We start from the raw sequence: 230686 nt of genomic DNA, 5'->3' as shown, positions 1-230686 counted from the left end.
ATCTGTCGAAACACAATTTTTCCGCCCACCATTCTGCCAACATTGGCGCTGATGACCGAATACCCATGCAGGCACAATATGTTCCCACTCTATACGTTCGGCACGGCTTTGCTGTTTGCGTACCTGATAGCCACAAGAGATTAAATCAACTTGCCCACCACTTTTGCCTGCCCACTCCCACTGGCAGCCACAGTAAATCGTTCCTTCCCCTTGTTGACTTTGATCAGAATAGACTTGAGTTTTGCTGAGCACTTTCGCTTGGGTGAATGAGCTAGGTGCCGCAAAAGAAAATGGTAAAAATAGAAAGAAAGACAGAATAAAACAAAAGAAAGACAACAAACTGGACTGTTTCAAAATAACACCACTAATCAGAATATAAGCGAAAAATTAATATAAATACGTTAGTGTTATTGCTAACACTCTAATGCAGATAGAAAATATCGTATATTCTAATCAAATCAAAACATTTATGGTATCAGCGATTGCCTATTTTTATTGAATAATTACACCTTCGGATTTTCTGCAAATTTAATAGTTAGTGTTAGTTTTTATCGTTAATAACGCTAAGCAGTACCCTGCTTCAAGAGCAAAAATATCCTTTAACTTTATTAAATATCACACACTTGGGCGTTTACGGTATAGCCACAGCCCAGGCAATGAAATACCGATGGATAATGCCCCCACAATAAAAGAAGCTTTTAAGAAGTTTGTCACTAAAACCTCAATTAACTCAGGGCTATAACCAAATTGGGAAAGCTTCACTACAGAGATCATCGCCACATAAGCACTAATACCAGGAAACATAGGGATCACCGCAGCAACCGTAAATACTTTTGGATGGGCTAACCACCAGCGGGACCATTGGATACCGATGATGCCAATTAAAATTGCGGCGAGAAAACTGGCCCATTCAATTTGTAGCCCTAACGCCATCAATATCATTCTAAACCCATAGCCAATCGCACCGAGCAAAGCACAGTATTTAAGTGCCCGTACAGGGACATTAAACACCATGGCAAAGCCAACTGCAGGAATAGCTGCCAACACCATTTTTTCGATTAACGCTAATAGAAATTCTATGCCCATTCTTTTAAATTCCAGATAGTCATGGCTAGCACCACACCAATACAGGTTGCGAGTGTGAGTAAACTTGCCATTGTCCAACGTGCTAAACCTGTATTCACATGCCCTTTAAACATGTCTGCAACCGCGTTAATCAACGGGAAGCCTGGCACAAGTAACAAGACACTCGCTGCCATCGAAATGGTTTCAGTCACCGCCAGATAAGGAATTTTGAGTAATAACCCTGACACTGAGGTAGCAACAAAGGCAGTAATGCAAAAATTGATCAACGGGTTCATTTGGTGAGAGGTTAAAACCTGCCTAATATACATTGCACAACCACTGGCTAAGAATGTAATTAAGGCACTTTCCCAACCACCGCCATTGAGTTTACTAAAGCATGCACAGGACAACGCAACCATTAGCACCATCAACCAACGTGGGTAACGTAATGGTTTTATAGAAGACAGTTTCTTTTGTAATTGTTTTCTGTCTAATAAATGGTGTTCAACTAATATTACGGCATGCTGTACTTCTGTCACCACATGCATATTAATACCACGGTCAATAATTCGTCGTGTTGAGGTTAAACAGCGGCCATCAATAATTGTCGTTAAAACTAAAGAGTTAGACGAAATCGCACTGTCCACTTGACTAGCACCAAGTGCAATGCCTAATCGAGTTGTCAATTGTTCCACTAACATGCTCTCAGCACCATGTTGTAACAATAACAAGCCGCATTCGATGCATAGCCGGGTGATTTCCCGTTGCATTTCAACAGAATCGCCCTCTATTAAACTGTGCCCATTTAACGTACATCCCGCCATTGCGCCCCCAAGATTGTGACAAGCATTCAGAAATTCACTTAAACATGTTAGTCTTTACAAATATCATAAGGCCAACTATCAGCTTAAATCATGATCTCTTTCAGGTAAATCTGTGATTCAGAGCCTATGATTTAAACTTTTTTGGTAAAATTACCACTTTATTTCATTATTCAAACAAAATGATAGGATCAATCATTCATGAATGACGCCCTTGCAGCCAAAACACCAAAAGGCAGACGCCGCCATCAAGCCATTATTACAGCGGCAGCTGAGGTATTCCTGCAATATGGTTTTGAGGGAGCCACTTTGGACATGGTGATTGAACGTGCTGGCGGCTCTCGCTCTACACTCTATAAAAACTTTGGGGACAAAGAAGGGTTATTTGCTGCAGTTATTGCTGATATGATTGATGAAATTTTCTCAGAACCAAACGAAAAAGTACCACATTTTACGACCATTGAATCTGTACTGGCTTTTTATGGCTCACAGTTCTTGATCAGTGTACTTAAACCACAATCGATTAGCTTATACCGATTGATCCTTGGAGAATACAACCGTTTTCCTGAAATCAGCCAAGCATTTTTCGAACAAGGCCCTGTAAAAAGCTACCGTTTACTGACCCAAAAACTCCTTGAATTACCTGAAGTGACTGTCGATGAAAAAACATTATTACCTATTTCATCACGGTTTTTGGAAATGATCAAAGCGGATGTCTTCACCACGACATTTTGTGTTGAAAACTTCAAACCCAGCGATGAATTTATCAACCAACAAATTGTACTTTCTGTTGATATCATCGCTAGCTATATTCGAAAAATAAGCGCTTAGCCTTTTCATTAAGCTAAAAGAGCTTGAGCTTGTATTTTCGCTGTATAAATATCCTTCGCCAATAACACCTCTGGGCCATACAATGCAGATAGCATCGGCGCTAGGCGTTCTTTTTCTTCTTTATCACTCCCATCCGGCTGCAATGTCACTACCATCGCACGACAATGTTGTTCCATGGGTTCTTTAGCATGCTTTAGCCAACGACGTACATATTTCATGCCTTCGATATCCTCTGCAGATGGTTTATCTTTTGGAGCTGTCGGCGGATATACTAAGGTAAACTGTGCCCTTCGGGCTAATAATAAGTCCATTTCCTCTAGCCATAAACGTGTTTCATCCATTGTGGATGGAAAAGCGTTCATAATACAAACAGGCCAACTGTTTGTATCCACCATAATTTTATTTTGCATAATAATCTCACTGTTCGCCATCAAAGTGTACCAGAGTGTACACTTTTCATTTAAGACTAGTCAATAATGATTATCATTTGTATTTTGCAAAATATGCTATTCTATAACTTGTTGTGCAGGAATAATCTCAATATGTCTAAAATTATTATGACTTAAAACATTAATAAAGGTTGAGTGATGCGTTTTTTAAAATGGAATGTTATCCTGATATTATTGTGACTTTTGAAAGTGAAAATACGATGAAAAAAACTCTTCCGATTGCATGTGGGTTATTCATGGCTGTTGTTGCCTTTAATGCCAATGCAGGTGCAACATGTGATACCTACTTTAAAGAAATGAACGAACTTGTTAAACAAGCTGAAGAACAATATAAAGATGAAGCCAATGCGGGAGAGCAAATTGCGCTGATGAAATCTCAGTTAGAAGAGGCGAAAAAAGCCCTCGCTAGTTATCCTGATGATGCTCAAGAGCAAGCTTGTAGCCAAGCACTAAAAGCAATTGAGCAAGCCAAAGAAGCGGTTAAAACAAAATAATCCATCTTCCATATATTCTAAAAAAACAGCCTGAAATCAGGCTGTTTTTTATTTTAGCGAACGACAAGCACCGATATTTTCGCATAAGAAACAATACCAGATGCATTCGAACCTAATAAATGTGTTGAAATGCTTGGGTTTCTAGAGCCAATAACAATTAAATCAGCATCAATAGTTTCAGCTTCCGCTAAAACTTTGTCCCTTGGAGAACCAAACTCCACCTTATAAGTAATTTTATCTGATGGATAATCGATTTTTTCAATAATTTCTTTGAGCTGTTCTTCCGAACGTTCCACCGCTTTTTTTGCAAATGAAGACAATAAATCATAGTGATAACTATAGCTCATCGAGAATCTTGAAACATCAGGAACAGAGTGAAATAAGTGAATTGTTGCATTCGAAATTTTCGCCAAATAGACCGCATGTTTCAATGCATTATCTGTTAAAACATCTTCAGATATGTCCACAGGAACCAAAATTGTTTTATACATACGATGCCCCTTATTAATTGTGTTTATCCATTTTCAAACCGTATTGTTGTTCATTTTCACGATTTGATTATGCGGTATTGCGGGTGAATAATTATCATTAAGCCTTTAAAAGTATAGTATCACTATACTTAAAAAGCTGTGAAGCTCCCTGCTTTTACTATAAAAAGTTTATTCCTCTAAATGCCATTTATGCAAAAGACGATGAATAAACGGAGTTACAATCAACCCAATACTAATAATAAAAACGCTTTGTAAAAATAAACCATAAATCGCAATAAAAAAACGACCGCCTTGGGTTATTGGGGCTGGCTCAATAGCCTGGCCACTCAGCATTGATAGTGCATTTAGCATCGATTCAACAATGGAGTGCCCTTCAATAAAATAAAAACCAATAATACCTGGCAACAATCCAAGAAAAAAAACCAAAAGAGCCAATAAATAAAAGCGTATTACCCTAAAAACAAAATGCTCAATACGCAGTAATTCTTTCGAAAATTTTTCCATATAAACTTAGTGAAACCTTATTATTAGCTAAACTGATTAAATATAAAATTAAGCACAATTAAGTCCATAACTTAATCAATATAAATAAAAAAGAGCCTACAACATAGTGTAGGCTCTTTTCTTATTCATTAACGAACAACAAGTACGGATGTTTCTGCGTAGCGGACAATACCCGCTGCTGTTGAACCTAACAGATGAGTCGTAATATTCGGACGGCGAGAACCAACCACAATGATATCAGCTTCAATATCTTTGGCCGTATTAATAACCTCATCACGTGGGGAACCAAAGGTAATAGTGTAACTAACATCTTCATGAGGTAAATCAATCGAATCCATCAACATTTTCATGTCTTCTTCCGCTTTTACCGTCGCACGATCTTTTATTTCCATATAACCTAACGCGTATGCGTTAATAATTGCAGAGGAAATAGGCAAGACATGAATTAGGTGAATTTTCGCACCAGACTGTTTTGCTAGATTAACCGCATGGCGAACCGCTTTACTGGTTAATTCGTCTTCAGTTAAATCAATAGGGACCAGAATCGTTTTATACATAACCCCTCCTAAATAAATGTTAAAATTAAGCTCTACAACAAAATTATAAACAATTACTTATAAATGTCTCTTATTCATAAAGATAAATGAGATCTCTGGCGACAAATTCAAACACTATTCCCGTAACCATGGTGTGACCGTTAAACCTACTAACATACCTTCTGGGCTTAATAAACGGGTGACAGTTTGTCCCCATGGCTCCATTTGGTTATTAACCAACAATTGATACCCCTGTTCTTGGCAAGTCTGAGTCACTTTTTCAATATCTGAAACTTCAAACTCCATCCAACTTTGTGGAATAGGAATATCTGCAGGCCATTGGTCTTTATTAAAACACGATTGCGCTACTTGATTTAAAGGCCAAAGTGCAAAATGTTTAACACCATCAAGATGTTCAGGCTCACAGATCAAATATTCGCTACCATTTTCTATCGGTTTTAATGGCAGCCTTAAAACCTCTAAATAAAAATGCTGACTTTTTTCGAAATCCGCTACAACTGGGCCAAACCCAGCAATAAACAATACATCCGAGCTATCGTGTAAATCTAACATGGTGTGACCTCAATAATGTATCATCCGAGCTTATTAAACATAGCAAACAAAACACCCGCCTTTAGCGCTCGCCACTTTATTTGATTCAGTCATTTTGTAGCTGTAACAGCATAGATTCAACCATTCTTTGCGCAATAATTCCCTGCTCAGCACTGATTATGGGTTGCGTCTGGTTTGCGACTGAATCGATAAAATGCCGAGCAACGCCATCAAAACCACGTTGCACCAAAATAGAATCCCAGTTGTCGGGTTGTTTCTCACAGATCCCTGACGCGGTTTCACAACGCCAATGGTTCATATTGGTAATTTGATGAAGCACTTCTTCAGCGACAGCCGTAACCTGTTCTTGTTGGCTACCTGCTTTACGGTGCATCGAAGTCGTTAGCCAGCAATGACCCACCTGTAAGTGATGTTCTGCATAGAATAATTCACCATTACGAGTTTGTTGAATATTGCCACTTTTTAAAACAGCCTCAAAACCGCCTAACCAAAGCACTGTGTCAACCACATGTAAATAATCATCGTACAACGTATAAGCCGTACTTTTAGGCCCAATGCTATTGATGCGGTGCTTATCCATACGAATAGAAGAAAACTGTTGCGTATTTTGTTTTAACGCGACATAAAAAGGAGAAAATCGGCGATTAAACCCCACCATTAAGGTTTTTTGTTGTTGGTGTGCTAATTCAATCAATTGTTCAGATTGTGCAATCTGTTCAGTCAATGGTTTATCTACATACACATGCACATTCGCCCGCAACAAGCGTTGTATCACCTCAAAATGGCTCGCAGTTGCGCTGTGAACAAAAACAGCATCACATTGAGCTGCCAAAGCATCGATGGAGCTAAATAAGGGGAGCCGATAGCTATCACAGACTAATTTAGCTTTTGCCTGATTTGGCGAGAATGCGCCAACTAAATGCCAATTATCTTCTTTAGTTAAAATAGGCAAATAGGCTTTTTGCGCAATTCCCCCTAGGCCGACGACTCCAATCTTTAATCTACCCATCTTAATTTCGCTCTTAAGTGATTTATCGAGTCGGAAATCATCTCATTATTATGATTTTTTTTAAAAATTTTTTTGTCGAAAAACTCAAGAACATAGCAGATAAAAACACAATACTTTGTTTTATTTGAAATAAAAGGCAATTCCGTCATGAAAAAAACTGAGTAGCAATACAAAAAAAGGGGTTGATTTATTAAATGAGAATGGTTATCTTTTACCTCGTGAATACTTGAGTAAATCACTCAGGTTTGTCACAAACGACATTGCTCACATTGCTTCCAGTTTAGCAGGCCAACTTGATTGTTGGCCTTTTTTTTATTCTTCAGTATGTTGTTATTGCTTTCGTATCGCGCTACTAAAGCTCCATGACTTTAAGTGCCCAACATATAGTAAGCGCTGAGTTGGCATAAATGTTGGTACATCGTCTGTACGCATATGCAATATATCCGCAGGGGTGATCCATGATGAATTTCCTTCAAACAACGGAATGCCTGCATATTTATAAGCATCTAGGACAAACTGCGAACAAAAGAAACCGTTCGCTTGGTCAATATCATCCCCTAGTTGGACTTTTGCTAATGTGCGCAAGCAAAAATTACGCACAGTTTCACCAATTAAAGGTAATTCACATACCCGCTTAGTGATCATCCATGGGGCTATCATCACAATACCTTTATAGTTATACTTATTTCCGTTGTTGTGTACTGAAAATTCACGTAGCTTATCCGCATGAAGCGAGGTTAACCCAGCCTGCCTTAATACCACCATATTGTTTGAATCTTTAACGGCTTGTTGCAACGTAATGATTCTAACACCACTACCAACCGACTCAGCAACTTCCCCAAGCCCTAAATAAATAGAGGCATGGCTTACACCACTGATACTAAACAACCGAATCCCCCAAGAATTCAACCCTGTAGCGGATGACAATAGAATATCGCCAGGTAACATATCTGATACAGACAAAAGCTCTACTGTATCTTTGATAGGTACTGTATTCGCATGTTGAATACTGAATTTGAAACGATTAGTTTCTTCATCGGATTTGAACTGAGTTGAGCACCCTGAGAGAAAAAAATAAAATACACACAAAAACAAAAATTGAAACTTCATTCTAAAGTACCCAACATTTTATTCTACATTTTTTAATGGAATACTCATGTTATCGTCAAAAATTATTTATGACTATCACTTATTATAAAAGGGACTTAAATTGAAAATCGTGATCACAAAATTTGAATAGAATGTAATGATGGGAGGTAAAAATAAATATTGGAGGAAAATTTATAGCATTTAGCCATCTATAACCCTCTAGTCAATACTAGAGGGCGACATACTCTCAGTTAACTTACCACATACTCAGGGTAAAATACCGTTACTGAATGGTATGTTTTCTTTTCCGTTGCTTTATTGTTTTGAATAGCAACAGTTTTATTCTCTTTTGAACCTATTGATACGCGAATATTTTTTTTAGAACGACTTTGTTTATAAGGCATTCCTAATAAGCGACGTGCACTGTTATTACTAACCATTATCGACTCCTTATACTAGTCAATTTAAATTCATTAATTTAATGAATATAAAAAATATAGTCATCGTTGACCACAAGGGTATTTTTTGTTTTACATCAAATATAAAACAAAATGTAACCTAACTAGTATAGCAGCAATCCAATGTTATTTAATGTAATTAAACTTATTAATTTCACTTCGAAACAAAAATCAAACAAGAACAGTATAAATATATCCGTGGTAAAAAATTTACCTCGGTAGATATTATTCTCTGTTTATCTATGCAGCGTCTGTTATTGACACCAATTGAGCCCTATCGTTTTAAATGCATCGCTCCCAATATTGTAGAAAAATAAAATTAAGCAAGCATGCTAACCAACATTTTGGCACGCTTTTAATTACGTTAAAGGAGATGCAGGACTAGAACACTTTTCGTTCCAAATCCGATTGACTTGTTCTGGTAATAAAATTTCATGACCACCTTCAACAAAGGGAATAGAGATATCCATTCGTGAATCGTCATCATGAGTGTATGCTTTTACAATGAACCGCTTATATCCGTCTGGTTTATCATTTTTGTAGCGAAACACTTCCCCACAAACATAGCCCACCTTACCGTTATCCTCAGTGTAGCGCGAAAAATGGTATTCAATATTTTTGAATTTTGCAGCTTGTGGATAAGCAAGAACATCATTTACATTTTTTTTTACTTGTTCAACTAAACTTAGCTGTGTGGGCTTCATGTACAATGTACCGAGTAAAAATGCAGCGCCAAAAATAAGTATTGCAATGACCGCTTTAAAAAAATTCATTTTATTGTCGCCATTAAGTGTAGACATAACGTATATTCATTCATGATAATAACCTTATATCAGCTAAAATCCATCATTAAAACGTAAATAATATTTTTACCATCCCTTAAATAAATATGCTTACTTTTACATACATTAATAACCACATATTTGTTAATGCTAAAACTATAGCCAAATACAACTTAAGCTAAACTTTGAAGTAAAACCAACTAATAAATTACATCTTTATAACCCCAATATTTCTTCACTCATTGATGTTCTTGTATTGTGCATGTATAAAAATTATCAGTATAGTGAGTGCTTTAGCTAAATCATTTATTCGGAGTCTTCAAATGAAAACAATCGGCTTAATTGGTGGAATGAGTTGGGAGTCCACATTACTTTATTACCAACAAATAAATGAATCAATCAAGCAAAATTTGGGCGGTTTACATTCTGCTAAAATTGTACTATATAGCGTTGATTTTGCTGAAATTGAGCACTATCAAACCCATGGTCAATGGGATCTTGCTGCTCAGTGCTTAGTGGATGCAGGAAAACGCTTAAAACTTGCTGGTGCAGACTTCCTTGTATTATGTACCAATACAATGCATAAGGTAGCTAATGAGATTGAATCTCATGCACACCTTCCATTATTACATATCGCCGATGCCACTGGTGAACGTATTGTTCAAGAGGGATTAAAGAAAATTGGTTTATTAGGTACAGCGTTTACCATGGAGCAATCTTTTTACAAGGATAGATTAGCCAAACAATATGGATTGGATGTACTAACACCTAATAGTGAGGATAGAAAGATTGTCCATGACATTATTTATAATGAGTTGTGTCTAGGAAAAGTTCTCCCATCATCTAAAAAAGAATATCAACGAATTATGTCATCTCTTGTCCAACAAGGCGCAGAAGGTATCATTTTAGGATGTACTGAAATTACATTACTGGTAGGCTCCAATGATACAACAGTAAAAGTTTTTGATACCACGGCTATTCATGCAGAGAAAACTGTCGAAATTGCATTATCCATTTAATATAAAAACGAGTGAAGATACTATCTTTAAATAAAAAAAATCAAGATAGTATCTTGCTATTCCTCTTTTTTCTCATAGACTCAAAAAAATATCCATATTAAAATTCAGAATAAAAATCTATATTTACATATTTTAGCTTCATTAAATTATTTAAATTAAAATCCTTTAATGACTAATTCGTATTTTTATTATTTTCTAAGATTTTCAACATTGGTTATCCAACTTTATTGTCTATTTAATTTACAGATTTTTTCCCATTGAATATTCGTTTGTATCTATGATAATCGACATAAATTTAACTTTAGGGAAATTATTATGACAAACAAAAAATCAGGAAATATAGCTTTAGGACATTTCATTAAGAAAAAACGCTTAGAATGCCAAATAACATCTCAAGAAATGGCGAAAAATATTTCCATTCCTGAAGCCACCTATCTTAGGTATGAGGATGGCTCATTATCAATATTCATTGACGATCTTGTCATATTGTCAAAAATCTTTAACCTTGATTTAAACATATTATTCAATATTTATCTTAATCCTGAAACGCATCACTAAATTATGCGAATTAAAAATTGATGGTCGCATCAAACATGCTCTTTTTTTGATATAACGAATATTATTCTCGACAATATGTGTAGCTCTATTAATATAGTATTAACTATTCATGATTATTGCGAGGCAATATATGTTGTTTTCAAAAGCAGAAAGATCCCCCTTCTAATAACGTTATTTATTAATTATTAGAAGGGGAAAACAATGAGTTATACTCGATTCAACGTTGAAGCATGGCAACGAAAAGAACACTACCATGTTTATAATGAACAAGTGAACTGTGGGTTCAGCCTAACAGTAAAAATTGATATAACATCGCTATATCGTTTTATATCATTACGTGACTATCGCTTTTATCCTACGATGATTTACTTACTCTCATCCATAGTGAATAAACACGATGAATTTAAGCTATCTAAAAAAAACAATGAGCTTATTTTATGGGATAAAGTACACCCCAGTTTCACTATTTTTCATAATCAAACAGAAACATTCTCCTCATTGTGGTGCGAGTATTCTGATAACATTCATATTTTTATGGATAATTATCATCATCAGCTAGCATTATATAAAGATGATAACAAACTAGCCCCTCAACCAGCGCAAGCAGAAAATATTTTTTATATTTCTTCATTGCCTTGGGTTTCGTTTGACAGTTTTAATTTGAATATTGCCAATATTGCCAGCAATTTCACGCCTATTTTTACAATGGGGAAATTCTATCGTGAAGGTGATAAAATACTATTGCCTCTTTCAATTCAAGTACATCATGCTGTCTGCGATGGGTTTCATGTAGGCCGATTCGTGAATGAATTACAGATGTTATGCAATCAATTAGCGGATTAATTGAACGATCTTAGTGTTGTTACTCAATCATACTGAGAAGCAAGGGAAGCACCCTGCTGACAAACCGATTAAATTTGACAGCCGCATGCTTCCCTTTTTAGATGGTACTTTCAGACAAATTATTATCTCTACAACTCGCTAATAAGAAGCCAGCTAATGTAGAACACATCTCCGACAGCCCCACTTTGGAATACATAATCGATTGGGGTAACAACCATTTTTATGGTATTTGCAAGTGTTAACGCAATAAGATCTACAGGGTTCGTTGCTGGCATATTTCCTCCATTTTACCTTAGCCTAATAGGCAACTTTCCATTATTCAATCAGATAAACACGATAATGACGCCTTTTATAGAATAAGTGTCACATGTTAAAAATGTCTTTTTACTAACAAGTATCACTCCCCCCCTCGATTCTGTTATTATGTGCTTCTTTTCACAGATTTTTGCTAATAGCGATTTATAAAAAACAATAAAAATACTAATTAAATTTTATAAAACTACTATCTATCAGCAACATAAATAACAATCCGCAACAGAATCTTATAGAATGACAACCAATAAAGAACAGTACAACTTAAACAAATTACAAAAACGGATTCGCCGTGATGTTGGGCAAGCTATTGCTGACTTCAATATGATTGAAGATGGCGATCGTATCATGGTCTGTTTATCTGGCGGGAAAGATAGCTATACGTTACTTTCCATTTTGCAAAGTTTACAAAAAAGCGCGCCTATTCAGTTTTCGTTAGTCGCAGTTAATCTTGACCAAAAGCAACCCGGTTTTCCTGAGCATATTCTGCCCGCTTATCTCGATAATTTAGGTGTTGAATATAAAATTGTTGAAGAAAATACATACGGTATTGTGAAAGAAAAAATACCTGAAGGGAAAACAACCTGTTCTTTGTGCTCACGTTTGCGTCGTGGCATTCTGTACCGTACAGCAACGGAATTAGGTGCAACCAAGATTGCATTAGGGCATCACCGTGATGACATTTTACAAACTATGTTCTTAAACATGTTTTATGGTGGCAAATTAAAGGGCATGCCACCAAAACTAATGAGTGATGATGGAAAACATATTGTGATTCGCCCTCTCGCTTATTGCCGTGAAAAAGATATTGAACGTTTTGCTCAAGCGAAAGAATTCCCGATTATTCCTTGCAACTTGTGTGGTTCACAACCAAATTTACAGCGCCAAGTAATTAAAGAAATGCTGCGTGATTGGGATAAACGTTATCCAGGCCGGATTGAAACCATGTTCCGTGCAACACAAAATATTGTTCCTTCTCACTTATGTGACACTGAACTATTTGATTTTAAAAATATTTCGCATGGTGATGACGTTATCGCTGGCGGTGATTTAGCCTTTGATCGAGAAGAAATGCCAACACAGCCTTTCATTGATGAAGATGATACACCCGATTTTACTACGCAGCGCTTAGATATTGTCGAGGTGAAATAAACCGTTAAATAGCCTCCTAGCTGGAGGTTATTTTTTGCTATCAGATTTTAAGCAAAAAAAAGCCGATGTAAATTACATCGGCATTACAGTGGTCAATTATTCTGTATAAGAACTCAATATGAGAAAAACTACAATTATGGAGCACAACGTTCATCGCTCAACGTTGCATTCACCTGCGGAAGTAATAATGCCCTAAAACTCCATTAGTTTTATTGATTTATCTCAAACTAGGTCTGGTTATACAAAATAAGTCATCGAATTTAGAGCCAGCGGCTTTTTCGTAGCCACCACAGCACCGTTCCAATTAAAACGGCAAGTAATACGCAAAATACACTAAAAGCAAAACGAAATTCATTTCCAGGTATCCCGCCTAAATTAACGCCAAATAGCCCTGTCAAAAATGTTGTCGGTAAAAAAATCATCGCCATCAGTGACATCGTATAAATACGGCGATTCATCATCTCCGTCATCATATTAGTAATTTCATCAGAGATGATCGCGGTACGTGCAATAAAGCCATCCAAATCCTCGATACATCGGCCTAATCTATCTGAAATTTCTTGAAGTCTACGACGATCAGTATCATCCAACCAAAGTAACTTTTCTGCCGTTAGGCGAGATAACATATCTCTTTGTGGTGCCATGTAACGACGAACAACAATAATTTGCTTACGTAATAATGCTAATTCACCACGCTCAGGAATTTCGCCATTTAATATGACATCTTCAAGTTCAATCAAGCGTTCATGCAAAGAATCTGTGAAATCACTAATTTCATCTGTGATAGAATCTGCCACTTCAACAAGCCAATCACCTGTACTTTGTGCTCCCACCCCTTCTTTCAGATCATCAATAACAGAGTCCAACGAATTCACTTTACGGTGTCGGCTTGAAATAATAATGCGGTTATTGATAAATACACGGAATGCGACAAGTTGCTCTGGACGCTGCCCTGCATTGGTATTTAAGGTTTGTAATGTCAATAATATGCCATCACCAACTCGAATTAACCGCCAGCGCCCTGATTGTCCTGACAACGCCGATTTTACTTGGTCATTAAATAACTCAGATTGTTGGATCCAATTAAAACTTTTTGGATCTTTATAATCAAAATGAAGCCAAAATGGACATTGCTGCGTTGCACTCGCATTAACATCAATCGGAAGCAGGCCCCCATTTCCATTTAATTGAAATGCATGTACAGGATTTGAGTTTTCAAATAACGAACCATAAACCAACGCCATGCAATATCTCCCTTTTATAAATAATAAGTTATTTTTAATAGAATAGAGGAAATATTGCAATAATTTCAACGAAATGTTTGATAATGCTATTCACGTAGCTATTCATAGGTAATTAACGAAATCAACAAGATACAAAATATAACCAAATGAGCTTTAATAAAAAAAAAGCGCCATTTTTGTTAAATAAGCATCACTGATTTGACACAAACGAGCAATAAACTCGTCTATAAATTTTTTATGATAAAAGCGTAGTGTTTATTCCTTTTTGGTCCTCCTTCCCATTCTCCAGTGGGAGGAGTTTTTTTTAGAAAATACAATAAAACGGCCCATACACAATACAGGCCGCTAGTCACATCTAAGATTAATGCTTAATAATATAGAAACTGTGGCTATATGCTACATCTTCTGGATTTTCAATAGGATACCCTTTAAGCCACGGTTTAATTAACCGTGCGTTAGTATATTGATAAATCGGCGCAATAGGCGCTTCTTTCGCTAAAATAGCTTCTGCACTATTGTAATAACGGTTTCGCAATTGTGCATTGGTTTCTATACTTACAGAGTTCATCACTTGGTCATATTGCTGGCTATTAAACTTTGGAATATTACCGCTATGTTGTGATGTTAAAAGTGATAAAAATGTTGAAGGCTCATTAAAATCACCAATCCAAGATGCTCGGATAACATCAAAATCCCCTGTATTACGACTGTCGATGTACGTTTTCCATTCTTGATTCACTAATTTGACATTCACCCCTAATTTTTTCTTCCACATTGAAGCAATAGCGATGGCAATTTTTTGGTGATTTTCTGAACTGTTATACAATAAAGTCAGTTCTAAGGGATGGTTAAGCCCGAAACCCGCTTCTTGTAATAATGTTTTCGCCTGTTGATCTAATTCTTTTTGCGAATGGCTATTATAAAGTCCTTTTTCAGGTTTAAAACCATCCGTCACATCAGGTGTAAAATAGTAAGCAGGTTTTTCACCTGTTCCTAATACTTTACTCGCAATTAATTGTCTATCAATTGCCATTGATAACGCCTTTCTTACTCTCACATCATTTGTTGGCGCACGTTGTGTATTAAAAGCATAGTAATAAGTTCCTAATTGGTCAGGTGTAAACACTTCATTAGGAATATCTTGCAATAATTTTTGATAACGTTGTTTCGGGAATGACTCTGTAATATCTAAATCACCCGCTAAATAACGGTTTGTCGCATGGGACTCTTGGTTAATAGGAACAAATGTGACTTGGGTGATAACTGTATTTTTATGATCCCAATAATAAGGATTTGGGGTTAAAACAATTTTTTCATTTACGACGCGGTCAGCTAGCGTAAAAGCGCCATTACCGACTAAATTACCTACTTTAATCCAATCCGCCCCTAATTTTTCAATAGTCCCACGGTGAACTGGATATAAACTAAAATTTGCAGCTAAAGAGGGAAAATAAGGGACTGGCTTATTAAGCACAATTTTTAGTGTGTGTTTATCAACCGCTTCCACACCTAACTGCTCCACAGATAGTTTGCCATCAATAATATCTTGCGCATTATTAATCCCTGCCAATGCGGCAAACCACGCAAAAGGAGATGTATTTGCAGGTGCAACCAAACGCTGCCAACTGTAGACAAAATCATCGGCAGTTACAGGTTCACCATTTGACCAACGAGCATCTTGTCTGAGTGTAAATGTCCAAATACGGTTATCTGCAGTCTCCCATTTGAGTGCAACACCAGGAACAGGTTTGCCATGGCTATCTTGGTTCACTAAGCCTTCGAATAAATCACGCATGACTTGCGCTTCGGTCAACCCGACTGATTTAATAGGATCTAATGACGCGGGCTCATCTTTCAAATGGCGAGTTACGGTTTGGTTATCAGCTAAAATTGTCCCAGCTGGAATAATTGCGCTAATAGCCGGTGTAGTAAGAAAAAGTGAAGCTAACAATACAGCTAAAGGAGAGAATGAAGGTTTATGCATGTTATTTTCTATCTTTGTTAATATAAACGAAATCAGCTAAATGTTTAGCGACACAGTATTGAAAAGAGACTAACGCATTAACAGCACTACCGAATTTATCGTGGATACATCCATACAAAGTGGAATGTTTTCCTTTTTGCATCATATGCTTTCGTGTTTTAAAAATCCATACATCCAGTTTAATTTATGAATACAGTTACTGAATAACAAATTAATCTTTGGTACGATTTTTCAATAGATGGCTTACTTTAATTGTTATAGCCCTCTGATACATTCGCCCATCCCCTTATAATTGGGCTGATAAACTGATGATCACTAAAGAAACCGATACTTATAACCTTACTTTTGTTACACTCAATAACGTATTTTAAAAGACAATATAATAAAAAACGTAAACTCAGCTAGTGATTGTCAGTTATATAATCGCTGACTGTGAGAAACTAACTAGCCATACAAGTAACGTCCTTGCGCCGCATATACGTTAAGGTATACAGTTAGTTTTTCGGTATACAGTTTATTTTGGTCATTAATAGAATGTAAAACTCAAAGGTCTAATTTAGCCTGAATGAAAACCTTTTATCGCAAAGATTTTCCTTAAGAAACAGGTTAAGTTGGCACTGATATAACTTATAAACGGGAGAAAAATTCATGTCGCAAACAGTTAAATTAAAAGGTAATGATATCGCAGTTAATGGTGTTTTCTTGCAATCTGGCACAAAAGCAAAACCTTTTACTTTAGTCGCAAAAGATCTTAGTGAAGCCACATTAGAAACGTATGTTGGTAAACGCAAAGTATTAAATATTTTCCCAAGCGTGGATACCGGGGTTTGTGCGGCCTCTGTTCGTAAATTCAACCAACTTGCTAACGACCTTGATAACACAGTTGTTCTGTGCATTTCTGCTGACTTGCCTTTTGCTCAAGCACGTTTTTGTGGTGCTGAAGGCCTCGATAATGTCGTCACATTATCCACTTTCCGTAGCCCTTCTTTTGCTGATGATTATGGCGTTGCAATTGCAAGTGGCCCATTAAAAGGTTTAACTGCACGCTCTGTCGTTGTATTAGATGAAAATGACAAAGTCATTTATAGCCAATTAGTACCTGAAATTACTGAAGAACCTGACTACGATAACGCATTAAACAGCCTGAAATAAGCTTATTTGATTATCGAGCCTCTAACATAAAAAAGCGGGATAATTTCCCGCTTTTTTGTATCTCAATTTTATCTTTCAATAGTTATCACATTAATCAACATAAGCCCAATACAGTGGGTGGTGATTTTTAGCATTAACAACATTAACGAATAGCGGGTTACCTTTCATGTAACTAATCAATGTGTGGGATAACGTACTTAAGATTTTTAGCGCCTGATCCTGTGTAATAGGGCAACAAGATGTCAGAATATCAATAATCAAATCTCGGGGCTTATGGCCATTTTTAACCAAAACTTCCCATGTAAAACGATTTTTCTTCGCTAAGTATTTAACCGCAGCTTTATTCATTAAATAAAGCTCTGCTGCTGACGCCGCAGACTCAAACATATCATTTTTGTAATGGCATTGGGCCATATACTCGCGTAGCTTAAGATTAACAACAAAATTAATCGTGAATTGATCCATGGCAACTCCTTGTAGGCTAAACCCTATTAAATAAGATGAGAACCCAATACAGCAGCTGTCTATGTTATATAGCAGGAAAAATAGTCAACAAGCAAGGAGATTGCTCAAAGTTTACTCACGCAGGAAAGTTTAAAAGAGATAAACTGCAAAAATAAGCCGAAAAGATAGGTACCTTGCCCTTCTCCACTGACTCACCATTGTGTTATTGAAGATAAAATTAATCCATATGTTGAGTTATTGCTATCGTTGTACCTTGATTCTCTTGCGTAAATTGTAAGTGTGTCTCACCACCCTCGAACTCCTGAACAATATTTAATTTTTTATCGCCATCCCAACGGTAATTAATAGCAATGCATCCTTCTACTGGGCAAGGCATTGCCATATTTTTTTTGATGACTAACTTTTCAGCTAAGAATAACTGACCATCTTCAATTAACCCACTACGATAATGTTTATACGCTTCAGATAAAGAGCTTCCCGCAAAATAACACTTAGTCAAGGCTCCATTTTCATAGATTTCATCCATGGTTTGTTCTTCATCTTGGCAATATTTATTCAATCCATCATTTGGGATAGTTGTATTAGCCTGACTAGAAGCACTCGCACCCAAAAAAACTGTGGCAAATATAAACATTAAATATTTATTCATTTTATTTAATCTTGCTCTTTTTTTGCATTAAGGCCGTATTCTCGGAGTTTATTGGCAATTGCCGTATGAGAAATATCCAAACGTTTTGCTAATTTACGCGTGCTCGGGTAGTCACGATATAAACGTGATAACACCGACGCTTCATAGCGTTTAGTTATTTCATCCAGAGAACCATTCAATGAATCTAAAGCAAGCGTAGGTGTATTTACTACATCAGGCAATTGAATATTATCAGCCTCTAAAGTGTTACCTTCAAGCTCTGTTAGGCCTTGATACAACGCATTTCTTAATTGGCGGACATTACCAGGCCAATAATAACTACTTAAATATTCAATTAATGAAGGTGCTAATTTGGGTTCTGCGACATGTAATTCTTTTGAAAAATTAGCAACAAACGTTTTTGTTAATGGAAGTAGGTCTTCTTTTCGCTCACGAAGAGGCGGGATCGTCAGTGTTAATACATTTAAACGATAATAAAGATCTTCTCGGAATTTCTTTTCCGCGACAAGTGCAGGAAGGTTTTTCTGTGTCGCACAAATCACACGCACATTCACTTTCACTTCACGCTCTTCACCGACACGCCTAAAGGTTCCATCATTTAAAAAACGCAGTAACTTAATCTGCATTTGTGGTGACATTTCGGCAATTTCGTCCAGTAATACCGTACCGCCATTAGCTTGTTCAAAAAAACCTTTCTTCCCTTCGATCGCATTTGGGTATGCCCCTGCGGCGTAGCCAAATAACTCGCTTTCAACCACATCATCAGGCATTGAGGCGCAATTTAAGCCTAAAAATGGTTCTTTGCCCCTGGCACTGTATAAGTGACAAGCTTTAGCTAAAATATCCTTCCCTGTTCCTGTTTCTCCCACCAGCAACAATGGTTCATCCAACATCGCAATGCGTTTTGCACGTTCGACGACATTTGACATTACGGGGCTCACAGCAATGATTTGCTCAAATCCGCTATTATCCACGTCTACCACTTGCTGACGTTGCTTATCCAAAATAGCGGCCGACTTAAGCAGCAAAACAGCCCCTGTACAATGGGATTTACCCGCTTCATCCGCTAAAATAATTGGAGTGACCTGCATCAAATAGTCTTGGCCTTTGATCGTCACTTTTTCACTGTATGGCTCTGGAGATTCACGTTCAAACCAACGCACTAAACCATTATTTCCAACCAGCTGAGAAAACGTTTTTTCCCGTATTTTTGTTTCATCATAACCAAATAACTGCAATGTCATTGGATTAACCAATTCTATATTTAGCTTATTATCGATAGATAAAACCGCTTCAGGGAATGAATTCAGTAATGCCCAAACCGCTTTGTGTTCACGTTCTGATGGCATAAAAAAGATACGGCGAACATCAATCACGCCATTAATTCGACGTATTTCAGCCATCAACGAGCTAAATACTTGAAAATCGACAGGAGTAAAATTAAGGTAGATGCGACGCTGTGGGGATATTTCAATTCCTTTAAGATCAATATTTTGTAGAACTAAAAGATCCAGTAATTCACGCGTTAAACCAATTCGGTCTTGGCAAGTCACTTCGAGGCGCATGGGGGAGAACCTTATTAAAAAAGTCGATTTGATGGGCGTATTTTAACGTTAATCGCAATGAGAAGACAGTGTTTGTGTCACAAATTGTTGACACACTGTAACTCAATCAAATTTAACCGAATAAAATGGCACACACTGCCTATTTTTCATTCATTTTAGGAGGGGTTAACTATAATATTAATAAATAATGCTGCAGAGTGAGTAAAAACTGTCAACTCACCCTGCCATCGAAAAATCTTAGCTTTTTGCCTTTTTATTTGGAATAACGCTCTTTAACTGGCCAATTAACTGATGGCGAAAATCTGCAAGCCGTGGCTTATTTTCAATCCAAGGTAACGGGCGGCACAGTTCCATAGCCTTAATCCCTAAGCGCGCCGTTAATAACCCAGCGCCAATTCCTTGCGCCGCACGGGTAGATAGCCTCGCAGTAATATCTTGGGACAGCCAATCCATTCCAACTTCACGAATAAGTTCTGAAGCCCCCGCAAATGCAATATTTATCAACACCATACGAAACAATCGAATACGGCTATAATACCCTAACTCAATACCATAAATTGCCGCAATACGGTTAATTAATCGAATATTACGCCAAGCAATAAAAGCCATATCAACAATCGCTAATGGGCTCACCGCAATCATAATGGCGGATTCAGCACTACAGCGGCTAATTTCTTTTCGTGCTTGTTCGTCAAGGATTGGCTGAACCATCCGACTATATAATTCAACCACTTCGCGGTCATTATGCGAGTCATGTAGCATACTTTGCCAACGTTGAACTGCGGGATGTTGCGCAGACAATGCCGACTGTTTAGCCAATTTTACACAGAAATCTTTCCCCTTTCCCATGCCATGGCTATGCAGTAATTCACGAGCAAAATCCCGTTCCTCCGCACGTTCACGCAATTTATATAAACGACGCCATTCCCCGACAATAGAACCCACTCCTGCAATAACAATCAAGCCACCTGCCGATGCTGTGCCTAATGCTGTCCAATCTTGCATCACCCATGATTGATGGATCCAAATACCCAACTGAGCAACCACGCTAACAGCGAAGATCCCCGCAGCTGTCCCGATAAGCTTACGCCAAAAAGAACGCTTAGGTTTTAACGCTTCATTAATCAGGCTTTCAACTTCCCCATCTTGGGCTTCTTGCTCCGCGTCTAATTCGATAGGCGTAAAATTGTCAAATTCCTGATCATCAAAAACATGTGCTTGTTTCAGTTTTTCTGCATTTTCTTTGGTCATGCCATCAGCAAAATCAAGGCGTTGTTTTATTGGTTCATTCATTTTAGTTTATCTCCCAACAAAAATTCTAACGCGCTATCCATGCGTATATGGGGTAAGGGTTGATCAATCGGTGTTGGTTGTGGCCTAAAGTTTTCAAATTGAAAACCTTGCTGCTGCCAAAATTGTTCCGTCGGTAAACGTTTAGGCACTTCTCCAGGGTAAAACGTTAATGGTTGCCCATCGCTTAAACGGTCACCTTTCAATGCAGGCAACTTTTCTCCTTTATAATCCACAATGCCACTTTTTGTTGCTTGAATGGAAGCAAGCCCCATACAATCCATACTAATACCTTCAAATGCAGCATGTTGCCACGCTTCTTGTACCAATTGTTGCAGTAAAGACACTAAATTCGCATGTTGATCAGGTGTGACGTGGTCAGACTTGCTCGCAGCAAATAACAGCTTATCAATACATGGGGAAAATAAACGACGCAGTAACGTACGTTTCCCATAATGAAAACTACGCATTAATTGCGTCAGAGCCATCCGCATATCATTAAACGCTTCTGGCCCGCTATTTAATGGTTGCAAGCAATCAACAAGGACAATTTGACGATCAAACCGTTGAAAATAATCACGGTAAAACCCTTTTACCACATGTTCACAGTAATATTGATAACGCTGTTGTAATGCACCAAAGTTAGTATTCTTTCCTGCTTGAGCTAAGGTTTTTACCCCATATTTTGCCACATTTGGCCAAGGGAAAAATTGTAAGGCTGGAGCACCATCCAATTCTGCAGGTAAAACAAAGCGCCCTGGCTGAATAAAATGTTGCCCCTGTGCTTTGCATTCAACTAAATACTGCGTATAGGCTTTAGAAATTTCAGCCAGTAAATTTTCATCAACGGGCGCTAATGGGTCACATCGTTCGCATAGGGCTAACCAATCTTGGGCTAAATGCGCCCTTTTCCCCTTGATCAGTATATTCATTTGCTCTGACCAATCGATAAAACTGAGATCTAACATCGGCAGATCTAGCAACCATTCACCTGGGTAATCAACAATTTCTAAATATAGGGATGAATTATCAACAAAATGGCGCAAAAAAGAGTCATCAGAGCGATAATGTAATTTCAAACGAATTTCGCTGACACCACGGGTTGGTGTTGGCCACTCAGGGGGCTGCCCATATAAAGATGCAATGCCTTCATCATAAGCAAAACGTGGTACAGATAAATCACGGTGAGGTATGCGTTTTACACCCAACAACCGCTTGTCTCTTGCCGCTGAAAAAAGTGGCAAGCGAGCCCCTGTATTCACATTTAATAACTGATTAACCAGCGAAGTAATAAACGCAGTTTTACCACTACGACTTAGCCCCGTTACTGCCAGTCTGACATGACGATCAACGCTTCGGTTCATCAAGTCCGTCAATTCATTTTGCAGGCGTTTCATGCTCCTCCCGAGACTTACCGTTAGAAATTACGCTTAAACTTACTTATTATTTTGCGCAATAATTTGGCATAAAACAAACTGTATTAGCTTAAACGTTTGATGAGCCGGTTAATTATCCATTTGCTACTCAACAATTTGATGACTCTCCCTACCAAGCCTGCAGGGCCATATGTGAGTAAGAACACAAAAAGAAGCTTAAACGCTTTCGCTAAAATACGTTGCTTTGCATATTTTTTAATTTGCTGATGCGGTATGTTCGGCATCTTGCGTCCCCCTATTTCCTATACACAAAAATAAAAGGGATTTGGTCAAAACCTAACCCCTTTTTGTGATGGCTATGCAATGATTATAAATCGCGGAATTTACTGTTTACAGTATAGGTGTCTGAAGTGACATAACGCTCAATTTGGCGTAGTTTCATTTCACCTGATTTCAGTTGCATATCGATTTGATTAATCAAGCTGCTAACTTCAGGCCCAATGTCTTGTTCAGACCGATACCCACTTGGTGCGGTCTCCACCACAAAACACATAACAATATAAAGAATTAATGTGATACCAAAGCTCACAAATAAAGCCAATACGGCCAGAGCCCTGACCAACGCAACAGGTAATTCTAAATACTCCGCAATACCAGAACAGACACCACCAAACACGCGTCTGTCTGACAAACGGTAAAGTTTACGGTTGCGAAGTTGAGTCATTATTTTTGCCTCCAATTCGGGTGTTCTGCATCCAAAATATCTTCAAGTGTCTTAATACGTTGTTGCATACGTGAAGCTTGCTCAGCAAGTTGCATTAAACGCTGCACTTCATTTTCGGTTAGCTGGCTCCCCTGTCCGTTATTTTTTTTGCTGTAGTGCAACCACAACCAAACAGGCAGAACAAAAATAACAAAAATGATTAATACGAGAGACAGTAAAACGTAGCCCATCACATTTCCTTATCAATATGGTTAGTCTATTTGCCACTCTGGCACAAAACGCCAAAGTGGCAAAATACAATTACTGGTCTTTATTAATTTTAGCTTTAAGTGCCGCTAATTGTGCACTAATTTCATCATCAGCTTTAAGCTCAGCAAATTGCTGATCCAGTGATTTTTGTTTACCAATACCATAACTTTGCGCTTCACCTTCCATATGGTCAATACGGCGCTCAAACTGCTCAAAACGAGCCATTGCTTCATCCATTTTACCACTGTCTAATTGACGGCGGACATTACGGCTAGATTGTGCAGCTTCCATTCGAACTACCATAGATTGCTGCTTCGCACGCGTCTCTTGCAATTTATTTTCTAACTCTGAAATTTCGCCTTTTAAGCGAGTCAATGTTTCATCAACAATAATCAGTTCATGTTTTAATGTATCAACCATTGCACTGACTTTTTGTTTTTCAATTAACGCCGCACGCGCTAAATCTTCTTTGTCCTTCACCAGAGCTAATTCAGCTTTTTCTTGCCAATCAGCAACTTGTTTTTCACCCATTTCGATACGGCGTTCTAAGCCTTTTTTCTCTGCTAACGTTCGTGCAGACGTTGAACGAATTTCAACTAACATGTCTTCCATTTCCTGAATCATCAGGCGGATCATTTTTTGCGGATCTTCAGCTTTATCTAGCAGTGAAGCGATATTTGCATTAATGATGTCGGCAAAACGTGAAAAAATACCCATTATTTATTTCCTCTTGATGGATTTATCATTTCTGTAGCGCCTGACCTGATGTGGCTTCCAGCCAATCTGACGCTCCGTAAGTGAAACAATTTATTTTATGATACTCAATCTTTGGTGCATCTTTCTTGCTACTTCTTACCTATAACATAGCAACCTACGTGCCAACTTTTTAAAGTTCAAATAATTAGTTGATTTTATTATGTTTAATAAAAGGTCTTTACATCAAGCAGGTTTCGTTTATAGTTAAAATATCGGTCAAATAAACCAATTATTGGTAAATATAACCATGAAACAGACTAATGATACGATCCTCGGTGTTTCCAGTAATTTTTTAGATGTTCTCGAGCAAACATCTGAACTTGCCCAATTAAACAAACCTGTGCTCGTCATTGGTGAACGTGGTACAGGTAAAGAATTGATAGCAGACCGCTTACATTACCTTTCTCCCCGTTGGCAAGAAGCCTTTATCTCTCTCAATTGCAGTGGACTCAATGAGAATTTACTGGATTCTGAACTATTCGGCCACGAAGCAGGTTCATTTACGGGTGCACAAAAGCGCCATCAAGGGCGTTTTGAACGCGCAGACAAAGGCTCATTATTCCTTGATGAGCTCGCTACTGCGCCAATGTCAGTGCAAGAAAAGCTATTAAGAGTGATCGAATACGGTGAATTAGAACGTGTTGGGGGGAGCCAATCTCTGCGAGTTGATGTGCGTTTGATTTGTGCGACCAATGCCAATTTACCTGAGCTCGCCAAACAAGGCAGATTTCGTGCCGATTTGCTCGATAGGCTTGCATTTGATGTTATCCGTATTCCTCCCCTACGCGAACGTCAGCCAGATATCTTATTATTAGCAGAACACTTTGCCATTTTAATGTGTGGGGAGTTAAAACGTTCGCATTTTACGGGATTTACGCCTGATGCAGAGCAAGCGTTATTGCAATACCCTTGGCCAGGAAATGTGCGAGAATTGAAAAATGTCATTGAGCGTTCCGTATACCGCCATGGAGATCAAGCAGCTCCCGTCAACTCCATTATTTTTAATCCCTTTGGCGAAAAGCTAGCTGAGTTACATGAGGCTCCCACTAGCAAAGTTGATGTCGTGCCCGCACATTGCACTCTGCCAACACTCCCTTGTGATTTGCGACAATGGCAGCAACAGACTGAAAAACAGCTACTTGAGCGTGCTCTCATTGCGAGCCACTACAATCAACGCAAAGCTGCCCAATCCCTATCCTTAAGCTATGATCAGTTGCGAGGATTGGTAAAAAAACATCAAATTGAAAATGAATAGATATACCTAAAACAATATTCAACGATATTGTTTTAGGTATTTACTTGCCTTATTTTTTAATTAACATTCAGCGAATGTTTTTTCTTACTAAATATTTCAGTTCTTTCAGTGTTTCTATTAATGTAATTACGTATTTTCTCATAATAACAAATTATTATCCGACATTTATTGAATGTACGATTATTCACTTTTTATTTTACATCTTAATGGGAATATAATATTTATATAGTTCTATAACTAAAATTTATTGACCAATTAAAAATTAACAATGAAAATCAACATTAAGAAAACATTAGAACTTCATTTATCTAAATTTGTTTTACCAAAATAATTTATAATTTTATTTTTAATAATTTATTCAAAGAAAAAAATCATGTGGATATAAAATACTTTCTTAAATCTTTTTATTTATTTTTACACATTGACATAATTATCCACAACAAAAAATATATTTATATGGTATTTATATTAATACTATTGCATAGCACAAGGAGCTTATTATGAAAAAACTAAACATATTTGCTATCCCTTGGTTGCTCCTAGGGGCGTCGGCTATGACCCATGCCGAATCATTGATGCGTACATTTAGCTATTGCGATGCTTCTTTTTTTAAAAAAATAAATGAATACCCTGTACTTGAAGATATTTCAAAAACACTAAAACATACAAATATTAACGATAGCCCTTCACTTTCAGTTGACCTTCATTTTTCGCCAACAGGCATTGTCACCTTTAACCGTTTTTTTGTTAGCCACAGTGACTTTGATAAGTATGATAATTTTACTTATATGGGTATGCGTGGGCAGTATTATTTTTGGGGATTTGAAACAACACAAAGTCTTGATGAAGTTATCCGCTATACTTCCTCAAAAATTAGCATTCTAAAAATAGGCAATAGCTATATTTATGCACCAATGATTAGGCACAGTTTAGACGAAAAATGGGTATTTAATGAATATGCAGCTCAAAACTATCGGTTAAAACCTTATGCCGCGGAAAAAATGATGATTATCGAGAAAGATGAAAAACGTGGTGTTGTCCGCTTTTTATGTACACTACAAGGTAATGTTACAGAAGATGATTTAAAATTTGTTGGTTTAGACAAACCTACTCAGCCATAATAGTCATAAAATGACAAACCGTCGCCTTTCCTTATAAAAAGTGCAAAAAAAAGCCAGCACCCAAGCTGGCTATCAAATAAAACACTGGAAGCAATGTGAGCAATGTCATGCCTTGTCACTGTAAGTATACACCTAAGTGACAAAGCGAATGATAATAGTTATCAGTGCCATTTGTAAAGCTTTTTAATGCGATTTTTTCTCATTCAGACATACTTCAATGATAAACATCATAATTTTATTATTATCCGCTTTATCTTGATTGCTTTTCGTTCAGCGTTAACGTCAAATTTTTGCTTATACCCTGTTTGCTCTTTTTTACGCTACAATAGGTCAACTCAGGTTAACGATATCAGTGTTATGCGCCGACTAACTCTTTGCTTTTTATTTCTCATTCTTACATCTGCCAATGCGCTCAGTAACCAAGAGCGTTTTACAGATATTGTCGCTAATGAAGTCCCTGCAGATATTCGCCAGAAAGGTTTCATTTACTGTGTGAATGGGATTGTGACAACTTTTAACCCTCAACTCGTCAGTAGTGGGTTAATCGTTGATCCACTAGGCGCACAAATTTATGACCGCTTACTGGATGTCGACCCATTTACATACCGCCTTATTCCAGAACTCGCTGAGCGCTGGGAAGTGTTTGATAATGGCGCGACCTATCGTCTTTACCTAAGAAAAGATGTTAAGTTCCAAGAAACACCTTGGTTTACTCCTTCACGCAATATGAACGCTGATGATGTAGTTTTTAGCTTTGCTCGGATGTTTGAAGTTAACCATCCTTATCATTATATTAATGGTGGTCGTTATCCTTACTTTGATAGCCTGCAATTTGCCAGCAGTGTGCAAAGCATTCGCAAAATTAATAATTACACCGTGGAATTTCGCCTAAATTCCCCTGATGCATCATTCTTATGGCATTTAGCAACTCACTACGCCCCCATTCTCTCTGCCCAATATGCTGACTCGCTATCAAGTGTTAATCGCCAAGAATTGATTGATTGGCGCCCCATTGGTACAGGACCATTTAAGCTAGATGACTACCAAGCAGGCCAATTTGTTCGCTTGCTAAGAAATGATCATTACTGGAAAGGCCAACCACGTATGGAAGAAGTCGTGGTCGATATGGGTGCTGGAGGCACAGGGCGTATTTCGAAGCTGCTCACAGGGGAGTGTGATGTGTTAGCTTACCCTGCAGCGAGTCAACTAAAAGTCCTACGAGATGACCCTCGCCTGCGAATCTCTATGCGTTCAGGGATGAATATTGCCTATTTGGCGTTTAATACAAGCAAGCCGCCGCTGGATCAACTCAAAGTTCGTCAAGCGATTGCTTACGCCATTAATAATGAGCGACTAATGCAATCGATTTATTATGGCACCGCAGAAACAGCAGCATCTATCTTACCTCGTGCATCTTGGGCTTATGATAACCAAGCGAAAATTACAGATTACAACCCTGAACTTTCCAAGCAAATGCTACAAGATATGGGGTTAGAAAATCTGAAATTAGATTTGTGGGTGCCTATTGCCTCACAATCATATAATCCAAGCCCCTTAAAAATGGCAGAGCTTATTCAAGCAGACTTAGCCCAAGTTGGCATCACCATGAATATCCGCTCAGTAGAAGGCCGCTTCCAAGAGAATCAGCTAATGGATAGAACTCACGACATGACATTAGCCGGTTGGACAACAGACAGTAACGACCCAGATAGTTTTTTCCGCCCGCTACTCAGTTGTGCAGCAATTGGTTCACAAACTAACTTAAGTCATTGGTGTAACCCCATATTTGATGAAGTTCTGCATAAAGCACTACTGACTCAACAATTAGCCTCACGGATTGATTACTACCACCAAGCCCAGCAAATTTTAGGTGAGGACTTACCTATTTTACCGTTAGCCTATTCATTGCGATTACAAGCCTATCGTTATGATATGAAAGGGCTCGTGATCAGTGCCTTTGGTAATACTTCATTTGCAGGGGTATATCGTGAAATGGAACAAAAACCGAAAGTGGCACCGAAAAAACAAGGGGGGCAACCATGATTATTTACTCATTGCGCCGCTTTTTGTTATTACTGGTTACCGTCTTCTTTTTGTCATTGGTCAGTTTTAGCTTGAGCTACTTCACCCCTAATGCCCCGCTCAGCGGTGCCTCACTCTTAGATGCCTATATTTTCTACTTTGACGGTTTATTGCACTTTGATTTTGGTGTGTCCAGTATCAATGGTGAACCTATTACCGAACAACTTAAAGACACATTTCCTGCCACCATGGAATTGTGTATTTTGGCATTTATTTTTGCTTTAACAACAGGCATCCCCCTTGGCATTATTGCGGCATTTTGGCGTAACAAACCCGCAGATATTGCCATTAGTGTGTTTGCCTTACTGGGTTTTTCCGTTCCTGTATTTGTTTTAGCCCTTGTACTGACTTTATTTTTCTCATTACATCTTGGTTGGCTTCCTGTTTCAGGTCGTATCGACCTATTGTATAACCTAAAGCCAGTCACTGGTTTTGCACTAATTGATGCATGGCTCTCTGAATCACCTTATCGTAAAGACATGATAATCAATGTGTTAGAACATATGATTTTGCCTGTGCTCACTCTGGCATTAGCGCCAACGACTGAAGTCATTCGCTTAGTGAGAAACAGCACTGAGGAAATTGCGAGTGAAAACTATATCAAAGCTGCGGCTATCCGCGGGCTGTCGCGCCTTAAAATAATTCGCCGTCATATTTTTCATAATGCTATTCCCCCTATAATACCAAAGCTTGGCCTGCAATTTTCCACTATGCTTACACTCACCATGGTCACTGAATTAGTATTTAACTGGCCAGGGCTTGGACGCTGGCTTGTCACGGCTATCCGACAAGAAGACTACTCTGCTATTTCTGCAGGTGTTATGTTAATTGGTGCACTCGTCATTACTGTCAACGTGTTATCCGATATTTTAGGCGCGATGATGGACCCGTTAAAACATAAGGATTGGTATGTCCTCAGATAATTTTTATCGTGAACAGAAAATGCCATCCCCTGCACGGGTGGTATGGAATTTATTTTCATCAGACATTGTTTCGATGGTCGGCTTTTTTGGTGTGCTATTTTTGCTTATTCTGTGTTTTATCGGTCCTTATCTCGCACCTTACGCCTTAGATCAACAATTTTTAGGGTATCAATTAACGCCGCCCTCGTGGTCACATTACGGTGAAGTTGCCTTCTTCTTCGGCACAGATGATCTTGGGCGTGATATTTTAAGTCGCTTATTAATTGGGACTAAATCAACTTTTGGCTCTGCAATCCTTGTCACTTTTATTGCCACTGTTATCGGTTTAGTTCTAGGCTGCCTTGCAGGAATGACGAAAGGGTTAAAATCGGCCGTATTTAATCATATCCTCGACACTCTCTTATCTATCCCATCGTTACTGTTAGCGATTATTGTTGTCGCATTTATGGGAGCAAGTCTTGAAAATGCCATGTTGGCCATCTGCCTTGCATTAATACCGCGAATGGTAAGAACAATTTACGTTGCGGTGCATGATGAGTTAGACAAAGAATATATCGTTGCTGCCCGCCTTGATGGTGCATCTAACATTTTCATTTTGTGGTATACCGTATTACCGAATATTACCCCTATCTTAGTCACGGAATTAACCCGAGCGCTATCTATCGCTATTCTTGATATTGCCGCTTTAGGTTTTTTAGATTTAGGCGCACAGTTACCCTCTTCGGAATGGGGAGCCATGCTAGGTGATACCTTAGAATTGATTTATGTTGCCCCTTGGACAGTAATTTTACCCGGGGTCGCTATCATGGTAAGTGTTTTATTTGTAAACTTACTGGGTGACGGATTACACCGAGCCATCAATGCGGGGGTTGAATAATGCCGCTCTTAGACATCCGCAATTTAACAATTGAGTTTATGACTGCCAACGGCCCTGTTAAAGCCGTTGACCGTGTCTCTATGACACTTTCTGAAGGTGAAATTCGCGGTTTAGTCGGTGAGTCTGGCTCAGGGAAAAGCTTGATTGCCAAAGCCATTTGTGGCGTAACAAAAGATAACATCCGCGTTACTGCCGACCGCTTTCGCTTCCAAGATATTGACTTATTAAAGCTTAGCCCTCGCAAGCGTCGTAAGTTAATTGGCCACAATATTTCGATGATATTCCAAGAACCACAATCGTGCTTAGACCCTGCAGCGGACATAGGTAAACAGCTCATTCAATCCATTCCTGGTTGGACTTATAAAGGCCGCTGGTGGCAACGTTTTAACTGGCGAAAACGTCGTGCAATTGAGCTTTTACATCGGGTTGGTATTAAAGATCATAAAGATATCATGCACAGCTATCCTTATGAGCTAACAGATGGTGAGTGCCAAAAAGTCATGATAGCGATTGCTATCGCTAACCAACCTCGTTTGTTAATTGCAGATGAACCCACAAATGCCATGGAATCCACTACACAGGCACAAATTTTCCGGCTGCTAGATAAGTTGAATCAAAATAATAACATGGGGATTTTGCTAATCAGTCATGATATGGAAATGATGTCAAAATTAGTAGACCGCATTAATGTTTTATATTGTGGGCAAACCGTGGAAAGTGCAACACCTGAAGATATCTTACAGCGACCACGCCACCCTTATACCCAAGCTTTAATCCGTTCTATCCCTGATTTTGAAAGCCCAATTCCCCATAAAGGCCGTTTAAATACCTTGCCTGGCGCAATTCCATCATTAGAACATTTACCTATTGGCTGCCGGCTAGGGCCACGTTGTCCTTATGCACAGCGTACCTGTATTGAAGCTCCACAGCTACGTAATATCAAAAACCATTTAGTGGCTTGCCATTACCCACTCAATACTGAGGAGCAACCCTAATGGAAACGTTATTAGAAGTCCGTAATCTAACGAAAACCTTTCGGTTTCGTGAGGGTTTGTTTCACCGCCACGAACTGCAAGCCGTTAAGCCGATTAGCTTTAATTTACAAGCAGGCCAGACCCTTGCAATTATTGGGGCTAATGGTTCAGGAAAATCAACGTTAGCCCGGATGCTCTCTGGGGTTGTAGAACCCACCAGCGGAGATATTATGATCCGCGGGCAGCGTCTAAATTTTGGTGATTATAGTTACCGTAGTCAACGTATCCGTATGATCTTCCAAGACCCTAGTACCTCCCTGAACCCTCGACAACGTATCGGCCAAACTTTGGAGTTACCGTTAAAGCTAAATACAGATTTAACAGGTATAGAGCGTGAAAGACGAATTATCCAAACGTTGCGCCAAGTCGGATTGTTAGCAGATCACGCAGAATATTACCCACATATGCTAGCGTCAGGGCAAAAACAACGTATCGCCCTTGCTCGCGCGCTTATTTTACAACCCGAAATTATCGTGGCGGATGAAGCACTGGCCTCACTTGATATGTCCATGCGCTCACAAATTATTAACTTAATGTTAGACTTACAAGCCAAACATGACATCGCTTATATCTATGTAACTCAACACCTTGGGATGATGAAACATATTAGCGATAAAATGCTTGTGATGGATAAAGGTGAAGTTGTGGAGCGAGGCAATACAGCTGAAGTACTTGCCGCTCCACTTCACGACGTGACCCGTCGTTTAATTGAAAGCCACTTTGGCGAACCTCTGTCAATTGATGCGTGGCGGCAAGACCTGTAATTATTTATTTTGGAAATATTAACGAGCCACGGTGACGTTCGCCTTAATATGTTTAAGGTGAACGACAATCGTAAAGGTGACAATCACCAATAAAGACCACGCTCCCCATTTACCCGCATGCACCATTGACCATGCCCCAATTTGGTTGGGGTACTGCCAAACACCGAAAAAAGTCCCAAAATTTTCGGCTAGCCAAATAAAAAAACCGATTAACATAAAGGCAAGTAATAAAGGCATTTTGCGCTCTTTATCAAGTGGAGTATAAAAAACCACACTCCGTGCATACAAGCCAAAAATAAAGGCGGTTAAATACCAACGATAATCGTCAATATAATGATGACTAAAAAAATTAATATAAATCGCCAGTGCAACACACGTTGCCATCCAATAGGGTGGGTAATGTTCAATTCTAACTTTAAAAAAACGCCATGATTGAATAATGTAGCTCCCCACAGCAGCATACATAAACCCCGTAAATAAAGGAACGCCCCAAAGTTTAGTCAATGCTGCATCAGGATATTGCCATGACGCTATGGTTGCGGAGGTTTTAAATAACTCCATCATAAATCCGACCAAATGAAACACACAAATCGCTTTTAGTTCATCCCATGTTTCTAATTTTGACCACACTAATATGGCCTGAAATACGACAGCAAAAATCAGCAAGGCATCATAACGGGGTAATCCTAGAATACCTTTTGCGGGTACTAAAAATAGTGCTAAAAAGAAAAAACCGGCAAATAAACAAGAACGTGCATTGATAAGACCGAAAAACCAAAATTCTAAAATAAAACGTTTAATGCCATGACTATTACTTGGCGTATGCGCCATGAGTTTTTGGTCTAATTTACCTAAAAAATTGAGCTTATGACTCATACTCCCCATTTATTCACTCACTTATTATTTAAATTTATTATTAATTTTCATACGCCAATAAGTGAAGGATTTTATCAAATTAGTTTTTAATTCGATAAGGTAACTATCTTAAATCTCTTTGATTTTTTCATTTTCAGTATAAATATTCGAATCTACGCGACAAGGCATTATGCACGAACATTTTTATTTAAATTCACTTTTTATGGCATAACTCGCACCCGATGGCAATTTGCTAACAGGAAGTAGTGATATACTTAACAAGAGAGATGTTTGTTTGCTAGTTACTGCCCATTTCAAAACTTAGGAGTCCTATGATGAAATTGTATTACGCTCCCGGTGCTTGTTCTCTTTCTCCACATATTATTTTGCGTGAAACTGGATTAGATTTCTCGATTGAACGTGTAAACATTAAAGAGAAAAAAACAGAGAAAGGCGAAGATTTCTTAGCAATAAATCCGAAAGGCCAAGTTCCTACTCTAGTATTAGATAATGGGGATCAACTTACTGAAGGTGCTGTTATTGTTCAGTATCTTGCAGACCAAAAACCAGATAGAAATCTGATTGCTCTTGCTGGCTCAATGAAGCGCTACCATCAAATGGAAGCGTTAAATTTCATCTCAACAGAACTTCATAAAAACTTCTCGCCTTTATTTACCCCTGGAACACCTGAGGATTATAAAGAAACGGCTCGCAAAGTATTATTGAATAAATTCAAATATGCTGACTCCGTATTAGCAAAGCAAGCGTTCTTTGCTGGCGACAATTTTAGCGTAGCAGATGCCTATTTATTTACAGTTAGTGGGTGGGCAAAACACGTTGGCTTGGATTTATCAAGCTTAACGCATTTACAAGATTACATTGCTAAAGTTGCAAAACGCCCGAATGTCCAAGAGGCATTAAAAGCAGAGGGTTTAATCTAAGACTTCAATCATAGCGCCCTAAAACTAGGGCGCTATTTTATTTCTAGTCAAAAACAAATAAGTCAGTCTACCTGAGTGGCACAAAACTTGTGTTCTGGGTTAACCATTTTATCTTGAGCCGCCACCAGTTGCAGTTCGTACTCACCCATCTCTTTTGTTTTAATCATTACTTCATAAACTGCTGCTGCAACATGTTCTAGTCCTTTATTAAGAGGCTCACCTTTTAATAAGTTCACTAGCATCAAGCCACTCGTCAAATCGCCTACCCCTACAGGTTGCTTCTCACCGAAATCAACTAATGGGCGACTAACATGCCAGCTATGCTCCGCAGTAACCAAAATCATTTCAAAACGATCAGCCCTATAGGCTGCACGGCTCAAATGTTTCACAAGAACAATTTTGGGTCCCTTATGACAAAGTTCTCTCGCTGCACCAATGGCCTCTTCTACTGTCTTGATTGTTCTACCTGCGAGTGTTTCTAATTCAAGTAAGTTTGGTGCAATAACATCACTTGCTGCCAATGCTCTTTCACATAAGAATTCAGCAACGCCAGGTGCGACAATACAACCTTTCTCAGGGTGCCCCATTACTGGATCACAAAAATACAGGGCTTGTGGATTGGAAGCTTTCACTTTTTTCACAATCGCAAGTATATCGTCACCTTGTTCCGCGGAACCGATATAACCACTTAATACGGCATCACAAATTTCAAGTTTATGAATTTTAGCGAGCCCTTCAACAATGTCTGTTAAATGTTGAGCAGGAAATACGGTTCCCGTCCATTGAGGATATTGCGTGTGATTAGAAAATTGTACGGTATTGAGTGGCCACACATCTACGCCCATACGGCACATAGGGAATGCAGCAGCACTGTTTCCTGCATGGCCGAAAACAACATGGGATTGAATTGATAATACGCTTTTCATTAAGAACCCAGAGAATTGTTATATCGAATGAAGAGAAATCAGTGATTAGCCATTGCTAATATGAATATACTCCAAATAATTCAAGTTGCATGTCGTCGAAAAGAGAAGATAACTTGATGAACATATGTAAGCATATCATCAAGCTAGCTAAGTTCAGTTAACACCCATGCAATTTGAAGTATGACGAGTATAGCCTGGAAAACTCCCCAGGCTGATATTACAAAGGTTAGTCAGAGCTATTTCCAATTAATTAAGCAGTCGTTTTTCTTACCACGACGGATCAAGGTATAACGACCAAACAAACGGTCTGCGTCTGTAAAGACATACATTGGCTCAGTTTGTTTTTGACCATTGATGGAAACCGCATTAGAGCTAATTGCTGTTCTTGCTTGCCCACGTGATGGCGTTAATTCTGAGTCAACTAATGCTTGTTGCAGGTCAGCACCTTCTTCTAAAGTGATGCATGGCATACCATCTTGTGCTAATTGTTCAAGATCGGCTTCTGTTAAATCAGAAACCGCACCAGAGAACAAGCTTTCAGTAATGCGTTTAGCCGCTGCTAAACCCGCTTCGCCGTGAACTAATTTAGTCACCTGCTCCGCTAAAACGTATTGCGCACGTGGTGCTTTACCACTGTTTTTATCTTCTTCTTCCAGCGCGTTAATTTCGTCGAGTTCCATGAAGGTGAAGAACTTGAGGAAACGATAAACGTCTGCATCCGCAGTATTAATCCAGAATTGGTAGAATTTGTATTGGCTGGTTTTTTTCGGATCTAACCAAACTGCACCGCCCTCAGTTTTACCAAATTTAGTCCCATCAGCTTTAGTGATCAGTGGAACGGTCATGCCAAATACTTGGTTTTGATGAAGACGGCGGGTTAAATCGATACCTGAGGTAATGTTACCCCATTGGTCGGAACCACCAATTTGCAGCTCTACACCCATTTCATGATTCATATTTGCAAAGTCATAACCTTGTAATAGGTTATACGCAAATTCAGTGAAAGAGATACCAACATCATCACGGTTAAGACGTTGCTTAACAGATTCACGATTAATCATTTGATTAACAGAAAAATGCTTACCAATATCACGTAAGAAAGTCAGTACATCCATTTTGCCAAACCAATCATAGTTGTTAGCAAGACGCGCACTGTTATCACCACAGTCAAAGCTTAAAAATGGTGAAACTTGGTTACGGATTTTTTCTACCCACTCTTGAACGGTTTCTGCGGTATTTAATTTACGTTCAGTAGCTTTAAAGCTCGGATCACCAATAAGGCCCGTTGCGCCACCTACCAACGCCACAGGCTTGTGCCCGGCTAGTTGGAATCGCTTTAAACACAGCAAAGGAACCAGATGTCCCAAATGCAAGCTGTCAGCGGTAGGATCGAAACCACAATAGAGAGAGATAGGGCCCTGCGCCAGTCTCTCTGCTAACGCATCCTCATCCGTTACCTGGGCAACGAGGCCCCGCTCTTGCAATTGTTTAATCAGGTTATTGCTAGACATCAATGACTCCATCTGTTGTATTTTGTCTATCTACTTTAGTTTGAATGACCAACGCATTTTTGATGAATATCACAAACGCGCCAGTATAATTTGTCAATCTTCTTAAACGAGTCTATAGCATAAAGCGCATATCAATTAAGTGCCAGCTAAAAAACATGATCCTAAGGGGCTAATCTATCAATTTTCCAGCCTTCCCCTTCCCTTTGGTATAAAAAACGGTCATGTAGGCGGTGAGCGCCACCTTGCCAAAATTCGACACTATCAAATACCACACGAAAGCCCCCCCAAAAACTCGGCAAAGGCACTTCTCCATTTTTAAATTTTTGTTTTAATTCTAAAAATTTACCTTCTAAAATTCCTCTCGCTGAAATTTTAGAGGATTGTTCAGATGCCCAAGCTGCAATTTGGCTATCTTTAGGTCGACTGTGGAAATATTTAACTACCTCAATCGGATTTAATCGTTCAGCAACGCCTGTAAAATTCACTTGGCGTTCAAGTGGATACCATGGGAAGTGCAAGCTTATTTTATTATTTTTTTCAAGGTGTTGTGCCTTACGACTCCCCATATTGGTGTAAAATACTAAGCCCTTATCATCAAAATGCTTTAGCAGTACTATCCGTTGATAAGGTTGCCCAGTTTCATCCACTGTCGCCACTGACATCGCTGTAGGATCACTTAGTCGCGCCTCACACGCCTGCTTCATCCATAATTCAAAAAGGGTTAATGGGTTGGCTGTTAAGTCACTGCGCCGTAGGCCGCCTTTTGTGTACTCACGACGAATAGAGGCGAGATCGACTTCACTTATCTCATTCATTTGATATCCTTTAATTCGATTATTTCTAGTCACTATTTTTAGGATACACTGCACCTAAAACGGTTTCTCTTGTCGCGCCTGTCACTGAAGCAAGATTACCTGATAACCCAGCGACAGTACGTGCTGCTAACCAAGCAAACGCCAAAGCTTCCATATCATCACCACTAAGGCCAAACTTATCACTTGTTGCTACTTCAATGCCAGGTAACAGAGCTGATAAACGCTGCATCAAAAAGGTGTTTTTAGCACCTCCACCACACACAATTAGCCGCTCACTTCCACCACATAATAAAACTTGTTCAGCAATAGAAGCTGCTGTGAGCTCACACAGTGTGGCTTGTACGTCCTGGGCAGATATTGAAGGGAACGCGACTAAATGTTGTTCTAGCCATTGCATATTAAAATATTCACGCCCTGTACTTTTTGGCGATGACCGTTTGAAGTAAGGATCATTCATCATGTTTTTAAGTAACAAATTATCAATATGACCCTGACTAGCCCATTCACCATCATTATCAAACGCTTTTTGCTTAATACGCCAAGTCCAAGTATCCATCAACATATTACCTGGCCCTGTGTCATAGCCTTTTACATAAGCGCCGGGCAATAACGCTGTGATATTCGCTATCCCACCAATATTTAAAACAATACGTTTTTCAGTTGGATGGCCTAAAACGGCTAAGTGGAAAGCAGGCACTAAGGGTGCACCTTGACCACCATAAGCCATATCCCGACGCCTAAAATCACCAACAGTTGTGATCCCTGTTAACGCAGCAACTCGATTGTTATCACCAAGTTGCATAGTAAATGGCTGTTCTCCGTCAGGTTCATGCCAAACTGTTTGCCCATGGCACCCAATTGCAATGATATCTGCCGAAGTTAACCCTGTTTTTACCAATAATTGATTAATCGCGTCTGCATAAAGTGAACCTAATTCGCGGTCTATCTTACCAATTTCAGATAATGTTGTTTCTTGACCTTGGCAGATATTTAAAATTCTTTTTTTCAAGTCAATTGGAAATGTGACACTCAAACTGGACTGTTCTGCAACAAATTTATCGCTAATTGCGGCGAGAACAACATCAACCCCATCTAGACTGGTTCCTGACATAACCCCTATGTAACGACCTGACTTAATCATCATTCTTGTTCCTTCAGAGTGTACATTCGCTTTCAATTTCAGTTACTAAAGATTGTGCTTTGAAGGAGAATTTTGTCAACAATTCGATGTAATTTCTCGTGCTGCTTCGCAGGAATAATAAATATTTATTTTTAGAGCAGAAATTGCTTTACAACCTAAATAAAAATGGCGTTTTTTAATATATGGATTTAAAATTCTAAATATAATGTTTTGCAATAAAATAATCTGCTAAACATGAAAGTGTTTCAATTTTAAACAGGCACTAGTCGGATACGTTTTAGCTATCAATGCGAAAGACATTCATAAAATGACTGTTAGTGAGCTATGTTTAACAAAGCGTGCCTTACTCAATGAAATATTGTTGAATTTGAGATATTTTACCTAGTGTTTACACTCTATTTAAATCAGAATCAGTATTCTAACCATCGCTTTAAATACCATTATTTTGATAGTTGTTGTGTTGATGGTGAAAACAAATATACGATGCTATGTTAGTGCCACAAACAGCAAGTCTCATAGGAGTTATTATGCTTAAGAAAGTTTTTGTAGGTGTTGTTGCAGTTGCAGCGTTATCAGGCTGTGTCAATACCAGTACACTTTCTGGTGATACTATTTCGGCCAATGACGCAAAACAGGTTCAAACTGTGACCTATGGTACTGTTTTGAACGCTCGCCCTGTGACTATTCAAGCTGGTGAAGATGGTAATGTCATCGGTGCAATTGGTGGTGCAGTTCTAGGCGGCTTATTAGGTAATACCATTGGTGGTGGTACAGGAAATACTCTTGCAACTGCAGCAGGTGCTATTGCTGGTGGTCTAGCTGGGCAACAAGCACAAGGCGCCTTAAATAGAAGCCAAGGTGTTCAACTAGAGATCCGTTTAGACAGCGGTAAAAATATTGTTGTTGTACAAAAACAAGATCCTACTGCATTTCGTAATGGCCAACGTGTCATGATTGCGAATAGCGGAAATACAGTTACAGTATCCCCTCGCTAATTTTGTCATATTAATGATTAAAGCATGTTCACCGACGACAATGTCGGTGAACATCACTTATCATCTGCCATTCAATAACATTCAACTATCTATCACATATAGTATATATCTTCATTGATTAACTAATGATGCGCACGTTAATCTTTAGATTGTTTGTTTATAAACTAAAAAGACTGACTTATTTTCCTACGCAGCATTGATGCATATTGATATTACCATAAATGTATTTTTCTATTCTAAGTGCTGAATTCCATATTAAGCTAGTTAATGACACATTTTTTAATCAATTTGATTAAACCCCTTTCCTATTCACAATAGTTATAGCACATTAAAATTAACCCACTAAAACAATATTACTCATGATTTTAATGATTGAAAAAGTAAAATATATAGATTTTATATATATTCCGTTAAAACTATTTAAAGCTAAGCTTGGCTAATAAAATAACAAACCAAATAATTGCAAATCCATTTATTACTAATGATATAATATAAATATCATGAGTCACTCTGTAAGCGAATAATATTCTTTTCAAGCTTTAATAAAAGTTGGGACAGCAGGTCAAGCTCCTCTTGGTTAATGTTACTTAATATTTCAATTCGCGTATTGTTAATCACTTGATCAACTGTTTTAATAAATGGCTCTGATTCCTCAGTTAGTTTGATTCTTTTTGCACGTCTATCATTTGCGCATGTATGCCTTGAAATGAGTTTTTTTTCCTCTAATTGGTCTAATGTTCTAACGAGTGACGGCTGCTCAATTCCTATTGCTTTCGCCAGTTGGATCTGTGATTGTTCAGGTGGTAGCTGGCTAATGTTATGTAGTGTAACCCAATGAGTTTGCGTTAGTTTTAGTGGTTTTAATCGATGATCAATTAATGCTCTCCACATGCGAACTACACGTGATAGCTCTGTCCCTATTTGTGATTCCAATTTACCCTCCTTTTATATAATTATAATGTCTAAAAAATATACCAGACTCATATTATTTTTTAAATTATATATTAATTTCCTTTTATGTTTACAACTTTTTATTGACGTAAAAGCTAACAAATACCTATTTTTAGTGATATATCCATCAGCTTAAAGTGATATGTATCAGGTTAATACATATCTATTTTAAATTGGAAAAGCCACTCAAGAAAATGCCATAATCTATAAATTCCCTTACTAATAAGAATAGCTGGAGTCTTCTTTTTGATCTATCTATTTTAGCCTTTATGATAATTACTAGGAACAATAGAAAATACAACTTAATATAACTCATTAAAAAACAAAACAATATAGTTAATCTTAAAAAGATTCGATATGAAATTCATTTAAATTCAAGTATATTAATTTTTAATAAATAAAATTTAATTGAAATGTAAGCACGGAAACTAATAAAATTAGAATAATAATAAATGAACTAATTTAAATGAAAACTATATGATTAAAATCAATCAACAATCTTCCAATGTTATTCATTAAAAAGTTGTTGCTGACTATCGATAACGTCATCTTGAACAACTTTTTTATTTATCGTTCTTAGATAGCGTTGGCGGCATAATCGAATGATATTACGTTTTTCTGCATTCGAAAATTTTAACCAGTTGAATCGTTCGTCACGAGTTCGATAGCAGCCTCGGCAATAACCTTGCTCATTCGTTTGGCAAATACTACGACAAGGGCTAGGAATGTCAAAAAACTCAAGTTGTTCAGCCATCGCTTCCCCTTCAACTGTAAAAACTATCGTAAAGGTATGATATACTCTTGAAAACTGAGTATTACCACTATTTGACCAAAAAATAAACTGCTATCGCTGTATTTAGCAATTTAACCACGTTATATTAATAGTTAATAGGTAAATCGATTCAGAAATGTTGAGTAAATTTTAAGAGGGTTATATGCGCTTACTTCATACCATGTTACGTGTTACTGATATGCAACGTTCAATTGATTTTTATACCAAAGTGTTAGGAATGCGTTTGCTTAGAACAAGTGAAAATACTGAGTATAAATACTCTTTAGCTTTTGTTGGCTATAGTGATGAAAGTGAAGGCGCTGTTATTGAACTAACATACAATTGGGGCGTTGATAGCTATGATATGGGGAATGCATATGGCCATATCGCTCTAGGCGTAGATGATGTTGCAAAAACTTGTGATGATATCCGCCATGCGGGGGGGAATGTGACTCGAGAAGCAGGCCCAGTTAAAGGTGGCTCAACAATCATTGCTTTCGTTGAAGACCCAGATGGCTATAAAATTGAATTGATCGAAAACAAAAGCGCAAGTAAAGGTTTAGGTCATTAATTGCATTTGCTGTTTCTAAGTTTAAACGGTCAAATAGCCGTTTAAACTTTCTTCTGAGTTTCTCTGCCTTTTTTTCCTGATTTAGGCATAATATATGCTAATCAGCAACTTTATAATCGAAAGTCCTAATGTCTGAAAAAAATAATCCGAATGCCCTAGTAAGCCGTTTTAGGGGATACTACCCTGTTGTTATTGATGTTGAAACGGGTGGGTTTAACGCGAAAACAGATGGTCTACTTGAAATCGCCGCTATCACACTAAAAATGGACAAAGATGGCTGGCTTTCAATGGATGAAACGCTGCATTTCCACGTTGATCCATTTGAAGGTGCCAATTTAGAACCATCCGCTCTTGCGTTTACAGGTATTGACCCAACAAACCCATTGCGTGGTGCGGTTAGTGAGTATGATGCACTGCATGCCATTTTTAAAGTCATCCGTAAAGGAATGAAAAATACTGATTGTAACCGCGCAATAATTGTTGCACATAACGCGAATTTCGATCACAGTTTTGTCATGAATGCTGCCGAGCGTGCGGGGCTAAAACGCAATCCATTCCATCCTTTTGCGACTTTTGATACCGCAGCATTAAGTGGCTTAGTATTTGGTCAAACAATCTTAGCGAAAGCTTGTGTCAGTGCAGGAATACCATTCGATGGTAAACAGGCCCATGGTGCACTGTATGATACGAATCGCACTGCACTTTTATTTTGCGAAATCGTGAATAAATTCAAGAAACTTGGTGGTTGGCCAATTATTGAAGACGAAAAATAAACAGACAAAAAAAACCGCAATAGATAAACAGCTTTTGTTTTATCTACTGCGGTTTTTTATTACTATTAAATTATTACCAGTGATTACGCGTTAGCGCCATCTTCTGGGCGGTATTTATCCGCAGTTTCTTTGATTAGCGATTGCAGCTCACCACGTTGGAACATTTCCATAATAATGTCACAACCTCCAACTAACTCGCCATCTACCCATAACTGAGGAAAAGTCGGCCAATTTGCATATTTTGGCAATTCGGCACGAATGTCTGGGTTTTGTAAAATATCAACATAAGCGAAGCGCTCACCGCATGAAGATAGGGCTTGAACTGCTTGAGCTGAAAAACCACAGCTCGGAAGTTTTGGAGAACCTTTCATGTATAATAAAATTGGGTTTTCTTTAATTTGGCGCTCAATTCTTTCAATTGTTGTCATTTTTACTTCCTTAACATTAAACATGATTAGTATATTCTTATTTATCAATCAGATGATTGATTTTTAGCCCTAAAATATACTACGTAATGCGATATTTTGCTTTGAATATGTCAACGGCTATTGTATGAAAAAAGAGGGGGAATCCCCCTCCTTTGATTTGTTACTATTGTGACTTATTTATGATTCAAGTCAAATAAAACTATGCCTTGGTTTTATAGCGAAACATCATTTTCACTAAGAGTATATCAACTATATTTAACGGCGGCCTATCTGCTAATTTGATGTCTTCACAATATGTTTAACTTCATATTTTGCTAATTGTTTTGCATTAATCTAAACAAATGACAAGAAATCAACCTGAAGGTAGCAATAAAATACGGTATAACGATACTTGGCAACGTAAATCTACTTGATATGCCCCACATAGCTCTCTCATCATGCTTGCACAACTCTGCAATAAGGATAGAATTATATTTTTCTAAAATATAATTCTTATGCATAGCAACCCCATTACAGCCTTACTAATCGTCATCCCATTTTTTGTATTTATGATATTTTTTATTATTAAAGATCGGGTGCAACCAGACATAACCCCCCTTTTCTTCAAGGCTTTTATCTACTTGCTTACAGCTATCATTTTCATCAATGTCATTTTTTTGATTAGAACGTTCATTGGCTGGAACTAATGCCAACCAATGGCAAATAAACACTAAAAAATTCAAAGCATTACGTCAACCCTCTGTAGTATTTCCCCATTGATGACAGCCCTTTAGATCCACTCTCACTCGTGATTATTTCTACATATTCTCTGTATGTAAGAACCGAATACATCACTTAATCCAATAACAATAAAAGTTTATTCAAATATTTTATGGTTAACATGAGATTAACGCGATTACATTTACCCTTTGTAGGGTTAATCGTGTTATTATTAATATATTAAGAATCATACAGGCCATTTGGCAAAAAACTGTAGATAAACAATAAAGTACAAAATTTAGCTCACTTTACGAGCAAACACCCATATGTTTTGATACAAAAGCAATCAAGGAGTACGTTATGTCATTTGAACTTCCCGCTCTACCGTATGCAAAAGATGCTTTAGAACCTCATATCTCTGCTGAGACCTTAGAATACCACTACGGTAAGCACCACAATACCTACGTTGTTAACTTAAACAACCTAATCAAAGGCACTAATTTTGAAGGTAAATCGTTAGAAGAAATCATTAAGACTTCTGAAGCAGGGGTATTTAACAATGCGGCTCAGGTTTGGAACCATACCTTCTATTGGCACTGCTTAGCGCCAAATGCAGGTGGCGAACCAACGGGGAAAGTTGCAGACGCTATCAATAAAGCATTTGGTTCTTTCGCCGAGTTTAAAGCACAATTTACGGATGCAGCAACCAAAAACTTTGGTGCTGGCTGGACTTGGTTAGTGAAAAAAGCCGATGGTAATTTAGCAATTGTTAATACTTCTAACGCAGCAACACCGATCTCTGGTGATGATAAACCTGTGTTAACAGTTGATATTTGGGAACACGCTTATTACATTGATTACCGTAATGCGCGCCCTAAATATTTAGAAAATTTCTGGGCATTAGTTAACTGGAAATTTGTAGAAGAAAATTTAGCGTAATTATTAAACAGTTATTCTAGATAGATTAAGGGCGAGTTAAGACTCGCCCTCAGACTACTGACAAACCGATTAGGTTTGGCAGCAGGTTGAATAGGCTTTGAAAATCAATAAGGAAAATCAATTTATTGATTTTCGGCTGATAACACAAAGCAGGAAAAACGACGCTTTTATCCTGCTTTGCCAACAGCATAAGGGCGAGTTAAGACTCGCCCTTATGCATTCACCCAATGAAGATGAAACACAAATTAGAAGATATGTGCTGCAATAAAAATAATCATTGCTAATGAACCCAGCGCAGCTAGTAATCCATATTTAACATCTGTATCCATGAGTTCCTCTCATCCTAACAAAATTGAATTAACAATAACCACTCAAACTATAAGGTTATTAAGTATACACATCCAAAAAAGCAAAACCAGTGTCTATATCACATGTTATAACATCAATTATTTCTTTCGTTTTTGCGCTAGATCAGACAAAATCGACAACAAATCGCTAAATTATTGCCAGCAAAGGATCTATGCATCAATATGCAGGTAATTTTTTAACTAGAATTCTTAGAGAGACCTATAGTTGGTCAGGAGTTTTATTCCCCCATGGCAACGATTAAAGATGTGGCGAAACGCGCTGGCGTCTCTACCACCACCGTATCCCATGTTATTAATAAAACGCGCTTTGTGGCTGATGACACCAAAGCGGCGGTTTGGGCTGCCATCAAAGCGCTCAATTATTCACCTAGTGCGGTTGCCCGTAGTTTAAAAGTGAATCACACGAAATCAATTGGTTTGTTAGCAACCTCGAGTGAGGCACCTTATTTTGCTGAAGTTATTGAATCTGTTGAAAACAGCTGTTATGAAAAAGGCTACACGCTGATCCTCTGTAACTCTCATAATAATTTGGGTAAACAAAAAGCCTACTTGCAAATGCTTGCACAAAAACGTGTCGATGGCCTGCTGGTAATGTGTTCAGAATACCCAGATACACTCATTGGCATGCTCGAAGATTATCGCAATATTCCGATGGTGGTCATGGATTGGGGTACATCGAGAGGGGATTTTACCGATAGCATCATCGATAATTCATTCCATGGGGGCTATCTCGCAGGACGTTATCTCATTGATAGAGGACATCGTGATATTGGTGTGATCCCAGGCTCCCTTGAGCGGAATACTGGGATTGGGCGTCTGACTGGCTTCCAAAAAGCAATGGAAGAAGCCAAAGTGACCTTAAAAGATGAATGGATTGTCCAAGGGGATTTTGAGCCTGAGTCTGGCTATAAAGCGATGATGCAGATTTTGAGCCATAAACAGCGCCCTACCGCCGTTTTCTGTGGTGGTGATATCATGGCAATGGGGGCAATTTGTGCGGCAGATGAAATGGGCTTGCGCGTTCCACAAGATATCTCAATCATCGGTTACGACAATGTGCGCAATGCGCGCTATTTTACGCCTGCATTGACGACTATCCACCAACCTAAAGAACGTTTGGGGCAAATGGCGTTCGCTATGTTATTAGACCGTATAGTGAATAAGCGCGAAGACGCTCAAACTATCGAAGTTCATCCTCGTCTTGTTGAGCGTCGTTCAGTTGCTGATGGGCCATTTATTGACTATCGTCGATAATCAATATGATGTTGATAACCATTCTGCGTTGAGCGTTTCGTTATCGCCAAGGTAATCTAATAACCAGCTCAGTGCGGGAGAGGTATTTTTTTCTACCCATGTTAAACAACATGGGCTGGGTGGAAATGGCTGCGCTAATGTCAATTCCACCAGTTTACCTTCTGCGCATAAAGGGGCTGCTCGATGTTCGGGTACCATCCCCACACACAGGCCATTTGCCAAACAAGCTAAGCCATTTTCCCAATAGGGAACCACTAAACGCCGTTGGTTATCCAGCGCCCAAGTATCTCGTTTAGGTAAACTTCGAGAAGTATCTTCTAAGCACAAACTTGGATATGCACGCATTTCATCGTCTGTTAGGCTATGTTCTATTTTTGCTAACGGATGTTCAGGGCTTGCGACACACATCCACGACATAAACCCCATATCACGAAAGCTGTAACGTTCGCCAATCGGTGAAGCTCGGGTGGCACCAATCGCCACATCCACGCGGCCATCCGCTAAGGCATCCCAAACACCATTAAATACTTCTGGGTGTATATACAATTCAATGTCAGGGAAATGGCGATAAAAATCGAGAATAAGTTGCTCAGTCCGTTGTGGTTTAACGATGCAGTCAACTGCAATGCTGAACTGCCCACGCCAACCATTAGCCGCTTGTTGGCATTGATGACGTGTCTCTGTCATTTTTTTGATAACAGAACGGCTTTCTTTAATAAAAATCAGCCCGGCTTCGGTTAAAACGACGTCGCGGTGTCGACGTTCAAACAAGGGAACGGCTAACCATTCTTCAACTTGTTTGACGGTATAGCTGATTGCTGAAGGTACGCGGTGCAACTCATCTGCGGCACCACTGAAACTCCCCGTTCGCGCAACGGCATCAATCACTTCAAGTGCATGAGCTGACCACATAACCTTTCCTTTCAAATATTTTGATAGCAAGATCCAAATATTACCGTTTCACAAGACAAAAAAATAGCCTATACAATGTCATTACCGTTAACATTTTTTTAAATATCAGATAAGTAAATCATTATGACGACGACTGTGAAAAAAAATTCCCCTGGATTTATGCTGTACCTAGCAGGATTAAGCATGTTGGGGTTTTTAGCCATTGATATGTACCTGCCTGCTTTTGGTGCAATGCAGACCGCTTTGCACACAACCGAAGGGGCTATCAGTGCTTCTCTCAGTATCTTTTTAGCAGGCTTCGCGTTTGCTCAGCTACTTTGGGGCCCACTTTCAGATAAACTTGGCCGCAAGCCTGTGCTCATCGTTGGTCTTACTATCTTTATTGTGAGCAGCTTAGCGATTTTTTGGGCCACTACAGCGACACAATTATTAACCTTGCGTTTTTTACAAGCCGTTGGTGTGTGCTCCGCCGCCGTTTTATGGCAAGCCCTTGTTATCGACCGTTATGATGAAGCAAGCACACAAAAAGTTTTCGCATCCATCATGCCATTAGTTGCACTCTCCCCTGCACTTGCGCCGTTATTAGGTGCATGGGTGCTTGAACACCAAACTTGGGAAGCTATCTTTTTAATTTTAATGGCTGTCGGTGTTTTATTACTCTTACCGACATTTTTCCTCAAAAATATTTCTGTAAAAAATCACGAAGATGAAAACCAGCCTCAAACCAAAATCTCATTTGGTAAGTTACTAAGCTCCCCCATTTTTAGTGGTAACGTCTTAGTCTATGCCTCTTGCAGTGCAGGCTTTTTTGCTTGGTTAACTGGCTCCCCCTTTATTCTACGTAATATGGGCTTTAACCCAGCTGATATTGGATTGAGCTATATCCCCCAAACACTCGCTTTCATTGTTGGTGGCTATGGTTGTCGTCTTGTTTTGGCCAAGGTGCGTGCTGAGATCTTATTCCCACTACTCTTAATTGGTTATGCCGTTAGCATGTCTATCTTATTCATCATGGCTATCTATACCGAACCATCATTAACCATGATTTTAATTCCATTTTGCTTTATGGCTGCCATGAACGGAGCATCGTATCCAATAGCTGTTTCAAAAGCATTAAATACCTTCCCTACGGCAAGTGGTAAAGCAGCGGCATTACAAAACGCTTTACAACTTGGCTTATGCTTCTTAGCCAGCTTGTTAGTTTCCGCTTTAACTTTTGACCCACTTCTTGCAACAACGGGTGTGATGGCCTTTACCATTATTCCAATGGTGATTGGTTATTTTATGCAGCGCTGCGCTGTCAAAGATGAAAAAACGTTAAAACCAGTTGATTGCCAAGCAAATTAATTGCTTTAGACTCGTTATACGCTGTGCCGCTACTATGCGGTACAGTTTTTCATTATCACTCCCCCATTCATCAAATATACTATTCTTAAGCTAACTGTAGGCGTTGACTACGCTTTTGTCATATTCCGTAACAGGTGGCATTTGCTTAAAAATGCGGTTTAACGCATTATCCCTTAGCGACCTTTATCTAATTAAAGCGTATTTCACTAAAAAAAAGTTGTTTTATTTTTTTATCTTCTAAAACTCATGCTTTCAATGGTTATTTTTCTTGTCAAAAAACGCTATCATTACTATATCAAATAATGAGTGCTCAAGTATGATGTTGAAACAGTATTATCCACCAGATGAATTGAAAGGCTTTGTTAGTTCTATTTTGATTATCAAAGAATTCACCAGTGCGATTAAAATTTTTCCAGGAACAGGGGCTGAAATTTGGGTTTCATCGAATCCAATTTGTATGTCTGCTGACGGCCACTCTACGACTAACTCATTTCAACTTATCATACCGAGAATCAATACGTTTACAGCAAACCCTAATCATGCAAAAACCATGGTATTGCGTATTCGCCACGACGCATTGCGCTTTTTGTTACCCCAACGGACATTCAATTATACGGATAGACCCATTGCCCTTGATGATATTTGGCAAGATAACTGGTTTGAAGCACTTGCCAATTCCTCTTTTAAAGAGCTGTTAGATTGCTTTACTCAAACTAAAGCGACCAAAAAGCCGCATTTCACGGATGAAATCATCGAATTACTCTATCGTAATCCAACAAAAAAAATCACCGATATTGCCGATGAGACAGGTTTGCATCTGCGTGTCATTCAAAAAGAGTTTTTAAAAGAGTACGGTATTACCCCCAAACGCTACCAGATCAATTGCCGCTTAGAACACGTTTTAAAAACCATGGTAATAGATCAAGATACTTATCGCTGGTTTGAAACAGGCTATTATGATCAATCTCATTTTTATCGAGATTTCAAAAGATACTTTACTATGACCCCGTCCGCCTTTTTAAAATCAGATTATTCGCTTTTTTACAATACAAAAACCAAGTACCCATTAAGATAGTTCTTAATACATAAGGAGAACGGAATGAGTATTGTTGTGTATGCCCAAATTACAACTGAAAAAACGGATGGGTATTTAACGAGAGAAATCGTTCGTGACTTAGCAAAGCTAAGCCGCCGTGAGAAAGGATGCATTCAATATGATCTTATGGCTAAAGAAAACGGCTATATTGTTTTCGAAGAGTGGGAAAACACTCAGGCACTCGAAATGCACAAAAACAGTGCACACTTTAGGCGCTTAGTTGAAGCGATTGAACGTGATAACGCCAGCTTTTCTGTTAATTTCAGTGAAAAGTAACCGATTTAAAAAACAAGGTTTTAATCAAATTAGCTATTTTGGCAATCTGTAATGTTAATGATTCGATGTTTCTAACAACTTTACACTTGATTAAACACCTCTCCCCTAACAACTCTAAAATTCTCATGTTATTAAGGCTATAGTATAATTATATCTACTATAGCCTCATACTTTTCCGCTGTTGATGAATTATTCGGATTTAGCCTTTTCAGCAGCGTCATTTCCTTGTTGCAATAACTTTTCTTGTTCTTTTTGGTTGAGCACTCGCTCAACAGTATCCACTATTGCTTGAGTTTGTGGATCTATCTCAATATTAATCTTATCCCCTAAACGCTTTTGCCCTAATGTTGTTCTTTCTAACGTTTCAGGAATCAAATGTACACAAAAGCGGTTATTGATAACATCACCAACCGTGAGGCTAATTCCATCAATGGCGACAAAACCTTTATGTAAAATATATTTCATCAATGCTTTATCATGAATAGATAGCCATATTTGATGATTATCTTCTGAAGTGAAAATTTTACTGATTTCTGCAGTTGTCATAATGTGTCCAGATACCACATGGCCACCAATTTCATCTCCATATTTCGCTGCACGTTCAATATTGACAACATCGCCCTCTTGTAGCGCACCCAAATTCGTCAGACGGAGCGTTTCTTTAATTAAATCAAAGCTAACCCTTTCACCATCAATTTTAGTAACCGTCAAACAGCAACCATTGTGGGCTACTGAGGCTCCCGTTTCTAAACCAACCAGTAATTCAGGGGTGAATTTCATGACATGAGTGCGAAAATTCGCTCTTTCCGTAATTTCAATAATTGGAGCGGTCGCTTGAACAATACCTGTAAACATAATGACTCTCTGTGTCGTGAATTAATTTGTTCAGTTTACCTAAGAATTTTTTGAGATCTATCTTATTTGAGTGATGGGCCACAGACTGAATAACTACCTGTAACCAAATGTACTGAGAGACAAAAGTGCTCTTTCATTAATCAGCAGTATATCTTTATTGGAATGCATTGGTAAAAGAGATAGAATACAGGGTTTTTTAATAAAACGTTGATTTACCACTAAATCATTTATTTTTCTCGTTTTTTTTCTTCATTATTTTAATTATAAAGGTGTATGCGTGCAGAAATATTTTACAGAAGCGCGTAGCTTGTTGGCTCTCGGGATCCCTATCGTTTTAGCTCAGTTTTCACAAACCGCCATGGGGTTTGTCGATACGGTTATGGCGGGTAGTGTCAGTGAAATCGAGATGTCCGCAGTTGCAGTTGGATTTTCCATCTGGCTGCCAGCTATTCTTTTTGGCCAAGGTTTGCTAATGGCATTGACCCCTATCGTTGCTCAAATGAACGGGTCTGGCCGCCGTAACTTAATTGGCGATCAAATTCAACAAGGTCTGTGGTTAGCGCTATTTTTAGCCCTCGGTATCATGTGCTTGCTTTATAATAGCCAGCTAATTATTAGCAACATGCCACATATTGACCCAGAACTTGCCGACAAATCCGTTCGTTTCTTACATGCCATCATGTGGGGTGCGCCTGGGTATTTATTCTACCAAGTCTACCGTAGCCAATGCGAAGGCCTGTCGAAAACTAAACCGGGGATGGTGATTGGTTTTCTAGGCTTAATGGTCAATATCCCAATTAACTATATCTTTATCTATGGCCACTTTGGTGCACCTGCTCTCGGTGGGGTTGGTTGTGGTGTCGCGACTGCATCAGTGTATTGGGCAATGTGCATGATGATGAGATGGTACGTGAAACGCGCTTCAGCTCAGCGCGATATTCGTCCAACTGTACCTTTTACATCGCCAAATCCATTAATTTTAAAACGAATTATTGTGTTAGGTACGCCAATTGGCTTAGCGCTATTCTTTGAAGTTACATTATTTGCCGTTGTTGCACTGTTAGTTGCACCATTAGGGGTTGTTGCTGTTGCAGGCCACCAAGTTGCTCTGAACTTTAGTTCAGTCATGTTTATGTTCCCATTATCCTTGGGGATCGCCGCGACCATTCGCGTCGGTTATAACTTAGGCCAACAATCTACTGAGGCGGCGAAAGTCTCTTCTTATACTGGTCTTGCCGTTGGTTTAATGGTTGCAACAATTACCGCAATTTTTACCGCTGTTTTCCGCGAACCGATTGCAATGATGTATAACAAAAATCCTGAAGTGGTTGTTTTAGCAACTAGTTTAATGCTTTATGCCGCTATCTATCAGTTATCCGATTCTGTACAAGTTATTGGCGCAGGAATTTTACGTGGCTATAAAGATACGCGTTCAATCTTCTTTATTACGTTCACTGCATATTGGTTATTAGGTTTACCAGCGGGCTATATTTTAGCACTAACCGACTATGTTGGACCGGCAATGGGCCCCAAAGGTTTCTGGATAGGCTTTATTATTGGACTCAGCGCCGCAGCGGTGGGTATGGCAACACGAATTATGTGGATCCATAAGCAACCTGAGCAAGTTGTTCTGTTACGTTCAACACGCTAATCGCCAGTTTTTTAAGCAATTAATTGTGTGGGAAGATGTATTTCGCACCAGATAGTTTTAAATACGAGCAAACTGTCGCAAAATTACATTTTCCCCTTGCCAGATTCACAGCATAACGTTAATATTCGTCCCCGTTGTCAGCTAGAAGTTTTAAGCGCGTCCGTAGCTCAGTTGGTTAGAGCACCACCTTGACATGGTGGGGGTCGGTAGTTCGAGTCTACTCGGACGCACCATTCTAGTTAGCACAACACGTTAATTTCAGTGCGTCCGTAGCTCAGTTGGTTAGAGCACCACCTTGACATGGTGGGGGTCGGTAGTTCGAGTCTACTCGGACGCACCATTTCAAGTTAACACAATACGTTAATTTTTCAGTGCGTCCGTAGCTCAGTTGGTTAGAGCACCACCTTGACATGGTGGGGGTCGGTAGTTCGAGTCTACTCGGACGCACCATTTCCTAACTACTTCATTTATATTCCAATATTTTCCTTGATTGTCAGTTAAACTTGCCTTATTTTGTTGCGCAACAATTTAACCCACGCAAAATCAACCGAATAATTGATCTTAGCTATCTCTTCATTCAATTTAGTAAAATTTGATTTGTCTCACAGTTTTTTGTTGTCTATAATACTCTCGCTGGCTGAAAGGTTTCACCAGCAATAAATCAGTATGTTAGCTTTAATGAAACTTGTCGACTACACTATAATTAGAATCAAATTGTGACAAGTTTCATAATAATATTGAATTTAACACCAGACTGTCGCCTATTCTTATAAATGAGTTGCGCAACAAGGTTTATCATGCGCACTAAGCATCGGCGGCAATACCGATTTCCTTTATAACCTTAGATAGACTGCCATGAAAAAAACCAAAATTGTTTGTACTATCGGCCCAAAAACCGAATCTGAAGAAAAACTGACCCAACTCTTAGATGCAGGCATGAATGTCATGCGTCTGAACTTCTCCCACGGTGACTATGAAGAACACGGTCAACGTATCAAAAATCTTCGCTCTGTTTGTGCAAAAACTGGTAAGCAAGCAGCTATTCTGCTAGACACTAAAGGCCCTGAAATCCGTACCATGAAACTAGAAGGCGGCAACGATGTTTCCCTCGTTGCAGGTCAAACCTTTACTTTTACCACAGACACATCTGTCGTTGGTAATAAAGATAAAGTTGCCGTCACCTATGCAGGCTTAACAGCTGATCTAAAAGTAGGTAACACTGTTTTAGTCGATGATGGCCTTATTGGCATGAAAGTCACCAATGTCACCGCGACTGAAGTGGTTTGTGAAGTATTAAACAATGGTGATCTTGGTGAGAAAAAAGGTGTCAACTTACCAGGCGTTTCAATTGGTCTACCTGCATTAGCAGAAAAAGATAAAGAAGACCTTGTGTTCGGTTGTGAACAAGGCGTTGATTTCGTTGCTGCATCATTTATCCGTAAACGCTCTGATGTTGAAGAAATTCGTGCACACCTGAAAAAACACGGCGGCGAAAATATCCAAATTATTTCTAAAATTGAAAACCAAGAAGGTTTAAACAATTTTGATGAGATTTTAGAAGCCTCCGACGGCATCATGGTTGCTCGTGGTGACTTAGGTGTTGAGATCCCAGTTGAAGAAGTTATCTTCGCGCAAAAAATGATGATTGAAAAATGTGTTAAGGCTCGCAAAGTCGTTATCACAGCAACACAAATGTTAGATTCAATGATCAAAAACCCACGCCCTACTCGTGCTGAGGCTGGTGACGTAGCAAACGCCATTTTAGACGGTACTGATGCGGTTATGTTGTCAGGTGAAAGTGCGAAAGGTAAATACCCGGTAGAAGCTGTAACCATTATGGCAACTATCTGTGAACGTACTGACCGCGTGATGCCAACCCGTATTGACAACCAAAAACCAAGCCAGCGCTTACGTGTTACTGAAGCCGTATGCCGTGGTGCGGTTGAAATGTCTGAAAAACTAGACGTTCCACTGATTGTTGTCGCGACCTACGGTGGTAAATCAGCGAAGTCTGTTCGTAAATACTTCCCGACTGCACCAATTCTTGCCTTAACCACGAATGAAGAAACTGCACGCCAATTACTGTTAGTTAAAGGTGTGATCCCAATGATTGTTGGTGGTTTCACTTCTACGGATGATTTCTACCGTGAAGGTAAACGTGCTGCATTAGAAAGCGGTTTAGCGGTTGAAGGGGATGCCGTTGTGATGGTGTCCGGCGCATTAGTTCAAAGCGGAACAACCAATACCTCTTCTGTTCACGTTCTATAATTAATATTTTATAGAATACTAAAAGGCCGATAGTTGTTAATTCAATTATCGGCCTTTTCTATTTTGAGTTAACATTTAGTGCTACCTTGACTTAACTATTTGTCCGTTTAGGTTTCTTTAGCAAATATCCTATCTCTATTTAAGCGTAATATCACAAAACGCTCATTGATTGTTCAAATAACAACCTTCATTAATCTTAATTTAAATTTTTCTTCTTTTTCCTACGACTAAATGTAAAGTATTTCTAGCAAATCTTTAAATTAAGTACTAGCATAAGACTTAGTAAGTGCCATACCCTAATTTTCATTAGGTTGTTTTAAAGGGATATAGCAAGCTTAAAGATAATCGTCTTGGCTCTATTATTTGGTGACTTGCTCTTTATATTTTCAAGATAATCAATCTAGAGGGTAAAATAATGATTCGTACTAAAATTCTACTGGGCTCTATCGTATTAGCTTCAGCATTACTAGCGGGTTGTTCTAACAGCACTGAAGTGCAAAAACTCTCTTCAGACGTACAAACTCTGAATGGTAAAGTTGATCAGCTGAGCAACGACGTTCAGTCACTGCGCTCTGATGTTCAGACAGCTCAAGAAGAAGCAGCACGTGCTAACCAACGTCTGGACAACCAAGTTCGCACTTACAAAAAATAAGTTCGAATTGGTCGTTATCTAGTTAAAACGACGCTTTTTAAAAGCTGATAGTATTTATGAGGGCCTATGAAAATAGGCCCTTATTTTTTGTGCCGATTATTGCGCAGCTAAAGAGGAGCGGTATTTAGTGGGTAATAATGCGCCAATTTTACCATCGTAAATCGGGCCAGGCTGTGAAATGGTGAATGGCTCAATAGGAGTTAGCCCTTCATATTGGTTTTCATGCACAGGTTCATTAGTACCCTGATCATTATTTATACGTACAGGCATTCCAGAACGTCTAGCAAGCTCTTTTTGCACTAAAGCCTTATCAATCCCTTCGTTTTCAAGAAAACGCTTGAAATCGTCAGAGAGCTTAATTGGCATGGTTTGTGGATCATCGTGACTCGAACGGGATAATGGTTGATGCACCTCAATGTAATAGCTGCCATCTGCTTCTTTAGAATATTTCACTGCTTGGTCAATAACTTGGACACGAGTTCCTCTTGGAACTGTTTTAAACAGTGCTTCAATATCATTGGGACGTAAACGGATACAACCAGAACTTACGCGCATTCCAATACCGAAGTCCGCATTGGTACCATGAATTAGATACTCACCACGACCATGAGCCAAACGTAAAGCGTACAATCCCATTGGGTTTTCAGGGCCTGCTGGCACAACCGCGGGTAATGTAATCCCTTCTTTTGCATAATTCTTACGAATATTTGCTGTCGGTGTCCATGTTGGGTCTTTAATCGATTGACTGACTGACGTGACCATTTCTGGGGTATCACGACCTAATTGGCCAATACCAATTGGATAAACAACGACATTGTCGCTGTTTGCAGGGTAGTAATATAAACGTAACTCAGCCAAGTTAATCACGATACCTGTTCTTGGCGTTGATGGTAATAACATTTGCGCAGGAATAATCAACGCTTTACCCGCTTCTGGCAGATAAGGGTCAGTTCCTGGGTTTGCCTCAAGCATTCCCAATAAGCCAATTTCATGCTCACTGGCAATCGCCTCAAGAGGACGGCCATCATTCGGCACCACATACGTGTAATTTTCCCCGATGAGTCGGGTGTTACTGTCAGGTAATGGGTACTCTTTTGCCTGAGCTGGCGCTAACAACGCGCTCATGACAAACAAACTTGCCACCGTTAAAACTCTTTTCATACCTACTCCAAGGAAAATAGTGTGCTTACAATAATGCAATGATTATTGCTCATAATAGCAACTATTCTTAATATCTTTAATACTTAATGAATATTTTAGTTAACTAATATTATTGAACAAATCTTTATTGGATGATAGAGCGTTGACAAAGCACTACGTTAGGGGGGAAATAGACGAGGGAACTGGGTTGCTCCCTCGGTAAAATTAAACTAATTCATTTGCACGGGCTAAGATGGTGCGGATCATCGCATTCAACCCTTGTGTTCGCGAAGGGGTTAAATGTTGTTCTAACGCTAATTGCTCAAAAAAAGATTTTACATCTAACGCTAAAATTTGCTGTGCTGTTTTACCTTGAAAAAGAATAATGACAATCGCCACCAGCCCTTTAACGATTGCAGCGTCGCTATCCCCTGCAAAGGCAATTGTGCCATCAGATTGTAACTGCATATCAATCCACACTTGGCTTTGACAACCCGCTATAAGATTGCTCTCGCTTTTTTGTGTTTCATTAAGTTCAGGCAAACGACCACCCAGCTCAATCATATACAAATAACGTTCTTCCCAATCCTGGCAACGCGCAAAATTACGTAATAATTTATTTTCATCGGGTAATGCAGGCATACTCACTTCCTTTACCATTTACTTATTTCTTTGTGCTTAGCCTAACAATTTTTTAATGCGCTGTAACGCATTGAATAACGCATCAATATCTTCTTTAGTGGTATAAATTCCCACCGAAGCACGGCACATAGCAGGAATGTGGTAATGTTCCATCAATGGTAAAGCGCAGTGGTGCCCTGTTCGAATAGCAATACCATACCTATCCAAAAAAGACCCCACATCGTAGGCATGGTGTTCACCAAGGTTAAAAGCCAAAACGCCTTCACGTTGGTCATTACCGTATAGCCTGATGGACGGGATGTCTTTGAGTTTTTGCGATGCATACGCCATAATTTGCGCTTCATAAGCAAAAACATCGCGTAAATTTAATGCAGTTAAATAGTCAAATGCGGCACCCAACCCAATAATTGCACTCACATTTGGCGTGCCCGCTTCAAAACGCCAAGGCGCATCTGCAAAGGTAATCCCCTTAGTTAGGCTAACTTGGCGGATCATCGCCCCGCCGCCTTCCCATGGTGGCATCACATCTAAGATAGCCTTTTTCCCGAACAAAATACCAATACCCGTTGGCCCGTATAATTTGTGCCCCGAGAACACATAAAAATCACAGTCCAGATCCTGTACATCAACCTGTTGATGCATCGCACCTTGGGCACCATCCACTAAAATTGCCAGTTCACTGCTTTTTTGCGAGGCAATATCACGTGCTTGCTGGATAATCTCTTTAACTGGGTTTACCGTGCCTAGCACATTCGAAATATGTGTGAAGCTCAGTAACCGTGTTCGTGCATCGATAAATTCATTGAGTTTATCTAGCTGTAAAGTTCCATCATCTGAAATAGGGATCACACGCACTTCAAAACCAATTTCTTCGGCTAATAGAAACCAAGGAACGATATTGGCATGGTGCTCCATTTCGGTGATGACGATATTATCGCCTTCAAAGAGATGTTTGCGCCCGTAGCTATTGGCAACGAGGTTAATCCCTTCGGTGGTACCTTTAACAAAAATAATTTCTTCGTTTGAACCTGCATTGATGAAATCTGCGGCCTTTTGGCGCACCTCTTCCATCATGGTTGTCGCATTGGCACTGAGCGTGTGAATGCCGCGGTGAACCGCGGCATACTGATGTAACGTAAATTCACTCTCGCGCTCAATAACTTGCAACGGTTTTTGCGCACTCGCTGCACTGTCTAAATAGACGAGTGGATGGTTATTCACTGATTGTGATAAGGCAGGGAAATCCTGCCTGACTAACGCAACATCAAATGACATGGGATTAAACCTCCGCTAAGCGCTGGCGGATGTTTGCCATCACAGCGTGCTTTAACTCTTCTGACTCAATAGACTCAGTCAATTCCGCAGCAAATGCGATGATAATCATATGCTTAGCTGCTTTACCATCAATTCCTCTTGAGCGCAGATAAAATAATTGCTCATCATCGATTCGACCGACTGTCGCACCATGGCCACATTTCACGTCGTCTGCATAAATTTCAAGCTGTGGCTTGGTATCAATTTCAGCCTTATCACCGAGCAACAAGGTATTGTTCGTCATTTGGCCATCAGTTTTCAGCGCATTTGGGGCAACCTTGATCATCCCATTAAACACCGCTTTACTGCTGTCCATCGCAATCACTTTATGCAATTGACGGCTGTTGCAGAAACTGTTGTTATGCTCCAAATACGTCCGCGTATCTGCAATTTCACTATCTTTTGGCAACAATAAGCTATTAAGCTCAAGCTCTGTATTTTCACCATCAAGACGAGTACTCGTGTGGTTACGTGTTAAACCCGCACCCAACAAGAAACTGGTGCTTTTAACGCGGCTATCACGCCCAACCACAATATCGTTATGAGCGAAATGTTGCGCCTGTGAATTTTCCACATTTAGCTTGAAGTGGCTAAAGTCTGCATTGTCAGCCACTTCGGCAGTTAAACGACTCCCCGTCATGTGCGCTTGACCATTTAAACTGACAAAGTGTTCAATGACCTGCGCTTTACTATTGGTATCGAGTGTTAAATGATAACGATACTGGCTGATATTCATCGCCTGTTCATCATTTTTGCCACTCGAAATATTCAGTAAATACAAGGGTTTTTCTGCTATTTTATTCGCAGCCAAGTGAATCACTAACGGCTGTACTGCCAAGCTTTCCGTTAAATGCAAAAAGATTTCGCTATTAACCGGTGCAGGGAGTAAATCTTGATTATCGAGCAGAGACACTTGGAAAGGCCCGACATCAATAGAACTCAGCGCTGAGCTATAGCGCCCATCAATTAATACAATACGGTAAGCATCAATCGGTAAGGCTAATTTTTCACATTCACTCGCGACGGCATCTGCATCACTAAACTGGTATTGCGTATTCAGCACGCTATTTAGTGGTGTGTAGTGCCAGTCTTCATGACGAAACGCAGGTAAGCCGACTTGTTTAGCCTGCTCCCAATGGTTTTTTGCGTGCTGTGAATTTTCGCCTAAGCGTTGTTCGAATAGCTTCGCAAAGCGTGACATAGCTTGCTCATTCAGTGCAGCAACTTCAGCACGCTTTTGTGCTCTTTCACTGTTGGTCAATAAGCCAGCCATAACCCTGCTCCTCCAGTTTTTTCGCCAAACTGAAATCACCTGATTTGATGATTTTCCCTTGATATAAAACGTGGACAAAGTCAGGTTTTACATAATCTAAAATGCGCTGATAGTGTGTCACAATAATAAATGAACGTTCAGGAGAACGCAGTGAATTCACACCGTTAGCGACAATTTTCAAGGCATCAATATCCAGCCCCGAATCCGTTTCATCAAGAATACACAGTTGTGGTTCTAATGCGGCCATTTGCAGGATATCATTACGCTTTTTTTCACCGCCGGAGAAACCGACATTAACTGAACGCGCTAATAAATCCTCTGGCATTTCCAATAATTTAATTTTATCTTCGATAAAATCTTGGAAATCAAAACGGTCTAATGCATCTTGCTGGCGATATTCGCGCACTGCGTTAACAGCTGTTTGTAAGAAAAATTGGTTACTTACGCCAGGAATTTCAACTGGGTATTGGAATGCTAAGAAAACACCTTCGCCCGCTCGTTCTTCAGGGTCTAATTCAAAGAGATCTTTACCTTTGAAGGTCACTGAACCGCTATCAATTTCATATTCTTCACGACCCGCAAGCGTTGCCGATAATGTACTTTTACCTGAACCATTTGGGCCCATGATGGCGTGAACCTCCCCTGGTTTCACTTCCAGAGATAACCCTTTTAAAATTTCATTACCTTCTACACTCACGTGTAAATCTTTAACACTTAACATATTTACATGCCTTTAGCGCTCACGCGCAAATAAACTCGATAAGGATCAGCCAACGCTGTGCTCTAAGCTGATCGCCAGCAATTTTTGTGCTTCTACGGCAAACTCTAATGGAAGTTCCGAGAACACATCTTTACAGAAACCATTCACAATCATAGAAATAGCATCATCTTCGCTAATTCCCCGTTGTAAGCAGTAAAACAGCTGGTCTTCGCCAATACGTGAAGTTGTGGCTTCGTGCTCAAGTTGTGCCGTATTATTTTTAACTTCTACATAGGGGAACGTATGTGCCCCACACTGTGTGCCGATTAACATGGAGTCACACTGCGTGAAGTTACGTGCATTTTGCGCACTTGGCAGGATTTTGACTAAACCACGGTAGCTGTTTTGGCTCTTACCCGCAGAAATCCCTTTTGAGATAATCGTTGAACGGGTGTTTTTCCCGATGTGGATCATCTTGGTTCCCGTATCTGCTTGTTGGTTACCGTTTGTCAGTGCCACAGAGAAGAACTCACCGACTGAGTTATCCCCTTTAAGGATCACGCTTGGGTATTTCCAAGTTATCGCCGAGCCTGTTTCAGACTGCGTCCACGACATTTTAGAGTTTTCGCCTTCACACAGAGCACGCTTAGTCACAAAGTTTAAAATACCGCCTTCTTCGCTATCCCCACCAGAGAACCAGTTTTGAACAGTGGAATATTTAACTTCGGCATCTTTATGAATAATCACTTCGACCACTGCTGCGTGCAGCTGGTAGCTATCACGAACAGGCGCAGAACACCCTTCGATATAACTGACATAACTGCCTTCATCTGCAATTAAAATGGTGCGTTCAAATTGCCCTGTTTTGGCTGCATTAATGCGAAAATAGGTGGAGAGCTCCATTGGGCAATGCACCCCTTTAGGGATGTACACAAAGGTGCCGTCAGAAGCCACCGCCGCATTTAACGCTGCAAAAAAGTTATCGTTGCTTGAAACGACGCTACCCAAGTATTTCTGAACTAATTCAGGGTATTCTTGGATAGCCTCGCTAAATGAACAGAAGATCACGCCATGTTTAGCAAGATCCTCACGATAAGTCGTGGATACTGATACGGAGTCAAAAATTGCATCCACTGCAACCGCTTTACCTTCACGAACAGGCACACCTAATTGGTTGAAAGCTTCTTCGACTTCTGCTGTTAAGTAATTATTGGTTTCGGCAACACCCGTTGCTTGGGTTGCCCCAGATTGGGAACCACAGGTATCATCACACGAGCCACAAGATGGCGCAGAATAATAACTGTAATCCTGATAATCAAGATTTGGGTAATGCGCTTTGAGCCAATGGGGCTCTTCCATGCCTTTCCAGTGATTAAAGGCATCAAGGCGGAATTGTAACATCCACTCAGGCTCATTACGTTTCGCGGAAATAGCACGAACAACATCTTCGTTGATCCCTTTTGCCATTTCATCTGTTGCGACTTCCGTAAAGAAGCCCTCTTTATAACGCTGGTCATCAAGCCAGCTTTGAACATCATCGCCAACTTCTACATTGCTCTGTGACATAATCTGACTTCACATGTTAAACGCCGAAGCTTTCACCACACCCACAGGCATGTTGGGCTTTCGGGTTATTGAATTTGAAAATTTGATTCAGCCCTTCTTGGACGTAATCAACGACTGTGCCATCAATAAATGGCATTGCTTCTTTTGGCACATAAAGGTGCGCGCCATCGAGTTCAAATAACAGATGGTTGTCGGTTGGATTTTCGATCATTTCAAAAACATAACCGAAACCCGCGCAGCCAGACTGTTTAACGCCGAGTGAAAGCCCTTTGGTATTTGGGTTTTGCACCATCAATTTTTTGATTTGTTTTGCAGCGCTTTGTGTCAGGCTAACTCCCTGCCAATTGTTTTCATCAAATGAAAATGTCTCTACACCGTCAGTCATATTGACCCCACATTTCTTATGGCTTTTCAGCCTGTTATCAGGAGATTAACTCTGTCTACCCTATGGTAATGATTACCTATGCTACTTCAACCATTTGTTTTAAGAGGTTATAGCTATTTTAGCGTTTTTTTTATCCAAATTAAGCTTATTTATTAACCAAAAACAACTAATAACACATATAAGACAATGAAAAATAACAGATAAATAGAGTTGTATTTTTTATTGAATTTTGTACTAATAAATACACAAAAATGACACAAATTAATAAAGATGCATTTATTATACAACTTAATTTATTTGAGAAAAATGAAAATGCATTCATCTGAATATATAGATGGGGTCAGTTAATAAAAACAACAACTCGTTTTCGAGATATTTTCCCGAAAACGAGGTAGACGTGACAAAGAAAGGATTTACTCAAATAACACCGCGGTTGTTAGACGTGATGTACAACATAGCTTGCCTTGCTCATTAAAAATTTCAATGTTCCAGACTTGCTGACGGCGACCTAGATGAATGGGCTTGCAAACGCCACGCACAATGCCCGAACGCGCTGCACGAACATGGTTAGCATTAATTTCAACGCCCACCACGCGCTGTTCTCCTTCAGTGCACATATAACCTGCGATAGAACCTAGTGATTCTGCCAGTACCACGGATGCACCACCATGCAACAAACCAAAAGGCTGCTTCGTTCGTTCATCCACAGGCATCGTGCCTTCCATATAATCATCACCCACTTTGGTGATTTCGATACCAATGTGCCCTAACATGCAAGTTTTTGACATTTCAGCTAATTGCGTTAAATCAAATTGACGTTTCCAAATCATTAAACAATCTCCAACAAGGCTTGAATTGGGTGTTTTATTAACGTATTTTCCATGCGTTTTACTTGGCTGCGACAAGAATAACCTGAACTCAAACAACGCTCTTTAGGCAGTGACGACATCGCCCCTTTCCAAGATAAGTTATAAACTCCTTTCGAGTTTTCTAGGTTTGCAACCTCGTGCCCATAAGTCCCCGCCATTCCGCAGCACCCCACACTCACATTATTAAGCTGATGCCCGAAGCGTGCAAATAAAGACGCCCATTGGTTCGCACTGTTTGGCAGTGCTGTCGATTCGGTACAATGACCAAAAAAGTACCATGGCTGTGCTTCGCTTGTTTGTGCAATTTGTGGTTCAGGCAAGGTAATTAGCCATTCATGGGCCAACATTACTGTAAATTGGCACTGGTCTTTGCCTAAGATTTCATGATATTCATCGCGATAACACAAGACCAACGCAGGGTCGACGCCCACCATTGGCAATTGCAATTTTGCCACGCGGTTTAAGAAGTCTGCGGTCTTACGGGCTGTTTTCGCAAATTTGGCCAGAAAACCTTTGATATGTTGCGCTTTACCATTCGGTGAAAACGGCAACAACACAGGTTTATAACCTAATTTTTCGATTAAACGCACGAAATCAGCAACAACTTTCGCATCGTAATAGCTGGTAAATGGGTCTTGCACCACTAGCACATAGCTTTCCCGTTGGCTTGCCCCCATCCCTTCAAGCTGCTCTAATGTCATGGATACTGCAGCATGGCCTGAAAGCTCTTGTTTTAAGGTTGGCTGCGAAAATAGCGGTAAATCCACCATGCCGATAGTGCGCTCACTGAGTTTCTGCACAATGTTTTGACGTAGAAAAAAGTTAAAAACACCAGGCGCTTTTGACAGTAACGGCGCACTTAATTCCACATTCGCAACGATATGATCACGAACTGGTCGCAAATAACGGCCGTGATATAACGCTAAAAATTTCGCTCTAAACGATGGAACATCAATTTTGATTGGGCATTGTGTTGAACACGCCTTACACGCTAAACACCCTGACATCGAGGCTTTTACTTCATGGGAAAAGTCATAATCCCCTTGCTTAGCTCGCCAGCTGTTGCGTGTTTTCTCAATCACCCCGCGTAATGATGGTTGGCTTTGCATGATGCCTTTTTCAAGATTCTCTGGTGTCATACCTTGCTCGGCAAGTAATCTCAGCCATTCACGCACCAAGGTAGCACGCCCTTTTGGTGAATGAATACGTTGCCCACTGATTTTCATTGATGGGCACATCGGGCTCTTCACATCAAAGTTAAAACAAAGCCCATTACCATTACAGTCCATTGCACCACGAAACTCTTGACGCATTTGTACAGGGATTTGCCTGTCGTAAGTTCCTCGTTTAATACCATCTACTTGTTTCATTGGTACATCTAAACCCGCTGGTGGGCAAATTTTACCTGGGTTCAAACGGTTATCAGGGTCGAAAGCTGCTTTGATATTGCGCAACTCACCGTACAGTACCTCACCAAAAAACTCAGGGCTATACTCCGCGCGGAAACCTTTACCGTGTTCCCCCCAAAGGAGCCCTCCGTATTTCGCTGTTAATGCAACAATTTCATCAGAAATTTGTTTCATCAATATTTCTTGCTGCGGGTCACACATATCTAACGCAGGGCGCACATGTAAAACCCCTGCATCCACGTGCCCAAACATGCCATAATTGAGTTTATGGTTATCCAGCAACGCCCTGAATTCAACAATATAATCAGCAAGATGCTCAGGGGGGACACATGTATCCTCAACAAATGGGATTGGCTTAGCGGCCCCTTTACTGTTGCCCAGTAAACCAACCGCCTTTTTACGCATATTATAAATACGAGTGATATCTTCAAGATCATGACAGGTTTGGTAGCCAATCACGCCAGCTTGGTTGCTTGCCATTAATTCATCTAAGCGCTGGCACAGGCTTTCAGTCAATTGATTAATTTCATCTTCATCGTCACCACTAAATTCAACGATGTTTAGTCCTAACATTTCTTTGTTTGGCACATCTGTAATTAACGCTTTGACGGAGTGCCAAACGATGTCTTCTTTTGCAAGGTTAAGGACTTTTGAATCCACCGTTTCAACCGATAACGCTTTGGCTTGTACCATAAATGGTGCATTGCGCAGCGCAGACTCAAATGAATCGTATTTCACATTCACTAAACGGCGCACTTTAGGAAGCGGCGTAATATCCAAAGTCGCTTCCGTAATAAAGGCAAGAGACCCTTCTGACCCTGTCAAAATACGCGTGAGGTCAAACTCCGTTAATTCATCATTAAATACATGTCGTAAATCGTAGCCCGTTAAGAACCGATTAAGTTTGGGGAATTTTGTTTCAATTAATTGACGTTGTTCAAGACAGCGTTCTAAAACCGTTTTATAGATACGTCCTATTATTGAATCTTCAGACGCAATCGTTTGGGCGAGCGCAATAGGCATAGCGCGTGTATCAAGGCACTCACCTCCCAATACCATTGCTTTAACGCCTAATACGTGGTCTGAGGTTTTACCGTACACCAGCGAACCTTGTCCCGATGCATCTGTGTTAATCATCCCGCCTAATGTGGCGCGGTTACTGGTCGATAATTCGGGTGAGAAAAAATAGCCGTACGGCTTTAGAAATTGATTCAGCTGATCTTTAATAACACCCGCCTCGACCTTAACCCAGCCTTGCTCAGGGTTAATTTCTAAAATGCGGTTCATATAACGAGACATATCGACAACAATCCCTTCTGTTAAGGATTGCCCGTTCGTTCCCGTACCTCCGCCACGTGGTGTAAAAGTGAGCTCACGGTATTTTTCTTGCCCTGCAACACGTGTAATAATTTGCACGTCAGCACTGGAACGCGGGAAAACGACGGCTTGGGGCAGCAACTGGTAGATACTGTTGTCTGTCGCCATTGATAATCTTTCTGCATAACTGGTGCCATTATCACCCGTAAAACCTTGTTCTTGTAACTCATGCAAGAACGTGATGACGAGTTGGCTGAGATGAGGTGCTTCTGATATACGCGGGATCATTATTAACGATGACTCTTGTTGTTTAGTGTTCGCATTACTCGTTATGTACTATCTTTATTTTAAGTTGCACAATAGTGTCTTAGGTTTATGAAAAATGGTATTCACAGCCTGTAAAGACAGTACAGCCGCTGATGACATTGTCATCATGAACCATATCACAATATTGTTTTTTTTAACCGTGAAAAATAATTACGTTATTTTCACCTTAAAAAAGGCCATACAAGCAGAATTTTCATTTGTTAAGGATCAATCATTAATGGAAAAATCGCAAAAACGTTTGGATCTTCCCAAACTTATTTTCGGGCTGTTATCCATCGTTTTACTGATAGCGGCCTGCTTTTGGGTGCTTAACCCCTTTATTCTGGGTTTTGTTTGGGCTGGAATGATGGTCATTGCCACTTGGCCGTTGTTATTGCGCCTCGAGGCACGCCTATGGCATAAAAGATGGCTTGCTGCCTTAATGATGGTTCTCCTCATTTTACTCCTGTTTGTTATTCCACTTGGTATCTTAATCGGCAGTATTATTGAGAATAGCTCCCCACTTATTGAGCTAGCAAAATCGCCATCTAATCTTACATTACCAGACTTAGAGTGGTTAAATACCATTCCAATGGTGGGTGAGAAAATTTATTACGCATGGCACAGCTTGGTCGCAAGTGGTGGTAACGCCCTGCTGGCAAAAATTCAGCCATACTTTGGGCAAGCAGCGGGTTGGTTTGCCACACAAGCGATTAGTGCAGGACGCTTTGTTTTCCACTTAGTATTAATGTTGCTTTTTAGTGGCTTACTCTACCTAAAAGGCGAAACAGTCATGTTAGGCATGCGTCATTTTGCCGTTCGCTTGGCGGGGATCCGTGGTGATGCTGCTGTTGTCTTAGCTGCACAATCCATTCGTGCAGTTGCACTCGGTGTGGTGGTGACTGCATTGATTCAAGCGATTGTCGGTGGTATTGGCCTTGCACTCTCTGGCATTAGCTACGCGGCTATTCTGACCGTATTGCTGTTTATTTGCTGTGTAGCGCAATTAGGGCCCTTATTAATCATGATCCCTTCAGTGTTATGGTTATTTTGGACTGGCGACACCACATGGGGCATTATTTTGGCGATTTGGGCTGCAATAGTGGCCACCATGGATGGTGTACTACGTCCATGGCTGATTAAAATGGGCGCTGATTTACCGATGGTACTGATCCTTGTTGGGGTTATCGGCGGAATTTTATCATTTGGTATGATCGGGTTATTTATTGGCCCTGTTGTTTTGGCGGTTTCATACAGTCTATTGAAAGCTTGGATGAACGAAGTTGCCCCTCCTAATGAAGACCTCAGCGAAACCGAAAAATTTCTCGAAGAAGAATTCTTGATTAAGAAATAGTTTTAGTTAATTGAAACAGATATGTTTATCGATAAGCATATTTGTTTCATTAATGGTTTATCTCGCATTAATATTTAGAAACAATATTTAACATTCTAACGTTAGTATTCAGCTTAAATTATGTTAACATAAAACCACTGAATATTTCTCTTTACGTAACAATAAGTAATATTAATATTGAGAGTGTTCTTAATGAATGTATAATTCAACTAGTTTATTATCTAATTATTGAATTAAATCCCTATGCCATTCATTTTCGGCGTAGTGAAAAACGAATTGCTGTGTGTAGTCTTTGCCTGTCAGCCCATGATAGGCTTTTTTTTTGCCTAAGTATTCAATATGAATAATATTCACATCCAAATTAAATCATCAGCTTACAAACATTGATTGAAATCAATTTTTAATTTACATTAAATAAATATACTCCTTTAGCATTATATCCCCACTTTCATTTTAATTAATCACGTTAATTATTAATCCAACATCACACACTATTACACACATTAAGAGTAATAATAGGCATGTATTTATAATATATTTGACATATTAAATGCATAATCATTCGCTATTTTTTATATCTATCTTATTAAGTAGTCATTATTACCTATTGCAATTATAGGTATTTTAAATGAGTAAAAAGCCAATTGGGAGATACCCAATCGGCCTTTTTCAACTAATAGTAATAAATCGTTTTATTATTGGTTCTCTGCGATTGTTAGCCACGTTTGAACCACTGTATCTGGGTTCAATGATAAGCTATCAATGCCTTCATCAACTAACCACTGAGCAAAATCTTGGTGGTCAGATGGGCCTTGCCCACAAATTCCAACATATTTATTCTGACGTTTTGCCGCTTTAATCGCCATAGACAGCATCGCTTTAACAGCATCATTACGCTCATCAAATAGCTCTGAAACAACGCCAGAGTCTCTATCCAAGCCTAATGTTAGCTGAGTCATATCGTTAGAGCCGATTGAAAAACCATCAAAATGCTCAAGGAATTGTTCGGCTAATAGTGCGTTTGAAGGAATTTCACACATCATAATCACTTTTAAGCCATTTTCACCACGCCTTAGATCATGTTTCGCCAGCTCAGCAATAACAGACTCAGCTTGTGCAACAGTACGCACAAACGGGATCATTACTTCAACGTTAGTTAACCCCATGGTATTACGCACACGTTTAACCGCTTCACACTCCAACGCAAAACATGCGCGGAAACTATCAGAGACGTAACGCCCTGCACCACGGAAACCTAACATTGGGTTTTCTTCTTCTGGCTCATAAATGTCACCACCAACTAAGTTGGCGTATTCATTTGATTTAAAGTCAGATAAACGAACAATCACACGTTTCGGCCAGAATGCTGCCGCTAAAGTAGAAATCCCTTCAGTTAATTTGCCGATATAAAACTCAATCGGATCCTCATAGCCTGCCATCATTTCGCGAATTTCAGCTTGTAATTCAGGAGATTGTTTATCAAATTCCAGTAATGCTCTTGGATGAACCCCAATCATACGGTTAATGATAAATTCCAAACGTGCCAAACCCACACCTTCGTTTGGTAAACAAGCAAAATCAAATGCGCGATCAGGGTTACCCACGTTCATCATAATTTTGACGTTTAAATCAGGCATATCGCTGACTTCTGAACTGTGAATTTCAAATGCTAACTCACCGTCATATACAAAACCTGTATCACCTTCCGCACAAGAAACCGTCACATTTTGACCTTCTTGTAAGCGCTCTGTTGCATCCCCACACCCGACTACCGCAGGAATACCTAATTCACGAGCAATAATTGCAGCGTGGCATGTACGTCCACCACGGTTTGTGACGATAGCGGCAGCCTTTTTCATGATAGGTTCCCAATCAGGGTCTGTCATGTCAGTGACCAACACATCACCAGGCTGAATTCTATCCATTTCGCTAAGGTTATGGATAACTTTCACCTTACCTGCACCGATACGATGACCAATAGCACGGCCTTCTACCAGCACTTGACCTTGTTGTTTTAACTGGTAACGCTCCATCACTTGTTGATTAGAACGCACAGTCTCTGGTCTTGCTTGAACAATATACAGACGCCCATTATGGCCATCTTTCGCCCATTCTATATCCATTGGACGACCATAGTGTTTTTCAATCTGCAGTGCTTGGCGAGCCAGCTCTTCAACCTCAAGATCAGTCAAAGAGAAACGATTGCGTAACCCTTCTGGCACATCTTCAATTTGCACTTGTTTACCGTGCTCTTTACTGTTGGCATACACCATTTGTAATTTTTTAGAACCAAGGGTACGGCGCACAATTGCAGGACGGTTATTTTTCAGAGTTGGCTTGTGTACATAGAACTCATCAGGGTTCACAGCACCTTGTACTACCATCTCACCTAAACCATAAGCTGAGGTGATGAAAACAACCTGATCAAAGCCCGATTCAGTGTCAATGGTGAACATAACACCCGATGACGCTAAATCAGAACGAACCATTCTTTGCACACCTGCAGATAATGCCACACCGCGGTGGTCATAACCTTGGTGTACACGATAAGAGATTGCGCGGTCGTTAAATAAAGATGCAAACACGTGTTTAATCGCAACTAAAACAGCATCAATACCTTGAACGTTCAAAAATGTTTCTTGTTGCCCTGCAAACGAAGCATCTGGCATATCTTCTGCAGTAGCAGACGAACGCACAGCAAATGAAGCTTCAGCTTCACCTTCAGAAAGCTGAGCAAACGCATCACGAATATCTTGTTCCAACTCCTTCGTCAGTGGGGTATCAATCACCCATTGACGGATCTGAGCACCTGCTACAGCCAGTTGGTTCACATCATCAATATCCGTTTCATCTAGCAGGTTATAAATGCGCTGATTTACACCGCTCTGCTCCAGAAAATCATTAAACGCCTGTGCGGTTGTCGCGAAACCGTTAGGTACGGATACACCCAGATCAGATAAGTTAGTGATCATTTCACCGAGAGAGGCGTTTTTGCCACCAACACGGTCAACATCATTCATCCCTAATTGGTTATACCAAAGTACATTACACGGAGTGAGGCCATTTGTGGACATTGAAAGCGATCCTTTTATAGCAATTTAGTGACAGAGTACAAATCGTAAAAAATCTCGTTGGCGAAATATCGCCTCGTGAAATAGACTAGCACAGACGGTATGAGAAGATGGACTGGTGAATCGTTCCATCAATTAAGAAAACTTTTTTGTTCTAAAAATCGTTCAAAAAATGGCTATACTTCCCCTGATAAACTAATTTTTAAACTTTAAACAAAGATAATATCCCTCAATTTCCAGTGATAAATACAATAAGAGGCTAATAATAATGACCGAATTAGGAGCAATGAATACGATGGCAAGCCAAGTTCAACGCACTGTTTTCTTTATTTCTGATGGCACAGCGATCACCGCTGAAACTTTAGGGCATGCCGTACTTTCGCAATTTCCTCTTTCATTTACCTCTTACACATTACCGTTTGTCACCACACCGACTCGGGCAGAAGAAATCAAACAAAAAATAGATACACTTTATGCAGAAACACAGATCCGTCCTTTGGTGTTCTATTCCATCATCTCCCCAGAAGTTAAACAGATAATCACTCAGAGCTTAGGGTTTTGCCAAGATATCGTCCAAAGTTTAGTCGCTCCGATTCAAAAAGAGGTTGGCCTTGAACCCGAGCCAAAGCTAAACCGAACCCACGGTTTATCTATGCAGAATATGAACCAATACGATGCACGTATTGCAGCCATTGAATATACACTGGCTCACGATGATGGTATTTCCTTAAGAAACCTCGACCAAGCTCAAGTCATTCTAATTGGCGTTTCCCGTTGTGGTAAAACGCCAACTAGCCTTTATTTAGCAATGCAATTTGGTATTCAAGCGGCAAATTACCCTTTCACCGCTGATGATATGGATAATTTACAGTTACCTGTCGCGTTACGTCCTTACACCCACAAATTATTTGGTTTAACCATTAGTCCTGAACGATTAGCGGCAATCCGTGAAGAGCGCCGTGAAAATAGCCGCTATGCATCAATTAGGCAATGCCGAATTGAAATTGCTGAAGTCGAGGCCTTATTTAGACAAAATAAAATCAATTACTTAAATACGACAAACTATTCTGTAGAGGAAATTTCTGCCAAAGTGATTGATACCATGGGGTTACAGAGACGTATATTTTAGTGAATATAAAATAAAAAAAATTATTCATTCAATTTACACTGGAGGTTGAAATTAAACCATATTCGTTTATTGTGATCTTTATCACTTATATGGCGACAGCCTATTCAAGTTTCTGAGAACAAAAATGCACAAAACTGATGAGTTACGTACTGCGAGAGTGGACAGCTTAATTACGCCACAAACTCTTGCCGATGAATTTCCTATTTCCGCAAAAGTTGCCGAAAACGTGACAGCGTCACGAAAACGTATTGAACAGATTTTATCAGGTCAAGACCCTCGTTTACTGGTGATTGTCGGCCCTTGTTCTATTCACGATATTGATGCAGCTATTGAATATGCAACAAAATTAAATGTATTAAGAAAGCGCCATCAAGACCGCTTAGAAATTGTTATGCGCACCTATTTTGAAAAACCACGCACCGTTGTGGGTTGGAAAGGTTTAATCTCTGATCCAAATTTAGACAATTCATGTCAAGTAAATACGGGTATTCGCCTTGCACGAAAATTACTAATTGAAGTTAACCAATTAGGATTAGCCACTGCCACCGAATTCCTCGATATGGTGACGGGTCAATATATTGCTGATTTGATAAGCTGGGGCGCAATTGGTGCGCGTACAACCGAAAGTCAAATCCATCGTGAAATGGCCTCAGCACTGTCTTGTCCTGTTGGTTTTAAAAATGGGACAGATGGCAATATTAATATTGCTATTGACGCTATCAGAGCAGCAAAAGCACAGCACATGTTTTTATCTCCCGATAAAAATGGCCAGATGACTATCTACCAAACCAGTGGTAATCCACATGGTCATGTCATTATGCGTGGTGGTAAACAGCCAAATTACAGCGCTGGTGACCTTGCAGCTGCATGCGATAAACTCCGTAAGTTTGAATTACCCGAGCATTTAGTGGTTGATTTTAGCCATGGTAATTGCCAAAAAATTCATCGCCGCCAACTTGAGGTTGCACGGGATATTGCAGAACAAATTAAAGATGGCTCAACCGCAATTAGTGGCGTAATGGCAGAAAGCTTTTTAATTGAAGGCACACAAAAAGTGATCCCTGAACAACCATTGGTTTATGGACAATCTATTACAGACCCTTGCCTTGGTTGGGATGATACTGAACAATTGATTGAGATTCTTGCTCAAGCTGTGGATCACCGCTTTAAATAGTTTTTGTCTATATCCTCCCTCTCGCTTTGGTTAATCACCCACCAAAGCGAGTATAAATCATCATTTCAAAAAATAAAAAAATTAAATTAATAACTATCACAATATTAATACCTATTAATTTTTGATTATCACCTCATTTAGTCTAAAAAATCCTTGACCCTCCACGTCATTAACGATAATAATTCTCACTACTAACACGCAACTCGTTAGAAAGCACATGAGAACAATTTTATGACCTTATTAAAAAAAACAAATCAAATGGTAACGAAGGATCTTTTTTTAGCTAAGAGAAAAGACCCCGCTCTGGTACCTATTGAAGCAAAATCGACTCAAGCGATGTTAGCAACACACATCGTGGATAGTCAGCAACTACTTAATAAGGAAGGAAAAGTTGAAATTCTACACCGTGGGGAAATTTACCAACTAAAGCAAACCCGCTCAGGTAAATTAATTCTAACGAAATAAATAAGTTACACCGACAATCTATAGCACGCCACCCAGACATCATCAAGGCAGCCAGCTTAAACCACACATAAGGAAAGGATTTCCTATGCCATTTAAACTGATGCCTACATCAATTTCTCCCCCTCAACACCAATATAAATTCCGTTTTTCAACGCTTGCTACCGCTTTGGCAATTTCGAGTACGAGCCATACTGCACTTGCCCAAAATGAAGCAAAAGACGTTATGTATGTATCTCAATCGCCATTTAGTCATGAAAAAATTGCAGTTGCTCAGCAAGTTGAGGTTATTAATGCCCAAGCCCCTGAATTACAATCTGCGGCTTCAGTATTGGATTTACTCAAAGGCCAAGCAGGGATCTTAGTTACTGGCGCAGGTAGTACATATGGACAAAGTCTGCAAATGCGAGGCTATGATCAACGAGGCGTAAAAATTACTGTCGATAATGTCACCCAAGATTTTAACTCAGGTTTATTTGATGCCACGTTTATTGACCCCGCACTAGTCAAAAAAGTTACTGTTCATAAAGGTGGTGGTTCGCTTCACCATGGTAATGGTGCACTCGCAGGTGTTGTCTCCATAAAAACCCTCAACGCATCTGATTTATTAAAACCTGGCCAACATTTTGGTGGGCATATTACCACGGGTATTAACCGGAATGATCATAGTTATCATGCAGGTGCAACTCTGTTTAGCCATGTCGATACTTTCGATACCATCTTAAGCTACCAGCAACGTAAGATACAACTCAATAACCCATACGTAGCCCAAGGCCTAGAAACCAATGAAGAAATTCATAATTGGATGTTGAAAACAACGTGGTTTGCTCGACCAGACTACCAAACCACAATACAACTTAAAGAATACCGTAATAACAGCCTTGGCCAAAAACAGCCAAGTATATCTTTTAATCAAACTCTCTACCCAAACACCCCACATGAAAGGAGTTCACTACAACGAGATATACACATTAGCCAACACTTCTCACCCAATAATACGCTTAATTGGCAGGCAGACTGGGACTTATACCACTCAAGTATTGCACTTAACCAGTTAGACCTCACTAAAGTGAAAAAATCACCAAACGATTACCGTGAAGAAGATCGAGATCAATATACATACGGGACCAAATTCACCAATAGCTTCATAGTACCTATGAATAATTGGGCGAATAACGCAATTCAAAGTGGCTTCGAATATTATCAGCAAGAACAAAAATCTAATGAGCATTCAATCAGCTATCCTAATGCCCAACTATTAAATAGTTCAGGGTGGCTAAACAACGATCTCACATTACACCACTTACCGATTACATTTTCAGCAGGAACACGTTTTACTTATTATAAAACCTCTCGTAAAGATATTGCGGAAGATAGTCATACAAATTGGTCATCAAGGTTCGCTGTGAGTGCAACACCATCACATTGGCTGAATCTATTTTCTTCCTATTCAGAAGGCTACCGAACACCTCGTATGGCAGAGTTATACAATAACTCTCATCATTTTCGTGTTCCATTTATAGGATATACATCGGACTTTATCCCTTCACCAGATCTAAAACCTGAAACAAATAAAACGGTTGAGGCAGGTATGAAACTCAGCTTCGACGAACTCGCATTGACAGGGGACTCACTTCAGTTTGGTACCACGGTATTTCATACTAAAGCCAAAAATCATATTGCCCATCATGCTCAATACAAAAAAAGAATTGGCCGAGGCTTCAAGCTTTTTTGGTTACCTGAAAAGATTTATTATATCAATGTGCCATCTGCAACCATCAAAGGTGTTGAGAGCTTCGTTCACTACAAAACACATTGGTTTGACCTCGATGTTAGCCATAACTTCATTGTTGGAAAAGAAGATGAAACACACCATACCCTTTCCTCTCTTCGCCCAAATTCCTTAGTTGCCCGTTTTAATGCACCGATAGCACATACAGGAGTCAATCTTGGATGGGTTGGTGAATTTGCAGCACGCAGCAAATTTGATGGGGACGATACTTACATATTATATGGACAAAAATCAGTGGAGAAGTTAGATCGCTATCGCCGTGAAGTCATTCAATATCCTGGTTATAGCCTTCATGACTTCTACATTAGATATCAAGCAGACCAATTCATTAAAGGTCTCAGTTCTACCTTAGCACTCAAAAATGCGTTCGATAAAAATTACGTTTCTTCCATGGGGGTTCCACAAGAAGGCCGTAATTTCTATTTTAATCTGAATTATAAATGGTAACAAAATAATTAAGTAGGCTAGTTGGGCCTATTAACACAGTAAATAAGCCCAACTAATTATTATTGGATACAATATAAATAAGGAAATAATTGTGAACTCCGTATATTACAAAGACTACTTACAGTTAAAACAACAGTTTCCAAATAACTATGCTCGAGATTTAGCCGCTCAGCTTAATATCACTGAGGCTGAGCTTTTATATAGCCGAGTTGGTCATGATAATGTAAAACGACTTTCAGGTCATTTACCTGAACTACTTCATACGCTATCAACGATAGGCCAGGCTAAAGCCATTACACGCAACGATTACGTCGTCAGTATTCAAACTGGCTTATATGATAACCCACGTTTTAGTGACCATGCGGGCCTATTCCTAAATCCAGGAAAACTGGATTTGAGAATGTTTTTTGCACAATGGGATTCCATATTCACGCTTACGGAACAAGTCAGGAATGGAATTCGGCACAGCATTCAATTTTTTGATAAGAATGGGGATGCCATACATAAAGTTTATTCCTGTGAACATACTGACATGAAAGTATGGCAAGACATTATTACTCACTATACTTCCATCGATAACCCCCCGCTGCAACTCGATACGGTTTTATCATTTTCAAATAGCGAAATTAGTGATGAAACTAAGCAACAAATTGAACAACAATGGCGTGATATGTCCGATGTTCATCAATTTTTCACCTTATTAAAAACGCATAATTTAAGTCGCCAGCAAGTTTTTCGTATAGTAAGTAACGAACTCGCTTGGCAAGTGCCAACAAATTCACTATCACAGTTGCTCTCTCTCGCCCATCAAGCCAAAAATGAGATTATGCTTTTTATCGGTAATCGTGGATGCGTCCAAATTTTCACGGGTGTTATCAACAAACTCTCACCACTGAAAATTGAAAGCTCACAAACAGATTGGCTCAATGTGTCTAGCAATGATTTTAATTTGCATATTATTGAGAATGGTATTTCTGAATGCTGGGTGACGAGAAAACCGACACAAGACGGCTTTGTGACAAGCCTAGAAGTCTTCGATAATCAAGGCAATCAAATTATACAGATGTACGGACAGCGCACTGAGGGGGCTCCTGAGCAAACTCAGTGGAGCCAACAAATACTTTCTTTACCTCGAATTTAATTACTAAATTATTTTATGCAATATTGGCTTCTAATGTTCATAACACTTTGTATCTCAAATTGTACATGGTCAAAAGAACGCATAGTGTCTTTGGGGAATGATATCACCGAAATTATTTTTGCCCTTAATTTCGGTGGTAATATCATTGCGCAAAGTACTTCGAGTTCTGTCGCTCAGCAACCTCCAATCATTGAAGATATAAAACACATTGATCCTCAACACATTGTTTCAATGCAACCTACCCTTGTGTTAGCCAGTGATCAAGTCAGGCCTTCTTCTGCCCTGCTACATATACAAAGCCAAGGAATACACGTTATTAAAGTTGCTCGCGGAATGACATTAGAAGCCATTCCTAAAAAAATTCGGACAATTGCCAAACAAATAAACCAAGAACATTCAGGGGAAAAACTTATCCGAAAATTTCAGAATGACCTTAGCAAAATTAAGACGTCACCAATAAATAAAAATGTTCTCTTTATTATCAATAAGGGTGGTGTTATCCCCTTAATTGCAGGGAAAAATACAACAGCAGATAAGCTTATTACCGCAATTGGTGCTAAAAATTCGATGGCAAACATTGAACTATATCAACCTCTTTCTCCCGAAGCCATTATCGAAGGACAACCTGATTTAATCGTTGTATGCCATGAGAGCGTAAAAACTCTCGGGGGTGCAAAGAGCATTTGGCGGCTTCCAGGCATCTCAATGACACCTGCGGGTCGAAATAAAGCATTAGTCATCGTCGATGATATAGGAATGCTAAACTTTAGCCTAGGAACCCCCTTAGTGATGTTACAGATACGTCAAAAACTAGAACAGCTACTTGATTAATATTGCATATATAGAAAATGACTCGGCCTACAATTTCATTACCTATTGATTTTAAATGGCTTCTACGGGAATCCATTCTTCGGTTTTTTATAGTAAATAACCCTCATAAACAATAATATCGCTCTTAAAAATATTACATTTCCGCATATTTATCTAGATAACGTTAATTCTTTTAACATTCGTTATAAGGATGATATTTAATCTTAATTACGCTGTATTTTCAGTTGTTTTCACTAAAACAATTACCTCGGAATTTCCTGTCTATTGTTATATAAAATCTATAATATAATTTTTCAATTATTTACTTGGTTAATAAATTCGAACTGTTTAGTCAAAATATTTGACTAATTATTATAAAATAATTTTCCAGTGGAAGTAAAAAACAAAATCTCAATGTAACTATTTGTATTTAAATAAATTTAAACATACATAGATGTATGTTTAAATCATTGATTTTTTCAATAACTATCATATCAATAGTTATTATCATATAAAAAAAGCACGTTTAGCCTATCGATATATCGGAAAAGAAGGAAGAATAGACCCTAATTTCGTGAGTTATTATTAGTTATTAATGAACAATAGCCTACTTGAGTAGGAGGTAAATATGTCAGAAAGTGTAGTCAACGATATCGTGAAATGGCTTGAAAGCCAGTTGCAACGCAATGAAGGCATCAAAATCGACACAATAGCCGATAAAAGTGGTTATTCTAAATGGCATTTACAGCGTGTTTTCAAAGAAATGAAAGGATGCACGCTTGGCGAATACGTCCGTAAACGTCGTTTGTTAGAGGCTGCTAAATCATTACGTGAAGGCAACTTACCAATCCTTGATATTGCTCTGCAATATGGATTCAGTTCACAAGCTACATTTACACGTATCTTTAAAAAACATTTTGATACGACACCAGCAAAATTCCGTCAAACTGGTGAACTACCAGAATGCAAAAGTTTTATGACATGCAGTTGTCATAACTAGTTAGTTTCAAGATCATTCCTTCCTATTAGTTGTTAGTATTTTGAAGTCTATGTCTGAGCCGACCATGTCGGCTCATTTTTTAACTGAGTTCATGCACTAACCAATTCTCTAAATCGTTAAGTTGCTCTTGTAACTCAGGCCACTGTTGCTTCATCTGGCAACATAATTTTCTGATCGTTTCAGTTTGATAAACTTTCCCCAACATTTGCTCGCTCAGCCACTCAAGGGGCGTTGGGTCTAAACTATCGGTAAAAAACTGACAACGACTAATTACCCCTTTTTCAATATCAAAATGAAATTCAATCCCACCCCAAGGAAAACGGGTATCTGAATAATGGGAAAATGCAGGCGCTTGACCAAAATTCCATTCCCAGCTACTTTGCTTTGCAAATGTTTCCGTGAAATTAGGCAGGTCAGGCAATTTTTCAGGAGAGATATACTCCGCTTTAACTGTTTCACCAAAATGATCAAAAAAACTTTTAATCACACCTTCACACACAGTTTCATGGCTGATGTTAGGCACTAATTCAGAAAGATTCGCAACACGTGAGCGAACTGAGGTAATTCCTTTTGCCTGTAATTTTTTGGGATCAGGATTGAGGTAATTGGCTAGTCGGCTTAAATCTGCATTAATCAATAGTGTACCATGGTGAAACCCGCGATCTTTCGTTTCGCGATAAGCAGAGCCCGAAATTTTACGTGGGCCATTTTCTGTATTGAGCACTAAATCATTGCGTCCTGAAACTTCAGCCACAATGCCCACATTAGCCAATCCATCAACAATAATTTGTGTAGAAACCGTTTTATCGTATTCAGGCTTACCCGCCATAAACGTAAAACAAGTATTGCCTAAGTCATGGAAGACGGCTCCACCGCCGCTACTGCGACGTGCTAAGCGAACATTGTCTTCTTCCATTCGACGAGTATTACATTCTTTCCACGGGTTTTGGGCACGCCCAATGACCACCGTATCAGCATTACGCCATAAAAACATCACACGCTGATCGGCAGACATTTGCCTAAAAATAGTTTCCTCGACCGCAAGATTAAACCAAGGGTCAAACGATTCTGAAATGAGTAAACGCAATGTTGACATGAAGCTATCCTAAAAACAAAACTTGCTCTTAAGATAGCATAATGATTGGAAAAAATTGCGCATTTAAATGCGCCTTGCCTGCCAGAACACTTTTCGCCAATACACGTTGTCCATTGACGAGCGGATCACCCCTTTGCTGGTTGATGCATGAATAAAGGTGTTATCAGTGTCATAAATACCAACGTGTAATCCATTTTCACCAGAGCCTGTTTTAAAAAACACGAGATCGCCAGGCATTAAATCCGTTTTATCGATACGCGTACCAAGCTGAGTTTGGTCAACTGTCGTACGAGGCAATTGAATAGCAAAACGATCATTAAAAGTACGATAAACAAAACCTGAGCAATCAACGCCGTTTTGGCTCATCCCACCATAGTGATAAGGCGTACCATACCATTGTTCTAACTGGTCTTTTAACTGAGCGATGGTCATGATAGGGTCAGACAGCTGGGTTTTTAGCGGTGGTGGTGCCGTGCGCTTAACGGGTGTTGATGAACAACCAATCAAAACCAAGCACAGTAATAACGGCAAGTGTTGTATTTTAATCACCATAAAGCACCTTAATCACTAGTCTTATTACTATATTTAACTTATATCATAACGTGAGGCGAATAAAAAACAAACAATTCGTCACACTATACTATTGCCTATCTTGTGACCTTGTTGGGCGGCTAATTAACCAAACTCCCAGTAAAATAAATGCAATTCCAGCGACTTTCAGCCATGACGCTGGCTCATTAAACCAAGGCAAGACAACCGCTAAGATATAGACAAACACATAGCTCAAGCTAATTAGTGGATATGCCTTATTCAGCGCGATGTATTTTAATGCAAACAGCCAACACAACATCGATAAGGCATAGCATACTAACCCTAAGAAAATAATGCTTAAGCTGGTCATATTGACCAGTAACCAATCAATATTCAACCAATGCCAGCCCAAAGAAAAAGAGGGTAATTCAACCACTCCCATCTTTAAACTGAGCTGAGCCACGGTAACTAATATGGCGCTACCAACCACCCATAAATAGCCTTTATTCATACGCTGATACTCATGAGTAATATCCCTATCATAATAGCAACCACACCAAGCCAATGGTTTAACCCTGTTTTCTCTTTGTATATAAATTGGCCAATCAACGTGATCAGAATAAAATTAATGCTAAGCATTGGGTAGGCAATACTCAGGGGCATGGTTTCAAGGAGTTTTAACCAAAACAACATACCTAGGCCTAGCATTAAAACAGCCAACACCAGCCACTTAATGGCTGATGCAGCTTTATTTACTTTTTCGCTTTGCCAATTCACCACAGCTTGCTTTTGAGCCACTTGCCCAATACAGGTCAGTACACTGACAAGCAGTAACAACAATAATTGCGCAATCATTGTTGATGATAAACCACAATTGCCATACGTGAATTTTTGATGACTTCATCAGGCTTAGGTATATCTGGGAGATCTTCATTACGGCCTAATAAAAACACCACCGTAACCTGCCCTTCTTTACGTGCTTTGCTTAACCACTGTGCAAATGCACCCGGCTTAACGATACGATGCTGGCTATCTGGGTACTCTAAACCGTAGCTAAGTTCACCACTACTATTATAAAGATAGATATTGGAATTCTGTGTTTCCCACGCTAACCCAGCCGCGACGCCAACGTTACTTGCCATCAAATACTTACTATTCATTAATAAGTCATGATTTTGATGAATAAAATTTTGCGGCAGTTTGGAGTCGATAGTGTTATTCGGCAGAGCGCTACCAATACATAGGCTGATCGCTAAGGAGCACGAAGCCGCCCACAGCCAATACTTAGCATTTAAGACTGTACATAAATAACCAATTATCGCCCAAATAGAGAACGCAACCACACCCAAGACCATTTTCGACCATTCGTCAGGTTCGTATAATGGTTTTTTAATAACAGTACTAACAACTATCACGGCGATAACCGCTGTAATCCCCAATGCGATATTAATAATACCGTTAACTTTTAGCGCTCCCATAGTGCTGTTTCGTACACAATCAACACCATATTTCGCCATCAATAGTGCCAGTGGTGCCATAAACGGCAGCATATAAGTGGGTAGTTTGCCACGTGACACACTAAAAAATAGAACGGGAACAACAAACCAACACAGTAAGAAGAACATATCAGGACTTGATTTGCGTTCTTTCCAACCTTTTATTAAAGATCCAGGCACTAACCCCGCCCATGGAAGCGCACCAAGTAGAATAATAGGAATATAGTACCAGAATGGGGCGATGTGTTGCGCGTCATCAGCGGTAAAACGTTTGATGTGTTCAATCCAGAAAAAATAATTCCAATAATCAGGCTCTTGCTTAGCTATTGCCAACGCCCACGGCAAGCTAATGATAACTGCTGAAATAATAGCGAGTGGGCCATATTTTATCAGTTCAAGAAACCGTTTTTGGTAAATAGTAACAGGCAACATAACGATGACAGGAATAGCAAGGGCTAAGAACCCTTTCGTCATAAAGGCCATACCACAGGCTAACCCTAAGCAAACCCATGCAGCAAGCTTTGTTTTAACCTCCCTCGCTTTCATTGCCCACAAGCAACAAAACATACTGGCTGCAATCCACAACGATAACATGGGATCGAGCACACTGTATGTCCCGACAGAAAAAACAAGGAACATTGAGATATAAATTAAGCTTGCAACATAAGCAACATGGTTATTACGCCACATCATTTTTGCCATGCGGTAGACGAGCAATGCACTGAGAAGAATACAAAAAACTGAACCAAAGCGAACCGCAAAATTCGTTTCACCAAAAATCATTTGGCTAATGTTATTTATCCAATACCCTGCCACTGGTTTTTCAAAATAACGCACATCCAACATGTAAGGAACAATCCAATCTCCACGTTGAAGCATTTCCCGGCTAATTTCCGCATAGCGGGTTTCATCTGGTTGCCAAAGTAAACGGCTATTCAACGGCAAGAAATAGGTTAGGATAAAAAAAAGAGCCAGCAGAGAGGCTCCTACTTTGCTCGCTCGATTATTTAACATGGTGTGTTTATTCCTCTTCTTGGCAACCCAGCCAACCTTCACGCCCTGGGAACGGAGCTCTCACCACTCGCCCCTTTGGCAATGAATCCAGATCGTCAGGTAGCAATTCGCTTAATGTACAGAATTGGATTTCTTCTTGTGAAATTCGTTCCAATAATTGTGAAAATTGTTCTGACTTAGACATTCCTTCCACTTCAGTGTGGATAGTATAAACGGGAACACCGCTATCATCTTTAATCGCTTGAAGAATATAATCATTGAATGCTTCGTCAGCAACTACCGTACCAACGACTTCATCGTAAGTCGGTAATGTGACAGGAATTTGCACCGCCCCTAACGAACCGTCACGCAAAATTGGCCTGAACGGGAACTTCCCACGGCAATCGCTGTTATAATCAAAATTAAATTTTTGTTTAACTTCCAGCACACGCTCATCACCTCGCCAGCCTGCAACTGCAGAACAGGTAACGCGTTGCCCAATTGCACACTCAAGTGCATCCACACCAAGCTTCACCTGCTCCGCTAGCTGTGCTTCACTCCATTTCGCTACTTTAGCTTGCCAACCTTGATGATCCCATGCATGTAAGCCAACTTCATGGCCTGCATCCAAGGTTTGTTTCATCAAGTAGCCTAAATCTTTAGCAATTTTTTTGCCTGGCCATGCTGTTCCCGCTAATAATATATCTAACCCATACAGGGATGCCGCATTAGACCTGAGCATTTTCCACAGAAATTTAGGACGCAAAAGGCGCCATAAATGGCGCCCCATGTTATCGGGTCCTACACTGAAGAAAAAGCTGGCCTGAATGTTGTGCTCTTTAAGCACTTTGAGTAATTGTGGAACCCCTTTTAGTGTACCTTGGTAGGTATCCACATCAATTCTCAAGCCAACTTTTTTCATTAGTCTTTGTTACCTAACTCTTCAACAGCACCCTGTAAGAAGAAATCTAACGTTTCTTCGATGGTATCTTTCATGTCGATAGTCGGAACCCAGTCAAGTAAACGACGCGCGTTCTCAACACTTGGTTTACGGTGCTCAACATCTTGATAGCCTTGGCCATAGTAGCTGCTGCTTTCAATTTCACGGAAGCCCGCGAACGGAGGGAACTTGCTACGCTCTGGATGATTTTCAAAGCTTGCTAATAGCATTTCTGCCAGTTCACGAATACTTGCTTCGTTCGTTGGGTTACCGATGTTGATGATTTGCCCATCACATTTGCCATCTTTGTTTTCGATAATACGGAACAGTGCTTCAATACCGTCTTTAATATCCGTAAAGCAACGTTTCTGTGCACCTCCGTCAACCAATTTGATTGGCGAGCCTTCAACTAAGTTTAAAATTAGCTGAGTAATCGCACGTGAACTACCAATACGTGCAGAGTTTAAGCTGTCTAAACGTGGGCCCATCCAGTTGAATGGACGGAATAAGGTAAATTTCAGACCTTCTTTCGCGCCGTATGCCCAAATAACTCGGTCAAGTAGCTGTTTAGAAACAGAGTAAATCCAACGCTGTTTGTTGATTGGACCAACAATCAGGCGAGATTCGTCTTCATCAAACTCTTTATCATCACACATACCGTAAACTTCTGAGGTAGATGGGAAAATAATACGTTTGTTGTATTTCACGCAGTAACGAACCACTTTCAGGTTTTCTTCGAAGTCTAATTCAAAGACACGCAGTGGGTTACGGGTGTATTCGATTGGTGTTGCAATCGCAACCAGCGGCAGAATGACGTCACATTTTTTGATGTGATACTCAATCCACTCTGTGTGAATGCTGACGTCGCCTTCAATAAAGTGGAAACGTGGGTTACCAATGAAGCGTTCAATTGCAGATGAGCCAATATCCATACCATAGATATCATAGTTGCCATCTTTTAACAGGCGCTCAGTTAAATGGTTACCGATAAAACCATTCACACCTAAAATCAGTACGCGAGTACGGCGTTTAACTTGTGCTGTTGGTTTAGCACCCACTCGGACATCAGTCACGATACCCATTTCGTTTGCAAGGCGGTTACCTTGCATATAAAGACCTGTTTCGCTTTGACCGCTAACCACTTCAATCGCGCCTTGTCCGCAAGCAATACGCAGTGGGTCATTAGACAGTACAGTACCTGCCGCTTTACCTTGGTTGTCATCCAACACGCGAGCGCGCCAAATAACCATTTTACGTGCGCCTAAATAGGTGAACGCACCTGGGTATGGTTCAGTCACTGCACGGATTAGGCAGTTAATTTCTTTTGCGCTACGGTTCCAGTCAATTTGACCATCTTCTGCAGTACGACGACCAAAATAAGTCGCTTGGCTTTCATCTTGAGCGACAGCTTTGTAGCTACCCGCTTCAATCAGCGGCAGTGTTTTATCTAACAAGACTTCCGCTGCTTCACGAACTTTAGCGTGTAATGTTAAGCCAGTGTCAGTATCAGTGATTGTGACTTTCTCTTGCGCAATGATGTCACCCGCGTCTGCTTTCGCAACCATTTTATGTAAGGTGACACCCGTTTCGCTTTCACCGTTTAATAATGCCCAATTGATTGGTGCACGACCACGGTATTTTGGCAGTAATGAACCATGCAGGTTGAAAGCCCCTTTCGGTGCGATTGCGAGTAATTCTTCGCTTAACATATCGCGGTAATAGAAAGAGAAAATCACATCAGGTTTCATTTCGCGAATGCGTTCAATCCATAACGGATGATTGACGTTTTCTGGCGCAAATACAGGAAGTTCCATATCCGCACTTAAGCGAGCTACGGAAGAGTAAAAATGGTTTTCATTAGGGTCATCAGTGTGTGTAAACACAGCCTGAATATCAAAACCCGCTTTTTCAAGCGCTTTTAGCCCTACGCAGCCAATATCATGATAGGCAAAAACAATAGCTTTCATTAGTCTTCTTCCTGATTTTTGTCGGATTTAAGGTCTGCACCGACGACTTTTTGAATAAAATAACGAGGTCTAGCACGTACATCATTGTAAATTCGACCGATGTATTCGCCTAGTAGACCCATAGCAACAAATTGTGCACCAATAAACATAAATAGCACAGCGAACAGAGTGAATACGCCATCAGCCGCCCACTCTGCACCAAAAATCAAACGTAATGCAATTAGTAGTACCGCAAGCAAAAAGCCACCTGCGGCAATCACACTACCGACCACACTGAGCAAACGCAGCGGTGCTGTCGTTAAACAAGTCAGTAAGTCATACATTAAATTAATCAGCTTCATAAAGCTGTATTTAGAGTCACCAAATTCACGTTCCGCATGCGCCACATCAATTTCTATGGTTCTACGGGCAAATGTATTGGCTAAAATCGGTATAAATGTGCTTCTTTCATGGCATTGCAACATCGCTTGAATAATATGACGACGGTATGCTCGTAACATACAACCATAATCACCCATTGAGCGACCCGTTGCCTTAGTGATCATCGCATTAATCATTTTAGATGCCGTTTTACGGAACCAAGAGTCTTGACGATTAGCACGGCGAGTCCCAACAACATCATAACCTTGCATCGCTGTTTGCACTAAGCGAGGAATTTCTTCTGGTGGGTTTTGTAAATCCGCATCAAGCGTAATAACTAAGTCCCCATCCGCTTGGTTAAAGCCAGCCATAATCGCAGAATGCTGCCCATAGTTACGGTTAAGGATTATCGCAATTACATGGTTATCCGGGTTTTCTGCTGCTTGAGTTAACATCGCGGCTGAACGGTCACTACTGCCGTCATCCACTAAAATTAATTCGTAGCTTTGTGTTAATTGCTTGCACGATTTAATCGTGCGTTCCAGTAATTGCGGCAAGCTCTGCTCTTCATTATAGACAGGGATTACCACTGAGACTTTTTTTATCTCATCAAATTCATCTGCGTGTGACACTATTTTGACTCCAAAAGAACTGCTTCTACCGCATTAACAACCCGCTCAACATCTGCATTCGTCATATCAGGGAACAAAGGCAACGAACACAACGTCGCGCTATTCCATGTTGATTCAGGCAGTGTTAATTCAGGGTATTTTTCACGGTAATATTTTTGCGTATGTGCTGCACGAAAGTGTAGCCCCGTCCCTATATCATGTGCTTTTAATTTTTCCATGAATGCATCACGGTCAATACCACAAATAGCTTTATCAACACGCACCATAAATAAATGATTGGCATGTAAATGCGGGTACTCAGGGACGCTGAGCATTTGTAATGGGGAGTTTTTCAGCAATTCGCGGTAATGAGCCGTTAATTCAGCACGACGCTGGTTCAACTGCTCCACACGGGACAGTTGCACAACCGCTATCGCAGCATGAATATCGGATAAGTTATATTTAAAACCAGGCTCGACAACCTCTGCCTGTGGTTTACGTCCTTGCATTTGTCTATCAAATGCATCAACACCTAAACCATGGAACTTGAGTGTTCGAACACGTTGAGCAAGTTCATCGTTATCAGTAGCAACTAAACCGCCTTCTGCACATGTCACATTCTTAATGGCATGAAATGAGAAAATAGACGTGCCTTTCTCGCCGACCCATTCATTTTTATAGCGTGTACCCACAGCATGAGCAGCATCTTCAATTAACGCAACACCTGCTTTTTGTGCAATTAAACGCAATGCGTCTAAATCACAAGGTGCCCCCGCATAGTGAACAGGAATAATCGCTTTTGTTTTTGCTGTTAAAGCATGTTCTACGGCTTCGGGTTGGATCATCAGTGTGTCGCGGTCGACATCAATCATGACAGGTGTTGCACCGAGCAACTCAATCATATTAATAGTTGAAACCCATGTTTGTGAAGGTGTTATCACTTCATCACCAGGGCCAATACCCAACGCCATCAGAACGACATGCATCCCCGCGGTTGCAGAGGACAATGCAATTGCATGTTTACAGCCATAACGTTGGCAAAAATCTTCTTCTAACTGATGGTTCTGTGGGCCCGTGGTAATCCAGCCTGAACGCAGAACCTTTTCAACTGCCTTGACCTCTTCATCACCAATTGCCGGTTTTGAAAATGGTAAGAAATTGCTCATATTGTTTATAGCCTAGTTTTCATTGTGAATAGAATATTCTAGTTAATTGTACTTTAACCGAACCTCAACACCGACAAACATTGCTGCATTATCCCGCATAAAAACGAGTGATTAAAACAACTTTTTGGCTAATCGTCAAAATTTATAATTTGCCATTGTCTATAGGATGTGCTCTGACTTATCTTAATTTCAGTTTTAAAAATGTCAGATAAATTATGTTCCGTCATCACGTCTGCAGGTTTTCCTGAAGCAAATAATTGGCCTTGTTTTAATAACCAAATTCGCGATGCATTTTTATAAGAATGATTCAGGTCATGCCCACTCATTATAACGGTTCCTTGGCAATCACAAAAATATTTAATCCATTTATCTAGCATTGCCTGTTGAATAATATCCAAATTATTGGTTGGCTCATCAAATAAAATAATTTTCCCTGTTAAGTCTCTATCATCCCAAACCTGTAAAAAGGCTGCGCAAACTCTCACTCGTTGCCATTCCCCTCCAGAGAGTTGATAAATACCTTTATGTAAAAGCGGTGATAATTGAAAATCATCACACAACCGCACAAAAATATCCGCAGCAACAGGTGTTAATGGCAAAAACAGTTCGAGGTATTGAAAAACTTTTATGATAGGTGCATTGCTCGCAAGCTGAATAAAATAAGCCCGTTGCTTAGCTAGCTGAGTAATAGAACAATGATGAATATTTTCACCATTGAGCCAAATTTCACCTGTGACAGGAAGATAACCACTTAGCGCAGAAAGTAACGTACTTTTCCCAGCGCCATTGGCCCCTAAAAGATGGATTTGCTCACCTGAAAACACATATTCAGTAAAATTGATTAAGCGGTTTTCTGAGGTGATATTTTTAATATCAATAATTATCTGTGTATTCATTTGATTCACCGCCATTGCTGATGACGAATAAGCAACAGAATAAATATTGGTGCACCCAATGTGGCAGTAATAACGCCAATAGGCACTTCAGCATTCGCAATTAATAACCGTGATAATAAATCAGCTAATAGCAGGCCTAATGCCCCAGCGATTGCACAAGCAGGTAACAATAAACGATGATTGGTTAAACCACTTAATCGTAAAATATGCGGGATCACTAAACCAATAAAGCTAATGGCCCCAGCAATAGCAACACTCAAACCAATTAATACACCACTAATGATAATAAGAATAATACGCCACTTATGTACTGATACACCTAATTGATAAGCTTGCAGCGAGCCTAAAGAAAGGTAATTTAATATTTTTCCTTGGCATCCAGCCCACACTAAAAATGGCAGACAGGCGACGACTAAACCAGATTGCCGCCAATCAACACCGCTAAAGCTCCCCATCATCCAATATAGTAGTTGGCGTAGGTCGAGGTTACTGCTCATATACACCATCCATGTCATACAAGCGCCACTCACGACGCCTAAAGCGACACCAACCAGTAATAAACTGGCATTATTCAAGTTTTTTCGTTTGGCAAAATAGAGTAATAAGGCTGTGAGTAATAAGGCCCCTGTAATCGCGCTAGCACTCAGTATTCCATAATGAGTGATGCCTGATGACATTAATACCGTGAATACGACTGCAACACCAGCACCATTACTGATCCCCAAAAGACCGGGTTCAGCCAAGGGGTTTTCAAATAAAGCCTGCATAATCGCCCCTGTAACCGCGAGCCCTGCCCCTACGACGATTACAGCAAGCATTCTTGGCAATCGTATTTGCCAAACAAACAACTGTGCGGAGTTATCCAGCCATTGATTTGGCCAATACCATGTCTCTCCAGCGCTGAGTGAAACTATCGCCACAATGCAAAGAGTGAACAACAAGAAAACAATCAAGCGAATGTCTGATTTATTCTGTTGTTTTTGTAGCTGAAATAAAGAGTAGCTCATCGATAGATTGACTTATTTATTATTAAGTTAAGGAATTATAGCTTTTTATGCAAGCACTTACACAGTAACAAATTTATATTTTCTGAACAATTATAGCTATCCTCTAAGGAGATCTAATGCCTTTCAAATTAACACATTGCTCTAAACTTATGTCAGCACCTAATCAAGTCAAACTTTTACCTTCTGAGCCGGAGAAAAAAACAGGTTTAGCTCTGCAAATTAAGCATATTTTTAATATTACTAATTTTAAGAAAGCTATTGCTAATTTCTTTCATCCATCGCCAAAACATCAAGAGATCATAAACCCCACAAAAACAGAACAGCTTAGCTTGAAGATCATTGATTCTTGTCAGGTATTAAATGAAAAAGAAAAAATAGAGTATGAAAAGCTTGTCTTTTTATCTAATTCGATAAAAAAACACTCAAAATATGATAAAGAACCTGGGATATTTCGCATTCCTGGTAATAAGAAACGTACGGGTTTAATCTTAAAATATCTAAAAAATGACAAGCCAATTACTTCACAGTTTATTGTTCATAACAACATTTCTATTTCGGACTTAACATCTGCATATAAGCAACATTTAGCGGCTTTATTCACAAAAAACCACAAAACAGTTGAAAAAATCCCACAAAACTTACCAGAAAAGCTGGATATCAGAAGTTTTCCTGACACTTTTTTAACCCTTGATAAGACACCATTATCGCTACAACTCGCCGTGCTCTTTCTAGCTGAAATTGCAGAAAATAAAAAAACAACACTTATGAATGCAAAGAACCTCGCAATCTGTATAGCACCTAACTTTACTTTACCAAACAGTCAGTTGTCACAAAATAGCAGTAAAAAAAAACCTGACTCATCTGTAAGTCAACTAGAAAAACTTACTGTACTAATCCCTTATGTTGAAACTTTAATTAAAAATGAAATGATTCAAAAATCACTCATTTAATATTTTCTAATAAGGAACCTTAAGGTAATACCCAAAAACAAAAGACCGCCTAGGCGAGCATTGCCATCCCCAGAACATCGGGGCTAGCAATATTTTTCAATAGCTTACGAATGTTGTGATACGTTAATTCGCATCATTACCCCCATATCGGTGGATGGAATGTGGATGCCTCCCCTTAAAGGGTTGCATGAAATGGCCTCATTTAAATAGTCAGGGGCAAAGTGTGCGTATGTCATTGTTTGCTGAATACGCGCATGCCCCATGATTTTTTGAAGAGTGAGAATATTGCCACCGTACATCATAAAGTGCGCTGCAAAAGAATGCCGTAAAACATGCACGGCCTGACCATGCGGCAAATCTGGTTTAACTTCTTTCAGTATTGATCTGTAGGTCACGTAATCAACATCGAAAAGTAATCTAGAGTCTTTTACTTTTACAGTTCTCATTACATCATTAGAAATGGGAACAGTTCTATGTCTACCATTTTTCGTTTTCATAAATGTAACTCGTCCATGTAATAAGTTTTCAGCCTTTAAACTAATGGCTTCTCCCCATCTTGCCCCTGTACTTAGACATAAAATAGTTATGCGTAAGTAATCATCGGTCATGACATTAAGTAATTTTTCAATATCACTTTTTGTCAAATAGGCCATTTCTGGTTTTTCTTCTTTCAACTTACCAAGAGACTTAATCGGGTTATTTTTAGAGCATTCGCCAATTTCGGCCAATGAAGTAAAAATGCTCATTAGCAAATTAAACTCTCTATTGATAATTGATGCTTTCACGCCACTTTGTAATCTATCAGAACAGTATCGGGATGTTTATCACGCTGACGTGCCCGTCAAAGTACCACCCGACAAAGCAACGCAAAGGTAAAAATAAAAGCGATTTGCACGCTGTGCTCAATCATAAATGGAAAGATGAGGCTTACACGCCAAAAGACGGGCAGCGTTATTTAGTCAAAGTGTGGTCGCGCATTCGTTCCGCTTTCAATGATAACAATATCAATATTTACGGTGTTCGTGTTGTTGAGCCACATAATGACGGTACTCCACACTGGCACATGCTGCTTTTTGTTGATAAAGCCAGCCGTGCAAAAGCCATTGATATCATGCGCAAACGTGCCCTGAAAGAAGATGGTAAAGAAGCGGGCGCACAAAAATACCGATTTGAGTGTAAACATATGAACCGCGGCGGTGCCGTAGGTTACATCGCGAAATATATTGCAAAAAATATCGATGGGTATGCCCTTGATGGTGAAGTAGACCACGAAACAGGCAAAGATTTAAAAAGCATGGCGGCAGCCGTGACCGCGTGGGCGTCTACGTGGCGCATTCCACAATTTCAATTCTATAAGCTTCCCTCTAAAGGCGCGTACCGTGAATGCCGCCGCTTGCCTCATGGTGTATCTATTGCTGACAAGCTTGGTGATGTTGCCGAGCGTGTTAGGGCTGCCGCAGACCAAGGTAAATTTGATGAATACATCATGTCACAAGGTGGCCCATGTATTCGACGAAGAGAAGAAACTATCCGTGTTGCCCGTGAAGTCAGTGACGTGAATGTGTATGGCGAAGAGGTTCAAAAGGTTGTTGGTGTTTACCATCAGCTTAAAGCAGATGCCCCAGTGCTTAAAACCCGTGAAAGAAAATATCAAATCGTCAAGAAAAGTGCCGTTGACGTTGATTTTGATCTTTTAAAGAGCGACAGCGGAGCGACAGCGGAGCGACTCGGAGTCCTCTCAATAACTGTAGATCGCAGGTCACATCTAATCTATCAGATGTGCAATTTTACGAGCCTGAGCACGGCTCAGGTGAAGTATGCAACATTCAGGAATATGGTTTTGCGTTTATAGAAACGGATGCTCAAAACGCCACTGAGAGCGGAATATCACAGGGAAATCAACAAAGACAGATTTCAAACATTGAAGTAAGTGAGGTCGATAAGGAAATTCAGTCGGAAATTATCAATTTTGCCAACGAAGTCGGCATTAATTTCGATATTACACAGATTGAAACCATGTTCATTAACGGTTTAGGCGTAAGTGATGGACTGCATTTTATAAAAGTTGATGGAGGTAAGTTGAGATTAAGTTTAAACGAGGATGGGAAAAAGCAACAAAAACAAGAGTTACAAGCACAAAAAGTGTCTATCAGTAATAAACATCGGAAGCGATGTGATGATGCACTGGTCAGAATTAATAAATTGAGAGGAAAATAGATGAGCGATGGGATGATTATTTTTATCATTTGGAAGGCTATTTTAATTATTCCTTTCTGGTTTATTTCGTTACGATTAGTACTACTAACTTTCCTCATCGTATAGATTGACAATAAATACACCACCGATGAATATTAGTAAATATTAAGCCGCAAACCAGCGGCTTAAATTCAGGATTTCCTATTCTATTTCTATGTTTTCCATTCTCTCAAAATAATATTCAAAAAGATAAAGCTTCCAATTATCACGTTTACATCCTGCAAGTTCATTCCTTTGCAAAATAAAACTTTTAATTTCCTTTTGAATAGAATCAAATTCCTTATTGAAATATATTGAATTAGGGCTTGGGTCAAAAGTATTTGCGAGATACAATGAGTCAAAATAGTGATATGAGATAAGGGAAAGAATACTAGAACGTATATTATCATTATTCCCGCTAATATTTATTAGTTCTCTAATTTTATCTTGAGATTTGTTTTTATGTAAAAAATCAACTACCAAACTATAGTCTTTTATTCTTAAAAAAACTAACAATGATATCGCATATGCTTCAAACATATACTTTCTATCGTTACTTTCTCGGTTATAACATAATTTCAATAGAGAGATACAACGCTCTGCTTCACGCAAAGAAAAATCATTTTTTACCAATAAATAAGATAGAACATCAGAAATATACTCGTTACCAATATAACATTCAATATATCGTTTAAATATATTGAATGACTCAGAAGCAATAAACTCTGAGTTTTGTATTATAATTTTACTTGGTTTAAGTATTGGTAATTTAAACCACATGTGAATGAATTTATTTAAGTAGACTGATGTATTAATATTCCCATATGTTACTTTTATAGTTTCTTCAAATTGTTTTCTATTCATAACCAGTAAAAAACAAAAACCTCTTGCATCAAAAAGATGTTTTACCTTTTCTATTATACCCAATGAGAAATCAGGTTTAGCTCTATCTAATTCATCTATAATAAATAGTGTTCTTTTATTGGTGACTTCATATATACTTTCAAGTGTTCTCTTAAAATTTTCAATCTCAGTAATCTCTTTACTAGCGCCCCCTATTTTATCTTCAATATATTTTTCTAGGGGTTCTGATAATGCCTCTGTTGCTGAATCTCTGATACCATCATACATTTCATTGGAAATTATTTTAGCCGACAAAAAACCAATAAGTGCTTTAGGTGTATGTTTGAACATACTAAATGCGACTGCTTTACTAACATCAAGAAATTTATCTTTAAATTTTGTGTTGTTGGTTTTTGTTTCTATCATCGAATAAATTGATGAAATCATTGCCAATAGAGGGTCAGATTGGTAATCATTTTTGAAAGCATCAAAATAGATAACGTTGATATTATCAGATTCATATTTGGCTATTTCGCCTTCAACCATTTTCACAAACGATGTTTTACCGTTTCCCCAGTCATCATCTAGGCCTAAAACAATACTTTCATCAGAAGACATCGATACTATGTTTTTAATTTGTTCGTATAACTTCTTACGTCCAAAAATATCATTTTCGGATGTGAAACCATCATTGAAATTAGGCTGTACAGGTAAAATGCTCATAAAAATAATCCCTTTTATATTTTAATATTTTTCGCGTAATATAGATCCAATTATATCTGTATTAAATCAGACATCTTCAGCACCACTTTGTAAGAGCAATAAAAATCGTTCGCCCTTGCAAGACCCTACGTTTAAAGTAGTTTTGGCTTATTCATCTATTAGTAATGTAATTTCTTTGTACATTTTATTAGCGCCTGTAGTGTCTTTTTTATAACCATGCTTTTCATACCAAGATATCAAAAACTCAAGTGTCACTGTGTGATCAAATGGATTTGGATCTAAAATTATTTTTTTACATTTTAAATCTCTGGCCTTACATTCAGAAAATTCGAGAAAATGATTTCCCACTCCATTGTTTCTATACTCTGGTAGAATAAAGATTTCATAAATAAACCCCTCTGATTTTTCACTCCAATTCTCATAAGATAATAAACCAACTTCAATATTATTAAAAAAAGCAATGTATTCTGTGCTCCGCCCACTTTGAGCTCTAGTTGCTCTTTCTTTTAATTCAGAATTTCGAATTAAACCTAACTCCACACTTTTTATTTCAATCATTCTTGCATCCATCAATCAAGTGTTTTTTAAAGACGACCTTTTAATTAAAAACTAAGGTTTTATCTTATTTAATTCATTTTTCGAATTTCAAAATAAGTTCACGCTGATACTCAATCTGTTGATTTAATAGATAGAGTTGATTTTCTCTTTCTTTAAGTATAGTTATTACATCTATATATTGACGTTCAACATTTGTGACTTTAGCAGTCAATATTTTGTATTTATTAGCATCTGTAAAAATCTTAATAAAAAGAATAACAACAAAAAAAACTGACAACCCCGATAAGTACAATGAAAACATTTTATTCCTCGTTCTTTTTATTAAAAACAACCATGCTAGCACACATTAATTAATGTAAATTAAAACATTGATAAACGATAATCAATACAGAAAAAATAATTTTGTAGTTTTAGTAAGTTTTAATTTTACATAAATAACATAGAGGTGCAATTTCTCGCCCAAATCCGCAAGATCAAAAAAGGATCGTTACCCGAGCAAGGCACTACCACTGGTGCGGTTCGGACGATCTCTTGCAGGTGCATGAAAACCGACCTATTTAGTGGGCAGGCGTGGCGGGGCTATGATTGCGCGGCGAGGTGTTTATTGTTAAATATCCGTCCGCAAAATCTCCGAGCCGTTACGGCGTTAAATTCAATTTTCTATAACTAAGTAGCAATTATTTTTGCGTGCGTTGTGGTGGCGTATGGTGCGTTTAAACCGCCATTTGATGGGCGAGATTTCTGGCGAATTCGTCTTGGTGAGATAGGTTTGGTATAATACAGTGGGGTGTTATTATTATTTAGGGCATCGCACTACCTACGGGCAAAAAAATACCGCCTCAGTGGGCGGCATCATTGAATTTACGAGTGATATTATTCGTCGTCCAAGTCCAGCGAGTACTTATCAAACTTTATAATCTCCCCGCCAAACCAATCATTCAATTGCATCATCTTACTTTGCAAAGGCATCAACTCATTACGCACAAACACCTTTGCGGCTTTTTCGACATCACCAAAACCGCCCACGTTCTCAGGAATAGCCGTTGCCAAACAGCAGAAAGAAGTCACTGTAAAGCGAAAGCAAAAAAGCAAAAAGCCAGCTAGACCAGCAGAGCCAAAAGAAAAACAAGGGGAATATTTAGCAGGGGAGCAAGGGAATGTCCTGATACTTTCCCATACTTACGCCATGAAAGAAAATGTAGCTCGGGCAGCAAAAGCCCAATGGGAAAAAATTCAACGTGGTGTGGCTTCATTCTCAATTCAACTGGCGGTAGGCCGTGCGGAGCTATACCCCGAAATGCCGATCACAGTCAGTGGGTTTAAGCCTGAAATTGATAATGCAGATTGGACGCTAACGCTAATAGTCCATTCATTGAATGATAGTGGCTTTACTTCAGCTTTGGAGTTGGAGGTTAAGATTTCGGATTTGGATATCGCTGATGAATAATTTTTTAGACTGTATGGATATACATGATATAATTTAGGTAACATCAACATCATGACAAAAGGTACAACATCATGATGAATTGTCCTCTTTGTGGTTTTTCTGCTCATACCCGTAGTTCCTACCAAGTCTCTTCTGAAACCAAAGAACGTTATAACCAGTGCCAGAATATTAATTGTGGTACCACATTTGTAAGTCACGAGTCTGTTACTAAGATAATCTGTAAGCCAAGCTTAATAGAGCCTGTTTCCCCCATGCAGCTCATTCAAAGCAAGCATCATTCACGCTATAGCCTATTATAATAATGATATATACATCCAATAAAACCATTCAATTTCTTTACGAATAAACCACCTTAGTGGTAACCTCGTCATGTCAATTTTGACATAACGGGGTTGAAAGTATGGTTTTAGAAAAAAAAAGAAATAAAAAAGGCTTTTTTACAGGTGCGATTATTGGGGCGATCGGTGGCTTAATTGGCTTGGGTGGGGCTGAATTTCGTCTCCCTGTATTAGTTAGCTATTTTAAAATACCAACACTTGAAGCCGTCATTTTCAACAAAGCAATGAGTTTAATTGTTGTTACTGTAGCACTAATATTTAGAACAAATTCAATATCAATCAATGAACTAATGGAACATTCCGATATTGTTATTAACCTTTTAGCAGGAAGCTTAATAGGTGCTTGGTGGGCAGCAGGTAAAGCAATTAAAATGGCAGGGCTTTGGTTAGATCGCATCATTCTTACTATGCTCGTGCTCCTTGCTTTTGTTATGCTATCAGAGGCATGGGTACCACTAAATGGCAATGCTGGGGGGCTTTTTCAGGGAAGCACTGCAACTATTATTGCAGGAGTTGTTGCAGGGTTCTTTATTGGTATAGTTGCGGCTCTACTAGGAGTTGCAGGTGGTGAATTACTTATCCCTACCATTGTTATTCTCTTTGGTGCAGATATTAAGTTAGCTGGCAGCTTATCACTTATGATTAGCCTACCGACAATGATTGTTGGTTTTTCAAGATATAGTAATGCAGCTGCTTTTAATGTGTTAAAACATGAAAAACTCTTATTTTGGTGGATGGTTGTTGGTTCAATTATTGGTGCCGCTATTGGTGGGTTAATGCTTGGAATTATCCCTGTCGACATATTAACCACTTTATTAGGTTTAATTCTTCTTATATCTGCAATTAAAACATTTAAACACACAAAAAAATAAAACACTTTCAATGAAACAAGATGAGAAATTATGGTTAAAACAAAAAAAGCAAATAGTCTACTGGTTAGGCCAAGAATATATGTCAATGACAACATTTCCATAGGACCAGGAAAAATTGATCTGTTACGTGCTATTGATGGCTTTCATTCTTTATCAGCTGCCGCTAGAGATATCAATATTCCATATAAAAAAGCATGGCTTTTAATTGACTCATTAAATAAAGGAATAGGCAAGCCTGTAGTCATTGCTTCATCGGGTGGGACTAAAGGAGGTGGTTCCGTTTTAACACCTTTAGGCCGAGGGTTACTAAATTATTATGACCAACTAGAGGCGCATTTAAACGAACAGTCACAAAATGGTTTAAAGGATCTAGAACAGCTACTCTTTGATACTTAATTGTTTAAAAGCATTATTATGTGATTGACTATCAGCAAATAGTAGCTATAAGTACAAGATATTTTCATAAACAACCTACTTCTATTAGGTGCTAATACAAAAAATATTAGCGCCTCTTATCTTAATTTATAAATAAACTAAACAAATTAAAGACCCTTCTAGCAAGGGGCTAATGCTAAAGATGGGTTACATGTGGATGTAATATGGATGGCGCCTTATAAATCCCTTTATAAAACAGATGATTGCCCAAAAACAAAAGACCGCCTAGGCGGTCTTTTTCTATACCAAATTGAATTGATATGATTACTCTTTTGGTGTTGCTTTTTCCACGCGGCTTTTTAATTTTTGGCCTGGGCGGAAGGTAACAACACGTCGTGCAGTAATTGGAATATCTTCCCCAGTTTTTGGGTTACGTCCGGGACGTTGATTTTTATCACGTAAATCAAAGTTACCGAATCCAGATAATTTTACTTGCTCACCGTTTTCTAAAGAAAGACGAACCTCTTCAAAGAAGGTTTCGACAAGTTCTTTAGCATCACGTTTGCTAACACCCAATTTTTCAAACACATTTTCTGACATTTCAGCTTTAGTAAGCGCCATAGGTTTAGTCCCTCAAGGAGGCTTGGAATCGCTGTTTTAACGCAGCAACACACAGATCAACGGTAGCGGTAATCTCTTCTTCTTCCATCGTACGCTGGGTATCTTGGAAGACGAGACTGATAGCAAGGCTCTTATAACCCTCCGCTATCCCTTCACCACAATACACATCAAACAAGTTTATGCCAACTATATGATTTATGCCAACTTTTTTACACTCTGCTAAAACTTCTGCAGCAGCTACATTTTCTGGCACGACCACAGCGATGTCACGGCGATTCGATGGATAGCGTGAAATCGCCTTAGCTTCAGGGATGACACGTTGTGCTATCGCATCACTACGAACCTCAAACACCACCGTACGACCATTTAAATCGAGTTTACGTTCTAATTCTGGGTGAACAACACCAATAAAGCCAATATGTTCATTTTCCAGATAAATCCCAGCACTTTGGCCTGGATGTAACGCAGGATGTGCCTCAGATTTAAATGTAATTTGATTTAGTTTCCCAGTCAATTCAAAAACAGCTTCAAGATCACCTTTTAAATCAAAGAAGTCAACAACTTGTTTATCTAATGACCAATGTTCTTCAAATCTATTGCCCGTGATCACACCTGCAAGCATAGGTTCTTGGCGAATTCCATATTCTGCTTGATTATCAGGAATAAAGCGCAGGCCCGTTTCAAATAAACGAATTCGGTTCTGCTGACGATTTTGATTATAGACAACCGTCCCCAATAAGCCAGTCCACAGCGATAAACGCATCGCTGACATATCCGCTGAAATTGGGTTTGGTAACAGCAATGCTTCTTGTGCTGGGTGCAATAAAGCCTGTACTTTCGGATCAACAAAGCTATACGTAATCGCTTCTTGATAGCCACGATCTACTAACATCGCTTTAAGGCGTTTTAATGGCAAATTGGCTTCTTTATGATTGGTCATAATGAGGTCTGCACGTAATGGCACATCAGGAATACTGTTGTAACCATAAACACGTGCAACTTCTTCGACTAAATCTTCTTCAATTTGCATATCGAAGCGCCAGCTCGGAGCAACAACATTCCATGTGTTTTCCGAAACAGTCACTTTGCATCCTAAGCGAGTTAAAATATCGGTAACTAAATTGTCCTCAATAAAATGACCAATTAAACGGTCTAATTTATGACGAGTTAGTTTGATATTTGCCGCTTTTGGTAAATACTGTTCACTAGTGACATCGATGATCTCACCCACTTCGCCACCACAAATATCTACAATCAACGCTGTGGCGCGCTCAATCGCTTTGAATTGCAGCTCTGGGTCTACACCACGCTCAAAGCGGTGTGATGCATCAGTATGTAAGCCATAGTTACGAGCACGGCCAGTAATCGACAGTGGATTAAAGAATGCGCATTCTAATAGGATATTTTTCGTTTCTGTGTTCACACCTGAGTGCTCGCCACCGAAAATACCCGCAATACCCAGTGCTTTAGACTCATCCGCAATCACTAGTGTGTCTGATTTTAGCGTAGCTTCATTGCCATCAAGCAGAACCAGTTTTTCACCCTCTTTCGCCATACGCGCAACAATAGCACCGTCTAAACGGTCTAAATCGTAGGCGTGTTGTGGTTGCCCCATTTCCAATAAGACATAGTTGGTGATATCAACAACCGCATCAATAGAACGAACACCACCACGGCGTAGTTTCTCTTTCATCCATAACGGCGTTGGTGCAGAAACATCGATATTTTTAATTACACGGCCCACAAAACGCGGACAGGCTTCTGGCGCTTCAACACGAATTGGGAAAGTGTCTTTCGTGGTCACTGGAACTGCATTAATTGCAGGTTCAGTTAATTCTAATTTATTGATAACCGCCACATCACGTGCAACCCCTAAAATGCTTAGGCAATCTGCACGATTTGGTGTAATGCTGATTTCAATCGCATTATCATCCAATTTTAAATATTCACGGATATCGGTACCAATGGTTGCATCGAGTGGTAATTCAATGATGCCACTGTGGTCATCTGAAATACCCAGCTCTGAATATGAGCACAACATCCCTTCAGATGGCTCACCACGTAATTTAGCGGCTTTAATTTTAAAGTCACCAGGTAATACTGCGCCGACTGTTGCTACCGCAACTTTTAAGCCTTGACGGCAGTTCGGGGCACCACAAACGATATCTAATAAACGCTCACCACCCACGTTGACTTTTGTCACACGTAGTTTGTCTGCATTTGGGTGCTGACCACATTCAACCACTTCACCAACAACAACGCCGTGAAATTCACCTGCCACGCCTTCAACGCCATCAACTTCAAGGCCAGCCATAGTAATTTGGTCTGATAATGCTTCGCTACTGATCGCCGGGTTCACCCACTCGCGTAACCAGAGTTCACTGAATTTCATGAGATAAACCCGCCTTATTTAAACTGTTTGAGGAAACGAAGATCATTTTCGAAGAATGCACGCAGGTCAGAAACACCGTAACGTAACATTGTCAGACGCTCCATTCCCATACCGAATGCAAATCCAGAGTAAACTTCTGGATCAATACCTACATTGCGCAATACATTTGGGTGTACCATTCCGCAGCCTAATACTTCCAGCCATTTACCGTTTTTACCCATTACATCAACTTCGGCTGAAGGCTCAGTAAACGGGAAATAAGATGGACGGAAACGCACTTGAACTTCTTCTTCAAAGAAATTATTCAAGAAATCATGCAATGTACCTTTTAAGTTGGTAAAGCTAATATCTTTATCAACTATCAGACCTTCTGTTTGGTGGAACATTGGTGTGTGCGTTTGGTCGTAGTCATTACGATAGACGCGACCAGGCGCAATAATACGAATTGGTGGCTGCTGCCCATTCATAGTACGAATTTGCACACCAGAGGTCTGGGTACGTAGCAGACGTTTTGCATCAAACCAAAACGTATCGTGATCCGCACGTGCTGGGTGATGCGCAGGAATATTTAATGCATCAAAGTTATGGTAATCATCTTCGATTTCAGGGCCAGTTTCTACGGAAAAACCTAACTCGCCAAAAAACTCTTCAATTCGCTGAATTGTGCGGGTAACAGGATGTAACCCACCATTTTCCATACGACGCCCAGGTAGTGACACATCAACTTTTTCAGATGCAAGGCGCGCATTAAGAATCTCTGCTTGCATCGCATCTTTACGGGCGTTCAGTGCATCTTGAACCTGTACTTTGGCTTCATTTATCACAGCCCCTGCTGCTGGACGTTCATCAGCAGGCAGATCACGCAACGTTTTCATCTGGAGTGTGAAATGGCCGCTTTTGCCTAAAAATTCAACACGCACTGACTCCAACGTAGCAACATCTTGGGCCTGTTCAATGGCTGCTTTTGCCTGTGCAACCAACTCAGCGAGATGTGGCATTGTTTCCCCTTTATGACCACTTGGTCTTTTTGCTAGTTATTCACTAAATTTATTAAGCACCACATTCCATTACATTATGGATGAGTACTTAACTGATTTTACTGCATTTAATCTTAAACTAAAAACAAAAAAGCCTCCCTAAGGAGGCTTTAGCGTAACTTTTCGTTTCTTCTTTATTTACGCAAAAAAGCCCCCGAAACTCAGGTGCTAAAGTAAAAAAAGAAACGAAAAATAACAACGTGCATGTGATAACTTTCCAATAAAATTGTATTTTAAAGTAGTAACACAAATAACTATAAATGAAAAGAGGAAGTTACCTTCCCCCTTTCAAGCAAACAATTAAGCTAAAGCGCCTTTCGCTTTTTCAACTAAAGCAGTGAATGCTGCTTTATCGAAAACTGCGATGTCTGCTAAGATCTTACGGTCGATTTCAATTGAAGCTTTTTTCAAGCCATTGATGAAACGGCTGTAAGACAGACCGTTCTGACGAGCCGCTGCGTTGATACGCGCGATCCACAGTTGACGGAACTGACGTTTACGTTGACGGCGGTCACGGTAAGCATATTGACCTGCTTTGATTACCGCTTGAAACGCTACGCGGTAAACACGTGAACGTGCACCATAGTAACCTTTCGCCTGTTTCAGAATTTTTTTGTGACGTGCACGTGCGATTACACCACGTTTTGCGCGAGCCATAGCTATCTCCTATCGTCTTTTATCTTAATTAACTAAATTGTCTACTTATGCGTACGGCAGGCAAGCAACTACCAGACCCAGATCGCCTTTAGATACCATTCCTTTCGGACGTAAATGGCGTTTACGCTTAGTTGACTTTTTAGTCAGGATATGACGAAGGTTTGCATGCTTACGCTTAAAGCCACCGCCTGCAGTTTTTTTAAAGCGCTTTGCTGCGCCACGTACAGTTTTAATCTTTGGCATTTCTTTAATTTCCAACTTCGCATTGTGATTAACTACGAATTAATTAGGCGAATAACAACCATATTGCTATGAATGCGTATTACTTGCAGGCCTAATTATTTCTTCTTCGGTCCCAGCACCATGATCATCTGACGACCTTCAATTCTTGAAGGGAAAGATTCCACAGATGCCAGTTCTTCAAGATCAGCTTTGATGCGGTTAAGCATTTCCAGACCAATCTGTTGGTGAGCCATTTCACGACCACGAAAACGTAGCGTGACTTTTGCTTTATCACCATCTTCCAGAAAGCGAATCAGGTTGCGTAGTTTGACCTGATAATCACCTTCATCTGTACCAGGGCGGAATTTAATTTCCTTCACCTGAACAACTTTTTGTTTCTTTTTCTGCTCTTTTTGAGACTTGCTCTTCTCATAAAGGAATTTGCCGTAGTCCATGATACGACAAACTGGCGGCTCAGCATTTGGACTGATTTCAACGAGGTCTACACCTGCTTCTTCAGCTTTTTCAAGCGCTTCACGTGCGCTCATAATGCCTAACTGTTCACCGTCTAAACCTGTTAAACGGACCTCAGGAACACGGATTTCATCGTTAATACGATTTGGACGTGCTGTTGGGATTCTTTTTCCGCCTTTAATACTTCATTCCTCCAACTGGGTAAAGAGATTTGCATATTCTCTCAAGCAAATACACCCGTTATGTTGTTAAAACTTAACGTGCATACGATATTCTTTGTTTGTCTTGGCTCTCTAAGCCATCGACAATATGATTCGACCGCGGATTTTAATGCTTATTGTCCGATTACTCAAGTAAATCTTGAAATAAATCACGCTAACATATTTGAAAACTTAGCTTTTGCGTAAGATTTTTAATCTTAGGAGGGTCTAAACTACCAATTTTACACTCGAAAAAACGCCACGAGCATGCGAAAAATCGCCTCATATTACTAAAAAATACGTTAAACAGCGTTCAAATGAACGCTGTTTAACTATTACTATACTGGCTTAATTATTTTTTCTTTGGTGCCAATACCATGATCATCTGGCGTCCTTCAATTCTTGAAGGGAATGATTCCACTGATGCCAGTTCATCCAGATCAGTTTTGATGCGATTAAGCACTTCCAAACCAATCTGTTGGTGTGCCATTTCACGACCACGAAAACGTAGCGTAACTTTAGCTTTGTCACCATCTTCCAAAAAGCGAATTAAACTACGCAGTTTAACTTGGTAGTCACCTTCATCTGTTCCTGGACGGAATTTAATTTCCTTCACTTGAACAACTTTTTGTTTTTTCTTTTGTTCTTTCTGAGACTTACTCTTCTCATAAAGATATTTACCGTAGTCCATAATACGACAAACTGGCGGCTCAGCATTTGGGCTGATTTCGACTAAGTCGACACCCGCTTCTTCTGCTTTAAAGAGTGCTTCACGCACGCTCATGACGCCAAGTTGCTCACCGTCTAAACCAGTGACACGGATTTCGGTTGCACGGATCTCTTCGTTGATACGATTAGGACGTGCTGTTGGGAGTTTTTTTCCGCCTTTAATACCTTATTCCTCCATCTGATTGAGTTGACGACTGCGGATCTCTTTTAGCAGTTCAGTCGTGAATTCGTTGACATCAATGCTGCCTAAATCTTTACCACGGCGGGTACGTACGGCAACTTTACCTGACTCAACTTCTTTATCACCACAGACTAACATGTAAGGGACACGACGCAGTGTGTGTTCGCGGATCTTAAAGCCGATTTTCTCGTTACGTAAGTCCGCTTTCGCACGAATGCCAACACTTTGCAGCTTGCTTACTAATTCTTGAACATAGTCGGCTTGACCGTCCGTAATGTTCATAACAACCACTTGTTGTGGTGCTAACCATGTAGGGAAGAAACCTGCATACTCTTCAGTTAAAATCCCGATGAAGCGTTCTAATGAACCCAACACCGCACGGTGGATCATAACAGGAACAATTCGCTCATTGTTTTCGCCCACATAGGAAGCTGTTAAACGACCTGGTAAGAAAAAGTCTAGCTGAACAGTACCGCATTGCCATGCACGGTCAAGGCAGTCGTACAGTGTAAACTCAATTTTCGGGCCGTAGAATGCGCCTTCACCTGGCTGGTATTCAAACTCAATACCTTTTGATTTCAGTGCATTCGCTAAATCTTCCTCTGCCTTATCCCACATCTCATCAGTTCCGATGCGTTTTTCAGGACGAGTTGACAGTTTAACGACGATTTTTTCGAAACCGAATGTCGCATAAACGTCATAAATCATTTCAATACAGCTGGTCACTTCACTTAAGATTTGCTCTTCAGTACAGAAGATATGCGCATCGTCTTGCGTAAAGCCGCGCACACGCATTAATCCGTGCAGTGCGCCTGATGGCTCATTACGGTGACAGCTACCAAACTCCGCCATACGCAGTGGTAAATCACGGTAAGATTTTAAACCTTGGTTGAAAATCTGTACGTGACCTGGGCAGTTCATTGGCTTAACACAATACTCACGGTTCTCAGAGGATGTCGTGAACATTGCATCTTTGTAGTTTTCCCAGTGGCCTGTTTTTTCCCACAGTACGCGGTCCATCATGAATGGGCCTTTAACTTCCTGATAATTATATGCTTTCAGTTTTGTACGTACGAAAGTTTCCAGCTCACGGAAAATTGTCCAACCATCGTTATGCCAGAATGCCATACCAGGCGCTTCTTCTTGCATATGGTATAAGTCTAGTTGTTTACCAATTTTACGGTGGTCACGTTTAGCCGCTTCTTCTAAACGTAATAAATAAGCCGCTAATTGTTTTTTATCAGCCCATGCTGTGCCGTAAATACGTTGCAGCATTTTGTTGTCGCTATTGCCACGCCAGTAGGCACCTGCCACTTTTTGTAATTTAAAGTGGTGGCAAAAACGCATATTAGGGACGTGCGGGCCACGACACATATCCACATATTCTTCGTGATGATATAAACCTGGGCGGTCATCTTGGCTGATATTTTGATCCAAGATCTCAACTTTATAGTCTTCGCCGCGAGCGACAAACGTTTCGCGAGCTTCCGCCCAAGAAACACGTTTTTTCACCACGTCATAATCTGTTTTGGCAAGCTCAAGCATACGCTTTTCAAGCTTTTCCAAATCTTCCTGCGTCAGCATATGGTCTAAATCGATATCATAGTAAAAACCATTATCGATAGTTGGACCGATAGCCATTTTGGTGTTTGGCCATAATTGTTTGATTGCATGCCCCAATAAGTGGGCACAAGAGTGACGAATAATTTCGAGTCCGTCATCATCTTTACTCGTAATAATGGACACGTTTGCATCATGTTCAATCATTTCGCATGCATCAACACGCTCACCATTAATACGGCCAGCAATACATGCTTTTGCTAAACCCGCACCAATATCGCGAGCAACATCCATCACCGAAACAGGATGGTCAAACTGACGCTGACTTCCATCAGGAAGAGTAATAACAGGCATTAAAAAATCCTTATCAGCAGTGGTGACCCACACGCCAGATCACTTGCTTGATTATTCCAAAGTTTATAAATCAATACGTTACTAACGATTTCTCGCTTCACTGTGCGAGATATGTACACAATTATAGATAATTTAAGATAACATAAATTGATACATCGCTAGTTACTCAACTATCAATGATAACACAGACATATTTTATCGCGATAGCGCAAAGCTGTTTATTGTGCCTCAATATACGAAGAATCAACACCTTCCCGATTAAATGGCGAATAAACTCTCCAAGGCAGGAATTCGTTTTTCTTTTTTCATGAATGAAAGGCGATACCAATGTGATCCACTAGGTGCGACTAATTCTTCAGTAATAATCTTATTTTGTTTCATCGCAATGAAGTTTTGGATGGTATTCCACAACGAATACAAAATATATGCTTCAAACATTAAAGCGAATACCTGCACATAAATATTATTCACAAAATAGATTTGCTGAAAAATATACACACAGAAAAAAGCTTGAATAAGCCCTCTTAAAATAAATGCTTTACTAAAGAATGATTGACCTTGCGATAAAATTGCAAAACAAGGGTTCGCTAAAGACTGCCTTTTTTCCTCAACAGGAATACCCTGGATATAAATCATCCAATCAGATACATCACTATTTTTTAAAATAATCCCCTTTTCTTTCAGTCCATGGATTTTAAAAGAAACGACTACAGCCCATACCACCCCGATAACCAGTAAGTATACAATAAACCCACTAACTGAAAAAAAAGCCAAAAAAAGACTTATTACAATTAAACACGCTAACTTTGCAGAATTAATCCAAAGTGGGGCAACTTGGTAGTTCATTGAAATTCCTAATCATCATTAAAGAAACAATGATTTATTGTAATTGAGAAAGCGTCTCATTAACATTAATTTATAACCAACGCCGAGTCTGTTTGCGATAACGTTCCCACTCTTCACTGAATGTGACAGATAAAAAACGTTCTTCTTGCGGGATGGTATATAAATCTGTCATTAGCCAGAAGACTAATCCAGAAACCAAAAAGTAAGGTGAATGTGTAAAAAATGCCAACGCTAAGCTCATGGAAGTAAACGCTAAATACATTGGATTTCGAGATAGTCGATAGGGGCCATTAGTGACAAGGTGCGTTGCTTGAACACTTGGATTTGGCGAGGTCTTATGTTTATAAAAATAAAATAAACTCGTCGCGACCCAGCTAGCACTTTCAAGAGCAACTAAAATGCCAAGTATTCCCATCCAACCTGAAAATTGCCAAATTAATGCATTCTGTTTGAATAGAAAATAAATGGCCACACCATTTGCGATTAGCCAGTTTAACAATGGATATTTTAAAATTCTCATTATGCTACCTTAAACTCTAAATGAGGTTAATTAGCATACCATAAAACAGCGAGGAAACTTTGTGGTGTCTATTGTGAAGTGGAATAATGGACTCAAAAAAACTAATTACTGTGCCCTAATGAGAACACACTTTTTAAGCCTTCTAATTTGCTGTATTCCTGTTGGCATACTAAATTACGGACATCTGCAGGCATTGAGTCTATCCTCACCTGTATATTGGCTAATTGCTCATCTAAGCTATTCATGCCTTTTATATCGACAATATCCTGATTCACTTTCAGATAGTTAGCAAAACTCTGTAAGTTATTTTCCAAACTATCACAAACATTATTACTAACAAGTCCTTGAGGCAATACAGAACTTAATGATGCAGGAATCACTTGTGACAAACTAGGATAAATGCTTTCTTTCCATTGCTGGGGAAAAACAATGAGCATTATTGCGATAGCTAAAATAAATAACATTGATGCCCCAGCAAACGTCGCTATCAGCTTTTTCATACTCATTCCTACTGTTCAAAATAACTTGAACATAGGATATACAATTGTGCGTAAAGCAATTTTTAAAATTAAAAATACTTTGTAAAGAAAACTCTAGCGACATTCGGCTATTTAAAGAAACATCATCATTGGGATTTATTTAATGTGCTTTAAACCAGCAGCTTATAAAAAAATGTCGTCCCTTCAAATTGACCTTGTGAATTAACCACAAAATTTGGAATTTCGCCAACCTCTCTATATCCTTGTTTTCGATATAAAGCAGATGCAACATCCTGACTACGAGTATCTAACACTAATAATGTTAGATTATTTTTTAGTGCTATTTTCTCAACAACATTAAGTAATTGGGTCGCAATTCCTTGTTGGCGAAATTGGCTATGAACCATTAATTTTTCAACATCCGCACGATGTAGCCCATTAGCCTTTAGGCATAATGCGATTTGCACGGCGCCCACAATTTTATCATCATTAATGCATGTTATAAGAAAGCGTTTTTGCTGCATTAAATCTGACTTTATTTGCTGCCAATAACCCGAGGCTTCATCAATAGATAAGGGGGCTAGAAAGCCCACAGAAGCACCATGTTCAACACTATCAATTAATAACGAAGCAAGCTGCTCTTCATAGTTATCAATTGAAGTAAGTGTAACGATTTCCATCTTTACCTCATTATTGATTAATAAAATTCCATACCGTCATAAGGTGAACATTGGCAGCTTTTTAAGCGTTGAGTTAAATCACCTACATGCAACTCTAATTTGTGTCCATCTGGATCGAGAAAATAAAATGAATCCCCTTCACTCTTATTTTCCTTCCACACCACAACCTCGTTCTCTTTTAGCTTATTGACGAGTAGAGCGAAGTTGCTCTCTGATATGGAAAATGCATAGTGAGTGTAATCTGTTTCATTCGGCGCTAAGTGTTGGCGTGATATATCGACAGACAAGCACAGCCATAAATCACCACAAGAAATATACGCCCCATGTTTCCACTTAGCATGTAGTTTCATCCCTAATAACGATTGATAAAAATAGATGCTTTTTGTTATGTCACGCACCGCCAAGGTTAAATGGTTAATTCCATTCAGCATATTATTTCTCTCTTCTTATACGCTTTGAAAATATCTTTTAACGAATTTACATAAATTATCAGTAAATCACATTGCAAAGGGTATACTCTCTAACACATCGACATTAGACAACCTGTTAATAGATGCCCTTGACCTTTTTATGCCCCCCATAAGAAGGTTTTTTTTGCCTATCAAAATTGCATACTTTTAGCACAAGCAGCTATCCAATTGTAAGTTAAGTATTTATCCAGGTTATTCACAAACGAATATGGCAGTTATCCACAGTTAATGTGAACAACTCAAGCCATTCTCTGATGAATTATAGTACGCACTTATTCCTAATATTCATTGCATTAATTCCTATTCAATAATAAAACATTAACCTAATTAAAAATGCTAAGATACAGATCTATAACAATTTTCGTTATTATTTAGGATAAGTAAAATTACCTACACTTATCAGGAGATTGAATTTAATTACTATGACAAATTTCCTAGAACTCTTTCAAGCCGTTGGTATTGGCCTTGTTTTGCTTCTTCCCCTTGCTAACCCATTAACAGCAATTGCGGTCATGCTGAGCATTTCAGCAAATATGACCAAAGAGCAACGCAACCACCAAGCTTTCCTCGCCTCAATCTATGTTTTTGCCATCATGACCATTGCTTTTTATGCAGGTCAACTTGTGATGAATACATTTGGTATATCAATACCAGGTTTACGTATTGCTGGTGGGTTAATTGTTGCTTTTATTGGTTTTGGGATGTTATTTCCTAATAGTGATTCATCAGATGATTCACCGACAACCCCATTAGATGATCCTAGTGTTCCCAAAAAACGCCAAGAATCACCCAATATTGCCTTTGTTCCCTTGGCTATGCCAAGTACAGCGGGGCCTGGTACCATTGCGATGATCATCAGTTCGACTGCGTCGCTGCAAGGAAACGTAACCTTTGCGCCTTGGGTGCTTAAAGTCGCCCCCGTCATTACCTTTCTTTTAGCCAGTTTAATTGTGTGGATTGGTTTGCGAGGGGCAACGTCAATTATGAGATGGTTAGGAAATAGTGGTATTGATGCGATTGCTCGCGTAATGGGCTTTCTATTGATTTGTATGGGAGTGCAATTTGTCATCAACGGGATTGTTGAGATTATCGCGCAACTCCCACACTTACTCACAGAGTATCAATAAGACATCGCTAAAGCATTGTAGGCATTTTTCACTTTCCACAAATAGCGTGGTGCCTGCGGTGCTGGGTGCTTAGATTGTACATGTTGATAAAATTCTTCAGGTGATAAATTATTAATCATCGCTATCGCCCGACTTTTATCATTATCAAAGGTTCTTAGTAATGCCCCTGCGCCATTCACGTATGCAACAACGGTTGCATAATACAACGTTTGCGGATGGTTGATCCCAGCAAGGTGCTGATCCCTTAGAATTCGAATATAAGCTGTGCCGATATCGATATTTTTTTGCGGGTCTTTCAAATCATTGGAACTTGGTTCCCCTGATTTACCTTGGAAACGATAAGCATCACGCCCTGCTGTCGAGGCTTTAATTTGCATAAGACCAATTGCATTCGATTTACTCACTACTTCTGGCCTAAAGTTTGATTCAACCTCAATGATTGCCCTAATGAGCGTTTCATCAACGCTATAACGAGAAGCAGAGTCACGAATAAATTCATCAAAAGGTGTACGTGGAAACGTGGTATTTTGTGCTGTTGTTGGCAGCGTATTACGATTGTCCAGCATGCGCGTTTTTGTTGTTTGCCTATCAGGCTCGCTAGAGCAACCTGCAAGTAGCAGTAGCACAAAAGTACCGCTGATTATTTTTTTCACTGATGTATCCTCTGCTATCAAAGCCACTGGGAGAATAACTAATCCCAAGAAAAATAAAATAATTTTTACTTAACTTTTACTTCAGGACGTGTTTTAGTCATACAAAATAACAGTGGGAAATCAAAACCCATAATAACTATAGATGTAATTCCCCATTTTTTATGTTTATTTTTACAAATGATATTGATAATCATTATCAACTGAGTTATAAAGTATAATTGTTATCAACCTTAACAACTATACTGTTAAAAATGCTAAGCCTATAATGTCAGGGTCAATTTTTATGAAGAAGAACTTATCTCGATTATCTGCACCTTTACTTACCACTGTATTTGCACTCGTGGCTATGCTCTTTGTGAGCCAACCCGCCTTTGCTAAAAAATTTAAAGTGGTCACCACATTTACTATTATACAAGATATCGCTCAAAATGTAGCCGGAGACGCCGCAGTTGTCGAATCAATTACAAAACCTGGCGCAGAAATCCATGGGTATCAACCCACACCTAAAGATATTATGAAAGCCTATGATGCCGATTTAATCTTATGGAATGGCATGAATTTAGAGGTTTGGTTCCAACGTTTCTTTGAAAACTTTAAAAACGTTCCCGCGGTTATTGTGACCGAAGGGATTGAGCCAATGCCTATCCGTGAAGGGGAATATAAAGATAATCCAAACCCACATGCTTGGATGTCCCCTGCAAATGCCAAAATTTACATCGAAAACATTCGTCAAGCATTAGTCAAGTATGACCCTGAAAATGCTGAAACCTACAATACAAATGCTAAAAACTACACGCAACAAATTGAAGCCCTTGATGCACCACTGCGTGAACGTTTAAACCGCATTCCTGAAAATGAACGCTGGTTAGTATCCAGTGAAGGCGCATTTAGCTACCTGACGAAAGATTACGGCTTTAAAGAAGTCTATTTGTGGCCAATCAATGCGGAAGAGCAAGGCTCACCACAACAAGTTAAAAAAGTGATTGATACTGTTCGTCAATATAATATCCCTGTTGTATTTAGCGAGAGCACAATTTCAGACAAACCCGCTCGCCAAGTCAGCAAAGAAACAGGGGCTAAATATGGTGGTATCTTATATGTAGATTCACTTTCCACCGCTGACGGCCCAGTACCAACTTATATCGACCTGTTAAAAACCACTGTAGACACGATAGCTAAAGGATTTTCACAGTAATATGACTCACTCTAATCAATTTGAGCACCCCAATTTGGTCGTTGATGATGCAACCGTGACATACAATAACGGTCACACCGCAATTTATGATGCGAGTTTTAATATTACGGGTGGCTCCATTTGTGCACTCGTTGGTGTAAACGGTAGTGGAAAATCGACGCTCTTTAAAACCATTATGGGGCTTGTCACCCCATCGTCTGGCAGCGTGACATTAAATGCCCAACCGATTAAAACTGCTTTAAAAGAAAACATTATTGCCTATGTCCCGCAAACAGAAGAAGTTGACTGGAACTTTCCTGTTTTAGTGTCGGATGTTGTCATGATGGGGCGCTACGGGAAAATGGGCTTTTTCCGTATTCCCAAAAAAGAAGATAAAGATGCTGTGAAAATGGCACTTGAACGTGTTGACCTTGCTGGCCTTGAACATCGTCAAATTGGTGAACTTTCTGGTGGGCAGAAAAAACGGGTGTTTTTGGCTCGCGCCCTTGCTCAGCAAGGTAAAGTTTTGCTTTTAGATGAACCATTTACGGGAGTTGACGTAAAAACTGAAAATGCCATCATCGATCTGCTACGCAGTTTGCGTGATGAAGGCCACCTCATTTTGGTTTCCACCCATAACTTAGGGAGCGTCCCTGAGTTTTGCGACCAAGTCATCTTGATTAACCGTACCGTATTAGCCAGTGGCCCAACTGAAACGACATTTACACAAAGAAACCTTCAGCAGGCCTTTGGAGGAGTACTACGCCACATCAATCTGTCAGGGCAAGAACTGCATGATGATGATGACCCCCGCTCAATTACCGTCATTACCGATGACGAAAGGGCTGCGGTTTTTTATGGTCATGATCACGATGCGCCAGTGAGAAAAAATCAGCCAAAGGGTGAAGAATGATTGATTTGTTATTAGAGCCCTTTAAATACGATTTTATGATAAAAGCCATTTGGGTGAGCGCTATTGTCGGTGCCGTCTGTGCATTCTTATCTGCGTATTTAATGCTAAAAGGCTGGTCATTGATGGGTGATGCCCTTTCCCACTCCGTTGTTCCAGGGGTGGCTGGAGCTTATGCATTAGGCTTACCTTATGCTGCAGGTGCTTTTTTTACGGGGATCCTCGCGGCACTTGCCATGACGCTGGTAAAACATTTAACTCGCCTGCGTGAAGATGCCGTTATCGGCTTTATCTTTTCCACTTTCTTCGCTGCGGGATTATTAATTGTTTCATTGAACCCAACCTCGGTAAACGTGCAAAGCATTATATTTGGTAATATTTTAGGTATTGCCGATGCGGATGTGCTTCAAGTTGAAATAATTATCGGCGTTTCGTTCATCGTTTTATTATGCTTATGGAAAGACCTTTTAGCCGTATTCTTCGATGAAAGCCATGCGCGTTCCATCGGTTTAAACCCCTTACGCTTAAAAATCATTTTCTTTACATTATTAAGCGCCTGTACAGTCGCCGCACTGCAAACAGTTGGGGCTATTTTAGTGATAGCAATGGTTGTCACGCCAGGCGCCACGGCCTACTTACTGACTGACCAATTTAAGCGATTGTTAATCATTTCTGTGACTATTGGTACTGTGACCAGCGCAGTTGGTGCATATATCAGCTACTACCTTAATGGCGCAACAGGTGGGTTAATCGTCACGTTACAAACCATGATTTTCTTATTGGCTTTCTTCTTTGCACCAAAGCACGGCATTTTTGCCTCTCGTCGCAAGGCGAAAAAAGAAGTCGCCCGATTACACCAGCAAGGAGCCTCTCATGAGTGATTTTATTGACTTATTGATGGCCCCATTCGCATTTCCTTTTATGCAGAAGGCATTAATCACCGCTATCGTAACAGGAACTGTGTGTGCGATTTTATCTTGCTTTTTGGTGTTAAAAGGCTGGTCTCTTATGGGGGACGCCATTTCCCATGCTGTTTTACCAGGGATCATTATTGCCTCACTGCTGGGTATCCCATTAGCAATTGGGGCATTTGCCTCGGGGTTATTTTGTGCCGTCGCCACGGGTTATCTCAAAGAAAACAGTCGAATAAAAGAAGATACGGTCATGGGGATTGTGTTTTCAGGAATGTTTGCTATCGGTTTAGTGATGTTTGCTAAAATCGATACAGAGCAACACCTGACGCACATCTTATTTGGCGATATTCTGGGGATCACCGATAGCGAATTTAAACAGATTTTACTGTTTGCAGGGATCACTATTGCGATTATTTTACTGAAACGTAAAGACTTTATGCTGTATTGCTTCGACCCAAACCAAGCTCGCGTGATTGGCTTACCCGTTAAGTTGATTCATTATGGCTTGTTATCGTTATTAGCGTTGACCATTGTTGCCTCACTGCAAGCTGTTGGGATCATTCTTGTCATTGCCATGCTGATTTCGCCAGGCATAATTGCATTCGTCCTTTGCCGTAGTTTTGGCAAAATGCTGGTCGTCGCCATTATCGCTTCAGTGACCTCTAGCGTCATTGGTACCATTCTTAGCTTTCATATTAATGCAACAACAGGGCCAACCATCGTGGTGACTCAAGCCGTTTATTTTGTTATTGCCCTAATCTATAGCAAGCTGGTATTAGCCCGTAAACGGAGCCAGACAAATCCCCAAAGTATGCACACAGCTTAAGATGGAGTCATACATTCATATAAAAAGGCTGATCTAACTTATTGAGTTTAGTCTATAGAGTTAGGGCAGCCTTTTTTGAAATATGATAAATCGCGAGTAATCGCTTATTTACGTAGTGTGCGAGGTCGCTGATGTACAACGGTGTTTCTCTGCAGTCCAGGCTCTTCCATATCATAAACTTTCATTTCGCCGCTTCCAGCGGGCAATGCACGTTCAACCACCAGCTCGGCGTCCGATTGAGCAACTAACGCTTGCAGTTGCTGATGCTGACTGCACCAAATTGCATCAATATCTTTGTCTCGTTGAGTGTCCCTTTGTGTGGATAATGCCACTGTACGTGTTTGAAAACGAGCTTGTTTTCCCCCCAGCTCTAAACCATATCCTGGGGTTGCGGGGTGCCTGACCACGACTTTACCATCATCCATCCAGGCTTTAACATCCGTTTCTTGGACTTGATAACCCAGCTTACCTAAGCCATCTAGCACCGTTCTTCTTTGCGCCTCTGCGACAAACGCCTGTTCCGCGAAATTAATTCGTGCTTCTAGTTGTTCAGCCAGTGACATCAACTCAGTAACTGAGCTTAAATGAATCGAAGCTAATGCCTCATTAATAATTATTGTATTTTCCTCATCAGAAAAAATAGCAAGCTCAGCACAAAGCTGTTCAATTTTTTCAATTAACTCAGTATGTTGCTGGCTTTCTTTCAACTGCTTAGCCAATATTAGGATGAGTGAGTCTGCTCGTAAGTGGCGCTGTGGGCTTTCATTCATTGCTTGAATTTCAGTGAGCTGTTGCTGTGCACTTTGTCCTTCAGCCAAGTATTCCACCAGTTTAAGCTTTTCAATCATCAGTAAAATTTGCTCACATTGCTTGGCAAATGGTGATAATGGTGCTCCGTGCTGCCAAAATTCAGGGACACCATCAGATTGTGCTTTTAGCTGTTCTAATAATTGATTAGCAAATGGTGAAAGCTGATTTTGTACGCCATTTAATACGGTGAGTGCGCGGAAAATGAGTGAGCTCGTGGCCTTTTCGGTCATCGTCTTTGCATTTTCTAACTCTGCAATTAGCGGTTTTTCATGGGGAAGTTTTTCACGAATTAACGCGGCTAAAGATTCTAGGTTGTGCTGCCGGTGCGCGTTTGTTCTTGCCACCAATGCTTGTTGTTCAAGTTGTTGCTCGCGAACGGTTTGAATCTCGTGTTTCAATGTACCATTCAACTCACTTAATTGATTTTCCAACACCGTTAACTGGCGTGCAGACAATGTAGCAGTGTCACTCGTTGAAAGCTGCTGAAATAATGTGGCTAATTGCTCAATACGTGATTGATGATACTGAGTTGTATTGACCATTTTTTGCCATTGTTGAAACATTTTACTTGTCACAGCCAATTGCCGACGGCACTGAATTTCATTCATTTCCCTAACGCTGATACGATGCACAGATGAACTCATAACTCGCCCTCTTGATTAGTCGCCATGCTCTTAGAGCCATTTAAATTTAATGATGCGTGGATAATCGCGTCCTGTAACTGTTGCTGCGCTAATGCTCTATTGTTATACCAGTCAATAATCGAAACGCGGTGACGTTGGGGGATCACGCGACTTAAAATATTGCTGCGCCATAACTCTCGCGCTCTAGCCGTATGCAAAAGTGGATGTGAGGGCATATCACATTCAATACCAATGAGTAATTGCCCAGTTATTTTATCTTCAATCAGGCAATCAAAATGAAACACTTCTTTTTTTGTAGATACCGTTACCTGCCAACCATTTTTCTGAATAAACTCAACAACTGAAGCGACAAACGCACTTTGTTCCTCAAGTGTATCCTGTACGGCAAACTGAGTTTGGCACATTCGATTAAGCAATTTTTGGTTTTCTTTTTGTTTTGTCGGGTCACATGCATCTTTTGCGTAAGCTAAATAACCTTGTAAGTAATCTCGCGGGCTTTCAGGCTTACGATAGGTTGTCAATAAATCCGATATTTCTTCAATAGGCATTGAAGACATAATGACCACACGTTGTCGTGCCCGCGTGATCGCAACATTTAAGCGACGTTCCCCTCCTGATTGCCCTAATACGCCAAAATTACGCCTAAATGTCCCTTGTGTATTACGGCCAAATGTCGTGGAAAATAAAATTACATCACGCTCGTCTCCTTGCACGTTTTCCACATTTTTGACAAAAAAGGACATGTCTTCTTCATCTAAGAAACGTTGATTTTCTTGAGTATAAGCAGTCAAGAATTCGTCATCCTGCTCCGCACGCAAACGAATATGTTGATTAATCAATGTTGTTTGCTTTTGGTTAAAGGTGACCACACCTACTGATGGGCGTTGCGCAAAAGGTAATTGCCATAATGTTGCAAGATGGTCGACAATCGCTGCTGCTTCTGCCTCATTCGTTTGATTCGTATACACACCATTAACTGCCACAAGTTGTAGCGGCTTAATTTTATTAACTAATTTAGCTGAAAATTGTGCTGGGATATTTAACCGGTTTTCATAAAAAGCAAAGTTTGAAAAGTTGATCAGTTCCCGATATGCCGAACGGTAGTGGATATCTAGAGTATGCACAGGCAATACTGTACGCGCTAAATGCAACAAGTCAGGGCAATCACTAATTTGCCGATAATCCCATTCCTCATCGGCCTCTTCCTGCTGTTCATCTTCATCATCATGATTGTCATCTTCAACCAGCTTCCCTGTGAAGAATTTCGATGGTGGCATTTGCTTTTCATCACCACTGACAATAGCTTGTTTCGCTCTAAACAGAGTAGACAAGGCAAATTCAATCGGCATTTGAGATGCTTCATCATAAATTACACTATCAAACATTGCCGCTTGCAATGGCAATACTTGGCTTGCCACATCAGGCGTCATCAGCCAAATTGGGCGTAATTGCATCAAGCCAATTTCGCGTCCTTCATTAATAAACTCCCTTAAACGGCGCGCCCTTGGCCCTGCAAGGCGTGTAATTTCTTCCCATTCACGACGCCCCCCCATTTTAGCTAAGTCATAATTGCGTGTCAGCGCTGTACGATTAAACGATTGCAGTTGTTTCTGTGCACTTTCAAGTTCCGCTAAATCCGCCATAAATTGCATATTATTCGCTGAAAGTGCAGGTAATTTGGCATCAAATTGCGCTTTGACAAAGTGATAGAAACTGTAGCTAATGGTTTGGCTCAGTACCGCAACCCAATCTTTTTGGTCGCTATTCTCATGAATATATTGCGCAACGACAGGGTGTAATATAGATAAAACTTGCCAATGTTGTTGAGTAAAATTAACCGTTTCCGTTCTAAACAATTGATATTTTAATAAGTTATTTTTTTCTTGGAATATTTGAGCTAATTCGTCCGTAAACGATTCTCCTTTATTAATAGCACACTGGAAACGTTCAACCGTCTGAGGTGAAAAAACAGGCTCCATACGTTTTAATTGGCTCATGCTTTCACGTTGTGCTTTAACTCTTGTAATCGCAGATTGAACCTCAAGGCATTGACGTTCAAACCCGATTTTTTGTTCATCAATAATAGCGAATAAAAAATGTGAAACTTCAGGGTATTGAAGTAATAATTGGCTCGTATTATCCACCCATTTTAATTGCTCAATTAATTGCGGTAATTGAGCTCGCCAATCCTGTTCAAAATTAACACCCATTTTTTGATAAATAGGCATAATTTCTTGTGCAATCAAACGCCACTGTTGCTCTACCCTAATCGTTGTTTGCAACACAGGCAAACTCGCCTGATTTAACCCACTTTGCGCCATAAATTGCTGTAATAGGTTATGGCGCCCGTAATAAAATGGATTGAGGAAGCGTAACCATGAACCTTGCATTGACTCAATTGCGGTGCGAGATAACTGAGCCAGTTTTTTCGACTCAATATCCTTAAATAATGGGAACAACAGTGAATCTGTATTCACCATGTCAATCAATGATAAACGTTGATAGTATTGTTCTAATTGTTCAATAACTGTTTTACCGGTGGTGACTGCCCCCTGTAAATTGATAAACAAAGCGAGCCACTGGGATAAGCTTTGCCACTGCACCTGCGTTTGCTGGCCCAAATGCTGTTTTAGCTGTTCCAGAATAAATTCATGGTTGGTCAGTTCAGTGAGTTGAATACGGTGATAATCTGATTGGTATGCCTGATCACGCTGCTTTTCAGCCTCTATGAACAATGTAAGATGCTGATTAAAAAGCGTATATTGATGGTCGTTCACAGAAAACTGAGCGAATACTTTTAGTGCACTATTTTCATAATCGAGTTGCCACCAGGCTTGAGCATGCTGGTTTACATCATCAAGAAGTTGGGCTAATTTGGATTGATTAAATTCATTAAATACTGGGGCTAACGCATCATCTTGGATGTTTAGGCGCTCTGAATCTTCAACCTCAATTAATTGACTTAGAATTTGCTTATAAGACAGCTGCCAATGCTCATCAACATGGTTGAGTGCATGGTAATAACCATCGAGTTTTCGCTCAAAAAATTGTACTCGGTTAAGTAAGTCAGCGCGTTCCGCCTGCCAATCTTGTTCGAATAATGCGCTGTTTTCTTTGTTCCACAATTGCTCGATTTGTTCACGTACCGCCAGAATAATATCACGGCCCTTTTGGTTCTGGTTGATGAGCAACGCTCTGTCGCCTAACCCATTGGCAACCAATCGCTTATATACCACCTCAAGTGCCGCAGGCTTTTGGCATACCACTAATACTGTCTGTTGGCGTCCTAATGCATCTGCAATTAAACTCACGATGGTTTGGCTTTTCCCTGTTCCTGGTGGCCCTTCAATCAATAGTCCAGTTTGTTGCTGTGCCGCTTGAACGACACGTTCTTGAGAGGGGTCAGCAAGGGACAACGCAAATGGGCTCAGGATATTTTCGGAATTTGCAATAGACTCTGGCGAACTTCCTGAGTTCACCTTCAATAACGTGGACAATGCCGTTTGAGCAATAGAGGTATTCGCGATTTGCTGTAGATCACTGCTCATCGCCTGCCCAATAAATGAGGTATGAAATAGCACCGCGGAACAGGCAATTTGCGCACAGTTTTCAACAACAGGGTCGGTTAATGCAGGTAATGGAGCCAAATCAGTGTCTTGTACTGGCAGCAATGCTGACAAACTTTCCATGACTTCGCCAATGGTTAAGCCTGCTTTAGACAATAACGAGTCTAACGCTCCCTGCCATTGACTCATTGCAGGAATACCGACAAAACTCGCTAATGCTGGGTTAAGACGGACAGCTCCTCGTTCGTGGTCAAAATTCAATTGGATGGGACTTTGTTGTGCAATCGCCGATTGCATTGAAATTGGCCATAAAAATAATGGGGCAATTCGCGGTTTAATTTGGTTTGGCTGGGTATTCAGAACTAAAAAAGGAAATCCCAGATACATTCCATTTATACCTGTATCCCTTTGATATAACTGCGTATCTGCTTGCAACATTCTTAAGCGGCTATTCACACCTTTTCGCTGTAGCAACATATCGCTATCAATCGTTATCAACCCTTTTTTGCGACTAAGTAGATGTTCCAGTAATGCGCTTGCACGGCGAACTACACTATCACACTCAGTTAAATCAATACGTCCTGTATTTGGCGTTAAACGCATGCGAACTAAATTACCCCGCTGCGTCACCGCCGTTAGTTTTTGGTTAAAAAAGCGCAACACTTCTAGTACATATTTTTGTGATTCAGGAACTTGCCAGTGTTCTACGGGTACTGCCAGTAATACCAATATTTTCTTAAGTGAAAGCCTGCGCATCAATAAAAACTGGTCAACCCAACTGTCTAAAACGGCCAACCCGATACGTTTGAAGTCACTTACTCGTTCACTAAGCAGTAAATACAATTCCTTACGTGTTAGTGAAAGCTGTTTTTTGGCAATTTCATAATCAAAATTATGAATATCATTTTGTTTGGCGAGTTCAAATGCTTGTTCAACTAATGCTGACACAGAAATAAATTGGCCAATATCCGCACTCAATAATAGAATGTAATCAATTTCTTGTGGGCTTTGCCTGTCAAATAGCCCTTGTAAACTTTCATTATGTGAATCAGGGAATTGGGCATGAAAGAGCGCCCATCTTGCCGATAATTGATTGATTGACGTAATCAATAAATACAACCTGAGGCTTTCTTCATTCAAAATGATGTTTAACTGATTTGCACGTTCACGCACCAAGCATTGGCGATGATAAAGTTGCACTAACCAATGCTGTGGGTCAATATCTTGAATATATTGATTAAGCGGTTCGCTAATCAATGCAAAAGCTAAATTCGGGTTTTCTAACAACCATGCAGGGGTAATTATCTCACCGCGGTAAATCAACGGAATGTTTTCATTCAAGATTTTTAAAGCAAAGGTCAGCTTAATGTCATCGAGGTTTTCTTGATGAAAATCACTATCCAGCAATGCCTGCAATTTTACTAATTGCGCTTGGCTATTTTCAAATTGTGCGAGCCAAGAGCTTATATCCCCCCGAAATAAAAGTGGCAACGCATCATCCCAATGGTTAGCTTCCGCAGCCATCAATGCAAATACATCGAGTTGCTGGAATTGCTGCCCCGCAAACGTCAGCGTGTGGAAATGGCTTTGTCTATTGGTTTCTTGAATTTGAGGGGCTTGTTGAGGCTTCCCTTGTAGCCACGCTGATACTTGTGGCCATTGCCAACGTAAAAAACGATCACGACACAACAACCCGCGTAATAACAACTGAATATTGGGATGTAAATCGTCAGGTAAATCAATGCCATTCGTCATAACCTGGATAAGAAAGGCATTATCTTGAACCTGAGTAAAGCACTGCCCTTGGGTGAGTTGTTCCAAGAGAATAATTCCTAGGCTCCACCAATCGGATGCTGCACTGACACCACCCGCTAGAGTTTCAGGTGCTGAATAACGAGAAATATCCAGCGGTGTGACAATATCAAGGTCAAACTCAGATAAGCAGGCGGAACCATATTCAATCACAACGATATCAAGGGGGTGACGATGACGAATAAGTAAATTAGCGGGACACAAATTACGATGACGCAGTCCATGTTCTGCAAACGCCGCAAGAGCCTGCCCCATTTCTTCCACTAATCTAGGAATTTCATGAGGCTGCCAAAATTCACCTTGTTGTATAAATTGGCTTAATGATCCCCCCTCAAGCATTTCAGTCACATGCCATGCGCGGTTTTCATAGCGGCCTATTTCATAAAACTCGGGAACATGGTCTGTTGGGATACGCTTAATGACTTGATAAATATTGGGATCTGGTTCTTCCCCTTTTTGATACAGGGTCAGTACACCACGTTTCTCTTCAGTACAATGCGTGACAAAGTAGCGTTCTCGGGGGCTATCACTACCATTAATCCGTCTTTCTATGTGCCAAGAGCCTATTTGAGGATAGGATGACGATACAGCTTCAATGACGGGTTCTGTTGCGACATCAGCCCCACACTCAAGGCAAATAAAGTCATCAGCAGCCATTGTGTGGCCATTTTCACAGTAGCGTACTCGACGGTTATCTGTTTCTCTCTCATGATTGTTTGGCGTTTCGAGCGGAGTCACTTGCTCTTTTTCTGGTCGCCACCCTTTTGGATGAATAGGCTCTAATGTTAGGTCCCAACTACAGCGTTGGAAACTTCCTTGCTCTGTTTGGATTTGCCCCGCACAAAATATTTCCGTCAGCGGCCGTTCTGTTAAACAATGCGGGCAAAAGCGTATCATCGTCATCCTTTTCTCTCGTTGCTATTTTTTGAGTTGTTTTAAGGTGTTATCTTGCAGAGCAAGGAGTTGACTCAACCGCGACATATCATCACGTTCCGGGATCCCCGCCAGAAACAGTCTCCCTTGTTCATCGAAGGCTAAATCCAATTTCTTATCTTCTGGTGTTGTAACGCGTTGGTATTGCTTAAATAATGTTTTTCCGAGCGGTGTTAGAAGGTGAAGCTGTTGGTTATCACTGCCTCTTAACATCAATGTTTGCGGTATTTCGACTTTAAAGGGTTCACTAATCAACGCATCAATGTAGGGATTCATTCGCTTAACTCTATCTTCAATCACATCCCATTCATAACCGCTATAGACTAAGATATCCCCTTGGAATTGCTGTTTTATTTCACGTATAAGTTCAAATAAGGCATCTGGCTGCTCGAATGGCTCGCCCCCTGAAATGGTGATCCCATCCGCAACAGGATACCATTCTACAATTTGGTTAATCAGCTTTGCCACCGTAAGATAACTTTCTTTCACATGCCAAGTATCGGGAGATAAACACCCTTTACAGCGCAATGAACAACCTTGAAACCAGATACCAATACGCTTCCCTGGCCCTAATGTTGTCACAGGAAAATGAATACGTGAAATTCCAATATTCATTAGATTAATTACCGACCGCGGTTAACATGATTTGCGTATTTTCTCCCATTTGAATAGACGTAATTTGATAAGCACTATTAGTTTGTATGTCTTGATCAAAAATTGCTCTCGATAATGGATTAATCAAATGCATTTCCAATTGATTGCGGATCCCACGTCCACCATTAGAAAGATCCGCCAAGCAACTCACTTTTAATGCCTCTTTGGCTTCAGCGGATATTGAAATAGTTAAAAGCTGCTTTTCTAAGCCTAACAAAATGTTAGCCACCATTTGCTCAAAAATCTGCTCAGCAACGTCTGGACGAATAAAGTCAAAAACAATAATGTTTTCACCAATGCGGTTAAGTAGCTCAGGGCGATTAAGTACCAATTTAAAATGACGTTCTATTTCATTTTTTACATTACGCGTAACCGTTTCAAACGGTTCATGTGGCTGGACGTTAGCCACTCGCTCCCCATTAGCATCTAAACGGTAGATACCGAGGTTTGACGTAAAAATAATCAATGATTCCGAAAAATATACGCGATCACCGCGCCCAGATGTTAAAACGCCATCGTCGATAATCTGTAAAAATTTATCCATTAAATGCGGGTGAGCTTTTTCAATCTCATCAAACAAAACCACGCTAAATGGCTTTTCACGGATCGCATTGGTTAATTCCCCTCCAGAGTCATACCCCACATAGCCAGGGGGAGCTCCAATCAGTCGCTGATCTGCATGTTCGGCACTAAATTCAGACATATCAAAGCGAATATAAGCACTTTCGTCACCAAACAGTAATTGTGTCACCGTTTTGGCAAGTTCCGTTTTACCAACACCGGTAGGCCCTGCTAGGAACAATACACCGCGAGGACGCCCACCTTTATGGTTACCAACCCCTGTCATTGCACGTTTGATAATGTCTAATAAATGCGTAACAGCATGTTGTTGGCCTTTTACTCTACGTGAAATCACAGCCGGAGCATGATGAATTTTTTGCTTATCAATTTTTTTCCACGGATCTTCAGTGATCCCCACTTTATATCGGCGAACTGCATCGCGAATACTGGCTGCAGGCACCTGCTCAATACGTGCCAGCTGCACAATTGCCGTTAAATCCAATAAAAGCAACCCTTCGGTTTCATCAACAAAATCATTAATTACCTGTGGTTTATCAGCCTCTTCAATACCATTAAAATCCACCAGCGAGCCTAATAAGCTCGGGGCTAATAAACGGCGCACTTGACCATCTGGTTTGGCAACTGGAATAGCTCGAATACGTGGGTTATTAATGATAAACCAATCGGGTAAATCCGTTTCTTTTTCAACTATCCAAAACACCGTATTATAGAACGGCTGATGATGTTCCCCTGCTGGCCTTGCCTTGCTTTGATGTGATGCAACTAATGCACGAGTAAATAAACTGTGCTCTGCCGGGGTGAGGTTGTCATGATGGGAAATTAAGCAAGAAGCGAAGTCGATACATAAGGCAATAGGCTCTTGTTTATCTTGAATAAGCCTTTCAAACAGATGATTCAACATATCAATGCCGCCAGCTGCTTTACCCTCAACAATATTTAACCCAAGCCGTTGCATAACGGCCTCAGTCTCTTGGACATCTTGCGCAGGGTTTGCTAAGCATTGGAAGCCCACTAATGGCGTGTAAGTCAGCACATATGCATAACCTGCTTTAAATAAGCTATTAAATAAAGACTGGTTAAATGGTAAAGGCGTGACAACTGAAGGCGCAATTTCACTGGCTTGTAAATCGCGAACATTACCAAATAACACAAACTGACTTTTCAGCGGGATAAATCGCAGTAAGTCCCTTAACCAACGTGGATTTTGAAAATCAGTATGCATGGCTTCCCCTCATTATTTCATTTTTTGCAGTTTACCTGAATAAAACAAGGAACGCGCTGGCATATCGCTTTAATAGAAAAATATCTGAACATTCTCAATCTGCTCAAAAATAGCTATCTTTAAATTTGCGATACTTTATTTTAATGAATAAAATTCTTAAACGGTTATTTCGTGATAGGTGCTTCTTTTTAAATAATTATCACTGTTAATTCCCAAACTGCCGCTATAGTATTGTGTTAATGAAGACCAAAGCAGAGCGAGGTGAGTCATGTGGCAAGCAATGTGTCGTTTATTAAGTGAACACTTAGGTGAAGCGGAGCTGCGTAACAAAGTCATTCTCTCTGGTGGTGATATTCACCATACGCTAAGAATCGACTATGGCGAACACACAGTGTTCGTTAAACAAAATCGGCGTGAGTTTCTACCTTTATTTAAGCAAGAAGCTGAACAGCTTGAAATACTCGCCAAAAGCCAAACAATCACCGTTCCCAAGGTGTATGGCGTAGGGAGTAATAAGCACCATAGTTTTCTTCTTCTTGAATACTTCCCTTTAAAACCGTTTGATACCACCAACGCTTGGCATTTTGGTCAACAGCTTGCCCGTTTACACCAATGGGAAGAACAGCCTAGTTATGGTTTTGATTTTGACACCATGTTAAGTACTGTTACTCAACCAAATGGCTGGGAAAAACGCTGGAATTCGTTCTTTGCAGAAAAACGTATTGGTTTACAATTACAATTAGCCTCTGAAAAAGGCATGGTATTTGGTGATATTCAGCGAATTGTCGATATTGTTAAAAATAAATTGACGGGTCACCAACCTCAACCTTCTTTATTACATGGTGATTTATGGCCAGCTAACTGTGCCATTACCCATCAAATTGATGGAGTTCTTTATGATCCTGCGTGTTATTGGGGTGATAGAGAATGCGACATTGCGATGTTGCCATTGTATAAAGATATTCCCATTCAGATTATTGATGGTTACCAAAGTGTTTGGCCGCTACCAAATGGCTTTTTAGATAGGCAACCTATTTACCAATTATATTATTTACTCAATCAAGCCCACATATTTGGTAATGAACAAAGCTATCTGCATGCCCAAAAGATAGTTGATTCGTTATTAAAGGGATAGTCAGAAAGGTCATAAAACGAGGATAACTTGGGCCACCGATAAATGTCTGTGACCCAAGTAGCTGAGTGAAGCCAACAACGCTACAGTGTGAAATATGACGAAAATCTATTTTCTAAATAGTTCGCACTGTAGCTAGGCGGCAAGTGAGGATAGCTCGGGGAGCATACATAAGTATGTGACCCGAGTAGCCGAATGAAGCCAACAACGCTACAGTGTGAAATATGACGAAAATTACCAGTTAAGGAGTTTAAGGATAAAATACAGCCCTATCAAAAGTACTACTGGCCAGAAATAAAGAATAAAAAATTGGGTAAAAATGGTGTGCCTTGGAATGGTGACGTTTGCTTCCAGCTCTGCTTTGGAAAGCTCGATACCTTTGGCTTTTTCCAAAATCACATGATCTTCAAGGCTTTCGCGAATAAATTTAATTTGTCGGTACATTCTTAGCCCTGATGCACTGAGAGCCAAACCAACAAAAATAAAAATAAAAATAATAATAAAGCCTAGGTTGCTACCTGAAAAACCATTAGCAACTTGTGGTACAGGCGAATTATTCCAGAAGAAATTTAAAAATGGTGTGGTTTGCCTTGTCATTTCCGCCATCAATTTAATAAAATCATTGGCAACAGCGTTGATCCCCTCGCCTGCCAGCCCTTTCATCCCCGCGAGTTTAACTAAAGACGCCAACGTCGAAATTAAAGCTACCAGAAAAACAACCCAACCCAGAATACGTTTGCCGATTGCGACATAATTAGCATTGTGGTAATTCATTACAGCTCTTCCTCAGAGTTATTATTCTCGATAAATTTTCATGGTGACTTTTCAGGGATAATAATAGCCGAAATTATTAAATGCCTCCAAATCTACCTTGTAAAATAATGATTGTGTAATGACTTTCAGAACTTTAAACATTTTTAAAACACATTAGATAAACAACTTTCACCATCTGTGCCTATTCGCTTTAGTGTTGAGTTGTTACAATCACCCACTCAATTAATACGAATATTTGTTCGTTTGCTGATATCATAGTCAGTTAGTCAATAAATACTATCGTCGCTGGGTAAGTTCCCTTAATTCCTACTGCCATAAGGGTAAAGCTCATTGGCAATAGGGTTTACATGAATGGAGTTTTAACATGTACCATAACCTTCCCATCCAATCCGTTATTTTTGATATGGATGGTTTATTGATCGATTCGGAACCTTTTTGGGAGCAAGCTGAACTTGAGGTCTTTTCACAGTTAGGCGTTGACCTTGCGATTGCCAACACTCTGCCTGATACTTTGGGTTTACGTATTGACCATGTTGTTGAGCTTTGGTACCAGGCCTCTCCTTGGCATGGATGCAGCCAACAAGAAGCCAAACAACGGATCATCGACCGCGTTGTGGGCTTAGTTGAAGAAACCCGCCCTATTTTACCTGGTGTACAACATGCGATGGAACTGTGTCGTTCAATGGATTTAAAAATTGCACTGGCATCTGCATCCCCATTGTATATGCTTGAAAAAGTGTTAAATCTGCTGGATATTCGCGACTATTTTTCTGCTGTCATTTCAGCGGCTGACTTACCATTGAGTAAACCACACCCTGAAGTTTATCTGAAAGCTGCTTCTGCACTATCAACCAAACCAATTCATTGTGCATCTTTAGAAGATTCATTTAATGGTATGATTTCAGCCAAAGCCGCGAGAATGCGCTCTATTGTCGTGCCAGATAGCAAACACTTTAATGATCCACGTTTTGGTTTAGCGGATATTAAATTAAGCTCTCTAAATGAATTAGAAGCAAAACATTTACGCTAGTTATAGCCATGTGTGTAATTTATGTTCACCCCTATCTGACTTAGGTAGGGGAATAACCAAAAAATATTAAATCCTTTCCTTATTTGCTAATAAATAAGAGTTTTTTTGCCTTTCCCCCTCTATCTTATTCTTTTCAAACACTTTATACTGCCAATCAACTGTATAGATAAACAGATGGTATTTTATCCACCATGACCGCTGAAGGGCATCTGCTTTTTTCCGTCGCCTCTTTGATAATGGCCCATAAACTCCAAGTCACCCCTGAGCTTGCTCAAGGTGATTGGCTGCACTTGGTTCCTGGCGCGTTATTAGGTGCATTATTGCCCGATATTGATCATCCTTCTTCTCTACCTGGACGGCTACTACGTATTTTTTCACTTCCCATTTCTAAGCTATGTGGTCACCGCGGTTTCACTCATAGCTTACTTGCATGGTTGCTATTAATGCTTTCATGTTATCAGTGGGTCCCCGAGCAATGGTCTATTCCTAATGACCTTATTCACGCTTTTTTATTAGGCTATTTGAGCCATTTAGTCGCTGATATGCTAACACCGTCAGGTGTGCCATTTTTATGGCCATTACCTCAACGTTTCTGTTTTCCCATTATCCGTGGCAAAAATAGCAAACGTAGTGAACGTTTTATTGCAATCGTTTTGACGGTTTGTGCCTGCTTTTTGCCTACAGGGTATCACTTTGACTTTTATGCTCAGGTAGAAAGTGTAATAAAACATATACAAAATCAGCTAGATATACGCTTCCCTACATAATTTTCAGTTTTGTAATATAATGTAAGCATGAATAATACTATCTTATTACTATTTAGTATAAGAAATGTGTTTTCTCTATTGATATCATATAACCAGTTGTTAGAAGCAACTAAATCCTTATAACTATTAAGGATTAAAGGGCTAGTCACATACCTTATAAAAAAACGATTTGGAGTTCGGAATGAATATTCCTCTAATTATTAATGTGCTCGGCTTTGTAGCACTGCTGATACTGTTGGCAAAACTGGGAGCAAAAGGCTGGAGTCTGTCTAAAAAAGTATTAGTCGGTCTGGTCTTTGGTGTCGCTTATGGTGTCGTGCTGCATCTCGTTTACGGTAGCGGCCACCAGACAGTAAAAGACTCCATTCTTTGGTTTAATATTGTTGGTAATGGTTATGTGCAGCTATTACAAATGGTGATTATGCCATTGGTATTCGCCTCTATCTTAAGTGCTGTTGCAAGACTGCACAAAGCATCTTCCTTAGGCAAAATTAGTTTCTTAACGATTGGAACATTATTGTTAACGACCGCAATCGCAGCCCTAGTCGGTATTCTGATTGCCAACCTGTTTGGCCTGACTGCGGAAGGCTTAGTACAGGGTCAGTCAGAAACTGCACGTTTAAGCGCCATTGAAACTAACTATATTGGTAAAGTTTCTGATTTAACCGTACCGCAACTGATTTTATCATTTATTCCAAAAAATCCATTTGCGGATTTAACTGGAGCAAACCCGACATCAATTATTAGTGTGGTTATTTTTGCAGCCTTCTTAGGGGTAGCAGCATTACAATTGTTTAAAGACGATAAAGAGCGCGGTGAAAAAGCGTTAGCGGCAATTGATGTCATGCAAGCTTGGGCAATGAAATTAGTTCGTTTAGTCATGCGTTTAACACCTTACGGTGTCATGGCACTGATGATCAAAGTGGTTGCAAGCTCAAATCTTCACGATATCATTAACTTAGGTACCTTTGTAATTGCGTCTTACGTCGCTCTCGGCATTATGTTTGTTGTCCACGGTATTTTTGTCGCAACAACTGGCTTAAATCCAATTAAATTCTTTAAGAAAGCAGGCCCTGTTCTGACATTCGCCTTTACCAGCCGTTCAAGTGCTGCAAGTATCCCTTTGAATATTGAAACGCAAACACGCCGTTTCGGTATCCCTGAGTCTATTGCAAGCTTCTCGGCATCTTTTGGTGCAACAATTGGCCAAAACGGTTGTGCGGGTATTTACCCTGCAATGTTAGCGGTTATGGTCGCTCCAACCATGGGAATTAACCCATTTGACCCACTTTGGATTGCAACGTTAGTCGGTATTGTCACTGTGAGTTCAGCAGGTGTTGCTGGTGTGGGTGGTGGTGCGACGTTTGCTGCATTAATTGTCCTGCCTGCTATGGGCTTACCAGTAACCTTAGTTGCGCTGTTGATTTCTGTTGAACCATTAATTGATATGGGCCGTACAGCCCTTAACGTCAGCGGCTCAATGACAGCAGGAACAGTGACTAGTCAATTAATGGGTGAAACAGATAAAGCTGTGTTTAATCAAGATGATGATGCTGAACTAAAACACGTTTAATCTCTTAGCTTATTTTTACTAAAAAAACCTGCCGACACGGCAGGTTTTTTTATGACTGTAAATTGTCGTTTAATTTTATTTAAATCAAAAATAACTATCACACACAGTTTTTTCCACTAAAAGCTATTGCAATTCACTGGATTTACATAAGATAATAAAATTCGAGCAACGTTTTCTTGAGCTTCCTGCTTGTGTTGCGTCAACCCGTATTCTACGGGGATATTATCAACATCAATATCTGGTTTTGTTATGTCAAATATCCATATTCTAAAAACCGACCCTTCAGAGAACCCTTGTATAAGCTGCGGTGCTTGTTGTGCCTATTTTCGTGTCTCTTTTTATTGGGCTGAGGCAGAAAGTGGCGGTGGCGTTGTGCCACAACATTTAACCGAACAAATCACCCCTTTTATGAGCTGCATGCATGGCACCAATCAAAAGCAAAATACACGCTGTAGCGCGCTACAAGGCACGGTAGGAGAATGTGTGTCTTGCTCCATTTATGCACAACGGCCTACACCTTGTCGTGAATTTGAGCAATCTTGGCAAGATGGTGTCTATAATGAGGCATGTGACCGAGCACGTGCAGCTCATGGGCTACCTCCCCTTGAACCACATCACCCACAAATTGCTTGCTAACCCGTCAATGACCCAGAGTTTTTCTGGGTTATCTCTTGATTCATTTTTAAATCAAACAATTGCTTCCCTGCAAATACCGTCCTTTCAAATAAATTAGCTCAATTCATTCATAACTTGCATCGCCAGTTCAAACGAATATAGGCGCGATTGATGATCAAAAATTTGCCCATTCACCATGATTTCATCCGCTTGTGTTTGCCGTAAAATGGTTTCTAACCCATGACGAACTTTCGATTTATCCCCAACCAATGACATCCCAAGTGCTTGCTGAACACCATATTCCTCTGCAGGTGACCAAATATTAGCCATGTTTTCAACGGGTGGTGGTAATTGGGAGCTCTGCCCACGACGCAACATAACAAAAGCTTGCTGCATCGAGGTAAATAAGAATTCGGCCTCACGCTGTGTATCTGCCGCAATAATATTAATACACACCATCGCATAAGGTTTTGTTAGCCTTGCCGATGGCTGGAAATTAGTGCGGTAAACCTCTAATGCTTGTAATAGCAAATCAGGGGCAAAATGGGAGGCAAATGCAAAAGGTAAGCCTAATTTTGCAGCAAGTGTCGCGCTATAAAGGCTTGATCCTAATAACCAAACAGGGATTTTTTCACCAAAACCAGGAACAGGACGTACGGCGGGGTCTGGATTAGTCGCATCAAACCAATTAACTATTTGGGCGATATCTTGCGGAAAATTATCGATATCTGTGTTCATATGGCGGCGCAGAGCCTGCATAGTTTGCTGGTTACTCCCCGGAGCTCGCCCTATTCCTAAATCAATACGATCTGGATAAAGAGTATTGAGCGTGCCGAACTGCTCTGCAATCACTAATGGTGAATGGTTCGGCAGCATCACGCCACCAGAGCCTAATCGTAGTGACTCTGTATTTGCCGCCAAATATCCAATAAGTACGGATGTTGCAGCACTGGCAATCCCAGTCATATTATGGTGCTCAGCAAGCCAATAACGATGATACCCCAGTTTTTCTGCTAATTTAGCAAGGTCAAGAGAATGGGAAAAAGCCTCTTTTGCTGTTGATCCTTCAGTTATTGGAGCAAGATCGAGCAAAGAAAGAGGAATTTTTTTATCTGACATATACGCTCACTTTGTTAGGATTATGGTGATATTGAACCTAACTTACCATCCTAGTCTATTGCGTCCTTGGCCTCCACAATAGAAATCCTCATTAGCACAACTGGAATAAAAATGTAAACTTTAGTCTACTAACTCACTGTTTTTACTAAATTATGAATTAAGCATGCATAAAAAGTGCAGTAATTATGAAGCTTCAGTCAAGGGAGGTAAAAGCGATTGAGCTACGAAAAATTTTCGTGAATGATGGTTTCATCAACCATACTGAGGGATTTGAAATGAAAAAATTAAATTTAGGTTTATTCGCTTTAGCATTAATGTCAGTGGGTTTTGCAGCTACCGCCGCAAATATGGGCTATGGTGGGAACAATCACCCGCAGCGCCAACATATGGGCAATCATCATAATATGGTGTATAGCGTGGCTGAACAAACGACAACACCGAATGAAACAGTGAAAAAGCTGGCGAATAATGCCCCAAAAATTGAAGACGGCAAACGCTATGTTGTAAAAGTCACTGTAATGGAAGTCCCGGAATTGACTAATACGAATAACACACCAATGCCAAAACCAGTTAACGCTCCCGCAGCGCAATAAAGGGTAATATTGATTAACCTTGTTGATAGTATCGGCAAAACCTTTTTTATTGATAAGCATAACCAAATAGCATAATCAATAAGACACCGATATGCTAAAAGGACAATAAAGAGTTCTATATATCCTACGATTGCCTCTGTTTATCAGGGGCTTTTTTTGTAGTTTCTCTTAAATACCCTCCCTTCACTAGTAATAACACCTAACAACAGCTAATCTTATTTTAAGTGGAACGTTTTTTTCTGCTTATTTCCTTATTTAGATATTTAGTTTTCCATTTAAAACGCAGGAGCTTATCATGGGCTATTATGAATTGAAAAAATCCACGAAAGATGTGGCTCAGCCTTATTACTTTGTATTAAAAGCGGCTAATCATGAAATTATTGCCACCAGTGAGATGTATGCTTCTAAACAATCTGCACTAAAAGGCATCGCCTCCGTGCAAAAAAATGGGTCCTCTGAAACCATTAAAGACCTCACCGCATAGTTCGTTTGCCCCTATACCAATAGGGGCAATTTTTTGATTAGATTAAGCGTAATAATGCCGTAACAGCAGCAGCAGACAATACAATAAGAATAAAGGGCTTTTTATACCAAGTTAATATCCCTGCCACCAAAACACCCAAAACCTTTGGCCAATCTGAAAATGCATCCCCAGCGAATAACGTTGAGGTCACCGCAACAGAAAATAAAATTACAATAGCAGCAGCAGAAAACAACAATTTACTATTTTCTGATAACACCACGCGCCCTTTAAGTAAGGCCCCTGAAGCTCGCATAAGGTATGTGCCAACAGCTAATATCATGATGCCTGTAAAAATTAACCACGGATTATCCATCATGATTATTTCCTTATATAGATAACTAAGCTCAATAGCGCCAATAAAACAGGGATACCCGCAGGTAAATAAGGCGTGGTTGCAACAGCAATCACCGCACCAATAATGGCTGTTATTCTCAATCGTGTGTCTTTTAATGCAGGTAATGAAAGTGCCAATATAATCGCAGGGAACATCGCATCCATACCGAATACGTGGGTATCATCCATAAAACTGCCTAATACCTCTCCGATAATCACCCCGAGTGGCCAACAAAGCAAAATACCGATACCACACAGCCAAAAAGCAGCACGCTTCTCTTTTTCTGTTTCTTGAGCAAGACCAAAAACCACACTTTCATCATTCATAATGTGGTAACCCAAAAGTGCCTTCTTTCCCTTCCCTGTTAAATCACCCACGGCAAAGCTAAATGGAATATGGCGTGAATTAACCAGTAAACCAGCTAAAGCAGCGGAAATAGGGCTTCCCCCCGTAAAGATGACCCCGATAAATAAAAACTCAGATGCTCCCGCAAGCACTAATATTGATAGAGTTAAAGGCACCCAAAAATCAAATCCCTGAGAATGTGCCAATGCACCGTATGAAATTCCCACAATTAAATCAGCAAGGCACACAAGAGCGATATTTTTTACTGTGCTATTATTCAGTGTGGAATTGAATGTTGAAGTTAGCATTTTCAAACCGTTCGATATAAAATACATTCGTTCATTATGATGATCATCACGGCGAAGTGCAATCTAAATAGGATATGAAAATTGAATTTACCCACACCACCCATTGACCTTATCGCAAAAGCCCTCGCTCGCGAACGGCAAAAAAGTGGGTTGTCGCTCTCTGAATTGTCACGCAAAGCAGGCATTGCCAAATCCACCCTGTCACAACTGGAGTCAGGCAGCGGAAATCCAAGTATTGAAACATTGTGGGCTCTTTGTGTTGCGTTAGATATCCCTTTTGCACGTTTAATTGAAGAAAAACAAGAGACTGTAACCGTAATACGCCACGGGGAAGCGATTCCTGTCAGCGCAGAACACGCCAATTATTTAGCCTTTTTATTATCATCAGCCCCAGATAACTCTCGTCGCGATATTTACACTGTAATTGCACAACCAGGACGTGACCGTGTGTCAGAACCGCATATGCGAGGTGTTAGTGAGCACATTATTATTACTGCCGGTAGGGCCTTAGTCGGCCCATTAGATAACCCCATTGAGTTAGCTGTTGGGGATTATATTCACTACCCTGGTGATGAACCCCACATTATGCGCGCATTAGAACCTAATACCATGGCAGTGATGATCATCGATAAACAAAACTAATCGCATAACCATCAATGCTGTTTTGCATTATGATTACACCAAAACAAATACGCTGGAGTTGTAACCATGTCTCACTATGATGAAATCGTTAAAAAAGTGAATTTACTGCTTGATGAAAACTCTGTTCACAATATGAACGAAATGCTTATGCAACTTTCCCATGATGAAGAACTCAATCAAGAACAACGCTTTGAGCAACAACAGCGCTTAAGAGAGGCTATTTTTGTACATCATAATGTATAAAAATTACACCCTATACTGAAACTTAGTGGTTAATCAGTATAGGGTGCCATGCTAATAGCAAAAAACACTATTTACGAGCCTATCGTATTTTTAAAAATCCGTTTGTTGCAAGTACGCCCATGCATATTGTGCGTGCAATTCTGCACCAGTGACCATTGTGTCTTCATCAATATTAAAGCAACCATGGTGATGTGCCCATTGTGTGTCTTTTTCCGCATTTCCCGTGCCTAACAATGCAAAACAACCTGGAATATTTTCAATATAAAAACTGAAATCTTCCCCACCAGGCGTTGGTCTTTCGGTGATTAAGGATTGCTCACCAAAGGCTTCAGAAATAATAGATTGCGCCAATAATGCACTACGTTCTTCATTGATCACTGGCAATGTTCCATAGATATAATCAACCTGCGCCGTAGCACCATAGATGGCAGCTGTATGTTCTGCATAACGGCGAATTGCCGCCTCAATACGATCACGTGTCGCGATATCAAAACAACGAACAGTGCCATCCAGTACCGCATTTTCCGCAATCACGTTAAAACGGGTGCCAACATCCATTTTGCCAATTGTCACAACCGCAGAATCTAGTGAGGATGTTTCACGGGAAACAATAGCTTGTAAATTCATCACAAAGGCCGATGCGACAACTGCCGCATCAATTGTGGCTTCTGGCATTGAGCCATGACCACCACGGCCTTTAAAAGAGACTTTTAATAAATCCGCTGAGGCAAAACTTCCCCCTACATTACAAGAAACCTTACCTGATGGCGTTGTCGTCCAGATGTGCATCCCAAATACGTTATCGACGTTTTCAATAGCACCTTGCTTGATCATCGCCAGTGCACCTTGTGCAATTTCTTCCGCAGGTTGAAAAATCAAACGCACATTACCCGCAAGTTCGTCTTTAACCTCAACCAGTGCTTTTGCCGCAGTTAATAACATCGCCGTGTGAGCATCATGGCCGCACGCATGCATTTTGCCTTCAATCGTCGACTTATATTCTAAAGAATCATTAAGTTCCAACACTGGCAGTGCATCTATATCCGCACGTAATGCGACGGTTTTTCCTGGTTTTCCACCTTTAATTTCAGCAATCAGGCCCGTTGGCTCTGTGAGGCGATATTCGATACCGATTTTGTCTAGTTCTTCAGCAATTCGCTGTGTTGTACGCACTTCTTCGAATGGCAATTCAGGGTGAGCGTGTAGATCACGACGAAAAGCAATCATCTCTGGTGTGTGTTTTTTGATTGCAGCTGTAATAATTGGACTGATCATTTTTCTACCTTTACCCTTTTCAATACTGTACTTTGGTGTTTTTCTTAATTATTAACATTCAATAAGTGACTTCACAGTGGCAAACATCACGTCAACGCCACGTGCAATTTGCGCATAATCTGTCCATTCATCAGGGTGATGACTTAGCCCATTACGGCTAGGCACAAAAATCAATCCTGTTTGGGTGATCCCCGCAAAAATCATTGTGTCATGCCCTGCACCACTGACCATGGTTCTAAATTTTAAATTTTGCTCACTTGCATGCTGCTGCATTAAGCCAATGATTTCATTATTTAGCTCGGTTGGTTGTACATAAAGTGGTTGAATAATCTCGCTGTCAATGCCTGCAGACTCACTGGTTTTTTCTGTCAGTTCGATGATTCGCTCAATAACTTTGCGCAGAGCAACATCATTTTTTGAACGGATATCGACGCTAAATATGACTTCACTTGGGATAACATTCGCACCATTAGGGAGAACATTGAGCCGACCAACTGTCGCAACCGTATTGTCCCCTGCGGCTTTTGCCAGTGCTGGAATTTCGCTGATAATCTGACTTGCGCACACTAAAGCGTCCGCACGCATATTCATTGGGGTTGTTCCTGCATGGCCCGCTTTGCCTGTCAGCTTAATCTCTAACTGGCTAATGCCCACGATGGTCTCTACAATCCCCACATCTTCACCCGCCTGCTCAAGCACAGGGCCTTGTTCAATATGCAGCTCAAGAAATGCTTTAACATTTTTAGGGTCTAATACCGCATCCGCCGCTTTGTCTGCATTAAACCCCGCGGCAGCCATGCGTTCTGCTGCGCTGACGCCTTGTCTATCTTTAAGTTGATAGAGCTCTTTAGTACCGATTAAACCCGTGATCACACTGGATGCCATCAAACCACGGCCGAAGCTGGTGCCTTCTTCTTCCACTAACGCGATCACTTCGAGTGGGTATTTTGGCGTTAAATTTTGTTCACGAATACGCGCAACCACATCCAGCCCAGTCACTATCCCCGCGGGGCCATCAAATGCGCCGCCATGGGGAACGGAGTCAAAATGTGAACCAATAATCACCGCAGGCAAACCCGCTTGCTGCCCTTCTAGGCGACCATAAATATTGCCAATTGCATCTTCACGAACTTGTAAACCAAGCGCCACCATTTGCTGTTTTAAATATTGGCGGGCCTGTTTATCTTGCTCACTATAGCTCATACGCGTTGTGCCTTGGCCTGGCGTCGCGGTGTATTGCGCCAATTGTTCTAAATGACGTTGAATTCGAGATGTACTTGTTTCCATAATTATTTACCCTGCAACTGGAACAATGTAAGCGACCATAATACCCGCCAAAACAACAGACACCATGGTGACGGAAATGAAACCACCGACTAACATTGGGCCTAACATATGGCTAGTGAGAATTTGACGCTCTTTTTCGTCTTTTGTTAGTGCGTTAATCGCTTCGTTAGTAATGATGTAATCCGCTGGAAAGCCATACAGGGCAGTTAATGCCACCGCAAAAGCCATCTCTTTAGTGACACCCAACATTTTGCCAACTATCCATGACGCGAGGTACATTCCAATAACGGCGGCACTAATTAACACCACCATTGGATAAACAAGGCGCAATAACATATCTGGAGTTGCATGGTTTAAGGTATCAAAGATAAATAACATCAATGCCATGATAGCAAAACCAAACCCATTAGCTTTTTGCAGAGGTTGCCTTTCTAAGAAACCTAGTGAAGATGCAATAACCCCAAATAATAAGCACAGTACGAATGGGCTGATATTCACGTAAGGCGCAGCATAAGATGATGCTAAGTAGGCCAAATACCCTACCGCTGCTAAACGTAAGAATTTGAAATAACTCGTGTTATAGTGATTAGGGATTTTTTTAAACATGCGCGGCATTTCGTCTTCAGATACCACCGTTTTCACTTCGACTTCTTTCGCACCCTCAACAGAAAGTGTTTCTTCCCACTGCCCACTACGGTATTTTTCCAGTACACGACGCCCTTCTTTTTTCAGCATCACTGCCGTCAGCGGGTAACCCGCAAACCCTTGCATAACATAGATTAATATTGCAAAAACTGAGAGATCCACTAGCCCTGCTTCTGCAGCACCTTTTGACATAATCAATGAAGAAACAATACCACCTACCAATGGTGGAACTGCAACTAACACCGTATTCATATCAAACAAAGCAACACCGATAATAAAGGTGAGAAGAATAATGCCTAAAATACCCGCCAATGAAATAAGAATGGTTTTCCATTGGCGTAATAATTCTTTCAGGGACAACAAGGTGCCCATATTGGTAATTAATAAGTACATTAGGGAGACAGCAACAACCTGTGGAATACCAGCAATACTAACGATATCTTTCGGGAAGATTGTCCAATACCCTAATAGAAACAATACCGCACACACGAAAACGGAAGGGATCCAGGCTTTAGTGCGCACCGCTATCGCATCCCCGATATATAATATTCCGACTATCAAAAACAGAGCTAACATCTGCGACATAACTTTTTCCCCGCGTATATCTTTTTATTTGTTTATTTTTTTAGTATTAGAAGCCATTAATATTAGTTAATTACTAATTTACAGCTTATTTATGAATGATAAATCATCAATATAAAGAGCATTTCGCTGCAAACATACAATTTTGCAACAAAATTCATCATAACATTGAAAATACAGATGTATAGATAACTGAACAAGATTAAATCAGGCGGGAATAATGGCAACAAACTTATTAGGCAGAGAATTATTACAATGGAAAGCATTTAGACATAAATATTCTTTTATTACTTAGTTAATTCAGCAGCGTAAAATATCAACACAAGCTTAATTGAGAATCAGATTCACTTTAGTTTATTTTTTAACCTTTAAAATTATATTCTATTGCAAAAGGAACAAGTTTCAATAATTCACACAATCCGTGGCGAATAAACAAAATAAAAACGGCTAATATTTGCATTTAAAAAAATATTATACTTAATTTTATCGTTAACTATTTTACCTACAATTAGGACAAATAAAGGCAGATAACCCTTTAACAATGTATAGAATTATTGACAGCAAAAATAAAAAACCCATAAATCACAATTTATGGGCCACTATAAAAATAGATTTAGTTATTGGTTTGCTGCTCAGCCATCATTTTAACCGACTTAATTTTACGGTTATTTTCAAAGCCTGGCTGAGGAACTTTTATAAAGAACGTCAGAATTCCTGCAAAGATATACAGCCCAGTATATGCCCAAACAACCCCGACAATATCGAAGAACGGCAATACCAAGCTCGCAATCGCTGGGGCAGCAAAGTTACTTAAGCCCGCAGATAAGTTATAAATCGAAACAGCTGCGCCCTTATGGTGCGGTTCAATACTTGGGAATACCGCCGTCATTGGCACAAAGGCCGCAACAAAAATACCCAGTAAAATGGCTGGGATCAGGGCAATCGCAAAATTGTGCCCAAAGTAAACAGGTAAATAATAAAACAGCAGGCTTGAAACAGCCATACCTAAACAACCAAACCACCTGACTTGACGGATCCAGCCGATATGTTCTCCAACAATGCCCCAAAAAATATTGGTAAAAATAGTCACAAAGAAGAACACGGCCCAAATTTGTAGCCACTCAGAAATAGTAAAGCCTAAGCGGTCAACAAATAGCAATGGCATGATAATCGCAAAGCCAAATAACGAAATCGTATTGATGATGCGGATCAGGCTCGCCATAAAGATATCTTTATTGGTGAACAAAATTGTCGCCGCACGGGATAACTCCGCCATTTTGTCTTTCATTGGCAAATCGACTTTCGAGCGGTCAACGGGAATGTTACGCAAGCTAAAGTACGCAATTATACCGCCGATTGCCACCCAACCTATCGCCATCCAAAGTGTGCCTGTTTCCCCTATCATCGGGATTGAGAAACTGGGTAAATAGCTACCGATTACGCCAATTCCCACTGAGTACATCGCCCAGAACCAGCCTGTTGCTGCCGCGAGGTGAGCACGAGGAATAACCTGTACCAACATCATCATGAAGGAATAAATAAACAGCGGGTAAGCTAACCCACGGATACCATAAAATAGCAACATCATGCTGTAGCTTTTCATGCCTAAGCCAAAAGCCATAAACAGAGCATGCATGACAATCCACAAAACAAAACCAATCATCATGGCCTTTAATGGTGTGATAATTTCAGCAACCACACCCGATGCCCATGCGGCTACCGCAGCCATCAAACCATAAACAGTGAATACCATCGCGGATTGTGTTGGTGTAAAGCCTAAGTCAGTAATATGTTTCGATAAAAAAGCCATTTCAAAGCCATCACCACTCATAAAAATAGCGATGGCGATAAAACCCCAGAACAAATGCTTAGGTAGACCAAGCCAATACTGCTGTTGTTCCATTGCAGTTTCCTCATTTTATGTTGTTGTTTTAATTAATTTCGAAGCGCGAGCGATAAAGGCGGTAGGTAGGGAATACCGCCTTTTCGGCCTATTGCGGCATAAGTTCTCTTGCTTGTTTTTGTTGCTGGTACAATAAACGGAATACCTCAAGCCGTTGGTTAAGTACCTGTTGATTAATCGCTTGTGGCAAATAGGTGTTAAGAATGTCAGGTTTTTGACACACGCTATCCACATTGCCCCCATCAGCTAGCCACGCAAGGCGAGCAGCCCCTAAAGCCCCTGAAGAACTTGCTGGGTGTGTAACGATAGGCACATTAATCACATCTGCAATTAATTGAGCCCAAATTGGGCTACGAGCACCGCCTCCCGTTAGGCTACAGCGTGGCATTTCTGTCCCCGTTTGCTGTAACACATCCATACCATCTGCCAAGGCAAAAGTGACGCCTTCAATAACTGCGTAACCCAACTCTGCTCGTGTTGTTTCATTGCGCAGAGCAAAAAAGGAACCTGTGGCATAAGGGTCATTGTGCGGTGTTCTTTCCCCTGAAAGATAAGGCAAAAATATCGGCGCGCGTTTTTTCTGCTCATCTGTTAATTGACCTACCTCGTCCATCAATTGGTTTTCCGTCGTTGACAATAGCTGGCAGGCCCAACGCAAGCAGTTTGCGGCACTTAACATCACGCTCATTTGGTGCCAACGGTTTGGCAAGGCATGGGCAAAGGCGTGAACACCATGTTGAGGGTCAGCTTGTAGCTGGTTATTCACCACAAAAATCACCCCTGAAGTGCCAAGGGAAATCAGAGCATCTCCTTCATTAATCGCCCCGACACCTACCGCAGAAGCCGCATTATCACCGCCGCCACCCGCGATAATTACATCTGCACTCAGTCCCCAATGTGAGGCTAAGTCAGCACGCAGAACACCACTTTTTTCAGCCCCTTCGACCAAAGATGGCATCTGTTCACGGGTTAAATTTGTGGCTGCTAACAATTCATCAGACCAATCACGTTTAGCGACATCAAGCCACAGTGTGCCTGACGCGTCCGACATTTCACTGACAAATTGCCCCGTCATTTTCCAGCGCAAGTAGTCCTTCGGTAACAACACTCTGCTAATTTTGCTGAAAATCTGAGGCTCATGTCGCGCCACCCACAAGAGCTTCGGCGCAGTGAAACCCGGCATCACCAAGTTCGCCCCAACGGTCAGGAATTCTGGGTGCTGCTCCATCAACCACTCGCACTCTTTGGCGCTACGAGTGTCATTCCATAAGATGCAATCACGTAGCACCTTGTTGTGCTTATCCAATAAAACAGCGCCATGCATTTGCCCCGATAAGCCAATCCCTTTGACCGCCGCCCACGCTTCTGGTGCTTTTTGTTTTAACGTTGCCACGACTGCATTGGTTGCCTCCCACCAGCTATCTGGGGATTGCTCCGCCCATTGAGGGTGCGGTCGTTGCACCGTGAGCGCCATATGGCTTGATGCAACAATTTCCCCTTGGCGGTTAATCAATACCGCTTTGAGCTCAGAGGTGCCAAGGTCAATTCCAAGGTACATTGCCTTTCTCCTTACAGCGATTGCTGCGGTGATTTCAGCCAGGTGTCGATACTGACGACCGTTTTGCGCATGAGTTCATGGAATTCAGGTGAATGCGCAAGGGAACCAAATAACATCTCGCTTGAGACAAATTGCATTAACGCATCTGGTGAATTCATCATTTTTTGGTAATATTCCTCATCTAACACGCCATCTTGGTATTCATAAGGTAACTCATCTTTTGCCCAGCGTTGCAAGTAAACAAAAAAGAGCGCGGGCAATACCGCCGTTGCCGCGGGCACTTGATTACGTTGGTAACACTCTTGCAGTGTTGGTGTAATGAACCCAGGAATTTTCGATAAGCCATCAGCGGCAACACGTTGATTAGTGTCTTTAATATAAGGATTACTGAAGCGGTCGAGTACCACATCTCGGTACTGTTCTAAATCCAGCGGACTTGGCGTCAATGATGGGATCACGTCTTGAGTGACGTAATTCCAGGCCATTTGTTTGATTGGCAATTCACGCGTGCTGTCGTCGATAAAATTCAAGCCGATTAGTGTCCCAGCCCAAGCGATACAGCTGTGACTTGCATTCAGGATACGAATTTTAGCTTCTTCCCACGGCAATACAGACTCTACCATTTCGACATCCACATTTTCCAATGCAGGTCGTCCATTAATGAAATCATCTTCAATTACCCACTGAATAAAAGCCTCACCCATGACAGGTGCTTTATCGTCCCAGCCAGTGTGCTGTTTCACGCGTTCTGCCACATCAGGGGTTGGGCGAGGCGTTATTCTATCCACCATGGTATTTGGTGAACGGGTATGATCTTTCACCCATTGGTAGAGGTCATTTTCACCTTTTAATTGTAAAAACGATAAAAAACCATGACGAAAACGTTCGCCGTTATGACGCAAGTTATCACAGTTTAATAAGGTGACTGGCTCCCCGTGGGCTGTAAGCCGTGCACGCAGGATCTCAGTTAATGCCCCATAAATTGTGACCATTTTTCCTGATAAATCCGCTTTGATATCGGATTGCTGGGCATCTAACTCATGTTGAGGGGTTAAATAATAACCTGCTTCGGTTACCGTAAAAGCGATTACTCGAGTGGCTTTATCACGGCCTTGTTCAATAAGTTGGCTTAAGTTTTCATCCCAGTGCAAGATTTTACGCACTGACGTGATTTTTTCGTAGTGGTGCTCACCTTCTGGCGAAACAGTTTCAAGGGTGTATTCGCCATTTTGCTTCGCTAAGTTATCAAGCAATGCATTCGCGTCATTGCGAATATTACCTAGCGCAATCGACCAGCTGTCATCGCCCTGTGCAATTAAGCGGTGTAAATACCAAGCTTGATGAGCACGATGGAATGATCCAGCACCAATGTGCATCCATACGGATTTCTGCTTTAGCATTGTGACTCCTTAACTTAAAATAAATATTTGCCATTTTTATGGGCATATGCCCGTTTGTTATATTTTAGTTTCAATCTACCCAGAATTACTGCGATAATGGTCACAGTAATGACTTTTGCCCTTTTAATAAGCAATTGCCCAGAATTACAATAATGAAAAAAGGCAGGAGACCGTCCATGCAGAAAGAATTAAAAAAAATGGAACAAGCCGCGAGAGCGGCGTGGCTGTATTTTGTGGCAGGTAAAACGCAACAAGAAATTGCTCAGGAATTGGGGCTATCACGCCAAGTCGCTCAGCGGCTGATCTCTTTAGCTAAAGAGCAAGGTATGGTGCATGTGCAAATCACCCACCCTATTACTGAATGCTTACGGCTGGCTAATGAGATACAGCAAAAATACCATCTCACCCATTGTTATGTGGTGCCTTCAGGGCAACTTGATACCGATGCCACGTTGGATATGATCGCCGTTGCAGGCGCAGAATTAATGGAACAATTAATTGAGCAGGATAAACCCCAAGTTATCGGTATTGGTTCAGGTAGAACATTACGCAGCATTATAGATGCACTGCCTTACCTTGAGCTACCTCAACACCAATGTGTCTCATTAATTGGCGCAATTGCCCGCGATAGCTCTGCAACACGCTACGATATTCCCTTACGTTTTGCGGAAAAACTGCAATGTAGCCACTATATTCTCCCCGCGCCATTGTATGCAGACAGCCCAGAAGACAAGGCGATGTGGTGCCAACACCGCGTCTATAAAGAGGTCACGGAAAAAGGCTTAAATGCGGATATTACCTTTATTGGCATTGGGGAGGTAGGGAAAAATTGCCCGTTAAATTCGGAAGGGTTTGTCACTGATGAGCAACTAGAAATGTTACTGGAAAAAGGTGTCGCAGGGGAGCTCTTAGGCCACTTTATTAAAGCCAACGGGGAACGTTTAGCGACTAATTTAGATGATACACACACGAGCGTGCCGTTATTTTCACCGCCCACACACCCAGTGATTGCTTTTGCGGGGGGAGCACATAAAACGCAAGCGATTCAAGCCGTCCTCAATGGCGGTTGGATAACGGGTTTAGTCACTGATGAAGCCACGGCTCAACATTTGCTAGCGAATAATTAATCCAAATATTCAAGCGGCAATAATGTCGCTTGAATATTTTATTGCTCAAACTTACCCTTGAGCCAGCCAGTTATGGCACAGCATGCCAAGTAAGGTAAAGATCAACGCGCCAATCACATGAATAGCGATTGTGCTAATCGCGAAGCCCAATTTCCCTTCTTGGATGAGCACTAACACTTCTAATGAAAAGGTCGAAAAGGTGGTAAAGGCTCCGCAAAAGCCGGTCACAATAAAGAGCTTATACGCGGGGCTGATATTAGCACTGGCAAAATAGGAAATGGCAAAGCCGATGATGAAGCCACCAACAAGGTTAACCGCAACGGTACCAAGGGGAATATTCGGATAGAGGTGATTCATTTTCAGGCTAACAAACCATCTAAGCCAGCCACCAAGAACAGAACCAATCGCAATTGCAAATAAAGAGGCGTACATAGAAACTTCCCATAAGAATGTTAGGCGGGATAAATGAGAGGAAAGTTTCCTATCGAACCATTTATGCCCTAAATTCAGGGCACATAAACCTACGTACCCCGTCGAATTAACAGGTTAACGTAGGCATCATTAGCCCAACTGGGCGGTTTCTTAACAGCAGGAGGAATGCCATCTCCCTAAATACTTACCTCAAAATAATAAGGCAACTAATTAGGAGATGTAAACCTATTTTATAATAGATGTCATAAATGAGCCGTTAGTTAAATATCAGTATGTAACTAACGCGAATAACATGCGGAATTCATCCCCTAAATAGTTCAAATTGCAGCTAGGCGTCAAACGAAGGTATCCTTAGGAGCATACACAAGTATGTGACTAAGGTAACTGAGTGCAGACAACAACGCTGCGGTTTGAACTATGACGGGGATGAGTGACTAAGGTAAATGACCGCAGACAACAACGCTGCGGTTTGAAATATGACGGGGATTATGACGAGCTATTGGGACATTTTTAAAATCGTCCGTACATTACTGGCACTCGTTGCAATAATATCTATCGCCCCTGTTCGCAGTGCGCCCATAATCGCCATTGATTTCGACGATTCAGAGGCAATTGCAATCACACAGGGAATTTTTCGTAGTTCATCAATACTCAAGCCTATCACGCGGTCATTCATGACGGTATCCACGTGTTGCCCTTGTGCATTGAAAAAATCATACCCTGCAATATCACCGATTACACCTTGGTTTAAACTGGCATCCACGATTTCGCGTGGCGTAAACCAGCCCAGTTTGACCATATAACTATCTTCATTCATATCGCCTATACCGATTAAGGCAATATCCGCTTTACGAGCACGGTCTAGGGTTTCTTTTATGGTGCCATTTTTCATAAAAGCTTGTTTAAGTTCGTTATTTTCCACATACGCTGGAGCGTATAGTGTTTCACTGGTTCCCCCAAACTTTTTGGCAAGGCGGCGGCTGATATGGTCGGCGTTTATCGAATCGCCTGGACGATGCGTACCACCAATACCACAAATAAACCGGCAATCTTTTTCAGGTACAGCACCACCACTATCGGCAACAACCGCCACATTACGCCCTTGTCCCACCGTGACAATCATATTATCTCGCAGTGTGGTTGATAAATAATTCGCAACCAATGTCCCCACCTGATTACGCTGCTGTTCTTCATCTGGGTGATCTAACGCAATCAATGCACGAGAAATAGGAAAACGGGAGAGTAACTGTTGCTCAAGCTGGGTACTAAAAATCGGGTGATAGCGAACATTAATTTCAACAATCCCCTCTTCTTTTGCACGCTTTAATAAGCGTCCCACCTTAATTCGCGATATTCCAAACTTATTGGCGATCTCTTCCTGTGTAATTTCATCACGATAGTACGCAATCGCAATTTCAGTCAGTAGCTCGATATCGGAAGATGCTTGTGATCTATCCATAAGGTAGTGGTTTCCTCTCAATTGGTGTTAATCGCGACAAGGATAATACGATTTTAGTATAGCGTTTCTAGTGACAATTAATAAGCGAGTTGTCAAAGAGAGTGGATATAAAGCAATGTTTTCGACTCTATATCCACTAAAAAAATAGAATAAACGGTTATGCGCTGGCTAAAGCGCCGTGTTTTTCAACGCTTTGGGCAAGTTGGCAAAGTAATAAACAACAAGATGTGGCCCCTGCATCTAATACTCCACGCGAACGCTCCCCTAACCGACTCGCGCGGCCAATTTTTGCCACTAAGTCTAATGTTGAATCTCGCCCTGCAATAGCTGCAGTTTGCATTGCATCTAGCGCCAGCTTGAAATCCTTACCTGCATTAGTTGCAGATTCAAACGCATTAATTGCAGGGATCAGTGTGTCCATTAAGCATTTATCCCCCACGTTTGCGCTACTAATATCTTGCAGCTCCGATAAGCCGTTTTGTAACATAGCCAGAAAATCTTGCTGTGAAAGCTCACTTTTACCTGAAATACTGTCAGACATCCCCATAAAGAAGCTGCCGTACAGTGGCCCCATCGAACCACCGATACCTTCCATTAGCGCATCCGAGATCTCTTCAAAGCCTTCACTGAGGGATAATTCACGGCCTTCAATCGCTTTAGCGCATAGGTTGAAACCTTTCGCCATATTAATACCGTGGTCACCATCGCCAATTGCACCATCGATTTCACTGAGGTATTCACGGTTAGACACAATGATATGGACTAAATCCAACGTTATTTCATTACCACGTTCCGTTGAGATAACTTGCATAATGGCCTCCTTTACTTAACCTGTGTTAAACCTAATGAATACGCAGGGACATCCATCAATGTCTTTAATTCTTCATCCACTTTCATTAATGTCAGTGTGACGCCCATCATTTCGAGTGAGGTAAAATAATTACCCACATAGTTACGCACGATACGAACGCCTTTCTCATGCAATAATTTTTCAACTTCAGCGTAATAGATGTACAACTCCATCACTGGGGTCGCACCCAGCCCAGAAACCAATACGACAACCTCATCCCCTTGTTTTGCTTGCATATCGGTTAAAATTGGCGTTAACATCGTTTGTGCCATTTGCGCCGCTGATTGGATTGGCATAATTTCAATGCCTGGTTCGCCATGGTGACCGATGCCAAGCTCCATCATGCCATCTTCGATATGGAAATTCGGATGCCCCACTGCTGGAATTGTGCATGACGTCAAACCCACACCAATGGAGTGGCAATTATTAATGGCTTTTTGTGCCGCATTAATCACCCCATCAAGGTCATAACCTTTACTTGCCGCCGCCGAGCCAACTTTCCACATTAAAATTTCACCCGCAACACCACGGCGCTTTTCTTTTTCACTCGCGGGTGCAGAGGCAACGTCGTCAGTTGCAACAACAGTTTTAATCTTCATGCCCGCTTTTTCGGCTTTTTTCATCGCCATTTTCACGTTCATGTTATCGCCTGCGTAGTTACCATACAAACAGGCAACACCAGCGCCGCTATCTGCGGCTTTGAACGCATCTAAAAAAGCGCCTGCGGTTGGTGAAGAGAAAATCTCACCAATAGCCACCGCATCTAACATGTTTTCACCCACATAACCTAAAAATGCGGGTTCATGACCTGACCCTCCCCCTGTGACAATCCCCACTTTTCCTTGAATTGGCGCCTTCGGGTATTTCAGAACGCGGGCGTTATCGGTCTGCGCAAAATATTCAGGGTGCGCTTTTAAATAGCCTTGAATAGCGTCTTCAACAACTAGGTCAGGTTCATTAATGATTCTGTTCATAATTCCCTCTTTTACTTATTTTCTGGTGTTAGCTGCATTTTTGCTGACTGATCAAGAAGTTCTTGCGGTACGGTGATAAACCTCATCAATATCGCACTGAACAAATAAAGCCCTGAGAAAATCCAAATCACACCAAATGCCCCGACACTGCTAATAAATATCCCAACAAGTGCAGGACCAACGAAGGTACTGAGCCCCGCACCTAAATTCAGTACGGACATCGCAGCGCCTTTATTTTCAGGTGCGAGTGATGGCATGATGGCAGAGAGCGGTACGTAACCAGCAAGGCACGCCCCAAATAACCCCGCCGCTATCATCATCAGGGTATAGTTATGGCCGAAGTAATACGGCACGTAATAGAACATTAGGGTACAAAGCATACAACCGACACACCCGAACCAAATCACAATATTGCGCCAACCAATACGATCACTGACGACACCGAAAATGAGGTTGAAGGCAATATTCACAGTCCACAGTGCGGCATAGATATGTAACCATTCTGTACGGGAAAAGCCAAAATCAGCAAGAAACATTGGCATGAAGATCACAAAACCGTAAGCCGCTGATGTATTTATAGTTCTAACAATTCCCCCTAAGCCAATTTTAGGGTTTTCAAATGCAATGGTGATCCCTTTAAACACATAGTTAAGCGACACTTTTTGTTTTGGTTGTTCGCCTCCCTCATGGTTTCGGTTAAGGGCAATCGCGATAAATGCCCCGATAGTGACAAAAATCAGTCCGCTCCATAACGTTGCCATTTCACCTAAAATCGGTAAGGCATAACTTGAATACATCACACCCAAGACACCTAACCCGCCACTGTAGACGAACCAGAAGATTCCCACGGCGGAACCCAATTTTTTAATGGGTGCTTCATATGCCACCCAAACTAAGAAACCGTATGCAAACATTGGGTAACCGAATCCACGTAATGCATAGGTTGGGATCATGATAGATAAACTGTTACTTGGCAGGCCAATCGATAAGAAAATGACAGAACCAATCACAAACATCACAAACCCGAAAATCATCACTCGGCGAGCAGTATAAATTTCTGCTAAAACGCCAGACAACCATGCCGCAACCGCAGCAAAAAAACCATATACGCTGAACAGTAATGAAGATTGTTCAATACTCATTCCGCGGCTAATGATAAAAGGTGAAAGCCACCCTTGTTCGAGCCCTTCCCCCATCATGAAGATAAGAACACCAAAATAGCCAAGGAGCAACTTTGGCGAAAACCCCGTTACTTTAGACAGTTTATTGATTATCATATTGTTAACCTCAGTGCGTGTTCGCTGGGTTAGGACCTGAATAACAAGCCTTGGTAGGGTGACATTTATTCAGGTCCAATTTTTCTCATTATTGTTTTATTTGCTTGTGAACCCACGACAGCATTACAGGTTCGGGTCTAAGACCACCTTGATATGCGGGTCGCCCTTCGCCATCATGGAAAAACCTTCCGCAAATTTATCTAACGGTAAAATATCCGTTACCACACCTTTTGTCGGGAAATCACCATTGCCGATACCTTCTATGACGAGTGGGTAGCAATATGGACCTAAGTGAGAACCTAATAAATCCAGCTCCTTACGGTCACTAATGATGCTCCAGTCAACGGTAACTGGGTCTTTAAAGACAGAGAACTCAACGAATGTACCGAGTTTGCGGATCATTTTTAGCCCTTGTTCAACGGATTTTGGTGCGCCTGTGGCTTCAATGTAAATGTCGCAACCATACCCTTCCGTCATCCCTTTGATGATTTTGTCCACATCATCACGTTTAGGGTTCAGAACTATATCTGCACCAAACTCTTTAGCGAGTTCTAATCGCTTATCGAATAAATCCAGTACCACTAATTTGCCCGCACCCGATTTTTTGATTGCACCAATCATGCCTAAACCAAGCGTTCCTGCGCCCGAAAGCACTACAACATCACCCAGTTTCACATTCGCGCGTTGTACGGCATGCAATGAACAGGCATAAGGCTCAATCAAAATTGCATCTTCAATCGGCATATCCACAGGCACATGGTAGTTGATGGCTTCTTTAGTAAATTTCATATACTGAGCCATACCGCCATTAACATTATTCTGGAAACCATATAGGTCGTGTTTTTCACACATCCAATATTCACCACGTTTACAGAAACGGCATTCCCAGCAAGGGACTATTTGCTCGGAAATTACGCGGTCACCTAATGCAAAACCTTCTACTTTTGAGCCAAAGCCAACAACGTGGCCAATAAATTCGTGCCCTGGGATCATCGGCGCTTTAATATAGGCAGGTTGCTCAGCATCTCCCCAAAAGCTTGGAGCGCCTTCAAACGCTTTCACATCACCAGCACAAATCCCGCAAGCTTCAACACGAACTAATATTTCTTCTTCACCAATTTTTGGAACATCGACAGTTTCTAAACGGTAATCTTTCGGTGCATAAGCCACTACCGCTTTCATTTTTTCTGGAATGCCTTCGCTCATTGTGGCTTTTGGATCACAGTGTTCACACATAGTTTTACCCTCGGCGGTTTGTTAAATGAACATAAGTTCAATGAAGATACAAATTAACCATACCTTCTTTTAATCATTGATGCACATCACCAGATTCTCAAAGTGTGATTCAGAGCAAATATTCCTATAAAATCGACGTAAAATGATGACATTGAGCTTTTTTAGCAAAAAAAAGTGAATTTAAGGCCGTAGATCACAAAATACAGCTTATTCAAATTAAAAACATATGTTCACCTATTGATTATTTGTTCATAAGATCCTATTTTCTAAACAGTACATTTGAATTGCAAATGAACTTTTGTTCAACCATAAGGATCTCAATCATGCTATCTATCGCCATTGGTGCAGACGACGCCGCATTTGAAATGAAAGATTTGATCAAACAACACCTCGCAGCGCTGAATATTCAAGTCACCGATTATTGTTTAAATACAGGGGTTAAGGATGAAATGTACCCAGATGTTGCCCATGCCGTTGCAACGGCTATTGCCCAAGGAAAACATCAGCGTGGGATACTCATTTGTGGGACAGGGATTGGAATGTCTATTGTTGCCAACAAAGTTACAGGTATTCGAGCCGCACTTTGCCACGATACCTACTCCGCAGAACGTGCCCAAAAAAGTAACGATGCGCAAATTATTACCTTTGGTGCTCGTGTCATTGGCCCTGAACTCGCAAAAACTATCGTAGATACTTGGTTAGCTTCCCATTATGAAGGTGGTCGCTCAGCCCCAAAAGTGGCTCGCATCAGTGAATATGAAAATGGGGAACGTTAGTTTCACGTAGACAGCTTTTCAGGAGTGTTTTCATGTACACACAGATACAAAATCCGTTAGCAAATGCTATCCGCTTTCTTTCCATTGATGCGGTGCAAAAGGCCAACTCAGGCCATCCTGGTGCACCGATGGGAATGGCAGATATCGCCGAAGTGCTCTGGCGAGACTACTTACAGCATAATCCTGCCGACCCAGCCTGGCCAAACCGTGACCGTTTTGTCCTATCAAATGGGCATGCTTCGATGCTGCTATATAGCCTTTTACATTTAACAGGCTACGATGTTTCTATTGAAGACTTAAAACAATTTAGACAGTTGCACTCAAAAACCCCTGGTCACCCTGAACTCGGCTATACCCCTGGAGTTGAAACGACGACAGGGCCACTCGGGCAAGGTATTGCCAACGCGGTTGGAATGGCCATTGCAGAAAAAACGCTCAGTGCGACATTTAACCGATCAGGTTTCCCTGTTGTTGACCACTTTACTTATGTTTTTTTAGGTGATGGCTGTTTAATGGAGGGGATCTCCCACGAAGTGTGCTCTCTTGCTGGCACCTTGAAACTGAATAAACTCATCGCTTTTTATGATGATAACCAAATCTCCATTGATGGAGATACCAAAGGTTGGTTTACGGACAACACCGCTGAACGTTTTGAAGCTTATGGCTGGCATGTTATTCGCCGAATAGATGGCCATTCAAGGCCTGCTATCAAAGCGGCTATTGAGCAAGCTCGCCAACAAACAGATAAGCCGACGTTAATCATTTGCCGCACGACCATCGGTTATGGTTCACCAAATAAAGCAGGAACCGCAAATTCACACGGCGCACCGCTTGGTACGGAAGAAATTGCCCTCACACGTCAACAACTTGGATGGGAATATCCACCCTTTGAAATTCCTAGCGAAATTTATCAGTCATGGAATGCCATAGAGCGGGGGTCAGAGCAACAATTACAGTGGGAGCAAGCGATTAGAGAGTATGCAAAGCAATATCCAGAACTTGCTGAGCAACTTATTGAACGCTTATCCAACCAAACGCCACACGAGTTCACTTCTGCCATGGCGGATTACATTCAAAAATTGAATGATAACCCGGAAACAATCGCCACTCGTAAAGCATCGCAAAATACCCTCAATATTATTGGTCCTATTTTACCTGCATTAATCGGGGGATCCGCAGATTTAGCGCCCAGCAATCTAACCTATTGGTCTGGATCAGTGCCGATTAATGAGCAACCTGCGGGTAACTATATTCATTATGGCGTCCGGGAATTTGGCATGACTGCCATTGCTAACGGCATCGCATTACACGGTGGTTTTCGCCCTTATACCGCCACATTTTTAATGTTCTGCGAATACGCACAAAATGCGGTGCGAATGGCAGCATTGATGAAAATACCACAAGTGCTTGTTTATACACATGATTCTATTGGACTAGGGGAAGATGGGCCAACACATCAGCCAGTAGAGCAACTCGCCTCTTTACGGGCAACCCCGAATTTATCTGTTTGGCGCCCTTGTTGCCAAGTGGAAACAGCGGTTGCTTGGCAACAAGCCATCACTAACCAACAAACACCCACGGCTTTGATCCTGTCACGGCAAAATTTACAACAACATTCCCGCACTCCCCAGCAATTAGCCCTTATTCAACGTGGAGGTTATATATTACGCAGTAATTGCCAAACCCCTGAACTACTGCTTATTGCAACGGGCTCTGAAGTCACCTTAGCAGTTGAAGCTTGGCAATATCTCACCGAGCAAGGCTTCAAAGTGAACGTTATTTCCATGCCATCGACAGATACCTTTGATAAACAGCCCACAGACTATCAACAACGTGTATTACCTAATCATGTTCGCAACCGCATTGCTATCGAAGCCAGTATCAGTGATTACTGGAGAAAATATGTCGGACTTGATGGATTAGTTATGGGAATGAATAGTTTTGGCGAATCCGCACCTGCTGAGCAGTTATTTGATTACTTTGGTTTTACCGTGGAGAAACTTATTCAGCAATCTTTATCATTATTACAGCCTAAAGCTGTAATCAATCGCGACGTTATTTAAATCTGTTATCCTACTTTGTAATTTATATTACAGGCCAAATAATAAAATCATTATTTGGCCCTTTTTAATGACTCTTATTAATAAGCGAATAACGTATATTCTCCGCATATTAAATTTAATTACTGAATGCTATACCCACCATCAATCACTAAATTATGCCCAGTGATCATATCGGAAGCATCGCTGGCTAAAAAGAGCGCGCAGGCAGCAATTTCTGACGGTTCCGCAAAACGTCTCGCTGGAATTTTTTCTTTCATTTCATCACCTTTAGGCCCTTCCCACGCTTTTTTACCCAACTCAGTTAGGACAATAGTCGGTGAAATTGCATTAGTTTGAATACCTTTAGGGCTCCATTCTAATGCCAAAACTTGGGTTAAACCAATAATAGCAGCCTTACTCGCACAGTAGGCTGCATGCTGATCCAACGCAATGACCCCAGCCTGTGATGCCATATTGATTATTTTACCTTTTCCTTGTTTAATCATGACATTACCTGCTGCTTGGCATACAAGAAAAGTGCCTTTAAGATTGACATTCATGGTCAAATCCCAGTCCTGCTCACTTAAGCTTTCTGCGGGTGCCAATGCAACAATTCCCGCGCTATTAACCGCAATATCCAATGCACCATAGTGCTTTACCACTTTCTCAACCATTTGCGATACAGAACCTGAATCTGTAATATCACATTGAATACCAATAGTATTTTTCATTCCACTAGCAACATCAATGACTTTATCTGACTTATCCACCAAGGCAACCTTAGCCCCTTTTTCCACATAGAGTTGTGCGATTGCCAGACCGATCCCCGCAGCGCCCCCTGTGATCAATGCAACTTTGCCATCAAGAGAGAATTGGGTATTAAAACCATTAAATTTTTTCATTTTAATTCCTTAACATCATGACGTGATATATAAGATTGGGGAAATATAGATATTGAGTCTCTTTCGAAACCCTAATGAGCTATAAACGTGTCGTTATTTAATTCAGATAATATATTATTATTTAAATGTTATGGCTATATCCATTATTTAAAATAAAGCGCTACATCCCATTATTTAAGTAATAATAAAAATCATAAGAGCATATGTTCAAAATAAAATTTCATTTGATTATTTGTTATCTTTTTTAAACTCATCCAATAACTTTTATTGTCTAAAATAACACCATATACACATAATGATCGTATTCAAACTGACCTTAAATAATCTGCCTTTACATAATGCAGTGTAAATTTCACAATAACTAGCGCATACTATTAGTTATATCTAAATTGATATCAGACAAAACTAACATGCTGATATCAGATAAAATAAAGAAATAGCTCTCATTCGCGTTAATCACGTGAATTGATTACATAGGTCATGGAAAAATGGAAAAAAACGGCTCACTACTGCAACTAAAGAATATTGGCTATTCTATTGATGGAAAGACTATTCTTGATAATGTGCAGATTAACCTACGTGCAGGTGAATTTAAATTAATCACGGGGCCATCAGGTTGCGGAAAAAGCACTTTATTAAAAATTGTGGCATCCCTAATTTCCCCAACTCAAGGAAATATCCTCTTTAACGAGCAAGATATTAATGCGCTCTCTCCTGAGACCTACCGCCAGCAAGTGTCTTATTGCACCCAAACCCCCTCATTATTCGGGGCAACAGTGTATGACAATGTCGTTTTCCCTTACCAGATCAGAAAACAACCTTTTGATAGAACAAAAATTATCAGTGACTTGCAGTATTTTTCATTACCTGAAACCATCCTTGAAAAAGGAATTAACGAGCTTTCTGGGGGCGAAAAACAGCGCATTTCATTAATTCGAAATTTACAGTTTCTTCCCCAAATTTTATTGTTAGATGAAATTACGAGCGCCCTAGATGAAGAAAATAAAGTGAAAGTGAACGAGTTAATTCACAAACTGGCGATAGAAAAAGGTATTGGCGTTTTATGGGTTACTCACGACCAAGATGAAATTGCCCATGCCAATGAAGTCATCACCCTTCCCGTTCATCTGGCTAAATAATAGGATATCATCGTGCATCAGCCTACCATTTCCAATGAGTCGCTCACTTTTTCTATCATGTTAGTCTTAGTAGCGATTTTTATTAGTCACAAAGAAAAGCTTTCTTTGGAAAAAGATATTATTTGGAGTACTTGCCGCGCTATTGTTCAATTATTGATAGCTGGTTATATTTTAAAATATATTTTCAACGTTGATCATGAACTTCTCACAGTGGCGTTGGTGCTCTTTATTTGTGTCAATGCTGCGTGGAATGCCAAAAAACGTAGTAAGTATTTAGATAAAATCTATCTCACGGCCTTTGTTGCTATTACCTCAGGTACTTTCCTCACTCTACTGATTTTAATTCTCACTAAAGCCATTGCGTTTACACCAATGCAAGTCATACCGATTACAGGGATGATTGCAGGAAATGCGATGATAGCCGTCGGGCTCTGCTTTAATAATTTAGGGCAACGATTTGCTAGCCAACAGCAGCAAATTCAAGAAATGTTAAGTCTTGGAGCAACCCCTAAAGTAGCTTCTGCGTCAATCATTCGGGAAAGTATTCGCGCCTCGTTAATCCCCACGGTCGATTCGGCAAAGACTGTTGGTATTGTTAGCCTACCTGGAATGATGTCTGGATTAATTTTTGCGGGGGTCGACCCACTACAAGCCGTAAAATACCAAATTATGGTAACCTTTATGTTATTAGCCACCGCGAGTCTTTCGACAATATTAGCAGGCTATATGACCTATATTAAATTTTATAATCAACGTCATCAGTTATTAGTTGAAACTTTAAATAAATAACCCTTAGAGCCTTGTGTTACCTGTTTTTAGCACAGGTAACACTTAATTTATATTCTGCATTTTATCTTATACCTACAGGTAATACTTCAATCAATTGTGCCTGACTATTTCCATCATCAATCAATTTGAAAATATGATTGAGCATTGCGGGTACATCCTGTTTTACCATCTCAATATCATTACCTAGCAACGCGACAAATGGATCCCAGTCGAAGCACCCCAAATTAGGTTGATTTTCACCTGTATATCCTTGTGTTCCTAACCAACGCATTACCCCTTCTAATGAAATAGTGGAGTTAATAAATAGACCACCTTGGGCTATTTTTTGCAGATTTTCACTGTGTTTCTTAATAAAAGTGGACAATGCTTTTTCTGCTTTTTCAGGCGCATAGCCGCACGCTAAAATATTTTCGTTTGGAACCGCAATACCCATTTCATTATGCGCATCAATGAATCCGCGTATACGTTCACGTGTATTATGGTCATGTTCACGCCCACCAATAAAAATTAGCGGCTGATTTAATACCTGACTACGGTTTTTTTTACTTAAAATACGCTGAGTGAGCTTTTTTGCGCCGAGGTAATTATCTGAAATCACTGATGCTGCTAATGTGCCTGGTAGATCTAAATTTAGTGTAGGTACGCCAGAAGATTGGCAAATTTGTGTGATTTTATCTGGGTTCGTTGCCCCTGTCGAAATCAACCAGTCCACCTGATAAGATAACATGGTACGTGCAGCTTCTATCTCCAATTTAGGATCACGGCGCGTACAGGTAATAATCGGAAACAGCCCCCTTTCTCGTGCCATTTCTTCAAAATGTTCCACTATAGAGCCAAAGTACCGGTTATCATATTTTGGTACCAGCATACCAATGATTTTTGATTTATTGCTGCGTAGTAAGCTAGCTTGTTTATTAACTGAGTAATTTTGCTCCTGCGCAATGCGCATCACTTTTTCAGCCAATTGCGCACTAATACGCCTTTTTTGCCAATTTCCATTGAGCACAGCACTCACAGCACTCGCTGAAACCCCCGCCAGTTCCGCAAGGTCATAGATCGTTGTTTTCTTATTTTGTCTGATCTTTGTCACAGATTCATATCTCCATTTTTTCCTAGCTTGACACCAAAGTGAAAAAGTCGCAATACTGCTCCATCGATTGAGCAATACTGAAATTGATGAAGCATGAGTTGGTATAATGAAAAAGACTTAATATCAACCATCCTATGCAGCCACCTTAACTATTCCCGTGACTCATTGTCATCTCATTGATTTCATTATTTTTCATTTATTTTTCCGCTAAAATCCGATTGGAGTAAATCATTATGGCTATTTCCATTGAAAACAAAGTCGCAGCAATTACGGGCGCAGCATCTGGCATTGGTCTTGAATGTGCTCGCACGCTGATCAACGCGGGTGTCAAAGTTGTGCTAATTGACCGTGCTGAAGATAGATTAAATCAACTTGTTGCTGAATTAGGCGAAAATGCAATCCCTCTAGTCATTGATTTAATGAACACAAAACAAGTCGATGGCATGCTAGATGCAATACTCGCAAAAGCAGGCCGTTTAGATATTTTTCATGCAAATGCGGGTGCCTATATTGGTGGACCTGTGGCAGAAGGCGATCCAGATGTTTGGGATAAAGTTTTAAATCTCAATATTAATGCTGCCTTCCGTAGTGTTCGTGCCGTTTTGCCTCATTTTATTGCTCAAAAATCTGGCGATGTATTATTTACCAGCTCAATCGCAGGCGTTGTGCCTGTTATTTGGGAGCCCATTTACACTGCGTCTAAATTTGCGGTTCAAGCTTTTGTTCACTCAACTCGCCGCCAAGTTTCAGAACACGGTGTCCGTGTGGGTGCCGTTTTACCAGGCCCTGTCGTCACTGCGTTATTAGATGATTGGCCAAAAGAAAAAATGGAAGAAGCACTGGCAAATGGTAGCTTAATGCAACCGATTGAAGTGGCTGAAGCGGTACTCTTTATGTTAACTCGTCCAAAACATGTCACTGTCCGTGACCTTGTCATTGTGCCAAACAGTGTTGATCTGTAGCGTTTTTCTTAGTTCATAATGATTAATTTTTGGAGGTAAAATGCAACATTCAACCCCTCAAAATGATAAAGTGGTTATAGGTATTGATGTTGGTACAGGCAGTGCTCGCGCGGGTGTATTCGACATGACAGGTAAAATGTTAGCATCTGCTAAACACGATATTACACTCTACCGCGACAGCGCTCATTTCGCAGAGCAGTCTAGTAACCAAATTTGGGAGGCAGTTTGTTATTGTGTCAAGCAAGCTGTCGCAACTTCAAATATTTCACCACAACAGGTAGCAGGAATTGGCTTCGATGCAACCTGTTCACTCGTCGTGATTGGCCACGATAAACAGCCTATTTCCGCTAGTCCAAGCGCTGATCCAGACCGTAATATTATTGTCTGGATGGATCATCGCGCCACAGAACAAGCTGAACGTATTAATCAGCTAAAACACCCTGTCTTAAATTATGTGGGGGGTAAGATTTCCCCAGAAATGGAAACACCAAAAATTTTATGGTTAAAAGAAAACCTACCTCAATCCTATGAAAATGCGTGGCAGTTTTTTGATTTGGCTGATTTCTTAACGTGGAAATCAACTGACTCGTTAGCTCGCTCAACCTGTACAGTCACCTGTAAATGGACTTATCTCGCCCATGAAAAACGTTGGGATACTGATTACTTCCATCAAATTGGTTTATCTGAACTTGCTGATGAAAAATTTGCTCGTATTGGCCAATTGATTGTTGAACCAGGCACTCCTTGCGGTTCTGGCTTAACAAACGATGCAGCAAAACAGATGGGCTTATTAGTCGGTACCCCTGTTGCATCAGGTATGATTGATGCCCATGCAGGTGGAATTGGTACGGTGGGTGTCAATGGTGATGCAACAGCCAACATGGCGTATGTTTTCGGAACCTCATCTTGCACAATGACAACGACTAAAGAGCCAGTTTTCATACCTGGCGTTTGGGGGCCGTATTATAGTGCGATGGTGCCAGGTATGTGGTTAAACGAGGGAGGGCAAAGTGCAGCTGGCGCAGCGATTGATCAACTGCTTTCCCTTCACCCTGCTAGTATAAGTGCAAAAATTACTGCAAAAGAGCAAGGAAAACCACTTCCCGTCTATTTAGCTGACCTAGTGTTAGAAAAAGCGACCTCTCCATCTCAGTCTGTTGAACTTGCTGAAAAAATCCACGTTGTCCCTGAGTTCTTAGGTAACCGCGCACCATTTGCTGACCCGCATGCAAGGGCGGTAATTGCAGGCCTCACCATGGACAATAGCTTAGAAAATTTGCTGTCATTTTATGTTGCTGGTGTGTGTGGTATTGGTTACGGCTTAAGACAAATCATTGAAGCACAAGCAAAATCAGGTGCTGCAATTGAAAACATTGTGGTCAGTGGTGGCGCAGGGCAGCATCCATTAATTCGCCAGTTATTAGCAGATACATGTAACGTTCCCGTGATTTCTACACAAGCGAGTGAACCTGTTTTACTTGGTTCAGCCATTTTAGGTGCTGTCGCGGGTAAAATTTGTGATAACGTCGCCCAAGCCATGGATCAATTTAGTGAAATTGATTTAACTTACTATGCAGAGGAAAGCTATCAAGCACGTCATGATTTGCGTTTCGCTTCCTTCTTACAGCTTCAGCAGTGTGCGAGAGAACTAAGAGGATAACTCGCATATCCCCCTTTAAAGAAAGCCAATTGGCTTTCTTTATTGGTTGGTTTTCGTGCACATAATTAGAAGCAATACTTGCCCCATAACGAATTCATCATTTCCATTGGCAATAAGTCATAGTCCCCTTCCACAAGTGGTATGGACATCGTGACTCTTCCATCTTTATCATTATAGGCTTTCACAATAAACTTTTTATAGCCTTCTAACCGCGCATTCCTAACACGAAATACCTCTCCACAGACATAGCCTAAATCTCCTTTGTCGGCCGTTTGTCGAATGAAATTATATTTCACATTTCGAAAAGAAGCCGATTCAGGATATGACAGATAATCCTCTACATTCGCCTTTGCCATTTTGACCAAATCAGGAGTTGGGGAATAGTTCAGAGTGACCCCCAAAATAAAAGAGCACCCAGTTAACAATAGAATTGTGAGCAATTTGATTATGTTCATATAGTTAAGCTCTCATAAACACAGTAACACATCCAATTGACCAAAATTGTTCACCACACCTTTGCATAAAAGGTATGCAAGTAGATATATTTAGTTAATTGTAAGAAAGTAATAATTATTTTAATAATAGGATTGATAAGCCACATCAGAATATCTTATTAGAGCGCCACCCTCTCTAATATCTATTCTAGATAAAATTTATGGTTAGCAAAAAATCGATTTACTCTAATCAATGCGACCAAACCCATATTTATACTTCATTTTACCTATTACATGAGTAAGTATACCAGTATTAAACCTTGAATATAAATAGTACCTTAAAGATTAACTGTTGCAATTTGTATTTTTTATACAATAAAGGTTTCATACTTACAGAACCAGAAACAATAATTCACCTTAACAGTTTAATACTGTTTAATATTGCTTATATTGAATATATTATTAAATAATACAATGTACATAATAATGTTGCCAACTGTAAATAAACTCCAATTATGCGTAATAATACCCAGATAATGCGTAAATAAAATATCCAATACATACTCCCTTTTAATCGACTAAAATTAAAACAAGAAGAAAAAATAAAAAAACACAATAAATTCAAATGGATAAATCTAATTGAATAATTAATATCTTTATCATTCAAAATATCTTTTAGTATATTTTTTATTCCTATTATTTTACATTCCTTATTAACAATTACAGCATAACCCTTAAATCAAAAACACATAAGATACTGATTATTCTAAATAAAAATAAAATCATTACAGACTAGAATTTATTAACAGCTTGAAAAGCAAAAGTAAATAACAATATATTAACACGTCAACCATAAGAATATTTAACTTAATTTTAATTTAAAACACTATTGCATTTTTAGTATAAAGTAATTAATCCTTGTTCTGTCATATCATAAATCGCCAAAAATACAGAATATTCTTATAAACTCTAAGTATTTAACGAAAACATAAAATTATCCGACGAATATTGACAAAACAAAATTGTAAAATCAGGTAGTATTTTCCTCCTAAAAAAGGGGATTCCATGACTAACATTCAACTACTATTGCTTGCAACAAACAATCTCACGAATAATACGGAGCTCAGCCATTCACAAGAATCCTATGTCTACCAGTATTACTACACACATGTGGCTAACCAATTTAAAAACATTACAGACTTCATGTCTGATTTTGTCTATAAAACGACTGATGCTATAAGTGATAACAGCTTAGTCTCTATACCCCGTGAAAAAATCTATCAAACTATTGAGCAATACCTGCTCATTGTTGAAAAGCGTTATATTGAAAGACAAAGGTTATTGAAAAACTCTACAGAAAAAAAATAAAAAAGACCCCATAAGGGGCCTAGCTTATAAACATAAACATCAAGTTTATTTATTGCTCCTGTAATTCCAACTCAGCAATAATTGGAAGATGGTCGCTAACACTCGACCATTGGAACTCTTTACTATCAGTTGGGATCTGCATATTCTTCACATCCCATACTTGGCCTTTAAATGTAAAAATATGGTCAATATCAATCGCTGGGTTTACCGCTGGCCAACTGCGATAATCAATCCCTTGCTTCTCGACAGGGTTCCACATATAACGAATTTCCTGAATAGGCTGCTCATTTGCCGTGGAATTAAAGTCCCCTGCTAATATTTTTATTGAGGCCGCGATATTATCAAAACCTGTATCTGTATCACCGATACTCGCATCTAAAATATGACGAACCTGACCGATACGAATGGTCGGATCTTTTTGCCAGTCAAGGTGTGTGCCCATCACAATAATCGGTGCATCAAAACCAGGCTTAGTTATTTGAGAGATTAATACCACACGCTGCTCTGCATCACCTGATGGCAAATTAACAACTTGGGATTTCTCTATTTTATATTTTGATAAAATTCCGACCCCATATTCGCCGCCATCGAAATCCAATGCTTTACCAAAAGCAAAATCCATCTTATTGGCTTTCGCGATTTCTTCTAGCTGATGAACTTTTTTACTGCGCGCAGTTTTGTTATCAATTTCCGTTAAAACAATAACGTCTGCGTCTATCTTACCAATTGCCTTACTCAAATTATCTAAATTCGCCACATCTTGGGCTAATTCATTTTTACCGATATTGTAAGTTGCAACTTTAATGGTTGGTTTATTTGCTGTGTAGACTTTATTCGGTGTACCGCCATCTTGTACTTTTAAGACTTCAGAGCCTGTTGTTGCAGCACTCACACTACAAGAAACTAAAATCGCAGTTGAAATAACAGTTTTAAGAAATTTCATGGTGACTCCCCAGTAATGACTCAATCAATTCATCGAGTAATAGACTTCTAATATGCAGGCAGTTAGCTGCCCTCTTTATACATTAGCAGGGAATAAATAGGATACAGTGACCCAGCCGACAATCTTATTTCGAGATACAAAAAAACGATCCTGTTTTTCATCAAAAAGTGATTTATACCACTCTATATTGTCGGCTAGAGATTAAATTACATACTAAAACGTTAATTTAAACCGGAGTGTTATATTTTATGCACTTTGTCTGGCTTCAAACTTATAGGGAAAAATGATTTCATCTTGAGTTTCAGAAAAGTCAGTGTCAGGATCGGCTAACCACTTCTGTAATTTTTTAGCCGTTTCTCGCGCCATTTTACTGTAATCAATACGGACAGATGTAAGTGATGGCTGGATATGGTCGCAATTTGATGAGCCTTCTACACAGGCAAGCGCTAGCATTTTTGGTACTTGTATTAACCGCCTTTGACACTCAAAAAGCACGCCAAGTGCTATCATTTCATGACTACAAATAACAGCTTCAAGTTCTGGTTGCCGTGTTAACATTTCACTAATCGCCTGACGACCGAAGTCCATTGTTGCGACATATGGTGTAGTGATGCTTTGTTCAGCACTTTGGTTATAAGCTAGCATCGCCTTATTCCAACCGCTTAGCTGTTGGCTTTGCATTTTGCTATCCATCTGAGCCCCGATATAACCTATTTTTTTATAGCCTTTTTGTAGCAAAAAATGGGTTAAAAAATTAACTGCTTCGCCAATATTACTTTTAATATTCAAAGTAACAGGATGGCTGGATTCCCCTGCCACGTTGATAACCGGAATATCTAAATGTTTAAGGTAATCAAAAACGCTTTGTGAATTAACCGCACCAAATATGATCAGCGCCGCAGGGTTACTTTGTAATAAAGTCGATAAAACTTCTGATTCTTTTTTCTGCTGATAATCGTGGCTACCAATCACAACTTGGTATGTATTTTTGTTAAGCACTTCCTGTAATGCTTGCAGAAAAACTGAACTCGCATTATCACGCAAAGAAGGAATTAACACGGCAACAGTTCGGCTTTGCCCTGAAGCTAAAATCCCCGCGGCAGAATTTGGAATATAGCCAAGCTCCTCAACGGCTGCGTTAATTTTTTCACGCAAATTATCTGATACTAACTCAGGCGTTCGCAAAGCACGAGATACCGTCATAGAGCCAACGCCTGCATATTTAGCGACATCCTGTAATGTCACTCGCCCTGTATTTTTTCTTTTTCGTGTTTTTTGCATGTAATACTTTTATTTAGCCTAAACTTATTATTCAACAGCACTAACTTAGCACAGGTTGAATTTGTTAATCAGCTTACAAGTCTATTCATTTAGCCTTTGTTCGCAATATTTATTCAAAATGATAGCGCTATCACGAAAATGAACAAATCAGCTAGATAGCGCTACCATAGATCACTACTATTCACTCAACCATTAAAAAGATAAAAATTTAACCAACCAGGAGCAGCTCCATGCTTACGACTTTACTGACCTCGAACGTTATTCAGGTCGTCGAAAGTGCCACAGATTGGCAAGATGCGATCAAAATCGCCTGTAAACCATTAATTAATAATAAGTTAATCGAACCGCAATATATCGATGCGATTATCAAATCACATGAAAAGATTGGCCCTTATTATGTCTTAGGCCCAGGGATTGCCATGCCTCATGCTCGTCCTGAAGATGGTGTAAACCAGCTATCCCTTGGTTTAACCGTGATTAAACAAGGCGTTGAGTTCGGTTCAGATGGCAACGACCCAATCAAACTGCTTATCGTTCTTGCTGCTACAGATAGCAATAGCCACATCGGGGCTATCGCAAAACTTGCTGAACTTTTTGATAACCAAGAAGATATTGATAGCATCATGCACTCAGAAAACGTCGATGACATTCTTCAAATCATCGCTAAATACGAATAATTACATATTAAGGTAAACATTATGAAAATCACCGTTGTTTGTGGAAATGGCTTAGGTACCAGTTTAATGATGGAAATGAGCATCAAAAATATTTTAAAAGATATGCAAGTTAGTGCTGAAGTTGACCATGTTGATTTAGGCTCAGCAAAAGGCACTGTCAGTGATATTTTTGTTGGTACAAGTGATATTGCAGAGCAGCTTGTTGCTCAACAAGTGGGTGGTGAAATCGTCGCACTGGAAAATATGATTGATAAAGTTGCCATGAAAGAGCGCCTCACTGTTGCATTACAAAAACTTGGTGCGATGTAAACGGAGGCTCTATGTCATTTTTTCGTTTTCTGATGCAGGATGTTTTATCTGAACCTGCTATTTTAGTCGGTCTTATTGCCCTTATCGGTTTGATTGCTCAGAAAAAACTGGTAACAGAATGCATTAAAGGCACTATTAAAACCATTATGGGTTTTGTGATCTTAGGTGCTGGTGCAGGTTTAGTGGTTAGCTCATTGGGTGATTTCTCTGCCATCTTCCAACATGCTTTTGGCATCAACGGTGTAGTACCTAACAACGAAGCAATTGTGTCTATTGCACAAAAAAGCTTTGGCCGTGAGATGGCAATGATCATGTTCTTTGCGATGTTAATCAATATCTTGATTGCTCGCTTAACACCATGGAAGTTCATCTTCCTGACAGGTCACCATACATTATTCATGTCGATGATGATTGCCGTTATTCTAGCAACGGCAGGAATGGAAGGAACCATGCTGGTGACAGTTGGCTCTTTAATTGTGGGCTTCTGTATGGTGTTCTTCCCTGCCATCGCACACCCATATATGAAGAAAGTTACAGGTTCTGATGACGTTGCTATTGGGCACTTCTCAACCATTTCTTATGTATTAGCAGGTTTTATTGGCAGCAAGTTTGGTAATAAAGAGCATTCAACAGAAGATATGAATGTACCAAAAAGCTTGCTATTCCTGCGTGATACACCTGTGGCTATTTCATTCACTATGTTCATCATTTTTATCATTACTTGCTTATTTGCAGGCGGTGATTTTGTGCGTGAAGTCAGTGGTGGCAAAAACTGGTTTATGTTCTCATTAATGCAGTCTATTACCTTCGCAGCTGGGGTATACATTATCCTGCAAGGTGTGCGCATGGTCATCGCTGAAATTGTTCCTGCATTTAAAGGTATATCAGACAAACTCGTGCCAAATGCAAAACCTGCATTAGACTGCCCAGTGGTATTCCCTTATGCCCCAAACGCAGTATTAGTCGGTTTCTTAAGTAGCTTTGCAGCGGGTGTCATCGGCATGTTCTTATTATATGCCTTAAATATGACAGTAATTATTCCAGGTGTTGTGCCACACTTCTTTGTGGGAGCTGCTGCTGGGGTATTTGGTAACGCAACAGGTGGCCGCCGCGGCGCTATTTTAGGTGCATTTGCGCAAGGCTTACTAATCACCTTCTTACCTGTCTTCTTATTACCTGTACTTGGGGATATTGGTATCGCAAATACAACATTCAGTGATGCTGACTTTGGTGCTATCGGAATTTTATTAGGTATTATTGTTCGCTAATCTAACAAGCTCCCCAAGATATCTTACTTGGGGAGCTTTATTTCTATTCTACTTTCCCAACCATGCACCATCCTTAAATAAGAATTCCTGCAATAAAACTAAGTCATCCGGAACAACGTGGATCATCCCCTCTCCTGGCACATCAATTTCAGCAATCATGAATAATGCCAATGTGGTTAATGAAGGTAGAATGAGGATCAGCCAATTTTTCCCCTTAGTACCGCGAATATTGTAGCCAATAAGGACATTGGAACAGACAGCAAAAAAGATAAGGAGAAGCCAAGTTGCATTCGGAATTTGATGCCGCCAACTTGCCATTGTTTTTTGCTGAGAAAGATAAAGATCACTAAATGCGCTTAATACAGAGGCAACAACAGGGTTTGGTGATTGGTTTGCTTCTTTGACAGCAATTTCCCAAAGCTGGTTTTGTTTCTCTAGCGAGACCATGCGCCATTGGTTATTTTCATCACTGATCCCTGATTTAAAAAACTCAACACGCGCTTCTAAATATTGCTGGATAAGGTGGGATGCTTTATTTCGATCATCAGCATTCAATAGCTGGGCACGTTGATATGCTGTGCCAATCGCGATAGCTTCATTTTCTTCTGTTTGTTGGCGGTTATTGTAACCATTAATGGAAATAGAAAGCACAAAACCAATTAGTAAACCTAACAGTGATAAAATTGCCCCTAGAATAATTTTAGCTTCATCATCAGCAATTTCTTCATGAACTGATTTACGCTTAAAAATATATTTGCCAATGTAAGCAGATAAAATCAACAAAACAAACGTGATTATAAATAAAAGAATCGAATCTATTGGTGAATCATTAATCAACTCAGAGATATTAAACATTATGTTAACTCATCAGTTTTATTTCCTGATGATATACCATGATTACAAGATAACTATCTAGTGAGTAAATGATATTATGATATATTCAGATAAAAACACCATTTCACTATCCAACAATGACTTGAAACGTGTAAATCTCAGTGTGACTCCCTTGTAGTTTAGCATTAAACAACATGAATTTAACTTAGGTTTAAAATAAGTATAATTTATATTAAAAATTATCTAACCTTATATTTATTCTTCTCTATGAAACAATGCATTGACCACTGAAATTAAACTCGGGGAGTTTTCATCCAAAATTTGGATATTATTTCGTTTAAATAGTGCGGCACAAACTCCCATGCCAGCTTTTAATGAGCCATTAAACTCACCATTATAAATCTGTTGGCTTCCGCAGGATGGGCTATTTGCCTTAAGCACAACAATACTAATATTTAAATCTTGTACTTTTTTGAGTGCAATTTCAGCACCTCGTACAAAGGCCTCTGTGACATTAATCCCTTTATTATCGATAACTTTGGCTTGCCCTAATAAAACATCATCACCATTCCCACCAACAATTTCTGCAGGGGCTCTAGGAGTTGGGAGTCCACCAAGAATTTCAGGGCAGATGCTGATCACTTTACCTGCATCATAGAGTTCTTTTAAGGGGGTATAGAGTTGGTGTTTACCATCATACCTTACACAAAACCCTAGTAAACATGCACTTATCGCTATCACCTTGACCTCATCCTTTTCTCTTACATCTCAGAGTTTTTGCATTTTATATCATTATAATGTCTATTAAACTCCATTTTATACTCACCCTTCGCGCCGATAATGCTCATTTTAAATAGAAAAAAACCAGCCTTATTTTTCGTAAAGCTGGTTTCTGTTCTATGCATATTTTCTACATTTAATTACTGATTACTACGCATATCCATAATCATTTTGCCATCATAATCAGCACCAACAACAATATTAGGCACCTCACCTTTATATTTATGCGCTTTAATCTGTTCAATCTCTAACTGTTTCCAATTGATCATTTCGCGGGTGATTGTGCGCTGTAATATTGCATTAGACTCTGATTCTTTTTGCGCTGCATATAATTTTGCATCCGCCTCTTGGCGCATTGCAAACGCATTTGCTTGCGCATTACGTTCCCTAGCAATAGCTTGTTGCTCCGCAGACTCACGTTCAGCTTCTGCAATGACAACTTTCTTCTGTGCTAATTCACGTTCTTTTTCTGCTTCTGCTTTCGCTTGGTTAATTTGCTCTTGGCGCATTTTAGTATTAACCACTTGTTCCTGAACCACCTCTGGCAAAGTAATATCTTGGATCATAATTTCTTTAATCGTGTAACCATATGGCGATGCATAGCTTTGGATTGCATCTCTAATTGAGTCTTGTAATTTTCTTTGCGTATCTGCAGTATAAAGATCTTGCGCGTTTGCCACATCTTTACCAAATTCTAAAATTGTCGAGATTAACTTTTGACGTACATATTTATCCAATGCTTCACTCTCGGTACCACCATTAATACGCAATACAGGGGCTTTTGCACCATCAAATTGCAACATAACGGTAATATCAACAATTGATTTTAATTTATCTTGTGAAGGAACTCGAAGTTCCTTTAACGAAACCCGAATATCTTTCGTTGAGTACGTATCGAAAGTTGTAAATGGATTGATAGGGAAGTGCAGTCCAGCATCATATGCCACAGGATCCACTTTCCCTAAAAATGTTCCGACTTTCACTGACCCGTCTTGAACGATAGTATATGAGTTAATCCCAACCAATCCAAGAACAAGCAGCACCGCTGCGCCAATAACCAATTTGACCATCGATTTAAATTGCATGAGTAGATCCCTATCTGACAATAACTAATAATTATAATAAAACGCCTATTGTCACGACTATCTCATTAACTACAAGTTAAAAAAGTCCTAAACTTTCAAATAAATTAAAAAAATTGCTCTTTCACAACTAAAAGGTCTCAATGAAACATATAGGTCTTCATTTTATTTATCAGCCCATAAATAAAAGAACCAAATAATACTGACCTATTAAATCAATATTAGACTAAAATTCACATTTAAAATTCACCCTGGTGCTGGCTATACAATACAATTAAACTAGCTCTTGATAATTTACATTTATCATTTCTTTTTCAAATCGTTCATCACCAAAATTATACCAATCAATAGCCTCTTTAATTAAAGCCTCAGTGGCATCAATAAATTCATCTGGTGAGCAATTAACCACCTCATCTAAGATTAAAGGGATCTCCGTACATCCCATAACAAATTTATTTATGCCATCAGATTTTAGCATATTAATATAAGGATAAATTAGTTCCTTCGCTTTATCAACGTCACCTGCTTTATAGGCAATAATACTTTGCATTATTTTATACTGATTAATCTCATCAGGAACAATACATTCCACATTATTCAAACTGAGCTTTTCTTGGTATAATTTTGTACGTATTGTTGCTGTCGTTGCTAATAAAGCCACTTTTCTAATTTTATTATTAATAATATTTTTACATGCTGCATCTATAATGCTAATAAAAGGAACCTTAACTTCCTTAATTAAATCCTTATACCAATAATGAGCGGTATTGCAAGGCATAACAATACAAGATACACCAGCACTCTCAAGTAGTTTCAATGAGTTTATCATCGCAGGTAGTGGTGATGCTCCATCATGAATAATATTTTCTGTTCTATCTGGAATATCAGGAATTGAGACAATAATAACAGGTATGTGCTCCTGATCTTTAGATGCTTTAGTATTATTGATTAATTTATAAAATGCATCTGCCGTTGCACCTGGCCCCATTCCCCCTAGCATACCTAATATTTTTTTCATAATCCGCTCCCATAAAATATAATAATATAATCGCATAATGATCACCTTTCGTAATTGCAGAGTTTCTATAAGTTATGCTAAATTTGCATAGGAAATAAATAACTATAATCATAAGAGGATACAATGATCAGTAATCTAGAAATTAAATGGTTGCACGATATTGTTGTTCTAGAAGAATGTCGCAGTTTTACTTTAGCGGCAGAAAAAAGAAATATATCGCAATCATCCTTTAGTCGAAGAATTCAATCTATCGAATCCTCCGTTGGTTTTGAAATATTTGATAGAAACACCAATCCATTGCAGCTCACCCCACAAGGAAAAAGTTTCATTGTTTATGCTAGAAACTTACTTGATGATGTCTATTTTCAAATAAATAGAATTAAAGGTGTTGATAACGACAAGCAGAAAATTAATATCTCAGCAGCGCATTCACTTTCTGTTTTTCTTCTTCCTGATTTTATTTCCCAGTTTTCACAAAATATTGATAAGATTTTTTTTGTAGAATCAATTAATGTTGATGAAGCCGTCCATAAACTAAAAGAAGGGCAAAGTGATTTTATTCTATCCTTCTATAACGAAGAATTAATGTCATCTCCATTTCTGCATGCGAAAATTCTTGAAAGTCGTTTACATCTAGTTTCATTGTGCGACAGAAACAAGAAACCTCTTTTTAAATTAGATGGTACAACTCTACCTTTAATGAAATATACCGATGAAAGCTACATGGGGAGACAAGTCAACCAATTAATGGATAAATCTACTGACTTACCTTTTGAGCTATCATTTGTCTCATCAATGAGCGACGTCCTGAAGCGCATGGTGCTTAACGGAAGTGGTGTGGGCTGGTTGCCAGACTATTCAATTAAAAATGAACTTCAAAAAAATGAACTTGCTATCCTAGATAACACGCTATCCATCACGATGGGAGTATACATTTATCGAACAGAAGCGAGACTCAATATTTCATCAGAACGTTTTTGGCAATTTATGCGTAACCAAACAAGTAAATAATATCTTACTATTAATCTGAATAAAGCAAAAACCCTTCTAAAGTTAACAAACTCAGAAGGGTTTCAATTAAAAAACGCTCTTAAATTCTATGATGTTGATGTCACTTTTTCACTGATAATCACATCTGAGTCTTCTTTGAAACCGCCTTTTCTTTCTTCCAACTTGGAAATAACTGCTGTAGAGATGCTGTTACCAACCACATTTGTTGCAGTTCTTCCCATATCAAGGAATTGATCAATCGCTAGTAACAACAGTATTCCTGCTTCTGGTAAACTAAACATTGGCAAAGTTGCAGCAACGACCACGATAGAAGCACGAGCAACCCCTGCCATCCCCTTACTTGTTACCATCAGTGTTAACAAAATGAGAATTTGTTCAGTAATACTCAAATCAATACCGTACGCATTGGCAATAAATAACACTGCAAATGACTGGTACATCATCGAACCATCTAGGTTAAAGGAATAACCCAGCGGCAAAACAAAACTAGTCACTTTTTTCGGAACACCATATTGATTCAGTGCTTCCATTGTTTTTGGATAAGCGGATTCACTACTTGCGGTGGCAAAAGCCAGCGCAACAGGCTCACGAATTAATTTCCCTAAACTAAATACAGATTTACCTAAGAACACATAACCTGCAAAGAACAGTACGCCCCATAATACGGCTAACGCAACATAAAAAAGACCAATTAATTTTCCATAGTCGTACAACAAACCTAGACCTTCAACTGTTACCGCAGATGCAATCGCAGCAAATACAGCAATTGGTGCAAAGCTCATTACATAGTCAGTAATACGGAACATGATACGCGATAAGTCTTCGATTAATGTCACAATCGGACTTTTTTTATCTTTGCAGATAAACGCAAGGCCTGATCCAAAAAAGATAGAGAATACTAATATTTGTAGGATTTCATTGTTTGCCATCGCTTCAGCAAAACTTTTTGGAAAAATGTGAGTAATAAACGCTTTTAATGTAAAGCCAGAGGTATTTAATCCACTATCAACAGCAACGGCTGGAACCGTTAAATTTAATCCCACACCTAATTGGAAAACATTAACAAAAACCATTCCAATTAATAATGAAATAACAGCGGCTGAAATAAACCATACCATAGCTTTGATGGTAATACTCCCAACAGAAGATGAACCTCCCATGGAAACAATACCAGAAACAATCGTAGCAAAAACCAGTGGTGCGATAATCATTTTTATTAATCTTAAAAATACATCAGTAATAATATTGAGATAAGATGCAATATCTTTTGCTTCTTCCACTGATGCAGCATAATTATGACATCCCCAGCCTAATATAATACCAAGCACAATCGCTATCATAATTTGTTTCATGAGTTTATGTCTGTTCATTCGTACCCCTATTTTATTTATGTAAAATTATAGTTGGAGCTATAACCTTTTATCGGATGCGACTCTTGAGCCTGATTTGGATAGTTACATTTTTTTAACTTAAAGAGAAATGCAAATGGACTTAATCTTATGCAAAAATTGCATACCAAGAAAAATAAAATTAACTAATTGATTTAGCTTATAAAAATAAAGTTATTTTGTTATTAAAATTTAATTACAAAGCTTAAAATTAAGTTTTCAATTTAAATCCAACAATAAAAAACCACCTATAAATACAACTTAAGTTAAATAAATCACATTTAAATAAATCAGATTTTCTTTATTTAAATCTTCCAGATGATAACAACTTCTGGTTAATTTCCTCTAATTTTTGACACAATATCAATGCTTCCTGCTTATCTTTTATATTGGTAAAACCCAATAATAAAAAAGCACTTTCTTTTTTATTTATCAACCAGTCATCTAAAGCTTCAACTTTTAAACCATGATATTCGGCTGATTGGGAAAATTGAATTGCCGATATTCCATTGATAATTTTGACAACAAGATGCATGCCACCAGCCTGTAATTCTATGTCAAAAACATCACTCAATTTTATTTTTATCGCCTCTATTAAAAAAGATCTTCTTTGGTGATAAAGATGGCGCATTTTACGTAAATGACGGGCAAAGTGACCTTCTTGGATAAATACACTGGTAATTTCCTGCTGCCAACTTGGGCATTGATTCCCCATTATCATAGCCGTAGAATGGAAAAGGTCATGGTAGCTAGAAGGAACGACAATATAAGATAGGCGTAATGCAGGGTACAATACTTTGCTAAACGTCCCACAGTAAATAACACGTTCTTGGCTATCCAAACTTTTTAATGCAGGTAACGGGCGGCCTTGATAGTGAAATTCACCATCATAATCGTCTTCAATTATCCAACTACCTTGTTGGTTTGCCCATTCAAGTAATGCTAATCTGCGTTCTAAAGTTAATGTTACGTTTGTTGGACTTTGATGTGTTGGTGTGACGAGCACAAATTTAGCTGCTGGTGCCACTTCAATACCTTGCTTAACATTAATCCCTTGCTCATCCACACTTATAGGCATTAGTTTTAATCCTATTTGCTGTAAAAAATCACGCGCAATATGGTAGCCTGGCTCCTCAAACCAACCCGTATCTCCTGCTGTAAATAAGCTTTGAGCAATTAATTGTAAACTTGCACGATGACCAAAACTAATAAATATTTGTTCTGGGGAGCAGTCAATTCCCCGTGATATCATTAAATAACGAGCTAAACCTTCCCTTAACTGTTTTAGCCCTTGAACATCAGGGTAACTTAGCAAATTAAAATGGCTATCACGTAATATTTTTGCAGAAATTCTAGCCCATAATTTATGTGGAAAGGCATCTAACGCTGGAATACCTAATTGAAATGCTAAAACTGTATAATCACTAAAATTCCACTTTGAACGATTATTTACCAGCACTGTCTTATTGGAACCTTTCTCTTCAAGATACAAGTCTTCTGGATCTTTGAATCTATTTATTGGAAGGTTTTTTATCGTTTGGGAAATAAAGGTTCCTTTCGCACCTTTAGTTTCAAGTAACCCTTCACTAACTAATAGCTGATATGCCAATTCAATCGTACCTCGAGCAACATTGAGCTCACTTGCTAATACTCTTACTGCAGGCAAACGCTGCTCAGCTTTTAGTTGGCCACTTTTAATTCCCTCATGAATTCTCTGGTAAATTTGCAGGTAAATTGGTGTCTTAATATTGGTATCAATTTTTAAAAACATATGCTCTCCCAATGACATTCACCTAAAACTTGTCCTAGTAAAATCAGTTATTCTTGTCCCTTTACCTAGGTCAAGATAACCTTAAAATGGGGCCATAACAATCGCTGCTACTGTACTTTGCATTTTATCTACTGATTAAATATATGAGGAAACACCATGAGCGCACTTAGATTAGCATATAACACATTATCTCCTGAAGCCTATAAAGGACTCATTGATTGTAAAAACGCCCTCGATAAAAGTGGATTAGGTAAAGAACTAGTTGAATTGGTTTATTTAAGAGTATCACAAATAAATGGCTGTGCATTTTGCCTTGATATGCACGCGAACTCCTTACGTAATTCTGGCGTAAGCAATAAAAAAATTGATACCCTCGCAGGGTGGCAAGTAAGCCATCATTTTAGTGTTCAAGAACGCGCCGCATTAGCATGGACTGAAGCGGTTGTTAATATTGTTGAAAGTGGCACCCCTGATAACTTATTTGATGAGCTAAAACACCATTTTAGTGATGTACAGATTTCTGATTTAACAATAGCCATTGGATTAATGAGTGCATTTAATCGCATTGCAATTGCATTAAGACAATAGTTAAGACTTACTGCAAACAAAATGAGTTTGCTACCTTTTTGGCTAACAAACTCATTATGATAAGACTTAAAATCTATTTTTCTTCATCACGCAAAGTTAATACTTCATATCCTTCTTTCGTCACTAAAATGGTATGTTCAGATTGTGCTGACAGTTTTTTATCTCTTGTAACTACAGTCCAACCATCTTTTTTCGTTTTAATTTTCATACCCCCTTGGTTAATCATGGGTTCAATAGTAAATGTCATACCTTCTTTTAACTCTATACCTTTACCTTTAACGCCATAATGCAGTACTTGTGGATCTTCATGCATTTCGCGGCCAATACCATGCCCACAGTATTCACGAACAACACTATAACCTTTTGATTCTGCATAATGTTGAATAGCAGAGCCAATATCTCCTAACGTTGCACCAGGCTTAACTTGCTTGATTCCTTCCCACATTGCAAAATAGGTGTCTTTAACAAGCTTACGTGCTAGTGGCGATGCATCTGGCATGACATACATTTTACTTGAATCGGCAATAAAACCATTTTTTTCCAAGGTAATATCAACATTAACAATATCTTTATTTTTTAAGATTTCATCTGTCTTAGGTATGCCATGGCATACTACTTCATTTAATGAAGTATTTAACACATACTGGTAACCATATTGCCCTTTACTCGCAGGGCGTGCTTGTAATTCCTCAATAATATAACGTTCTACTTTGTCGTTAATTTCCATGGTCGAAATGCCTGGTACAATAACTGAATCAAGCATTTTAAATACACGCGCCAATAGTTTCCCTGACTCACGCATCAGTTCAATTTCTTCTGCTGTTTTTATTGTAATATTATTCATGAACTTTTCCTTTTACCTCAGATAACTCTTTTTCTAGCATCTCATTGATTAACATTGTAAATGTCTTATCTGGATTTAACTCTGCTTGCATACCTATTTTTATCCAAAACTCAGCTTGCGAGTTTATGGAGCGTGACATCACCTGGCTTGCATGACGCAAATAATCATGCAGTTCATCTGAAATTTTTACGATCCCCAAAATGCCCTCGACTCAACAATACGAAATATATATAAATTATAATAAATCATATAACAATGATGTCGCAATGCAAAGCTAAGGCGATTTAAATAGCACAAGTAGCATGAAAAATAACAGGTGTTTTTCTATTAACTTGTTTAAGATGAATCCGCCGTCAAAGTATTTATCTTGTTAATCGGCTATGATCAATTTGCGAAATTTTGGTTGACCCGCTTGCTAGCCTTTTCGCGTTTTATTTAACAAAAGGCTAATATAAATTAGTATCTATTTATAATTCTAAATTCGATTACAGCATGGACTCATTAAATGAAAGCTGGAGAAAAACATGTATAATAAGATCTTAGTACCTATTGATATTACAGAGAAAAGCTTAGCTCATCTGGTCATGTCACATATTCAATATTTGGCTGAATATGAAAATGCACACATCCATTTTTTAGCCATCATTCCGACTGTTCCTTTTTATACTACGATGGGTTTTGGCTTTGCTGAAAAAGCAGACAGTGAACAAGAAAATGTAACTAAACAGCTTGCTGAAATTATCAAAGAATTTAATATTTCCGCAAATAAATATAGCGCTCAAGTATTAATGGGCACACCAAGAGATGAAATATTACGCGTTGCTGAAGAAATTTCAGCTGATTTGATCGTAATTGGCTCAAGAAGACCAGGGATGTCGACCTATTTCCTCGGTTCAACGGCGTCGATGGTTATTCAAAACTCAAAAATCTCTGTTTTAACTGTCCGCTAAATTATCACTGATACTTATTCTTAAGGTAGCTCATTGATTAGAGCTATCTTAATTTTCATGTTATTCCTAGAGACAAAAATGTGCAAAGGAATTACCTTGTTTTTATACTCAATTTTTCAATCAAGGAATGTAATGAAAAAGTATTTTCTCGGAATCAGTATTACCATTAATATTATTTTACTCGTGGCACTGATTATTGCTATTGTCATGTTTTTCAATATGAAAAATAAGGTGTTAACCTTAGTTGAGCAGGTTAAATCTGGAGAATATATTGAGCTTATTAAACAAAATTCAGAGCAATTAATACCAAATACCTTGAAAGACTTACAAGCGATAGAAATAAGTGATAACCCTTGCGAATATTTTTATCAAAAAGTTGACACTGCTGTTGAATACTTAAACAAAAATCCCGATATTATCGGTGCAGAAGCATACGCAAGCCAATTGTCTGCTCTGAAAAGTACTATTGATAAAACACCCTCACTTTTAAAAGATAAAGCCTGCAAAAAAGGGATCTCAAGCTTTAACTATATTATTGAAGCAGTACAGCCTAACGAAAAATAGTCGTTCAGAATTTCGTTATATGATCTCTTTCATACGAAAGCCAATTCATAAATTCATATAGATGAGCAGTAAATTGCTGGTCATGAGCAGATGGCTCCCTTGCCTGAACTAAAAAATATTGTATTGGCCTTTTTTGTGTAGGATAGCGCCGTATTATTTTTTGCACATAATCTTCAAGGCTATCAGGCCAGTCTTTATCTGCTTCTTTGCGTAAAAGATCGGTAGAGCGGATTAACTTCCTAGAAGCAGCCCTTTGCAAAAACTTTCGCTTAGTTAAATCACGACAAGTGTCGATTTGATGTATATAGCCATTTAATACCTCGATAAAATCACCATTGACTGCATCCACAATTTTCTTTGAAGGCAAAAATGGCATAAATTTTTTGCTTAGATCATCACCATAAAGGCAGCGACAGTGGTGTTTTATCCAATAACCCCAGCTATATAAATTAGCCTTATCCATGACTTCTGGATAGGTACCAATATCAAAATCAACTTTACTAACGACTTGGTAGTCTGAAGCCAAAGTCTCTTGCAGTTGCACTAAATGAGATACTTCGATTTGGTTGAGAGGTTGATTCACAATGACACAGAGATCAAGGTCAGATTTATATGGCGTTGCTTGCCCTTTCGCCACGCTACCATAAATATAAATACTGTGAAGATTCTTGTTTAATAAAGCACTAAGGCAATTGATTGACTCAGTTATTACTTGCTGAAATTCTGATTGATAAGGCTGCTCGCCAAGAACAAGAATACAACCATTTTTATCTAAAGCCACTATTTCACCATTATCATTTAACCGAATTCTTACGGACTTAACTCCTTTTAGAGTAAGCACAATTACTGTTCATAATTGATTAAGTGACGCCACCAAGCTGGCGCTAAATCAACAAAAGAATGATACTCTAATAGTAACTCTAGCTGCGCGGGATCATCCATCACACCAGTTAGTAAAGCAACTGTAGGTTCGTCATCAATTGCACCTAGTGAGCTACCACATTGCGAGCAAAATGCCCTACTTGAATAATCAGATGAACGATACGTTGCAGGTTTTCCACCTTTTCCTACCCATTCAACATTTTCAGCTGCAAATTCAAGCCAGACTAAAGTCTGTGCACCTGTTTGCTTTTGGCAAATATCACATGAACACGAGTGAACATTACGGGGGGATTTTGCCTGAAAGCGAATATCACCACAAAGGCATCCCCCAGAAATCAAGTTGCTCATAAACCACCTTAATTTATTAATAGTTAAGTCGTATCCACTAATTATCCAAAATAAGTGATTCTGTTTGAACCAACCATTCATAATACCCAATGACTTCACGACCATTTAACCAACGAGAGAGCATATCTAACATAAGCATCACACTGACTTCTTGCTTTTCTTTCTTTGAGTGATTATTGGGTAAATAATGTACCCTTTGTGCATAACACTTTTCAGGGGTAGATAATGCGAAGTTTAAAAATTGACCATCAAATTCCCCTATGACCAATCCTATAGAAGCGAATTGATCTTTAGCGATATTTTTTGCTCGGTCTATTAATGTTGTGAGTGCTTGTTCTCGGTCATTCTCAATCACATAGCTCATATTATTTAAAGCTTCTACTGAATTTAGTGTCCAACTTAATAACCCCGCACTAAACTGCTCACTCACTGCAACTTTTAATTGCCTTTCTTGTAATTGTTTGCTGATTTTCTTAGCAAAACCCTCAGTACCTTCAAAAATCAGGTTATCCCCAACACTTTGCTTAATGCTGTGCCAGTGTTGTTCCATGAGCGCTTTTTGAGAAGCTGGCCCAGTCAATTTTAATTCAATTATTGGCATAGAAGAGCGGTAACCGAGCACACATGCATCAGGCAACTCAATATGATCGAATTGTTTTGCTAAACTGCTTTCACTACGTCCAAAACTGGTTAAACGTAAGCAGATGGGCGGCTCGGGTAAGGTAAAACGCGCCCGTAATCGAGGAAGTATTTGGTCATTCACCATGACTTTAAATTCTGACGGTACACCTGGAGTAAAAAATAACAAACAGTCATTAAGCGTTATTGAAAACCCACACGCTGTGCCCACTGGATTATCAATTAATTCTGCATTTTCAGGAAGTAATGCTTGTTTACGATTAGTTTCAGGCATAACTCGCCCACGGCTAATAAAATAGCGCTCCATCACTTCAATCCACTGCGTACGCTCAATCAATGGTACACCCGCTGCTTTTGCTGCAGCTAATGCACTGAGATCGTCACTCGTTGGCCCAAGCCCACCGTTCACAATCAGAATATCCGCATGCTGACTACGCTCCAAAAAAGCATTAACTAAGCTTTCTAAATTATCCCCCACTGTCATTCTTGTACTTAAAGGGAGACCTTGCTGGAAAAAACAATCAGCCAACCATGCTGCATTAGTATCAATGATTTGACCATGTAGAACTTCATCACCAGTGCTTAGCATTTCAACAACTAACATTCGCAACTCTCTTTATCACAAAATAATATTCTAATGCTAAATTACCTTATTACCTTAACGACTAAAATCACTATTTTAAAATTCATAAAAATAGGTAATAACAAAACAAATAGTTTAAGAAAATTCTCACCATAATGCGTCATAAAACGTCTATAGTCATATAGGTAATTGAATAAAATAATTTTTCACAGCAATAGATAGGGTTAATATGTTAAAAATAAATCAATTAAAATCTGTCGTATTTTTTTCTTTTGCGCTAATTATTTCTGGCTGCCAAGTTGGTGGATTATCCAGCTCAAGTTCAAAATATGATTCACTTGAAGAACTCCAAAAAATTGAATTTCCTTCAACTGAAGCCCCAGAAGGAATTGCTGATGGAGCATTTGAAACCAAATACGGTGATGGTAAGCCTGAATTAAAAACGTGGATACATAAAGGATGCCTTGATAAATACCTAAAAAGCTACTATAAAAACGGTAAAATCGAATCTGATATTAGCCTTAAAAACTGCCAGGTTGATGGTCTAGTCCGTACATATCATGATGATGGACGTATTGATATTGAAATGACAGCGTCCAATGGAAAATTATCAGGCCCATTTAAAATTTACCACAATACCCCCTCTAATAAGCCCCATATCATAGGTACCTTTAATAATGGCGAGCTTGTGGATGAAATCACTGAATTCGATGAAAATGGTTCTGTGACAACTAAAGGCTATTTTCGTAACGGTAAGGTTTATTTAGACCAATAATTATCTTTCCCCGAACTCCGTTCGGGGAATTTATCTAATTGTTACCCCTATTCCTATCTAACCAATTTACACCCGATACGCTTACCGCTATTATCCCAACAACACTTATTTTCTAACAAAAATAATTAAGATATCGTTTATGATAAATCCAATTTTGGTTTCACTTAACCGCACTGATTACATAAGGTTTAGCCGTTACTGTTTTAAAAACAAATATTTTTCGAAAAAGAAAACGAGTAGCTTACCCTTTACTCTTTTTATACTTGTTTTTATTGTCGCTTGCGCCTCTGCCTTTCGATATTTTCAAGCAACCTTACCGATCATTTTCATTTCTTTTTTATTGGCGGTCTTGCTATTTATTACCTTTGCGCTACGTATGGTACAAAGTTTTAATAAAGCTATTCCCGATGATGATGGATTTCTATTTATTGAACGTGAATATCGGTTTGATGATGAGGGGATGCATGAGACCAGTAATCAAGGTTCTTCATCGATAAAATGGAGTGCAGTGCAGTTTATCCGAACGGATGGTGATTTATTGTATCTATTTTTAGATAGAGTCTATGCAGTGATTATTCCTGCTCGCAGCTTTACATCAGAACAAGAAAGCCAGCAATTTATTTTGTTTGTTAAAAGCAAAATATCCTCACCTCAAAATTAGACTATAAAAAACCCGCATATGTATGCGGGTTCAGACTGCTGACAAACCGATTAGGTTTGGCGGCAGGTTGGATAGGTTTTGAAAATAAATTAGGAAAATCAATTTATTGATTTTCGGCTGATAACACAAAGCAGGAAAAACCACGCTTTTATCCTGCTTTGTCAACAACCTCAACCCGCATATGTATGCGGGTTCTTTATATTAAATGAATGATGAGTAGCTTATTAAACCAGTTCAATCACTTCAAAGTTAGCTTCGCCACTTAAATCTGCATCATAATCGACGCCATTCAAGCCAAAACCAAATAAACGTAAGAATTCAGCTTTATAGCCTTGATAATCAGTCAGCTCATTGATGTTATTATCATTAAGCTGCTTCCAAATTTCGCGGCAAGTCTCTTGGACATCATCACGTAATTCCCAATCATCTAAACGCAGACGGTGTTTTTCATCAGTATCTGGTGCAGTACCGCTGAACAACTTAGTTGCAAATAAACGTTGGATTTGTTCGATACAACCTTCGTGAATGCCTTGTTCTTTCATGATCTTAAACACGATAGAGATATATAATGGCATAACAGGAATAGCTGAAGATGCTTGCGTAACCACAGATTTTAATACTGCGACATAAGCTGAGCCGCCTTTTGCCTGCAATTTTTGGTTAATTGCATGCGCTGCACGGTCTAAATCTTCTTTGGCCTTTCCTAAAGTACCATGCCAGTAGATTGGCCACGTTAAATCAGTACCGATGTAAGAATAAGCTACTGACTGGGCGTTATCCGCCAGAACACCAGCTTCATCTAACGCATTCATCCACAGTTCCCAGTCCTGACCGCCCATCACTTTAACAGTATCAGCGATTTCTTGTTCATTCGCAGGCTCAACAACCGCTTCAATCAATACATCTTTGTTTGTATCTAATGCAACAGATTTGTACGGCTCGCCAATCGGTTTCAACGCAGAACGTACGAGTTCACCCGTTTCTGGCATTTTACGCACAGGGGAAGCCAGTGAATAAACCACTAAATCAATTTGGCCTAAATCTTGTTTAATTAAATCAATGACTGTTTGACGGCACTCATCAGAGAAGGCATCACCGTTAATGCTTTTTGCATATAAGCCTTCTTCTTTGGCAGCCTTGTCAAAACCAGCTGAGTTATACCAACCGGCTGAACCTGTTTTGCTCTCACTACCTGGCTTTTCAAAAAATACGCCGATAGTTGCCGCACCGCTGCCAAAAGCAGCATTGATACGAGAAGCTAGACCGTAACCGGTGGATGCACCAATAACCAGAACCTTTTTAGGTCCATTTTTTAATTCGCCACGAGATTTAACATAGGCGATTTGCTCACGAACATTGGCTTCACAGCCAGCAGGATGAGCTGTAGTGCAGATAAAACCACGAATTTTAGGTTTGATAATCATAGTCATTCTTTCTTGGTAGCTAACAATCAGCGTCTAATATACCTGATATTCTCCATTTACTTAAGACTGGTGGAAAATAAACATAGTGAACAGACCAGTTTTGTCTATTTTAAGTCCTTTAATGCTTCAATGACACGCCTTAAAGATTCTAATTCCCTTTCTAATTCACTCGCTTTTCCACGTGGATAGTTATCATAAATACGTGTTGCACCTGAGCGGCTGTCATAACATTTATCTTCAATTTCATGAATTTTTTGCTTAATTTTGGCAATTTTATGCCTATTTTCATAATGAGATATATGGCGCAGCTGTTTTTCCAACTTTATGATTTTCTTTTCACAACGAGAATAATGAGACCCTGCTTGTGAAGATAGTGGAATAATCATTAACAATAGTGCCAATGCCAGCGTCTTTTTCATGTATTTTCTCAATATTCATAAAATAATGATATTGAGTTCATCATCATTCACTTATTTCATCTACGGGAATATTCTTAGTTAAGATTTAGCTATAACCAGATGAAAGAATTACGCATTTTTAGTCAAATTAAGTATTTTTACTCAATTTCATTTTTTGTCGTCATTTCTTGGGGCTTATCTGGAATTAAGTTATAGATAATCATGACTGAATAAATGATATCTTTTTTGTTATGGATTTTTTTGAAATGTGAATTACTGACGATCCCCACCATTATTTGCATCCCATTTTGCTCATATACCCGCTTAAATGGCGTCGTTTCGTCATCAGATATTTTATCTAGGAAAAAAGAGTCGCGTTTATAACGCTCGATCGTTTTCTTTGGAATACCATATTTTTCATACATTTTTTGATTAATTTCATCATACTCTGCTAAGATGACAGCTTGATCACGGCTATCCTTTCCTTGAGCAGAAATAAGCATCAAGGTGTTTTCTTCTCGTGAAAACATCAATAAAAACATTCGTCCTTTTACGGTTGGCGTATTTGGAGTAGAGCACAGCGCCCCGTTTTCTTGAAACTCAGTGCACTGTAACCCAACTAAATTCAGCCGTTTCACATCAGCAGGAGTTTGCCCCCATTTAAAGCCATAAGGGGCATCCAGTTGATTTGTGCTGCAACCTACTAATACAAGAACAAAGAAGGTAATTAAAATCCCTTTTATCATTACTTAACACATCCCAATTAAGTCATCTAATTGGATACTATCAAAAACGGATGATTAATCAAAAGACAACATCGCTTTTATCAAATTAAATGACCTGACTGAATAACGTGTTTTTACTTCACAGCCTAACGTTCCTTTTTTTCTTGTTCTTTCACTTCAACCATTGCGATTTCTTTCAGCCAATCCGCTAATAATGGTTTTGTTTTTACAGCATCTAATAAAGCGCGTTCATGCTTTGTTAAACGAACAACCACAACTTCTGTTTTCATATGTGACATAGCCAGTCTCTTTCTTAAAAATTGAATAATGACATAAAAAACTGGCAGAACGGTCTGACTTACGGATTTTTACACGATTTTCGTGTTAATTTACACAGGAGAAGTTTTATTGAAAATCAATCGTTTGAATGACATAGGAAGAAAAAATAGATACAAAAAAACCACCTTTTGGTGGTTAATTGTCAAACTTAACAAAGTTAAGATTGATGGTGCCCAGGGCGGGACTTGAACCCGCACAGCCTAAAGGCCGAGGGATTTTAAATCCCTTGTGTCTACCGATTTCACCACCTGGGCCAAATTGTATTTTCTCTTTCGAGAGGGATAAGTTAACTCACCCGTTAATCAATATACTGGAGTAGATACTCGTATAAAGATCCGTCTAACTTAAAATAAAAGGAATCAAATGATTCTCTTACTTCAAGATGGTGCCCAGGGCGGGACTTGAACCCGCACAGCCTAAAGGCCGAGGGATTTTAAATCCCTTGTGTCTACCGATTTCACCACCTGGGCTAAATTATGGAGGCGCGTCCCGGAGTCGAACCGAGCTACACGGATTTGCAATCCGGTGCATAACCGCTTTGCTAACGCGCCTTATCCGAATTTCTTACGAAATTTGGAGCGGGAAACGAGACTCGAACTCGCGACCCCGACCTTGGCAAGGTCGTGCTCTACCAACTGAGCTATTCCCGCGTTAAGCTTAACTTTCAGCTTATGCTATCAAACTGGCTGATTTACTTATTTATTTTCATAAACCATGTTGCCGTTCGATGCGTTGCATTCTACTGATTTCACCTATCGAGTCAATACAATTATTGAAATAATTGGATCGTTCGCTGTTTTTTCAATCATTTCGATCACGCTTCGCTCAAATCGCCCCACGCAGCCTTTAAATATTGGAACATTGACCAAAATGTTAAGATAGCAGCGACATACATTAGCGCAATAGAAAGGTTTTCAATTAAAGGTGTCGGGCGCCATAATAGCCCTACGAGTGACATCATTTGTGCCGTTGTTTTAAATTTACCAATCCAAGATACGGCAACACTGCTACGCTTACCAATCTCCGCCATCCATTCACGTAATGAAGAAATAATAATCTCACGTGCGATCATAGTCGCAGCAGGTAATGTTACATACCAGACATCATAACTTTCAGTGACTAAAACAAGCGCGGTTGCGACCATTACTTTATCCGCAACTGGGTCTAAAAATGCCCCGAACTTCGTGGTTTGCTTCCAAAGTCGAGCTAAAAAACCGTCAAACCAATCCGTCACGGCGGCGACAACAAAAATCAACGCACAGGCGAACGGCCCCCAAGTCACAGGGAGGTAAAATGCCAAGACAAAAAATGGTATTAGGATGACGCGAAATAATGTCAGCCACGTTGGTATGTTTAATTTCATCACGCTCACTAACTTTTTGACCAAGTTGGATATTATGAATATGGTGCCCTAAGACACTTACTGTTTCAATGCATTATAAATCTTTTCTGCAAGTGCGTATGAGATCGAGGGCACTTTTGCGATTTCTTCTATACTGGCATTACGCAATGGCTGCAATCCCCCCATGTATTTTAATAACATTTGACGACGTTTAGGCCCAACACCTTCAATCGATTCCAAGGCACTCGTATTTTTTACTTTTGCTCTGCGTTGGCGATGCCCTGTAATCGCATGGTTATGGGACTCATCGCGAATATGTTGTATCACATGCAATGCAGGTGAATCAGGGGGTAAGGCAAAACCTTCGCCTTCCGGTTTCAAGAAAAGCGTTTCAAGCCCTGCTTTACGATCACTGCCCTTTGCCACACCGATTAATAAAGGATGGTTTTTATCCCAATCAACCTCAAGAGAGTCAAATACATCCCTAGCTTGCCCTAGCTGCCCTTTTCCACCATCAATAAAGATAATATCAGGCACCTTTCCTTCATCGAGGTGCTTACCATATCGGCGAGTCAATACTTGGTGCATGGCCGCATAATCATCACCAGGAGTGATACCTGAAATGTTATAACGGCGATATTCTGATTTCACTGGGCCCGTTTTATCAAAAACAACGCAAGAAGCAACTGTTTGCTCCCCCATAGTGTGAGAAATATCAAAGCACTCCATACGTGATATATTTTCTAAATGAACCACCTTCGCTAACGCGGCCATACGCTGTTGCACTGTCGAGTTCTGCGCTATTTTAGTGGATAACGCAATCGAGGCATTCGTACGGGCTAATTTCAAATAGCGTGCTCTCGCTCCTCTCGGCTGGCTTTGAATGTTAATCTTACGCCCCGCCAACTCAGATAATGACTGAGCAAGTAACTCTTTCTCTGTCAGGGCAAAATCCAGCAATATTTCCCCTGGTAATGTACGATTTTCGCTACCCTGTAAATAAAATTGCCCCAAAAAAGTCTGAACGACTTCATCTTGTTGGGTATCTGCGGGGATTTTAGGAAAATAACTGCGGCTGCCAAGCACTTTACCTTGACGTATAAACAAGACATGCACACAAGCAAGGCCTGATTCAAAAGAGACGCCGATGACATCGAGGTCATCTCCCTCACCAGAAACATATTGCTCTTCAGTCACCGTCCGTACAGCTTGAATTTGATCGCGAAAACGCGCTGCGTCTTCAAAGCGCAACTCTTGGCTAGCCTTCTCCATTCTCTCCACAAGGCCAGTTAATACTTGCTTGTCTTTTCCTGTCAAAAATAACCGCACATACTCCACTTGCTGATCATAATCTTCATCAGAAACTAGCCCTTTAACACAAGGCCCTAAACAACGCCCTATTTGGTATTGTAAACAAGGCCTTGAGCGATTTTTATAAACACTATCCTCACATTGACGTATCGGGAATAGTTTCTGCATTAAGGTTAGGGTTTCACGTACGGCATAAGAACTTGGAAATGGGCCAAAATACTCACCTTTGGCATGTTTAGCACCGCGGTGCATCGAGATCCGTGGGTGCGTTTCCTGACTTAAGAATAGGTATGGGTAGGATTTATCATCACGCAGTAACACGTTATAACGAGGCTGGTATAACTTAATATAATTATGTTCAAGTAATAATGCTTCAGTTTCAGTGTGTGTCACGGTGACATCAATAGCAGCAATTTGTTTGACGAGCTGCTCTGTTTTTCGGCTACTCACATTTTCACGAAAGTAACTGGAAAGCCTTTTTTTCAAGTCTTTCGCCTTACCAACATATATAACCGTGCCGCCCGCATCGTACATTCGATATACGCCAGGCTGATTTGTCACTGTTTTTAAGAAAGCTTTTGATTCGAACTGTTCTGCCACTCGGATAAACCCTGTACTGTAATTAAACCATATCTAATGGCTATATGAGTTAATTCTACATCACTACAGATATTAAGTTTACCAAACATTCGATATCGATAAGTATTTACTGTTTTAGGACTCAAGGATAGCGTCTGTGCAACCTGCTTAATGGGCACACCTTGGGTGATCATCAACATAATTTCCAGTTCACGACCTGACAAAAGCTCGTATAAATCTTGCTGATTATTATGGACAACACGATGCAAAGCGAGATCTTGAGCAATATCAGGAGAAATAATTCGCCTTTTTACATTGACCACCTTGATCGCTTCTATCAGATCATCTTCAGTAATATGGACACTCAATAATCCAAAAATTCCAATATCTAATGCTTTGAGAAAAAAAGAATAATTACTACGAACGTTATAAATAATAATTCCCACATCAGGCTGCGTGCGCCGCAACGTTTGAATCATTTTTAAGGAATCAAAATGACAATGGTCACTACTGATTAAAATCACACTGGCTCTTTGATGGCGGTTCCAAACCACCGCTTGGTCAATCGAGGAAAATGAAGCTATCAATTTGCAGCGTGAATGACGACTAAATATAAACTCAAATCCATGCAGAGTAATATTATTGTCATCAATAATTATTATATTTATTCCCATATTATATTATTTATCAATGAATTAAATAGAAATGAGTGGGAATTTTATATTGCAAGTCTCTGGGATACAACCTCTTTATCATTACACAAACATTAGATAATTCATTTAATAATAATTAAAACCTTCAAATAGTAAAAAGGAGATATACACTCCCTTTTACTATTTAAAAAATAAATATTTTATTACTCACGTTTTAGTTTTTCTGTATTCGCGATGTAAAGAGCGACAACCAGTACTAAAATTGCCCCTGCATGCAATAACGTTGTCATTGGGTCACTGTGATCGACAATAATCAAACGAATGATTGCTGTAATGCCAATATAAATAAAATATCTTAAAGGGAAATGATAACCTGACATAAAATATTTAATGATCAATGCAATAAACTCAAAGTAGAGGAAATAAATCACAATCCCCTCTAAGAGCTCATAAGCTGTTGCTCCCTTTGAACTGCCAAACATTAAAGATGCCATCGTAAAGGTTTCTTTTGCTAAAAAAAACACCAAAACAGCAGCTAAAGTAATTAAACCAATGTTCAGAATCCATTGTAGTACCCATGCAATGTTACTCGCATGACGCATTCCTTTCATACTATTCATTTGTTATTCCCCAAAGAAATACAAAACATGAGCACAATGACAGCTATCACGTGTTGTTACCCATTTTATTCAATGCATATTGTCTTAATTGTAAATCAAATTTTTGTCGTTAGCATGACAAACAGAAAGGAAATTTGCAGTTTTGCGGTAAAGCGAGCACGCTTCCCGCCTTACCATAATCTTTTATTCAGCAATTAATTTGAAGGGGCTCCCATCATTTTCAATATATCTTGCTCAGTCAGCATCGCTGTTTGCTCAACAAAATTATAATATTTTGGTTTGCTATCAATATAAATTTGCATCGCCAATTGCGCTTGTTTGCTGTCTTCAAACAGGGTTGCCGATACATAATATGTTGATGGATTAATTAAATGGTAAAAAAGATGTGTACCACACTGCTTACAAAATGCGCGCTCCCCCCACTGTGAGGATACAAATGTAGTGACTGAGTCTTGCCCTTCAATGTGTAAATCGCTACCGCAATCCACACTAAAACCTGGACCGCCATTCCATTTTTGGCACATGCTACAATGACAAACACTTAGCTTATTAACTGCTTTACCCGTTGATACCTTAACTGCACCACATAAACATTGACCTTTATGCATCTTATTTTCCTTTGCTATGTCTATTAATGGGTTTCTTACCCATTAATAGCTATTTCCCCTCAAATTACAACTTACTTTTCTTTTTTATTTAGGTTAAATTGGCGGTCTGTAAAACGTCGATCGTTTGTTGCGTCTTGCAGTAAAATACTCTCAAGCTCTTTGCTTTCTCGTTCGGACTCAATATCCCCTTCATTCTGCTGGTTTTGATGTAACTGCACATACTCATACGTCATTGCATGGGGAGTAATCCCAGTTAATAACGTATTATCTGCGGCTTGGGCAAATAAAGTTGCTCCCGTAAATAACGCTATGCCGATAAATAAACGAGTAAATAAAATATTTTTCATCATGTTCTCCTTTCACTAAAATATGTTTTAGCGCGAAAGGCTGTCAAAAAAAATACAGAATACGTAATTGTTTTAATGATTCAGTAAAATCATGTAGATATTTGTCTGAATGAACTATTTAGATAGTTGAAATGTAAAAAGAGAGCAATCCGCTCTCTTTTATACTGCTTCTATTCAAATAATGAAATGGCTTTATAATTCGCCTTTCTCATTTTTGTTTCCAGAATTCACTTCCTTAAGCAAATACCAACAGAAATAGAGTAAAACAACAATCCCGATAAATAATAAAACCCATAATGAGATTGTTAACCAATTTTGGCTTTCATCGACAAGATCGGTCGCCGTCAGTCGCTCAATCCCCCCTAACGGCACAATTTCAGCGTCGGAATAAGTAACGGGATAACTCGACATTAGCTCTGCAACTGTGTAGGTTTTACCAACTAATTGATTATACGTTAACTTTTCTTGTACAGCTTGTTTGTTTCCCCACACTAATAGGTAAGGAGCAGCCCCTTGCACATTAAATATCAAGTTGAGCGCATCTCGTTTACCCACAATACGTGGGGGTTGATCCTCCCAACTCCCTTTTAATGCAGAAACTCTTAATGTGCGGATCATTTCACCGTGTAAAACAATGTTTGTATTGCTAACCGTTTCACCGTTTGCATGCTGGTTATATGCCACAATATTCGTTAGTGGTAACCAGCTTTCCCCTCTATCTGATGAGTATTCTACTTTTAAAGGGATAACACGATTAGATTGCTGTAATTGTATTTGCAGTTCATCTAAAGGCTGCATTGAGGGTAATTGATAAATAACATGTTCCCGTGAAACCCCATCATTGGTCATTTCAAAATGGAATGACTCTTGACGACGAGTTGCTTTTAACACATCCGCATCAGCGCTTACTTTTAGTAAGTTAGGGATAACAACATCAGGGGAACTCGCAATCACAGCCAAAAGATAAGGTGCTTTCAAAGCTTGAGCATTACCATTTAATAATTCAATTTGATTACTTGTAACTGTTTGATCATCCAACGTTAAATTCATAATAGGTTGGTTTGTCGCCACATTAACCCAGTCTTCTTTATTATTGCTGGTAAAAATAAAGGCTTTTGCTTGCCAATCTTTTTCATGTTTAGCCCAATCCAGCGTTAGAGTTTTAATCGCTGCATTTTTTTCTTGATCTTCATTTCGAGTCAACAAATAAGCTTGATAAGATGCTTTATCTTTTGCTTGTGTATTTGGTAGTTCAAGGCGATTAACTTTGCCAGGTATAGATTCGACAAGAAGATATTGCCTATCTTTACGCATATCTTCATCAGTATTCACATTATCAATACGCGCAACTAAATGTTGAGGCGTAAATGATACTTTTGCATTAGAAATAGATTTTTCAGCATCATAAAAAAGTACTGATGGAACTTCATCACCTATTCCATTAAAGACGCGAACATCTTCTAATGTATTTGGATAGGCAGAATTAAAGTAAGCATTCGCAGGCAGCTCAAGCCAATAAAAAGGCTCGTTTGTGTCTGAAATATTTATTTCTGCTCCCTGATAAAAATTATAAGGTGAATTTTCTTTAATATCCTCACCATATAAATGGCTCGAAAATAATAAAGATAATGAAAAGACAGCAAGTAGCCCTCTATATTTACTTAGACTCATGATTGCGTTTCCTGTTCGGATTTCCCTTTTGGCTCTTTTGGTGGCAAAGGAGAAAAATACCCCACAATTAATATTACCAATGCCACACCAATAAAGGAGACAGCACGCGTAATTCCACCTTGTCCGTTAATATCAATTAAGAATAATTTTGCAATAACACAAGCAAAAATACCTGCACCGAAGAACCACCAGATCCGATTTTTCTTGATTGCCGATATCACTGAGCATATTAGTGCTGCAAGAGCCCAACTAATCGACAGAACGGTTTGTACTAAGCGCGAATCAAACAAGGTTTCATAATGCCAATTAAGCCCTGCAAAGTCAGCCGTTGCTCGAATAAGGATGCCATTAAACCACAGAGCTACAAGAGCGATGATTGCAACCAGTAACACTCGAATGATCCAGAAGTCTATCTCAGTGACTTTGCGTAATTTTTGCATAAAGCCTTTACGCACTAAAATAATCGCGGCAATGCTAAATAACCCTGCTTCATCTAATGGATTTATTAGCGGAATATAATTCCAGAACGTTAATTTACCATCTTCTAAATTAGCATATCCTGATAAGACAACTAACCCAACAACAACGGGCAACAAACTATACCAATAAATCAGTCCATTACGTTTCATTGGGGGCATTCTATTTTGCTGCAACCAATACAACACTAAAATTATTAATGTTACCGTCATAACATAAATAAAATATCCCATTTCATGTTGCATTCCCCAAGGAAGAATAGAAACGAACCAATTTACTTGTGTTACAATAAATGCAAGGATTAACCATAAATTCGCGCCATGTAATACCCTTTGCATCCATGGGTTGCGAAGCTTGTAAGCGTGTATCACAAATAATATAGAGCTTCCTAATACGACTGGCCAAATTAAGGAACCTTCACCTCGGCCCATCGGGTTTTCATCATTTAAGAAATCGATACCGAGATAGTAATAGCCCGCAATCCATAAGAAAGATTGGCAAATAAGTAAAGGAACCCAATTAATACGAATTGCAAATAGCCGCCAGAACCATACCGATATCACGACTAAAACCAACATAATAAAGGATTCGGATTCTCGGCTCCATGAAAGAATATTAGTGAACATTGGCAACCAGCAATACCATGCCACTATTCCTATCACTAAAAAACCATAACTGAATAATGAATAATTACTATCTTCATTGCGGCGAATATGGAATAAACCACCCGCACCAAAGCAAGCAACAAGCAATACTGGCACCATATAAGTGCTGCTACGGCTCCAATATAAGAATGGATAATCACTTAATAAAGTCACTACACTTACTAAAATTAGTAATGATCCTACCGTAGCTAATTTCCTGTGGTTTTGCTGTAAGCCAAACCACAGAAGTAATAACCCTTCCAATGACCAGATAATAGAAGTCCACTCAAATGTCAGCGCTAATGGTATGGCAAGAGTTACGAACCCAGCACCAATGATAATATTGCCTAGCGCCATATTTTTGCCAATTTCTTTATAACGTTTATGAATTTGTAACCCCGCCACGAGGTACAATAAACCAATCAATAACGAGATAAATGCAGGTAATAATCCTACGCCCTCAGAAATAAAGAATTGCAACACAATACTAATGAAAGGTGGTACAAATAATAAAGTATTATCGACAAGAAGTTGTTTAGTATGTTCGAAACGTAATGAAAAGAGTTGTGTTAATGCATTAAAAATGATCAGATTAGCGATAATAAATAATTGGCAAGATAGATAATAATCAGATTGATAATTATCTATCCCCCATAAAATCGCCACCCCATAGGTCATAACCAGTCCAACGAGGTTCAATGGTCGCCATGCTTGCCACACACTAATAATTAAAATACCTGTTGATAACATCAGATAGTATGAGAAGAGCACGATGTGGCTGCCACCACCAGTGGATAAGAGGATAGGTGCTAAATAACCACCTAATGACGCTAAAATAGCTAAACTAATCGTACGTTGTAATAATGCAAGAGCGATACTGGCGGCACAAATTAACAACATAAACGCAAAGGCCATTCCATACGGCAACATGGTGTATAACTTAAAAGCAGCAAAAATAGTAATATATAAACAACCTATTCCCCCGCCTTGTAAAATTAAACCGAAAAGCGTTTTTTTATTACGTAACCACCAGCCCACACCTAATAGTATTAAACACCCTACCGCGCTGAATATTAGCCGCATTTGCACAGAGATAATTTCATTTTGTACACTGTAGTTTAATAAGTAAGCAACACCAAGGAATAATAATAAAATCCCAATTTTAGCAACAGGATTGCCTTTTAATAACCAAGTAAAGAAGTGACCAAATATTGACTTATCATTACTTGGCATATTTTTATTTGCATCCCAACCCTGTACATTTTTTGTTGTATTTTCTTTGGTGCTATTAAATCGGTTCGGGTTTACCTTAGATGACAAATTGCTATTAAACCGGTTTGGATCAACATCAATATTATTTGAAGGCGTTAAAGGTGGCTGCGTCGTTATAAGGGCGTCTTTTACCCGTTCAATATTATCCCTAGGCTCTACCTGTTGGTAAGCAACTGACTTTTCAGAGACTATATCTTGTTCGCTTTCTGTTGAAGGCACTGAGTTTTGCCGTATTGATTGTTCAATATCTTCAGTTTTCTCTGTGATGTGTTGTGTAATCTCTTGATGCGTTTGTTCTGTAATTGGGGATTCGGATAAGATACTCTGCGATTTTTTAAACTGTGCAATTTGTGTTTCTAATGAATAAACCTTCTGATTTAACTCAGAAATTTGATATTGCATTCGCCCTGTACGACTTAGCGAAACTATCGCTAAAATCGGCGCGAGTATAACAAGCATCACTAATATGAACCCTACTAGTATCCAAGTATCCACAAATAGGTTTCCTCATAATAAAATTCACAGTTTTAGATATGGCAAAATGGCGTTTTGTGATTATCGCTAGTGTAGATATCATTGATTCTCTTGCCAACCAAATGTAATAAACTGTTACAAAATACTTCGTTTTAGTTGTAGTAAAAGCACTCTTGTCACACAAAAATGATAACCATCATTAATACGTGGTTTAAAAGCCAATGTAACTAAGAAAACCCTTAATCATCATTTAGTCATATTCAAAATAAGCAATAATTTTAATTTCTTTTAATTCCCCGATAGTCTATTTAAGATGATTATTCCAATAAATTTAAAAATATAAATTTAAATAGTGTTTTTAAATTTATTTATATATACACTTATCAATTAACACCCAAGAAAAAAAACAATCACTATCATTTAATGATGACAATAATTTGAGTTTCACATCATCATTGTTATGTCAGTTAATAAATGAATTACCAACAGAGACTTAAAACAAAGCTTATTCCAAAAGATAAATACATATCGTTAGTATATTTGTAAAGATTGTCGAAATAAGAAGAATAGTATAAGGAGAATTCTTCATGCTACTCCATATCATCCTCGCTGCACTTGGTCCAATCGTTCTTGGTTTAGCTGTTGGTTGGCTATCTGGGAAATATGGTTTTATTAAAAGAGAATATTCACAGGCTTTTGCTGACTTTGTTGTCAAAATTGCCTTACCATTCGCACTATTTCTTGCAGCCGCTCAAGCACCACCATCTGTATTGCTCAATATCGATTACTTATTAGCATTGGCTGTCGGATTAATTGCAACTTATGTTATCGGGTTTATTTTTGGTAAATTTATTTTCCGTCACAACAGAAAAGATGCTGCCATGCAGGCATTATCGGTATCATTCCCTGATATGGCCTACTGTGGGCCACCTGTCTTATTGGCTACCGTCGGGTCATCTGGATTGATTGCAATGGTATTAGGTAACCTTATTTACACTGTTATCATCATTCCATTCACCTTACTGATGATTAGTGGCTCTCAACAAGGTCATAGCGTTTTCAAATCAATTGGTAAAGCGATTGCCCAACCTTTAGTATTTTTGCCAATTCTAGGGGCATTACTGGCTATTTTTGGTGTGAAGTTACCTGAAATCTTACAAAACTCCGTCAATGAACTAGGAAAAACAGCGGGAGGGGTTGCTCTCTTTTTCCTTGGTCTGTTACTTTCAGGTATTAAGTTAACTATTAGCAAAGAAATTATTTTTAACGTCTTTATTAAAAACTTTGTTCAGGCAGCCTTGATTTTAGGAACTGGTCTTGCATTAGGCCTACAAGATGACTTATTAAAAGCAGCCTTTATTATTGGCGTATTACCGACAGCGACAGCTGTACCTGCTTTAGCCATTAGTAACCAAGCTTATACGGAAACATCCGCAGGGACAGTATTACTCAGTACCCTCGCCGCTCTGATTTCTATTATTGGTGGTATCGCCATTGTCGAAATGCTGTAACCCTCCTGAATTAAAGCAGGTCAACTTTTGGCCTGCTCTCTCTTTCATTCCTCTTAGCTGGTTTTATCACCAATTATTTGCAAGATAGATCACAAAAAACGTATCATAGAGCTAAGTATTTTTTCTTTTAAGCATCTGGGATATTAATAAATAATGAAAATCAGTGATGAGTTAGCCTCCGCTATCGCTTCCGTCACCGAAGTTGCTGCCATTGCAGCCTTCGATTGGGTAGGTAAACAAGATAAAAATGCTGCGGATAAAGCGGCTGTTGAAGCCATGAGAAATCGCCTTAATGAAATTGATTTCTATGGAAAAATTGTGATTGGTGAAGGTGAAATTGATGAAGCGCCAATGCTTTATATCGGTGAGCAAGTGGGCAAAAAATCGGGGGTCGAAGGGCTTGATATTGCGGTTGACCCAATAGATGGCACCCGAATGGTTGCCTGTAATGAGCAAAATGCAATTACTGTTCTGGCCGCAGCACCAACAGGCTCATTACTTCAAGCTCCTGATATGTATATGGAAAAACTCGTTGTTGGAGCAGCGGCAAAAGGTGCCGTTCATTTAAGCCACCCGCTTGAAAAAAACCTTGAGTTTCTTTCATCTGCATTGAATAAACCCATTTCGCATCTTTCCATCGCTGTTTTAGATAAACCGCGCCATGAGCACATTATCAAAACCATTCGTAATTTTGGCGCTAATGTAATTACCATTCCTGACGGTGATGTTTTAGCATCATTACTAACAATACTTCCAGAACATCCAATTGATATGATGTATGGTACAGGTGGCGCACCAGAAGGTATCATCAGCGCAGCAATTGCACGAGCATTAGGTGGCGATATGCAAGCTAGGTTGATCTCACGAGATAAAGCAAAAGGTGATAGCGATGAAAATAAACTACTCGCCGCACAAGAAGCAATACGTTGCCAACAAATGGGCATCGAAATTGGTGAGGTTTTATCGTTAGAACAAATGGTTAATACGGATGATGTCATTTTTGCTGCTACTGCAATTACACCAACCGTTTTAATGGGAGGTATTTCAACAGATGCGTATAGTCGCACCTCGAATACCCTTCTGGTTAATGGCCGTGATCGTTCGTTAAAGATAATCAACAACCGCTATTTTAACTAGCTTTTTGATGGTATTAAAAAAGGGCCTCGTGGCCCTTTTTTAATTGATTACTCAGCGCGGTCTAGCGTCATACGATTTAACATTGGTGCGGTTAACACCATAATTATCGCAATCGCGCCAGTCACTAAGCCTATCTTCAAGAATACATCACTATATACAGCTAATGATTCGACTTTACTAGTCAGTTCGCCTTCTGGCGCTGCGGCCATCGAGGCAACATACCCTGCAATAAAGGCAGCCGCAGAGTTCGTTAAGAACCAAGCACCCATGATGAAGCCCATTAAACGCTGTGGTACTAACTGCGCAACCATCGCTAAGCCCAAACCAGAAATCATCAGCTCACCAATACTTTGGAAACCGTAACAAATCACCAACCATTGGACAGACACAATTCCCGCTTCGTTAGCAAATTTAGCGCCTAGTGGCAGTACTAAGAATGCCGCAGAACACAGAACCATCCCAATCGCAAATTTATGGGGCATCGGCAAATTATCACCCATTTTGTTATAAATTGCCGCTAAAATTGGGCTCCCAATCATAATCCATAATGGGTTCAATGCTTGGTACTGTGCAGGTTCAATTGAAAAACCGAAAACTTCGTGCTCAACATTATGCAATGCAAAGAAGTTTAATGAGGTCGGCATTTGGCTGTATAAAACGAAGAAAACTATTGCTTCTAACATCAGAATTAATGCAACAATCATCCGGCGACGCGCAGTACCTTTTAAAGCTAGCGTTTCTTTAATGAAGATAACTAAAATCCCTAAAGAAATGATTGCTAAAGCTGTACGTGCAACACCTAAGTTATGCAGTAACCATGTAGAAATGGCAATCAATGCCACCACACCAATCACTGTTGCTACTAAGCGAGAAATCACTACTGGCGCAAAGTCAGGTTTCGAACCGTGCTGGGAAACCCATTTCTTACACATATAGAAGTTAATCAGTGTAATGATAAGACCGACTACGCTCAGAGAGAATGCAACATCCCAACCATAATGTTTGGCTAACCAAGGCGTTGCAATCATAGAGAAGAATGAACCGATGTTTACGGACATGTAATACATGGTAAACGCGCCGTCCAAACGTGGATCGTCTTTTTCATAACAGGTTGACAATAAAGAAGATGGGTTTGCCTTAAATAAACCATTACCCACAGCTATAGTTGCAAGCCCGACATACACCATTGACACATCATGCCCTGAGAAAGCGACAAATGCATACCCTGCAATTAAGGTCAGTGTCCCTAAAACGATAACGCGTTTTGTACCTAAGATTTTATCCCCTAACCAACCACCTATTGCAACAAAGCCATAAACTAATGCTGCAAACGCAGAAAATAAGGTGATGGATTCGGTTTCTGACATGCCGAGAACTTGGCTCAGGTATATAGGCAGGATACCTTGTAAACCGTAGTAACCAAAACGTTCCCAGAGTTCGATAGAAAAGATGAGATAGAACGAGCGAGGTTGCTTAAACGCGTTAAGACTGACTTCCTCTTTATTATTTGTTGTGGACACAAGTTACCTCTAGTACAACCTGTACATATGCAAAAAAACCACGGAGCGCTCGTTGCGCTCTCGCATTGTTATGGTCTCAAGAATTAACGTTGGAAAGGCTCACTACAAATTAGAAGAGCGTCATTCCCTGACCTCAAAACAAACAAAAAACGTGTGTAGAATTGTTTTTAGATCTCAAACATAAAATTCAATGAGTTAAAGCATATTTGATTATTTATTCAACTAAGACAAGCAGATAACCCGCCAAGAACGCAATAATCAATTAAGCCATATACGTTATTTATGCACCAAAATTAAAGAATTAGCTAGTATTAATTACCATATGAATCAGATTTTATCGTGATTTACTTCAATTTTTTACAAAATCTCAATATTATTATCGACCACTAATTAATCAGTTGTTTCTCTATTGTTAAGGATATTATTCCATATTTTAATTATATTCATGGAATATGTCATACCGCATTGACCCTGTATCCTCACGTTAACGTAGAGATAATCTCAGTGGGAAAAAGGCATTTTATGAGTTGAAAAGTAGCGATATCGGCGTGAAAGGGTACTATTCAGGAATTTTAGACAAAAAAAAGCCCAGTAAATAAACTGGGCATAATGCATTCTACTCAAGGATCTTTTTGCTAAATTCAAACTATCACTACGTAGGTGCATTATTACATTACTTCGTGTAAAGAAATGAATGATGAGGGTAAATATATGAATGTTTACGCAAGCAAACAGAAATATAGATACTATTAAGACCTATGTATCCCAAAAAAAGTTCATCTTTTTTTATTTTTTCTGCATCTTTTTTTATTCTTTTTTTGATAGCAATAATTAACCATTTGATTTATTGATAATAATGTACAATCAACCAAATGATTGCACTGAACTCAGCAACACGATAATTTACCTTAAATGGTTTTTTAAGAAATATAGCGCGAAGGAACCCCCTGTGAAAAAAAAATTTTTACCCTTATTTTTGATAAGCTGTTTATTCATTCCTTCGGCTTTCGCAGAAAAAGTTAGCACACCACTGGATGAAAAATCACTGATTGAACTTGCCACTCAAGGGCACGCTGAAGCTCAATTCAATTTAGCGATGTTTTACCAATCACATGGACAACTTGACGACGCCTTAAAGTGGTATCTTCTTTCTGCTAATCAAGGCTTTAGTAAAGCTCAAATTAACTTGGCACTGATATACCAGGAAGGTTCTGGTGTCCCTAAAGATGAAAAGTTGATGCTACATTGGATGCAATTAGCTGCTGAAAATGGCGATCCTATTGGCCAAATGAACATGGCAGAATACACACTGCATGGCATTGACAATCTTTTAGAGAAAAACCCAGAATCTGCTGAACACTGGTTACGAAAAGCTGCTGAACAACACTTTCCTGCCGCAATGTTAACCCTTGCTTATTGGTATGAGGAAGGCAAAGCGATAACTAAAGACCCCAAAAAAGCGCAGGTAATTTATCAAACGCTCGCCAAAGAAAATCACCCACAAGCACTCTATTTACTGGGCTATCAAGCCGCAACAGGTATGTACGACAAAGTCGATTATGCCCTCGCATTTGATTACTTCACACGCGCTGCAGAGCTTGGTTTTTCTCCTGCACAAAATAGCCTCGGCATGCTGTACCTGACGGGCCAAGGAACGAAAAAAAATACGCAATTAGCCATCAAATGGTTAACCCTCGCCGCCAAGCAAGGGGAAGTCTCTGCACAGTTTAATTTAGCGTTAATTTATGCGCGCGGTGATGGCATTAACGCCGACCAAGAAAAAGCCTGTCATTGGTTTATTAAAGCTGCCCAACAAAATAGTGCTGATGCGCAGTACGCAAGTGGTGCCTGCTACCAATATGGAATGGGTGTTGAACAAGATGAGCTGAAAGCACTACGTTGGTATAAGCTTGCCGCAGCAAAAGGCAATGAGCGTGCCGAGAAAAAAGTGCTAATTCTAGAAAATAATTTGAAGAATAATAAATAGCCCAGATTGCCTAATATTTTTTGTTAGGCTGTACTTAATTTTTAGTGTTATTCATGCCTGTATTTCTCTTTATATTAAGCTATACATTGAAAAAGAGAGGTATTTCATGAGTGAGAGAGGCAGTCTACCCCTTAACGATTTTTCACAATCAATTCTATCTGGTGAAGGAAAAAATGATTATGAAAAATACATCAGAACAGAAGCCCTATTATCATTGCAACGTACAAAGGAAGAATGGTTACATCGAGATGAACTGCTTTTTCAAATCACTCATCAATCAACTGAACTGTGGTTGAAGCTCAATAATGAAGAAATCATAGAAGCCACTCGCGCACTAAAAGACCAAAAAATTCATTCCGCGATTGCCTTTATCCAACGCGCCACTGAGTGTATTAATTTGATTACTGCACAAATTAATATACTCAGTCATCTCACACCTTGGAATTTTTTGACTATTCGCCCTGCATTTGGCACGGGATCAGGTATGGAATCACCCGGTTGGCGTGATGTCGTAATTAATGGCAAAGAATTGAATACGCAATTTACCCATTACATTCAGCAGACAAAAACTGATTTGATGGCAATTTATACCCAGCCAGTACAAAATGAGGCTTTTAATTTATGTGAAGCACTCATTAAATGGGATGAACAGATCATGGAATGGCGCATGCGCCATTATAAAATGGTTATTCGCACTCTAGGGCATCAAACCGTTGGAACAAAAGGCACATTAACGGATGCCATGGCACAGCGAATTTTTATGAAATTTTTTCCCGCATTATGGGATGTTAGAACGCAACTAACTGAACGTTTTACTGAAAAAAATAACAACACTCAATAGAAGACTGACTATTCTTTTATGGCAGTTCACGATAAAACATCTGCACCCCTATAGTATCGGTGCAGATATTCTGCAAAATAAAAATCTTACCGCTTGCCACGATAAATTCGTTGAGGGCGCCCAACTTTTCCGTACTCTATCTCAGCTTCAATCTTATTTTTTGCTAAGCAGAACTCTAAGTAGCGTCTTGCCGTAGTACGACTCAGTTTAATTGTCTCTGCGATGCTTTCTGCAGTATATTCCGCTTCAAGATCGGCAAACAATGCTAAAACCTTTTCCAACGTGATCACATCAATACCTGTCGGCAGTTCCTCTTTGGATTCACCGCGTGCATAAGTATTAAACATATCATCGATTTGACTCTGATTCGTTTTACTGTTGGTTTGTAAAACTGATTTACGCTGGATATATCTATCCAATGTTTGCCCTAAACGTTCATACGCTATTGGCTTAACCAAATAATCAAAAACGCCAAGACGAATGGCTTCAGTCACCGTTTCCATATCACTCGCTGCTGTCGTAAATACGATATCAGCGCTATTTCGCTCTTGAATTAATTCATGAACGAGATCGATTCCTTTGCCGTCAGGTAAATAGTTGTCCAGTAAGATCAAATCTGGCTTCATGTATTCAATCATTTTTCTGGCTTCAGCTAAATTACCTGCCAACCAAACCTTGTCACAAGCTGGATATGCTTTAATGTACTCGCCGTGCATCTCTGCTAAAAGCAGCTCATCTTCCACAATGAGGATTTTTATCTTAATCATTTTTATATCTTCACTTTCGGAATAAAAATTGAGAATACTGTACCATGCGGCTGATTTTCTTCAATAATCACCGCGCCATTACATCGATTGACGTATGAAGCAACTAAATAGAGCCCGATCCCATGCCCATCGGTTGTGTCTGTTTTTGTTGTCACACCTCGTTCAAACCATTTGTCTTGCATATCTGGAGGGAAACCACACCCTTGGTCAACAACTTCAATAACAATTTCCTGGCCTTCATCAGAAAGGTACAGCTCAACTTGCCTATTACCCTGTTGGCTTTTCAAGCTCGCCTCAAAGGCGTTATCCAGTAAATTACCTAAGACGGCACAAAACTCTGTACTATTTAAGGACTCAGGCAATACATGAAGCTGGCTACCTGGTGTAAAAACTAACTGTAAGCCCAATTCTTTTGCACGGTGATACTTACCAAACAATAACCCAGCAACTTGCTTATCAAAGAACTGTTCACGTAACGAATCTATAAGTTGTTGCTGAGATTCAGACTCACCTTTAATTAATGCAAGCGCTTGATCATATTCTTTCATTTGCAATAAACCACTCAACGTAGACATCCAATTTAGATGCTCATGCCGCAGAGTACGCAAATTTTCTACGTATTGGCGTACTTGTGTCAATTGGGAATTTAATGATTCAATATCATTTTGACTGCGGAAACTAATTACAGCGCCAATTAGGTGATTTTCGTCCCGAATTGCAACTCGATTAGCTATCACATTTAATCCGTTAAATTCGCACAATACATCATGTTGAATCGTAGCAATATCTACGGTAAAAAAATCAGCAGGCGAAATATGCTCTGAGATTGATTTACCAATAAGTTGCCCTGTTGGTTTGCTTAAAGACAACATCTTTCGTGCATTGGAATTAATATTAATAATTTGCCCATGCTGGTTTACCGCGATGATCCCTTCAAAAACGGCATCAAATATCCCCTTTTGCACAAGAACTAACTGCGTAATTTCTTCAGGTTCCATACCCAGCATTTGCCGTTGAATTAATCGCGTAAAACCCCAGGAAAGAAATAATAAAATGACCAGAACGCCAAGAAAAGTTGCTCCCGTTTGGACAAATAACTCGCTACGAGAAGTGTCTATCTTATTGGTTAAATAACCGATGGAAACAACACCAATAATTTTTCCATCTTCCTCAAATATTGGCGTTTTTGCTCGCATGGCATTACCAATGGACCCCTCCCCACCAATAAAATAACTTTCACCACTTTCAAGCGCTCCAGGCTTATTCCATTGCATTTTATAGCCGACTTTTTCACTGTTCGGATGATAAAGCCGCATGGAATTTTCATCGCCAATCACGACATAGTCGTAATCAGAATCTTGGTTTAGTTTATCTGCAATAATTTTCAGTTGTTGAATATCACGGTGTTTAACAGATTGAATCACGCCATCCATTGATGCAATCAGCTTTGCTTGGCTCATGGCTAACGAGCGAATATTCGCCATCATCCTATTTTCAGCTGTATCCGTAAAATATTTACCTAGCCCTAACGTCAAAAATAACGAGACAACCAATAGAAGAAAGAAAACTCGCACTGAAAAGGAAATTGAGTTTACTTTTGTCAATGTAGAGAAAGCATGCTCTTTTTTCATATAGGCTCTCGTTACCAACTGAAAAGTAAAAAATTTGTTACAGTAGAAATCACAGAATAATAGATATTAAAAATATAAGCTAGAGACATAATACACATATTATTAATTAAACACATTAAAACCAAGCAATAAAGCACATATCGAATAATTAAAAACATTAAAACCATTAAACAAATACAAACTCATTTTAGAAACATGAAATAGGTCAAATATATTAAATATAGGACCTTTAATATTAATCTTGAAAAAGATAATTAAATAAGAGTTTATGTTTTTAAGAATAAGAAAAACCAAAAAATACTTATTTAATTAACTTTAACATTAGCAACATTTTAAAAACATCTCTAAAAGAGATGCAGGATACTATTATGTTCGAAAACATAACGTTTAATCAGGTAAAACGTCATGAGAACAGGAAACTTGCTGAAATAACTCAGTTTTTAAAGGAAAATGATTTAGAGCTTGATGCAAGCGTTGATGTTTTCATTACGATAACCCGTAATGAGGAATTAATTGCGTGTGGTGGGCTAGCAAAAAACGTTATTAAATGCGTAGCAATTAGCGATGAGGTTCGTGGTGAAGGTCTCGCGTTAAAATTAGCAACCGAGCTTGTTAATCTTGCTTACGAAAATAATACAACTCATTTGTTTATTTATACTAAATTTCAAAATGAAAACCTATTCCAGCAATGCGGTTTTCATACTATAGCGACTGTGCCTGATGTGATGGTATTGATGGAAAATAGTTGCTGTTATCTAAAACGTTATATTCAAAGTTTAAAAGCACAGCGTGTCGACGGTAAAAAAATTGGGGCCATCGTAATGAATGCCAATCCATTTACCTTAGGCCACCGTTATTTAATCGAACAAGCAGCTAAAGCCTGTGATTGGCTCCACTTATTTGTTGTTAAAGAGGATACCTCTCGCTTCCCTTATAAAGTCAGACTGAACTTAATTGAAGCAGGTACAAAAGGTATTGAGAACCTCACCATTCACCGTGGTTCTGAATATATTATTTCTCGGGCAACGTTCCCTTGTTACTTTATTAAAGACAAAACGGTAGCCAATAACTGTTATACCGAAATCGATATTAAGATTTTTCGCCAATATATTGCTCCTGCATTGGGGATAACCCATAGATTCGTCGGATCAGAGCCATTTTGCCAAGTCACCAACCAATATAACCAAGACATGCGCTATTGGCTCGAAACGGATGCGATGAATTTCCCTCCTATAGAACTCGTTGAATTTCCGCGAACAGTCATCAACGGAACGGCGGTCTCCGCCTCACAAGTTAGAAGACTACTCGCTAAAAAAGATCTTGCGGCTATTAAGGCGATTGTGCCTGACGCGACATATCAATATTTACAAGAGATGCTCGCTAATCAAGCAACATCAACGACAAACCGCATCGAAAGTTCTGAATTAGCTATAGGTGAAATATGAAGATTAAACATGCAGCCGTTGCTGGCACACTTGAATCAAGTGATGTCATGGTTCGAATAGAACCGTTAGAAGATACTCAAGAAGTTTCCGTGCAAATAACCAGCAGTGTTGAAAAACAATTTGGTGATGCTATCGCCAGTATCGTGCAGGAAATGATAGTTCAGCATGATATTCAAGGTGCTCAAATCATCGTCGACGATAAAGGTGCATTAGAGTGTGTCCTAAAAGCACGTTTGGAAGCCCTACTCGCTCGTGCTTGTGATATCGATTATTTGCCATGGGAGAATAAATAATGACACCAGAACAAAAATCACGTACACGCAGAAGCATGCTTTTCGTTCCTGGTTCAAATGCGGCGATGCTAAGCAACTCATTTATTTATAAAGCAGATGCACTGATGTTTGACTTAGAAGACTCCGTGACATTACGCGAAAAAGATACCGCACGCCGCTTGGTTTATCATGCATTACAGCATCCTTTATATGCCGATATTGAAACTATTGTTCGTGTGAATGCTTTAGATTCTGCCTTTGGTATTGCTGACCTTGAAGCGGTTGTTCGTGGCGGCGCAAAAATTGTGCGTTTACCGAAAACAGACACTGCGCAAGATGTCACCGATATCGAAACTGAAATATTACGTATTGAAAAAAATTGTGGTCGTGAAGAAGGTAGCACAGGTTTATTAGCAGCGATTGAATCACCGATGGGGATCACACAAGCGGTGAATATCGCCCACGCATCACCAAGACTTATTGGCATCGCGTTAGGTGCCGAGGACTATGTCCGCAATTTGCGCACCGAGCGGTCTCCTGACGGCGTTGAACTCCTCTATGCTCGGTGCGCCATTTTACAAGCCGCACGCTCAGCAGGTATCCAAGCCTTTGATACTGTTTACTCTGATGCAAATAATGAAGAAGGTTTCCTACGCGAAGCCGCGCACATTAAACAACTCGGCTTTGATGGCAAATCATTAATCAACCCAAGACAAATTGAGTTACTCCATAACTTATATGCGCCAACTCAAAAAGAAGTCGACCATGCTCAACGTGTTGTTGATGCCGCAGATGCCGCAGCCCTTGAGGGTAAAGGCGTGGTGTCATTAAACGGAAAAATGGTTGATGGCCCAGTCATTGACAGAGCCCGCTTAGTATTATCTCGCGCGGCATTATCTGGAATTCGGGAAGAGTGAGGCAAAAAATGACAACAAATACTCAACGTCAAACACGCGTAAGTGCTTACCTACAACCTAAAAGCGATGAAGCATTACGTGAATTTAAAGATATTGGTAAAGTCCAACAACAAGTTCAAAAACCAAGAAACCGTAAGCTATGTGATGACTTGCAAGTGGCTATTCGCCGCTCTGGTCTGCAAGATGGCATGACAATTTCGTTTCACCATGCGTTTCGCGGCGGCGATCTGACGGTCAATATGGTCATGCAAGTGATTGCTGAAATGGGTTTTCGTAATCTGACACTCGCATCAAGCTCACTCAGTGCATGCCATTCACCGCTAGTCGAACATATTCGTCACGGTGTTATTCGTAAGATTTATACCTCAGGTATTCGTGGCCCATTGGCTGAGGCGATTTCTCGTGGCGAACTTGAAGAGCCAGTGCAAATTCATTCTCATGGTGGCCGTGCAAACCTTGTGCACAGTGGCGAACTGCGTATTGATGTCGCCTTCATCGGTGTGCCGTCTTGCGACGAATACGGTAATGCCAACGGATATACAGGGTCCGCCAGCTGTGGCTCATTAGGTTATGCCAAAATTGATGCAGAAACAGCGAAAAAAGTGGTGATGCTAACGGAAGAACTACTGGATTATCCACACAATCCATCCAGCATCAAGCAAGATGAAGTCGACTATATCGTTAAGGTTAAACGTGTCGGTGATGCAGATAAAATCGGTGCTGATGCCACCCGTATGACCTCAAACCCAAGAGAACTACTGATTGCACGTACTGCCGCTGATGTTATTGAAAAATCAGGCTTCTTCAAAGAGGGTTTTTCATTACAAACGGGTACTGGGGGGGCATCCCTTGCCGTGACTCGCTTCCTTGAGGACAAAATGCGTCGCCACAATATCACTGCAGGCTTTGCCCTTGGCGGTATTACATCAACTATCGTTGATTTGCATGAAAAAGGCTTAATTCGCAAATTATTAGACGTACAAAGTTTTGATAAAGCGGCAGCAGAGTCTCTTTCTCGTAACCCGAATCATATTGAAATCAGTGCCAATCAATACGCCTGCTTTGACTCTAAAGGTGCTTCCGTCGACATGCTTGATGTTGTCGTACTCAGTGCTCTGGAAATTGATACACGCTTTAATGTCAATGTGTTAACGGGTTCTGATGGTGTTATCCGCGGAGCATCGGGTGGTCACAGTGATACCGCAGTCGCTGCGAAATTATCCATTATCGTTGCACCATTAGTGCGTGGTCGCATCCCAACGTTGGTTGATGAAGTCCTGACTTGCGTTACCCCAGGGTCAAGCGTTGATATTTTAGTAACCGACCATGGTATTGCCGTCAACCCTGCACGACCTGAATTGAAACAGCAATTAGAAAGCCAAGGTATCAAAACGGTTTCAATTGGCTGGTTAAGAGAACGCGCTCAGTTACTCACTGGAACACCTAACCCTATTGAATTTACAGATAAAGTGGTTGCCGTCGTGCGTTATCGTGATGGCTCTGTAATTGATGTTGTTCATCAAGTGAAGGAGTAACTATGTTTTGCCCACTGCCTGATACTCAAGAGCAATTTGAAATTTCCTTACCTGAGCTGTTGGCAAGCCGTGATGCCCGTCAGGCACGCCAGCAACAGTGGATTGGTCTCCATCAGGTAACCTTGATTTCATTTACTGTCGTTTTCCCAGGGGCTGTCAAAGACAATTCCCTTGTTAGACATGTATTTAATCAGGGCCTAAATGCGCTTAAACAAGTTGCTTTATGCAGGCAGTGGGTACTTTTATCTCAACAATCATGGGCATTACGCACTGGGCCTGAATGTTTAGTTGCCGTCGATGCCAATGCCATTGAAGTCAAAAAGGCATTAATTGAGGCCGAAGAACGCTCCTCTGTAGGACGTTTATGGGATTTTGATGTCTTTGATGCACAAGGAAAACAATATTCACGTAGTCAATTAAATCTGCCTGTAAGGCGCTGTTTAATCTGTGAAAAAGAAGCCAAAATCTGTGCTCGTCATCGCTCACACCCGTTGGCTGATATTCTTCTTCGCATCGAGGAGTTAGCCCATGGAACTTGTTAACTATTCACAAACCCTAAGTGACCAACTCACTCATTATTACAGCCAGTTAGCTTGGCAAGCTATGCTCGCTGAAGTGAATTTGACCCCAAAACCAGGTTTAGTAGACAAATACAATACAGGCGCTCATAAAGATATGGCGCTAACGGATTTTCATTTAAGTGCCAATGCCATCGCCAAATTTTTTCCATTATTTATTCAGGCTGGTGCACAACATAAAAACCTACCAATTAAACAGGTTTTAAGCAAAATTAGAACTATCGGGATGGCGTGTGAAACCGCCATGTTTCAGGCCACTCAAGGGGTAAACACCCATAAAGGCAGCATTTTTTCATTAGGTTTAGTATTAACCGCAATTGGTCGCTTAGCCGCATTACAGCAAACTGTGACACCCGTTGCGATTAGTCAATTAGTTGCAGGTATGTGCCAAGGAATTTGCGCTGAATTGATGCAACCTACGGATACTCCAACAGCTGGCCAACGTTTATATCAACAATTTGGTTTTACTGGAGCACGAGGGGAAGCTGAAGGTGGCTACTCGTTAGTTATCGACCATTCATTGCCCTTTTATTTACAGCAATTAGCGGCGCAACAGGATGCTGAAATAGCTTTAATAAATACATTAATTCTATTAATGAAATTTAATGATGATACCAATATTGCAAATCGTGGCGGCTTAAACGGTTTAATTTGGATAAAACAGCAAGCAACTATGTTATTGCAAGAGGGCATTAATCATCCTGATGATTTAGTCAAAGTAAAACAATTTGACCAACACTGTATTGAAAAGAATCTAAGCCCAGGTGGTAGCGCAGATTTATTAATTCTAACGTGGTTTTTTGCCCGTCTGCCTAGACAAGGCTTCGGTATTTAGCATTTAAAATTAAAACAACTTATATATTCACCAACACAGGAACCCATTCAATAATTTAATTAATAAAGATTAATAAAAATATATTTAATTAAGTAACAGTTATTGATTTAAAGAATTTATAACATATTGGAAATAGCTAAATAATGACAATGAATATCAAAATCATTATTCCTATTAAGGCATTGCTATACCTCCAATATGACGAAAAGCCGAATTCATAATATTTAAGTTTTAATTTCGTTAAGGATCAAGCCTATGCCAAAAGACAAAATCTGGAAACTGCTACTTCTGATAGCAATTCCAATCATTATCGCCTTAATACCGACTCCTGCGGGGTTACCGCATATCGCGTGGTTATTATTTGGTCTTTACCTCGCGGCTATTGTTGGACTGGTATTAAAACCTTATTCAGAACCTGTTATTTTGTTAGCCACTATTGCCGCAAGCGCCGTCATAATTGGTGTAACAGGTACCAAAGATGTTAAAGCCAGTGAAGTCTTAAGTGGTTATGCATCAGGGACAACCTGGCTGGTATTTGCGGCATTTACGCTAAGTGCTGCATTTGTTATTACAGGTTTGGGTAAACGCCTTTCGTACATTTTGATTGGTAAATTGGGCGGCACTACATTAGGCCTTGGCTATGTCACTGCGATCCTTGACTTAATTATTGCCCCAGCAACGCCATCAAATACCGCTCGTGCGGGTGGAATTGTTTTCCCAATCATAAACAGCGTGGCAGTAGCATTAGGCTCTGATCCTGAAAAAAGCCCTCGCAAAGCAGGCCACTACTTGTTAGTCAACGTATACATGGTGACCAAAACGACCAGCTATATGTTCTTAACAGCAATGGCACCAAACGCTTTAGCATTAGCTATGATGAGTGACATTATGGGTATTCATTTAAGTTGGGGTGGATGGGCACTCGCCGCATCGGTTCCTGGCTTAATTATGCTGATTTTGACACCACTGATGATTTATAAGCTGTATCCACCTGAACTCAAAAAGGTGAATAACAAAGAGATCGCAGCAAAAGGCTTAGCAGACTTAGGCCCAATGACGATGCGTGAAAAACTGTTAGCTATCATCTTCGTTATCGCACTGTGCGGCTGGATTTTCTCTGACTTTATTGGTGTGAGTGCATCCAGTGTCGCTATCGCCGTCATGGCATTAACCTTAATTTTAGGTGTTGTCACATGGGATGATGTGCTGAAAAACAAAGGGGGTTGGAACACCCTGATTTGGTACGGTGGTATCATCAGTATGTCAGGCGTTCTCACTAAAGCAGGCTTCTTTAAATGGTTAGCCGACACCATGAGTCAGTATCTCTCTTTCGGTGACCAAGCCATGTTAGCTTTCTTTGTTATCATGTTTATCAGTGTCGCCATTCGTTATCTGTTCGCATCAGGTGGTGCTTATGTTGCCGCGATGGTGCCTGTATTTGCCACTGTCGGTATGGTTGCTGGTGCACCGCCAATGCTACTGGCATTAGGCTTACTGTTCTCCAACGCATACGGCGGAAGCGTAACGCACTACGGTGGTGCCGCAGCACCAATCGTCTTCGGTGCAGGCTACAACGATATTCGTTCTTGGTGGATCATCGGTGGATTAGTCGCATTCGTTAGCTTATTCGTCCACATGACTATCGGTTTAGGTTGGTGGGAAATTTTGATTAGTATGGGCCTAATTTAATGCGTCCTATTTTAATTAGTCGCTAAATTATTCTATGGGGCACAATGTAATTTGTGTCCCTTTTTTAAATCTGACAATGACTATTTTGCGTTAACGATGGTGCGGCTTTGAATAACATGCGGGATCCATCCCCTAAATAGTTCAAATTGCAGCTAGGCGTCAAACGAAGGTATCCTTAGGAGCATACACAAGTATGTGACTAAGGTAACTGAGTGCAGACAACAACGCTGCGGCTTGAAATATGACGGGGATGAGGAGCATACACAAGTATGTGACTTGGGGTACCGATTGCAGCCAACACCGCTACAGCGTGAAATATGACGGATAACTTTATGAAAAAAATCCCCTGTACCCTGATGCGCGGCGGCACATCAAAAGGTGTATTTTTATTGGCGGACTCATTACCAACTGATATCAAACAACGTGACCAATTAATTTTAGATATTATGGGTTCGGGTCATCCGTTGCAGATTGATGGCATTGGTGGAGGAAGCCCACAGACCAGTAAGGTCGCCATTATCAGCCGCTCTGAGCATCCTGATGCGGATGTCGATTATTTATTTGCCCAAGTTGCTATTACTGAGCGTATTGTCGATACTGCCCCAAATTGTGGCAACATGTTGTGTGCTGTTGGCCCTTTTGCACTCGAAAAAGGGTTAGTCCCAATCACTGATAACGTGACTACCGTCCGTGTTCGTAATGTCAACACTGAAACCTTTGTCAATTCCACCGTACAGACCCCTGATGGCCAAGTACAATATGAAGGGAGCACCCAAATTGCGAGCGTACCGGGCAGTGCAGCACCTATCGCCCTCACCTTTTTAAATGCTAGCGGTGCCAAAACGGGGAAATTATTACCAACGGGTAATCCCATCGATACCATTGATGGCATTGAAATAAGCTGCATTGATATGGCGGTTCCCATCGTCTTAATCGATGCGCCTCAATTAAATAAGACGGGTTATGAAAGTGCCGCAGAATTAGAATCCGACAACGCCTTTATGCAACAACTCGAGTCAATTCGCATTAAAGCAGGTGCCATGATGGGGTTAGGCGATGTTACGAAAAAAGTGATCCCAAAACCCATTTTAATTTCACCTGCTACCCAAGGCGGCACCATAAATGTCCGTTATTTTATGCCGCAAAAATGCCACGGCGCACTGGCGGTGACTGGGGCAATTGCTATCGCCACCAGCACGATTTTACCCGATAACATTGCACAGCGTTATGTTCAATCTGTGGATATGAAAACCATTGCAATTGAGCATTTAAGTGGCAAATTTGAAGTTACCCTGAACCAACAGGGGAATTCTCCTGAAGGGCTACAAGCATCAATAATTCGCACCGCACGTAAGCTTTTTGAAGGGGATGTGTTTGTGCTGTAATTGGGTTAACCTGCCCTGTTAATTGGGCAGGTTATTCAATGTTATCAATCGAATAAATCGACAAACTTCCCATTAATATAATAAGACACACGATATGCCTCATCGGGGGTAGGTAACTCTAACTTGCCTGCCATACGCTCCATTACCTGTTCTGGTACGGCAAATTCCCGCTGTTGGTTTTGTTGACGCCACTGCTTATAAGGCACTTCTAAATACACTAAGTGTACTTTGGCGTGGTAGCGAGCAAACAGACTCACCATGCTTTCACGCAAAGAAGCACTCAGCGACGTTGCATTCCAAATAAAATCCGTTTTTGTACGCAAAAACTGTTTGGCCTGCTCTTTGCCTTGCTGCGCCACCCACCCTTGCGCATTTCTGTCCGTAGGGCTAATTTTGTGCTCACGACGAATTTCATCAAGACACACCATCTGGGTTTGTGGGTAAAATTGTTTCACAAAATGATCTTTACCCATACCAGGTAAACCACACAACATGATGACTTCACTGCCTTCTTCTTCAAAAGGTTGATAGTCTGGCATCCCCCTTTGGTGATGGAAGTAATGAAAACGCCCCGCCAAAGAAGCAAACTCTTTCGGCTTATCCCAACACCCTTGTTCGCGGCAAAACAACTCGAACAACTCAATACGCGCTAATAATTCCGCTTTGTCTTCACAAATGCGACCAATCGCATCTGCCTTTGCTAACATGCACAATAATGACATATCGACACGTAGCGAAGCAGCAAAGAGAGTGCGTTCGGGATCAGGTTTTTCCATCAACCATAAAGGTAAGCCGTGAAATCGGACAAGTGCCGCAATTTTTTCACGCACTGCAAATGGGGTGTCTACTTGGCGAAACAAGATATTTCGCGCGGATAGTTCCCCTTTTTTAGCATGCCCAGGAGAATGAATACGCCCCTCTTCATCCTCCCGCGTTGTGCTACGTTTTTCCACATCATGTAATAAAGCTGCCACCCAAACAATATTTTGCTCAAGCGTTGGAAGTTGCTGATACTCAGGCAGACTTTCAAGTGCCGCGATCACCATTTGGGTGTGAATCGCCACATTGCCTTCAGCGTGGTGCAACGCGTCTTGCGGGACATTTTTCATATCCCGAACAAAATCAAACTGAGCTTCAAGTTGCACCCAATCGCGGTTTTTCGTGAATTGCCAACTCATGATTGCTCCCCTTGTCGCTCAAATGCTAACTTTGCCCTTTGCCAATTGCGCTTCCAGTGAATATCTGTTTTTACGTGGTTTTTGCGCACATATTTAAATACGTGAGAGATAAAATCATCCACATGAAAACCTTTGCTATCACGGCTAACAATTCCCTCCATACTACAGGCTTGACCTGTATGCGTATCATGGGCAATAAATTGGCTATCTAATGATGCTGCTGCTATTAATGAGCGTGCATACTCTTGCTCAGTCATCTGTTTATTGACTGGCAGTACAAGCTGTGGAACGGTAGGAAAATCAAACAATGCCGCATAAAACTGCACTTCTTCCCAACTTAGCCAATACTCCCCTTGGCGCACTGCAAACACATAAAAATAATCTTCAATATGTTGATATTCAATGGAATGCACCGCGTAAAGGTTTTCACCGAATAGCTCAATATTCCCTAAATCATCTTTAATCAATTGCCACCGCTGGCGAATTTGTTGGCTCCACGCAGATTGTGTTGGTGCGCCATGGGAGCGCGCAAAAACACCATGACGATTCAAACAATTGTTTTCGCCATCGAGTTTTTCAGTGTGAATTAGCGTGTCGATACTTTGGATATGAGACCACCAATCACTGTTGATACGATCGTCGCTCGTCGTACCAGGTGAGAACGGATAATGATACGTTCTACCATACTTTCTTGATTGCATATTCATCATGCTTTCTCTAAAGAAATAGAAATCATCACAAACCTTTGCCAGATTTGCGTCTTTAAATATTGAGAAATCAAGTGTTGGTATTACATATCTATTCCGAGTGACGGCCTCATTTTTTGGATGCTAATAATGCCCTATTAGCCAATTAGAATTAAATTCAGCGGGATTTTAGACCAACAGTCAAGATAAAGGCTATCAATATATTCCTAATATCAACCGCAGTTGGCATTATGACGCCATTATTTGGCTATCATCAATGGCATATTTCACCACAACTTTATTACGATACAAGCAATTATCTTGTAATGTCACAGGTTCTTGGCCTTTAGTTATCACTTTCTGCCAAATTTCATTGTGGCGATAAACGATATTTTTTTCTCGAGTAAATTTATGATTTTTTTGGTAAATATGGTATTTCACATCACGAGGCTCGCTACATAATAACTCCCCTTCTAACTGGTGCTCCGCGATATTAAATACCAATTGAAAGGCGCTTTGTGTTGGGTTGTAAAATACCAAATCAATGTAGTTATAAAAGATGGCTGCACCTGAACCAAACGGTAATACACGGCCTTCATCAGGAAAAGGATCAAAACTGTGGTTGGCTCTCTCAACGACTTGCAGAGGCGAATGCAATATCATCCAGTGAATTAAATTGCTCAGTTGGCAGATCCCCCCGCCAATCCCAGAGCGAGCCTCACCAAAAGACAGCTCCATTCCTTCGACAAAACCACGGCGAGCCGTCGGCTTTCCAACCAAACGGCAAAAAGAGAAATATTCCCCTGGATAAATGGTTACGCCATTCATGGCTTGCACCGCAATTCGTAAGTTAATCACTTTGTTATGTTGCAGACGCAAATCTGAGTCACCCAATTTACGGATCAGCTTAGAGGTGTGTTTGTTATAGCGATATTCAAGGCGTTCGCTGGATTTCGCTTTCGAATAGTACTTAGAGGAAAATGCCCAGTGCAATCTTCGAGCCAGACGTTTTTGAGTCACACGCAGCCAATAAAGAATAGGATGATATGAGGAAAGCGGCCGACGCATAACAAAACCTTATTGATATAATTAACCAATAAATAATGTCACACCCGTTAATTTTCCAACATAGTAACTATCTGATAATTAGCAAGCCAATAATTCAATTAGCTACTTTTTAAATTATGACAATTTACATTTTGATTATTCAATAGATTTTGCGTCTGTCGCTAGGCGGCAAAGAAAGCCAATCCCGAGGAGCATACATAAGTATGTGACTCGGGTTGGCTTTTGAAGCCAACAACGCCGCCACATCGAAATTATGCCTTAAATAACACACGCGGATTATTCAATAGATTTTGCGTCTGTCGCTAGGCGGCAAAGAAAGCCAATCCCGAGGAGCATACATAAGTATGTGACTCGGGTTAGCTTTTGAAGCCAACAACGCCGCCACATCGAAATTATGCCTTAAATAACACACGCGGATTATTCAATAGATTTTGCGTCTGTCGCTAGGCGGCAAAGAAAGCCAATCCCAAGGAGCATACATAAGTATGTGACTTGGGTTGACTTTTGAAGCCAACAACGCCGCCATATCGAAATTATGCCTTAAATAACACACGCGGATTATTCAATAGATTTTGCGTCTGTCGCTAGGCGGCAAAGAAAGTCAATCCCAAGGAGCATACATAAGTATGTGACTTGGGTTGACTTTTGAAGCCAACAACGCGACAGCACTGAGATTATGCTTTAGCTAATGCACGCGGATTATTCAATAGATTTTGCGTCTGTCGCTAGGCGGCAAAGAAAGTCAATCCCAAGGAGCATACATAAGTATGTGACTTGGGTTGACTTTTGAAGCCAACAACGCGACAGGCCAAAAGATGAAGAATAATCAGTAGAGACCGAGAACTGCACCAATAGCAAGTAAAAAGAAACTAAACAACCAAATCCAGCCGAATGAGTAGCGCAAATGGCGTCCCATATCAATACCTGCTAACCCCATTGCTAACCATGCCGCCGGGGAGAACGGGCTGACGAACGTCCCTGCGTTATTACCTATCGCCATTGAGTAAACCACTGCTGATGGGTCAACACCTACAGTGCCTGCAATTTGTTGAATTATTGGCAACAGCGCAAAATAATAAGCATCTGTACTGGTGAAAATATCCATTGGCACACCGATAATTCCAACAAAAATATGCACTTTCGATACCCATTCCGTTGGCAAGATAGCGGTTAAGTCCATCGCTATCGATTTCAACATGCCACCTTCGGATAAAATGCCTAAAAATGCACCTGCGGCTAGAATAATAGCCACCATGCCAAGAGCCTGCGGCGCATGTTGTGACAGTACTTTCATTTGGTCTTTCGGGTTTGGAAAGTTGACCATCAATGCTAGCGAAAGCGCTATCATGAAGACATAAGGAGCTGATAATAAACCAAATGCTAAACAGATAACTGACGCGATAATCAACCCTCCGTTAATTAATGGTTTTTTAGGCTTATGAATAGTGTCCGTCACATCTGCCATATCATCACTAACGGGTAGCAAAGAATCCATTTCATACGGCGTCGTACCATTAAGTTTTGCAGCAGCAATACGACGTTTTTCACGCATTCCCATAATGACAGCAAATAAAACGGCGCCACCCATACCGATTAATTGAACAGGGATCAAATGCTGCCATAAAATAGAGGCATCTATACCCGTCACAGCTGAAGCACGACCTAGTGGGCCTCCCCAAGGAACCATATTCATAATCCCCATACTCGCACACATCAATAACAGCATTAAATATGGGCTCATACCAAGCTGACGATATAAAGGGAGAAGTGCAGGAATAATAATGAGGAATGTTGCTGCTCCTGAGCCATCTAAGTGCACAACACCCGCAATAAGTGTCGTCATAATACAGACAACAATAATGTTTCCCCGAGTCATTTTGACCATGAGTCGAATTAACGGGTCAAAAATGTGCAAATCTTTCATCAAACTAAAGAACAAGATGGCAAATAAGAACATTGCGGCAACTTTGGAAACTTTGTTAATACCGCTTTCAAAAAAAACAGATATTTCTGCGATAGAATATCCTGCTAATAAAGCGCCGAGAAAGGGAATACACGACATTGCAATAATGGGACTCACTTTTCCCATCATTAATAAGGTGACTATCGATACAATGATTAAAATACCAATAATTGTTAACACATGCGTTTCCTTCTTAGAATTATATTTTTCAGGTGAATGATTTTTATGTAATTAATTTGATAACCTTTAATATTCAACATTAATTATATTGAAGAATGGATTCACTCATTTCATTACGTATCAGTACCTTGCTTATATAAATCCTTCAGCCTACCCGCAAGTCTCATTGGCTATTTTTGCGGTAATAACAACTCATTTACACTTATTAAAATCACTATTTAAAATAAAAAAATAGCCAAACTCACTATTAGAACCATTAAAACCATAATAGTTAATTAATTCCAAAGGTAATTGGTTATTAATTAGTTAATTAATAACATGTGGAATTATCGATATATATAATTTCTCATTACTATTTTATTTTAATTTTTCTATCGTTTTTTTAATGAAAGTATTGTTTTTTATGCAGGTTAGAAAGGAAAATCTGCTTTTTATCTCTTTATTCAAATATGAATTAAATGACTTGATTTTTTTCTTTATCTTTCCTCTAAAAAATACTGTTTTCAAATCAATACCACACCATCTCACAAAAATCGCTTATTGATTCAGGTATAATATTAGGATAACTAAAGGCTACAAATAGGGAATTCGCGAATGAGTCACCTTTTTTCTTCTGCAGCAATGGGTCTGGTTTCACTAAAAAATAGAATTATTATTCCCCCGATGTGCCAGTATTCAGCTAATAATGGCTTACCAACAGCTTGGCATAGCGCACACTACATGAACTTGGCCTTATCTGGGGCGTCATTGGTGATCGTCGAGGCAAGTGCTATCGTGCCTGAAGGGCGAATTACTTATAAAGATCTTGGGCTATGGAATGACGAGCAAGCAACAGCCATGAAACAAATGCTGACTGATATTCGACAATATTCTGATGCTCGGTTAGGTGTACAGATTGCCCATGCAGGCAGAAAAGCATCCTGTGATCTTCCATGGTTAGGGGGAAAAAGCCTCAGTGAAACGGATGCCCATGGTTGGCAAACTGTCGCGCCTTCCCCTCTCTCTTTTGGTAATAATCCCTTGCCACGAGAACTAACTACTGATGATATCCAAGAAATTAAACACCAATTTATTAATGCGGCAAAACGGGCCGAACAAGCAGGTTTTGATGTTATAGAGATCCACGCAGCTCATGGCTATTTATTGCATGAATTCTTATCCCCTATTTCAAACCAACGCCAAGACGAATATGGTGGAAGTTTTGAAAATCGCAGCCGCTTACTAATTAATGTATTTCATGAAGTGCGTAAAGCGATCAGCCCTAATATTGCTGTTGGTGTGCGTATTTCCGCAACGGATTGGTTAGACAATGGCTGGGATGTTCCTGAATCTATCGAACTGTGTGAACAATTAGAGGAACTCGGCTGTGATTATATTCACGTTTCTTCAGGGGGGCTTTCACCAGAACAACAAATCCCGCTAAGTCCTAATTATCAAGTACCTTTAGCGCAAGCTATCCATGAACATAGCATGATGCCCGTTATTGCAGTTGGACTAATAACAGAACCGTTACAAGCAGAAGCGATTATTGCAACGCATCAGGCGGATTTTGTGGCCATTGGTCGTGGGATTTTATTTGAGCCCCGTTGGCCTTGGCGTGCGGCAACTGAGTTGAACGAGCAAATTAATGTAGCGCCGCAATATTTACGCAGTGCTCCCCACCAATTTAAAAATTTATTTAAATAATATAAGTACCCGCAGTGTTAGATAACTCACTGCGGGTTAGGCAATATTAACGCGCGTTTTGTGAACACTGTTGAACGAATTCAATCATTGTTTTTTGGAACTCAGGCTCTGCATTCCCTGATTTTTCCAATTCACCGTCCATACGTTTAAATTCACTTAAACCATATTTTTCAATCGTTTTATCGTATGCACAACCACAAATGGCGCTAATTGCTTTTGCAGTTTCGCCTTGTGGGTTACCTGAAGCCACCACACACGTATTCACAAAATTTTCTTTGTATTCTGCAATTTCTGATTTTTCATCGGAGCATGCTGATAACACGCTCATCACACCCGCCATACCCAATATTAACGCTAATTTTTTCATTTTTTGCCTATTTCCCCATTCAGCTTTCAATGCATAAACAAATGACAATGCATGCTCTTGTTCAGTATTTCGCTATTTTGGGTAATTATTGTCTATTTTCAACACTATTAATCTTAATTTACAGAATAAGAACCTCTTATTAAGATTAATATCCCCATCGATAAATCTTGCTATTAATCATAGTCGTTTTCTTTAAAAAAATCCGCAATCATTAATGTTTTTTTATCTATCAGTCTTATTTAGATAATGAGTTTGAACAACGCCAGCGGTAATAAAATAAAGAAAATAAAATCAGTATGCAGCCCACGATTTGAATTAGTGGCATACGTTCGTGATACCAGATGGCAGCAACAAAGACTGTCATTACAGGCTCTAAGATCATAATAATCGCTGCATTGGCTGCGGTAGTGTTTTTTTGACCAATAAGTTGCAATACAAAGCGTAAACTTGTCGCGATAACCACACTTGCCCCTAACCACATCACAGTTGGCGTAGTTAAACTTGTCGGCCATTCTTCTAAAAAGAGTGAAAGCACCAAGGCCACAATCCCTGTTGTGGCTAACTGTATCGTTGTTAAAGGTAAAAGAGGCACCATTCGGGTATACAAACTGGTATAACAAAAATAAATCGCTTGAACAATAGCGGCACCTAAAAACCACAACTGGCTCGCTTTAAATTCAAGCTGCGCTTTAAATAGAGTTAAACAAGCTAGCCCAATAATCGCCACTGGCAACGCTTCCCAAAAATATCGGCTTGGTCGATTTTTCAAGATAACCCATGCAACTAAGGGAACAAATAACATCGCAAGGCTCATAATAAAAGCCCCTTCCCCAATAGAGTCAGTTATCGCAACTGCATGGATCCACAAAACTAAATTCAGTGCCATCCAACCGCCTGTCATCAATATTTTAGGAAGTTGCTTCAGTGGAATTCTATTTCTTTTTCCTTTGCAAAAAGGGAGCAATATAATGGCAGCAAGTAAAAATCGCGTTCCCAGAAAAGCGAAAACAGGCATACCTTGAACGGCTTCACGCGAAAAAACCCACCCCCAAGCGGCAATCATCGTGGTTAATACCAAGAAGAATTCGGCTTTCCTTTGTGAATACATGTTTTCCTCTACATAAATTTGATCGCGAGTTTATATATCATACTGGCTTTTACAACCAAACCAATTACATTTATGGTCTTTACCTCACCAACTTTAAATTAAACATATCCCACCAAAAAATGTAAATATGACCTTTAAATTCCCCTTATTTCCCCTTAATGACGTTATTTCTATTTTTATCTACTCTTTTTTCTAGCAAAAATCCCAAGAACAAATATTTCTCCACCTAAAGGGGGAAATAGGCAAAAAAACTCGACAATTTTTATTCACTTTTTATCTGCGATAATCATTTCATCGTAACAACTTCTTATATTAATTAACGTATTACTGTTACTTATTACAACAAAGGTAAATTGCCATGATCATGAAAAATACTGTCTCAGCGGACAACGATATGGTCAAAAAAGTTAAGCTCGCTATTAAAACACGCAAATATGCTCATGCAGATGAAATCAATTTGTTATGGCAACATGCTTTGAATACCAAGACCGTGATCAGCTGGAAAAAAATAATGTCAGTTTCGATTATCGTTAGCACAATCATCTTAATAATCAGTACCTTGTAGTATTCAATGAACATAAAAATCGGGCAATTATGCCCGACTCAGACTGCTGACAAACCGATTAGGTTTGACTGCAGGTTGGATAGGTTTTGAAAATAAATTAGGAAAATCAATTTATTGATTTTCGGCTGATAACACAAAGCAGGAAAAACGACGCTTTTATCCTGCTTTGTCAACAACCACAGTCGGGCAATTATGCCCGACTTTTATTTGTCCTCATGTTAGCCGCGTGTTATTACCAGTAGCCCAAGAATTTCCACCAGACACTACCAATAAAGAACCAAATAGCGAGGTTAACAACACTCATCACAAAGCCGGTTTTCCACCATTCACCAAGTGTTGCATATCCCGACCCAAAGATAATTGGTGCAGTACCTGTTCCATAATGGGTCAACGACATCATTAACGATGATGAGAATGCGAGTGTCAGTGCTAATAGCATTGGAGGCGCACCTAATGCTAAACCTGCAGAGAAAAACGCTGCATACATAGCGGTAATATGCGCAGTGGTACTCGCAAAGAAATAATGGGAATAGACATAGATTAAAACAAGGATGAGCATACCCCATACCCAGCTAATCCCCATACTATCAATTGTGCTTCCGACAGTTAACGACATCCATTTAATTAGGCCTAATTTACCTAAAAAGCTCGCCATCATAACTAAAGCGGAGAACCAAACGACGGTGTCCCAAGCCCCTTTATTTTTCAATACGTCATCCCAATTAATCACGCCTGTTGCTAATAGAATACTGAGTCCAATAAAGGCAGCCGTTGTCGCATTAATACTATAAGCAGGCCCAAAGATCATCGCAGGTACACCAGCCCACATTAATAACAATAAGCCAAATACCCCTAAAGTGATCTTTTCAGGCAGTGATACTGGCCCTAATTGTTGTAAACGTTCTTTTGCAAAATTAGGTGCATCTGGCGTTGAGGTGATTTCAGGTTTATACATAAAATAAATAACGAGAGGCATTAAGATAAGCGAGACAATCGCAGGAACAAATGCCGCAATCGCCCACATTCCCCAAGTCAGCTCATTACTTTGGCTGGTTTCGCTAATAATCAGACTGACGATTAATGGGTTTGGCGCTGTTGCCGTAATAAACATCGCCGATGTAATCGGATTAATATTATAGTTTACTAAAGAAAGGTAGCGTCCTATTTTACCTGCCGTTCCATCTTCTGCCTTTGACCCAAAACTGTCAGATATTGAACGCATAATCGGGTGAATAATTCCCCCTCCTCGCGCAGTATTACTTGGTGTCACTGGAGCAAGAATGGTTTCTGCTATCGCAAGTGAATATGCAATTCCAATCGTTTTTTTACCAAACAATGAAATAACATAATAACCAATCCTTGCGCCTAAGCCTGTTTTATTCAAGCTCATAGAAACCATAATCGAGATACCAATTAACCAAATTAAATCATTTGAAAAACCACTTAATGCATCCGCAATAGCGCCTTTCGTTGACTCAGGGTTGGTGACTCCTGTTGCTGCAACTAATGAAATAGCCACAATAGAAACCCCACCAATTGGCAAAGCTTTACCAATAATAGCGGCGATTGTTCCGACAAATAGCGCTAAAAGATGCCAAGCATTGGGATTAACACCCTCAGGTACTGGAATTAAAAACCAAATGACAAGTGTGATGACAACTGCGATTAATGTTGGTACAGGTTTTAAAGGTGTAAGTTTATTCATAGAGTTATCCATACATGCCTAAAGATGGAAATACAGAGTATATTCAGATAATTATTTTGATTTACATCATCATGTTAACAATGTAGAACCTAAAAACTTTGATCGTTATCAGTTAGTTACTTTGTTTCAGGAATAAAGTAACTTTTTTTTGTAAAAATTGGTTATTACTAACATTCCAATAATACTAATGCCATTATTGAATACAAAAAGCCCTTACTTGCTTTTAATAACACAAGAAAAATATTTACTCGCTAAATTGGTATTTTACATATTTATAATGTATTTAGGTCTATCACATATAATAGCTCAACTTATTATCTTAATTTTCTTAATATACTAAAATTTCAATTTTTTTTATAATTTAACCTTGTTTTTTGTAGGCTGAATCGAATTAGTTACACTTTAGATATAAAAGAACGCATTCTTTAAATATATACACATAATATTTCTATTATATTTACTAGTGGAAAAACACGAGAGATGAATAAACAATCAACATTAGATTAAAAAACAAGCAATATGACTTGTTATTTGATATATAATTGTAACTTTAAATGATAATTTTTTTGTACATTTTAAAATGTCCTTTTAGATATTCATACTCATTCCATATTATTGTCTCTAATCTGCCATTTATTACAGTACTCTTCTTAATATAACCATCGAGGAAATAAAATGACTATCAATAGCCAGCACAGTAATAATTCTCAACCATCTTGCATTGTATTATGCACAACCAATAGTCAAGAAAGCGCAATTAAAATCGCACAATACCTTTTAGATAACCAGTTAGCTGCTTGTGTTTCTTTATTGCCTGAAATAATATCCTTATACCTTTGGCAAGGTAATATCACAAAAAATAAAGAAATTTTACTACTAATTAAAACGACGCAATCTAATCAACTCAGCATTTTTGAGGCGATAAAAAAAATACATCCCTATGAAATACCTGAATTAATAAGGCTTGACCCAAGTCAGGTTGAGGATAACTATTTACAATGGCTAATTAATTCCGTCAAATAATACTCTACTCAAATGATTTTTAAATTTTTTTTCCATTATTAATCAACATTTGATGTGTTTTTGAAAAATAATTCATCTGGTCGGGTATGGTTTACATTCAATCAGTGGTATATAAGTAGACTCGCTTTATATTTATTTTCCCTCCTTAGCTTTTTTGGGAGGTTTTTTTTTGCCCATTTTTAGTGTTCACTTCCCCCCACCCCATCAACTAAAATAAAAAACCATATTAAATCAACTTTTTAAAATTTTAAATCATCACTAGCATTACCACTTAATTTTGGTTGATAATATATAAAAAAACATTATATTGATTTACATTATATTATTTTATTAACTAAAAGTGAGGAAAAAATGTCTAAATACAATGATGTTACCCAACATATCAGTAAACACCTTCCAGAATTAGGTAAACATATTCCTGACGTTATGAAACACTTTTCGGGACTTGTGAGTACTGGCGTACAAGATGGTGCCCTTGATAAAAAAACCAAAGAGCTTATCGCTATTGGGATCGCAGTTGCAAACCGCTGCGATGGCTGCATTGGTTTTCACACCAAAACATTAGTTGAACTAGGCGTAACAGAACAAGAGTTAGCTGAAGCACTCGGCGTTGCTATCTTCATGGGCGGTGGCCCATCCGCCATGTATGCGGCTGAAACTATCAGTGCATACAAAGAGTTTTCAGCCAAATAAATAATGACTGTGATATTGCCTTAGATTTCATAATCTAAGGCAATCGAAATAGCCTCTTAGAAAGTCGCCTCAAGGCCCAGTCTGAACGTCCTTCCTGGAATTGGCATATAAATAACGGTACCTGGGTCAAATGCATAGCGATTGGTTAGGTTATCAATATTGAAATTCACATGAAGATTTTTTTGAATAGAATACTTCCCTAATAAATCAAAAGTCGTGGTTGCATGTAACTTAGTAACAGGGGCTGCAGCTGTTCCCGCTAACCATTTTTGTGGGTATTCCTTGCCTGCGTTATAACGCACACGTAAGCCTGTTTGTAATTTCTGATCAAACATTTTCACTCCCACTATTCCAGAGACGACCTTTTTCGGTGGAAGGCGCGATGGTGATAATCCCCATGCAAACCCAACTGAGTTACAAGCAGCGGGTAAGTTGCCTAACTCCATTTCATCACGAGAACAAAGCTCTGAATTGTTATAGAAAGTCGCATCTAACGAGCCGAAAGCATAATTAGAGTCATATTTCACTTCAATTTCATAACCTGAAAGCTTGAAACTATCATAGTTTTTCATGACAACATAAGGTGAATAGACACCCGTTGGGTTTACCCCTTGGGAAAGATAGCCTTTAATATCATTATTAAAGTACCCCACACGCAAACCAGCAGTATCTTCATCAAAAATCAGGTTGTTTTTTTCAAAATCGATTCCAACCTCAAATGATTTTGCATGCTCTGGTTTAAGTGGCACATCGGGTGTATAAGAATACGTTTGCCCAGAAACTGTGGTTTCAAATAGGCTTGGCTCACGGTAACTGTCTGAATACTTAGTATAAATATCCAACTCATCAGTCACATGAAAACGCACTTCACCTAAAAAATCATTTTTCGGGCCATAACTAATGCTTTTCCCTAATACATGGTCATCAACATCAAAGGAGTGAATACGCCAACCCGCTAATGTGCTAACCCACTCACCTTTATATTCCATATTGGTAAATGCCGACGTATTTTTTCCTTTTGCATTGCGTGTCACTGGTGTTAACTCCTCACCAGGGATCGTACCTTCTGGAGTCCATATCGGTTGGTACATTTTCGTTAACGGCTTCGTTTTTTGCTCCATAAATTCTACGCCGTAAGTCACATTAATAGGGTAACTTGCAAACTCAGAAGTATTTTCTAAGTTAAACCCCATGCGCTCATCGGTATAACGATGCTGATATTGGTTACCATAATTTGCAGTAACATCATCAGTCGTGCCATTACGTTGCTTAAATTTACCTTTTGTCCACCATAAACCTAAATTCACATCCACCCACAATGAATCAGGTTTATAGGAATAATTCAATGATGCGGTATCGATATCTGCCGTTCCGAGTGACCACTGTGGCATTTTTCCGTCAGATTGATACCAATATGCAGCTAAAACTTCCCCTGCTTTTTGTTCATGACGGCGGTAATTTAATTCCAAACTTGAATAAGGATTAATATAGATATTGGTTTTTAACAACGTTGATTGACTTTCATAACTGGTATTGACCACCTCCTGCCCTGGTTTTATGGGAGCATCTGTAGTTGAATATTTATGGTAGCCATTCTTCCCTGCCAAAAAGTTGCCTTGCTTTCTATCACTGTGAGCAATCAATACGTCGAATTTTTCATTTCGATACGCCATTCCTACAGTCATTGAGCCATTATTAAAGTGTGAATTTTTAATCCCATTCGATAAGCGGTACTGTGATTCGTTTTTTTCATCTGATGCCACTGATGGACGGCGATTATTATTGTAAATATTCCCCTTAAATAAAAAACCGAATTGGTCACCTTGGGGAATAATACTGTTCGCCGATAAGGTTTTTAATTTCACCGTTCCCCCGATAGCACCACCAGAGAATTTACTCATCGACGCCCCCTTTTCAATATTGATGGTATCGACCAAATCCATATCAATATAGGTTCTGTCCGTACTGCCTTGGTAGCCTCGCCATGTATTGGTAGATTGCAAGCTGCCATCAATAACAATCGGCACTCGCCCATTACCTTGCAAACCACGAATACCGATATCTAATGCACCCGCTTCATTTCGGGCATTATTGACCTGCAATGAACTTTCATTCGCAAATATATCGGAATTGGTTGTTCCCCGAACCGTTGAAACATCTTTGGTATCGATTTGTTTACTATTCGACTTTATTTTACTGGCAGTGACCGTCAGTTTATCTTTATGAGGTGTAGTTTGAGTTTCATCCGCAAATGCCGCACTTGATGAACAAATAACAAGTAAGCTAATTATTTTTTTATTTTGAAATATCATTTAAGTAATGCCTTCATTAATTAATGATTATTTTATTGAGACGATAAAACCCCGTACGGGCAGATTTAAATATCCCTACTGCCATACTGGAATTCATGAATTTCATTGTAAGTTTATAGGTTACGCTTTAAATGAAGCTAACAGAAAAACCTTATTTATTGAGTGGTTACGTACTTATTTCTCCTAGGAATGCATTGATGCATAAAATATACACCAACGATAATAATGATCAAGATAATAATAAATATCATTTGCATTATTATTATCATTTGTTTGTTTATCAATAAAATATTTATTCAAACGTAAAAAAAGCGACAATACTCAACGTATCGTCGCTTAAGGGAATTAAAGACTGCTAATCGCTTAATATAATGCGTTATTCCTGTGGCTGTCTCCGAACAGGAGCGCCATCCGCCACATAATATTCTGCATCGCTTGCAGCTAATGGAGGGCGATGACGAATTTTATCTGCAATTTTCTCAGCGATCATAATGGTCGTTGCGTTCAAATTTCCTGTAATGATAAGAGGCATGATCGAAGCGTCCACCACTCGTAAGCCACTAAGCCCATGCACACGCCCTGAACCATCCACCACCGCCATATCATCATTGCCCATTTTACAAGTTCCGCAGGGATGAAATGCCGTTTCGGCTCGTTCCCGAACAAATGCGTCGAGTTCTTCATCCGTTTGAATATGCTTGCCCGGGCTAATTTCCTCTCCCCGATAAGGGGCAAGTGCTGGCTGCGCCATAATTTCTCGCGTGATACGTATCGCTGCGCGGAACTCTTCCCAATCCTGCTTTGATGACATGTAATTAAATAAAATGCTTGGGTGTTGACGCGGGTCTAATGAGGCTAAACGGACTCGGCCGCGACTTGGTGAGCGCATTGAACCAACATGAGCTTGAAAACCATGTAAATTTACCGCATTACTACCGTTATAATTTATGGCTACAGGCAAAAAATGGAACTGAATATTCGGCCATGCAAATTTATCGCTGGTGCGTATAAAACCACCTGCTTCGAATTGATTACTCGCGCCAATTCCTGTGCCTTTAAATAACCACTGTGCGCCAATCATCGGTTGGTTATACCATTTTAATGCGGGGTATAAAGAGACAGGCTGTTTGCATTCATATTGCAAATACATCTCAAGGTGATCTTGCAAGTTTTGCCCAACACCTTCTAATACATGCACTTTTTCAATATTAAACTCATTTAATACTTCTTCGGGACCAACGCCTGAGCGCTGCAAAATTTGCGGGGAAGCTATTGCTCCTGCACATAAAAGCACTTCCTTTTGCGCTTTTACCGTTATTGCCGTCGTGCTATCACCTTGGTAATATTTGACCCCTGTCGCCTTTTTCCCTTCAAACTCAATGATATCTGTTGTTGCATGCGTCACAATTGTCAGGTTTTTTCGCCCTTTAGCTTGGTCTAAATAACCACGGCCTGTACTCGCACGTCGCCCTTGTGGTGTAACAGTGCGATCCATTGGGCCAAAACCTTCCTGTTGGTAACCATTTAAATCGTCAGTTCTTGGATAACCCGCTTGTACGCCAGCCTCCACCATCGCCTTAAACAGCACATTATTGCCCGTTTTTGGTGTTGCGACACTCACAGGGCCATCTCCGCCGTGATAATCATTTGGCCCTATATCACGGCTTTCTGCTTTACGAAAATAGGGTAAGCAGTCAAGATAGCGCCAGTCTTCAAGGCCTGGTGCTTGGGCCCACCCATCAAAATCCATCGCATTTCCACGGATATAGCACATGCCATTAATTAATGAAGAGCCACCGAGCCCCTTTCCACGGCCACATTCCATACGACGATGATTCATATGAGGTTCTGGGTCAGTTTCGTACGCCCAGTTGTAACGACGCCCTTGCAACGGATACGCCAATGCGGCTGGCATTTGTGTGCGAAAGTCGAGCCGATAATCTGGCCCTCCTGCTTCTAGGAGCAGCACAGTAACTTCAGGATCTTCTGTCAGGCGTGTAGCAAGAACGTTACCGGCTGAACCAGCACCGATAATAATATAGTCATAGACCATTGTTATCTCCTCTGTTTCAGTCAAACTAAAATGATGTGATTAGAAAACGGATGAAAACTCCCCAAGTTCAATTTGAATAGATTTAATTTGTGTGTAGTTTTGCAGCGTTATGATGCCATTTTCGCGACCAACACCTGAGTGCTTATAGCCCCCCACTGGCATTTCTGCCGGGGATTCCCCCCATGTATTGACCCAGCAAATACCTGCTTCTAACTGATGGATAACACGATGAGCACGTGTTAAGTCCTGTGTGACAATGCCCGCTGCTAGCCCATAGACGGAATGATTTGCACGCGCAATAACTTCATCTTCAGTTTGGTAACTTAAAATACTCATCACTGGGCCAAATATCTCTTCTTGTGTGATTTGCATTTCATCACGGCAATCCGTAAAGACAGTCGGTGCCACATAGGCGCCCTTAGCAAAATCCCCTTCGACAAGACGCTCACCGCCACACAATAACCGTGCCCCTTGTTGCTTACCTAATTCAATGTAACGTAATACATTTTCCATATGAGGAAAGCTAACTAATGGCCCAAAATTGGTTTCTGCTACAATCGGTGAACCAATCTTAATTCGTGCAACCCGCTCTACAATTTTCGCTTCAAATTGTGTTTTGAGGGATTCAGGAATAAACACGCGGGTTCCATTGGTGCAAACTTGACCTGAGCTGTAAAAGTTGGCCATCATGGCAATATCCGCTGCTTTATCTAAGTCTGCATCATCAAAGATAATTAACGGGGATTTGCCACCCAACTCCATGGTGACCTCTTTTAAGGAAGAGGCAGAAGCATTGGCCATCACTTTTTTCCCTGTCGCTATCCCGCCCGTGAATGACACTTTTGCAATTTCTGGGTGTTCTGTGAGCCACTGCCCGACTTCTCCCCCTTTACCCGTTACCACGTTAAATACCCCCGCAGGGACACCCGCTTGCGTATAAATTTCAGCAAGTTTAAGCGCAGTTAATGACGTCACCTCACTGGGTTTAAAAATCATCGCATTGCCTGCTGCAAGCGCAGGGGCTGATTTCCACAACGCAATTTGAATCGGGTAATTCCATGCGCCAATCCCAGCGACGACCCCCAAAGGTTCACGGCGTGTGTAGGCGAATGAACTTTCCCGCAATGGAATTTGTTGTCCTTCAAGAGCTGGAATCAGGCCTGCATAATATTCAAGGACGTCAGCTCCCGTCACAATGTCCACATATCGGGTTTCAGAAAGCGGCTTTCCTGTATCAAGGGTTTCAAGGTAGGCGAGTTCATCATTGCGTTCACGTAAGATATCCACTGCACGACGTAAAATTCGCGAACGTTCCATTGCCGTCATTGCCGCCCACACTTTTTGCCCTTGTTTGGCAC

The 230686-nt window shown here is 39.8% G+C and carries 222 protein-coding genes, 7 tRNA genes, 1 other RNA gene, 2 pseudogenes, 1 riboswitch and 1 other annotated feature (2 of these 234 running past the window's edge); of the genes and pseudogenes, 92 read left to right on the top strand and 140 right to left on the bottom strand.

What is annotated here, in order from left to right:
* The 3 genes from KDJ85_RS02175 to KDJ85_RS02165 form a co-directional block, all read right to left on the bottom strand.
* Positions 1–339 carry the 5' portion of an endonuclease gene (locus tag KDJ85_RS02175; protein ID WP_225818357.1) on the bottom strand. It extends 630 nt beyond the left edge of the window, so 339 of the gene's 969 nt are visible here — the first part of the coding sequence; the start codon lies at positions 337–339; its stop codon lies beyond the left edge, outside the window.
* A 276-nt stretch (positions 340–615) separates the two neighbouring features.
* On the bottom strand, positions 616–1086 hold the full coding sequence (locus KDJ85_RS02170; RefSeq protein WP_225818281.1) for a threonine/serine exporter: 471 nt from the start codon (positions 1084–1086) through the stop codon (positions 616–618).
* Positions 1077–1889, bottom strand: coding sequence for a threonine/serine exporter family protein (locus tag KDJ85_RS02165; RefSeq protein WP_225818280.1), 813 nt, complete (start codon positions 1887–1889; stop codon positions 1077–1079). Before KDJ85_RS02165 ends, KDJ85_RS02170 begins: the two co-directional genes overlap by 10 nt.
* 198 nt (positions 1890–2087) lie before the next feature.
* On the opposite strand from KDJ85_RS02165, the gene KDJ85_RS02160 reads away from it, so the two are divergent.
* A complete protein-coding gene (locus tag KDJ85_RS02160) occupies positions 2088–2717 on the top strand; it encodes a TetR/AcrR family transcriptional regulator (protein ID WP_225818279.1) in 630 nt (209 codons plus the stop codon).
* 8 nt (positions 2718–2725) lie between these two features.
* On the opposite strand, the gene KDJ85_RS02155 is transcribed toward KDJ85_RS02160, so the two are convergent.
* The gene (locus KDJ85_RS02155; RefSeq protein WP_225818278.1) at positions 2726–3127 is read right to left on the bottom strand and encodes a hypothetical protein; all 402 of its coding nucleotides are present in this window, start codon (positions 3125–3127) and stop codon (positions 2726–2728) included.
* Positions 3128–3366: 239 nt separating this feature from the next.
* Here KDJ85_RS02155 and KDJ85_RS02150 point away from each other — a divergent pair, with 239 nt between their 5' ends.
* Entirely contained in the window at positions 3367–3660 is a 294-nt protein-coding gene (locus KDJ85_RS02150) for a DUF5339 family protein (protein ID WP_225818277.1), read from the top strand.
* A gap of 53 nt (positions 3661–3713) precedes the next feature.
* Here KDJ85_RS02150 and KDJ85_RS02145 read toward each other — a convergent pair whose 3' ends face one another.
* The 8 genes from KDJ85_RS02145 to KDJ85_RS02110 form a co-directional block, all read right to left on the bottom strand.
* On the bottom strand, positions 3714–4151 hold the full coding sequence (locus tag KDJ85_RS02145) for a universal stress protein (RefSeq protein WP_206084088.1): 438 nt from the start codon (positions 4149–4151) through the stop codon (positions 3714–3716).
* A 168-nt stretch (positions 4152–4319) separates the two neighbouring features.
* Positions 4320–4655: a hypothetical protein gene (locus tag KDJ85_RS02140; protein WP_225818276.1), complete on the bottom strand. Its 336-nt coding sequence runs from the start codon at positions 4653–4655 to the stop codon at positions 4320–4322.
* A 128-nt stretch (positions 4656–4783) separates the two neighbouring features.
* Positions 4784–5212 (bottom strand): universal stress protein, encoded by a 429-nt coding sequence (locus KDJ85_RS02135; RefSeq protein ID WP_206084086.1) that lies wholly within the window; start codon positions 5210–5212, stop codon positions 4784–4786.
* 114 nt (positions 5213–5326) lie between these two features.
* Positions 5327–5764, bottom strand: a complete 438-nt coding sequence (locus KDJ85_RS02130) for a VOC family protein (RefSeq protein ID WP_225818275.1) — start codon at positions 5762–5764, stop codon at positions 5327–5329.
* An 85-nt stretch (positions 5765–5849) separates the two neighbouring features.
* A complete protein-coding gene (locus KDJ85_RS02125) occupies positions 5850–6773 on the bottom strand; it encodes a Gfo/Idh/MocA family protein (RefSeq protein ID WP_225818274.1) in 924 nt (307 codons plus the stop codon).
* Positions 6774–7103: 330 nt separating this feature from the next.
* The gene (locus tag KDJ85_RS02120; protein WP_225818273.1) at positions 7104–7883 is read right to left on the bottom strand and encodes a YaeF family permuted papain-like enzyme; all 780 of its coding nucleotides are present in this window, start codon (positions 7881–7883) and stop codon (positions 7104–7106) included.
* A 230-nt stretch (positions 7884–8113) separates the two neighbouring features.
* Positions 8114–8302: a stationary-phase-induced ribosome-associated protein gene (gene sra, locus KDJ85_RS02115; RefSeq protein WP_206084082.1), complete on the bottom strand. Its 189-nt coding sequence runs from the start codon at positions 8300–8302 to the stop codon at positions 8114–8116.
* Positions 8303–8679: 377 nt separating this feature from the next.
* Positions 8680–9120 (bottom strand): hypothetical protein, encoded by a 441-nt coding sequence (locus tag KDJ85_RS02110; protein WP_225818272.1) that lies wholly within the window; start codon positions 9118–9120, stop codon positions 8680–8682.
* Positions 9121–9425: 305 nt separating this feature from the next.
* Between KDJ85_RS02110 and KDJ85_RS02105 the strand changes: the two genes are divergently transcribed.
* From KDJ85_RS02105 to catA, 3 genes are all read left to right on the top strand, one after another.
* A complete protein-coding gene (locus tag KDJ85_RS02105) occupies positions 9426–10121 on the top strand; it encodes an aspartate/glutamate racemase family protein (protein ID WP_225818271.1) in 696 nt (231 codons plus the stop codon).
* Positions 10122–10436: 315 nt separating this feature from the next.
* Positions 10437–10679, top strand: coding sequence for a helix-turn-helix domain-containing protein (locus KDJ85_RS02100; protein ID WP_225818270.1), 243 nt, complete (start codon positions 10437–10439; stop codon positions 10677–10679).
* A 201-nt stretch (positions 10680–10880) separates the two neighbouring features.
* On the top strand, positions 10881–11522 hold the full coding sequence (catA, locus tag KDJ85_RS02095) for a type A chloramphenicol O-acetyltransferase (RefSeq protein ID WP_225818269.1): 642 nt from the start codon (positions 10881–10883) through the stop codon (positions 11520–11522).
* A gap of 128 nt (positions 11523–11650) precedes the next feature.
* On the opposite strand, the gene KDJ85_RS02090 is transcribed toward catA, so the two are convergent.
* On the bottom strand, positions 11651–11797 hold the full coding sequence (locus tag KDJ85_RS02090) for a hypothetical protein (protein WP_225818268.1): 147 nt from the start codon (positions 11795–11797) through the stop codon (positions 11651–11653).
* A gap of 274 nt (positions 11798–12071) precedes the next feature.
* Between KDJ85_RS02090 and ttcA the strand changes: the two genes are divergently transcribed.
* Positions 12072–12986: a tRNA 2-thiocytidine(32) synthetase TtcA gene (gene ttcA / locus KDJ85_RS02085; protein ID WP_225818267.1), complete on the top strand. Its 915-nt coding sequence runs from the start codon at positions 12072–12074 to the stop codon at positions 12984–12986.
* Positions 12987–13246: 260 nt separating this feature from the next.
* On the opposite strand, the gene zntB is transcribed toward ttcA, so the two are convergent.
* Both zntB and KDJ85_RS02075 read right to left on the bottom strand, forming a co-directional pair.
* A complete protein-coding gene (gene zntB, locus KDJ85_RS02080) occupies positions 13247–14230 on the bottom strand; it encodes a zinc transporter ZntB (RefSeq protein ID WP_225818266.1) in 984 nt (327 codons plus the stop codon).
* A gap of 361 nt (positions 14231–14591) precedes the next feature.
* The gene (locus tag KDJ85_RS02075; protein ID WP_225818265.1) at positions 14592–16214 is read right to left on the bottom strand and encodes a peptide ABC transporter substrate-binding protein; all 1623 of its coding nucleotides are present in this window, start codon (positions 16212–16214) and stop codon (positions 14592–14594) included.
* 648 nt (positions 16215–16862) lie between these two features.
* Between KDJ85_RS02075 and tpx the strand changes: the two genes are divergently transcribed.
* On the top strand, positions 16863–17366 hold the full coding sequence (tpx, locus tag KDJ85_RS02070; RefSeq protein ID WP_225818264.1) for a thiol peroxidase: 504 nt from the start codon (positions 16863–16865) through the stop codon (positions 17364–17366).
* 90 nt (positions 17367–17456) lie between these two features.
* On the opposite strand, the gene KDJ85_RS02065 is transcribed toward tpx, so the two are convergent.
* From KDJ85_RS02065 to pspA, 9 genes are all read right to left on the bottom strand, one after another.
* The gene (locus KDJ85_RS02065; RefSeq protein ID WP_225818263.1) at positions 17457–17831 is read right to left on the bottom strand and encodes an ATP-binding protein; all 375 of its coding nucleotides are present in this window, start codon (positions 17829–17831) and stop codon (positions 17457–17459) included.
* A 217-nt stretch (positions 17832–18048) separates the two neighbouring features.
* On the bottom strand, positions 18049–18480 hold the full coding sequence (locus KDJ85_RS02060) for a hypothetical protein (protein ID WP_225818262.1): 432 nt from the start codon (positions 18478–18480) through the stop codon (positions 18049–18051).
* 5 nt (positions 18481–18485) lie between these two features.
* The gene (gene tyrR, locus KDJ85_RS02055) at positions 18486–20045 is read right to left on the bottom strand and encodes a transcriptional regulator TyrR (RefSeq protein ID WP_225818261.1); all 1560 of its coding nucleotides are present in this window, start codon (positions 20043–20045) and stop codon (positions 18486–18488) included.
* A gap of 237 nt (positions 20046–20282) precedes the next feature.
* Positions 20283–21338: a YcjF family protein gene (locus tag KDJ85_RS02050; protein ID WP_225818260.1), complete on the bottom strand. Its 1056-nt coding sequence runs from the start codon at positions 21336–21338 to the stop codon at positions 20283–20285.
* Positions 21335–22732, bottom strand: coding sequence for a YcjX family GTP-binding protein (locus tag KDJ85_RS02045; protein ID WP_225818259.1), 1398 nt, complete (start codon positions 22730–22732; stop codon positions 21335–21337). Before KDJ85_RS02045 ends, KDJ85_RS02050 begins: the two co-directional genes overlap by 4 nt.
* Before the next feature lie 83 nt (positions 22733–22815).
* On the bottom strand, positions 22816–22995 hold the full coding sequence (locus KDJ85_RS02040; RefSeq protein WP_225818258.1) for a hypothetical protein: 180 nt from the start codon (positions 22993–22995) through the stop codon (positions 22816–22818).
* A gap of 83 nt (positions 22996–23078) precedes the next feature.
* Positions 23079–23435: an envelope stress response membrane protein PspC gene (gene pspC, locus KDJ85_RS02035; protein WP_206084066.1), complete on the bottom strand. Its 357-nt coding sequence runs from the start codon at positions 23433–23435 to the stop codon at positions 23079–23081.
* The gene (pspB, locus tag KDJ85_RS02030) at positions 23435–23665 is read right to left on the bottom strand and encodes an envelope stress response membrane protein PspB (protein WP_206084065.1); all 231 of its coding nucleotides are present in this window, start codon (positions 23663–23665) and stop codon (positions 23435–23437) included. The genes pspC and pspB overlap by 1 nt, the downstream gene beginning before the upstream one ends.
* Positions 23666–23735: 70 nt before the next feature.
* A complete protein-coding gene (gene pspA, locus KDJ85_RS02025; RefSeq protein ID WP_206084064.1) occupies positions 23736–24401 on the bottom strand; it encodes a phage shock protein PspA in 666 nt (221 codons plus the stop codon).
* Between the two features lie 286 nt (positions 24402–24687).
* Between pspA and pspF the strand changes: the two genes are divergently transcribed.
* The 7 genes from pspF to sapF all read left to right on the top strand — a co-directional run bounded on the left by pspF (position 24688) and on the right by sapF (position 32496).
* A complete protein-coding gene (gene pspF, locus KDJ85_RS02020) occupies positions 24688–25695 on the top strand; it encodes a phage shock protein operon transcriptional activator (protein WP_225818257.1) in 1008 nt (335 codons plus the stop codon).
* A gap of 500 nt (positions 25696–26195) precedes the next feature.
* Positions 26196–26816 (top strand): hypothetical protein, encoded by a 621-nt coding sequence (locus KDJ85_RS02015; RefSeq protein WP_225818256.1) that lies wholly within the window; start codon positions 26196–26198, stop codon positions 26814–26816.
* Between the two features lie 357 nt (positions 26817–27173).
* The gene (sapA, locus tag KDJ85_RS02010) at positions 27174–28859 is read left to right on the top strand and encodes an ABC transporter substrate-binding protein SapA (protein ID WP_225818255.1); all 1686 of its coding nucleotides are present in this window, start codon (positions 27174–27176) and stop codon (positions 28857–28859) included.
* On the top strand, positions 28856–29821 hold the full coding sequence (gene sapB / locus KDJ85_RS02005; protein ID WP_206084060.1) for a putrescine export ABC transporter permease SapB: 966 nt from the start codon (positions 28856–28858) through the stop codon (positions 29819–29821). The genes sapA and sapB overlap by 4 nt, the downstream gene beginning before the upstream one ends.
* Entirely contained in the window at positions 29808–30698 is an 891-nt protein-coding gene (gene sapC, locus KDJ85_RS02000) for a putrescine export ABC transporter permease SapC (RefSeq protein WP_225818254.1), read from the top strand. Before sapB ends, sapC begins: the two co-directional genes overlap by 14 nt.
* Positions 30698–31693 carry a putrescine export ABC transporter ATP-binding protein SapD gene (gene sapD / locus KDJ85_RS01995; RefSeq protein WP_206084058.1) on the top strand — a complete coding sequence of 332 codons (996 nt, stop codon included), beginning with the start codon at positions 30698–30700 and terminating at the stop codon, positions 31691–31693. Before sapC ends, sapD begins: the two co-directional genes overlap by 1 nt.
* The gene (gene sapF, locus KDJ85_RS01990; RefSeq protein WP_206084057.1) at positions 31693–32496 is read left to right on the top strand and encodes a putrescine export ABC transporter ATP-binding protein SapF; all 804 of its coding nucleotides are present in this window, start codon (positions 31693–31695) and stop codon (positions 32494–32496) included. Before sapD ends, sapF begins: the two co-directional genes overlap by 1 nt.
* 18 nt (positions 32497–32514) lie before the next feature.
* Here sapF and KDJ85_RS01985 read toward each other — a convergent pair whose 3' ends face one another.
* The gene (locus tag KDJ85_RS01985; RefSeq protein WP_225818253.1) at positions 32515–33381 is read right to left on the bottom strand and encodes a DUF817 domain-containing protein; all 867 of its coding nucleotides are present in this window, start codon (positions 33379–33381) and stop codon (positions 32515–32517) included.
* A gap of 305 nt (positions 33382–33686) precedes the next feature.
* Between KDJ85_RS01985 and gstA the strand changes: the two genes are divergently transcribed.
* Positions 33687–34292, top strand: coding sequence for a glutathione transferase GstA (gstA, locus tag KDJ85_RS01980; protein WP_225818356.1), 606 nt, complete (start codon positions 33687–33689; stop codon positions 34290–34292).
* Between the two features lie 62 nt (positions 34293–34354).
* Here the strand turns inward: gstA and pdxY are convergent, their stop codons facing one another.
* The 4 genes from pdxY to anmK all read right to left on the bottom strand — a co-directional run bounded on the left by pdxY (position 34355) and on the right by anmK (position 38685).
* Positions 34355–35218, bottom strand: a complete 864-nt coding sequence (pdxY, locus tag KDJ85_RS01975; protein WP_225818252.1) for a pyridoxal kinase PdxY — start codon at positions 35216–35218, stop codon at positions 34355–34357.
* Between the two features lie 236 nt (positions 35219–35454).
* Complete coding sequence (gene tyrS / locus KDJ85_RS01970) at positions 35455–36729, bottom strand: tyrosine--tRNA ligase (protein WP_206084053.1); 1275 nt, start codon at positions 36727–36729, stop codon at positions 35455–35457.
* A 161-nt stretch (positions 36730–36890) separates the two neighbouring features.
* Entirely contained in the window at positions 36891–37544 is a 654-nt protein-coding gene (pdxH, locus tag KDJ85_RS01965; protein ID WP_225818251.1) for a pyridoxamine 5'-phosphate oxidase, read from the bottom strand.
* Between the two features lie 25 nt (positions 37545–37569).
* Entirely contained in the window at positions 37570–38685 is a 1116-nt protein-coding gene (anmK, locus tag KDJ85_RS01960) for an anhydro-N-acetylmuramic acid kinase (protein ID WP_225818355.1), read from the bottom strand.
* A 527-nt stretch (positions 38686–39212) separates the two neighbouring features.
* Between anmK and KDJ85_RS01955 the strand changes: the two genes are divergently transcribed.
* Positions 39213–39680: an outer membrane lipoprotein gene (locus KDJ85_RS01955; RefSeq protein ID WP_225818250.1), complete on the top strand. Its 468-nt coding sequence runs from the start codon at positions 39213–39215 to the stop codon at positions 39678–39680.
* A 498-nt stretch (positions 39681–40178) separates the two neighbouring features.
* Here KDJ85_RS01955 and slyA read toward each other — a convergent pair whose 3' ends face one another.
* The gene (slyA, locus tag KDJ85_RS01950) at positions 40179–40613 is read right to left on the bottom strand and encodes a transcriptional regulator SlyA (protein WP_225818249.1); all 435 of its coding nucleotides are present in this window, start codon (positions 40611–40613) and stop codon (positions 40179–40181) included.
* Positions 40614–41139: 526 nt separating this feature from the next.
* Positions 41140–41385 carry a DUF1289 domain-containing protein gene (locus tag KDJ85_RS01945; protein WP_225818248.1) on the bottom strand — a complete coding sequence of 82 codons (246 nt, stop codon included), beginning with the start codon at positions 41383–41385 and terminating at the stop codon, positions 41140–41142.
* A gap of 181 nt (positions 41386–41566) precedes the next feature.
* On the opposite strand from KDJ85_RS01945, the gene gloA reads away from it, so the two are divergent.
* Both gloA and rnt read left to right on the top strand, forming a co-directional pair.
* Positions 41567–41974 carry a lactoylglutathione lyase gene (gene gloA / locus KDJ85_RS01940; RefSeq protein WP_206084048.1) on the top strand — a complete coding sequence of 136 codons (408 nt, stop codon included), beginning with the start codon at positions 41567–41569 and terminating at the stop codon, positions 41972–41974.
* A 128-nt stretch (positions 41975–42102) separates the two neighbouring features.
* Entirely contained in the window at positions 42103–42747 is a 645-nt protein-coding gene (rnt, locus tag KDJ85_RS01935) for a ribonuclease T (RefSeq protein ID WP_206084047.1), read from the top strand.
* An 83-nt stretch (positions 42748–42830) separates the two neighbouring features.
* Here the strand turns inward: rnt and KDJ85_RS01930 are convergent, their stop codons facing one another.
* Both KDJ85_RS01930 and KDJ85_RS01925 read right to left on the bottom strand, forming a co-directional pair.
* Positions 42831–43175, bottom strand: coding sequence for a Grx4 family monothiol glutaredoxin (locus KDJ85_RS01930; protein ID WP_225818247.1), 345 nt, complete (start codon positions 43173–43175; stop codon positions 42831–42833).
* Positions 43176–43696: 521 nt separating this feature from the next.
* Positions 43697–43897: a hypothetical protein gene (locus KDJ85_RS01925; protein ID WP_225818246.1), complete on the bottom strand. Its 201-nt coding sequence runs from the start codon at positions 43895–43897 to the stop codon at positions 43697–43699.
* A 337-nt stretch (positions 43898–44234) separates the two neighbouring features.
* Here KDJ85_RS01925 and sodB point away from each other — a divergent pair, with 337 nt between their 5' ends.
* Both sodB and purR read left to right on the top strand, forming a co-directional pair.
* Positions 44235–44813, top strand: coding sequence for a superoxide dismutase [Fe] (gene sodB / locus KDJ85_RS01920; RefSeq protein WP_225818245.1), 579 nt, complete (start codon positions 44235–44237; stop codon positions 44811–44813).
* Between the two features lie 596 nt (positions 44814–45409).
* Positions 45410–46435: an HTH-type transcriptional repressor PurR gene (purR, locus tag KDJ85_RS01915; RefSeq protein ID WP_206084044.1), complete on the top strand. Its 1026-nt coding sequence runs from the start codon at positions 45410–45412 to the stop codon at positions 46433–46435.
* Here purR and punR read toward each other — a convergent pair whose 3' ends face one another.
* Entirely contained in the window at positions 46436–47347 is a 912-nt protein-coding gene (punR, locus tag KDJ85_RS01910) for a DNA-binding transcriptional activator PunR (RefSeq protein WP_225818244.1), read from the bottom strand.
* A 123-nt stretch (positions 47348–47470) separates the two neighbouring features.
* Here punR and punC point away from each other — a divergent pair, with 123 nt between their 5' ends.
* The 3 genes from punC (at position 47471) to KDJ85_RS01895 (ending at position 50066) form a co-directional block, all read left to right on the top strand.
* A complete protein-coding gene (gene punC, locus KDJ85_RS01905) occupies positions 47471–48694 on the top strand; it encodes a purine nucleoside transporter PunC (RefSeq protein WP_225818243.1) in 1224 nt (407 codons plus the stop codon).
* A 316-nt stretch (positions 48695–49010) separates the two neighbouring features.
* Positions 49011–49769 (top strand): helix-turn-helix transcriptional regulator, encoded by a 759-nt coding sequence (locus KDJ85_RS01900; protein ID WP_225818242.1) that lies wholly within the window; start codon positions 49011–49013, stop codon positions 49767–49769.
* Between the two features lie 24 nt (positions 49770–49793).
* Positions 49794–50066, top strand: coding sequence for a putative quinol monooxygenase (locus tag KDJ85_RS01895; RefSeq protein WP_225818241.1), 273 nt, complete (start codon positions 49794–49796; stop codon positions 50064–50066).
* 189 nt (positions 50067–50255) lie between these two features.
* Here the strand turns inward: KDJ85_RS01895 and KDJ85_RS01890 are convergent, their stop codons facing one another.
* On the bottom strand, positions 50256–50921 hold the full coding sequence (locus KDJ85_RS01890; protein ID WP_225818240.1) for a riboflavin synthase subunit alpha: 666 nt from the start codon (positions 50919–50921) through the stop codon (positions 50256–50258).
* Positions 50922–51198: 277 nt separating this feature from the next.
* Here KDJ85_RS01890 and KDJ85_RS01885 point away from each other — a divergent pair, with 277 nt between their 5' ends.
* The 6 genes from KDJ85_RS01885 to KDJ85_RS01860 all read left to right on the top strand — a co-directional run bounded on the left by KDJ85_RS01885 (position 51199) and on the right by KDJ85_RS01860 (position 55492).
* On the top strand, positions 51199–52572 hold the full coding sequence (locus tag KDJ85_RS01885) for an MATE family efflux transporter (RefSeq protein WP_225818239.1): 1374 nt from the start codon (positions 51199–51201) through the stop codon (positions 52570–52572).
* Between the two features lie 156 nt (positions 52573–52728).
* A tRNA-Val gene (locus KDJ85_RS01880) sits at positions 52729–52805 on the top strand.
* Between the two features lie 30 nt (positions 52806–52835).
* A tRNA-Val gene (locus KDJ85_RS01875) sits at positions 52836–52912 on the top strand.
* A gap of 33 nt (positions 52913–52945) precedes the next feature.
* Positions 52946–53022 (top strand) — tRNA-Val (locus tag KDJ85_RS01870).
* A 405-nt stretch (positions 53023–53427) separates the two neighbouring features.
* A complete protein-coding gene (gene pykF / locus KDJ85_RS01865) occupies positions 53428–54840 on the top strand; it encodes a pyruvate kinase PykF (RefSeq protein ID WP_206084038.1) in 1413 nt (470 codons plus the stop codon).
* 415 nt (positions 54841–55255) lie between these two features.
* The gene (locus KDJ85_RS01860; RefSeq protein ID WP_047756290.1) at positions 55256–55492 is read left to right on the top strand and encodes a major outer membrane lipoprotein; all 237 of its coding nucleotides are present in this window, start codon (positions 55256–55258) and stop codon (positions 55490–55492) included.
* A gap of 96 nt (positions 55493–55588) precedes the next feature.
* Here the strand turns inward: KDJ85_RS01860 and KDJ85_RS01855 are convergent, their stop codons facing one another.
* The 9 genes from KDJ85_RS01855 to ydiJ form a co-directional block, all read right to left on the bottom strand.
* Positions 55589–56653, bottom strand: coding sequence for a L,D-transpeptidase family protein (locus tag KDJ85_RS01855; RefSeq protein ID WP_225818238.1), 1065 nt, complete (start codon positions 56651–56653; stop codon positions 55589–55591).
* A gap of 204 nt (positions 56654–56857) precedes the next feature.
* Positions 56858–57274, bottom strand: a complete 417-nt coding sequence (sufE, locus tag KDJ85_RS01850) for a cysteine desulfuration protein SufE (protein ID WP_225818354.1) — start codon at positions 57272–57274, stop codon at positions 56858–56860.
* A 36-nt stretch (positions 57275–57310) separates the two neighbouring features.
* Positions 57311–58549 carry a cysteine desulfurase SufS gene (sufS, locus tag KDJ85_RS01845; RefSeq protein WP_225818237.1) on the bottom strand — a complete coding sequence of 413 codons (1239 nt, stop codon included), beginning with the start codon at positions 58547–58549 and terminating at the stop codon, positions 57311–57313.
* Between the two features lie 4 nt (positions 58550–58553).
* Positions 58554–59861 (bottom strand): Fe-S cluster assembly protein SufD, encoded by a 1308-nt coding sequence (sufD, locus tag KDJ85_RS01840; RefSeq protein ID WP_225818236.1) that lies wholly within the window; start codon positions 59859–59861, stop codon positions 58554–58556.
* The gene (sufC, locus tag KDJ85_RS01835; protein ID WP_047757043.1) at positions 59836–60582 is read right to left on the bottom strand and encodes a Fe-S cluster assembly ATPase SufC; all 747 of its coding nucleotides are present in this window, start codon (positions 60580–60582) and stop codon (positions 59836–59838) included. The genes sufD and sufC overlap by 26 nt, the downstream gene beginning before the upstream one ends.
* Positions 60583–60627: 45 nt before the next feature.
* A complete protein-coding gene (gene sufB, locus KDJ85_RS01830) occupies positions 60628–62127 on the bottom strand; it encodes a Fe-S cluster assembly protein SufB (protein WP_225818235.1) in 1500 nt (499 codons plus the stop codon).
* A gap of 16 nt (positions 62128–62143) precedes the next feature.
* Positions 62144–62512, bottom strand: coding sequence for a Fe-S cluster assembly scaffold SufA (sufA, locus tag KDJ85_RS01825; RefSeq protein WP_047757040.1), 369 nt, complete (start codon positions 62510–62512; stop codon positions 62144–62146).
* A gap of 413 nt (positions 62513–62925) precedes the next feature.
* A complete protein-coding gene (menI, locus tag KDJ85_RS01820) occupies positions 62926–63342 on the bottom strand; it encodes a 1,4-dihydroxy-2-naphthoyl-CoA hydrolase (protein ID WP_225818234.1) in 417 nt (138 codons plus the stop codon).
* Entirely contained in the window at positions 63342–66395 is a 3054-nt protein-coding gene (ydiJ, locus tag KDJ85_RS01815; RefSeq protein ID WP_225818233.1) for a D-2-hydroxyglutarate dehydrogenase YdiJ, read from the bottom strand. The genes menI and ydiJ overlap by 1 nt, the downstream gene beginning before the upstream one ends.
* 256 nt (positions 66396–66651) lie before the next feature.
* Between ydiJ and ydiK the strand changes: the two genes are divergently transcribed.
* Both ydiK and rprA read left to right on the top strand, forming a co-directional pair.
* The gene (ydiK, locus tag KDJ85_RS01810; RefSeq protein ID WP_225818353.1) at positions 66652–67767 is read left to right on the top strand and encodes an AI-2E family transporter YdiK; all 1116 of its coding nucleotides are present in this window, start codon (positions 66652–66654) and stop codon (positions 67765–67767) included.
* 215 nt (positions 67768–67982) lie between these two features.
* Positions 67983–68092: antisense sRNA RprA (rprA, locus tag KDJ85_RS01805), an RNA gene on the top strand.
* Positions 68093–68462: 370 nt separating this feature from the next.
* Here rprA and ppsA read toward each other — a convergent pair.
* Entirely contained in the window at positions 68463–70841 is a 2379-nt protein-coding gene (gene ppsA / locus KDJ85_RS01800; protein WP_225818232.1) for a phosphoenolpyruvate synthase, read from the bottom strand.
* A gap of 265 nt (positions 70842–71106) precedes the next feature.
* On the opposite strand from ppsA, the gene ppsR reads away from it, so the two are divergent.
* The 7 genes from ppsR (at position 71107) to KDJ85_RS01765 (ending at position 78793) form a co-directional block, all read left to right on the top strand.
* Positions 71107–71967, top strand: coding sequence for a posphoenolpyruvate synthetase regulatory kinase/phosphorylase PpsR (gene ppsR, locus KDJ85_RS01795; protein WP_275967689.1), 861 nt, complete (start codon positions 71107–71109; stop codon positions 71965–71967).
* Between the two features lie 124 nt (positions 71968–72091).
* Positions 72092–73141 (top strand): 3-deoxy-7-phosphoheptulonate synthase, encoded by a 1050-nt coding sequence (locus tag KDJ85_RS01790; RefSeq protein ID WP_225818231.1) that lies wholly within the window; start codon positions 72092–72094, stop codon positions 73139–73141.
* A 231-nt stretch (positions 73142–73372) separates the two neighbouring features.
* A complete protein-coding gene (gene hemP / locus KDJ85_RS01785) occupies positions 73373–73606 on the top strand; it encodes a hemin uptake protein HemP (RefSeq protein ID WP_225818230.1) in 234 nt (77 codons plus the stop codon).
* An 85-nt stretch (positions 73607–73691) separates the two neighbouring features.
* Positions 73692–75842 carry a TonB-dependent receptor domain-containing protein gene (locus KDJ85_RS01780; protein WP_225818229.1) on the top strand — a complete coding sequence of 717 codons (2151 nt, stop codon included), beginning with the start codon at positions 73692–73694 and terminating at the stop codon, positions 75840–75842.
* Positions 75843–75933: 91 nt separating this feature from the next.
* Positions 75934–76983, top strand: a complete 1050-nt coding sequence (locus KDJ85_RS01775) for a hemin-degrading factor (RefSeq protein WP_225818228.1) — start codon at positions 75934–75936, stop codon at positions 76981–76983.
* A gap of 84 nt (positions 76984–77067) precedes the next feature.
* Complete coding sequence (locus KDJ85_RS01770; RefSeq protein ID WP_263974610.1) at positions 77068–77814, top strand: heme/hemin ABC transporter substrate-binding protein; 747 nt, start codon at positions 77068–77070, stop codon at positions 77812–77814.
* Between the two features lie 607 nt (positions 77815–78421).
* On the top strand, positions 78422–78793 hold the full coding sequence (locus tag KDJ85_RS01765) for a helix-turn-helix domain-containing protein (RefSeq protein ID WP_206084025.1): 372 nt from the start codon (positions 78422–78424) through the stop codon (positions 78791–78793).
* A gap of 79 nt (positions 78794–78872) precedes the next feature.
* Here the strand turns inward: KDJ85_RS01765 and KDJ85_RS01760 are convergent, their stop codons facing one another.
* From KDJ85_RS01760 to btuC, 11 genes are all read right to left on the bottom strand, one after another.
* Positions 78873–79889, bottom strand: coding sequence for a lipoate--protein ligase (locus KDJ85_RS01760; protein ID WP_225818226.1), 1017 nt, complete (start codon positions 79887–79889; stop codon positions 78873–78875).
* Between the two features lie 63 nt (positions 79890–79952).
* Positions 79953–80441 carry a C40 family peptidase gene (locus tag KDJ85_RS01755; RefSeq protein WP_225818225.1) on the bottom strand — a complete coding sequence of 163 codons (489 nt, stop codon included), beginning with the start codon at positions 80439–80441 and terminating at the stop codon, positions 79953–79955.
* Between the two features lie 88 nt (positions 80442–80529).
* Entirely contained in the window at positions 80530–80931 is a 402-nt protein-coding gene (gene arnF, locus KDJ85_RS01750; protein ID WP_225818224.1) for a 4-amino-4-deoxy-L-arabinose-phosphoundecaprenol flippase subunit ArnF, read from the bottom strand.
* A complete protein-coding gene (gene arnE / locus KDJ85_RS01745) occupies positions 80928–81275 on the bottom strand; it encodes a 4-amino-4-deoxy-L-arabinose-phosphoundecaprenol flippase subunit ArnE (protein ID WP_225818223.1) in 348 nt (115 codons plus the stop codon). The genes arnF and arnE overlap by 4 nt, the downstream gene beginning before the upstream one ends.
* Positions 81272–82930, bottom strand: a complete 1659-nt coding sequence (gene arnT / locus KDJ85_RS01740) for a lipid IV(A) 4-amino-4-deoxy-L-arabinosyltransferase (RefSeq protein WP_225818222.1) — start codon at positions 82928–82930, stop codon at positions 81272–81274. The genes arnE and arnT overlap by 4 nt, the downstream gene beginning before the upstream one ends.
* A gap of 7 nt (positions 82931–82937) precedes the next feature.
* A complete protein-coding gene (gene arnD, locus KDJ85_RS01735) occupies positions 82938–83831 on the bottom strand; it encodes a 4-deoxy-4-formamido-L-arabinose-phosphoundecaprenol deformylase (protein ID WP_225818221.1) in 894 nt (297 codons plus the stop codon).
* On the bottom strand, positions 83831–85816 hold the full coding sequence (gene arnA / locus KDJ85_RS01730; RefSeq protein WP_225818220.1) for a bifunctional UDP-4-amino-4-deoxy-L-arabinose formyltransferase/UDP-glucuronic acid oxidase ArnA: 1986 nt from the start codon (positions 85814–85816) through the stop codon (positions 83831–83833). Before arnA ends, arnD begins: the two co-directional genes overlap by 1 nt.
* Positions 85816–86808: an undecaprenyl-phosphate 4-deoxy-4-formamido-L-arabinose transferase gene (gene arnC / locus KDJ85_RS01725; protein ID WP_206084017.1), complete on the bottom strand. Its 993-nt coding sequence runs from the start codon at positions 86806–86808 to the stop codon at positions 85816–85818. The genes arnA and arnC overlap by 1 nt, the downstream gene beginning before the upstream one ends.
* A complete protein-coding gene (gene arnB, locus KDJ85_RS01720) occupies positions 86808–87953 on the bottom strand; it encodes a UDP-4-amino-4-deoxy-L-arabinose aminotransferase (protein ID WP_225818219.1) in 1146 nt (381 codons plus the stop codon). The genes arnC and arnB overlap by 1 nt, the downstream gene beginning before the upstream one ends.
* A 128-nt stretch (positions 87954–88081) precedes the next feature.
* Complete coding sequence (btuD, locus tag KDJ85_RS01715) at positions 88082–88849, bottom strand: vitamin B12 ABC transporter ATP-binding protein BtuD (protein ID WP_225818218.1); 768 nt, start codon at positions 88847–88849, stop codon at positions 88082–88084.
* A 5-nt stretch (positions 88850–88854) separates the two neighbouring features.
* Entirely contained in the window at positions 88855–89856 is a 1002-nt protein-coding gene (gene btuC, locus KDJ85_RS01710) for a vitamin B12 ABC transporter permease BtuC (protein WP_225818217.1), read from the bottom strand.
* A 116-nt stretch (positions 89857–89972) separates the two neighbouring features.
* Between btuC and KDJ85_RS01705 the strand changes: the two genes are divergently transcribed.
* Positions 89973–90806 carry a Rho GTPase-activating protein gene (locus tag KDJ85_RS01705; RefSeq protein ID WP_225818216.1) on the top strand — a complete coding sequence of 278 codons (834 nt, stop codon included), beginning with the start codon at positions 89973–89975 and terminating at the stop codon, positions 90804–90806.
* 104 nt (positions 90807–90910) lie between these two features.
* Here the strand turns inward: KDJ85_RS01705 and KDJ85_RS01700 are convergent, their stop codons facing one another.
* Positions 90911–91591 (bottom strand): tyrosine-type recombinase/integrase, encoded by a 681-nt coding sequence (locus KDJ85_RS01700; RefSeq protein ID WP_349423596.1) that lies wholly within the window; start codon positions 91589–91591, stop codon positions 90911–90913.
* A gap of 32 nt (positions 91592–91623) precedes the next feature.
* On the opposite strand from KDJ85_RS01700, the gene KDJ85_RS01695 reads away from it, so the two are divergent.
* Together KDJ85_RS01695 and KDJ85_RS01690 are read left to right on the top strand one after the other, a co-directional pair.
* A complete protein-coding gene (locus KDJ85_RS01695; RefSeq protein WP_263974609.1) occupies positions 91624–92658 on the top strand; it encodes a replication endonuclease in 1035 nt (344 codons plus the stop codon).
* Positions 92586–93023 (top strand): hypothetical protein, encoded by a 438-nt coding sequence (locus KDJ85_RS01690; RefSeq protein ID WP_225818213.1) that lies wholly within the window; start codon positions 92586–92588, stop codon positions 93021–93023. Before KDJ85_RS01695 ends, KDJ85_RS01690 begins: the two co-directional genes overlap by 73 nt.
* Before the next feature lie 180 nt (positions 93024–93203).
* On the opposite strand, the gene KDJ85_RS01685 is transcribed toward KDJ85_RS01690, so the two are convergent.
* The 3 genes and pseudogenes from KDJ85_RS01685 to KDJ85_RS01675 all read right to left on the bottom strand — a co-directional run.
* Positions 93204–94607: a KAP family P-loop NTPase fold protein gene (locus KDJ85_RS01685; RefSeq protein ID WP_217008260.1), complete on the bottom strand. Its 1404-nt coding sequence runs from the start codon at positions 94605–94607 to the stop codon at positions 93204–93206.
* A 147-nt stretch (positions 94608–94754) separates the two neighbouring features.
* Positions 94755–95165: a GNAT family N-acetyltransferase gene (locus KDJ85_RS01680; protein ID WP_217008259.1), complete on the bottom strand. Its 411-nt coding sequence runs from the start codon at positions 95163–95165 to the stop codon at positions 94755–94757.
* Positions 95166–96038: 873 nt separating this feature from the next.
* Positions 96039–96203: pseudogene (locus KDJ85_RS01675) on the bottom strand (capsid portal protein); the annotation flags it as partial.
* Between the two features lie 22 nt (positions 96204–96225).
* Here KDJ85_RS01675 and KDJ85_RS01670 point away from each other — a divergent pair.
* The 4 genes and pseudogenes from KDJ85_RS01670 to KDJ85_RS01655 all read left to right on the top strand — a co-directional run.
* Positions 96226–96612 (top strand): annotated as a pseudogene (locus tag KDJ85_RS01670) (phage late control D family protein); the annotation flags it as partial.
* 71 nt (positions 96613–96683) lie between these two features.
* A complete protein-coding gene (locus tag KDJ85_RS01665) occupies positions 96684–96911 on the top strand; it encodes an ogr/Delta-like zinc finger family protein (RefSeq protein ID WP_225818212.1) in 228 nt (75 codons plus the stop codon).
* A 101-nt stretch (positions 96912–97012) separates the two neighbouring features.
* A complete protein-coding gene (locus KDJ85_RS01660; RefSeq protein WP_225818211.1) occupies positions 97013–97822 on the top strand; it encodes a sulfite exporter TauE/SafE family protein in 810 nt (269 codons plus the stop codon).
* A 30-nt stretch (positions 97823–97852) separates the two neighbouring features.
* Complete coding sequence (locus KDJ85_RS01655) at positions 97853–98218, top strand: winged helix-turn-helix domain-containing protein (protein WP_225818210.1); 366 nt, start codon at positions 97853–97855, stop codon at positions 98216–98218.
* 303 nt (positions 98219–98521) lie between these two features.
* Here KDJ85_RS01655 and ihfA read toward each other — a convergent pair whose 3' ends face one another.
* The 14 genes from ihfA to fos all read right to left on the bottom strand — a co-directional run bounded on the left by ihfA (position 98522) and on the right by fos (position 109580).
* Complete coding sequence (gene ihfA, locus KDJ85_RS01650; RefSeq protein ID WP_206084012.1) at positions 98522–98818, bottom strand: integration host factor subunit alpha; 297 nt, start codon at positions 98816–98818, stop codon at positions 98522–98524.
* 4 nt (positions 98819–98822) lie between these two features.
* Positions 98823–101210, bottom strand: a complete 2388-nt coding sequence (pheT, locus tag KDJ85_RS01645; protein ID WP_225818209.1) for a phenylalanine--tRNA ligase subunit beta — start codon at positions 101208–101210, stop codon at positions 98823–98825.
* A gap of 14 nt (positions 101211–101224) precedes the next feature.
* Positions 101225–102208, bottom strand: a complete 984-nt coding sequence (gene pheS / locus KDJ85_RS01640; RefSeq protein WP_048606990.1) for a phenylalanine--tRNA ligase subunit alpha — start codon at positions 102206–102208, stop codon at positions 101225–101227.
* Positions 102209–102331: 123 nt separating this feature from the next.
* Positions 102332–102459 (bottom strand) — a sequence feature (Phe leader region).
* Entirely contained in the window at positions 102409–102453 is a 45-nt protein-coding gene (pheM, locus tag KDJ85_RS19270; protein ID WP_225818351.1) for a pheST operon leader peptide PheM, read from the bottom strand. Its footprint overlaps the feature before it by 45 nt.
* An 88-nt stretch (positions 102460–102547) precedes the next feature.
* A complete protein-coding gene (gene rplT, locus KDJ85_RS01630) occupies positions 102548–102904 on the bottom strand; it encodes a 50S ribosomal protein L20 (RefSeq protein ID WP_004263714.1) in 357 nt (118 codons plus the stop codon).
* 45 nt (positions 102905–102949) lie between these two features.
* A complete protein-coding gene (gene rpmI, locus KDJ85_RS01625) occupies positions 102950–103147 on the bottom strand; it encodes a 50S ribosomal protein L35 (RefSeq protein WP_004263702.1) in 198 nt (65 codons plus the stop codon).
* A gap of 95 nt (positions 103148–103242) precedes the next feature.
* Positions 103243–103782 carry a translation initiation factor IF-3 gene (gene infC, locus KDJ85_RS01620; RefSeq protein WP_206084392.1) on the bottom strand — a complete coding sequence of 180 codons (540 nt, stop codon included), beginning with the start codon at positions 103780–103782 and terminating at the stop codon, positions 103243–103245.
* 370 nt (positions 103783–104152) lie between these two features.
* A complete protein-coding gene (infC, locus tag KDJ85_RS01615; RefSeq protein WP_206084385.1) occupies positions 104153–104692 on the bottom strand; it encodes a translation initiation factor IF-3 in 540 nt (179 codons plus the stop codon).
* A 3-nt stretch (positions 104693–104695) separates the two neighbouring features.
* Positions 104696–106624 carry a threonine--tRNA ligase gene (thrS, locus tag KDJ85_RS01610; protein WP_206084009.1) on the bottom strand — a complete coding sequence of 643 codons (1929 nt, stop codon included), beginning with the start codon at positions 106622–106624 and terminating at the stop codon, positions 104696–104698.
* 258 nt (positions 106625–106882) lie between these two features.
* Positions 106883–107470: a hypothetical protein gene (locus KDJ85_RS01605; RefSeq protein WP_225818208.1), complete on the bottom strand. Its 588-nt coding sequence runs from the start codon at positions 107468–107470 to the stop codon at positions 106883–106885.
* A 70-nt stretch (positions 107471–107540) separates the two neighbouring features.
* The gene (locus KDJ85_RS01600; RefSeq protein ID WP_225818207.1) at positions 107541–107990 is read right to left on the bottom strand and encodes a methyltransferase family protein; all 450 of its coding nucleotides are present in this window, start codon (positions 107988–107990) and stop codon (positions 107541–107543) included.
* A 101-nt stretch (positions 107991–108091) separates the two neighbouring features.
* Entirely contained in the window at positions 108092–108490 is a 399-nt protein-coding gene (locus tag KDJ85_RS01595) for a hypothetical protein (RefSeq protein WP_225818206.1), read from the bottom strand.
* A gap of 149 nt (positions 108491–108639) precedes the next feature.
* The gene (locus KDJ85_RS01590) at positions 108640–109149 is read right to left on the bottom strand and encodes a GNAT family N-acetyltransferase (protein ID WP_225818205.1); all 510 of its coding nucleotides are present in this window, start codon (positions 109147–109149) and stop codon (positions 108640–108642) included.
* 17 nt (positions 109150–109166) lie between these two features.
* Positions 109167–109580 carry a fosfomycin resistance glutathione transferase gene (fos, locus tag KDJ85_RS01585; RefSeq protein WP_225818204.1) on the bottom strand — a complete coding sequence of 138 codons (414 nt, stop codon included), beginning with the start codon at positions 109578–109580 and terminating at the stop codon, positions 109167–109169.
* A gap of 461 nt (positions 109581–110041) precedes the next feature.
* On the opposite strand from fos, the gene KDJ85_RS01580 reads away from it, so the two are divergent.
* Positions 110042–110746 (top strand): MarC family NAAT transporter, encoded by a 705-nt coding sequence (locus tag KDJ85_RS01580; RefSeq protein WP_225818203.1) that lies wholly within the window; start codon positions 110042–110044, stop codon positions 110744–110746.
* Here the strand turns inward: KDJ85_RS01580 and KDJ85_RS01575 are convergent.
* Entirely contained in the window at positions 110740–111399 is a 660-nt protein-coding gene (locus KDJ85_RS01575; RefSeq protein ID WP_225818202.1) for a transglycosylase SLT domain-containing protein, read from the bottom strand. The genes KDJ85_RS01580 and KDJ85_RS01575 overlap by 7 nt on opposite strands.
* Before the next feature lie 283 nt (positions 111400–111682).
* Between KDJ85_RS01575 and KDJ85_RS01570 the strand changes: the two genes are divergently transcribed.
* From KDJ85_RS01570 to KDJ85_RS01555, 4 genes are read left to right on the top strand one after another with little or no spacing between them, the layout of a single operon-like run.
* Positions 111683–112594: a metal ABC transporter substrate-binding protein gene (locus KDJ85_RS01570; RefSeq protein ID WP_225818201.1), complete on the top strand. Its 912-nt coding sequence runs from the start codon at positions 111683–111685 to the stop codon at positions 112592–112594.
* 1 nt (position 112595) lies between these two features.
* Entirely contained in the window at positions 112596–113486 is an 891-nt protein-coding gene (locus KDJ85_RS01565; RefSeq protein WP_206084000.1) for a manganese/iron ABC transporter ATP-binding protein, read from the top strand.
* Positions 113483–114364 (top strand): metal ABC transporter permease, encoded by an 882-nt coding sequence (locus KDJ85_RS01560; RefSeq protein ID WP_206083999.1) that lies wholly within the window; start codon positions 113483–113485, stop codon positions 114362–114364. Before KDJ85_RS01565 ends, KDJ85_RS01560 begins: the two co-directional genes overlap by 4 nt.
* Positions 114357–115223 carry a metal ABC transporter permease gene (locus KDJ85_RS01555; protein WP_206083998.1) on the top strand — a complete coding sequence of 289 codons (867 nt, stop codon included), beginning with the start codon at positions 114357–114359 and terminating at the stop codon, positions 115221–115223. Before KDJ85_RS01560 ends, KDJ85_RS01555 begins: the two co-directional genes overlap by 8 nt.
* Positions 115224–115327: 104 nt before the next feature.
* Here the strand turns inward: KDJ85_RS01555 and KDJ85_RS01550 are convergent, their stop codons facing one another.
* From KDJ85_RS01550 to KDJ85_RS01535, 4 genes are read right to left on the bottom strand one after another with little or no spacing between them, the layout of a single operon-like run.
* On the bottom strand, positions 115328–116677 hold the full coding sequence (locus KDJ85_RS01550; protein WP_225818200.1) for a hypothetical protein: 1350 nt from the start codon (positions 116675–116677) through the stop codon (positions 115328–115330).
* Entirely contained in the window at positions 116674–122952 is a 6279-nt protein-coding gene (locus tag KDJ85_RS01545; RefSeq protein WP_225818199.1) for a protein kinase domain-containing protein, read from the bottom strand. The genes KDJ85_RS01550 and KDJ85_RS01545 overlap by 4 nt, the downstream gene beginning before the upstream one ends.
* A 21-nt stretch (positions 122953–122973) precedes the next feature.
* Complete coding sequence (locus KDJ85_RS01540) at positions 122974–123603, bottom strand: 4Fe-4S single cluster domain-containing protein (protein WP_225818198.1); 630 nt, start codon at positions 123601–123603, stop codon at positions 122974–122976.
* A 4-nt stretch (positions 123604–123607) separates the two neighbouring features.
* On the bottom strand, positions 123608–125446 hold the full coding sequence (locus tag KDJ85_RS01535; protein WP_225818197.1) for an AAA family ATPase: 1839 nt from the start codon (positions 125444–125446) through the stop codon (positions 123608–123610).
* A gap of 268 nt (positions 125447–125714) precedes the next feature.
* Here KDJ85_RS01535 and KDJ85_RS01530 point away from each other — a divergent pair, with 268 nt between their 5' ends.
* Complete coding sequence (locus tag KDJ85_RS01530; RefSeq protein WP_225818196.1) at positions 125715–126581, top strand: fructosamine kinase family protein; 867 nt, start codon at positions 125715–125717, stop codon at positions 126579–126581.
* Positions 126582–126812: 231 nt separating this feature from the next.
* Here KDJ85_RS01530 and KDJ85_RS01525 read toward each other — a convergent pair whose 3' ends face one another.
* Entirely contained in the window at positions 126813–127352 is a 540-nt protein-coding gene (locus tag KDJ85_RS01525; protein WP_219248767.1) for a YniB family protein, read from the bottom strand.
* A gap of 364 nt (positions 127353–127716) precedes the next feature.
* Between KDJ85_RS01525 and hxpB the strand changes: the two genes are divergently transcribed.
* The 4 genes from hxpB (at position 127717) to KDJ85_RS01505 (ending at position 131358) form a co-directional block, all read left to right on the top strand.
* A complete protein-coding gene (hxpB, locus tag KDJ85_RS01520; protein ID WP_225818195.1) occupies positions 127717–128382 on the top strand; it encodes a hexitol phosphatase HxpB in 666 nt (221 codons plus the stop codon).
* A 191-nt stretch (positions 128383–128573) separates the two neighbouring features.
* Complete coding sequence (locus KDJ85_RS01515) at positions 128574–129149, top strand: metal-dependent hydrolase (protein WP_225818194.1); 576 nt, start codon at positions 128574–128576, stop codon at positions 129147–129149.
* A 181-nt stretch (positions 129150–129330) separates the two neighbouring features.
* Complete coding sequence (locus KDJ85_RS01510) at positions 129331–130722, top strand: L-cystine transporter (protein ID WP_206083989.1); 1392 nt, start codon at positions 129331–129333, stop codon at positions 130720–130722.
* Between the two features lie 249 nt (positions 130723–130971).
* A complete protein-coding gene (locus KDJ85_RS01505) occupies positions 130972–131358 on the top strand; it encodes a YkgJ family cysteine cluster protein (protein ID WP_225818193.1) in 387 nt (128 codons plus the stop codon).
* A gap of 93 nt (positions 131359–131451) precedes the next feature.
* On the opposite strand, the gene KDJ85_RS01500 is transcribed toward KDJ85_RS01505, so the two are convergent.
* The gene (locus tag KDJ85_RS01500) at positions 131452–132456 is read right to left on the bottom strand and encodes a luciferase-like monooxygenase (RefSeq protein WP_225818192.1); all 1005 of its coding nucleotides are present in this window, start codon (positions 132454–132456) and stop codon (positions 131452–131454) included.
* Positions 132457–132731: 275 nt separating this feature from the next.
* Between KDJ85_RS01500 and KDJ85_RS01495 the strand changes: the two genes are divergently transcribed.
* Entirely contained in the window at positions 132732–133049 is a 318-nt protein-coding gene (locus KDJ85_RS01495; RefSeq protein WP_225818191.1) for a hypothetical protein, read from the top strand.
* A 295-nt stretch (positions 133050–133344) separates the two neighbouring features.
* Positions 133345–133533, top strand: coding sequence for a YegP family protein (locus KDJ85_RS01490; RefSeq protein ID WP_225818190.1), 189 nt, complete (start codon positions 133345–133347; stop codon positions 133531–133533).
* A 37-nt stretch (positions 133534–133570) separates the two neighbouring features.
* Here KDJ85_RS01490 and KDJ85_RS01485 read toward each other — a convergent pair whose 3' ends face one another.
* The gene (locus tag KDJ85_RS01485; protein ID WP_225818189.1) at positions 133571–133888 is read right to left on the bottom strand and encodes an AzlD domain-containing protein; all 318 of its coding nucleotides are present in this window, start codon (positions 133886–133888) and stop codon (positions 133571–133573) included.
* Between the two features lie 2 nt (positions 133889–133890).
* Positions 133891–134559 (bottom strand): AzlC family ABC transporter permease, encoded by a 669-nt coding sequence (locus tag KDJ85_RS01480; protein WP_225818188.1) that lies wholly within the window; start codon positions 134557–134559, stop codon positions 133891–133893.
* A gap of 81 nt (positions 134560–134640) precedes the next feature.
* Between KDJ85_RS01480 and KDJ85_RS01475 the strand changes: the two genes are divergently transcribed.
* Both KDJ85_RS01475 and KDJ85_RS01470 read left to right on the top strand, forming a co-directional pair.
* A complete protein-coding gene (locus KDJ85_RS01475) occupies positions 134641–135201 on the top strand; it encodes a helix-turn-helix domain-containing protein (protein ID WP_225818187.1) in 561 nt (186 codons plus the stop codon).
* 66 nt (positions 135202–135267) lie between these two features.
* A complete protein-coding gene (locus tag KDJ85_RS01470; protein WP_225818186.1) occupies positions 135268–135444 on the top strand; it encodes a DUF2526 family protein in 177 nt (58 codons plus the stop codon).
* 90 nt (positions 135445–135534) lie between these two features.
* On the opposite strand, the gene KDJ85_RS01465 is transcribed toward KDJ85_RS01470, so the two are convergent.
* The 6 genes from KDJ85_RS01465 to dalD all read right to left on the bottom strand — a co-directional run bounded on the left by KDJ85_RS01465 (position 135535) and on the right by dalD (position 144094).
* Positions 135535–136719 carry an amidohydrolase gene (locus tag KDJ85_RS01465; RefSeq protein ID WP_225818185.1) on the bottom strand — a complete coding sequence of 395 codons (1185 nt, stop codon included), beginning with the start codon at positions 136717–136719 and terminating at the stop codon, positions 135535–135537.
* A 51-nt stretch (positions 136720–136770) separates the two neighbouring features.
* Positions 136771–138006: a Zn-dependent hydrolase gene (locus KDJ85_RS01460; protein ID WP_225818184.1), complete on the bottom strand. Its 1236-nt coding sequence runs from the start codon at positions 138004–138006 to the stop codon at positions 136771–136773.
* A 6-nt stretch (positions 138007–138012) separates the two neighbouring features.
* The gene (locus KDJ85_RS01455; RefSeq protein ID WP_225818183.1) at positions 138013–139236 is read right to left on the bottom strand and encodes a hypothetical protein; all 1224 of its coding nucleotides are present in this window, start codon (positions 139234–139236) and stop codon (positions 138013–138015) included.
* A gap of 610 nt (positions 139237–139846) precedes the next feature.
* Complete coding sequence (locus tag KDJ85_RS01450; protein ID WP_225818182.1) at positions 139847–141136, bottom strand: MFS transporter; 1290 nt, start codon at positions 141134–141136, stop codon at positions 139847–139849.
* Between the two features lie 88 nt (positions 141137–141224).
* Positions 141225–142694, bottom strand: coding sequence for a xylulokinase (xylB, locus tag KDJ85_RS01445; protein ID WP_225818181.1), 1470 nt, complete (start codon positions 142692–142694; stop codon positions 141225–141227).
* A gap of 11 nt (positions 142695–142705) precedes the next feature.
* On the bottom strand, positions 142706–144094 hold the full coding sequence (dalD, locus tag KDJ85_RS01440; protein ID WP_225818180.1) for a D-arabinitol 4-dehydrogenase: 1389 nt from the start codon (positions 144092–144094) through the stop codon (positions 142706–142708).
* A gap of 176 nt (positions 144095–144270) precedes the next feature.
* On the opposite strand from dalD, the gene KDJ85_RS01435 reads away from it, so the two are divergent.
* A complete protein-coding gene (locus KDJ85_RS01435; RefSeq protein ID WP_225818179.1) occupies positions 144271–145221 on the top strand; it encodes a sugar-binding transcriptional regulator in 951 nt (316 codons plus the stop codon).
* A 51-nt stretch (positions 145222–145272) separates the two neighbouring features.
* Here KDJ85_RS01435 and crcB read toward each other — a convergent pair whose 3' ends face one another.
* From crcB to KDJ85_RS01405, 6 genes are all read right to left on the bottom strand, one after another.
* Positions 145273–145653, bottom strand: a complete 381-nt coding sequence (gene crcB / locus KDJ85_RS01430; RefSeq protein WP_225818178.1) for a fluoride efflux transporter CrcB — start codon at positions 145651–145653, stop codon at positions 145273–145275.
* Positions 145654–145766: 113 nt separating this feature from the next.
* Positions 145767–145838: riboswitch (Fluoride riboswitch) on the bottom strand.
* Positions 145839–146149: 311 nt separating this feature from the next.
* Positions 146150–147112 carry a sugar-binding transcriptional regulator gene (locus KDJ85_RS01425; RefSeq protein ID WP_206083972.1) on the bottom strand — a complete coding sequence of 321 codons (963 nt, stop codon included), beginning with the start codon at positions 147110–147112 and terminating at the stop codon, positions 146150–146152.
* A gap of 157 nt (positions 147113–147269) precedes the next feature.
* On the bottom strand, positions 147270–147923 hold the full coding sequence (gene dhaL / locus KDJ85_RS01420) for a dihydroxyacetone kinase subunit DhaL (RefSeq protein WP_225818177.1): 654 nt from the start codon (positions 147921–147923) through the stop codon (positions 147270–147272).
* Positions 147924–147934: 11 nt separating this feature from the next.
* A complete protein-coding gene (locus KDJ85_RS01415; protein ID WP_225818176.1) occupies positions 147935–148936 on the bottom strand; it encodes a dihydroxyacetone kinase subunit DhaK in 1002 nt (333 codons plus the stop codon).
* An 11-nt stretch (positions 148937–148947) separates the two neighbouring features.
* A complete protein-coding gene (locus KDJ85_RS01410; protein ID WP_225818175.1) occupies positions 148948–150213 on the bottom strand; it encodes an MFS transporter in 1266 nt (421 codons plus the stop codon).
* Between the two features lie 123 nt (positions 150214–150336).
* Positions 150337–151449 (bottom strand): MDR/zinc-dependent alcohol dehydrogenase-like family protein, encoded by a 1113-nt coding sequence (locus KDJ85_RS01405; protein WP_047756024.1) that lies wholly within the window; start codon positions 151447–151449, stop codon positions 150337–150339.
* A 323-nt stretch (positions 151450–151772) separates the two neighbouring features.
* Here KDJ85_RS01405 and rpiB point away from each other — a divergent pair, with 323 nt between their 5' ends.
* Positions 151773–152225: a ribose 5-phosphate isomerase B gene (rpiB, locus tag KDJ85_RS01400; protein WP_206083968.1), complete on the top strand. Its 453-nt coding sequence runs from the start codon at positions 151773–151775 to the stop codon at positions 152223–152225.
* 32 nt (positions 152226–152257) lie between these two features.
* Positions 152258–154288 (top strand): transketolase, encoded by a 2031-nt coding sequence (gene tkt / locus KDJ85_RS01395; protein WP_225818174.1) that lies wholly within the window; start codon positions 152258–152260, stop codon positions 154286–154288.
* A 119-nt stretch (positions 154289–154407) separates the two neighbouring features.
* Here tkt and KDJ85_RS01390 read toward each other — a convergent pair whose 3' ends face one another.
* Positions 154408–155169 carry an SDR family oxidoreductase gene (locus tag KDJ85_RS01390; RefSeq protein WP_225818173.1) on the bottom strand — a complete coding sequence of 254 codons (762 nt, stop codon included), beginning with the start codon at positions 155167–155169 and terminating at the stop codon, positions 154408–154410.
* A 488-nt stretch (positions 155170–155657) separates the two neighbouring features.
* Between KDJ85_RS01390 and fetA the strand changes: the two genes are divergently transcribed.
* A complete protein-coding gene (gene fetA, locus KDJ85_RS01385) occupies positions 155658–156308 on the top strand; it encodes an iron efflux ABC transporter ATP-binding subunit FetA (protein ID WP_225818172.1) in 651 nt (216 codons plus the stop codon).
* Between the two features lie 12 nt (positions 156309–156320).
* Positions 156321–157097 carry an iron efflux ABC transporter permease subunit FetB gene (gene fetB / locus KDJ85_RS01380; protein ID WP_225818171.1) on the top strand — a complete coding sequence of 259 codons (777 nt, stop codon included), beginning with the start codon at positions 156321–156323 and terminating at the stop codon, positions 157095–157097.
* 61 nt (positions 157098–157158) lie between these two features.
* Here the strand turns inward: fetB and KDJ85_RS01375 are convergent, their stop codons facing one another.
* Positions 157159–158187 carry a LacI family DNA-binding transcriptional regulator gene (locus KDJ85_RS01375; RefSeq protein ID WP_225818170.1) on the bottom strand — a complete coding sequence of 343 codons (1029 nt, stop codon included), beginning with the start codon at positions 158185–158187 and terminating at the stop codon, positions 157159–157161.
* Positions 158188–158420: 233 nt separating this feature from the next.
* Between KDJ85_RS01375 and KDJ85_RS01370 the strand changes: the two genes are divergently transcribed.
* Positions 158421–159149: an SDR family oxidoreductase gene (locus KDJ85_RS01370; RefSeq protein ID WP_206083962.1), complete on the top strand. Its 729-nt coding sequence runs from the start codon at positions 158421–158423 to the stop codon at positions 159147–159149.
* Positions 159150–159189: 40 nt separating this feature from the next.
* A complete protein-coding gene (locus KDJ85_RS01365) occupies positions 159190–160809 on the top strand; it encodes an FGGY-family carbohydrate kinase (RefSeq protein ID WP_225818169.1) in 1620 nt (539 codons plus the stop codon).
* 65 nt (positions 160810–160874) lie between these two features.
* Here the strand turns inward: KDJ85_RS01365 and KDJ85_RS01360 are convergent, their stop codons facing one another.
* A complete protein-coding gene (locus KDJ85_RS01360) occupies positions 160875–161105 on the bottom strand; it encodes a hypothetical protein (RefSeq protein ID WP_225818168.1) in 231 nt (76 codons plus the stop codon).
* Positions 161106–162308: 1203 nt separating this feature from the next.
* Here KDJ85_RS01360 and KDJ85_RS01355 point away from each other — a divergent pair.
* Positions 162309–162611 carry a hypothetical protein gene (locus tag KDJ85_RS01355; RefSeq protein WP_225818167.1) on the top strand — a complete coding sequence of 101 codons (303 nt, stop codon included), beginning with the start codon at positions 162309–162311 and terminating at the stop codon, positions 162609–162611.
* A gap of 49 nt (positions 162612–162660) precedes the next feature.
* On the opposite strand, the gene KDJ85_RS01350 is transcribed toward KDJ85_RS01355, so the two are convergent.
* Positions 162661–163554, bottom strand: coding sequence for an endonuclease/exonuclease/phosphatase family protein (locus KDJ85_RS01350; RefSeq protein ID WP_225818166.1), 894 nt, complete (start codon positions 163552–163554; stop codon positions 162661–162663).
* 246 nt (positions 163555–163800) lie between these two features.
* Positions 163801–164835, bottom strand: a complete 1035-nt coding sequence (locus KDJ85_RS01345) for a LacI family DNA-binding transcriptional regulator (protein ID WP_225818165.1) — start codon at positions 164833–164835, stop codon at positions 163801–163803.
* Between the two features lie 230 nt (positions 164836–165065).
* On the opposite strand from KDJ85_RS01345, the gene KDJ85_RS01340 reads away from it, so the two are divergent.
* From KDJ85_RS01340 to KDJ85_RS01330, 3 genes are read left to right on the top strand one after another with little or no spacing between them, the layout of a single operon-like run.
* Positions 165066–165512, top strand: a complete 447-nt coding sequence (locus KDJ85_RS01340) for a PTS sugar transporter subunit IIA (RefSeq protein WP_206083957.1) — start codon at positions 165066–165068, stop codon at positions 165510–165512.
* Positions 165513–165533: 21 nt separating this feature from the next.
* Positions 165534–165821 (top strand): PTS sugar transporter subunit IIB, encoded by a 288-nt coding sequence (locus KDJ85_RS01335; protein ID WP_219248895.1) that lies wholly within the window; start codon positions 165534–165536, stop codon positions 165819–165821.
* A gap of 11 nt (positions 165822–165832) precedes the next feature.
* Entirely contained in the window at positions 165833–167089 is a 1257-nt protein-coding gene (locus KDJ85_RS01330) for a PTS ascorbate transporter subunit IIC (protein WP_225818164.1), read from the top strand.
* A 48-nt stretch (positions 167090–167137) separates the two neighbouring features.
* Here the strand turns inward: KDJ85_RS01330 and KDJ85_RS01325 are convergent, their stop codons facing one another.
* From KDJ85_RS01325 to cuyB, 4 genes are all read right to left on the bottom strand, one after another.
* The gene (locus tag KDJ85_RS01325; RefSeq protein WP_225818163.1) at positions 167138–167944 is read right to left on the bottom strand and encodes a bestrophin-like domain; all 807 of its coding nucleotides are present in this window, start codon (positions 167942–167944) and stop codon (positions 167138–167140) included.
* Between the two features lie 234 nt (positions 167945–168178).
* Positions 168179–168664: a 2-thiouracil desulfurase family protein gene (locus KDJ85_RS01320; RefSeq protein WP_225818162.1), complete on the bottom strand. Its 486-nt coding sequence runs from the start codon at positions 168662–168664 to the stop codon at positions 168179–168181.
* Positions 168665–168843: 179 nt separating this feature from the next.
* A complete protein-coding gene (locus KDJ85_RS01315) occupies positions 168844–169788 on the bottom strand; it encodes an SPFH domain-containing protein (RefSeq protein ID WP_206083951.1) in 945 nt (314 codons plus the stop codon).
* Positions 169789–170059: 271 nt separating this feature from the next.
* A complete protein-coding gene (gene cuyB / locus KDJ85_RS01310; protein WP_225818161.1) occupies positions 170060–170803 on the bottom strand; it encodes a cysteate racemase in 744 nt (247 codons plus the stop codon).
* 123 nt (positions 170804–170926) lie between these two features.
* Here cuyB and KDJ85_RS01305 point away from each other — a divergent pair, with 123 nt between their 5' ends.
* Positions 170927–171814, top strand: coding sequence for a LysR substrate-binding domain-containing protein (locus tag KDJ85_RS01305; protein WP_225818160.1), 888 nt, complete (start codon positions 170927–170929; stop codon positions 171812–171814).
* Between the two features lie 86 nt (positions 171815–171900).
* On the opposite strand, the gene KDJ85_RS01300 is transcribed toward KDJ85_RS01305, so the two are convergent.
* Together KDJ85_RS01300 and pdxR are read right to left on the bottom strand one after the other, a co-directional pair.
* The gene (locus KDJ85_RS01300) at positions 171901–173184 is read right to left on the bottom strand and encodes a dicarboxylate/amino acid:cation symporter (protein ID WP_225818159.1); all 1284 of its coding nucleotides are present in this window, start codon (positions 173182–173184) and stop codon (positions 171901–171903) included.
* A gap of 319 nt (positions 173185–173503) precedes the next feature.
* Complete coding sequence (pdxR, locus tag KDJ85_RS01295; protein WP_225818158.1) at positions 173504–174973, bottom strand: MocR-like pyridoxine biosynthesis transcription factor PdxR; 1470 nt, start codon at positions 174971–174973, stop codon at positions 173504–173506.
* A 156-nt stretch (positions 174974–175129) separates the two neighbouring features.
* Between pdxR and KDJ85_RS01290 the strand changes: the two genes are divergently transcribed.
* Positions 175130–175561 carry a carboxymuconolactone decarboxylase family protein gene (locus KDJ85_RS01290; protein ID WP_225818157.1) on the top strand — a complete coding sequence of 144 codons (432 nt, stop codon included), beginning with the start codon at positions 175130–175132 and terminating at the stop codon, positions 175559–175561.
* A 73-nt stretch (positions 175562–175634) separates the two neighbouring features.
* Here KDJ85_RS01290 and map read toward each other — a convergent pair whose 3' ends face one another.
* Positions 175635–176405, bottom strand: coding sequence for a type I methionyl aminopeptidase (gene map / locus KDJ85_RS01285; RefSeq protein WP_225818156.1), 771 nt, complete (start codon positions 176403–176405; stop codon positions 175635–175637).
* Positions 176398–176604, bottom strand: a complete 207-nt coding sequence (locus tag KDJ85_RS01280; RefSeq protein ID WP_206083945.1) for a ParD-like family protein — start codon at positions 176602–176604, stop codon at positions 176398–176400. The genes map and KDJ85_RS01280 overlap by 8 nt, the downstream gene beginning before the upstream one ends.
* A 325-nt stretch (positions 176605–176929) precedes the next feature.
* Between KDJ85_RS01280 and KDJ85_RS01275 the strand changes: the two genes are divergently transcribed.
* Together KDJ85_RS01275 and KDJ85_RS01270 are read left to right on the top strand one after the other, a co-directional pair.
* Complete coding sequence (locus KDJ85_RS01275; RefSeq protein WP_225818155.1) at positions 176930–177355, top strand: universal stress protein; 426 nt, start codon at positions 176930–176932, stop codon at positions 177353–177355.
* A 132-nt stretch (positions 177356–177487) separates the two neighbouring features.
* Positions 177488–177919, top strand: coding sequence for a hypothetical protein (locus KDJ85_RS01270; RefSeq protein ID WP_225818154.1), 432 nt, complete (start codon positions 177488–177490; stop codon positions 177917–177919).
* 4 nt (positions 177920–177923) lie between these two features.
* Here KDJ85_RS01270 and KDJ85_RS01265 read toward each other — a convergent pair whose 3' ends face one another.
* The 3 genes from KDJ85_RS01265 to KDJ85_RS01255 form a co-directional block, all read right to left on the bottom strand.
* Positions 177924–178700, bottom strand: coding sequence for a nucleotidyltransferase domain-containing protein (locus KDJ85_RS01265; RefSeq protein ID WP_225818153.1), 777 nt, complete (start codon positions 178698–178700; stop codon positions 177924–177926).
* Between the two features lie 62 nt (positions 178701–178762).
* A complete protein-coding gene (locus KDJ85_RS01260; protein WP_225818152.1) occupies positions 178763–179149 on the bottom strand; it encodes a GFA family protein in 387 nt (128 codons plus the stop codon).
* A 37-nt stretch (positions 179150–179186) separates the two neighbouring features.
* Positions 179187–180392, bottom strand: a complete 1206-nt coding sequence (locus tag KDJ85_RS01255) for a nicotinamide mononucleotide deamidase-related protein YfaY (RefSeq protein ID WP_225818151.1) — start codon at positions 180390–180392, stop codon at positions 179187–179189.
* A gap of 208 nt (positions 180393–180600) precedes the next feature.
* Here KDJ85_RS01255 and KDJ85_RS01250 point away from each other — a divergent pair, with 208 nt between their 5' ends.
* Entirely contained in the window at positions 180601–181146 is a 546-nt protein-coding gene (locus tag KDJ85_RS01250; RefSeq protein ID WP_225818150.1) for a toxin-antitoxin system YwqK family antitoxin, read from the top strand.
* A 139-nt stretch (positions 181147–181285) separates the two neighbouring features.
* Positions 181286–181807 carry a YcxB family protein gene (locus KDJ85_RS01245; RefSeq protein ID WP_225818149.1) on the top strand — a complete coding sequence of 174 codons (522 nt, stop codon included), beginning with the start codon at positions 181286–181288 and terminating at the stop codon, positions 181805–181807.
* A 224-nt stretch (positions 181808–182031) separates the two neighbouring features.
* On the opposite strand, the gene fabV is transcribed toward KDJ85_RS01245, so the two are convergent.
* From fabV to KDJ85_RS01165, 16 genes are all read right to left on the bottom strand, one after another.
* Entirely contained in the window at positions 182032–183231 is a 1200-nt protein-coding gene (gene fabV / locus KDJ85_RS01240) for an enoyl-ACP reductase FabV (RefSeq protein WP_225818148.1), read from the bottom strand.
* Between the two features lie 104 nt (positions 183232–183335).
* Entirely contained in the window at positions 183336–183650 is a 315-nt protein-coding gene (locus tag KDJ85_RS01235; protein ID WP_225818147.1) for a DUF1090 family protein, read from the bottom strand.
* Positions 183651–183787: 137 nt separating this feature from the next.
* Positions 183788–184375 carry a hypothetical protein gene (locus KDJ85_RS01230; RefSeq protein ID WP_225818146.1) on the bottom strand — a complete coding sequence of 196 codons (588 nt, stop codon included), beginning with the start codon at positions 184373–184375 and terminating at the stop codon, positions 183788–183790.
* A gap of 125 nt (positions 184376–184500) precedes the next feature.
* Entirely contained in the window at positions 184501–184653 is a 153-nt protein-coding gene (locus KDJ85_RS01225) for an MbeCy (protein ID WP_225818145.1), read from the bottom strand.
* Between the two features lie 207 nt (positions 184654–184860).
* Positions 184861–184947, bottom strand: a tRNA-Leu gene (locus KDJ85_RS01220).
* A gap of 129 nt (positions 184948–185076) precedes the next feature.
* Positions 185077–185163, bottom strand: a tRNA-Leu gene (locus KDJ85_RS01215).
* 7 nt (positions 185164–185170) lie between these two features.
* A tRNA-Cys gene (locus KDJ85_RS01210) sits at positions 185171–185244 on the bottom strand.
* A 23-nt stretch (positions 185245–185267) separates the two neighbouring features.
* Positions 185268–185343: transfer RNA gene (locus KDJ85_RS01205), tRNA-Gly, on the bottom strand.
* Positions 185344–185507: 164 nt separating this feature from the next.
* The gene (gene pgsA / locus KDJ85_RS01200; protein WP_206083934.1) at positions 185508–186056 is read right to left on the bottom strand and encodes a CDP-diacylglycerol--glycerol-3-phosphate 3-phosphatidyltransferase; all 549 of its coding nucleotides are present in this window, start codon (positions 186054–186056) and stop codon (positions 185508–185510) included.
* A gap of 57 nt (positions 186057–186113) precedes the next feature.
* The gene (uvrC, locus tag KDJ85_RS01195; RefSeq protein WP_206088370.1) at positions 186114–187946 is read right to left on the bottom strand and encodes an excinuclease ABC subunit UvrC; all 1833 of its coding nucleotides are present in this window, start codon (positions 187944–187946) and stop codon (positions 186114–186116) included.
* Positions 187913–188599, bottom strand: a complete 687-nt coding sequence (locus tag KDJ85_RS01190) for a LuxR C-terminal-related transcriptional regulator (RefSeq protein WP_225818144.1) — start codon at positions 188597–188599, stop codon at positions 187913–187915. The genes uvrC and KDJ85_RS01190 overlap by 34 nt, the downstream gene beginning before the upstream one ends.
* A 182-nt stretch (positions 188600–188781) precedes the next feature.
* Positions 188782–189189 (bottom strand): phosphate-starvation-inducible protein PsiE, encoded by a 408-nt coding sequence (psiE, locus tag KDJ85_RS01185; RefSeq protein WP_206084381.1) that lies wholly within the window; start codon positions 189187–189189, stop codon positions 188782–188784.
* 203 nt (positions 189190–189392) lie between these two features.
* Positions 189393–189806, bottom strand: coding sequence for a GFA family protein (locus KDJ85_RS01180; protein WP_225818143.1), 414 nt, complete (start codon positions 189804–189806; stop codon positions 189393–189395).
* A 71-nt stretch (positions 189807–189877) separates the two neighbouring features.
* Positions 189878–190156, bottom strand: coding sequence for a hypothetical protein (locus KDJ85_RS01175; RefSeq protein WP_225818142.1), 279 nt, complete (start codon positions 190154–190156; stop codon positions 189878–189880).
* A gap of 189 nt (positions 190157–190345) precedes the next feature.
* Positions 190346–191824 (bottom strand): DUF3999 family protein, encoded by a 1479-nt coding sequence (locus KDJ85_RS01170; protein WP_225818141.1) that lies wholly within the window; start codon positions 191822–191824, stop codon positions 190346–190348.
* Positions 191821–194676: a DUF2339 domain-containing protein gene (locus KDJ85_RS01165; protein WP_225818140.1), complete on the bottom strand. Its 2856-nt coding sequence runs from the start codon at positions 194674–194676 to the stop codon at positions 191821–191823. Before KDJ85_RS01165 ends, KDJ85_RS01170 begins: the two co-directional genes overlap by 4 nt.
* 602 nt (positions 194677–195278) lie before the next feature.
* Between KDJ85_RS01165 and KDJ85_RS01160 the strand changes: the two genes are divergently transcribed.
* Positions 195279–196202: an AEC family transporter gene (locus KDJ85_RS01160; protein ID WP_225818139.1), complete on the top strand. Its 924-nt coding sequence runs from the start codon at positions 195279–195281 to the stop codon at positions 196200–196202.
* A 153-nt stretch (positions 196203–196355) separates the two neighbouring features.
* A complete protein-coding gene (gene glpX / locus KDJ85_RS01155) occupies positions 196356–197339 on the top strand; it encodes a class II fructose-bisphosphatase (protein WP_225818138.1) in 984 nt (327 codons plus the stop codon).
* 47 nt (positions 197340–197386) lie between these two features.
* Here glpX and dtpA read toward each other — a convergent pair whose 3' ends face one another.
* Positions 197387–198859 carry a dipeptide/tripeptide permease DtpA gene (gene dtpA / locus KDJ85_RS01150; RefSeq protein ID WP_206083925.1) on the bottom strand — a complete coding sequence of 491 codons (1473 nt, stop codon included), beginning with the start codon at positions 198857–198859 and terminating at the stop codon, positions 197387–197389.
* 949 nt (positions 198860–199808) lie between these two features.
* Between dtpA and KDJ85_RS01145 the strand changes: the two genes are divergently transcribed.
* Both KDJ85_RS01145 and KDJ85_RS01140 read left to right on the top strand, forming a co-directional pair.
* Positions 199809–200846, top strand: a complete 1038-nt coding sequence (locus KDJ85_RS01145) for an SEL1-like repeat protein (RefSeq protein ID WP_225818137.1) — start codon at positions 199809–199811, stop codon at positions 200844–200846.
* A gap of 106 nt (positions 200847–200952) precedes the next feature.
* Positions 200953–201687 carry a tryptophan 2,3-dioxygenase family protein gene (locus KDJ85_RS01140; RefSeq protein ID WP_225818136.1) on the top strand — a complete coding sequence of 245 codons (735 nt, stop codon included), beginning with the start codon at positions 200953–200955 and terminating at the stop codon, positions 201685–201687.
* 86 nt (positions 201688–201773) lie between these two features.
* On the opposite strand, the gene dpiA is transcribed toward KDJ85_RS01140, so the two are convergent.
* Both dpiA and dpiB read right to left on the bottom strand, forming a co-directional pair.
* On the bottom strand, positions 201774–202454 hold the full coding sequence (gene dpiA, locus KDJ85_RS01135; protein ID WP_225818135.1) for a two-component response regulator DpiA: 681 nt from the start codon (positions 202452–202454) through the stop codon (positions 201774–201776).
* Positions 202455–202456: 2 nt separating this feature from the next.
* Positions 202457–204085, bottom strand: a complete 1629-nt coding sequence (gene dpiB / locus KDJ85_RS01130) for a sensor histidine kinase DpiB (RefSeq protein WP_225818134.1) — start codon at positions 204083–204085, stop codon at positions 202457–202459.
* Between the two features lie 368 nt (positions 204086–204453).
* Here dpiB and citC point away from each other — a divergent pair, with 368 nt between their 5' ends.
* From citC to KDJ85_RS01090, 8 genes are all read left to right on the top strand, one after another.
* Complete coding sequence (citC, locus tag KDJ85_RS01125) at positions 204454–205530, top strand: [citrate (pro-3S)-lyase] ligase (protein ID WP_225818132.1); 1077 nt, start codon at positions 204454–204456, stop codon at positions 205528–205530.
* Positions 205527–205823 (top strand): citrate lyase acyl carrier protein, encoded by a 297-nt coding sequence (gene citD / locus KDJ85_RS01120; RefSeq protein WP_206083918.1) that lies wholly within the window; start codon positions 205527–205529, stop codon positions 205821–205823. The genes citC and citD overlap by 4 nt, the downstream gene beginning before the upstream one ends.
* Entirely contained in the window at positions 205823–206719 is an 897-nt protein-coding gene (gene citE, locus KDJ85_RS01115) for a citrate (pro-3S)-lyase subunit beta (protein WP_225818123.1), read from the top strand. Before citD ends, citE begins: the two co-directional genes overlap by 1 nt.
* Before the next feature lie 8 nt (positions 206720–206727).
* A complete protein-coding gene (gene citF, locus KDJ85_RS01110; RefSeq protein WP_377210606.1) occupies positions 206728–208254 on the top strand; it encodes a citrate lyase subunit alpha in 1527 nt (508 codons plus the stop codon).
* Positions 208255–208256: 2 nt separating this feature from the next.
* On the top strand, positions 208257–208796 hold the full coding sequence (gene citX / locus KDJ85_RS01105; RefSeq protein ID WP_225818119.1) for a citrate lyase holo-[acyl-carrier protein] synthase: 540 nt from the start codon (positions 208257–208259) through the stop codon (positions 208794–208796).
* Positions 208783–209667, top strand: coding sequence for a triphosphoribosyl-dephospho-CoA synthase CitG (gene citG, locus KDJ85_RS01100; protein WP_225818117.1), 885 nt, complete (start codon positions 208783–208785; stop codon positions 209665–209667). Before citX ends, citG begins: the two co-directional genes overlap by 14 nt.
* A gap of 255 nt (positions 209668–209922) precedes the next feature.
* Positions 209923–211356, top strand: coding sequence for an anion permease (locus KDJ85_RS01095; protein WP_219248974.1), 1434 nt, complete (start codon positions 209923–209925; stop codon positions 211354–211356).
* A 332-nt stretch (positions 211357–211688) separates the two neighbouring features.
* Complete coding sequence (locus KDJ85_RS01090; protein ID WP_225818116.1) at positions 211689–212741, top strand: 4-oxalomesaconate tautomerase; 1053 nt, start codon at positions 211689–211691, stop codon at positions 212739–212741.
* A 44-nt stretch (positions 212742–212785) separates the two neighbouring features.
* Here the strand turns inward: KDJ85_RS01090 and KDJ85_RS01085 are convergent, their stop codons facing one another.
* The 4 genes from KDJ85_RS01085 to KDJ85_RS01070 all read right to left on the bottom strand — a co-directional run bounded on the left by KDJ85_RS01085 (position 212786) and on the right by KDJ85_RS01070 (position 217816).
* Entirely contained in the window at positions 212786–213919 is a 1134-nt protein-coding gene (locus KDJ85_RS01085) for an AAA family ATPase (RefSeq protein ID WP_225818114.1), read from the bottom strand.
* Positions 213916–214626: an RNA ligase family protein gene (locus KDJ85_RS01080; protein WP_225818349.1), complete on the bottom strand. Its 711-nt coding sequence runs from the start codon at positions 214624–214626 to the stop codon at positions 213916–213918. Before KDJ85_RS01080 ends, KDJ85_RS01085 begins: the two co-directional genes overlap by 4 nt.
* 228 nt (positions 214627–214854) lie before the next feature.
* The gene (locus tag KDJ85_RS01075; protein ID WP_225818112.1) at positions 214855–215673 is read right to left on the bottom strand and encodes a VanW family protein; all 819 of its coding nucleotides are present in this window, start codon (positions 215671–215673) and stop codon (positions 214855–214857) included.
* 826 nt (positions 215674–216499) lie between these two features.
* The gene (locus KDJ85_RS01070) at positions 216500–217816 is read right to left on the bottom strand and encodes a CitMHS family transporter (protein ID WP_225818110.1); all 1317 of its coding nucleotides are present in this window, start codon (positions 217814–217816) and stop codon (positions 216500–216502) included.
* 594 nt (positions 217817–218410) lie between these two features.
* On the opposite strand from KDJ85_RS01070, the gene KDJ85_RS01065 reads away from it, so the two are divergent.
* Complete coding sequence (locus tag KDJ85_RS01065) at positions 218411–219502, top strand: NADH:flavin oxidoreductase/NADH oxidase (protein WP_225818108.1); 1092 nt, start codon at positions 218411–218413, stop codon at positions 219500–219502.
* A 46-nt stretch (positions 219503–219548) separates the two neighbouring features.
* Here the strand turns inward: KDJ85_RS01065 and KDJ85_RS01060 are convergent, their stop codons facing one another.
* Both KDJ85_RS01060 and KDJ85_RS01055 read right to left on the bottom strand, forming a co-directional pair.
* Positions 219549–219869, bottom strand: a complete 321-nt coding sequence (locus KDJ85_RS01060) for a hypothetical protein (protein ID WP_225818106.1) — start codon at positions 219867–219869, stop codon at positions 219549–219551.
* A gap of 235 nt (positions 219870–220104) precedes the next feature.
* Positions 220105–220977, bottom strand: coding sequence for a DMT family transporter (locus KDJ85_RS01055; RefSeq protein ID WP_225818104.1), 873 nt, complete (start codon positions 220975–220977; stop codon positions 220105–220107).
* Positions 220978–221335: 358 nt separating this feature from the next.
* On the opposite strand from KDJ85_RS01055, the gene KDJ85_RS01050 reads away from it, so the two are divergent.
* Positions 221336–221542, top strand: coding sequence for a 3-oxoacyl-ACP synthase (locus tag KDJ85_RS01050; RefSeq protein WP_225818102.1), 207 nt, complete (start codon positions 221336–221338; stop codon positions 221540–221542).
* 232 nt (positions 221543–221774) lie between these two features.
* Here KDJ85_RS01050 and KDJ85_RS01045 read toward each other — a convergent pair whose 3' ends face one another.
* Positions 221775–223247, bottom strand: coding sequence for an anion permease (locus tag KDJ85_RS01045; RefSeq protein WP_206083903.1), 1473 nt, complete (start codon positions 223245–223247; stop codon positions 221775–221777).
* A gap of 675 nt (positions 223248–223922) precedes the next feature.
* Here KDJ85_RS01045 and cutA point away from each other — a divergent pair.
* A complete protein-coding gene (gene cutA, locus KDJ85_RS01040; RefSeq protein ID WP_225818100.1) occupies positions 223923–224270 on the top strand; it encodes a divalent-cation tolerance protein CutA in 348 nt (115 codons plus the stop codon).
* Between the two features lie 351 nt (positions 224271–224621).
* On the top strand, positions 224622–224963 hold the full coding sequence (locus tag KDJ85_RS01035; protein ID WP_206083901.1) for a carboxymuconolactone decarboxylase family protein: 342 nt from the start codon (positions 224622–224624) through the stop codon (positions 224961–224963).
* Positions 224964–225019: 56 nt separating this feature from the next.
* On the opposite strand, the gene KDJ85_RS01030 is transcribed toward KDJ85_RS01035, so the two are convergent.
* From KDJ85_RS01030 to betB, 3 genes are all read right to left on the bottom strand, one after another.
* A complete protein-coding gene (locus tag KDJ85_RS01030) occupies positions 225020–227275 on the bottom strand; it encodes a TonB-dependent receptor domain-containing protein (RefSeq protein WP_225818098.1) in 2256 nt (751 codons plus the stop codon).
* A gap of 376 nt (positions 227276–227651) precedes the next feature.
* Entirely contained in the window at positions 227652–229328 is a 1677-nt protein-coding gene (gene betA / locus KDJ85_RS01025) for a choline dehydrogenase (RefSeq protein ID WP_225818095.1), read from the bottom strand.
* A 39-nt stretch (positions 229329–229367) separates the two neighbouring features.
* Positions 229368–230686 carry the 3' portion of a betaine-aldehyde dehydrogenase gene (betB, locus tag KDJ85_RS01020; RefSeq protein WP_225818093.1) on the bottom strand. Its footprint extends 160 nt past the window's final position, so the window shows 1319 of its 1479 coding nt (coding positions 161–1479); the start codon falls outside the window, past its right edge — the gene reads right to left on this strand; it ends in the stop codon at positions 229368–229370.

Origin of the sequence: Providencia vermicola (assembly GCF_020381325.1) — a bacterium.
GTDB lineage: Bacteria > Pseudomonadota > Gammaproteobacteria > Enterobacterales > Enterobacteriaceae > Providencia > Providencia vermicola.
The sequence above is the reverse complement of the archived record's forward strand: the minus strand, read 5'-3'. Positions and strand labels throughout refer to the sequence as shown.

Bases quoted from the DNA above. Each gene is read 5' to 3' on its own strand.
- KDJ85_RS01605 (WP_225818208.1), bottom strand. From the start codon at position 107,470: ATGAACTACCAAGTTGCCCCACTTTGGATTAATTCTGCAAAGTTAGCG.
- KDJ85_RS01230 (WP_225818146.1), bottom strand. From the start codon at position 184,375: ATGATAAAAGGGATTTTAATTACCTTCTTTGTTCTTGTATTAGTAGGT.
- arnF (WP_225818224.1), bottom strand. From the start codon at position 80,931: ATGAATAAAGGCTATTTATGGGTGGTTGGTAGCGCCATATTAGTTACC.
- citF (WP_377210606.1), top strand. From the start codon at position 206,728: ATGACAACAAATACTCAACGTCAAACACGCGTAAGTGCTTACCTACAA.
- sufS (WP_225818237.1), bottom strand. From the start codon at position 58,549: ATGTCATTTGATGTTGCGTTAGTCAGGCAGGATTTCCCTGCCTTATCA.
- fetA (WP_225818172.1), top strand. From the start codon at position 155,658: ATGGAAAAAAACGGCTCACTACTGCAACTAAAGAATATTGGCTATTCT.
- KDJ85_RS01370 (WP_206083962.1), top strand. From the start codon at position 158,421: ATGGCTATTTCCATTGAAAACAAAGTCGCAGCAATTACGGGCGCAGCA.
- crcB (WP_225818178.1), bottom strand. From the start codon at position 145,653: ATGTACGCCTCTTTATTTGCAATTGCGATTGGTTCTGTTCTTGGTGGC.
- tyrS (WP_206084053.1), bottom strand. From the start codon at position 36,729: ATGTCTAGCAATAACCTGATTAAACAATTGCAAGAGCGGGGCCTCGTT.
- KDJ85_RS01505 (WP_225818193.1), top strand. From the start codon at position 130,972: ATGTCAAATATCCATATTCTAAAAACCGACCCTTCAGAGAACCCTTGT.
- sufB (WP_225818235.1), bottom strand. From the start codon at position 62,127: ATGTCACAGAGCAATGTAGAAGTTGGCGATGATGTTCAAAGCTGGCTT.
- btuC (WP_225818217.1), bottom strand. From the start codon at position 89,856: ATGAGCTACTCTTTATTTCAGCTACAAAAACAACAGAATAAATCAGAC.
- KDJ85_RS01695 (WP_263974609.1), top strand. From the start codon at position 91,624: ATGTTTATCACGCTGACGTGCCCGTCAAAGTACCACCCGACAAAGCAA.
- KDJ85_RS01085 (WP_225818114.1), bottom strand. From the start codon at position 213,919: ATGAGTTGGCAATTCACGAAAAACCGCGATTGGGTGCAACTTGAAGCT.
- arnB (WP_225818219.1), bottom strand. From the start codon at position 87,953: ATGAGCAATTTCTTACCATTTTCAAAACCGGCAATTGGTGATGAAGAG.
- psiE (WP_206084381.1), bottom strand. From the start codon at position 189,189: ATGAAAGGAATGCGTCATGCGAGTAACATTGCATGGGTACTACAATGG.
- rpiB (WP_206083968.1), top strand. From the start codon at position 151,773: ATGCTATCTATCGCCATTGGTGCAGACGACGCCGCATTTGAAATGAAA.
- KDJ85_RS01415 (WP_225818176.1), bottom strand. From the start codon at position 148,936: ATGAACAGAATCATTAATGAACCTGACCTAGTTGTTGAAGACGCTATT.
- KDJ85_RS01465 (WP_225818185.1), bottom strand. From the start codon at position 136,719: ATGATCAGTCCAATTATTACAGCTGCAATCAAAAAACACACACCAGAG.
- KDJ85_RS01540 (WP_225818198.1), bottom strand. From the start codon at position 123,603: ATGAATATTGGAATTTCACGTATTCATTTTCCTGTGACAACATTAGGG.
- KDJ85_RS01790 (WP_225818231.1), top strand. From the start codon at position 72,092: ATGCACAAAACTGATGAGTTACGTACTGCGAGAGTGGACAGCTTAATT.
- ihfA (WP_206084012.1), bottom strand. From the start codon at position 98,818: ATGGCGCTTACTAAAGCTGAAATGTCAGAAAATGTGTTTGAAAAATTG.
- sapC (WP_225818254.1), top strand. From the start codon at position 29,808: ATGTCCTCAGATAATTTTTATCGTGAACAGAAAATGCCATCCCCTGCA.
- pdxY (WP_225818252.1), bottom strand. From the start codon at position 35,218: ATGAAAAGCGTATTATCAATTCAATCCCATGTTGTTTTCGGCCATGCA.
- KDJ85_RS01450 (WP_225818182.1), bottom strand. From the start codon at position 141,136: ATGGAACAACAGCAGTATTGGCTTGGTCTACCTAAGCATTTGTTCTGG.
- citC (WP_225818132.1), top strand. From the start codon at position 204,454: ATGTTCGAAAACATAACGTTTAATCAGGTAAAACGTCATGAGAACAGG.
- tpx (WP_225818264.1), top strand. From the start codon at position 16,863: ATGTCGCAAACAGTTAAATTAAAAGGTAATGATATCGCAGTTAATGGT.
- KDJ85_RS01315 (WP_206083951.1), bottom strand. From the start codon at position 169,788: ATGCAATTTAAATCGATGGTCAAATTGGTTATTGGCGCAGCGGTGCTG.
- KDJ85_RS01685 (WP_217008260.1), bottom strand. From the start codon at position 94,607: ATGAGCATTTTACCTGTACAGCCTAATTTCAATGATGGTTTCACATCC.
- KDJ85_RS01250 (WP_225818150.1), top strand. From the start codon at position 180,601: ATGTTAAAAATAAATCAATTAAAATCTGTCGTATTTTTTTCTTTTGCG.
- KDJ85_RS01095 (WP_219248974.1), top strand. From the start codon at position 209,923: ATGCCAAAAGACAAAATCTGGAAACTGCTACTTCTGATAGCAATTCCA.
- KDJ85_RS01595 (WP_225818206.1), bottom strand. From the start codon at position 108,490: ATGAAAAAGCTGATAGCGACGTTTGCTGGGGCATCAATGTTATTTATT.
- citE (WP_225818123.1), top strand. From the start codon at position 205,823: ATGACACCAGAACAAAAATCACGTACACGCAGAAGCATGCTTTTCGTT.
- rnt (WP_206084047.1), top strand. From the start codon at position 42,103: ATGTCTGAAAAAAATAATCCGAATGCCCTAGTAAGCCGTTTTAGGGGA.
- KDJ85_RS01560 (WP_206083999.1), top strand. From the start codon at position 113,483: ATGATTGATTTGTTATTAGAGCCCTTTAAATACGATTTTATGATAAAA.
- KDJ85_RS01325 (WP_225818163.1), bottom strand. From the start codon at position 167,944: ATGTTTAATATCTCTGAGTTGATTAATGATTCACCAATAGATTCGATT.
- KDJ85_RS02075 (WP_225818265.1), bottom strand. From the start codon at position 16,214: ATGCATAAACCTTCATTCTCTCCTTTAGCTGTATTGTTAGCTTCACTT.
- hemP (WP_225818230.1), top strand. From the start codon at position 73,373: ATGACCTTATTAAAAAAAACAAATCAAATGGTAACGAAGGATCTTTTT.
- KDJ85_RS01565 (WP_206084000.1), top strand. From the start codon at position 112,596: ATGACTCACTCTAATCAATTTGAGCACCCCAATTTGGTCGTTGATGAT.
- KDJ85_RS01490 (WP_225818190.1), top strand. From the start codon at position 133,345: ATGGGCTATTATGAATTGAAAAAATCCACGAAAGATGTGGCTCAGCCT.
- pdxH (WP_225818251.1), bottom strand. From the start codon at position 37,544: ATGAATGAGATAAGTGAAGTCGATCTCGCCTCTATTCGTCGTGAGTAC.
- hxpB (WP_225818195.1), top strand. From the start codon at position 127,717: ATGTACCATAACCTTCCCATCCAATCCGTTATTTTTGATATGGATGGT.
- KDJ85_RS01600 (WP_225818207.1), bottom strand. From the start codon at position 107,990: ATGAGAATTTTAAAATATCCATTGTTAAACTGGCTAATCGCAAATGGT.
- KDJ85_RS01755 (WP_225818225.1), bottom strand. From the start codon at position 80,441: ATGGTGATTAAAATACAACACTTGCCGTTATTACTGTGCTTGGTTTTG.
- KDJ85_RS01055 (WP_225818104.1), bottom strand. From the start codon at position 220,977: ATGTATTCACAAAGGAAAGCCGAATTCTTCTTGGTATTAACCACGATG.
- KDJ85_RS01260 (WP_225818152.1), bottom strand. From the start codon at position 179,149: ATGAGCAACTTGATTTCTGGGGGATGCCTTTGTGGTGATATTCGCTTT.
- dhaL (WP_225818177.1), bottom strand. From the start codon at position 147,923: ATGCAAGTTATCTCAACGGAACGTGGTAATGAAATAACGTTGGATTTA.
- KDJ85_RS02065 (WP_225818263.1), bottom strand. From the start codon at position 17,831: ATGGATCAATTCACGATTAATTTTGTTGTTAATCTTAAGCTACGCGAG.
- KDJ85_RS01580 (WP_225818203.1), top strand. From the start codon at position 110,042: ATGACAAATTTCCTAGAACTCTTTCAAGCCGTTGGTATTGGCCTTGTT.
- KDJ85_RS02125 (WP_225818274.1), bottom strand. From the start codon at position 6,773: ATGGGTAGATTAAAGATTGGAGTCGTCGGCCTAGGGGGAATTGCGCAA.
- ppsA (WP_225818232.1), bottom strand. From the start codon at position 70,841: ATGTCCACAAATGGCCTCACTCCGTGTAATGTACTTTGGTATAACCAA.
- KDJ85_RS01290 (WP_225818157.1), top strand. From the start codon at position 175,130: ATGAGCGCACTTAGATTAGCATATAACACATTATCTCCTGAAGCCTAT.
- sra (WP_206084082.1), bottom strand. From the start codon at position 8,302: ATGGTTAGTAATAACAGTGCACGTCGCTTATTAGGAATGCCTTATAAA.
- KDJ85_RS02110 (WP_225818272.1), bottom strand. From the start codon at position 9,120: ATGTCTACACTTAATGGCGACAATAAAATGAATTTTTTTAAAGCGGTC.
- KDJ85_RS02145 (WP_206084088.1), bottom strand. From the start codon at position 4,151: ATGTATAAAACAATTTTGGTTCCTGTGGACATATCTGAAGATGTTTTA.
- KDJ85_RS02130 (WP_225818275.1), bottom strand. From the start codon at position 5,764: ATGTTAGATTTACACGATAGCTCGGATGTATTGTTTATTGCTGGGTTT.
- KDJ85_RS01080 (WP_225818349.1), bottom strand. From the start codon at position 214,626: ATGAATATGCAATCAAGAAAGTATGGTAGAACGTATCATTATCCGTTC.
- gloA (WP_206084048.1), top strand. From the start codon at position 41,567: ATGCGCTTACTTCATACCATGTTACGTGTTACTGATATGCAACGTTCA.
- KDJ85_RS01300 (WP_225818159.1), bottom strand. From the start codon at position 173,184: ATGAACAGACATAAACTCATGAAACAAATTATGATAGCGATTGTGCTT.
- KDJ85_RS01050 (WP_225818102.1), top strand. From the start codon at position 221,336: ATGATCATGAAAAATACTGTCTCAGCGGACAACGATATGGTCAAAAAA.
- sufA (WP_047757040.1), bottom strand. From the start codon at position 62,512: ATGACTGACGGTGTAGAGACATTTTCATTTGATGAAAACAATTGGCAG.
- KDJ85_RS01340 (WP_206083957.1), top strand. From the start codon at position 165,066: ATGCTTACGACTTTACTGACCTCGAACGTTATTCAGGTCGTCGAAAGT.
- citD (WP_206083918.1), top strand. From the start codon at position 205,527: ATGAAGATTAAACATGCAGCCGTTGCTGGCACACTTGAATCAAGTGAT.
- KDJ85_RS01535 (WP_225818197.1), bottom strand. From the start codon at position 125,446: ATGCATACTGATTTTCAAAATCCACGTTGGTTAAGGGACTTACTGCGA.
- KDJ85_RS01035 (WP_206083901.1), top strand. From the start codon at position 224,622: ATGTCTAAATACAATGATGTTACCCAACATATCAGTAAACACCTTCCA.
- KDJ85_RS01175 (WP_225818142.1), bottom strand. From the start codon at position 190,156: ATGATGAAAAATATTTTATTTACTCGTTTATTTATCGGCATAGCGTTA.
- pspA (WP_206084064.1), bottom strand. From the start codon at position 24,401: ATGGGTATTTTTTCACGTTTTGCCGACATCATTAATGCAAATATCGCT.
- KDJ85_RS02155 (WP_225818278.1), bottom strand. From the start codon at position 3,127: ATGCAAAATAAAATTATGGTGGATACAAACAGTTGGCCTGTTTGTATT.
- KDJ85_RS01480 (WP_225818188.1), bottom strand. From the start codon at position 134,559: ATGCTAACTTCAACATTCAATTCCACACTGAATAATAGCACAGTAAAA.
- KDJ85_RS01045 (WP_206083903.1), bottom strand. From the start codon at position 223,247: ATGAATAAACTTACACCTTTAAAACCTGTACCAACATTAATCGCAGTT.
- KDJ85_RS01900 (WP_225818242.1), top strand. From the start codon at position 49,011: ATGATGTTGAAACAGTATTATCCACCAGATGAATTGAAAGGCTTTGTT.
- fabV (WP_225818148.1), bottom strand. From the start codon at position 183,231: ATGATTATCAAACCTAAAATTCGTGGTTTTATCTGCACTACAGCTCAT.
- pspC (WP_206084066.1), bottom strand. From the start codon at position 23,435: ATGACTCAACTTCGCAACCGTAAACTTTACCGTTTGTCAGACAGACGC.
- KDJ85_RS01060 (WP_225818106.1), bottom strand. From the start codon at position 219,869: ATGAAAAAATTAGCGTTAATATTGGGTATGGCGGGTGTGATGAGCGTG.
- KDJ85_RS02090 (WP_225818268.1), bottom strand. From the start codon at position 11,797: ATGCCAGCAACGAACCCTGTAGATCTTATTGCGTTAACACTTGCAAAT.
- KDJ85_RS01660 (WP_225818211.1), top strand. From the start codon at position 97,013: ATGGTTTTAGAAAAAAAAAGAAATAAAAAAGGCTTTTTTACAGGTGCG.
- KDJ85_RS02015 (WP_225818256.1), top strand. From the start codon at position 26,196: ATGAAAAAACTAAACATATTTGCTATCCCTTGGTTGCTCCTAGGGGCG.
- KDJ85_RS01460 (WP_225818184.1), bottom strand. From the start codon at position 138,006: ATGGAAACAAGTACATCTCGAATTCAACGTCATTTAGAACAATTGGCG.
- KDJ85_RS01495 (WP_225818191.1), top strand. From the start codon at position 132,732: ATGAAAAAATTAAATTTAGGTTTATTCGCTTTAGCATTAATGTCAGTG.
- KDJ85_RS01985 (WP_225818253.1), bottom strand. From the start codon at position 33,381: ATGGGGAGTATGAGTCATAAGCTCAATTTTTTAGGTAAATTAGACCAA.
- KDJ85_RS01235 (WP_225818147.1), bottom strand. From the start codon at position 183,650: ATGAAAAAGACGCTGGCATTGGCACTATTGTTAATGATTATTCCACTA.
- KDJ85_RS02060 (WP_225818262.1), bottom strand. From the start codon at position 18,480: ATGAATAAATATTTAATGTTTATATTTGCCACAGTTTTTTTGGGTGCG.
- gstA (WP_225818356.1), top strand. From the start codon at position 33,687: ATGAAATTGTATTACGCTCCCGGTGCTTGTTCTCTTTCTCCACATATT.
- punC (WP_225818243.1), top strand. From the start codon at position 47,471: ATGACGACGACTGTGAAAAAAAATTCCCCTGGATTTATGCTGTACCTA.
- KDJ85_RS02150 (WP_225818277.1), top strand. From the start codon at position 3,367: ATGAAAAAAACTCTTCCGATTGCATGTGGGTTATTCATGGCTGTTGTT.
- KDJ85_RS01545 (WP_225818199.1), bottom strand. From the start codon at position 122,952: ATGATACGCTTTTGCCCGCATTGTTTAACAGAACGGCCGCTGACGGAA.
- KDJ85_RS01530 (WP_225818196.1), top strand. From the start codon at position 125,715: ATGTGGCAAGCAATGTGTCGTTTATTAAGTGAACACTTAGGTGAAGCG.
- KDJ85_RS01435 (WP_225818179.1), top strand. From the start codon at position 144,271: ATGCAGAAAGAATTAAAAAAAATGGAACAAGCCGCGAGAGCGGCGTGG.
- KDJ85_RS01390 (WP_225818173.1), bottom strand. From the start codon at position 155,169: ATGAAAAAATTTAATGGTTTTAATACCCAATTCTCTCTTGATGGCAAA.
- KDJ85_RS01140 (WP_225818136.1), top strand. From the start codon at position 200,953: ATGAGTGAGAGAGGCAGTCTACCCCTTAACGATTTTTCACAATCAATT.
- rpmI (WP_004263702.1), bottom strand. From the start codon at position 103,147: ATGCCAAAGATTAAAACTGTACGTGGCGCAGCAAAGCGCTTTAAAAAA.
- pheS (WP_048606990.1), bottom strand. From the start codon at position 102,208: ATGCCACATCTCGCTGAGTTGGTTGCACAGGCAAAAGCAGCCATTGAA.
- KDJ85_RS01955 (WP_225818250.1), top strand. From the start codon at position 39,213: ATGCTTAAGAAAGTTTTTGTAGGTGTTGTTGCAGTTGCAGCGTTATCA.
- anmK (WP_225818355.1), bottom strand. From the start codon at position 38,685: ATGATTAAGTCAGGTCGTTACATAGGGGTTATGTCAGGAACCAGTCTA.
- KDJ85_RS01470 (WP_225818186.1), top strand. From the start codon at position 135,268: ATGTCTCACTATGATGAAATCGTTAAAAAAGTGAATTTACTGCTTGAT.
- KDJ85_RS02040 (WP_225818258.1), bottom strand. From the start codon at position 22,995: ATGCCGAACATACCGCATCAGCAAATTAAAAAATATGCAAAGCAACGT.
- KDJ85_RS01425 (WP_206083972.1), bottom strand. From the start codon at position 147,112: ATGGATAGATCACAAGCATCTTCCGATATCGAGCTACTGACTGAAATT.
- KDJ85_RS01455 (WP_225818183.1), bottom strand. From the start codon at position 139,236: ATGTCGCAGATGTTAGCTCTGTTTTTGATAGTCGGAATATTATATATC.
- KDJ85_RS01275 (WP_225818155.1), top strand. From the start codon at position 176,930: ATGTATAATAAGATCTTAGTACCTATTGATATTACAGAGAAAAGCTTA.
- ydiK (WP_225818353.1), top strand. From the start codon at position 66,652: ATGGAAAAATCGCAAAAACGTTTGGATCTTCCCAAACTTATTTTCGGG.
- btuD (WP_225818218.1), bottom strand. From the start codon at position 88,849: ATGAATACACAGATAATTATTGATATTAAAAATATCACCTCAGAAAAC.
- KDJ85_RS01170 (WP_225818141.1), bottom strand. From the start codon at position 191,824: ATGAGTCTAAGTAAATATAGAGGGCTACTTGCTGTCTTTTCATTATCT.
- KDJ85_RS02140 (WP_225818276.1), bottom strand. From the start codon at position 4,655: ATGGAAAAATTTTCGAAAGAATTACTGCGTATTGAGCATTTTGTTTTT.
- KDJ85_RS01255 (WP_225818151.1), bottom strand. From the start codon at position 180,392: ATGTTAGTTGTTGAAATGCTAAGCACTGGTGATGAAGTTCTACATGGT.
- pspF (WP_225818257.1), top strand. From the start codon at position 24,688: ATGAAACAGACTAATGATACGATCCTCGGTGTTTCCAGTAATTTTTTA.
- fos (WP_225818204.1), bottom strand. From the start codon at position 109,580: ATGCTGAATGGAATTAACCATTTAACCTTGGCGGTGCGTGACATAACA.
- KDJ85_RS01180 (WP_225818143.1), bottom strand. From the start codon at position 189,806: ATGCATAAAGGTCAATGTTTATGTGGTGCAGTTAAGGTATCAACGGGT.
- KDJ85_RS01065 (WP_225818108.1), top strand. From the start codon at position 218,411: ATGAGTCACCTTTTTTCTTCTGCAGCAATGGGTCTGGTTTCACTAAAA.
- KDJ85_RS01665 (WP_225818212.1), top strand. From the start codon at position 96,684: ATGATGAATTGTCCTCTTTGTGGTTTTTCTGCTCATACCCGTAGTTCC.
- dalD (WP_225818180.1), bottom strand. From the start codon at position 144,094: ATGCTAAAGCAGAAATCCGTATGGATGCACATTGGTGCTGGATCATTC.
- KDJ85_RS01510 (WP_206083989.1), top strand. From the start codon at position 129,331: ATGAATATTCCTCTAATTATTAATGTGCTCGGCTTTGTAGCACTGCTG.
- pdxR (WP_225818158.1), bottom strand. From the start codon at position 174,973: ATGTTTTTAAAAATTGATACCAATATTAAGACACCAATTTACCTGCAA.
- KDJ85_RS01570 (WP_225818201.1), top strand. From the start codon at position 111,683: ATGAAGAAGAACTTATCTCGATTATCTGCACCTTTACTTACCACTGTA.
- map (WP_225818156.1), bottom strand. From the start codon at position 176,405: ATGAATAATATTACAATAAAAACAGCAGAAGAAATTGAACTGATGCGT.
- pgsA (WP_206083934.1), bottom strand. From the start codon at position 186,056: ATGAAATTAAACATACCAACGTGGCTGACATTATTTCGCGTCATCCTA.
- rplT (WP_004263714.1), bottom strand. From the start codon at position 102,904: ATGGCTCGCGCAAAACGTGGTGTAATCGCACGTGCACGTCACAAAAAA.
- KDJ85_RS01030 (WP_225818098.1), bottom strand. From the start codon at position 227,275: ATGATATTTCAAAATAAAAAAATAATTAGCTTACTTGTTATTTGTTCA.
- KDJ85_RS01930 (WP_225818247.1), bottom strand. From the start codon at position 43,175: ATGACAACAATTGAAAGAATTGAGCGCCAAATTAAAGAAAACCCAATT.
- cuyB (WP_225818161.1), bottom strand. From the start codon at position 170,803: ATGAAAAAAATATTAGGTATGCTAGGGGGAATGGGGCCAGGTGCAACG.
- ppsR (WP_275967689.1), top strand. From the start codon at position 71,107: ATGACCGAATTAGGAGCAATGAATACGATGGCAAGCCAAGTTCAACGC.
- KDJ85_RS01590 (WP_225818205.1), bottom strand. From the start codon at position 109,149: ATGGAAATCGTTACACTTACTTCAATTGATAACTATGAAGAGCAGCTT.
- KDJ85_RS01345 (WP_225818165.1), bottom strand. From the start codon at position 164,835: ATGCAAAAAACACGAAAAAGAAAAAATACAGGGCGAGTGACATTACAG.
- pheT (WP_225818209.1), bottom strand. From the start codon at position 101,210: ATGAAATTCAGTGAACTCTGGTTACGCGAGTGGGTGAACCCGGCGATC.
- dpiA (WP_225818135.1), bottom strand. From the start codon at position 202,454: ATGATTAAGATAAAAATCCTCATTGTGGAAGATGAGCTGCTTTTAGCA.
- cutA (WP_225818100.1), top strand. From the start codon at position 223,923: ATGACTATCAATAGCCAGCACAGTAATAATTCTCAACCATCTTGCATT.
- KDJ85_RS01350 (WP_225818166.1), bottom strand. From the start codon at position 163,554: ATGAAATTTCTTAAAACTGTTATTTCAACTGCGATTTTAGTTTCTTGT.
- glpX (WP_225818138.1), top strand. From the start codon at position 196,356: ATGAAAATCAGTGATGAGTTAGCCTCCGCTATCGCTTCCGTCACCGAA.
- arnE (WP_225818223.1), bottom strand. From the start codon at position 81,275: ATGATTGCGCAATTATTGTTGTTACTGCTTGTCAGTGTACTGACCTGT.
- KDJ85_RS01335 (WP_219248895.1), top strand. From the start codon at position 165,534: ATGAAAATCACCGTTGTTTGTGGAAATGGCTTAGGTACCAGTTTAATG.
- KDJ85_RS01555 (WP_206083998.1), top strand. From the start codon at position 114,357: ATGAGTGATTTTATTGACTTATTGATGGCCCCATTCGCATTTCCTTTT.
- KDJ85_RS01270 (WP_225818154.1), top strand. From the start codon at position 177,488: ATGAAAAAGTATTTTCTCGGAATCAGTATTACCATTAATATTATTTTA.
- arnT (WP_225818222.1), bottom strand. From the start codon at position 82,930: ATGTTAAATAATCGAGCGAGCAAAGTAGGAGCCTCTCTGCTGGCTCTT.
- KDJ85_RS01525 (WP_219248767.1), bottom strand. From the start codon at position 127,352: ATGAATTACCACAATGCTAATTATGTCGCAATCGGCAAACGTATTCTG.
- tkt (WP_225818174.1), top strand. From the start codon at position 152,258: ATGTACACACAGATACAAAATCCGTTAGCAAATGCTATCCGCTTTCTT.
- KDJ85_RS02160 (WP_225818279.1), top strand. From the start codon at position 2,088: ATGAATGACGCCCTTGCAGCCAAAACACCAAAAGGCAGACGCCGCCAT.
- citG (WP_225818117.1), top strand. From the start codon at position 208,783: ATGGAACTTGTTAACTATTCACAAACCCTAAGTGACCAACTCACTCAT.
- pspB (WP_206084065.1), bottom strand. From the start codon at position 23,665: ATGGGCTACGTTTTACTGTCTCTCGTATTAATCATTTTTGTTATTTTT.
- KDJ85_RS01485 (WP_225818189.1), bottom strand. From the start codon at position 133,888: ATGATGGATAATCCGTGGTTAATTTTTACAGGCATCATGATATTAGCT.
- KDJ85_RS01765 (WP_206084025.1), top strand. From the start codon at position 78,422: ATGTCAGAAAGTGTAGTCAACGATATCGTGAAATGGCTTGAAAGCCAG.
- KDJ85_RS01305 (WP_225818160.1), top strand. From the start codon at position 170,927: ATGATCAGTAATCTAGAAATTAAATGGTTGCACGATATTGTTGTTCTA.
- KDJ85_RS01190 (WP_225818144.1), bottom strand. From the start codon at position 188,599: ATGGGAATAAATATAATAATTATTGATGACAATAATATTACTCTGCAT.
- KDJ85_RS02100 (WP_225818270.1), top strand. From the start codon at position 10,437: ATGACAAACAAAAAATCAGGAAATATAGCTTTAGGACATTTCATTAAG.
- tyrR (WP_225818261.1), bottom strand. From the start codon at position 20,045: ATGCGCCTCGAAGTGACTTGCCAAGACCGAATTGGTTTAACGCGTGAA.
- KDJ85_RS01225 (WP_225818145.1), bottom strand. From the start codon at position 184,653: ATGTCACATATGAAAACAGAAGTTGTGGTTGTTCGTTTAACAAAGCAT.
- zntB (WP_225818266.1), bottom strand. From the start codon at position 14,230: ATGGCGTTGGTTTATGGTTCGTTATTTGAAAACTCAAATCCTGTACAT.
- menI (WP_225818234.1), bottom strand. From the start codon at position 63,342: ATGATTTGGAAACGTCAATTTGATTTAACGCAATTAGCTGAAATGTCA.
- sapA (WP_225818255.1), top strand. From the start codon at position 27,174: ATGCGCCGACTAACTCTTTGCTTTTTATTTCTCATTCTTACATCTGCC.
- KDJ85_RS01355 (WP_225818167.1), top strand. From the start codon at position 162,309: ATGACTAACATTCAACTACTATTGCTTGCAACAAACAATCTCACGAAT.
- arnD (WP_225818221.1), bottom strand. From the start codon at position 83,831: ATGAAAAAAGTTGGCTTGAGAATTGATGTGGATACCTACCAAGGTACA.
- KDJ85_RS01760 (WP_225818226.1), bottom strand. From the start codon at position 79,889: ATGTCAACATTGCGTTTACTCATTTCAGAATCGTTTGACCCTTGGTTT.
- KDJ85_RS01680 (WP_217008259.1), bottom strand. From the start codon at position 95,165: ATGATTGAAATAAAAAGTGTGGAGTTAGGTTTAATTCGAAATTCTGAA.
- ydiJ (WP_225818233.1), bottom strand. From the start codon at position 66,395: ATGATCCCGCGTATATCAGAAGCACCTCATCTCAGCCAACTCGTCATC.
- KDJ85_RS01550 (WP_225818200.1), bottom strand. From the start codon at position 116,677: ATGAGTTCATCTGTGCATCGTATCAGCGTTAGGGAAATGAATGAAATT.
- KDJ85_RS01705 (WP_225818216.1), top strand. From the start codon at position 89,973: ATGCCTTTCAAATTAACACATTGCTCTAAACTTATGTCAGCACCTAAT.
- KDJ85_RS01895 (WP_225818241.1), top strand. From the start codon at position 49,794: ATGAGTATTGTTGTGTATGCCCAAATTACAACTGAAAAAACGGATGGG.
- KDJ85_RS01860 (WP_047756290.1), top strand. From the start codon at position 55,256: ATGATTCGTACTAAAATTCTACTGGGCTCTATCGTATTAGCTTCAGCA.
- sodB (WP_225818245.1), top strand. From the start codon at position 44,235: ATGTCATTTGAACTTCCCGCTCTACCGTATGCAAAAGATGCTTTAGAA.
- KDJ85_RS02135 (WP_206084086.1), bottom strand. From the start codon at position 5,212: ATGTATAAAACGATTCTGGTCCCTATTGATTTAACTGAAGACGAATTA.
- KDJ85_RS01855 (WP_225818238.1), bottom strand. From the start codon at position 56,653: ATGAAAAGAGTTTTAACGGTGGCAAGTTTGTTTGTCATGAGCGCGTTG.
- sufE (WP_225818354.1), bottom strand. From the start codon at position 57,274: ATGCCTGCATTACCCGATGAAAATAAATTATTACGTAATTTTGCGCGT.
- KDJ85_RS01655 (WP_225818210.1), top strand. From the start codon at position 97,853: ATGGTTAAAACAAAAAAAGCAAATAGTCTACTGGTTAGGCCAAGAATA.
- KDJ85_RS02165 (WP_225818280.1), bottom strand. From the start codon at position 1,889: ATGGCGGGATGTACGTTAAATGGGCACAGTTTAATAGAGGGCGATTCT.
- xylB (WP_225818181.1), bottom strand. From the start codon at position 142,694: ATGTACCTTGGAATTGACCTTGGCACCTCTGAGCTCAAAGCGGTATTG.
- KDJ85_RS01410 (WP_225818175.1), bottom strand. From the start codon at position 150,213: ATGATAATCAATAAACTGTCTAAAGTAACGGGGTTTTCGCCAAAGTTG.
- KDJ85_RS01090 (WP_225818116.1), top strand. From the start codon at position 211,689: ATGAAAAAAATCCCCTGTACCCTGATGCGCGGCGGCACATCAAAAGGT.
- KDJ85_RS01245 (WP_225818149.1), top strand. From the start codon at position 181,286: ATGATAAATCCAATTTTGGTTTCACTTAACCGCACTGATTACATAAGG.
- sapD (WP_206084058.1), top strand. From the start codon at position 30,698: ATGCCGCTCTTAGACATCCGCAATTTAACAATTGAGTTTATGACTGCC.
- KDJ85_RS02050 (WP_225818260.1), bottom strand. From the start codon at position 21,338: ATGAATGAACCAATAAAACAACGCCTTGATTTTGCTGATGGCATGACC.
- citX (WP_225818119.1), top strand. From the start codon at position 208,257: ATGTTTTGCCCACTGCCTGATACTCAAGAGCAATTTGAAATTTCCTTA.
- dpiB (WP_225818134.1), bottom strand. From the start codon at position 204,085: ATGAAAAAAGAGCATGCTTTCTCTACATTGACAAAAGTAAACTCAATT.
- pykF (WP_206084038.1), top strand. From the start codon at position 53,428: ATGAAAAAAACCAAAATTGTTTGTACTATCGGCCCAAAAACCGAATCT.
- KDJ85_RS01780 (WP_225818229.1), top strand. From the start codon at position 73,692: ATGCCATTTAAACTGATGCCTACATCAATTTCTCCCCCTCAACACCAA.
- KDJ85_RS01500 (WP_225818192.1), bottom strand. From the start codon at position 132,456: ATGTCAGATAAAAAAATTCCTCTTTCTTTGCTCGATCTTGCTCCAATA.
- KDJ85_RS02105 (WP_225818271.1), top strand. From the start codon at position 9,426: ATGAAAACAATCGGCTTAATTGGTGGAATGAGTTGGGAGTCCACATTA.
- KDJ85_RS02045 (WP_225818259.1), bottom strand. From the start codon at position 22,732: ATGAAACGCCTGCAAAATGAATTGACGGACTTGATGAACCGAAGCGTT.
- KDJ85_RS01075 (WP_225818112.1), bottom strand. From the start codon at position 215,673: ATGCGTCGGCCGCTTTCCTCATATCATCCTATTCTTTATTGGCTGCGT.
- punR (WP_225818244.1), bottom strand. From the start codon at position 47,347: ATGTGGTCAGCTCATGCACTTGAAGTGATTGATGCCGTTGCGCGAACG.
- KDJ85_RS01405 (WP_047756024.1), bottom strand. From the start codon at position 151,449: ATGTGTGAACACTGTGATCCAAAAGCCACAATGAGCGAAGGCATTCCA.
- sufC (WP_047757043.1), bottom strand. From the start codon at position 60,582: ATGTTAAGTGTTAAAGATTTACACGTGAGTGTAGAAGGTAATGAAATT.
- thrS (WP_206084009.1), bottom strand. From the start codon at position 106,624: ATGCCTGTTATTACTCTTCCTGATGGAAGTCAGCGTCAGTTTGACCAT.
- KDJ85_RS02120 (WP_225818273.1), bottom strand. From the start codon at position 7,883: ATGAAGTTTCAATTTTTGTTTTTGTGTGTATTTTATTTTTTTCTCTCA.
- KDJ85_RS02170 (WP_225818281.1), bottom strand. From the start codon at position 1,086: ATGGGCATAGAATTTCTATTAGCGTTAATCGAAAAAATGGTGTTGGCA.
- arnA (WP_225818220.1), bottom strand. From the start codon at position 85,816: ATGAAAGCTATTGTTTTTGCCTATCATGATATTGGCTGCGTAGGGCTA.
- KDJ85_RS01165 (WP_225818140.1), bottom strand. From the start codon at position 194,676: ATGCTTGTTATACTCGCGCCGATTTTAGCGATAGTTTCGCTAAGTCGT.
- KDJ85_RS01515 (WP_225818194.1), top strand. From the start codon at position 128,574: ATGACCGCTGAAGGGCATCTGCTTTTTTCCGTCGCCTCTTTGATAATG.
- KDJ85_RS01160 (WP_225818139.1), top strand. From the start codon at position 195,279: ATGCTACTCCATATCATCCTCGCTGCACTTGGTCCAATCGTTCTTGGT.
- KDJ85_RS01365 (WP_225818169.1), top strand. From the start codon at position 159,190: ATGCAACATTCAACCCCTCAAAATGATAAAGTGGTTATAGGTATTGAT.
- catA (WP_225818269.1), top strand. From the start codon at position 10,881: ATGAGTTATACTCGATTCAACGTTGAAGCATGGCAACGAAAAGAACAC.
- KDJ85_RS01945 (WP_225818248.1), bottom strand. From the start codon at position 41,385: ATGGCTGAACAACTTGAGTTTTTTGACATTCCTAGCCCTTGTCGTAGT.
- purR (WP_206084044.1), top strand. From the start codon at position 45,410: ATGGCAACGATTAAAGATGTGGCGAAACGCGCTGGCGTCTCTACCACC.
- betA (WP_225818095.1), bottom strand. From the start codon at position 229,328: ATGGTCTATGACTATATTATTATCGGTGCTGGTTCAGCCGGTAACGTT.
- KDJ85_RS01890 (WP_225818240.1), bottom strand. From the start codon at position 50,921: ATGTTTACAGGTATTGTTCAAGCGACCGCTCCAATTATTGAAATTACG.
- KDJ85_RS01330 (WP_225818164.1), top strand. From the start codon at position 165,833: ATGTCATTTTTTCGTTTTCTGATGCAGGATGTTTTATCTGAACCTGCT.
- ttcA (WP_225818267.1), top strand. From the start codon at position 12,072: ATGACAACCAATAAAGAACAGTACAACTTAAACAAATTACAAAAACGG.
- sapB (WP_206084060.1), top strand. From the start codon at position 28,856: ATGATTATTTACTCATTGCGCCGCTTTTTGTTATTACTGGTTACCGTC.
- sapF (WP_206084057.1), top strand. From the start codon at position 31,693: ATGGAAACGTTATTAGAAGTCCGTAATCTAACGAAAACCTTTCGGTTT.
- sufD (WP_225818236.1), bottom strand. From the start codon at position 59,861: ATGGCTGGCTTATTGACCAACAGTGAAAGAGCACAAAAGCGTGCTGAA.